Raw genomic sequence first — 230,686 nt, forward strand, 5'->3', positions numbered from 1 at the left:
TCAATGAAAAATATTTCGCCAACGCCATTTTTGCCAATCAATTTTCGCCCGGCGCGACGCGGAATCTTTTGGTTAGTGTGAAGTATAGTTTGTAGCATCAAATAGTGGCAAACAAAAAAATCATGAAATCACACTTCCTCATCTCCGCACCATCAAGCAACTCGGGTAAAACGACAGTTACCCTGGGCTTGCTGCGCGCGCTCAGCAAGCGGGGATTAAAAGTGCAGCCATTCAAATGCGGCCCGGACTACATTGACCCCCTTCACCACACGCATGCATCGGGAAATGTGAGCATCAATCTGGACACATTCATGGCTTCCAAAAGTCATGTGCAGGAACAATATCAGTCATATTCGCAAGCTGCGGATGTGTCAGTTACGGAAGGTGTCATGGGTTTGTTTGACGGGGCGCACAAAATGAAAGGCAGCAGCGCAGAAATTGCGGAACTGCTCCATATTCCCGTAATCCTCGTCATGGATGCCCGTTCAATGGCCTATTCCGTTGCGCCGCTGCTGTTTGGTTTGAAAAATTTCAGAAAGGAAATCAATGTTGCAGGCGTGATTTTCAATTTCGTCAATACAGCCTCACATTATAGTTTTTTAAAGGATGCATGCGCGGATGTGGGCATCGAGCCGCTGGGTTATTTGCCAAAAAATGAAGAACTAAAAATTCCTTCTCGACATTTAGGACTGCACATTTCCGAAGAGACAGATTATGAAGCGATTATTGAAAATGCAGCATGTGCAATAGCAGAATCTGTTGACCTGGATCGCTTGTTAGAAATTACAAAAGCTGACAAGCAGGAAGCCGTTAGCAAACCCATTTTTTTACCAAAGCAAAACCAAAAAATAGCCATTGCCCGAGACGAAGCATTTGCATTTACTTACCATCAGAACATTCGGGTTTTATCCTCTTTGGGTCAAATAGAATGGTTCAGTCCGCTGCATGATTCTGTTATGCCGACTGCTGATTTCTTGTATTTGCCGGGCGGCTATCCGGAATTATACGCAGATGAGCTAAGCCAAAACCACAGCATGCGCCAAAGCATTCAAGACTATTGCGAAAACGGCGGACTGACTTATGCTGAATGCGGGGGATTAATGTATTTGGGTGAAAATTTGACAAACTCCCAGGGAGAAAAATTTGCGATGGCCGATGTATTAAAATGCAGCACGACTATGCAAAACACGAAGATGACGCTCGGTTATCGCACTGCGCAATGGGCGGATTTGGAATACAAAGGTCACGAGTTTCATTACTCGGATTTTGAAACAAATGACCTGGGAAATCTGCCGATACAATGCCGAAATGCAAAGGGCATTGAAACAGACACCAAGCTTTACAGACACAAAAACACCTTCGCCTCTTACATGCACGTGTACTGGGGTGAAAACGGAAACTTCATCAAAAAACTGCTGAAACTGAGCGCTAACAGCTGATATGAAAGAAATCAAACGCCAACGAATTACCCGTGCAGACGGCAAGTCAATCAACCTCGTGCAGCGCAGGGGACATTTGTCGTATTGCTATAACGCATGCTGCTGCGGGCGGGTGGATAGGGGATATGCGCCCGTTCCGGTGGAGCTTTACAAAAGCGAGTGGCTCAAACGCAAGCTTCGCAACAAGGTGCACATGACCAAAGGCGGGTGCCTGGGTCCGTGTACACTGGCGAATGTAGTGACGCTGCTCTTCGACGGACATTCGGTCTGGTTTCATTCCATTAATAACGACTGGCAGATCCTGGCAATTTTTGATTACATCGAAAGCATGGTCCAGGCCGACCGCTATCTCGTGCCACCCGCCGACCTGGCGGAATATGTATTTCAATTTTACACCTGGAAAGGCTCTGAGAACGCCACATTAGCCGGACTTGTCGCCCAGCCGACAGAAGGGATCGTCTTTCTAACCCATGCGGATACGGATCTTTTAGCGTTGGACCGCGCTTTACAAGTTTTGCCCGAAGATTTCCCTAAAACAATGGGCATGAGCCTTACAGGCATCAGAAGCGAAGAACAAATGGCGCAGCTCCTGGAACGTGAACTGGCTGAGGCAAAGATCATTATCGTGCGGATTCACGGCAGGTTAAGCACAATTCCGGGATTCAGCCAGCTGGTTAATCTGGCTAAGCAGCGTGAGCAATATCTGATCGTCGTAAGTGGAACCGGAGAATTGAACCCGGAATTTACGGCCGTTTCCACAGTCACGCCCGATGTTTTGCAGGAAACATTGCATTACTTAAATGCAGGCGGTTATGCCAATTTGTTTTCACTATTGTGCTATCTGTCAGACCATTTGCTCATTACAGGCTTCGGAGCCGAGCGGCCTGCCGCACTGCCCGAGCACGGCATTTATCATCCCGATTTACCGGAAAATGCAGACATGGCGGATTGGCTTAAATATTACAATCCGTCGCTGCCGACGGCTGGATTAACATTCTATCGCGCACATTGGATCAGCGGAAATACGAGTTTCGTTGACACAATGATCCGCTCGCTGGAAGACCGGCAGATGAATGTGCTTCCTGTTTTTACATCTTCTCTAAAATCCATAGATCCGCAAACGGGCAAACCACAGGCATTTCAGTATTTTCAAGAGCCTGTGAAGCTCGATGTGCTGGTCAACACGATATCTTTTGCCATGACGGACGTTCAGCCTGCGGGGATGGTTAGCAAACCGCAAACATCTCTGACAGCGCTGGACGTGCCGATCTTACAAGCCATTACGAGCGGCATGAGCCGCGGTCCGTGGGAAACTTCTTCGCGCGGTCTGAATCCTTTGGACACCGCGATGAATGTCGCCATTCCCGAATTCGATGGCCGGATTATCACCGTGCCCGTTTCATTTAAGGAAAAGGGCATGAGCAGCAAAGGTTATCTGGCAGTGGAAGATCGCGTGGATCGGGTCGCTGGATTAGCAGCGCGTTTTGCGAGGCTGCGACATTTGCCCAATAGCAAAAAACGCATTGCTTTTATTTTTACAAATTCAAATACAAAAGCTTCGCAAGTCGGAAATGCAGTGGGGCTGGATGCGCCGGCTTCGTTGATGAATATTCTAGGTGCGATGCAAGCGGAGGGTTATCAGATCAACAATCTGCCCGGGTCAGGAACTGCATTAATCCATGAACTCATCGACCGCTGCTCCTATGACGAAAATTATCTGACCCCGCAGCAACTTGCCCTGGCGCCAGGCCGCGTTGCGATTGACCAATACAAGGATTGGTTTGAAGAACTGCCCGAAAAAGCACGGCAAAAAATGACCAAACAATGGGGGCCGCCGCCGGGTGAAACTTATTTGCATGATGAGCACATTGCATTGGCCGGACTCGATCTGGGGAATGCATTCGTAGCGCTGCAACCGCCCCGCGGCTACGGCATGGACCTGGACGCCATTTACCACCAGCCCGACTTGCCGCCGACGCATCATTACTATGCATTATACCGCTGGCTGCGCGACGACTGGCAGGCTGACGCGATCGTGCATGTAGGTAAGCATGGCACATTGGAATGGCTGCCGGGCAAAGGGATCGGGTTGTCAGAAAATTGCTTTCCGGATGCGTTTCTGGCCGATATGCCGCTGTTTTATCCGTTTATTATCAATGATCCGGGTGAAGGATCGCAGGCCAAACGCCGTGCACATGCAGTGGTTGTGGACCATTTGATGCCGCCGATGACTTCGGCAGACACCTATGGCGAACTCGCGCAGCTTACCCAGCTCGTGGACGAATATTATCAGGTCGAGAGTCTGGACCCGGCGAAGTTGCCTTTGCTGCAAAGACAGATTTGGGAGCTTATCAAACAAACCAACTTCGACGCCGACCTATCGGCCATGCTCAGCCGTGACCATGGTGATCATAAACACGATTGGGATGATGAAATGACGCCAGAAGGCGTGCCGGTCAGCATTGCAGAGATGGATGGAAAAGATGTGGCGCATTTGATTGAGGACATTGATGGCTATTTGTGCGAATTGGGCGCGGCACAGATCCGAAACGGTCTGCATACTTTGGGCGAAATGCCGCTTGGACAGTCGCTCGTCGATACACTGCAATCGCTGACTAGGTTACCAAATTCGGATGTGCCCGGATTGCAGTCCGAAATGGCGGCATTGTTTGATATCGATTTGGAAAATGTTTTGTCCAAAAAAGGGGAGCGTTTAATGAACGTTTCTCCACTATTACAGCAACTCGCAGGCCGCCCGATTCTGACGGGCTCGGATGCGCTGGATACATTTGACGAGCTGTCGGAGCATTTGTTTTCTTTATTAAAAAAATATGAATTCAATGCTGATTCGATTGATCAAACATTATTTGAAACACTGAACATCTTGCCTGATGATCGGAAGATCGCTGGAATAAAGAAAATCCTTTACTTCGTCTGCAAACATTTGGTGCCTAATCTGGCAAGAACTGAAGACGAAATTCATAATCTATTGCATGGGCTTAGCGGTGGTTATGTTCCTGCCGGCCCCAGCGGCGCACCGACCCGTGGAATGGCGCACATTTTGCCGACGGGGCGCAATTTTTACGCAGTCGATCCAAGGGTTTTACCCTCAAAAGCCGCCTGGGAAGTGGGCCAGCAGCTTGCTAAGGAAGTGCTCGACCGGCATTTGAAAGAAACCGATCGCTATCCGACGCGGGTGGGCATCAGCATTTGGGGGACGAGCGCCATGCGTACACATGGCGACGATGTGGCCGAAGTGCTTGCGTTGCTGGGCGTCCGGCCTGTTTGGCAAGCTGAAAGCCGCAGGATTACAGGTGTGGAAATGATCCCGCTTTCAGGGCTTGGCCGTCCGCGCATTGATGTCACCATTCGCATCAGCGGCTTCTTCCGCGACGCATTTCCGCATTTGATCGAACTGATGGATGAGGCGGTGCAAATGGTGATTTCAGCCGATGAGCCGTTGGCTGAAAACTTTGTGCGAAAACATTATCTGGAAGACCTTATTGATTTACAAAAAAATAATAGCCTTTCCACCGACGAAGCCGAAGAACGTGCCGGTTACCGGATCTTCGGCGCAGCGCCGGGAAGTTATGGCGCGGGAATCCTGCCGCTTATCGACGAACGAAACTGGGAATCTGACGCTGATTTTGCAAAAGCTTATCTGAATTGGGGCGGCTATGCGTATTCGCGAAGTGCTGCTGGCGTGGACGCCCGACAAGAATTCAGCAATCAGCTTGCAGGCGTCGAAATTGCCCTGCACAACCAGGATAACCGCGAACATGACATTTTCGACAGCGACGATTATCTGCAATTTCACGGCGGCATGATTGCCACCATCCGCAACCTCACCGGCAAGCAGCCGCGCCACTATTTCGGCGATTCCCAGGACCCGGCCCGACCCGTTGTCAGGGATTTGAAAGAAGAAACATTGCGCGTTTTCCGGACACGGGTCATTAATCCCAAATGGATTGAAAGCATCAAAAAACATGGCTACAAAGGTGGTTTGGAACTGACGGCAACGGTGGATTATCTCTTCGGCTACGACGCCACGGCAAATGTTGTGGATGACTGGATGTATGAAAAAGTGGCGGAAAGCTATGCATTAGACAGTGCTATGCAGGATTTTTTAGCCCAAAGCAATCCCTGGGCATTGCACGCCATTTCTGAGCGACTGCTGGAAGCCGTGCAGCGCGGGATGTGGGCGGCGCCTTCGAAAGCGGTTTTGGAGGGGTTAAAAGAATTGTATTTAAATAGTGAAGCAGCCGTAGAAACCAGAACAGAATAATGCATTTATACCCATTTACAGCCATCGTCGGGCAAGAAAAGTTGAAGCTGGCGTTGCTCCTTTGCGCGGTGAATCCCGGCATCGGCGGCGTGCTCATTAAAGGTGAAAAAGGCACTGCCAAAACAACTGCGGCACGCGGCTTGCAAGCGGTGATGCCTTTGATCAATGATCTGGACAATGAAATCCCCGTCCCTTTCGTGGATCTGCCTATCGGCGCTTCCGAGGATCGCGTGCTGGGAAGCCTTGATCTGCAAGCCATTCTTTCAGATAAGAAGAAACAATTGCTTCCAGGACTGCTTGCAGCTGCTCATCGGGGCATTTTATACATTGATGAAGTGAATCTGTTGCCGGATCATCTGGTCGATATTTTGCTGGATGTGGCTGCTTCGGGTGTGAACACGATTCAGCGGGAAGGCATTTCTGCGAGCCATCCTGCCAAGTTTATTTTGATTGGCACGATGAATCCGGAGGAAGGCAACTTGCGGCCACAGTTTCTGGACCGGTTTGGTTTGATGATAGAAGTAGGCGGGGATTTTGATGTAGTATCAAGAATAGAAGTTGTCCAGCGCAGAATGTCGTTTGAAGATGATCCAGAGGGTTTTATACAGCATTGGGAAAATCCACAAACAGCTTTGAAAGCCAAAATAAGCACTGCGCAAAGCTTGTTGCAATCTGTTGAAATGCCGGCCGGACTGCTATCCCTGATTAGTCAATTATGCATTGAATCGGGCATAGCAAGCCTCCGGGCTGATATTGTGATGTGCAAAACGGCGATCACGATTGCAGCTTTGGAAAATCGCACATTGGTTAATGCTGCCGACATTAAGCAGGCAGCAGAGCTTGTGCTTCCACACCGCAGATCCAAGAAAATGCCGCCTCCAAATCCTGGTCAATCACCGAATTCTGATGATCAGTCGTGTAATGCTGATAGCCAATCTTCTGAGCCAAAGAACGACCAACTGCCTGGCGAGCATGGCAATGACACTGCTGAAAGTGCGCCAGGCGAAGCAGAGTCAAACTCAAATGAACCCAATGCTGAGGGCGAATGCGGGGAGGGAGCGTGTGGAGATAATGCGGATGAAAAACAATTTGGGATAGCCTCTAATGTGCAGGCTCCAACCTTAAATGCTATGCCTTCTGGAAACATGACTGAATGGCTCGAAGGGCGGAGAAGCAAAGCTTCCGGCACGCCAAAAGGAATCAAGATACGGACGGAAGCGAATGTGTCTGCAAACAATATAGCTGTGACAGAAACGCTGCTGAACGCCATTGTGCGTGATCCTAATGCGCTGTCAATCAGAAAGGAAGACGTTCACCATGCCGTCAGAGCGGGCAAAACGGGACATTTGATCTTATTTGTCGTTGATGCCTCAGGATCAATGTCAGCTGGGAAGAGGATGGAGGCGGTGAAAGGAAGCGTGCTGAGCCTATTGAATGATGCTTATCAAAAAAGGGACACTGTCGGCGTGATCGCGTTTCGGGGTGTGGAAGCAAATGTTTTGCTGGCGCCTACTTCCAGTGTCGAACTGGCTGAAACGGCATTAACAAATCTTCCAACCGGCGGCCGCACGCCGCTTGCCCACGCATTGCAGCTTGCGGGTGAGTTGTTGCAGCAGCATGCACGGAAATCGGATTCCACGCCTTTGCTGATTTTGCTCAGTGATGGAAAAGCCAATGTGCCGCTGGCAGGCGGTGGCGATGCTTGGGCACAAGCGCTCGAACTGGCGGTTGCGATCCGGCATTCGGGCGTGCATGCAATGGTTATGGATACGGACAGCGGCTTTTTGCGGATGGGTAGGGCGGCCGAGTTAGCTGTTGCTTTGGGTGCGGAATGCTTGTCCCTCGATGAAGTTTCCGAACAAAATTTGACCAAAACCATTTCTTCCAAACTGAAACTGCAAGCCCAATGAGTGCATTAACGTTTGATGACAAGATAAAGAAGCTGCGGCCGATCATGTTTGTTGGTACAGGCTCCGATGTGGGAAAAAGTGTCATTGCAGCTGGATTTTGTAGAATATTCAAGAAAGATGGTTTCAGTCCGGCCCCGTTTAAGGCACAAAATATGTCGTTGAACAGCTATGTAACAGCAGACGGACTTGAAATGGGACGCGCGCAAGTGGTTCAGGCGGAAGCTGCGGGCATTCCTTGCCAGTCGGATATGAATCCGGTGCTTTTGAAGCCAACGAATGATCGATCTTCACAGGTGATCTTGAATGGAAAGGCAGTTGGGAACCAGTCGGCCTACGAATACTTTATGGCAAATGACCGGCGGGAATTGTTTGCTGCGGTGAAAGAGGCATTTGACAGACTTTCAGAACAATATAACCCGATCGTCCTCGAAGGCGCAGGCAGCATTTCAGAGCTTAATCTCAAACATAGGGACATTACCAATCTCAGAATGGCCGCACATGCAGGGGCTGCGACTTATCTGATCGCCGACATTGATAAAGGAGGCGTTTTTGGCAGCGTTTACGGAACCATAGCATTGCTTTCGAAAGAAGAGCGTGCGCTGATGAAGGGGATTATTATCAATAAATTTCGGGGTGACGGTCGGCTTTTTGAAGACGGAAAACGCATGCTCGAAGAACTTACGGGTCTGCCCGTCGTCGGCCTATTGCCGTATTTCCGCGACATTCACATTGACCAGGAAGACTCTGTGTCACTTGAAACGAAATTCCGGCAATCCACAGCGGGTAAGGTGAATGTAGCCGTTGTGCTGCTGCGTCGACTATCCAATTTCACCGATTTTGACAGATTGGAAAGCGACGAACGCGTCAATTTATTTTACAGCCAGGACCCGGCTGAGATTGAAAAAGCCGACATTATTATCATTCCAGGCAGCAAAAACACCATTGAAGATATGCTCGCGATCAAAAACAATGGCGTCGCCACCGCTATTTTAAAATCGCATAAGTCAGGCAAAACCGTCATCGGCATTTGCGGCGGTTACCAAATGATGGGCACCGAAATTTCCGACCCGCACGGCGTGGAAGGCAGCATTGAAAAGATCCCCGGACTGGGCATTCTGCCGGTCGCGACCGAGCTGCAAAACAGAAAAACGACAACCCAATGTTCTTTTTCATTTTTAGAAAATCCGGCTCAATGCACAGGTTACGAAATTCATATGGGCTTTACAAAAATCCATGCAGCCGCATCGCCCGTAGCCACATTTGAAGATGGCCGGCAGGATGGCTTTTTGCTTAATGTAAAAACCTGGGGCTGCTACATTCATGGCATTCTGGACAATGATCACGTCATTGAATTTTTGCTTAAACCGTATGCCGCCAGTCTGGAAAAGCCACGTGCTTCTATCCATGATTTTAAAGAAGAACAATACAATAAGCTGGCGGACATAATTCGTCAAAATGTGGATATGGACTTGATTTACAAAAGCTTAATCATAAAATCAGAAGTATGCTGACAGGACACGGAGACGATGCCTACCGCTACGAACGCGAAATTATAGCCGATTTTAGCACCAATGTCTGGCACGGCGGAACACCGGCTGGCTTGAAGGCATATTTGTGGGAAAATATGGATCGGATTGAGCGTTACCCGCAAGTTTTAGCCGAAAATCTAACCCAAAAAATTGTCAAGCATCACAATCTGGCTGCCGAGCAGGTGCTCGTTTGCAACGGGACCACCGAAAGCATTTACCTGATCGCACAACTGTTTTCCGGCAGCAAAACCACGATCCTGACGCCCAGCTTTGCCGAGTATGAAGATGCGTGTCAGATTTTCAATCACGAGCTAAGTTATTTGCCCTGGCTGCAAGCCCTGGAAATGCCGCAGCTTCGGTCGGACGTTGTTTTTATTTGTAATCCCAATAACCCCACAGGCCGCTATTTCGCGGATCTGCAATTTTGGATCAAAAGAAGTCCGGGCTGCATTTTCGTCATCGACGAGGCATTTATTGATTTTACGGAAGGCTTGGAAAGTGCCATTGATTTGGTGAAAAAATATAGGAATGTTGTCATTCTTCGCTCGCTCACAAAGACTTACTCAATTCCTGGATTGCGGCTGGGTTATCTTTTGGCAAATGACGAAATCATCAGCCAGTTGACTGCTATCAAGCAACCCTGGACGGTTAATGTCATGGCGCAGGCTGCGGGGGAATTCATATTTGAACATTATGATCAGGTGCAATTGCCTATGGCGACGATTTGGAAGGCAAAAGCAGAATTCGTAAACCAGCTCAGACAGAATGAGGCAATCGTCGTCGAAGAAAGCGAAACCCATTTTTTCCTTTGCAAAACATTGGTTAGAAATGCCGCGCAGCTCAAAGATTTTTTAATCCAAAATCACGGCATCCTGATCCGGGACGCGGGCAACTTTCGCAGTTTAACCCGCCAGCATTTCCGGCTGGCCACGCTGACGCCTGAAAAAAACCAATTACTCATCGAAGCGCTCAAAGCATGGACCAAGCTGCATTACTGATCATTCCACTATTAGCAGGATACGCGCTGGACCTCTGGCTCGGTGATCCCGAAACCTGGCCGCACCCGGTGAAGGTCTTTGGCAACCTGATCGCCTGGGGGGAGAAGCGATTGAATAAAGGATCGTTTCGGTTTTTTAAAGGGGCAATGTTGACAGTTTTCCTAGTAGGCGGCACGTTCATTATATTTTATGTCATTCGTGCCTTATTGGCGGACGCCGCTGCGGCGCATTCGTGGCAAATAATAGCATTTAACACGATTTTCGTCTGGTATGGCCTTGCTAATAGGACTTTAATCAAAGAAGGCAAAGCCGTATTCGAGCAACTAAGCAAAAACGGCTTACCCGCCGGAAGAATCCAACTTTCCCGCATAGTAGGCCGAGACACTTCCAATCTCACGCAAAACCAAGTCCGCATCGCCGTTCTGGAAACGATGTCCGAAAACCTCAGCGACGGCGTTGTTGCACCACTGTTCTACTACATGCTTGGCGGCATTCCCGGGATGATGACCTATAAAATGATCAACACCCTCGACTCGATGATTGGTTATCGAAGCGAGCGTTATGAGCAATTCGGCAAGTTTGCCGCCAGACTCGATGACCTGGCTAACCTTATTCCTGCTCGGTTAACCGCATTTTTAATGGTTTTGGTCACATTCAGCGGACGCGGATTGGACCACATTCTCAGATTCGGGAACAAGCACAAAAGCCCAAACGCCGGTTACCCGGAAGCCGCGCTCGCAGGCATTCTACATTGCCGGTTCGGCGGCCCGAATGTATATCATGGCATGCTGGTTGAAAAACCTTATGTGGGCGAAAATGAGCGTGAAATAGAGGATAAAGAAATTGTATTTGTAAGTCGCATTAACCATTTGGTTTGTCTGTCGATGGTGGCGATATGTTGTTTTTGGTTTGTTTTAAAAAATTTGTAATGCCCTCATTTGTCATCACCGGCGGGCCGGGATCAGGAAAAAGCACATTGTTGGAAGCACTTGCAGAATTGGGGTATCTAACGGTTCCGGAAGTTTCCCGCGAGCTGATTCGCGATGAAGTGGCTGCTGGTGGAAACTGTTTGCCTTGGATCAATTTACCTTGTTTCGCTCGGCGCTGTATGGAGAGAATGCAAGCTGATTTCCATCACGCCAGCCCGGCTCAAACGGTCTTTTTTGATCGCGGATTGCCTGACATCATCGCATATCTCAATGTTGGGAAAAATGACATTGATCCGGATTTCCTGGAAGCATGCGTTGCCAATCGATACGAAACCAATGTGTTTATAGCGCCGCCTTGGGAGGAAATTTATGTCAATGACGACGAACGCTGGCAAACATTCACAGAGGCTTCCGCATTGTATGAAGCTATCCAAAAAGCTTATAGCAGTCTTGGTTATCAGCTGATTGCGCTTCCAAAGATTCCGGTTTGCGAAAGAGCGGAATTTATTATCAAACAAATTTCAAAATGAAGTCAAAGATCAATCTCATATATGCATTGTTCCTGCTAACGATTCTCGTGCGTTGCAGCAGTTCATCCACGCTCTATGAAAAAAACGAACTGCGTAGGGAAGGCAATGCAACATTCAAGGACAAGATCACGATCAAACATGCAAAGGGCTTTTCGATCACTTATCACAAAAATTATAAGGTGCTTAAAATCATCAGTCCGTTTGAAAAACAGGCGGATACTGCGACTTATTTGTTGATTCCGCGCGGGAATGCACGTCCCGCAGGCTATCCTGAAAGCCAGCTGATCGAAATTCCCGTTCGGAGTTTGGTGGCCATGTCGTCCATGCACATTGGACTTATTGGATTTCTGGAAGCAGAAGACGTCTTGACCGGTTTGAGCAATTTTCAATATGTGTCTTCCGAGCGCGTGCAGAACCGGATTAAGGCAGGGCGCATTAAGGAAGTAGGGAAGGATCAGGGGCTCAATGAAGAATTATTAATTACGATGCAGCCTGATCTGGTTATGGCGACAGGCAGTCCTGTTTCAAAAATGGATCGCTTCAATGGTTTGAAAGCTGCGAAAATTCCGATTCTAGTGAATTCGGAATGGGTGGAAACAACGCCACTCGCGCGCGCCGAATGGGTGAAGCTCATGGGCGCATTGCTTAACAAGGAGGACGAAGTCAACCGGCGTTTTGAGAAAATAGAAAAAGAATACAATCGTCTCGCAGCAATAGGCGCGAATGCGGCCACAAAACCCAGTGTCATCACGGGCATGAACTCACGCGATGCGTGGTTCGTACCGAATGGAAACAGTTATGTATGCAAGTTTTTGAAAGATGCCGGGGCGAGTTATTACTGGGAGAAAACCAAGGCGACAGGCAGTTTGCCCCTCAATTTTGAAGCCGTTTATCCAGTCGCGCTGGGTGCGGATTTTTGGTTAAATGTGAGCATTAGCAATGTTAAAACCACACAGGACTTGCTCGCCAAAGACACGCGTTATGCCGATTTCAAAGCATTCAAAACAGGAAAAGTGTATGGTTATCACCAGCGGACCAATCAGCAAGGCGCCAATGATTACTGGGAATCAGGAGCGGTGAATCCACAAGATGTCCTGGCTGATTTGATCAAAATCCTGCATCCGGAGCTTTTGCCGGATCATGAACTCATTTATTATAAACAACTCAAATGAAAATTTACACAAAAAAAGGAGATAAGGGCACGACAGGCTTGTTTGGCGGGAGCCGCGTGGATAAGGATGATGTGCGCGTGGAATGCATGGGAACCCTTGATGAAGCGAATTCAACGATCGGTTTGTTGCGTGTGAAGCTGGGTGTCGAACATGAATGGCAGGCGAATCTGCACAAAGTTCAGAAGGATTTGATGGATATGATGTCGCATCTGGCCAGGCCATCTGATGCCAAAAAGGAAAATAAAAACCCAATGCCCGTGGATGGCGCTGCATTCTGCGAAACGTGGATTGACGAGCTGGAAGCGGCAATGAGTTCGCCTTCGGACTATTTTTTGCTACCCGGCGGAAATGAAGTGTCGGCGCTTTGTCACATTGCCCGGACTCAGATGCGGCGCGGTGAGCGCAGACTTGTTTCGCTCATAAAAACCGACGAGGTGCACGAAGCAATTCCAGCCTACATTAACCGCTTATCCGACCTCTTTTTTACCCTCGCCCGCGCGGAAATGGACAAGGCCGGCGTGGCGGAGGAAAAATGGCAATTGTTTTTATATAAACGTTTTAAAAGCGCCGAATAAATGATCATTTACATCAGCGGCGGCGTCAGGAGCGGGAAAAGTCGGTATGCGCAGGAGATGGCATTACGACTGAGTGAAAATCCTATTTACGTTGCCACGGCCAAGATCTGGGATGATGACTTTGCCCAACGCGTGCAGCTTCACCGCGATGATCGTGGGCCTGAATGGTCACTTTTCGAGCAGGAGCTGGATCTGCATTTACTGCCGCTGGAAAATCGGGTGGCAGTAATTGATTGTGTAACGCTTTGGTTAACAAATCTTTGGATGGAGCACGAGCAGAATATGGAGCAAACATTAACTGCATTTAAATCTGAAATTGACGCACTTTATAAAATAAATGCACAGCTGATAATTATATCCAACGAGATCGGGATGGGCGTGCATCCGGAGACGGAGTTAGGGCGGAAGTTTGCGGATTTACAAGGCTGGGCCAATCAATATGTTGCTTCCAGAGCTGATCAAGCGATTTTTATGGTTTCCGGCCTGCCACTTCAATTGAAATAAAATCAAAATGTCAGAAACAGATTTCGAAGTTGAGATTCAACAAAAAATAGATTCCAAAACAAAGCCGCTGGGCGCGCTGGGGATGCTGGAAAAGATTGCATTTCAGATTGCTCATGTGCAGCAAACGCTTTCGCCGGAACTGACGAAGCCGCATATCGTCGTTTTTGCAGGCAGTCACGGCATTGCAAAAGAGGGCGTCAGCGCATATCCAAGCGAGGTGACGGCACAAATGGTTTTGAATTTTCTCAATGGCGGAGCTGCCATCAATGTGTTTGCACGGCAGCACGGCATTGAGCTTGTGATCGTGGATGCCGGGGTGGATTTTGTATTTGAAAAAAATGAAAGGCTTATCAATGTCAAGATTGGTTTTGGTACACAAAGCTTTTTGTCGGCAGATGCAATGACGTCTGAACAATGCAAAAACTGCCTTGAAAAGGGCGCTGAAATTGTCAAAAATATAAAACAAACTGGCTGTAATGTAATCGGTTTCGGTGAAATGGGCATTGGTAACACCTCATCAGCGGCCGTTATCATGAGCAAGTTGCTCGACATTCCCATTGCGGATTGCGTAGGAAAAGGCACCGGGCTGGATGACAAGCAGCTGCTTCAAAAGCTTTCCATTCTACAAAACGCTTTGACATTTCACGCTGAGTCCGGTAATGATCCCATGCAGGTTTTACAGACATTCGGTGGGTTTGAAATGGCAATGATGTGCGGCGCCATGTTGGAAGCGAATAGGCAAAATATGGTTGTGCTTGTTGATGGTTTTATCGCCTCAGTTAGTCTTTTGTGTGCATTTCAAATGAATGATAAAATCATGAATAATGCGATTTTTTGCCATCAGTCGGACGAAAAAGGGCACAAACTTTTACTTCAAAACTTGAATGCAAAGCCTATTCTGGACCTAAATATGCGGCTGGGAGAAGGAACGGGATGTGCGGTTGCATATCCGTTACTGCTTAGCGCCGTGGGGTTTCTTAACGAAATGGCCAGCTTCGAAAGCGCGCAGGTAAGTCAAAAAACGGCATGATGAAAAAGCAACTGACATTGTTTTTGAGCGCGTTGCAATTTTACACCAGGATTCCGATTCCAGCCAACATTCCATTTGACGCAAGCAATCTCAATCCTGCAAGCAGGTTTTTGCCAATGATTGGCTGGCTTGTGGGTGGCGTTGCTGCATTGGTTTGGATGATTTTTGCTTTTGTAGATGTGCATGTTGCCATCATTTGTTCCATGCTTACCTCCATACTCGTCACCGGCGCTTTGCATGAAGACGGATTTGCAGATTTTTGCGACGGTTTTGGCGGCGGGTGGACCAAAGAAAAAATCCTGCTGATCATGAAGGATAGCCGCATCGGGGCTTATGGTGTCATTGGTTTGATTGGTATGTTAGGACTAAAATTCAGTCTTTTAAATGCCCTTTCACAATTTACAGATTCAGCGATATTAGGATTCTACATGATCAGCGCTCACGCATTAAGCCGTTTGATGTGCGTAATGGTGATTTTCTATTCAACTTATGCGCGCAATACAAATGATAGCAAGTCAGGTTTTGTAGTGCAGAAAATCAGCATTGCGACAATATTGGTTGGATTCGTATTTGGCACGATTCCCTTGATTTTTCTTTCCCTAACATTACAATCCGCTTTCATTTTCTTGGTCATTCCGCTGTTGGCAATGATCACCTTTTCAATGGGAAGCTATTTCAAAAAATGGATTGGCGGCTATACCGGAGATTGCCTGGGCGCGGTTCAGCAGGTTTGTGAAGTTACTTTTTACTTTTTTCTATTAATCCTTTGGAAGTTTATCTGATCAGACACACCAAGCCAATGCTCACGCCCGGATTGATCTACGGACATCTGGAAGTGGAACTTGCACCAGGATTTGAAGCCGATGTTCACAACATTAAGTCCCAGCTTCCCCCAGCGCTCGAAGCCGTTTATTCCAGTCCGTCAACACGTTGCACGCTTCTTGCGAATGAGATTTTTCCGGAATATCAGACCGATGAGCGGCTGCGGGAATTGCATTTTGGCGATTGGGAAGGGCAAACCTGGGATAGTGTTGATCAGGATAATTTGAAAGTTTGGATGGACGATTTCGTTAATGTCCGCATTCCGGGAGGAGAAAGTATGTTGGATCTAAAAGCCCGCGTTACAGACTTCTTTACATCATTTCAAAACACAAATCATAAGAAAATCGCCATCATTACGCACGGAGGCGTGATTCGATTATTGCTTACCTTACTGGCAAACAAACCTTTGCATGAATGCTTTGAAATTCATGTGGACTATGGAGCCGTTTTTACGGTTGATTTGAATTCCCTCTCGTTTTGATAGAAAACGGAGTTCCCCGCACTCAGCTCACGCTTCAAAACCACAATAGGACTGACACTCATCGGCCTCGATCTCTCCCAGAATTTTCATCTTTTATCAGATAAATTTTAATGTTGGAAAAGATAAAATTCTATTCAAAATAGATTGACGTAGTGATAATATCTAAAAATATGGCTTCTGATAGAGAGTCAGTTCCTCTTTTATAGTTTTGCGTAGATATTTAATCCTTTACAACCAAATCGTGAGCAAATTGCAACAGGAGTGTAAGGCTAAATCAGGAAGGTCAGGCATTCCATTATATATTTGAACAAAAAAATAAACAAGCAGCAAGGAGCCGTAATTCAAACTACCATTATGTTTTTAGAAAAGATCAAATCCAGACAGTCAGGTGTAATGCTTTACGGCATTACGCCTCCAAAGGCAGGCACGACCCCAGAGCGGGTTGCAGAAATCGCAGAAAAAACAATTGCCCGCCTTTCTTCCCTGGATATCGATGCACTCGTCGTATATGATGTACAAGATGAATCTGCCAGGACGAATCAGGAAAGGCCGTTTCCATTTATCAATGCGATGGATCCCCTCGATTTTGCCTCGGAACATCTGGGTAGTTTGAATGTTCCGAAAATCATTTACCGGCCCGCCGGTAAATTTACCAATGAAGAGTTGTCCGATTGGCTGGAAAGACTGCATCAACAGACATTCTATCCCGTTTTTGTAGGCGTGCCTGCACCGGATTTTAAGGTAAAGACGAGTCTTCCCGAAGCCTACAAAATTTGGGAAAAGCACAAGGTCACATCCGTTATCGGAGCGGTGACCATTCCCGAAAGGCACCATGTTTTAAAGGATGAGGATGTAAGGATCCTCGACAAAATGAGCAGCGGCGTTTCCTACTTCATTTCCCAGTGTGTTTTTGATCTGGCTTATGCAAAGCAGCTTATTAAAGATCTGTCTTTCAGCTGCAAGGATAAACAGATCGATCCGCCAACGATCATTTTCACGATCACAGCCTGCGGATCTGCCAAAACACTCGATTTTATGGAGTGGCTCGGAATTCATTTACCCGAGCAGGTTAAAGAGGACCTTAGGCTGGCCGAAGATATGCTTGAAAAGTCGGTAAAGATTTGTCTTGAAATCGCCTCGGAACTCACCGCGTTTTGCATGGAGCACGGCATTCCTTTTGGCTTCAATATTGAAAGTGTCGCAATCCGCAAAGCAGAGATCGAAGCATCCATTGATATGGCATCCGCTATAAACCAGCTGCTCAGGGATGCAGGATTAAGGAAATGATATTGGGTTAACTGGTCACTAAATTACCGTTTTTGAAGGATAGGCGTGCGGCAGTACAATCCGGAAGGTTGTGCCTGTATCAGGATGGCTGTTGATATGCATTTTTGCGCCAAGGACTTCGCAAAGCCGTTTTACGATAAAAAAACCGATCCCTTCGCTGCTTTCAGTGGCAAAGTCCTGTATGTCGGAAAGCAGATCAACACTTTCAGGTATGCCTTCCGGGCTGAGAGCGTCATCTGTCAGATCGGAAAGTATTTTTTGCGGGATTCCCGGCCCTGTGTCTGATACTGAAAATTCCCAGGCGGGCACTGGAAATTCATCGGCCGAAGCCGTTACGCCCCAGCTAACTGTGACGCTGCCCTTATTTGTATATCTCAAAGCATTTAAAACCAGGTTCTGGGCAATGCGACGGACTTTAACCTGATCGCCGTCAACGGTCAGGTCTACGTCCCCTGAAAATTTCATCCCGATCCCCTTGTCGTTTGCAATCGATAAAGATCCTTCACATAACTGGGAGAGCATGGCGGAGGCATCAAAGGAAGCAACATGCAATGTTTCCGCTCCCGATTCCAGCCGTGAATAATCCAGGAGCTGGTTGATCATCTGTGTTACCTGCCCAAGGTTGCGCTGGATCATCGCCAGGGTTTGGGCACGGTCTTCTTCTGTGTCCATATGGTCCAAAAGCGTCGTGCCACCCGAAATAATGCCAAAGCTGCCCCTCAGATCATGGAATGTCGACCTCAGAAACGAGCCCCGGTGCTGGACATATTCTTTCATTACATTCAATGACTGGATCATTTCATAGGACCCTTTGAGCTGTGACGAAAGCATATCATGCTGTTCGCTCGCCTCTTTTAAGACCGTAATATCCAGCTCGGTAACGGCTACGCCATGTATATGCCGGGTAAGGGCAATGCCCAGCCATTTTTGCTGCTCTTCCACAAACAGCTCCTCGTAATACGCCCGGTTGGCGGTAAGCACATCTTTCATCACCTCCTGCCGCTGCGCCGGAAACATCTGGGAGGCCATATTGCCAACCAGCTCGCTGATCGTACTTTGATAATTATCGCTGAATTTGCTGTTGCAAACCACAAGCGCGAAGTCTGCTATTTGACTGCGATCATCGTAAATGGCTTTGAAAAAGCCTATGGAAGCCGGGGAACTGTCCAGTACAGCCTGCAAATTATCGGCCGTCTGGGTTAATGCTGTGTTGGAAATTTTAAGCTCCTTGGTCCTTTCGTCCACATGGCCTTTGAGCTGCTGGGTCATTGTTTTTTGCGAATGAATGTCGGTGCAGCTGCCAATGTAGCCCGTAAAGCCGCCATCCTGGGCAGTCATGGGTTTGGCATTTTCCAGCACCCAGCGGTATTCGCCGTCCTTCCGCAGGAGCCTGTATTCAAAGCTGAACGGTTCTTGCTTGCTGGCATTTTCAGTAAAGGCTTTTTTATAAGCTTTCAGGTCATCGGAGTGTATCGCATCGTAGAATGTTGCAGCATCATCATTAAATGACCTTCCGGTATATTCCACCCAGGCTTTGTTTAGGAAATTGATCTTGCCGTCAACACCTGAAACCCAGATCAGTGCAGGGGCATTGTCGACAAGGTCCTCAAACCATTGCTGCCGCTCAATGAGCAGTTCATGTGCTTGCCTGTGGCCGGTAATGTCCTCAAAAACGACAAAAACCGTTTCTTTTTGCATCTGGACTACTTTGCTGGCATGCACCAGGACGGTGCGGTGATGACCATCCGCAAATTTGATATTTACTTCAAAACCCTCGATCCGCTCATTTCGGGTAAGCACATTATTCAGCAGGTCACGAAAACCGTTGAAGTCCAGCTGGCCGCTGCCGAACTCATTGATCGAGCTTCCTTCCGTACGGTCGGGGCTTGTTTGGAATATTTCATAGAATGCTTTGTTGGCAAGCTTGACCCTGAGATGCTCATCGAGGACCAGTGTGGCTTCTTTGATGGTAGAAAGTATGGCTTCCGAATATTGGTAGGATTCGGTCAGTTGTTCGTTGCGGCGTTGCAGTTCCTGGTTAATCGTATGAAGCTCCTCGTTGGATGCCTCAATTTCCTCTTTGCTGGTTTCCAGCTCTTCATTAATGCTTTGCAGCTCTTCATTGTTGCTGACAATTTCTTCATTAGCCGATTGCAGTTCCTCATTATTAGACTGCTGCCCCTCTATGATCGCGTGCATGTCCTGCCTGAGCGACGTGAGCTCTTCTTCCAGGTGCTGGTTTAATTTCAACGCATCACCGGACGTCTTTCCGTCCACCCGGTTCTGTAATGTTTCCTGGAAAAGTACGAGGAAAAGTTGCTGGTTTACCGGGTTTGCAATGGGAACTGCCTCAATATCGGCGTAAAGCGTGTTCTTGCCCGATTTGATCACAAGGCCGGTCTTTTTGGCAGGTTGGCCCGATTGGCGTGCCTTATGGATGATGTTCCGTAACTCGAAGACCACCGATGGATGCGCCATTTTGGTCAGGTTCAAACTGGCCTTGCCCGGCGCATGTTGCAGAAAAATCCCCGTCGCGCCGCGAAACTGGACAACTTCAAGATCCTGATCCACTACCACGCAAGCAGGCACATACTGGGCAAGCATGTTCTCTATTATTTTATCCAGTTCGAGCACCGGCATCACTTCCGTTGTTTTGACGGCTGTGATTTTCAGGTCTTTTCCGGACGGGTTTTTGCGGAAGGTCATATCGATCGGGATTTTAACCTGCGTATTGTTCTTACGGGCAAACAATTTGTGGGATTTCTCAACCTGTACAAAATGCGCAGGAGAGCTTCCCGCAGACTCGGATTTACCTAAAAGCAATAAACCGTTTGGTTTTAATGCATAATGAAATGTGGCAAATACATTCTTTTGAAGCACGTCATCCAGGTATATCAGCAGGTTTCGGCAGCTGATCAGGTCCATCCTGGAAAAGGGCGGGTCACTCAAAAGATTATGCGGTGCAAAAACACAAAGGTCGCGTACCAGTTTATTAACTCGGAAATAACCGTCACTGTAAATGAAAAAGCGTCCCAGGCGGGCTTTGGTAATATCAGCGACTTCGGCCTGTGTGTACAATCCCAGACGCGCCTTGGTGATTGCTGTATCACTCAGGTCCGTAGCAAATATCTGCACCGGCATAATCGCAGCACGTTCACCCAGGATTTCAACCAGCATAATGGCCAGTGAATAAGCTTCCTGCCCTGTTGAGCAGCCAGCTACCCAGATCCGCAGCGGGTCATGGTCAGCCTTGTTTTTAATGATCTCAGGAAGTACGTGCTTTTTAAGATGGTCCATGGTCTGCGGGTCCCTGAAAAAGCCGGTAACATTGATCAGCAAATCCCTATATAATACCTGAGCCTCAGAGGGGTTTTGTTTGAGATAATTCAAATAATCCCCGGGCGTTTCGAGCTTGTAAAGCAGCATCCGGCGTATAATCCTTCTGCGAATGGTGGTTTTTTTATAATGCCTGAAATCGGTGCCTACCGCGGACTTGACAAAGGAAAGCACATCGTCCAGTTCCTGGTCGGAGCCATCGTGTTCCTTACTTTCTGCCGTTTCGCTGGTGAGCTTAAATACGGCCGTTTTTTTGCTGAGCAGAACCAGTTCTTTGGCCATTTCAGCTGGTGAAAGCACCATGTCCACCACACCTTCCTGAATGGCCGACTGGGGCATTCCCTGCTGCACGGCGGTACTATCCTGTGCAAATGTAACTCCTCCCGCTACCCGGATGGCTTTCAGGCCCTGCGAGCCGTCGGAAGCCATGCCCGACAATATAATCCCGATCGCGCCATCCTTTTGTCGGTTAGCAAGCGACATAAAGAACTGATCGACAGGTAAATGGATGGATGGCTTTGGTTTTCTGGGTATCAGCACCAGTACACCGTCAAGAATTTCCATGCCTTTATTGGGCGGGATGATATAAACGTGATTGGGCTGTACAGGCATTAAATGCGTAGCCTCAGATACCGGCATGGCAGTAGCCGCCGCCAGGATCTGGTCAAGCTGGCTGTCGAAATCGGGTGCCAGGTGCTGGATGTAGACGTAGGCAAGCCCGGTATCAGCAGGCAAATGATGCAATAGTTCCAACACCGCCTGCTGCCCGCCCGCGGACCCGCCTATGGCCACAATCGGGACCGGGCGATCAGCTGGCTGCAAACTTTTATTGTGGGTAATGCCTTCCTCTTGCATTAGTCGAGCTGTATAATTTGATTGTTTCTGCGTCTGAAAGCCAGATATCGGGTAATACAAATCCACGGTTTTTGAAACCTATTGTGCCGATTATGGTAAGGTAACCGTAGCCCACCATAAGCTGCATACGTGCCTGATACTGGAAAACGACTGAAAAGCTTTTCCTGTTTTCAGAAGATAAGCGCTAGCCTGCCCGGCGTAACTCTCAATGATGTCATTGGGGTGATCTGAATAGCTCAGCACGATCACGGGCACGGGAGGAAGGTTATTGACGGTTATGAAATTCCGGATATCGGCCAAAAGGCTTAGTCCCTCGTGCCTGGAAGGTAAGTACAGGTCAAGCAGGATCATTTCAACGGGTGGATTTAAAGAAGCATATTCGTTTTCAAGAAATTCTACCGTGCTGTCCTGACTGCTTCTATGGACTACTTTAACATCGGGCATACCCATTTTGAGGGCTGCCCGCATCATTTGCCAATGATCGTGATTGTCTTCAATAACCAGGATACTTTTGTTATTGAAATTTTTGGCCAAAACCTGTCCTTCAAATTCGGGATAGCTGTTCAGGAAACAAATGCTGACCGCCTGGGCTATTTCAATATATCCCTCATAAATGACCGGTTTTACAATGTAGGCGTTCACGCCATTGTCATAGCAGCGCCTGATCAACTGGGCATTGGAACTTGTCGACACCATAACGACCGGAATGTGCCTGCACAACGGGTCGCCCTTGATCCTTTCCAGGGTTTCCATGCCGGTTAACCGGGGCATGTTCATGTCCATTAAAATGAGTGCGGGCTGTTTCGGAAGGTTGTCGGCCAGGGCTTCCAGCAGTAACTGGCCGTCAATGAATTCTAACACTTCTATGCCTTCGATAACATTTTCCAGCGCTTCCCTGAGAAGCATCCGGTCATCAGAATCATCATCGACAATGTATACAGTTTTATTAGCGAGCATATTATTTTAACAGCACATCAAACCGGCCTTTCGGTTTTTTTATCAAAAGTAAGCAGGACATATTTTTTGTCCAGAGCTTCCATTTAGGCCAAATTATGCACTAATGTAGCAATAAATAACCAGAACCGGTCTGTCTGGATTTCCCATGGCAGACTGGTTCTGGTTTCATGTCAGGACGAAAGCAAATCGGTGATCCTGGGCAGGCGCCGCCGGCTTCGAATCACTTGCTTTTCCCGAAAAACTTTTGCTTCGGCGAATCCTTTTTAATGAAGCCTTTAACAGCCTCAGCCAGCTCAATCGGATAGTCAGATTCGATGATTGACGCGCCGTCTCTTGCGATCGAAATGTAAGCCGCTTTGCGCTCTTCGGCACTTTTCAATTTGTCGTAGGATGACGCTGCCGAGATCATGGCCATTGCGCCGGCTTTATTGAGCAGGCTGTAAAGCTCCTGGTTATCCGGTTTAACCGTGGGGCCAATGTAAGCGATCATTTGAGTGAAGGGAGCGCCTGCTTTCTGATAACTTTCAAACTCCGCTTTGGTTTTGATAAAAGCGGAGAATGTGCTGTTTGGGTTGTTTTTTAGATAAAATAAGGCTTCCTCCGGTTTATGAACAGTCATCATTACGAATGCATCGGCCTTGTGTTTGCGGATCAATGCGGCAGTCATTTCCAGCGGCACGTCCTTGTGATCCAGGTTGAGGATGGTTTTCCCGCGGCCCCATTCAATCACTTCGCTTAATGTCGGGATAGGAAAATCCGTCACATTCCCTTCCGCATCTTTTAACCTGAATTGTTTGAGCTCGGCATAGGTGTAATCCGAGAGTTTGCCTTTTCCGGTCGTCGTCCTGTCGAGCGTCGCGTCGTGCATAAGCACCATCACGCTGTCCTTGGTAAGCCGCGGATCTATTTCAAAAAACGCTGGCGTATGTTTTAATGTATTTTCAAAAGTCGCGATGGAATTTTCAGGAAATCCTTTCACCATCCCGCCCCGGTGCCCGGCAATGAGCAGCACATCATTTCCGGTATATTTAAAAAACGCGTGCAGGTCCTTGGCGGATTTCAGTTTAAGCACATTCATCTGATCCTGACCATTCACAGCATTTAATGCACCAAAAAGGAACAAGCTGGTTATAGCAGAAAGTAAATAAGACTTTTTCATAAAAATGGGTTGTTAAGGCTAACGGGAGTTGAGTTTTAAAAGGCTGAAAGGCTCTGCGCCGCCCAGACTAAATATGGTAACGGTAGAATTGTCCTGCACAAGCCGGCGGTAATTTTTTAGCGGCATGCCCAGTTTATAGGCCATATAAAAGCGGTTAACCGCATTATGCGCTACAACCAGAATCGTTTCGCCATCATGCTGCCGCTCTTTTTCAGTGAAAAAATCATCAACACGCTGCACAACTTCCAGGGCCGTTTCACCCGAGCCGCCTGCCTTGGTATGGTCCGGATCATCGGACCATTGCGACCATAATTCAGGGTTTTCTTCAACGAACTCTGCGCGCGTCTTTCCTTCCCAGGACCCGAAATTGGCTTCGGTTAACCGCGTATCGGCAATGACGTTTTCTGTTTGTGACGCGACTTTCGCGGTGTTGAATGCGCGTTGCAGTGGCGACGCGTAAATGGCGTCGAATGTAATGTCTTTGAGCATTTCAGAAGCATAATATGCTTGTTGAATTCCCTTTTCGGTCAGTCCGATGTCCGTAGCACCGCAGTAACGGTTGCCATCGGCATTGTAAAAGGTTTCTCCGTGGCGGAGCAGATAAACTGTAAGCATAAGTTTTTTATTGGGTCAAAACGGCGTCCTGAATGTAGTTCCGTTTTCTGAGTTCCTGCATAAAATTTTGGTATCCTGTCTCGTATTTTTCAACCAGTTCGGCTGCTGGTTCCACCACTTTTTCCATGTGCGTCATCGATTTTGCGGCTTCCCTTAATGTTCCATAATGTGTGGCCGAGGCAGCCAGAATTGCCGCGCCGGCCGCACCCGAGATCTGCCCGCATTTGTAAACCGGCTTGTTGAGCACACTGGCACGGATCATCAGCCAGGTGTCACTGTTGCTCGCTCCGCCTGCGGTGAAAATCGCCCGCACGGTTTCGCCGGAAAGTGATTCAATGAGTTCATAGGCAATGCGTTCAATGTAGGCGACGCCTTCCATGCTGGCGGTAAATAATGTTTCTTTCGACAAGCCTTCCGGTGCAAATCCACGTGCTTGTTTGGAGATAAACGGAAACCTTTCGCCTCGCTGCATCAGCGGATAAGCGCTTTCAAAGGTCGGGATTAACTGCGCGGCTGCCTGGTTAAGTTCGGTTAAGTTTTCTGAAAATCCGGCTGTGATCCAGTCTGCGCCGGTGTTGCTTGCGCCGCCGGGCATCCAGTAACCTTCTGGATGGCGGTGACTGTAAAGCCTGCCGAGCGGATCATTGATTTCTTTCACCGTCACGCCCTTTACAACCAATGTGGTGCCAATGGTCGTATTCCAATCGCCGGGGTTAACCACGCCCGACGCCACCTGCGAAGCGCAGCCGTCGGTCATGCCGGAGACAACTTTTACGGCGGGCAACCCCAATTTTTCAGCGAGCTTGGGAAGCAATGTGCCAATGACCGTGCCGGAAGGAACGACGTCCTGCAACCATTCTTTTTCGATAGGTAAATGTTCTGAAATATAGTCCGGCCAAACGCCTTTACTGACGTCAAATCCTGATTTCAATGCATTGGTATAATCCGTAATCCTGAAATTTCCGCAGAGTTTTCCAATGATATAATCCGTCGCATGGATCCAGGTTTTAATCTGCGCTGCCTTGTCGGGAAAGTGGTTCACAAACCAGACCATTTTGGATAAACCGCTCGACGCATTAAAACCCGTATAACCTTGCGGATTGAATTCTTCTGCGACCCTTTTGCAAATTTTTCCTTCCGCTTCCGAGCGCATATCGCTATACATGAGCGCGTGATGCATCGGAACGTCGTTTTGGTCCAGCGGGATCACAGTCCCGGAAGTGGATGTTACGGATATAGAAAGGATGTTTTTTTTATCAATTTCCTTTCCAACGGAAACTGCAATGTCACTCAGACAGCCCAGACACGATTCCCACCAAAGCTGCGGAGATTGTTCTTCGCGCGAAGTGGCCGTTAGTTCAAAACGCTTTTCGGCCGCCGCTTTCACCGCGCCATCCTGGTTCATCAGCACAACCCGCACTCCCTGCGTGCCAACGTCAATGCCTAAAAAATATACATCCATTACAATGCCGATTTAAATGTGCCGCGACTCTTTTTCCATTCCTGATATAAATGTTCGTGTGCTATGGAATCGTCGGGAGCAACTTCTTCCAGAACCGGTGGAATGTCACTTTCAACGCCTAAGGCCAGGTTACATGCAAACACGCAGCCAACCGCCGAAGCCTGCCGGTAATTGTCCCTGATCCCGACTTTTTTATTAGTCAGATTAGCAAGAAATTGCCTTAGTAACCGGCTTTGCACACCGCCGCCGCAAGCCCAGATGTGGTCTTCTTCATGGGCAATAACTTCGCACAGGCTCTTGTAATTTTCAAAAATGCTGCACGCAATGTCCCATAATGTTGCAAAAACAAAATGTCCGCGTTTCAGCTCGTGCGATACAGGCGTATTGAAGATAAACCCGCCCCGGATCAGCGGCGATTTTTCATCGGCGATCAACGAGCCGAGCGCCGCGACGCATTGCGCATCCTTAATGCTCGCAACTTCTTCTTCGATCAGTGCATATGGTTCATTAGGATAAAAAATCTCTTTGAGCCGCTGATAATTAAGGCCTGTTACACCCGCATTGGCTTCCAGCAGAAAGCTGTTTCCATCCGTATGCCGGCTTGTCCAGGTGCGTTCGGCGTCATCTAACAAATAATCCGCGCTGATTTTGATCACGGGCGTAGTCGTACCCGAAACGATCACAATATCATTCACGGATGGGCACATGCTCATGATCGCGAGTTGTGTATCCGAGCCGCCCACGATGACAACCGCATCATTTGAAATACCAAAAACCGCTGCAATTTCCGGAAGGATTTTGCCTTGAATCGAACCACAATCCTGTAAAGGAGCGAGTAGGGAAGGGTTTAGGTCAAAAATACTACAAAGATCCGCAGACCAATCTTTCGCCGCCACATCATAAAGCAGCGTTTCACACGCTTGTGAATGCTCATAACCGACAACGCCGCTGAATTTGTATTGAACCCAATCACTGATGCTCATGAATGTATGCACGCGCTGCCAGGTTTCGGGGATCCGGTTTCTTAATCCGACCAGCTTTAATGCTGAGAAAAGAGAAGTGGGATACCGGCCGGTTAGCTGATATACAGCGTGTTTGTCTTCAATGATATCTTCCCATTCCCTGCCGCGGTGGTCAATGTTGGGCATGCCGATCAGCGAGTTTCCTGCATTGTCTATCACAACAATGCCCTCGCGCTGGCTGGTTGCCGTGACGGCTGTAATGTTGATCTCACCTGTTTTATCAAATATTTTTTTGGCCAGACCAATGATCTGTTGCCACAATGCGTCCGGTGAAAAGTAAATGGACTCAGGATGATGCGGATCCTTTTCGTAGCGCGCATCTTCGCTTTCAACGCCCAGAATGTTGCCATTCGGCTCCGCAACAGCCACCCGCACATTACCCGTTCCTACATCTACAATTAAATAAGCTTGTTTCAATGTCATCCTTTTTGAACTGATTAAGATGCTTTTAAGGCCAAAACTTCCTTATTCACCAACTGCCGGATCGAACGGTTGCCTTCCACATAAAAATTGAAGAGGTTTTTGTTCATAATGTCGGCGTGATGATCTTCCACTTCGAAAGTTGCCCCGGCAATGTGCGGCGTGGCGAGCACGTGGGGATGGTGGATCAGTTTGTAATCGATCTCATCGGGCGGCTCATGGTCAAACACATCCAGGATCGCGCCGCGGATCAGCTCATTTTTAATGGCATAGAGCAGATCTTCGCGCTGCACCACCACCGCGCGCGCCGTGTTCACAAAAATCGCGTCTTTTTTCATCAGCGAGATCAGGCTTTTGCCGATCAAGCCTTCCGTTTCCTTGTTCACGGGCAAATGAATGGAAACCACGTCGCTGTTTTGAAACAATTCTTCGAGCGTAACCTTCTTGTAAGCTTCATCTTCGGAGGTGTAAAAAGGATCATAGTAAAGGATTTCGGCAGGGAAATGCCTGACCAGATTCGCAATGGTCTGTCCCACAGCCCCAAATCCTACCATACCGATGGTTTTGCCCGCTATTTCATTTCCTTTAAACTGCAAATAAGAAGTATGCGCCCCGGCTTCCCAATTCTCGCCTTCCAGCCAGCTGACGGCCGGTAATGTGTTCCGCATCAGGTTCACCAGATTAGCAATGAACATTTCCGCAACGGCCTGCGCATTGCGCGCCGGCGTATTGAAAACCGGAATGCCCTTTTCAGTTGCAGCAGCCACCGCCACATTCGAAGGCGTGCCGCGGCAAACGCCGATAAACTGCAAATGTGCCGCTGCCTCAATCACTTTTGCCGTCACTTCATCGTGCTCGGTAATGAGCGCTTCAGCTTGTGTTTCCAGGATCAGATTGATCAGTTCCTGCTCATTATAAGCCCTTTCCTGCAATTTCCAGGGCTTGTAAATGATCTCCCCGAATTGTTTTCTCAATGCTTCCTGCGCCTTGTCGTGGTATGGTGCTGTAATTAGTACTTTCATAGTCATATTTGTAAAAAATCGTTGTTAGCCGATAGCCGCAGTGGCTGGCTCGGGCGTTTTTGAAAGGGTAATAAATTTGGTGAGGATGGCGCTGATGAAGTAAAGGATTGCCAGGATCCAGACCACGCCTTCACTGCCGATGGAGCCAATGAACAGCCCCACAATGGCTGGTCCGATGAAAACCGGCAGACCTGCCCCGAGATTCAGGATGGCCATCGCCGCACCTTTTTCTTCTTTGACCAATGAGGGCACTAAGGCGGAAAGCGGCACATAACCGGCCAGTAACCCGCCCCAAAGCACGCCGCATAGCATTACCATCCAGTAATTAGCATCAAACCAAATGGGCGAATAGTAAAAAACCAGCGTAGTAATGCCGCAGCCCACGCCACCAAACCAGATGATCGTATTTCGCCAGCCCAGACGGTCGCCCACGAAGCCGAACATTAAATTGAAGATAATGTTGCTCGTAAAAATGGTGCCCCAGATTTGCAGCCATTCGCGGGTGGAAAAGCCATGCGTAGCCAGGTACATGGGTAAAAAAACCGGAAATGCGAACTGCGCCGTCGTGTTGATGACCCGCACAATCCCGCCGATCAAAACCTTTGGCTCTTCGCGGACAATGGTCAGTCCTTTTAAGAGTTCTTTGGTTTTGGTAGAAGCGTCACCCACAGCAGCCACGGACGTTTTAAACTGATCCTTATTCACGACCAGGGCAAAGAAAGCGCCAACCGAAACCCAGAAAATGGAGCTCCAAAGCGTGTTTTGATAGCCAATGTGATCAATCGCCCAGCTTGAATAATAGGCGCCGAGCACATTAAGCCCGCCTGTAAAAACAAACCAGAACCAGCCCACCGCGCGTCCCAGCTGATTTTGCGGCGTTCGGTAAGTGATCCAAACCAAAAAGGAATAAGCAAACAGCGGATAACCAAACCCACGGATCGCGTAGGTGAGGAGCATGACCGGAAAATTCAGGCCCTTCATTCCCAGACCCACAAAACCAATGGTGCCGATCACATACAGCAGAATCCCGATAAACATGGCCTTTCGCGGTCCGTAACCTTCGGCCAGCACGCCCGAAAACCAGGAGGAAATGGCAATGGTAACGCCGTAAACCGTGAAAAGCGATGCAGACTGCTGAATGCTCATGCCGTGTTCCAGCAGATAGGGGCTGAGCCAGCCTTGCTCCACGCCGTCGCCCATCATAAAGATCAGGATCCCGAGGTAACCCCAGGCCAGGTGGGAAGGCATGCCTGCTTTGTTCAAAATTGGTGTCATTATACTTGGGTTAAGGGTCAGGAATAGGAATTTAGTTGAATGAGTATCTCAAACCCAGCTGAATGCGCCAGGGCGTCCCGCCGATCGGGCGCGTTGCAATGTTTTGAACCGCATATTTGTATTGTTGCGTAGCCTGGTCAAAGCCGTTTACATTCAGCAGGTTGGTGTTGCCCCGGTTGTAATTGCGGCCCCATTCTTTATTTAAAATATTCAGGAAATTAAAAGCATCCGCAGAAAGCTCGATGTTCTGGTTTTTCACAATGCGGATCGCTTTGGTAAGCCGCAGATCAATGTTGGTATAGAATGGGTTTTCACCTCCATTCCGCTCGGCAACCCTGCCAATGTTGGAATTGATATAATCTTTTATGCTTTTATCTGTCTCGGGATTGCTCAGCAGATCATTGATTCCCTTGCTGATACTTTCAGGAGTTGAAGGGTTATTGGGGTCAAAAACATAAGCTAGGTCATTGTTCAGCACAAAATCCCCGTTCAGGCTCGTGTTGCCGCCGATCAGGAAGTTGTAGCGGCTGCCACCGATGCCGATCAATGTGGCACCCAGTTGGAACCCTGCAATGGAAGGAGCTGCGCCATTGATCACCAGCTTATTGCGGAATTGCTGGTCCGAATATCCGTAGTTCAATTTTCGGGGATCGTCTTTTACGGGAAGTCCGGTTGAAGTGTTGGCCACGCAGCAGTTATAAGATGAATTGTCTTTCGAAGAGTTGATCGTATAGCTTGCATTTACATAACCATCACGCCCGATCCGCACGCTCGCATCCGCTACGAATGTCAGCTGATCCGAAATGCCGTCTGAAACAAGCTCCAAGACACGTCCCACATTCGTTGATTTCCTGGATTGCAGCCAGTCCGTAACGCCTTTGGCAGAAATGGACGAAGCAGGCACAAACACACCGCGGTTATCCTCATTAGTAAGCTGGAAATAAGGACTATCTACCAGGTTGCGGTCGAGATATACATAATTGTTGATCGTTCGGCCGATGATCCCGTTTACGCCCACGCGGATCCTGTCCCCAAAGAAGTGGTTGTAATTAATGTTGGCCTTGAATGTGGTGGGGACCTGGAAGCTTTTGTTCACCGCATTGATCGTGGAAATGTAGTTCACACCATCTGGGATGCCTGGAATTGAATTTGGATCCTGGCGGTAAGCATTGAAATCAGGGCGGGGAACTGCTGCGCCGGTGACGTCAATGGCACCAACCATGGTTCCGCTGTTCTGAATGTTGTTCACATGCGCGTAGTAATGCGGCTGCGAAGAAAACATGCCGCCACCGAGTTTCAGGATATCCCTTTTCTTGCCGCCAATGTCCCAGGTAGCCTGAAATCTGGGCTGAATGTTGTTCCAGTCCTGCGGCTTAATGTCTGTTCTAACACCAACTTCCCTGTCAACAGTTGCATTGTATTCACCATTGGTAAGGAATGCAGTGGCATCATAACGAACGCCCAGCACCACATTCAGATTCCGGTGCAAATTGAAATCAGCCTGCGCAAAAGCTGAAATATCCAATACATTCTGCTCCACGATCGGCGCGCCTTTCAAAGGAACTTCCCTTGCGTAACGGTAAGGGTTCAGATTGGCAAGATCGGTGAGGCTGGAAAAGAAAAACCGGCCGTTCTGCTCGCTGGAAAGATAGGTTTCCATGTAAGTGAACATATTATCCGTACCGAATGTGAAGTTGACTTTGTCCGTGTTTAAATAGGCCGTGTTGCTTAGATGCAACTGCTTCATGCGGTTGGACTCCGGGCTGAAACGCTGCCCGCCAAACTGAACCGACTTGGTCTGCGTCGCATTGGGATTGGATTCGGTAGGAAAAGGCGAGGTTACATTGACGATCGCACGAGGAATGTTCTGAAACGGCAAATAATCCTGGGGCGTTTTCGGTTTGTATGAATACATATACTGAACCTTGAACTCGTTGGTCAGCTTCGGCGTAAACGAGGAGCGCAAAGCTGCCATGGCCGTTGTGGAAACGTCTTTGAAATTATTATACGATTCCAAAAGGTTGATATTGGAATTGTCACTATCATTGAACGGAGAGACGTAATGTGTTGTGTTACTCCGTAATGTCAGTTTATGTTTCTGGTTGATCTGCCAGTCCAGACGCACAAAAGCAGTGTTTGTGGTCGTCTTCCGTGGAAACTGACCGTATTGTTTTCCTTTCAGACCATACAGTTCGGAGGCAATGCGGATAAGCTTGTCCAGCGAATCTTTGCGGATACCATAGCGCTGCTCATCGTCAGCGCTTTGAATGTCTGCAATTACAAAAGGCTGGCTCGCATCCTGGCGGTCGTATGCCACAAAGAAGTGCAGCTTATCCTTAATCAGCGGCCCGCCCAGGCTGAATCCCGATTGGTAGTTGTTAAAATCCTGCTCGCGTTTTACGCCACGAATGTCGTAACTGCTTGATAGTGTATTATTTCTAAAATATACAAAAGCTGAACCTTCCAGCTTGTTGGTCCCGCTTTTCGTTACCGCACTGATCGCCCCGCCAGACTGGCGGCCTTGCGTCACATCATAATCGTTGGTGATCACCTTGTATTCCCGGATTGCTTCCAGCGAAATCGCATAGGGGCCCTCGGCAACGGTTCCGTTGGTCCACTGGTTTTTGGCATTCATTCCGTCAATGGTCACATTGGCGCCCGTGGCACGCTGACCACCGAAGCTGAAATTGTCTCCGCCCTGCAAGGGCGACAGGTTGTTGAGCCTGGTAAAATTCCGGCCTTCATTCGGCAGATTTTTAATCTGGGCAGCAGTAATGGAAGTCGATGCGCCTGCTTGCTGGACTTCTTTTGCATAACCTTTTTCGGTAATAAGCACTTCTTTAAGAGCCGTTTCGGAGCTGGAAAGCGCAATGTCCACATTCAGTTTGTCGCCATAATTGAGCGAGTAACCGGTTTGTTTCACCGTCTGCAAGCCCACAAAAGAAACGCTGATCGAATAAGGTTTTCCTAGCGGAAGCTGCTGCAATGCATACTCACCTTTTGCATTGGTTACAGTGTGTGTTTCAAATCCAGTTCCTTCGTTCCTTACGGTAATCGTAGCGCCTGGAAGCAACTCGTTGTTGCCTGCATCTTTCACGGTTCCGATAATTGAAGCATCGGTTGCCTGGGCCGCTGCGTCAAGTGCTGTCGTCAGCCAGAGCCCGGCCATCAATAGCGCGGTAAGCAGTAGTCGGGTAGAGTTTTTCATGATTTAAGTTAAAGGTTTAGGAAATTCGTTTTAATGTGTTGGGATTGAACAATACGAATACATTTCATCATTTAAAGAAGTAAATTCGTCATCAAACAAACTAAATTAAAGTAATTTAAACAAATAAAAAGTAAATTAAACTTTATGAAACATACAAGTGAAATATTTAACAATATGATAATACCATTGATGACAGGGTAATTTTTGAATAAAATACATTCATTGTTGTATTATTTGAATATAAAATTCTTCTGTGACGGATAATGTTTCTGATAAGGTTTAATTACCTTTCGATTTCGTCCGACATGTGTTATCATTGCCGAAAGCACCATTCAATGAAAAATATTACAGAAAGGCATCAGCTCATTTTGCAGGAGTTAAAAAAGACAGGCACCGTCAATATTCAGGAGTTGTCTGATCTAATGCAGGTTTCCGGGGTTACCATCCGGAAGGATCTAAAATTACTTGAAGACAAAAACCTTCTTTTCCGTACACACGGTGGCGGTTCCATCAATAATCCCTACGCGATCGAGCGGCCTATTAATGAGAAGGAGTTTATCAATGCCGAGGAAAAGCAAAGCATTGCCAAGGCGGCATTAAGCCTGATCAGGGACAACGATTCTATCATGATCGGATCGGGGACAACGGTTTTTGAGCTGGCCCGGGCGCTTCATCCTTCCAAGCAGGTCACGGTGATCACCCCGGCAGTGAAGGTTACATTGGAGCTTAGTAACCGGCCCAATGTGGAAGTTTTGCAACTGGGCGGCCTGATCCGTCAGAATTCTTCCTCGGTAGCTGGTTCTTACGCGGAATACATTCTTGAAAATATCTCCTGCGGCATCCTATTCATTGGCGTAGACGGAATCGATTTTGACTTCGGTCTTTCGATCAGCAACCTCACAGAAGCCGGTTTGAACCAAAAAATGATCCGCACAGCGCAATCCGTGGCAGTCCTGGCGGATCACACTAAGTTCGACAAACGGGGAATCGGGAAAATTTGTGACCTGGATCAGGTCCAGTACATCGTCACAGATTCGGGCGTTTCTGCCGAAACGGTCAAGAACCTGGAAGACAGGGGGATTAAGGTGATAATATGACATTCAATCCCTGGTTTTGAAGCTTAGGTCTTGCGCAGTAATTATTGTAATGGCATTGTTGATTGAATCGTTTGGCAAAGTTTTAATACAAAACGGCGTATCAAGACTGATTTATTTATCATCAAAACTTCATTAACATGTCTGAACCAACCAAAACATCGCTTCAAAATCCACTTAGCAAATATCCAAAACCACCATTCAACAAACAGCCGCAGCAGGTGCCTGGGTTGGCTTCCAAAATGGACCCGAAGCCGGACCACGGTGAAACCAGCTATAAAGGATACGGACGGTTAACCGGCAGAAAAGCCCTGATCACCGGAGGCGATTCTGGCATAGGGCGTGCAGCAGCAATTGCATATGCCCGCGAAGGAGCCGACGTGGCCATTAATTATTTACCGCAGGAGCAATCCGATGCCGACGAAGTAATTGCGCTTATCGAGGCGGAGGGTCGGAAAGGATACGCGATCCCGGGTGATATCACGCAGGAAGCTTTTTGCCAGGAGCTTGTGAAGCAGGCTGTTGAGCAACTGGGAGGGCTGGATATACTGGTTAATAATGCCGGTCATCAGCAGGCTGTGGATTCACTGCTCGACCTTACGTCAGAAGGATTCGACGCCACCATCAAAACAAACATTTACGCTCCGTTCTGGATTACAAAGGCCGCATTGCCGCACCTTGCCGAAGGATCTGTCATTATTGCCACTTCATCCGTGCAGGCATATGACCCATCCGAAAATCTGTTTGACTATGCCCAGACCAAGGCTGCTAATGTGGCTTATGTAAAGTCGCTGGCCAAGCAGCTGGGACCGAAGGGAATCCGCGTGAATGGCGTAGCGCCCGGACCGGTATGGACTCCATTACAGGTGAGCGGTGGCCAGCCGCAGGATAAGATCGTGGAATTTGGGGAAGCTACGCCCCTGGGAAGACCAGGCCAGCCAGCCGAACTCGCATCCATATTTGTACAGCTCGCAGATCCGGAAGCCAGCTATGCTACCGGGCAAATTTACGGCGCTGCGGGTGGCGGAGGGCATCCATAATGCGTAGCTTTGCACAAAGTGAAGAAAAACCGCATTAAAAACGAATGGAAACGAACAAGGATATTAAGTCGATTGAGAATATTGAATTGGTTTTTCTGAAACCGGAAGATTACCAGGAGATCAAGGAAATGATGATCGAGACCTATTCCAGTATGCCTAATGCTTATTGGAAAGAACATCACATCAAAACGCTGATCAATATTTTTCACGAAGGGCAGGTAGGCATCAGGGTCGATAATGAGCTGGCCGGATGCGCATTATCGATCATTGTAGACTATGATAAAGTTGACTCTAAGCATACATATAGAGAAATAACCGGAAATTATAGTTTCAAGACGCATACCAATAAAGGGGATATCTTATACGGTATCGATGTATTTATCCGGCCCAAATATCGCGGCTTGCGGTTGGGGAGGCGTTTGTATGATTACCGCAAAGAGCTTTGTGAGAAGTTAAATTTAAAAGGAATTGTGTTTGGTGGGCGTATTCCGAATTTCCACCAATATTCTCATTCGATGTCCCCAAAGGAGTATATCGAAAAGGTGCGCAACAAGGACATTCACGACCCAGTTTTGAATTTTCAGTTGTCGAACGATTTTCACCCGGCCAGAATATTACAAGGATATCTGGAAGGGGATAAGGATTCCAATGAATATGCGGTGCTGCTGGAATGGGACAATGTTTATTATGAGAAAAGCTCAGACCAGGCTGCATTTACCAAGTCGATTATCAGGTTAGGATTGATACAATGGCAGATGCGGTTGTACAACGACTTTGATGAGCTGATGCAACAGGTCGAATATTTCGTGGACGCTGTATCCGGTTACCGTTGTGACTTTGCTTTGTTTCCGGAGTTTTTCAATGCGCCCTTAATGTCGGATTACAACCATCTTGCAGAGCCGGACGCAATCAGGAAGCTGGCCGAATACACGGAGAAGATTGTAGCGCGTTTCTCGGAGCTTGCTATTTCCTATAATATCAACATTATCACGGGAAGCATGCCGGAGGTTGTCGATAACAGCCTATATAATGTGGGTTACCTGTGCAAAAGGGATGGTGGGATTGAGCGTTTTGAAAAATTGCACGTTACCCCCGACGAAGCAAAGGTCTGGGGAATGCAGGGCGGTAATACCATCAAAACTTTCAATACGGACTGCGGAAAGATCGGAATCCTGATTTGCTATGACGTAGAATTTCCCGAGTTAAGCCGCATTTTGGCCGATGAAGGGATGAACATTCTGTTTGTGCCATTTTTGACGGACACCCAAAACGGCTATTCGAGGGTGAGAAACTGCGCGCAGGCAAGGGCCATTGAAAATGAATGCTACGTTGCCATTGCAGGCAGTGTAGGAAACTTGCCGAAAGTCCACAACATGGACATTCAATATGCTCAATCCATGGTGTTTACGCCCTGCGATTTCTCGTTTCCTACCAATGGGATAAAAGCCGAAGCGACGCCAAATACAGAAATGATTTTAATTGCCGACGTCGATATTGATATGTTAAGGGAGTTAAATCAATTCGGAAGTGTCAGGAATTTAAAGGATAGAAGGTCAGACATTTATTCGCTTGTGCGTAACCACGAAAGCCAGAAAAGTGGCAATGGTATAACTGTAAACGGATTGCCGCATGAAAACTGAGAAACAGAAGATGCTCGACGGCGAGCTTTACGTCGCGCTGGACCCCGAATTGACCGAGGAGCGAACCCAGGCGCGCCTGCTGCTGCTGGAACTGAATGCCGGCCGGGAAGATGAGCCGGAGAAAAGGGCGGATATTTTGAAACGACTAATCCCGAATTCGGGAACGAACCTGTGGCTGCAACCGCCATTTTATTGCGATTACGGCAGCAACATGATCGTTGGCGACAGTGTTTTCTTCAACTTTAATTGTGTTGTGCTCGACGTTACTTACGTGCGTATCGGGAGCCGCACGCTTTTCGGGCCAAACGTCCAGATCTACACGGCAACCCATCCCATTGATCACATTACCAGGGCTTCAGGCGTCGAATCGGCTAAGCCGATCACCATTGGGGAAGATGTGTGGGTAGGGGGCAGTGCTGTTATTAATCCTGGCGTTACGATCGGCGACCGCACCATTATCGGGGCCGGAAGCGTGGTAACCAGGGACATTCCGGCCGATGTATTTGCTGCCGGTAACCCTTGCCGTGTAATCCGCTCACTGGTGGTGAATGAATCCCGTGATACGGATTAAAAAGGCGATTTTTGGAATGAGACTTCACCGTTTTGATCCTTGGTATAAACCGCATAACAGTTGTTATTGTATTGGGCATCAAAATTAGGCTTGTTGGCAACCAGGTTCTTGGGGAACGGTTTGGAGGAATCAAAAAAGTAAACGGTGGTGGTGCCATATTTTGTGTATGGCATCATATCACCGTATTTCCGCATTTCATCGTAAACAGGTCCTTCTACTGATGCGGCGTAAATCCGAATGATAGGCCCCTGGTTGTTCTGGTTCCGGAATGTGGCAACTTCTGTAAAATTACCTTTCAGATCGTCGACGGTGGGTTGCGAAGTCGAATCGTAAATAATGTATCCGATCAGCACAATGATCAATACCAGGAATATCAATTTTTTATTTTGCATCATCAAAGGTTGCGTTTTTCGTAAAGTTACCGTGCATTTACGGGCGATAAAAATAAATGACTCCCACGAGTCTGCTCACGAAAACCGGTTGCGGGCGTCATAGGCCAGGCCGAGTCCTACACTGGACAGTTTGTTTTCCTCCGACCATTCTGCTGCCGGGAAAAGTTGCCTGAAATGTTGCTGGATTAGTGGAATTTCAGTTGACCCGCCCGTCATAATCACCAGCCCGATGCTTTCCGGAGTAACCCCTGCTGCTTGCAGGCACTCTCTGGCCGACTGCACAATGCGCTCTGTTTTTGTAATGATAGCAGCGTCAAAATCTTTTCTGTCAACATCTATGCGCAGGTCCTGGTCTATAAAATCCAGCGCGGCAGCAAAAGTTTCACTGCTGGCCAGGCCGATCTTGATTTTTTCTGTTTCTGCCAGCACCGCATGTCCCGTTTCCTGTTCCAGCACGCTGATGAGCCTTCCATAGCGCACCGGGTCGTGCGTTTCGCGAAGCAATTGTTTAGCCTGGAATAAAATTCTGTTGGTGTATAAAAAATTCACCTTGCTCCATTCCGACAAGTCAAAATAATGATACGAAGGCACTTCGAGGTTTTTTACACCATACTTGGAGCGGAAACCCAGCTCGGGCATCATTTCGGCAAGGCTCAGGTCGCGGTCAAAATCATTTCCGCCGAGCCGCACGCCGGTGTTCGCCAGGATATCTTCGCTTCTGTCATGCTTAGTAGCATTTTCTTTTGACAACCTTATAATGGTAAAATCAGAAGTCCCGCCGCCCAGATCGACGACCATCGCCAGCTTCTCTCCGCTAATCCGCGCTTCATGGGCAAAGGCGGCCGCAATCGGTTCGAATTGGAATCCTACGTGTTCAAAACCCAGGTTTTTGGCGATCTGTTTCAACTCATTCTCTGCCCGCTGATCCGCAGCTTCATCATTGTCAACGAAATGGACAGGCCGGCCCATCACCACGTGGCGAAGCTCCGTTCCGCAGTCCGCTTCGGCTTTAAGCTTCATCTGGTTGAGGAATGCTGCAATGATCTGATCAAACTTCATCAGCTCGCCATTCACCATCGTTCCCTGCCGCATGGCTGAACTGCCAAGAACGCGTTTGAGGCTGCGCATTAACCTGCCGGGCTGGCGGGTCAGAAACCGCTCTGTCGCTTCCCGCCCGAAGTAGGCATGGTTGTCTTTTCGGGCAAAAAACATGGCGCTGGGAATGGTCTGGTTATCATTTTCAACCGGAACCAGGAAAACATCGTTTTGATCTGCAACAGCCAGGCTGGAATTGGAAGTGCCGAAATCAATACCGCAAAAAACAGAAGTAGTCATCATTTTAAAAATTGGGCGCGCAATTTCTGATTAATTACCCGGCAATCCAAATGAATGTTCAGCTATAAGACCGGTTAAGCGGTTAATGGGCCAAACCACGGGCGGTGCAGGGTTGAAGAATTGTCCCGGTTTGAAAAACCTTCTTGATTAATCCCCCAGCATTTTACGCAGATATTTCGCAGCCTTGGTAAGCGATCCCAGCTTGTCGGACAATGTGCCGATCAATGCACCGTCGGCTTGCTCAATGTCGCTCATGTTGATGCCTGATTCAAGTTGTTTCGGATAGATCAGCAACAAGCTTTGCTCCTGGAAGTAATTGGAAAAATAACCGGGAAGTTTTTCCAGTTGCGAAAGATAGGACGCCGATCCTTTTCTGGCAGAAACAACAACAAAAAGGTCATCAATTTTCAGCTCGCGTGAAAAGATCAGGAAATCGTCCCAAGCACTGAAAACGCTGAATTCCACCTCCACCGTGGTTGTTTTCCGGGCCAGGATACTTCTGATCGCCTTAATGGTTTGTCCCGAAGCGTAAAAATGAATAGGCATCGCATTGATCTTTGCCAGCGCGAGCACCTTACCTAGCCAGTGCAGAAAGCCCGGCTCGTTGCTGCCTGCGGGCGGCACGGCCACCACAATCCGCGTGAGCGTGTTAAAAGGCTGGGCTGGCTTGTAAATGTAGATCGTTTCAAAGATCCGCTTGACAATGTTCTCAACCTTGGGGCCAAGAAAAGTTTTGTGATCCGTCTTCTGGTGTAACCCGATCACTACATCCGTAATGTTCTGTTCCTTAATGGAATAGGTGATGCCGTTGCTGATATTGGCATCGTAACGCGTCAGCGGAACCAGCATATTTTCCGATGAGCTGGCATGCTGAACTGCCTTATTAAGGATTCTCTTGCCGTGAGAAGCCGAGTCATTTTTTTGATCTTCGTCGGTAACAATGTGCAGGCCGTACAAGGGAATCGAAGTGCGTTTTCCTTTTAGCATAACACCAAAATCCACCAGGTCGGCAATCATATCAGTATAGGATAGCGAAACCAGGATTTTCTCATTGGTGACTGCATCGGCTTCCTCTGTGCTTTCTTCTTCCTGCGAGAGTGCGAGCTTTTTGGAGGCACGCTCCACTACAAACGAGCTTACTGCGCAGCTCACCAGAATCAGCACAATGGTGCCATTCAGTACATCTTCGTCCAAAAGCCTGATGGGCTCGCCCAGTGCTGTTTCCCCTATGATAATGTTATATCCAACCAAAATGATCGCCAGCGTGGCGGCCGCATGAGAGGCGCTCAGGCCAAAGATCATCAGCCCTTCGTCAGCAGTCAGCCGGAACACTTTCTGCGTGATCCAGGCGGCCAGGAACTTACTCGCCAATGCAACGACCAGAATTACACCCGCCACTCTCAACGCGCCCCAACCATGTGTTAATACGCTGATATTGACGAGCATACCCACGCTGATCAGAAAAAAGGGAATAAACAGCGCGTTGCCCACGAAATCAATGCGGTTCATGAGCGGAGACGAATGGGGGACAAATTTATTTAAAACCAGACCTGAAAAAAAGGCGCCGATTATGGCCTCAACGCCAGCGATCTCTGCCAAAAATGAGGCCAGAAAAACCATCGCCAGTACAAATATGTATTGCGAAATGCTGTCGTCGAAACGCTTGAAAAACCAGCGGCAGATCATTGGAAAAACAAACAGCACAACCGCTACAAAAACAAAAAATGAGAAGCCAAGCTGAAACCAGAATGCCGGTGAAACGTCACCCTTGGACATGCCTGCAACACCTGCCAGGATAAGGAGCGCCAGAATGTCGGTGATCATGGTCCCGCCCACCGTCATGTTGATGGCCCGGTTTCTGGTAACTCCGTATTTGCTGGCAATGGGATAGGAAACCAATGTGTGCGTGGAGAACATGCTGGCCAGCAGCAGGGAGGACAACAATCCATAACCCAATATGTAGTAACTGGCCAAGGTGCCCGTTATCAGTGGCAGTAAAAATGTGGTTAATCCAAAGACAATGATCTTGTTACGGTTCTTTTTGAATTCGGCCAAGTCAATTTCCAAACCTGCAAGAAACATAATGTAAAGCAAGCCTACCGTTCCGAAGAGCACAATGCTGCTATCGCGGCTGAGCAGGTTTAATCCATACGGCCCCACGATCATTCCTGAAATAATGAGCCCGATAATGTGTGGGACTTTGATCCGGTTGAAAAGGATTGGTGCAAAAAGGATAATAAAAAGCACCACCGAAAAGATAATAACGGGGTTTTTGAGAGGTAATGAGAGATCCAGTAACAGCAACGAAGTCATACGCACGAGTTTAGGGTTTTTTCTGCCGTTCGGCAGTCAGGGTGTAGCGGATTTTGCAATCGGTGCGCTCCACTTCCCGCGTCCCTTCCATTTTGCCGTCTTTCAGTTCCAGCATGATACGCATTACCGACTCGGAGCCGGGCTGACCATTGGTTGCTTCAAGACGGGTTTGGGTAAAAGAACCGTTGTAGATCCTGGACAGTTCGTTTCCCGTAAAAGTATTTACGACAATTCCTTTGTTCTGATAGGCAATTTCCCAGGTTTCCGTTTTCGAATCCCCGATGGCCGATCCGCTGCAATTCGTTTCCGTGCAGCGCATTTTAACGATCCATTTGCCCGTGACCGGCTGGGCCAGCAGGGAGTCGGTGACCGCAGTGGAATCCTGTAATTGCTTTTTCTTCTTTTCCTGCAACTCCTTTTCCAGCAGCGTCAACCGCTGTTCCCATTGCATTAATGTTTGCTCTTTTTCAGCGATCTGCTGCTCTCTTTTGGTCAGCTGCGCTTCCTTTTCCTTATATCCGCAACCCTGCAATGCAGCTGCGAAAAACAGAAAAAATAATGTCCATCTCTTCATGCATGTCCTTTTTTAGCGCATGTAAGGTGGGTAATTTAATGCAGGATTTCAAACTGTTCAGACCAAAATCACCGATTTGTTGGCAGGCTCCGTGCCTTTGTCAAGGGCATCAATGCTGCTGAGCGTGACATGAGCAATTTCCGAAAGGGCCTCATTCGTGAAAAAACCCTGGTGCGCAGTTACGAGCACATTGGGAAAACTCATCAGGCGCTGAATGGTGTCATCTTCGATAATGCTTTCCGAAAGATCTTTGAAAAACAACTTTTCCTCCTGCTCATACACGTCAATGCCAAAGTGCGCAACATGCTTGTTTTTCAGTGCATCGATCACATCCGGCGTATCGATTAACCCGCCGCGACTGGTATTGATCAGCATCACGCCTTTCTTCATTTTCTGCAATGTTTGAGCGTTGATCAGGTGGTGTGTATGCTCGTTGAGCGGGCAATGCAGTGAAATGATGTCCGACTCGCTCAGTACAGTATCAAGATCCTGATAATCAATTCCCTGTGCTTGTAAATCTGCATTGATGGCAATGTCGTAGGCGATCACCCTGCATCCGAAACCCTTCATGATCTTGCAAAATGCGGTCCCGATCTTGCCAGTTCCGATTACACCGACAGTCTTACCATATAAATTGAAGCCCATCAGGCCATTCAGGGAAAAATTCTGCTCCCTTACCCGGTTATAGGCTTTATGTGTTTTGCGGTTAAGCGTCAGCAGCATGGCAACAGTATGCTCAGCAACGGCCTGTGGTGAATATTCGGGCACCCGGCAAACCCGGATTCCCTTTTCGCGCGCCGCTTCCAGATCAACATTATTAAAGCCCGCGCACCGGAGCGCGATGATCTTAACCCCTTTGTCTGCCAGCACCGTAATGACCTCGGCATTCACCTTATCATTGACGAAAACACAAACGGCCGTTTGCCCCTGAACCGCTTCCACGATGTGCGGGCCCAGATGGGTTTCCAGGTATTCCAGCTCAAATCCATAGCGCTCATTGTGCAGATCGAAAAATGTGCGGTCGTATGGTTTGGCAGAGAAGAATAAGATTTTCATGAATGCGGTGATTAGTTGAAGGGAAATTCAGCAAAGCTCCCATGCAAAGAACGTCTTTCCAATGACATTTATCATTTAAGGCGGCAATCCGCGTCAACTTTTCTTTGGGCATGCTCATCTAGTTTTGGCTTATTATTATCCAAATGCGCAAACCATGCACCATACATTTCATATCCCGGTTTTAGGCCTCGGATATTCGGTTGATACCCCAATAAAAGTGGCCCATTACGGAATTTCATCGGTCATGTCGATCGTCGATGACGAGATGATCGAACGAATGAGAAAGCACCATACCATTGCCAATGGTGAAGTTTTTACACCCATTCATACCAACGAGGACGATTTCCGCAGCCGGCGCATTACGGCATATCTGAACCTCGTCGACCGTATTGTGGACAAGAATTTTGAAGCCCTGAAAAAGCAGTCTTTTGAAGATGGCACAGAACTAAATCGGTATTTCCAGCTCTTGCCTGAGCATTCAGCGCTGAAACAGGAGTATATTTTAATGTACGAAACAGAGTCAATAACGCAAAAGCAGCTTTTGCAGGCAACATTGAAATCGCAGCTTGCCAAAGGCGCCATCGATGTAAACATTATGTCGAAGGTGGATAAGCTTAACAAAGATGTTTACGGAGAAAACCTGGCAGACGAGTTTTCAGACGCTTCGGCTGCACTGCGCGGATTTGCCCAAAGTACATTGTCTTCATCGCTGGTACTTTCGGCAGGCATGAATCCGCGTCTTTATAATTATCTGGAAAGCTTCGCTGATTTTTTTCCGGACCAACAAGGACATTATAAAAAGCAAATTATCCTGAAAGTAAGCGACTTTCGGTCTGCATTTATTCAGGCTAAATATCTTGCTAAAAAAGGCATCTGGGTTTCCGAGTTCAGGATCGAATCGGGTCTTAACTGCGGCGGACATGCATTTGCAACGGATGGATTTTTGCTGGGGCCTATCCTGGAAGAGTTTAAATTGAAAAAACAGGAAATGCTTTCCGAGCTGTTTGCATTGTACCAGGCTGCATTGAACGCGAAAGACATTGTTATCGATAAAATTCCTGCTTTGCGTATCACGGTTCAGGGCGGCATAGGCACTGCCCGGGAAGATGAATTTTTACTGAAACATTATGAAGTCGATGCAACAGGCTGGGGGAGTCCGTTCCTGCTTGTGCCCGAGGTTACCAATGTCGACGAAAAGACGCTGCAAGACCTGACCCATGCCGATAGCAGTGATTATTATGTGTCCAATTCCTCACCGCTGGGCGTTTTGTTCAATAATTTCAAAAGGAGCAGCGCCGAAAAGCAGCGTTTGGAAAGGATCGCAAAGGGAAGACCCGGAAGTCCATGCAAGAAAAAATATCTGGTCTCTAATACAGAATTCACCGCAGAACCGATCTGCACGGCCTCCCGTCAATATCAGAATCTGAAAATAAAACAGATCCAATCCCTGGGTTTGACAGCGACTGAACGCGAGGAACAAATCAATGCCGTTACCGAAAAGCTTTGCCTCTGCGAAGGCCTTAGCACCTCAACATTAATCAAACATCAATTGCTGACAACAAGAGAAAATCACGCCGTTTCCATTTGCCCGGGACCCAATCTTGCCTGGTTTTCGAAAATTCACAAACTCACGGAAATGGTCGATCACATTTACGGCAGGATCGACCTGCTGTCTGATGTGGTTCGCCCGAACATGTTTATCAACGAAATCGCCTTATATGTAGCCCATTATCAAAAGGATATGGCTTTAAATGCATTGCGAATAGACACTAAGAAGCAGAAATATCTCGAAAAATTCAGAACCCAGCTTGTGCAGGGAGTTGAATATTACAAAGCGCTGATACCGCAGTTTACTCGGGAAACAGAGGCCTATCGAGAAGCTATGATGCGCCAATTAAAAGCATTTGAGCAACAACTACTGCAAACGGAACTCGCCAGCATTCACGCATAAAAATCCCGGACTAATGTAACATTGTACAACCTGTTGCATTAGTCCGGGATTGTCTTGCTGCTAATTTCGCATTCTTACCAACTTTTCATACTCGAAAACGGTGATCAGGCTTCCTTTCATGTCGATCAGGCGTTCCTCTTTAAAATCTGAAAGCGTGCGGATCACTGTTTCGGTTGCCGTGCCTACCATGGATGCGATATCTTCCCGGGTGATGGACATGGAAAATGGCTTGGCTTTATCTTCCTGGTAGCGCTGGACCAATGTTACCAGTGCCTGCGCTACTCTTTTTCTGACAGAGTTGTACGCTAAATGCAACAGGCGCTCCTCCCGGTCTTTGATTTCGTTGGAAAGCATGCGGATAAATTTGGAAGACACTTCGCGGTTTCCCTGCAAAAGGTTGAAGAAATCGTCCTTTGGGATCATCGAAACCTCGGCTTCTTCCAGTGCAATGGCGCTTTCCTGGTAAGGCTCGCCCTGCAAAAGATCTAGGTAGCCAAAAAAATCGCCTTCTTTATACAGGTCTGTAATGTATTCTTTCCCGCTGCCGTTTGATTTATAGGCTTTTACTTTTCCTTTTTGCAGGAAAAAAACACTGGAAGGAAAACTGCCTTCGGTATAAACGGTCTCTTTTTTACGCAATGTCTTGACCTTTTTATCTTCTGCCAGCTTGGCGATCAGGTCGAAGGATTTGGCTTCCTCAATAAACTGGTCCAACCCCTTTGCCGAACGCTCAAACTGCCGTTTAAGCCTTTCGCTTTTTTTAAGGCGCATTTCCACAATGTTGAGCAGCTCCACATCGTCATAGGGCTTGGTCAGATAATCGTCTGCGCCCATCGTCATGCCTTTGCGATAATCTTCCTTCTCGGCTTTTGCTGTGAGGAAGATGAAGGGAATGTTGGCTGTGTGCTCATCCTTACTCAGCAAGTGCAGCACGCCGTAACCATCCAGTTCGGGCATCATAATGTCACAAATGATCAGGTCCGGATTGAATTCATTGGTGAGGCGCACGCCTTCCTTGCCATGTGGTGCGGTCATGACTTTGTAACTGGCCAGTTCCAGGATTTCAGCCGTATTTTCCCGCATCTCGGGGTTGTCCTCTATCAGCAATATTTTTTTAGGTTCCACAATCAGATGTTGGGTTGGTACTTAATCATTTTTGGCCTGCGCAGGCATGACGTTGGGAAGTTGTACAAAAAACGTAGTTCCTTTCCCAGTTTCACTGGAAAAAGTGACGTGGCCGCCCATTAAGGTCACATAATTGTTGACAATGTTCAGGCCCAGGCCGGTTCCCTGCGTCGCGCCTGCATTGTGCGCGCGGAAAAACCGGTCGAAAATATTCGGCTGGTCTTTTTCAGGAATGCCAATTCCTTCATCGTGCACTTCAATCCCGACCTGAGCGGCGCTTGCATTAACTTTCAGTAAAATATTTTTGCCGGGATCAGAGTATTTAATGCCGTTTGAGAGCAAATTAAACAGAATGTTGCGCAGCAACTGCTTATCGAGCCACACTTCCGTATTGCCATGATATTCAAACTGAATGTGCTGTTTTTCCTTACAAAGGCCCTGGATCTCGTCGATCAGGTTTTTGCAATAAGCATCCAGGTCTACCTGCACCGGAATGCTGTGTACGCGTCCTTCTTCGAGCTTGCCTATCGACAAGAAATCGTTCAGGATCTCTGTCAGGTTGGTCACCGCCGATTTGATCCGTTTTACGTGCTTCTGACGCTTTTCTTCCTCCTCGGTCGTGCCATAACGGCCTATTAGTGAAGCGGATGAAAGAATGGTGGCCAGCGGCGTCCGGAATTCGTGCGATGCAATGGTGACGAACTGGCTTTTCATATTGTTGAGCTCTTTTTCCTTCTTCAAAGCCCGTATCACTTCTTCTTGTGAATCTTCCACTTTCTTGACGGCTTCCGCCAGTTCTCTTGTGCGTTGTTCAACCCTTTCTTCCAGTTCCGCATTCAGTTTTTGTATTTCAAGATTGGCCTCCCTGATGCGGTTCTCCTGCTTTTTTCGTTCTGTTATATCAATCACAAAACTCACTACGAACTCGCCGTCACTTGTTTTGAACGGGCTCAGGCTCACTTCCACAGGAAATTCGCTCCCATCGGACCTTCTTGCAAACAGGTCCATCAAATGGCCCATACCCCGTGCACGTGGCGCTTCCAGGTAATGGTCGCGGTAATGCACGTGGTTGGCAGCATATCTTTGCGGGATCAGCGCTTCTATTTTCTTACCGATCAGATCCAGGTCCGAATAGCCAAAAAGTTCTTTGGCTTTGGGGTTGAGCATTACAATTGCGCCTGCTTTGTCCACTACTACAATCCCCTCTGTGGCATGCTTAAAAAGGGCATCTAGCATTTCAATATGCCGTGTCATCACTTTCGTATGAATTAATATATCACTATCAAACATCAGAAAGGTACACTACAATGGTGAAAGGGACAAGGTTTTAACTGGATCAGACCGTCTGGCTGAAAAGCTGGGCGGCCGGTTGGGATTCCCACAAAAGCGCATCGAAAGCCATACAAATGTTCCTGATGAACGGTTTCCCTTTTTCAGTAACCCTCAGGCTGAACGGCAGTAATTCAATGAGCTCGTCGAATTCCAGTTCGTCCAGGCGCTCGATGGACTGGAACACTTCTTCACAATAGTCGTTGGTTTTGGCCCATGAAGTTTCAAACTGCGTCATCAACCTTAAAATATGGCGCCGCAGGATCAGATCTTCCCGCGTCAGCTGGTGACCTCGTGCAATGGGGATCGCGCCTGCTGCAATACGTTGGTAATAATCTTCCACCTTTTTTTCGTTCTGCACATAACCTGTCCAGCTGTCGCTGATCGCAGACGCGCCGAGGCCTACGAGCAGCTGCGTGTGCGTGTCGGTGTAACCCATGAAGTTGCGGTGCAGTCGCTGTTCCTGCTGTGCTTTGTAGAGCGTATCGCCCGGCAAAGCAAAATGGTCCATACCAATATCCTGGTAACCGGCCACTTCCAGCGCATTTCTGCCTGTTTCGTAAATGGCCATTTTTTTATCGGCGTCCGGCAGGTCTTTTTCGGTAAAATTTCTTTGTCCGGGTTTGATCCAGGGCACGTGTGCGTAGCTGTAAAAGGCAATGCGGTCGGGTTTGAGCTGGATCACGCGCTGCATGGTTTCCATCATGTAACATGCTTTTTGGAATGGTAAACCATATACAATGTCATAATTTACAGATGTATAGCCAATTTCGCGGGCCTTTAATGTGAGGTGTTTGACCTGCTCATACGTTTGCACGCGGTTGATAATGGCCAGTACAATGGGATTAAAATCCTGAACCCCAATGCTGATCCGCCTGAAACCTACTTCGAAAAGTGTTTGCAGGTGCTCGTCCGTTGTATTGCCAGGATGGGCCTCAAAGCTGAACTGCGCTTTTGGATGAACAACTGAATCTTTTAGTATTCCCAAAATCAGCATTTCCAGGTTTTCAGGACTAAAAAAAGTAGGCGTGCCGCCACCCAGGTGTATTTCCCGGATCACTGGTTTGGTTTCGCCGAAGCTTGCTATGTACATCTGCCACTCCCGAAGGACAGCGTTAATGTATTTAGTTTCAACGGCATGGTTGACGGTAATGCGTGTATTGCAGCCGCAGTAAGTGCACAAACTTTCGCAAAACGGCAGGTGGACGTAAAGGCTGATGCCCTCTTTCTGGTTAGAAACTTCAAAAGCATTCATAAACAGTTCCTTCCATTTTTGCTGGGTTGGAGGTGTTTTCTGCCAGTAAGGAACGGTTGGATAGCTCGTGTAACGGGGTCCGGGTGTATTGTATTTGAACAGCAGGTCCTTATCCATGGTAATCGTATTTTAATTGGTTACTATGAATCAAAACTAGGCTTATAGCGCTCGGAAAAACATGACTTTGGTCAGGATTAAAACTAACCTTGGTTTTCTCTGAACCTTGCTTGGAGCGACTGGGGCGGCTATTTGCCGTGGCATTCGGTGATGGGTTTGGCTTTGGAACGGGCCGCGTGCGGATACTCGAACATGGTGCTGCGGTAAAGAAGCCATATGCCGGCCACGGCAATGAAAACAGGTGTGATTTGGTGAAATTTGCTCCGGACGGCGGGTGTGATCCAGTTTTTGAAGAAGCCTACCGCCATCATGGCGGGCCAGGTGCCCATGCCGAAAACAAACATAAAAATGCTTCCGCCAGCGCTGCTTCCTGTTGCTAACGAGCTCATTAATGCAAGGTAAACGAGTCCGCAGGGGAGCAGTCCGTTTAAAGATCCGAGCAGAAACCAGCCGTGCAACTTGCGGCTGTGCAGCAATGCCGACATTCTTTTTTTAATGAGATTAACCGGCTGACGCAAAAAACCGGGCGCGACAAGAAATCTGGCAAATGCTTTTGGCCAGAAAACATAGGCCAGCATAAACAGCCCGGCCAGCACGGATACGTATTTGAGGTAACCCATCAGCGCCAGCGCATTGCCGAATATGCCCACGGCGGCGCCCAATAATGCATAGGAGCATGCCCTGCCAAGATTATAAACAAACAATCCCGAGGTTCGCTGCCAGGCATTGCCTTTTTGAACAGGAAGCGCCAGTGCAATTGGCCCGCACATGCCGATGCAGTGAAAACTGCTGAGCAGTCCCATGGTCAAAGCCAGGTATGGAAGGGCAATGTTCAATGGTTCCTTTTATTTGTGACTGATGACGATTACATCCTCAGTCCAGTAGGCCTGATCTTTATTTTTCCAATCGATTTGCAGATGGTAACTGCCCTCTGGAATGTTGCTGACAGGAATAATCTGCGTGTGGTTCTGAGCAGATATCTTGAATTTGCGGTCATTTTTATCATTGGACGGGCAGTACAAATTAATCTCGCCGGTCAAATCAGCTTCCTGAACACTGCCGGGAAATACAATGCTGATTTCCCTCGTCGTTACTTGCCATTTTACAGGATCGGTAAGCGCTGCCGACCGTTCTTTTTTGTCAATTTTATCCTGAAAACCGATTTCTTCTTCGTAGTAATGCTCCGTTACCAGGTCAATTTTCTGGCCAATGCTCATACTGACCAACAGCAATATCATGGCTACAAAACCCAGATACAGCGCGGTGATGCCTACTCCCCAGTTGATTTTCATGATCGTTTCTTTTATTTAATTTTCTGGTGCCATGAATGTAGTTTCAAACTCTTCAAGCTTTTTATTATCCTGATAGACAGTTAGTTTCAATGTTGTCTTGCGCTTTTTTAATTCATTGCCCGGCACAATGATAAACACAGTGCCTTCAACCATTCCGGCGGGTTCAAGTGACAGATCAGGTGCTTTCGAGCCGGATTTTCCGGCTGATGCTCCGGAACGCCGGCCGCCGGCAAAAATCAGCTTACCCCGAATGCCTTCCAGCCTGATCTCCGGCACAATAGCATGGTTGGTTTTGTTGAAAATCTTGAAAGTATAAAGGTTTGTAATGCTCTGATCCTTGTTTTCAATGTATTGGCTGCCCTGCGCGCGCAGCAACATGGTCTGCGTATCCGTTCTGGACACCACCATAAATCCCAGCACCGACCACAGCAAAACCAGCATGACCATTGCACCCACGACCCGCGGCGTAATGAGCTTATTGGTTTTCTTGACAATTGCATTTTCGGAAGTGTAGCGGATCAGTCCTTTTTCAAATCCAACTTTTTCCATAATGTTATCACAGGCGTCAATGCAGGCCGTGCAGTTCACACATTCCATTTGCAGGCCGTTTCTGATGTCGATGCCTGTCGGACATACAGCTACACATTGATGGCAGTTGACACAATCGCCCTCGGTACGTTCCTGATTTTTATGGATTTTTCCCCGAGGTTCGCCCCGCTCGTAATCATAGGCAACATTAATGGTGTTCCGGTCCATTAGCACGCCCTGCAAGCGCCCATAGGGACACACCACAGTGCATGCCTGATCGCGCAGCCATGCAAAATTGAAATAGAAAATGGCCGTGAAAGCGATGATGCCGCCAAAAAGGGGCAGGTGGTCTGCAATGGGTTCGCGGATAATTTTAGAAAGCTCGTCCACACCCAGCACATACGACAGCAACAGATTAGCAATCAGGAAGGACACGATCATGAACGCCGTGTATTTGGCCGTTTTTCTCAGGATCTTGTCTGTGTTCCAGGGCGCTTTGTTGAGCAGTTTTTGCTTGGTTGCATTGCCTTCAATGGCGTATTCGATCTTGCGGAAAACCATTTCCATAAACACCGTTTGCGGACATGCCCAACCACACCACAACCGGCCGAAAATAGTGGTAAAAAGCACGATAAAAACCATGAACGACAGCATCGTAAGGCCAAAAAGCCAGTAATCCTGCGGGCCTATGAAAATGCCGAAAATGATGAATTTGCGTTCCAGCACATTGAACAACAGCAAAGGCTGGTCATTGAATTTGATAAATGGGGTTGCAAATAAAAGCGTCAATATCAGCACTGTAAACCAAACCCTTCGCGTATGCCATTTGCCGGTTGGTTTTTGGGGGTAAAACCAATTGCGTTTTCCATCCTCATTTACCGCATTGAAATGGTCGCGGAATGATTCGTCGGAATCGTTGATGACATGCTGAGCCGTATTCATATTCGTAGTGTGAATGATTCGCTTGTTTAATTGTCTGCAACCTGATCGCCGCTAATGAGTTCGCCCTGAGGTTCTTTCGGGCTGGCTGGTTTGGTGCCTTTTAAAGAATGCACATAGCTGGCCACTTTTTGAATGTCGGTAGGCGACAGCTGCTTTTCCCAGGAGATCATTCCTTTTTCAGGGACGCCATATTTAATGACTTTGAAAAGATTTTTAATCCCGGCACCATGCAGCCAGTACGCGTCTGTCAGGTTCGGGCCCACGCTTCCTCCGCCATCGGGTCCATGGCAAGCGGTGCATTTTTCCTGGAAAATGGCTTTTCCCTGTCCGATTGCCGCTTCTTCACCGATCAGCGTCACCGTGTTTTCATCCATGGATGCGCCTACTTTTGCCATATAAGCCTTCTTGTCAATTTCTGCTTGTGCCACCTCTTTTTCGAGTTCGGCAAGTTGGTAATCGCCTATGCCGCTGAAATAGTAAGCCCCGTAACCGATCCCGATCACAACAGTGGCCAGGAAAAGCGATTGCAGCCAGGGCGGCATGCGGTTATCCAGCTCCTGAATGCCATCATAATCATGGCCCTGGATGATCAGCTGATGTTCCTGGCCGGGCAGAATGCTCATGCCCGCGAATTTTTTCCACCAGGAAATAACCGCGTCTGTATGTGCTTCTGTTTTGGCTGGCGCCGAGATTTTTCGAAGTAATGTTACGGTGTTAACCAATGCGATTACAACCATTAACCCCGCAAAAAACAGGATAGAAAGCAAAACGAGTAGGATAAGCTCGCTGCCGCTGATCGCACGGATAGGTTCTGCCTGATCCTGCGCAAAGGCCGAGCCACCCATCGCGAAAAAGAAAAGTACGGAAAGCAATCCCTTTTTGATTACACCATCATTCAATGGCATACTCTCCATTTTTTGCAGCGATTTTTTATCAATCCCAATCACAAAAACGATCAGCGACACGAAGAAGACAAAAAATATAATAAGCGAGATCAACGGGTAAATGCCTATGCCGGCAATGGTTTCAAGATATGTTCGGAATTTCATAATTCAATCATTTTTTAATATCAGTTCCTAATCTTTGCAGGTAAGCAATAAGTGCAATGATCTCCTTGTCTTCATTGGCCTTGATGCCGCTTTGTTTCAGCCGGGTTTGTATTTCTTTGGCTTGTTTGCTCAGATCGGCGTTAGCCATTTTATCGTAACCTTTTTCATAAGGCACGCCCAATGTTTGCATGGCGCGGATCTTGGCCGCTGTTGTGCTGGTGTCCAGATCGTCTTCCAGCAGCCAGCCATATCTTGGCATAATGGAGCCGGGCGACATCGTGGTGGGATCTTCCATGTGGTTATAGTGCCAGGAATCAGGATATTTTCCGCCTATCCGGTGCAGGTCCGGGCCTGTTCGTTTCGAGCCCCACTGGTGCGGGTAATCGTAAACAAATTCACCCGATTTGGAATATTCTCCATAACGTTCGATCTCAGAACGGAAGGGACGGATCATTTGGGTATGGCATACATAACAGCCTTCACGGACATAAATATCACGTCCCTGCAATTCCAGCGGAGTATAAGGTTTCACTGATGCAATCGTGGGCACATTGGATTTGATCATAAAGGTTGGGATCATTTCGATCATCCCGCCAATGGCTACGGCGATCAGCGCGAAAACGGTCAGTGCCAGCGGTTTGCGTTCGAATAGCCTGCGGTGCCAGTATTCACTTTTCTCGGCATGCCATATGGCGCTCAAAGGCATTGCTTTGGCAGTTTCGGTGGCGATGAGCTTGCCTTTCAGCGCCGTCATCCACAAGTTATAGATCATCACAATGAAGCCGACAATGTAAAGCGTGCCGCCTACACTGCGCAGAAAATACAGGGGTTTGAGCTGTGTAACGGTTTCAAGGAAGTTGGGGTATTTCAAAAGTCCTTCCTGCGTGAATTCCTTCCACATGGAGCTTTGCACCCAGCCAGCCCAGTACATGGGAATGGTGTAAAACAAAATCCCGAGCGTTCCGATCCAGAAGTGGAAGTTGGCAGCCTTTTGAGAATATAACGGACGTCCGTATATGCGTGGGAAAAGCCAGTACAAAATCCCGAATGTCAGAAAGCCATTCCATCCAAGGGCGCCTACGTGAACGTGTGCAACGATCCAGTCGGTGTAGTGAGCAATCGCGTTTACGTTTTTGAAAGAAAGCATCGGGCCTTCGAATGTGGCCATACCATATGCGGTGATGGCTACAACCATAAATTTCAATACAACATCTTCACGTACTTTGTCCCAGGCACCACGCAGGGTCATTAGCCCGTTGATCATCCCGCCCCAGGAAGGCGCCAGCAGCATGACCGAAAATACGGTCCCCAGCGTCTGCGCCCATTCGGGAAGCGAAGTATAAAGCAAATGGTGCGGCCCTGCCCAGATATACAGGAAGATCAGCGCCCAGAAATGGACGATCGAAAGCCGGTAGGAATAGATAGGACGGTTAGCCGCTTTGGGAAGAAAGTAATACATCAGTCCCAAATAAGGAGTCGTAAGAAAAAACGCCACGGCATTGTGTCCGTACCACCACTGTACGAGTGCATCCTGCACACCTGCGTACACAGAGTAACTTTTGAATAACGAAACAGGCAGCGCCATACTGTTGACCACGTGAAGCATGGCAACGGTCACAAATGAAGCAATGTAAAACCAGATCGCAGCATAAATGTGCTCCGTACGGCGGTTAATGGTGGTCATTACCAGGTTAATAAGCGCCGCGACCCATACTACGGCAATGGCAATGTCAAGCGGCCATTCCAGTTCGGCGTATTCTTTGGAAGTGGTCAGGCCCATGGGTAATGTGATGGCGGCAGCCAGAATGATGAACTGCCACGCCCAGAAATGGATCCGGCTCAGCAGCGGGCTCCACATTGGCGTCCTGAGCACACGCGGTGCAGAATAATACAAACCGGTAAAAAAACCATTGCCTACAAATGCAAAAATCACCGCATTGGTGTGCAGCGGCCTGATGCGGCTGAAAGTAAGATACGGCAGATCCATATTCAGATCAGGGAAAACCAGCTGTAATGCAGCCAGCAGCCCGACGAGCATACCGATAAGACCGAAAAGTATTGTTGCAATGGCGAAATCCCGCACAATGCGGTTATCGTATTGGAACTCATCCAGTTCAACGGTTGCCAGAGCAGGATGGGGAACGTTTGACATAATTCAGGTAAAATTTAGTGAATATCTTTTGTGTTGTTCTTGGATGCATCGCTGGTGGTATCATCGAAGAGGATGCGTATGGAAGGCGTATAGTCATCATCGTAATGCCCTTTCCGCACCGACCAGATGAATGCGCCTAAAAAGGCCAGGGCGATGGCGAGGCTGGCGATAATCATGACGAACATTGCGCTCATTTTGAAAGAATCTTTAATCGTTTGTATGATCCAAAACTACCGGATCGGTCCGAGCAGAAAGATGATGACAGCGTGGTTCACAACTGACCTTCGTCAGTTTTTCAAAATCCTGCTGGCAGACAAGTTGCTGGCTATGGTGGTAAAGCCCACAATGGAAATCAAACTGACGGGCATCAGAATGGCTGCTAGTACTGGCGAGAGCTGGCCGCCTATGGCAAAGAATAGTCCTCCCACGTTGTATATCAGCGATATAGCAAAGCTGGCCTTGATGATTTTCTGGCCCCGACGCGCCAGGTTGATGAAAGCAGGCAAATGCGAAAGCTGCTTGCCGTCGATGATCATGTCGCAAGACGGGGTGAAATTATTGATGTCATCAGAAACGGCGACGCCTACATTACTTTGTTGTAACGCCCCTGCATCATTAAGCCCGTCACCCACCATCAGTACATTTCGATGCTTCTTTTGCTGTAATGCTGCGATAAATGCCAGTTTGTCTTCGGGTTTTTGTTTGAAATACAAATGGGCATAGGTCCCGAAAATCTGGGCGAGATAATCCTGATCCGTCGGTTTGTCGCCGGAAAGCAGGTAGGTTTTAAATCCATGATCACGAAGCTTTTCAATGGTTTGTGAAAGGTTTTTCCGGTATTTTATGCTGACCATAAAATATCCTGAACAGACGCCATCAATGCTGACATACACCCTGGAAAAGCGATGATCATTTTCAATTTTTTGTTCTCCTACCCAGTCGGCCGAACCCAGTTTGATGGTGTGATTCCCAAAAGAACCCTCGATCCCCGAGCCGCTGGCTTCTTTATATTCTGAAATGTTTTGCTGTTCTGTATGAACTTCCGCCAGGCCTTTCACGATCAACCTGCTCAGCGGATGAGCGGATTGTGTGGCAAGTTTCTTTACCATGGACATTTGCAGGTCGGTCATTTTTGTGCCGATAAATGCAACTTCGGCGTCTTCGGGGCGGGTTATGGTGCCCGTTTTATCAAAAACTACGGTATCGATTTTGGAAAGGCGTTCGATGGCATCCGCATTTTTGGGATAGCATTGATTTTTACCAAAAAGGGCCATCAGGTTGCCATTGGTGAATGTAGAGGAAAATAGCAATCCGCAGGGGCACGCTACCAAAAGGCACGTAGTAAATGCGCGGAAGGCCGTTTCAGGATTTTTGAAAATAAAAAACCAGACGGCAAATGTGAGCGAGGCAATGATCAAAACGATCACTGAAAAATACCGGTTGATGCGCGCGGCCAGCATCTGGTTCTGATCCTCTTTTGGTTTGTTAAAACTCTCATTATTCCAAAGCTGCGTCAGGTAACTTTGTGAAACTTTCCGCATGATTTTCAGCTCAATAGCGGGTCCGGCTTGCTTGCCGCCTGCATAAATCGTATCGCCTTTTTTCCGCCTGACCGGCTCGGCTTCGCCCGAGACAAAACTGTAATCGATCAACGCTTCCGCGCTTAGCAAAACAGAATCGGCCGGAATCAGCTCGCTATTTCTGACCAGGATAATGTCCGCTGCATTCAGATCCGTGACTGGTGTCCTAACCTCAGCCTTCCCAGTTAATACTGAAACTGCAACCGGGAAATACGACCGGTAATCGCGGTCGAAGGAAATGCCGGCGTAGGTTTTGTCCTGGAAAAATCGGCCGGTAAGCATAAAAAAGACTGCGCCGGTGAGGGAGTCAAAATATCCCGAGCCGGTGCCGGATATGATCTGGTAAAGGCTTAAACTAAAAATGGACACCAGCGCGATGACGATGGGGGCATCAATGTTCAGATATTTTCCTTTGAGGGCAGCCCATGCGGATTTGAAAAAATCACTGGCGCAATATAGCAAGACAGGAATGGCCAGTGCCAGGTTCAGCCAGCCGAATGTGGCCCGCAAGCTCTCATCAAATGCATCTTTGCCCAGATGAAAATACTCCGGAAAGCTGAGCATCATTACATTACCAAAACAAAAACCGGCAATGCCGATTTTATACAACCTTTTACGGTTCCACTTTTTAACCTGCTCACCCGCAATGTCGTTCAGGCTGATATAAGGCTCATAGCCGATGCTCGATACCAATGTCGCCAGCTCGCTAAGCTTCACTTTTTCAGCTTCAAAGGTAATCCTGACTTTCTTTTCAGGAAAATTAACCACCGAACTTCGGATCGCTGGATTGAATTTGTAAAGCTGTTCCAAAAGCCATATACACGAGCTGCAATGCATTTTTGGAATGTACCAACTAACCTGCGAAAGATGGCCATCGGTGAATTCCAGGATTTTAGCATGGACATCGGGCAGGTCCAGATAGTCGAATTTGCCTTTAAAAAACGATTTGTCGGGCGAGATGCCGGCTGAGCCGTCAATGATGTAATAATCACAGAGTTCGCTGACTTTTAAGAGATCATAAACGTGATAACACCCTTTGCAGCAAAAAGAATGTTCGTCGGCGCTGATGGTTTCCTCCCGGCAGGCTTCACCACAATGGTAACACGTATTTTCGGTCGGTTTTCCAGCCGCCGGGATAATGGTATTGATTTCTTGCTCCATGCTATTGACTTCGTAATGCTCCCTCAAAATTGAAGAAAGATTATGTCCGTAAATTTGACGGAGGTTTGCCCGGAAACTGACTTTGGTCAGTTTCGAGATCTTATGGAAAATTTGAGAGCCGGATAATTTCGAAATTCATCTTCCTGGCACTATATTGGTATGGCACAGCACGAATTGATTTGAACTTTGTAATTATGGGAACAACGAGTTACGCTTACGATCTGCCGGGAACCGTTTCGGCTGTTTTTTTTACCAAAAAGAATGCTGAAAGTGCTTACCAGGCATTGCTGCGGCTGGGTCATACGGAAGACGATATTTCCGTGCTGATGTCGGATGAGACATTGAGCAAGCATGCCAATCAAGTCAGCGAAAGTGCTCCTTATGAGGCCGATGGGTTCGTTGAGACCGATGAAGAAAAGCCCAAAGAAGGAGCGAAGCACCTGATCGCCGGGGCCATTATTTCCATCACTTCCATGATCTCACTGCCCGAACTGGGCATTTCCATTTCCAGGAGGCTGATCGGAAAAGTGGAAGAAAAGCCTGAGAACAAAACCATCAGTCACGTCATTGCCACCCAAATCCCGGAAGCGCATTGTGATACTTATGAAACAGGCATTAAGGAAGGCGGGATTATCATTAGCGTGGACCCCAAAAACCGCGCAGAAAGGGACGCCATTGTCAGGGAATTCCGAAACAACGACGGCCACGACATTCTTGGGGATGACGGTTATACGGAGCTGGACTAATACTCAGGCATCATTCAAATAGCTCTTCCTGTGCAAATGCATCCTATGCGAGTGAATTTTCGGCGATCCATATTATTTGTTTTTGAGTTCTTTTACGTCGCTTGTATCACCGGCCTTCACAAATTCTGCTGCGGTGGCCTCATTAAAACCGTTCATGACCAAAAGATCAGGATATTGCCTTCCAACCTGGCTTACGGCGCTGTCCGTAACGGCGGATTGCCACACATAAATGGAGCGAAGTGCTTTCATGCCTGCTACGGCTTTCAGGCCCGCGTCCCCCACTTTGGTATCGACAACATTAATATAGCCCAGATAGGGAAGGGGCTTTAATTGTGCGATGCCCTTGTCGGTAATGGTGGTGTGCTCAACATGCAGTTTGCTCAGGTTGGGAAACTTTGCGATCTGCGCGAAAGCAGCGTCGGTGATAGCGGTGCCGCCTAGTTTCAGCCAGGTAATCTGCTGGGCAACGGGTTTTAAAAGCTCCATTTGCTTGTCGGTGAAACCGGGCAGGTTTACCGCGCTGATTTCAAGCAGGTTTTGGTCCTGGGATAATGTATTGACAATAAGCCCTGCTTTTCTTAAATCTTCAATAACCCGCTCATCCGCCTTTGGTACTTTCAGGCTCAGGACGCCGGGCTCTTTGGCCTGGTCCGAGCCAGCATTGCCGCCCTTTGTCAGGGAAGCCAATGCAGGTTTAACGGCCTCAGAGACGGTTAGTTGTGAAACCTTCTTATCAGCCGGAGCGCCCTGATCGATCCACCAGGAAAGCAGCGCGATCTGATCTGTTGTCAGCTGCGGCTTGCCCTTTGGCGGCATATGATCGTCATCGTTTTCGGGCAACAGGCAACGTTTGATCATATCGCTTTCCGCGCTTTTTCCTGCAATGAATGCGGGGCCATTTTCTCCGCCTTTTGCCAGTAATGCCAGTTGGTCCATCCGCAGGTCACCCTTGCTTTTGCTGGCACTGTGGCATTGGGTGCATTTGGTTTGCAGGATAGGCTGTACTATGTCGGCATAAACGACGGCTTGCTGCACATCTGCAATGGGCTTAATTTCAGTCGGTTCTGCTTTAACAGGTGGTAAGCCAGCCAGGCTGCGGAAGGGTTCGGGTGTATATTGTGTTAAATAACCCGCTCCGTGTGTGAGCGAGCCGCCATCATGGCCGGCGCTTAATGTGAGCACGGTGGCAATCAGGATAGCGGGAAGGAAAATGCGCTTACCGGCAGGCATTGCCTTTTGCAGTTTATCAGATTTGACAAGCCAGGCTACCCATGCAAAAACGGCAACGCCTATTCCCTTCCACATATGGTTATCGAGCAGGTCGGCATCATAACCACCGCTTAATGAGAGCAGATAACCAGCCGCGCAGGCAAATGTCGCGCTGATCGCAGACCATAGCAGGATAAAAACAACCACGTTCTCGCTGACAGCCATCTTGCCCCAGCGCCTGCCCACTTCGAGAAGGGCTGCAATTAATAAAAACCCAATCGGGCAATGTACGATGGCCGGATGGAACCTGCCTATGAATGTGGCCCAGGATGAATCCTGCAATAAAATAGAATGCATGTTAAAGGGTTTAGTACTTAGGCAATTACTTCTTTTACAACCTTTCCTTCTGTGTCGGTAAGCCGGAAATTTCTTCCCTGGAAAGGATAGGTGAATTTTTCGTGGTCAAAACCCATTAAATGAAGAATTGTTGCCTGTAAATCATGAACATGCGTTCTGCCTTTGGTGCCATAATAACCCAGTTCGTCAGTTTCTCCGTGTGAAAAACCTTGCTTAACCCCGCCACCGGCCATCCACATCGTGAATGCGTCCAGATGGTGGTCGCGGCCCATGAATGGCATGACGAGCCCGTTCCGGTTTTCCTGCATGGGCGTCCTGCCAAATTCAGCGCCCCATATCACGAGTGTTTCTTCGAGTAATCCCCGCATTTTCAGGTCCTTGATCAATGCTGCAACAGGCTGATCGGACTCGCGGCATTTCTGGCGCAGGCCGCCTTCTACATTATGATCTTTGGAAGTGCCGTGGCCGTCCCAGCCCCAGTCGAAAAGCTGCACGAAGCGTACATCGTTTTCAACCAGTTTGCGCGCCAGCAGGCAGTTCATGGCAAATGTGCCTTTGCCGGGCTTTACGCCGTACATATCCAGGATAAATTGTGGCTCCTTGGAAACGTCCATCACCTCAGGGACAGACATTTGCATGCGGAATGCCATTTCGTACTGGCTTATCCGCGTCAGAATTTCAGGGTCCTTAACGTCCTCGTAAGTTTGTTTATTGATTTCATTAATGGCTTCAATGGTCTGCTTGCGCATATCGCGGTTCATGCCGTTTGGATCGCTCACATATAACACGGGATCGCCGCCGGTGCGGCATTGCACGCCCTGGTAAACCGAGGGCAGGAACCCGCTGCCGAAAACGCTCTTACCTGCATCGGGCTGCTGTCCACCCGAAGCAAGCACGATAAAGCCCGGGAGATTCTGATTTTCAGATCCCAAGCCATAGACCGACCATGCGCCCAAACTAGGCCTGCCAAGCCTTGGGCTTCCCGTATGCATCAGCAACTGTGCAGGCGCGTGGTTGAACTGATCTGTATGCATGGCTTTTAGAAAGGTGATCTCGTCTGCAACCGTTTGCAGGTAAGGCACATAATCAGACATCCATGCGCCGGACTGGCCGTATTGCGCGAAATGTCCCTGAGGCCCCAGCATTTTGGGAACGCCTTGAATGAATGCGAATTTTTTGCCTTCCAAAAACTCGGCAGGGCAGTCCTTTCCATGATATTTCACCAGTTCCGGCTTATAATCAAACAGTTCGAGCTGGGAAGGAGCGCCGGCCATGTGAATGTATATGACTCGTTTGGCTTTTGGCGCAAACTGTGGAATGCGTGATTTGGCAATTTCGCCGCCCGCATGATCAGCCGCCGCCGAAGGCCCGCACGAATCCAGCATCGTCCCAAGTCCCAATGCACCCAGCCCAAAACCCACCGACTGCAAAAAGTGCCGCCGCGTTTGGTGAAGCAATGCCGTATGTTGGAGTTCTTTTCGTAGGTTTTCCATGTTTTTGATCTTTTCTGGATCCCCGGGATGAATCCCGGGGTAAAATATCTGGCGCCCCTGATGGGGCTTTTTTTTGCTTGTTGACTCGTTTTAAACCCGGAATGAATCCCGGACGTTTTTTTAACCCGGGATGAATCCCGAGTCTGGAATATCGTTCGCCCCTGACGGGGCTTTTTTCGCCTAACTAACTTCTTCCAGCCAATGCCCAGTTATCATCAATAAGAGCCATCGGCTCGATCATCTATTGCCCCGGGTTTCAACCCGGGGATAAAAAGAGCTATTCCTTTGTAATAACATTATCCAGATTGAGCATGACATTGGCTGAGATGGTGAGCGCAGCTAGTTCTGGGGTGCGCTCTTTTCCATAGGCCAGCATGCTGTCGGCTTCCACAGGTTTTTTCTTGTAGGCGTGCAGCGCCTGATTATAGACTTTCACCAGCACATTCAGGTTTTTTTGTTCAATGCTTTGGAAAGTCAGCATGCGGTAACCCTCCGTGAGTTGCTGCGCGGGCGTTTTTCCGCGTTGCTGCATTCGGGTGGCCAGTTTTTCTGCGGCTTCCAGGTATACCGGATCATTTAATGTGACCAAGGCCTGCAACGGTGTATTGGTCAGAATGCGCCTGGATTGACAGAATTCCCGGCTTGGCGCATCGAATGTGACCATGGAAGGGTAGGGTGCTGTGCGCTTCCAATAAGTGTAAACGCCGCGACGGTAACGGTCCTCACCTTCGCTCAAAACCCACTTCTCACCACTGTATGGCGATTGCCAGATCTTGTCAGGCTGTGGTGGCATCACGCCCGGGCCGTACATTTTGTCCGAGATCAAACCGCTGCATGCAAGTGCCTGGTCGCGGACTTGCTCGGCGCTGAGCCTCACGCGGGGGCCCCGGGAGATCCAGATGTTGTAAGGATCTTTTTCCAATTTGTTTTCGTCCGTTTTGGAACTCTGGCGGTAAGTGGAGGACATTACGATGGTTTTCAGCATTTTTTTAATGCTCCATTTATCCTGTTCAATAAACTTGACGGCCAGCCAATCAAGCAATTCCGGATGTGTCGGCTCGGCTCCCTGGGAACCGAAATCTTCGACTGTTTCTACAATTCCTTTACCAAATAACTGCTCCCAGAACCGGTTTACGATCACGCGGGAAGTCAATGCGTTATCGCGGCTGACGATCCATTTGGCCAGACCTACGCGGTCCCGGGGCGCGTCTTTGGGCATTGGAGCAAGCAGCTTTGGCACGTCAGGTTTTACTTCCGCGCCTTTGACCATCCAGTTTCCTCTTACAAACACGTTGGTTTTGCGCGCAAAATCACCTTTTCCTTCCCAAATCACGGGCATACTTTCCGTCTGGCGTGTCAATATGGTTGCGTAGTCGGCCACAATGTTGTTGTATTCAGGCTTGTCCTTGCCGGGTAATGCTTTCTGGAATGCCATCCAGGTGATGCGCACCCATTCGTCGGGGTTTTTAGTGCTTTTTAAGGATAGGAAAATGTCGTGTTTTCCAGGCGTTTTGATCAGCGGTGCAATGACCACAGAATCTCTGACAGGCATATTGATTTGAGAAATAACCGGCCCGTCGAGCTTGTCCAAATGCAGCGAAAGCACCGCGTTCTGCGCTTTGGTGGAGACATTCAGCACCACATTATCGGCATTGGACAGATCCACGCCGGCGATCTTGGCATTTCCATTGTTTTTTACACCATAATAAGAGATCAAAAGCACGGTCGATTGATCGCCTTTTACAAAATTGTGCGCATTGATCTTGGGCTCCATCACCTTCATGAACTGCGTTACTTCGGGCAGTTGCTCTGGCCTGGTTTCCCTGATCCAGCTCTTTACACGCTCTACGCGCACGGAATCTTCCCCTTTGTAAAACCGCATCTTAGGCCACTCATCCCACACATCTTCATCACGGGTGTTGTTGAAAAAGGCCATGTATTTGTAATAATCCTCGTGCGGAATGGGGTCGTAGGGATGGCTGTGACATTGAATGCAGGCGAATGTGGTTCCCTGCCAAACCTCCCAGGTTGTATTAACCCGGTCAATTTGCGCGGCGGTGCGGAATTCCTCGTCGTCGGTCCCGCCTTCGTTGTTGGTCATCGTGTTGCGGTGATAGCCCGTGGCGATCATGTTCTCTTCCAGCGGGAAGCCGTCTTTGTCTTTTTGTAACAAATCACCTGCCAGCTGCTCGATGGTAAACTGGTCAAATGGCTTGTCCTGATTGAATGATTTGACCACATAATCCCGGTAACGCCACATCGTCCGCCCCCCGTCACTTTCGTAGCCTTTTGTATCCGCATAACGCGCCAGATCCATCCACATGGAAGTCCAGCGCTCACCATATGCGGGCGATTTCAGCAATCGGTCGACTACTTTTTCGTATGCGTTTTCAGATTTATCATTGACAAAATCAGCGACTTGCTGCTCGGTTGGCGGAAGCCCTGTCAGGTCCAGGCTGACGCGGCGGATCAATGTTGCGCGGTCGGCTTCGGCAGAAACATTGAGGCCTTTATCTTTTAATTTATACAGGACAAAATGGTCAATTTCATTCGTAGCCCATTTTTTATCTGCATTGTCAAGTAATCCAAAGAGGTTACTAAAACCGTTCAGCGAAGGAACATCAGGTTTTTCTATCTTTTTATAAGACCAATGTGTTTCCCATTTGGCACCTTGATTGATCCATTTTTTTAGAATATCAATTTCCTCTTCCTTCAAAGGCGTGCCGTTTTTTGGCATTTTCTCGTCGGGATCGTCGCTTAATATGCGGCGGATCATTTCGCTGGCATCCGCATCGCCGCGAACGACCGGGATCTTGCCTGATTTGCCCGGCTCCATCATTTCATGCTCAAAAAGGAAGCTCACATCGCCCGCCTTCTTTACGCCACCGTGACAGCCCATGCAATGTTTGTTCAAAATTGGCTTCACCTCGGTGTTGTAATCCACCGAGGATGAGCCCAGCGAGCCCAAAAGCCAGAAAAAGGAAGATACGGCAATGATAAGAACCCCCGCGCCAATAAATATTCTGTTACTCAGCATCCTTCAATTTTTTTGTTAAAAAAATCAATCGCCTATGACTACTGCCAGGTCGCATTCTGCTTCCCATTTGGGTTGCCCGGCAACTCTATCACCGGCAGAAGTAAAACATAGTTTTTTGCCTTAGCTACCCGGTCGACATTGTATTTTTTGGCAAAATGTTTTATTTATATACCAAGATAATCAATTGGACGGCTGAATTTACTCTTCCGGCGGAGTTCGGGATACATTACTTGCTCAAAAACTCCTCTTACTTAGCGGTTTGGTATTTGGATTTGATTTAAGAACGATCCGGGAAGGAAGCTGAACGGTATGAACTACACGTCGGTTTGGAGGTGATGGAGCCTCAATTTTCCTCAGATTCCAGGATTTGTTTGAGCTTCAAGACATTGTCAATGCCGAGTTTTTGAAAGATAGCCGTTTTAAATGTGCTGATGGTGGAGATATGCAGGCCGGTTTTTTCGGCAATGGAACTTGTCGATAAGCCCTGGATCAGCAATCGGGCAATTTCGTATTGGCGGGGCGTTAGCAGGTCGCGCTTTTTGGAGGTTTTGTAGTTGTCGATCAGATAACCGAAGAGGAAATCCATATATTCTGCATTCACATAACGCTTGCCGGCGCAAACCATATTGACGCAAGTGATGAGTTCGGCGAGGTCTTTGTGTTTTGATACATAACCATTAATGCCTGATTTAAAGTAGGATATCACCAGTTCCGGTTTTGGCTCTTCGCCATATAAAATAACGGGCGCTTCGGGATAAGCGGCTTTGAGTTCAAACACAGGACTGATGCCATCTTCCTCCACATCTGAATTGATGACGACGATAAACAGGGAAGGGCCGGGCTCAGGGCCAGCCTGCTGCAACTCAACCACATTCTTGGCTTCCGTCACCCGCATATTGGTAAAATTTTCCTGCAATAGCACCGCAAGTCCTTTGCGCAGAACGGGATGTGTATCAAGAATTACAATGTTGGTAACGTGATCGGTGTCGGACTCAGCCATGGGTTAAAGATAGGCCGACTTTATCTAGGAAAATGGCGAAATGTGATAATTGTATAAAATTATCCAAATTATACGAATCAAAAATAATATTAATTTGAACAAAGTCTAATAAATATTGATTTTCAGCGTTTTATAAATATAGGCTTCACGACGTGATCAAGTTAGATTCTGCTTTCTTCTGTGGCTTCCCCCAAACCGAGTTTAACTTCTTCATCAATGAATCATCCTGAAAAAATCAAATTTGCTGCGCTTGACAAAAGCCTGTTCTTCCCAACCCTGAAAAAGCGGGTTGACCAGTATTTTGAACAAAACCAAAAGTCGCGGTATGCTAATAAAACAATGGTTATTAAAACTGTTGTGCTCATTTCAAGTTATATCCTTCCGTTTATTGCGATCGTTGCCTTTAACCCGCCGGTTTGGGTGGCAATGCTGCTGTGGCTTGTGATGGGCATGGGCATTTCGGGGATCGGTATGAGCGTGATGCATGATGCCAACCACGGCGCTTTTTCCAAAAATGCGGCTGTAAACAAGTGGATGGGTTACACCATTAACCTCGCGGGCGCAGGCGTGCTCAACTGGAAATTGCAGCATAATATTCTGCACCATACTTATACCAATGTGCCCAATGTGGACGAGGATATCAAGGACCGCGGCGTTATCAAGCTTTCCCCTGACGAAAAAGTGCGTCCCTTACACCGGTTCCAGTGGATTTACGCTTTCTTTTTTTATGGCATACTGACGCTCTACTGGGTGATCCTGAAAGATTTTATCCAATATTATCACTTCATCAAATCGGGTGTTAACAGGCAGAGCAATGCGGAAAACAGGCAAATGCTGACCGGGTTGATCGTGATGAAGCTTACTTATTTCGCGATTCTGCTGGGCGTGCCGACATTGATCTTTCACATTCCTTTCGGACAAATCTTAGGAGGGTTTTTGCTGATGCACTTTGCAGCCGGATTGGTTCTGACCGTGATTTTTCAGCTGGCGCATTCCGTTGAAGGCACCGAGCATCCGCATCCCAATGAGAAAGGGGTTATCGAAAAAGATTGGGCAATTCACCAGCTGGAAACGACCGTTAATTTCTCACCAAATAACAAATGGCTGGGCTGGTATATCGGCGGGCTAAATTTTCAGATCGAGCACCATTTGTTTCCAAAAGTTTGCCACGTGCATTATCCAAAACTTGCGCCTATTGTGAAGCAGACCGCAAGTGAATTCGGGCTTACTTATCTTGAAAACAAATCATTTTTGATGGCAGTAAGCTCTCACATTGTCAGTCTGAAACGTTTCGGCGCGCCGAAATTCAGTGAGGCAATCGTTTAAAATGAGGTGATCGTTTTTAAACGGAATGCTGCTACACGACCCCCAGCCTTACTGCAACCTTCGTCAGCCCGACTGAATTTTTGACTCCCAGCTTCTGAAAAAGATTTCGCCGGTGCGTTTCCACGGTTTTACCGCTGATGAATAGCTGGTCGGCAATGCTGTTTGTGGAATATTCGCTGGCTACTAATCTCAGAATTTCAATTTCCCTTTTGGTTAAAAAATGCGTTGAACTGGTAACGGGCTGACAATCGTTTTGATCGGATGGTGCTTCTGAGAGCTTCATGATCACTTCCTGGCCGTAGTATATTTTCCCTTCCGAAACCGCTTTGATCGCATATTCCCACTCATCGAGCTCGGAATCAATCGCAATAAAACCGCTCACTCCAGACCGGACAATTTCGCTGACCCATTTTGTACAGGAGCTGGTTCCCATCAGTAAAAACCGTAGCCCTGGACGGGATTTTCGCAGGGTGATGATCTGGGCCGCAACGCTTTCGGCCTCATAGGCATAAGCAATGATGATATCAATGTCAGCGAGATAGGGGAGTCGGGCCACTTTTTCGAGCGAACTGCTTTTTCCAACCAGACCAATGGATGATTTTTTCTGTAACCACTCAGCAACGGCCTCGCGTTCCAATGGGTGCGGGTGAACCAGTAGTGTTTGTGCAACGGAATGTTTCATAACCTGTGATTTGAACATTCCCAAAGCACGTCGTTATGGTTCACACACGCATTTGGATTTGTTGCAAATGCATTTGATAATGTAACAAAGCGACTTTCACAGGCTAGAAGGTGCGTTTAAACCTTGTAATCCGCTTTTTTCAATGCTTCGCTCGGTGGAAATCCGAAATGCTGTGTAAAGCTTGTGGAGAAATTAGAAGGGTTGCCATAACCCACCATATAGCCCACTTCTGCGACAGTTCCTGCATTTTTCCGGAGCAGTTCCAGTGCTTTTTCCATGCGGACCGTGCGGATAAGGTCTCCCGGGGTTTGGTTGATTAGCCCCTTTAATTTTCTGTGCAGCTGCGTCCGGCTGAGCCCAACATTACCGGCCAGGAGTTCGGCGCTGTAAGTTTCGTCGGCTAAATGCGCTTCCAGCGCTGCACGGACTTTGGTCAGAAATGCCTGCTCAATGGAAGGCAGCTCGGCTGTGTGGGTGAGCCAAAGGTTGTTGCTGTTGTATTTATCCCGAAGCGCCTGCCGCGTGGTGATCAGGTTTTCGATTTGGGCGATCAGTTCGGGTTCGTAGAAAGGTTTGCGCAGATAAGCGTCCGCGCCGGTTTGCAAACCCGTAAGGCGGCTGTCAATATCCACTTTGGCCGTGAGAATGATCACCGGGACGTGGCTTGTTTTTTCATTGCTTTTTATATCCATGCAAACCTGGTAACCATCTTTTCCGGGCATCATCAGGTCAGTAACGATCAGATCGGGCACGTGATCAAATGCCAGGCTAAGGCCCTGATCTCCGTTTTCTGCCTCCATAATGCGGTAATTTCCGGCCAGCGAGGAGCGTATGAAGGCGCGCAGGTCAGCATTGTCTTCAATGATCAGGATCAGGTTTGCATCGGCGGATTTTAAATGGTTTTGATTTGTCCGGTTGGTTATGGCTTCGGTCAAAGGCTTTTGTGGGACAGAAAAATTTTTCACTTCCGCTCGCTCAGTGACCAGTTCAATCGGGATTTTAACTGTGACGTTGGTGCCTTTGGACACTTCACTTTCCACGGCAATGTTCCCTCCCAGCAATTCCGTAAACTCTTTGGTAAGGGCCAGACCGATCCCGGTGCCTTCATGCGGGCGGGCGTCCGAAGAGTCAGCCTGGAAAAAGCGGTCGAAAATGTAGGGGAGCTTTGTGGCGGGTATGCCGGTGCCGGTGTCTGTAATGCTCATGATCATTTGGTTGTGCAGACCATTGTATTGAAATAAAACTTTGACCGAAACACTGCCACCGCCCGGGGTGAATTTGAATGCATTGGATAAGAGATTGTATAGAATGTTTTCCAATTTATCCTTGTCTGTGTTGGCAACTGCGCTTTCTTTATCAGATGAAAAATGAAGGCTGATTTGTTTTTGGCCTGCGAGTGTTTCAAATGACTGCACTACATTGTTTATAAAACCTACCAGTTCAAGCGGCGCGTTAGTCAGTTGCATTTTGCCAGCCTCCAATTTGCTCAGATCCAGCAATTCGTTGATCATTTTAAGCAATCTTTTCGCATTTCGGGTGATCATACCAAGCTGATTACGCAATTCAATGTCGCGGCTTTGGGATAAAATACGTTCGGCGGGACCGAGTATCAATGTTAATGGCGTCCTGAATTCGTGTGTTAAATTGATAAAAAACCGGGATTTGAATGTGTCGAGTTCGCGGAGCTTGTCGGCCTGCTGCTGTACTTGCGCTGTCCTTTCAATAACTGTTTTTTCTAATGTTTCTGCCTGTTGTTCAATAAGTTCGCGCTTGTCTTTTTCTGCAAGAAGCTTCTGTGATGAAAGCGCTTCCACCTCGGTGAGCCTCAGGGTCAGATCATTATTTGTCCGTGCAAAATCCAGTGCAAGGAATATCGAGAAGCACAACGGCATAAACAGCAGCCCTACCGCCATCAATTGGTCAACCATATGCGGCTTCCCGACCCACAGATCCAGCACGTCCGCACCCGCAAAAAAGAAAAACAATGCGGTAATGAACATCCCAAGCCCGATCAGCCAGACGCCCTTCCGGCCGTTCCGCCAGGCTTTGAAGACTTCCCGAAGTCCTAAGACGGTCACCAGCAGGAAGTATAGATTGAAATGATCATCATACACTTTCGGTGGAAAAATCGAAAAACGGATCAGATAGTATAGGCCCGGAACGAGAATCAGGGCATACCATAGGCGTGAGATTTTGGCTTCACCAATTTTATAAAGCAACAGGCCAACGAAAACGGTGGCGAGTGTTTTTGCTGTGTTGAAAGCGGGCTGAGCGAAAGCTTGCAGCTCAGGGTCGGGCGTATATTGATACCAATAGCGAAGGATCTGCGTTCCGGCCGCAAAAGCCACAAAGAGGGCATAATACAGATTGGCTTTTTGCTTTGGATAAAAAAGAAACAAAAACAAATGCAGCAAGGCAAATGCGGTCATGGCAGAAATACTCATCAGCATATAAATGCTGCTATTGGACTTAATCTCCAATCCGGGTAACAGTTCCTGATAGATGCCAATCCATGTTTCAAATCCGTGGAAATTATCAAAGGCAGGTCGGAAATTTGCGTAACGGATGGCGATGAAGATGGTGTCAGAAATGGCAGCGTCAAACGGGATCAGCGCGTTAGGCGCTCGCATGGCGGTCATTTCACCGCCACTTTTGCCAATCTTTCCATAACCGCCTTTTTTAAAACCATTGATGAAAATTTCCGATGCGCCGTCGTGGTTTATGCGGAGCGCCAGCGTTTTCCCCGTCAATGTTGAATCTGCAACGATCCTTACCCTGAACCAGCCTATCCCTTTCCAGTCTTTCGGTAATGCTTTTTCTCCAAAATTGCTTTTGATCTCAGGCCAGTCATTATCCCGAAAATGAGGGGATGCCCATTCAGCAACATCGCCGGGATGAAATTTCCATTTGGATTTTTGCAGGGATAAAGAACTTGTCTTGTTAGCCAGGCTATCGGCAGTGACATGCACCAAGGATGATTGCGCCTGAATATGGCCCGAAAAAAGCAGGCAACACAGAAACAAGAGGTCGTTTCTGTGTTGCCTGATCAGTTTTCTCAATGTTTCTGGCATCCGGTTTGGGTTAGGATGAACCTCTTCAACCAGCGCTTATGGCGAAGATTCGTTCAGAAGCAGGAATTTACTAACCTTCACATTCAATTCATAATCCCGATCCATAAGGCCGGATATTGCTGCTTTGCTTGCCGGATTGGCCAAATGTTTTAATGTTTGACAATCTTCCGGTCCACGCCATTAACCCGGACAATGTAAACGCCGGGCATCCAGGCGCTGATGTCGAGCTCGAAAAAGTGCTTGTCAGGATTCAATGTCCGGATCTTCCGTCCCGCAGCATTGATAATCTCAACCTCGCGAATGATGCTTTCTGACTTGATGCGAACCAGCGAGGAAGTTGGATTTGGATAAATGCTGATATCGGTGTTGTCGGTAATCTCCGAGGTGACAATGCTGCTGAATGCGTAAGTGCCGTCGCGGTCTGTCATTTTTAGCCGGTAATAATAGCGTCCTGCGGATAAATCCACGTCCTGGAACTGGTAATCGGTGTTTTTGGCCGCATCTCCCTGCGCATTTACACGGCCTGCTTCAATGAAACTTTTGGCATCCATACTTCTTTGTATTTCAAAATGCGAACTGTTGGATTCCCGGGAAGTCTGCCATTTCAGATTGGTGAGGCTTCCTTCCGGTTTTGCGCTCAGGCTGATCAAGGTTACCGGCAGGGCATTGCCGGCATCTGTTGTCAAAGCATTCGGATATAGCGGCACAGACAGGCTGTTGGTTGCTTTTCCGGCCAGCACTTTTTTTGTATAGCCGCCCAGTGCCATGAACCAGTCGGGCGTAAGGTCATAACCGTCCGCATCCAGTGAGAGGAACCAGGTGTCGCCTCCCTTGGGCGTATGGTCTGCAAACTTCTCCATTTTAAAGAAAGAAGTTGCTTCGTCCACTTCGTCGAACATGGCCAGATAAACCATATTAGCCCCCTCATTGATCACATTCTGAGACTGTTGCCACAGAAAGCTGCCGCCATTGCGGGGGATGGAATTTTTTACTGCGCCTTCCGGATTATCGCGCACAGTTTGCAAGTTGAACCAGGAAAATCCGGGGAAGATTACCGGCATATAGTCAATGCTTTTAGGCGAGAGATAAGCCATGTCGGGCCGTATCGTGTTGTTAGCGAATTCGTTGGCACCGCTTTCGCTGCTGTATCTGCCCACCGACCACGGGCTGATCACGTCCAGCATGTCGTATACGGCAAGCCATGCTGCTGAATGGCTGCGCCAGGTGTTATTAAGGCCGCCCATAATGTTTGCGCGGTATTTTGGGTCGTCGGTAGGATCGTTCGGGTCACCTTCCTTGAACCATTTTACGAGTTTTTCCGAGCGTTCGGCCGTTGCCTCCGGGTTGGATGCCAGGCCTATTCCCCATAATGCAACGAGTGGTTTGCCTTTGTGCCATAAATAATTACTTTCAGAAGTTACGCCCATTTCATCCACAAGGCGTTTCCAGTCCGCAATGACCTGCTCCGTAGACGTGGCGTCGCCGCCGGAAAGATCGTACATGATCGCATACACACGGCCGTATTTGTTGCTGGCAGTTTGCACATTTTCCAGCACTTTGTCGAAATGCCTGTGTACACGCGTATCGCCCGTGCGGAAATAATCCAGGAATCTCTGCTGAAACACCCCATCGATCTCATGTTCCTGCATCCATTTAAAATGTTCATCGACCGTGTTGTAATTATAGCTCGAAAACAGCTTGGCCGGTGAGCCGTTGTTATAGGTCATATTGGTTGCAACCAGTTCATTCTGCGGGTAATTTCCCATATAAGGCCACATATCCACGGTTGCATTTGCATGCTCCGGCGTTCCGCCAAACCAATGCAGCCACCAGTTGTGCGTGGGCGCGCCGTCTGTGGGCAACCCAAACCAGCCCTGATAACCAAACATGACCTTGCCATTAAGCGTATTGTCTGCGGGGTTGGCGGTAGTTGCCGCAGTGGGCTCGTAAAACTCGATCTCGTCGATCTTGGCTGTAATGCTGGCTGTTAAAGGTTGATTAATGCGGAAATAATTGATGGCTGCCAGATTGGGAGTTCCCTGCTTCGTTGCGTCCGATAGGTGTAAAATGATGTGGTTCCAGCCATTTTGGATCTTCTGGGCGGCGAGGTTCCAGCGGTATGCGTCGCCAGACGGCTGACCGGATGAGGAAAAAACAATGTCCCCGGCTCCGTTAAGCTGGTTTGCATCCGACACGTAAAGCCAGAATTTAACGATTCCGCCCGCTTCGCTTACAGTTGTGTTGAATGGGGAAGCATTGAAAACAAACCATTCCTGGCCCGATCCGGTGCGTGTCAGCGAGCCGCTTCCCAGGATTTTATTCGCATTGTCAACAGTAACCGCATTTGTTCCGGACCATCCGGCCTGGTCGTCGGCTGCGCTGAAAATTTTCGCCCCAATCAACTGGCTGCCCTCATAACCTTTGGTAAAACGGATGTTATCGATCTTGATAATGACAGATTCCCCGGCATTGATGAATTTGTAATACCTGAAAAAATTAATTGCAGAAAGGTTCGGGTTGCCCGATTTTCCTGCCGCGCTCAGCCGCAGTACCACATTGTTCCAGCCATTTCGCAGGTTTACGCTGCCGGTTCCCCAGCTATACTCGTCGGTGTCGGGGTTACCTGAGCTGGTGATTTCAAATTGGCCTTCGGAAGCGCTGAACTTGGTAATGTCGGATACAAAGAGTGAGAATTGCAGATAGGAAATGTTGAGGTCGCCGGCCGCGATGCCTGTGTTAATGGGCGTTGCGAAATTTTTTCTGAAACGCTCGGTGTTACCGCCTTCGGATTTGATGGAAAAGCTGCCTTGAACGGGAGCATTACTGTCCAGGCTCAATGCATTGCCGCCACCTCCCCATCCGGTTAGCGCTTCACAATCATCCACAGGCGTAACCTGCGCATAACCCTGAACAACAGCGACGACTAGCAGCAGCAGCAGCAGTAAATAGTTCTTTTTCATAGTAAAGATTTATAAGTGAAAAATCCAAATCTAGACCCACACCTATAATTTTTGCTTAACTATGAATTAATAAAGAATTAATAGGAAATTTTTTTTCGGTAAAATAATCGCCCGGTGACTAGCATTCAGACTATTATTTCAGCTATAAAAAGCGAAAAGGGCCAATCCCGAAGGACTGACCCGTTTTCTTAACGTTGAGTATACACATCCAATAATAGTCATTGTTTATAAACAGGATGTTGCGTCCTAAGCAGACGTCAATCTTTTCTTATTATAACAATATCCAATTTATTTTACGGTAAAGCAGAAGTTACAAAACACCGGAATTTGGTACTGAAATGCGTTGAGGTTTAGTTCGGTATGAACTTGGGGACCTCGTTAATTTTCGGTTCGAGGGTTCTCAGGTAAGCATATATTGCTATCAAATCCTTTTCTTCCATCCCCGAATACATAGCCCATGGCATAATCGTATTCATATCTTTCGGGCCAACTTTATGTGCTACGTAATTTGAATCCCTATACATTTTGAAGCGTTTCACAAAGGCTTCCTCGCTCCATGAACCGATGCCGGTTTTAACGTCCGGCGTAATGTTTCTGGAAGTGATGGTTCCCGAAGGAAGTCCGAATTCCTGCCCGCCACCAAATTCACTGCCCGGAACAATGTCACCTTTTTCTCTTTTGCTATGACATTCCACGCACGATGCCGCTGTTACCAGATATTTTCCGGTTGCTACAATGTTATCCTCCGGCGGCCTTTTGCCCAGCGGGGCTTTTGTCGGCATGGTGTTTAGTAAAATGGAAACCGGAAAGTCGGGCTCGGAAGCCGGAATGTCTTTTTTGATCGGATTCAGCGTGCGCAAATATGCGATAATGCTATAAATATCTTCGGGGTCCATTTTGCCATAAGCGTGATATGGCATTACCGGAAACAGCGCTTTGCCGTCTTTGTTGACGCCTGTGGTGATAGCGCGGAAGATCTCGCCGTCGGTCCAGTTTCCTATGCCGTACGGTGTGATGTTTTTGGAAATAAAATTGCCGGGGAAACCCATTTCCTGGTTGAAGATCTCGCCGCCACCGCCCATGTCCCCGGGTACGACCGGACCCGCAAACAGGCTCCAATCGCGCGTGCTATGACAATCCATGCAGACATTCACATGATTGGCCAGATACTGGCCGCGTTCCACTCTGGCAGGCGTTCTTTCGACCGTAAGTTTCGGCGCGTCTCCGACGTTTGGAAGTGCTAATTTTACATAAGAAGCAGCCGCAACGGCCACCACAACGAGAAGAAGAACGATGATCCCGATTACTTTGAAGAGTTTTTTCATAGAGTAGAATGAGGGTTTTTTCAAATTGCAAAAGTAAAAAAACCGGTCACTTTACTACCAGCTAAGCCTTTCACGCTGAGCTGTTTTCGACAGAACTTATTAAACGGTCACGCTGCCGATGTTTTATCTGGCGCAAGGCCACGAATGCACGGATGGACACCAATCACATTCGTGTCCATCCGTGCATTCGTGGCATTATAAAAAACCAATTACTTGATTATCTGATCAATAAGCGGCTGATAATGTACATCCTGGCCGGAAGCAGAAAGCCAGTCACGGACAATGAATTTGAAAAACAGCATAGGCGGCTCGTGGTGATCAATAGCGGCCTGGAAATAAGTCACAGCCTCGTTTACATGGCCAATAGAAGCATTCACGACGCCCATATCATAATTGGAAACCACCTGTGTTCTGCTCAGCGAGGTCATTTGGGTAAGAATGTCGCGCGCACTTTCCGTTTCATCCGACAACCCGAACAATACACCGCAGGCACTGAGGGTAATGCCGTTATAATTCATTTCCAGAGCTGTTTCCAGTGCTTCCTGTGCATCGGGATAGTTTTTCAAAGTGATCAGATTGAGGCCAATGATCAGGTGGCCGCCCCAGAATGAAGGTTCCAAAGCCACCAGCTTCTGTCCCTGCTCAACGCCTTTTTCGAAATCTTCTGCAATCCAATATACGTAAGCCGCGTAAAAGTTATTGATCAGCGAAAAGGGTTCAAGTGACAATGCCAATGCTGTTTTTTCCAATGCTTCGGCATATCGATCGCTCAAAGCCAGATAGAGCGCGTACTGACCGATCAGATCGGCTGCATTCCAGTTCAGTTCCAGTGCTTTTGCAAAAGAGGCAGATGCGCTCCGGAAGTCCCATTCATTCAGCATCTGCATCCGCGCTAATGCGAGATAGCTTTCTGCAATGCCGTCATCCAGCGCAAGCGCCTGCTCGGTGGCATGCTTCATCAACGGCAAAGCTGTAGCCGCAGGCAGATGCCTGTAAAACCACATGTTCAGGTAACAGGACGCAATGCCCGCATAGGCAATTGAGTAGGTAGGGTCCTGTTCAATGGCCGACTCGAAATAACCAATGGCTTTCTGATAGGTGTCAGGCCCGGCAAATTTGTTATGGTAAAAACGGCCTCGCAAATAGAGCTGATAAGCTGCTTTGTTGTGCGTATACCGCTTAAACGTGCTTACAGTTTCATCACCCAGCAGCTGCACTTTGATCGCGTTCATAATGGCCAGTGTAATTTCATCCTGCACGTCGAAAATATCGTCCAGATCCCGGTCATACTGCTCAGACCAGATGTTGGCCCCGTCTGCTGCGCGGACAAGCCGCACATTAATCAGCAATTTCTCGCCCGAATTCCTGATGCTTCCTTCCAGAATGTGCTCCACATTCAACTGCTCACCTATGACTTGGAGATCTTCATTTTTGCCCTTGAAAACGAAAGACGAGGTCCGTCCGGCGACTTGTAAACCCGGAACGCGGCTCAGCACATTGATGATCTCTTCGGTAACCCCGTCACTGAAATATTCTTCTTCGGGGTCGTGGCTCAGGTTTGCAAAGGGTAGTACGGCAATGGTTGGTTTCATGGCTCGATAAGTTTGAATATTGAATATTTTACTTGCAACTATCTCATGCAACATTGTGTCTGAAAGAAAAACAGGCAAAACCATTGCTGCACTATGAATAATCTTCTGCGTCTATTTTTCCTTGTCGCCATCGTCTCTTCCTGCATCACAGACAGCGACGATCGTTTTGAGCGATTTTCATTCGATGGCACAGGTTACAGGCCCATCTACACCACCGAGGAAGATATGGCCAAGATAGCGGTTATTGACGCGCAGCCACTGTCCAAGCCCGGGAAAATATACGTGCTCGATCCCTATCTTTTCATCAACGAGTCGGGTAAGGGCATTCACATTATCGATAACTTGGATCCCAAAAATCCTAAGAATATCTCCTTCATTTCCATTGCAGGCAATTACGATATGGCAGCGAAAGGAAAATATTTATATGCTGATAACCTGACAAATCTGGTCGTTTTTGACATCAGTGACCCTAAGTTGCCCAAGCTTACAAAGACAGTCCCCAATGCAGTTCCGGTCAATAATTATCCGCCTTTCAACAACGTCTATTTTGAATGCGTAGAAAGTAAAAAAGGCATTGTAACGGGCTGGGAAAAAGTACCAATGGCAAAAAGGCCGAATTGCTCCCGGTAAGCAACATTGAAATACCCGAAAATTCAAGTGAAAATGCAGAAAACGAATTGTAGACCATGAAAAAAATTGCTCCATTTATATTTTTAGGCCTTGCTGTGCTTGGATTAGTGCTTATTCTGACGGGCTGCGAGGATGGCCGGAATGATTCTGCTTTAAATCCGCAAACGGGCGCTGGCGGCTCTATGGCGCGGTTTGCAATTACAGGAAACACGCTATACATCGTTACCAAGCAATCGCTGGAAGTTTATGACATTGAAAACGGCACGAATCCTGTGAAATCGGTCAAAAAAGACATGGGCGTCGGGATAGAAACCATATTTCCTTATCGCGACAATCTTTACATAGGCGCCATGGATGGCATGTATATTTTCAATAACATCAATCCGAGGGATCCCAAATTACAAAGCAAATATCAGCATATCCAATCGTGCGATCCGGTGGTGGTGCAGGGCAAATATGCCTATGTAACATTACGCAATGGAGTTAGCTGCCGGCCACAGAATACGGCCAGCTCGCTCGATGTCGTGGATGTAAGCAATCCAACGGCACCACAAATGGTGCACACGCAGCGCATGACATCGCCTTACGGTTTGGGTGTTTCTGGCAGCAAACTGTTTGTATGCGAGGGACCCATAGGGTTGACCGTGCTGGATATCAGTGATCCCGCCAAGCCGGTCTTTAAAAAAACAATGGGTGATCTGCCTGCCTATGACATTATCGTGAGAGATAAACATTTGATCGTTACGGGTGAAAAAGGCCTTTTCCAATACAAGCATGACGACGCAGACAACATTGAATTTCTGAGTAAAATCCCTGTTCTATGAGGCTACTTTTGGTTGTTTTCGCTGGTTGCTGGTTTATGGGATTGAATTCTTTTGGACAAATCGATGCAGCATCGGCCCAAAAAAGTGTGATCATAAAGTTTGCACCGATGTCGCTTTTCGATTTCGATAATTCCGTTCAGTTTGGCGTCGAGGTTCCGTTAGGCACTACGGGAATTTCTTTGCAGCAGGATTTGGGCTACGGCCCGTCGGCAATGAACCTGTGGTATAGCCCCGGAGCCGACCAGCCCAATAAAGAAACTTTCAAAAGTAGAACACAGCTGCGCTATTACTACCTGACCAAACGCCGCATGAAACCTTACATAGCTGGTGAATTCATGCTGAAAAAAGTTATTTACAGGGATAACAAATGGGTTGGAATGGAATGCGAGCAGCCCTGGGGAAATTGCGGTTATTTTGAAAACACACTCGTAAAAACCAGGCGCATGGTGCAAGCCGGTCATGCCAAAGCCGGAATGCAGTTTTACTTTAGCAGCCGCATCGCGCTGGACCTTTTCGCAGGGGTTGGCTTCCGCAGCATCCGCGTGAAGGCCATTACGGACCTTCCCGAAAACACAAGGATCCCCCGAACCGACCGCTGGTTCGAATACGATACACCCGGAACAACAGACTTCATCCCCAGCCTAACCCTGGGCGCCCATCTCGGGATTATTTTAGGGAAGTTTGAAGACTAGTGCAGGATTAAATGCATTTGGCTTTGATGAGTGTTTTGACCTTCAAAGGCAAATACTCAATAAAAAAGACACTTCCCGCTGACTTCAAGTAAGTTAACTTGAAATCCTGGAAAGTGTCTCGAGTGAATTTAATGTTAGCCGCGATTTTAGACCGCTTAACTTCCGCTGTCTGCTTTCTTTTTGCTGTTGAATTTCTTCTCTGCGGTTTTGGCTTTTTCGAAATCCAGTACTACACCGTTGATACAATAGCGAAGGCCGGTAGGAGGTGGGCCATCCTCGAAAACGTGCCCTAAATGCGATTTGCATTTGCCGCACATTACTTCGGTCCGGCGCATGCCATGTGAATTATCTGCCGCTTCCAATATCGAGGTTTTGCTGATCGGTTCAAAGAAGCTCGGCCAGCCGCATCCGCTTTCGTATTTAGCATTACTTTTGAAAAGTGCATTGCCGCAAACGGCGCAATAGAATGTGCCTACTTCTTTGGAATGTTCATATTCGCTGGTGAATGGGCGTTCTGTTCCTTTCAAACGCGCCACTTCATAAACCTCCGGTGAAAGGACCTTTTTCCATTCATCATTGCTTTTATTAACTACTATTGAATCCTTACGGGAATAAGCGGGCGTTTTATTCTGCTCTTTCTGCGCCGGGGATGACTGTCCGTAACAGCTTTGCAGCATTAATGCGAACACGCCTGAGAACAAGAGCGCGATTGACTTCTTCATGCTGTTTATGGTTTTGATGTTTTCTTAATATACGATATGCCGGCGCAAATAGTTGGATGCGGGACTATTTTAAGTAACAATATCACTTAAAAAGAGATTCAAAAAAATGTAACCGCCTATTGAGCTATTTAATATAAAAATGTAGGGCTTGCAGTAAATATTCGTGTATTAAGCTTCATATTAGTGGTTACGAATATAGCTCAGCGTTGTATGCAGGAAATTTTAAGGTCTTTAAAAGTCAAGTATCCGGCGTTTTGGCAGGATACGTTTGCCATCAGTCACATCAGACAGCAGACGCTCCGGTTTCTTTTGTTTGCTTATTGTGGGATGGGCGTGCTTTTGGCCGTACTGCATTTTGTGCAACACAAAAATTTCTTACTATGGAGGGTCCTGTTTTTCACCACTTTATCCTGGACAGGCTATGAAATGCTCCGGCGGGGAGTTCCTTTCAAAAGAGTCGGGCATTTTGCCTTGATATCCCTTTGCCTGATCGTGCTATCGACTGCGGTGTTGTATCAGCAGGGACATTACCTGGTTACTTTTCAGTTCATTTTTGTCATCCTCAGTGCCGGATTTTATATCCTCGGGCCCAGGTGGGGACTTTTCTATTCAATGCTCAGCGTTTTGCTGGTGGGATCTGTCTTTTTTTTAGACCAATATTTTCCTCTCGAGATTAAAATACAGGCTTATGCCGTAGATACATATGCCCTCACTTTTGCGCTGGTGTACAATTACTTAATGCTGATCTACATTCACTACTTTTTCTTTAAAGAATCGGAACTGGCGAATGTGAAAGAAACAACGCTTTTGAGTGAATTAAAGATAGCGGCTACGGAAGCGCGTGATCTGGCTGCATATAAGACGAACTTCCTGATCACCATGTCGCACGAGATCCGCACACCATTGCATGCGATAATCGGTGGTTTGGATCTGCTTTCATTTGAAAATTCCAAAGAAGATCAAGTGAAGAATCTGGATAATGTCAGGTTTTCGGCCGACATCCTCAGCTCGATCATTAACGACATCCTCAATCTGAACGACATTGAGGGTAACCAGACGAAACTCAATAAAAAGCCTTTTCAGCCAGGTTTGGTTGTTACCGACATTTGTCAGAAACTGAAAGCATCTGCCGACGTTAAGGGTTTGGCGCTGAAACTCAATGCTTCACCAGAGTCCGGTCAATTTTGGGTAATGGGCGATCCGGTCAGGCTGGGCCAAATTGTCATGAACCTGGTCAGTAATGCTATTAAATATACGGAGGAGGGTTCTATTGAGGTGACCCTGAAAGCCGAACGGGTTGCGCAGCACCATTTGCAGATCTTTTTCAATGTGTCGGATACGGGGATTGGAATTCCGGTTGAAGTGTTTCCCTACATTTTTGAGCCGTTCAAGCTGGTCAACTCGGGGATGAAAAAGCAATATCATGGCACTGGCCTGGGCTTATCCCTTGCGCAGCGACTGGTCAACCTCCATGGCGGAAGGCTGGATTATAAGAGCCAGGAAGGGGTTGGTACTTCATTCTTCTTCGATTTTGCATATCCGTTGACGGAGCAACCGGTTGTTTCTGAAACGCTTGCACCGGAAAAAGAATTAGGCCCGCTGGATATCCGCGTACTCGTTGCCGAGGATAATAAAATGAACGCGATGATCCTGAAAAGCTTTCTAAAAAAATGGGATGTCCGGTTCGATATCGTCGACAATGGCCTGGCGGCGGTGGAGGCAATGGCGGCCAACGATTATCAAGTCATTTTAATGGATATCAATATGCCTGTCATGGATGGAATCCAGGCTACGCAGAAAATCAGGGCATTTGAAAATTCTGAAAAAGCCAAAGTCCAGATCATCGCTCTGACGGCCACGAGCCGCGAATCGCTCGAATCCGGCGGCACGCTAAGCCTGTTTGACGACTGGATTTCAAAACCATTCCATCCGCAAATATTGCACGCGAAGCTCGCCACCATTGCCTGGATCACCCGACAGCAGTAGTAAATGCTTACTAAATAAAAACAGACAGATCGCGCACACCGAGCTTTCTCGAAGTCGTGAAACCTTCTCCAAATGTCACACCGATCGCGTGGCCCATTTCGCGAGCCCTTGCAATGACGAATTCAAGGAAATCGGGCGAGGAAATATAGCTTTGCGGCTCATCGCTGTTATAGGATGGGACAAAAAACTGGCTTTCAAAAGCGCGTATTGCCTCTACTTTTTTGTCATGGACATCGGTAATATCAACGATAAAATCTGGCGTAATGTAGCGATCCTGCACGGTGTGAAAAACCTGCTTTGGTCGCCATGCTTCCTGCTCATTGCCTTGTTCATCGAACGTTTTGACCATTCTCAAACCCGAATAAAAACAGCTGTCGGAAACAAGCTGGCCCGCTCTTCCGTGATCTGGATGCCGGTCGCCTACTGCGTTGGTAATGACGATATCCGGCTGATATTTACGGATATATGAGATGATCGCTTTCTGGTGCGCTTCGTTATTTGCAAAAAATCCGTCGGCCAATCCAACATTGTCGCGTATGGCAATGTTCATAATTGCCGCAGCATTTTTTGCTTCCTGAATCCTGCCTTCGGGCGTGCCGCGTGTGCCCAGCTCGCCACGTGTGAGGTCTACAATCCCTACTTTTTTGCCCAATGCAATTTGTGAGAGCAATGTTCCGGCACAACAGAGTTCCACATCGTCAGGATGAGCTGTGATGGCAAGGATATCTAGTTTCATAATATGGTTTTATTTAATGCGAAGTTTCTGCCCGATTCTTAATGTGGAACGGGTAGAAATGCGGTTTTTTCTTGCCACGGACGAAATGCTGACACCATATCTTCCTGCTATGGAAGAGAGCGTTTCACCCGAGCGCACTTTGTGCAAAATAGAGCGGGTATACGCCACAGGAGCATCGCCCGAAGCAAATTCACTCTTGCTGGATTTGCCGCGTAAGTGGCTCCATACATTGCTCGTCAGCAAAAAGTGGTCGGATTTGATGGCTTTGTTTTCCCAGTCAAAAATATTTCTCGGGTCGAATGGATTGCCTTCGTAACGGTTTTCATAATGCAAATGTGATCCCGTGCTGCGTCCTGTGTTTCCTCCCAGGCCGATCACGTCCCCCGCCTTTACAATCTGCCCCGATTCGACGAGTTGTTTGGATAAATGCCCATAGAGCGTTTCCAGTCCATTATAATGTCTTACAACAATAAAACGCCCGTATCCGCTGCCATCAAAGGCCACAATGCGGACCATTCCGTCGTAAGTGGAGCGTACGGTATCGCCCGTTTCCAGGTCCAGGTCGCTCCCGTTGTGCCATCTTCCCCAGCGATAGCCAAAGTTGGAAGTGGGTTTGGTGTCGATCATCGGGGTAGCCCACATTCTGTTTACAGCGGGGTCGTATAATGTAATGTCGACGGGTTCGTCAAATTCAAGCGGGCTGAGTCCGTAAGGATTAATTGTTCTTGCGTCCCAAATCACGTAATACTCAGCTGATTTAACCCATTCATCTGCAACAAGCAGGGAATCAACGACTTCTACGACTTCGGTTTCACCTTCGTCCAGGGTGGTTGTGTCCTCACTTACAACCGGGTTAAGGGGTTTTACAGGCTCGAACTGGCTTTGAAATCTGAGATTGGAGGTTTCTACCTGGTATTCATCTTCGGGCTGCGGTGTGCTTACCCTGGTTGGTCCTTCGTTGGCATTGTTTCCGGACTGATTGATTTTGGGATTTCTTTTGAATTTTCCTCGCTCTTGCGCTTGCGTGTTCCAGGAGATCAAACACACGGTCATTAGCAAACTTACAATAAGCTTTACTTTCATAGGTATAAAAAAATCAGATCAGACTACATTGTTTGCTAAAACACAACAATGTAGCCTGAGTCAAATTAGGGGTTGGGCAAATAATTTACGCTGTTTCCTCGATGATGGTTTCCACTTCAAGTTCCATCAGAAATCGCTCGGCGTCCAACGCGGCCATACAGCCAGTGCCGGCAGCAGTGATGGCTTGTCTGTACACATTATCCTGTGCATCACCACAAGCAAACACACCTTTGATATTGGTGCAGGCGCTTCCTTTAATAGTCTGAATGTAACCGGTTTCGTCCATGTTCAGATAGCCTTTGAAGATATCCGTATTCGGCTTATGCCCGATTGCTACAAAGAAACCGGTTGCCTGCAAAAGTTGCTCCTCGCCCGTTTTATTATTTTTTACCAAAACAGATTCAAGGCCTTCTTCGCCATTTAGCTTAACGGTTTCAGTGTTCCAAAGGATTTCAATGTTAGGCAGCATTTCAACACGTTTCTGCATGATCTTGGATGCACGCATTTCATCACGACGAACCAATAAATACACCTTACGGGCCAATTTGGCAAGATAACTTGCTTCTTCGGCAGCTGTATCGCCAGCACCCACAACCACTACATCCTGTCCACGGAAAAAGAAACCGTCGCAAACAGCACAAGCAGAAACGCCGCGGCCATTCAGACGCTCTTCGTCAGGAAGTCCCAGCCATTTGGCAGAAGCGCCCGTTGAAACAATCACAGAATCGGCTTCGATCTCATGCTTGTTATCAATGGTCACTTTAAGCGGATGCGTTGTAAAATCAACTGCCGTAGCCAATCCGTAACGGATATCTGAGCCGAAGCGCTTGGCTTGTTTTTCGAAGTTGACCATCATTTCAGGGCCGGTAATGCCGTCCGGATAGCCTGGATAGTTATCAACTTCCGTAGTAATGGTAAGCTGGCCGCCGGGTTGCGCGCCTTGGTAAAGTACAGGATTCAAACCTGCCCTGGATGCATATATAGCGGCTGTATATCCGGCAGGACCGGAGCCAATGATTAAGCAGGATATTTTCTCGGGTGTCATATTATATGGATATTAAATGTTAACGACGAATGTTTTCGAACTAAGTTGTACTCGTCTATTACAACATTGGCGGATCGACAAAAGTGCAAAATTTCGATTCTTTATGCAAATTGAATTAGAGGATCCTCCACTCGATTCTGCGGTTCTTCTGGCGGTTTTCCTGGGAGTCATTTGCGGCAACGGGCTGCGTCTCGCCATAACCTTTGAATGTAATGCGTTCGGCCATGATGCCGGATTGTTGCAGATACTGCTGCACAGATTGCGCCCTTCTCCTTGATAATTCCATATTTTCCGTGTCGGAACCCACATCGTCCGTATGGCCGGAAATCTCAATTTTCACGGTTTTGTTTTTATTCAAAAAGTCAACCATTTTCCCAAGCTCCACTTTTGATTTTTCATCCAGATTAAATTCACCTGTTTTGAAAAATATATTATTAAGGACCTCCGCACGGTCTTTTTCAATGGCTTCCAAAGGAATGTCCAGATCCACAAATGATGTAGAATCATTTACTGTAAATGACAAGCTTTTAAAAAGATAGCCTGTTTTGGATACATAAAAGGCATATTCACCGCCGCTGTTCAGCACTGCCAGAAAGGAGCCTGTTTTGCCATCAGACGAAAATTCACCTACTTTTTGCTGTGTTTTTAAGTCAAAAAGGTCAATAGCGGAAGCCAGCGGCGTGTTAGTCTTTTTATCAAAAACCTTACCCTTCGCGTAACGTGTAGGCACGATCATATCCTTCACCTGCTGGGGCAAATTGAATGTGTAAAGCAGCGAACGACCTTTGCTCTCGGAGCCGTCATCTGTATAATAAGCTTTCTGCCCGTCGGAAGCGATAAATAACCCGACCTGATCGGCGACGGTATTAATAGGATAACCAATGTTTTTGGATTGCGACCAAAGCGTATCTGTTCGCTGAGAAATGAAAATATCAAAACCACCCATGCCCGGAAATCCGTTTGAGGCGTAGAAAAGCGTTCTGCCGTTGGCGTGGATGAATGGTGCATTTTCTTCATCGGAAGTATTGATATGCGGTCCCAGGTTTTTAGGCGCAGCCCATTTTCCTTTCTCGTCCAGCTTTGTAACCCAAATATCCCGCTTACCCTGTCCGCCTCTGCGGTCCGAAGCAAAGTAAAGCATATGACCGTCAGCCGATAACGACGGCTGCGATTCCCAGTCCCGCGTATTAATTTCCTGGCCCAGGTTCAGGGGTGCGCTCCAATCTTTCCCTTCTTTTCTTGATATATAAAGATCGCAGCTCCCGTAGCCGTCGGGCCTGTTGCAGGCAGTGAAAACCAATGTGCGGCCATCTGCTGAAACGCTGCAAGTGCCTTCGTTATTGGTTGTGTTGATCGAAGCAGAGATTTCTTCTGGCACGTCCCACTTTCCGTTCATGCGGTGCGTTGTATAAATATTTTCGTCCCTGTTTTCAGTCAGTCCGGTGAAGATCAATGTCTCATTGTCCGCCGTCATTACAGGGAAATACTGTGTATTCAGGAAGTTAACCGTGTCGCCCAGCGATCGTTTTTGAATGCTCAAAGGATTTTTGATCGCTTCTTTGGCAAATTTGGAAGAGGCAATGGATTTCTCAGCCAGCCGGGCAAGGCTCGATTTAGCGGGAAACAATGGTAAAGCCCTTTCAAAATAAACCTGTGCGGAATCGTAGCGCTCTGCTTCAAAATGATGGCGTCCAAACCATTGCAGCGCAGCCGCGGTCTGAGGCACCGAAGGCCTCAGCTGAATGGCTTTTGCGTAATATTTTTTGGTGAGATCGGCGTTTCGTTGGAGCTCGTAGATTTGTGCGAGCCTGAGGTTTGCATCGTAACTATTGGGTTCCTGTTCGAGGACTTTTTCGAAGAGCGCAATGGCATCGGGCAGCTTGCGCGCCTGCCAGGCTTCCTGCGCTTTTTCATAAGTTTCACGGGCTTTCCGGGACAATGTTGCATCCTGTGCATGCGTGAATTTTGAAATAAACAGACAGGAAAAAAGCAAAAATATAGCGGCGCGGTGCATTATGGAATGTTCATGTACTTGTGGGTTTGTAACGACATTTTCCATTTGGGATTGTCTTTGATATAGTCAATTATCAAAGGCAGCATCAACTCATGCTTACTCCATTCGGGCTGCAATAGCAGCGTACATTCGTCAGAAACCAATGCAGCGTGCGATTCGGCAAATTCAAAATCGCTCTTGTTATAGATGATCGCTTTGAGTTCGTTGGCGTTTTTATAAATGTCGGGATGCGGGTTTTTAAACTTTTTGGGAGAAAAACACACCCAATCCCAATGTCCTGTAAACGGATATACGCCGGAAGTTTCAATGTTGGTTTTAAAACCTGCGTCTTGTAACTGGCCAGTTAGCTCGTCCAGGTTATACATCAAAGGCTCGCCGCCCGTGATCACCGCCAGGCGGCCGGGATGCTGCAATGCGCCGTCGACAATGTTATTAATGTTAAATTTCGGATGCAGGTCTGCATTCCAGGATTCTTTCACGTCACACCAGTGACAGCCAACTTCGCAGCCGCCGAGCCGGATAAAGTAAGCAGCGCGCCCGCTATGCTGGCCTTCACCCTGCAAGGTGTAAAAGGCCTCCATAACCGGAAGCTGGTGGGTAACGATGGGTAAAGTTTCAGTCAGCACAGTTCAAAAATGGAGATGTTCGAAAAAAATGTAACAACCGATCCGGTCGAAAAATGCCCAAAGGTACGAAATTCAAAGCGCTAATAGTCTATCAAACCAGATCAATTAGTCGCATATTTGCAGTATGAATGCAATGCCAATACATCAGCAAGAAGTTATTTGTGCGCTCGCAACTCCCTCAGGCGTAGGCGCAATCGCAGTAATCCGAGTTTCCGGCCTTGGGTCCATTTCCATGGTAAAATCCATTTTTAAGGGCAAAAACCTGGAAGAAGCCGAAAGCCACACCGTGCATTTCGGAACAATCCAGCACAATGGTGAAATCATCGACGAAGTCCTCGTAACCGTTTTTAAAACACCAAAATCTTTCACAAAAGAAGATTCCATAGAAATTTCCTGTCACGGCTCCGACTACATTATCAGGCAAATATTGAAATTGCTTATTTCAAAAGGCGCCAGGATCGCCAAGCCAGGAGAATTCACACAACGCGCTTTTCTCAATGGCCAATTCGACCTTGTCCAAGCGGAAGCCGTAGCCGACTTGATCGCAGCAGATTCCCAGGCCAGCCATAAAACAGCATTGAACCAGCTAAGAGGCGGCTTTTCCAAAAAATTAGCCTCATTACGCACCGAACTCATCCATTTCGCATCCTTAATAGAGCTCGAACTGGATTTCGGCGAAGAAGACGTAGAATTCGCCCAACGCGACGACCTACGCCGACTGATCGAAGCGTTACTAAGCACCATTGCGCCACTGATCGATTCCTTCGATTTCGGCAATGCACTAAAAGAAGGCGTGCCGGTTGCCATTATCGGCTCCCCGAACGTCGGCAAATCCACATTGCTGAATGCGCTTTTAAACGAAGAAAAGGCCATAGTAACCAGCATTGCCGGCACCACCCGCGACGTTATCGAAGACACCATCGTCTTAGAAGGCCTGAAATTCCGCTTCATCGACACCGCCGGAATTCGCGAAACGACAGATTTGGTGGAATCCATTGGCATTGAAAGGTCGAAAAATGCAATGGAGAAGGCGGACATTGTGATTTTTCTTTTCGATAGTTTGGAAACCTTGCAGGAAAACCAGCAACTAGCCGCATTGCTTCCGTCGGATAAGCAGGTTTTATATGTGCTAAATAAAATTGATACGGGGGAGATAGCCGCTGAAAGTTTAGGCGCGCTGCAAGAGAATGTCATTTCCATTTCTGCAAAGTCCCAAACCGGATTATCTCACCTGACCAATAAATTGGTTTCAATGGTTTACGGACAATCAGCGAGCGATACAGTGGTTACCAATCTGAGACATTACGAGCATTTGGTGAAGACGCATAATGCTTTAAGTGATGTTTTGAATGGGTTGGAGACAGGGGTTACGGGGGATTTTCTGGCGCAGGATATCCGGTTGTCGCTGCATCACTTGGGTGAGATAACGGGGACGATTGTTACGGATGATTTATTGGATAATATTTTTTCGAAGTTTTGTATCGGAAAGTAATATGGAGTAAGTAGCCCTCAGTAGGGATTATTTATACACTACGCAAAATCAAATTGAAATATACCAGAGTAGTTATGAGCAAACTCAAATCAAAGTTCCAGGAAGATAATGTATGGCTAACCAATTTACAGTTGGTAGCATTGCTCGCTTCGAGCAAGGCGAACATCAGTGAGCACATCAAGAATATCTTTTATGTCCAATGAGCTGGATGAATCGGCAACTGTTCGGAAATTCCGAACAGTTCAACAGGAGGGTAATCGTTTAATAGAGCGGGATCGTGTTCACTATAATTTGGATGTCATCATTGCTGTTGGGTACAGGGTAAACACCAAGCAAGGAACAAAATTCCGTCAATGGGCATCCCAGCGCTTGAAAGATTACTTAATCCATGGATACGCGATCAATGAACAGCGTCTAACTCAGAAAGAGCAACAAGTGCAAACTCTGAGTGTTTAATAGAGACCAGTAGAATTCGTTAATCTTAACTACGGCCCACCTCGATCGAATGCTGCCCTTTGTCATAATGTGACTATTTAATACTGAGGAAATGAAAGGCTGGTCAGAAAGTAGCAACTTCTGATTTAAATATTCTACTATATTTGCCCCGCAAACGTTACCAAAATTCTAATGATCTTTTTTCAAAATGCCAGGCCTGAAAAGTGGTCTTGGAGAAGCATACGGGTGCAAGTCCCGAGACCTGTCAAAGTTCGCTTTGGTGACGTTTGCAGTGACTTCTCCTTTCATTTTCATCTTAATCCATTTTCAATTTGCAAACGTCAAATGGTCAGGGTGTTGGCTCAAATGTACATTCAGTCAACACAACGGTTGATGCCCGTCAAGCATCAAATGTCGGCAATCCGCTGACGACTTCACAAGCAGAGTTTCTTTATCTCATTGAATGTCACGGTTCTAGGGAGTTATCTCAATCCTTGAAGATGATCCATGATCTGGCACTTTATCATTCGGATGTTCCTTTTGGGGTGGCCGAAAAATCGGCGTTGTTTGATTTGAAAGTGCTTTGGGAGGGATTTGAGCGAATGCACCAAAAAGATTGAAGTGTTAAAACGCATTTGTGATCTAGATTCAAAACTGTGACGCGACGTCGCAGTTTTGAATCTAGATCAGACAAAACCATTAATTTAGCGGGTATAAGCTGATGTTATAAGCCATTTTGACGCCTGCCTCACAAAAGTATTAAGAATTAACAGGAACAACACCGCACATGATTATGGAGTGAATTTCGCCAACGAAACGCTTGTATTTTTACCGCAATTCATCATTGATGCGGCGGATCTTTCGGTAATTCTCAGAAACCAAGACGCTTAATAAAATGCTATTAAGAGAAAAAGACAAAAATGCACTATATGCTATTTTCCAAAGCATCGCGACACCCATAGAAGTTTGGGCTTATGGTAGCCGGGTTAACGGAAAAGCACATAGTGGGAGCGATTTGGATCTGGTGCTTCGTACGATGGATCTATCGCCGCTTTCGCTAGATGAATTTGATATTCTCAGTGAAAAAATCACGAATAGCAATATACCTATACTGGTTGAGTTGAGAGACTGGGCCAGACTGCCAGCCTCTTTTCATGATAATATACAGGCTAATTATGAGGTGTTTTTTAAGTAACCCCTCACTCCCCCCAAACCGTCACCATAACCCCTCTCGCGCCGCCGCGGTCTCGGTGCTCGCATAAATAAATGCCTTGCCAGGTTCCCAGGGCTAACCGGCCTTTGCTGATCGGGATCATGACGGAGCTGCCTAGGAGGGAGGCTTTCAGGTGGGCTGGCATGTCGTCGGAGCCTTCGTAATCGTGTTGGTAGTCGGGGTCGTTTTCCTTGACGGTTTTGTTGAAATACATTTCGAAATCTTTCCTTACGGTGGGGTCGGCGTTTTCGTTGATGGTCAGCGAGGCGGAGGTGTGCTGGATGAAAACCTGGCACAGGCCAGTGGTGATCTCCGAAATCTGGGGCATTGCGTTGAGAATATCGCCGGTGATGAGGTGAAAACCCCGGCGCTTTTCGCGAAATGTTATACTCTGCTGAGATATTTTCATCTGGTCAATGGGTTTGAAGGATCATGTTTGGAGCTACTTTTGCATCTTCAAGCGTATGCAAAGTCTAAACCAAAACCTTCCGTGAAACAAGCCGTGAATCTGATTTTTACTACCGGAATTGCAATTGCCGCAATTTACGCCCTGAATCATTATATCGTAATGCAAGGTTTTTCATTTGCGTCGATTCTCAATTTTTTGTAGTAGCCTTGTTACCGAAATTTTAAGTCCATAAACATGATACCCGTTTCCGTACTGACAATAGTTAAATCGAGGCAAGAGGCGCTTCGCAACCTGGTCCTTGGGCTTGACAATGCTGAATGCTATCCGGCTGAGCTTATCATCGTAAATATGAATGAGCCTGAAAGTGAGCTCGTTTCGGAAAAGTTTCCTGTTCGCTCTTTCCGGTTTGATGATGCGGAAAAATTGCCACTCGCTGCCGCAAGGAACTTTGCAGCCAAACAGGCAGCTCACCCGTTTATGATCTTCCTGGATGTGGATTGTATCCCTGCTCCAAACCTCGTAGAACAATATTTCAATGCTTGCCAGCAAGCGGAGCATCTGTGGATAGGGCCGGTTCGATATCTTCGTCAGGGCGCGACTTTGGAAACTGATTTTCTGTCAAAAATGGGGGAGTTAAGTACGCCGGATCCGGTGAGAGCCGATCTGCGTGAGGTGAACTACGCGTTTTTCTGGTCGCTTAATTTTGCGTGCAGCAAAAAAGTATACGAACGCATTGGTGGTTTTGATACCCGATTTACCGGATACGGTGCAGAAGATACGGATTTTGGTTTTACAGCCCGGAAGCGGGGGGTGGAACTGAGTGTGGCCGATGCAGTAGCGTATCATCAATATCACGCAAGCTATAATCCCCCGCTTAATCATTTTGAAGACATTCTCACGAATGCCAGGACGTTTTTTAATAAATGGCAAAAATGGCCTATGGAAGGCTGGCTGTTGAAATTTGTGAGCGCCGGATTGATAAAATGGGAGAATGATAAGATTACAATCATCCGTAGGCCTACTGAAACGGAAGTCAGCCAGGCATTGAAATCATGATCACTTTCTAGGGAAATTAGTTTTCCAAAGGTTATGCAGCCGTTGCGCTACGTTGGCGAGGGCCGAGTTGGTCATAATGCCTTTCCAGGAATTTTGCGGGAGCTTATCGGCTTTCTGGATGATTGCTTGCCAGTCTGCACTTTGCAGATCCTGGGGTTGCACCAATATAGCTATTCCGTTCTTTTTCAATAGTTCAGCTTTTCGCAGTTGCTCCTGAAAAGGACGGTCTTCGGGTATGCAGACGAACTTTTTGCCCAGATCGGCCATCTCCATGACAGTATTATGCCCTGCATTGCCGACAACAACATTACAGCGCGCCAACACAGGCGCCGGATCGTTCACCTGACCGTGAAAGACCACATTAGGCGCTGTAACACGCTCATTATCTTCAATATTTCCGATCACCTGAATAGATCTTTCGGCGCACTGCGTTGCGAGAGCATCAATAACCTTACCATTTATTGAAGTGCCACCCGAGCCCACAATGACCCCGATGGCAAGGTTATCCACGGTTTTGCTGCGCATTCCCTTTCCTGAATATTTTGAAAAACCTCCTGAAAAAAAGGTCTTTTTATTCACCCAGTCATGCGCAGAACGATTCATCAACTTCTCAGGCGATGGCGCGATCAGCAGCTGTGCGCACTCATAGGCGTGCAAATGGGCTGTATCGTCGCGGTCGCCATTCTGACGGATTACAACGGTCGGTATTCCGCATAATGTGGCTAGTAATGTTACCTCAACAGACACATCCACAATCAATATCACAGGATATAATGCACGCAATACGGCCGAAATCATCGCCGCACGACTGGCCACTTTTTCAACATTAACCGGCGCGTAATGCAAAAAACTGAGGTTCAACTGCGAAGCAAAACGATCCTTAGGTCCCGCAACATCAAGCGGGAGATCGATGCAACTTATTGTAATAGGAATAATGTCCGCAAACCGTTTTAAATCGCTCCCGAGAAACGTAACACGGGTACCTTTCAGCTCCGAAGCAATCGCCAGCGCTCGCATCAGGTGTCCGGAACCGTGGTGGTGAATGTAGAAAGCAAAATTAGCTGACATCCGCTTTGATCTTTACGCTGATCGTTTCAAAAGCTATTTTTTCAAACAATGCTTCATAGGCGTCAACCATTTTCTCTACATCAAACAAATTCTCAGCACGCTGCCGACATTCGGCGCGGTCCAGCTGTTCCGCTGCCAGGATGGAATCCGCCAGTTCCTGCACATCGTCCCCGCTGCATAAGCGGCCCGTTTTCTCATTCAGTAATTGGGGTAATGCACCCTTTGCAATGCCTGCCACCGGCGTTCCGCAAGCCAGCGACTCGGCAACCACCAGCCCGAAAGGTTCGTCCCAGCAGGGCGTGATCAGGGATACAGTTGCATTTCCAATCAGTTCGTTAAGCTGTATATGGTCACAGGATCCCAGCAATTCGATGGAATCATCAAGGCGTGGCACAATGTGGGTTTCGTAATAATGCTGGTCGCTGATAGCCCCGGCGACTTTCATTTTTTTGCCAGCAAGTTTGGCCGCATCCATGGCCAGGTGCAAGCCCTTATCCGGATGTATCCGCCCAAACCACATGATATACCCGCGGTCATTTTCAGGATAGAATTGCCATGTTGCCAGATCGATGCCATTATGAATGACGTCACAATGCGGGGCGTATTCCTTCCAGTTCTCTGCATTGGTTTTTGAAACCGATACATATTTAACCCGCCCGTAACTTTGTTCGCGGCGGATCGCATTTTTCAGTTCAAAAATAGGCGGCGTGTGGAGCACGGTAACCATAGGCGCCTGCACAAGGGCCGACATCATGATCGGAACGTAATTAAGACTGTTATTAAAAATTACATCCAGCTCGTCCTTGTCTATTTCCTGCATCATTTCAACGTAGGCGTGATGTGTGGAAATATATTCTGTGCTCAGCTGGCGGGATGTAAACTGCGAGGAGGTGATGGGCTGATAATCTTCCTCACAAAGGATCGGCCTGACATTCAGAATGGGGTCGGAGCCGGCACAGGCGTACAAGAGCACATCGTGCCCCCGCGCGAGCAGTCTTTGACAAATATCATAGGTAAACGCTTCCAGTCCTCCCATAAATGGTTTGGAAATCGGATATTTCAGGTGAGCAATGATTCCAATTTTCATGTCGTTGTTGGTAGAGTTTGATGCTGAATGTGTATTGATAAAGTGTAGTTTTAATACTAGTGCAGCCTGGGCTGCGTTGTAGCGTCATAGAAAATCGTGCCGGTGCAGGATACTTTGCTTTTGTGCCTGGTATGGATTTTAAATTGCACCATCGTTATCAAAAATTGAAGCATTGTGATCTTTACACCAAAAGAAACACTAACCGAGGAAGAGGTGAAGAACGGGTTAAACACCGTTCTCAAAGAAGGAATGACCACCGAAGCCATGGTAACCCTTGCCGGGGGCACGTTTATGGTGGCATTTGCAATCCTGCTCGGAGCAAGTAATTTTCAGATCGGGCTGCTGGCTTCCTTGCCCACATTCACCAATATCTTCCAGCTTGTATCGGTGTTTTTGATCCGCAGATATAACAACCGGAGAGCCGTTTCAGTAATTTGCTGCATCCTGGCCCGTATTCCGATGGTGTTACTGGGTGCCATGCCATTTTTCCTCGGCGCAGACGCTCCGGTTAGCTTGTTGCTTTTTTTTCTGTTTTTCTACTATCTATTTGGTTCCATTGCAGGCCCCAGCTGGAATGCCTGGATGAAAGACCTGGTGCCAGGCGACATGCTGGGCGCTTTTTTCTCCAAACGGAGCCGCTATGCGCAGACGCTCAATGTTGTACTCAGCATTGTACTGGCCATTTCGATCGATTACCTGCGCCGCAATGTGCCGGAATATGAGCTGTATGTATACGCAACCATGTTCATGATGGCCGGGGTTGCCGGCCTGGGGGCAGTGGCGTTGCTCGCCCGGGTGCCCGAACCCCGATCTTACCTGCCCAACGAAAATATCCTGAAAATGTTTATAAAGCCGCTGCGGGACAACAACTTCCAGCGATTGCTTGTATTTAATTCGCTCTGGCTATTTGCTGTAAACATTGCTACGCCGTTTTTTACGGTTTACATGCTCAAAACGCTGGGCCTTACACTGGCCTATATCATTCCCCTGACCATTCTGAGCCAGCTTTCGAGCATTTTTACCATCGGTTACTGGGGGAAATTTGCAGACCGATACAGTAACAAAACGATTATTTCCATATGTGCGCCGCTGTATGTGGCCTGCGTGATTGCCTGGTGTTTTGTAGGGATTTATACCAATTTAATATCCAACCTGGCGCTGCTGGCTGTGATCCATATCGTGGCCGGTTCGAGCAATGCTGGCACCAACCTGGCACTGACCAACATTGGTTTGAAGCTTGCGCCGTCCCGGGAAGCGATTGTTTATCTTTCTGTTAAAAATATTGTAACCTCCGTTTTCTCCTCCCTGGCACCATTGATCGGCGGTTATCTGGCTGATTATTATACATTAAGACAACTACGCGTCATTGCCGAATGGAGCGGGCCGACCTTGCAAAAGTCCTTTCGCCTGCTGTTGCTGCATGAATGGAACTTCCTGTTCCTGATCGGCGCAGCGCTGACAGTGGTGGCTTTGCAATTCCTGCCGCGCGTGCGTGAGGCCGGGGAAGTGCACAAGAGTGTTGTGAAAAGGATCATGCGTACGAGCCTGAAAAGTAATTTGAGGGATTATTTTGTGATCGATGTGCTGATCAACTGGCATTCTACATTGAATAATATGCTAAAAATCAACCGCGTAAGTTCCGAGGAGGCACACCGGGAAGATTAACGGAAGTTTAATTTTCGCATCAATTTCACTTGAATGCCTTTGGAAAGATAAGTCCGTAGTTATATTTGCCCTATCAATACGATGCGAGTTGCGCTGCTCTACATATGGCTCTTTGTAACAATCCTGCCGACTTTTAGTCAGTGGGGCACCATTGCGTATTACCATATCAACAAGGATTACATTACGCGCGTACTCTGCGAAAACCGCGATAAACCGCAGCTGCATTGCGATGGACAATGTTTTCTGGCAAAAAAACTGAGAGCTCAGGAAGAAAAAAAAGACCAGCAAACCAGCGAGCAGGTCCGCAACTTGCCTACGTTGCATCTATTTGCTTCACCACTGGCTGCATTTGAGTTCTTATCCCAACCTTTTGCACGCAATCAGCAAGCTGCATTTCCTTATCATCTCGCCGTTTACCAGGCTCCGCTTACCATTATTTCCCCGCCGCCCTGCGCATAGTTGTCATTTTTTCATGGTTGATTGAGGTCAAAAGGTAACATTCGTTATCCTTTCGGAAAGCATTTCCCTGCCTCAGATCCGTCATTTTAATCTAACAACTAACATCTGCATCCATTTTTGCTTATCAAAATGGGTGTATCTATCCCTGCATATCCGAATGAAATTTCAATATCTTTTTCTATTACTGGCCATGCTTAGTCGTGGCCTCAATTCCTACGCTCAAACCGACCAGGGCACACTCAACGGGCGTATTGTCAATGCCGAAGAACAGCCTGTGGTGGGCGCTACCATTGCATTCCAAAATACAACCCTTGGAACTATTACCGATGAAAAAGGCCAGTTCAGCCTCACAGGCATCACACCCGGATCTTACATTTTGACTGTTTCCAATGTGGGATATACCGCTTATACCCAGAGCATGCGGATTTCAAAAGGTAAAAATGCGTTTATCAACCTGCAATTATCCGAAAGCAACCAGGAGCTGAAAGAAGTCATTGTCAGTGCGGCCAAAAACAGTTACAATGTGGCGTCATCCAACAGCTCCACCCGCCTCGACGTGCCCTTACTTTCCACGCCTCAATCCGTACAGGTGGTTCCCTCAGCCGTACTGCGGGACCGGCAGGCATTTACGCTCAACGAGATCGCAGGCACATTCACCGGCATGAAAGCCAACAATGGCAACGGTTCGTTTCAAATACGCGGCTTTACTGCCTACTCTCCGAATGACGCCAGTTTCCTGCTTTTTAATGGAATTCGTGGGAATCTGTATTTGTGGAGCCAGCAGCCGTTGCTGTACAACATTGAATCCGTAGAATTGCTGCGCGGGCCCTCAGGAGCTTTGTTCAGCGAAGGCTCGCCGGGCGGCGTTGTTAATTTTATTACAAAAAAACCATTATCTGAAAAGCGGGCAAGTGTGGATTTATCGCTGGGCAGCTGGGGATTTGGAAGAGGGTCGGTTGACTTCTCCGGGCCTATTTCCAATCAGAAAAAGCTGTTGTACCGGGCCATAATCGGCTATGACCGCTCTGAGAGTTTCAGGGATTATCAAAAGAAGCAAAACCTGCTCATCGCTCCATCGCTGACTTACCTCGTGCGTGACCGGACTTCACTAAACCTGGAACTTAACTATACTTACTCCAAGGCAGTTCAGCAGTACGATAACGGAAGCTTCATTTACACCCGTCCCGACGGCACATTTGATTTCAACCATTATCCCAACAACCTGACCATCCAGAGCCCGACCGATTACGGGAAAACGCATAATGCATCGGCTACGCTGAGTTTGAACCATCAGATCAGCCCTAATCTAAAACTCACAGTCGTTGAGCGCGCAGTGCGTAATGTACTCGATTACACAGACCACATTCCGGTGGGAAGGATCCGGAATGATTCCATCAGCCGGGGATATCAGGATTGGGAAACAGACCGTTTCAGCCTGCAAACGACGGCTTTTGCAATATATACAACGAGCACAGGCGCGCTGGGTCACCAGATTATTGTGGGGGCGGACTACAACCGTTATGGCTGGACGCAAAATGATTACCAGTATAAATCTTCCACGCGCATTTCTATCTTGAAACCGGATTACACAGGCAGCATTCCCGATGCCTCCGTTCCGGCCGATGAGTCCGATGACAACAAGCGCATTACCAACCTGATCGGTGCCTACATTCAGGACCAGGTCAGTGTCGGGGACAAATTGAAAGTGTTGCTATCCGTTCGTTATGATGACTACAATGGTAAGGAAACACCTTTGTCGGATCGCGATAACAAGCAGGGCGATGAATTGAAAACATCAGGCTGGATCCCCAGGGTAGCACTGGTATATTTGCCTGTAAAGAATGTGTCGGTTTACGGAACATATCTGAAATCTTTCAACCCGCAAACCTCAAACAATGTCCTGGCAGGCGGACCATTCCCGACCCGACAAGCGACCCAATATGAAGTAGGTTCCAAAGCCGATCTGATCGGTAACCGGTTTTCAGCCACATTGTCGCTCTACCAGATCAATTATGCTAATATCCTCACAGCGGCACCTACGGAAGAAAACTCGCACCGGCAAGCTGCCATTGACGGCACGCGCAGCAGGGGAGGGGAATTTTCGGTTGTTGGAAACCTGAACAGACTGAGTCTGATCGCCGGCTATGCATTCAACGAACATGAATTGGTAAGCACCACCACCTACGGGAAAAAAGGAGACCGATTTGCGAATGCGCCCAAGCACCAGATCAACTTCTGGGGTAAATATGCAATTCCGTCCCAGGCGCTCAAAGGGCTGGGAATCGCTGCGGGCGTGCGTTATGTGAGCGATCAGGTAGGTTTGCTGAGCAATCAGAACTTCGTTTTTCCATCTTACACGGTTTTGGATGCGGCCATTTCGTATACGCGGAACAGGTACCAGTTTCAGGTTAATGCGTACAACCTGACCAACAAGCACTACTTCACCGGAAGCCGGTCGGGCGTGACATTGGCAGGCTTAGGCGATCCTTTTAATATCAGGGTTGGAATTAGTTATCAACTCTGGTAAGCTGTCTGGATTTTTATGAAAAAAACAAAGTACACAAGAAGTTTATTCAAGCTGCACAGCTGGCTTGGGCTTGTTACGGGCATATTTCTGATTTTGTTGGGGTTAAGCGGTTCGATCCTGGTTTTCAAAACAGAGCTCGACCAGTTTGCAAACCGGAACTTGCTCCACGTTTCACCAACGGGTCCTCACGTGCCGAAGGACGCCCTGATGCATTGCTATGAAACCATTACCAACCGGTATCCAAACCTGGATGGCATCGCCTGGCTCAATCCCGAAGCCGGGCCGGGTGATGCCTATGATTTCAGGATCTATTTTAACGATGCACGGCTGATGACTTACGATCTGGCATTAATCTCATTTAATCCTTATACCAATGCGATATTGAGGGAAGGGCCGGCGAGTCAGTTTATGCCGAGTTTTATTGAATGGTTGTTCCAATTTCATTTTAGCTTCCAGCTGGGCATTCCCGGCGCGGCGCTCACGGCCATTTTTGGTATCACAATGCTGCTGTCTGTGCTTACCGGTGCGATTGTGTACCGGAAAATGATCTGGCGGGTTTTGTCTTTTCAAATTTCCATCAACCGCAAAAACTGGCGCACCATCAGCTCCGATCTGCACCGGATCGTAGGGGTATGGTCACTGGTTTTTAATGCAATCATTTTTTTTACCGGTTTCTGGATGAACCTGTTTGCTTTTGAGCCCAAAACCTGGGAAAAAGAAATCCTATCAGCTAGGTTGAATAAGACAATGACGGTTTCCGCTGATCAAATGCTTCGTGCCGCTAAGAATGCGCTGCCCGACCTGGATCCAACATATGTTTATCTGCCGACTCAACCTGAACGTAAATTTGAGGTCAGGGGCTATGGGCAGGGACAATGGAAACTTTGGGGAGCCCTGAATTCGGTCAGAATCGACCAATACACAGGTGAACTTGTGAAAGTCAGCACATTAGCTGATAAATCTGTTGGAGAACGGATCGAAGCTACGTTTCACCCTTTGCATGTAGGTAGTTTTGGCGGACTGCCTGTCAGGATATTTTATGTACTCATCGGGCTGACGCCCGGGGTGCTGTCCGTGACGGGTTTTCTGCTCTGGTGGCGGCGAACCGGAAAGTTCTCCAAAGGACCGATCAGCAATGCCCGCCAGCCAGCCTAAGCGCCTCTTTAACGACTTGGATTGGAATTATGAGGGAGTGTAGTGGCCTTTTGCAGAGACAACAGTAACGGTTACTTTTGACTCGTCAACTGCATAAATGATCCGGTGTTCCTGGTTTATTCTTCTTGACCAAAATCCAGCCAGGTTGTGCTTTAATTGTTCGGGCTGTCCCGTTCCGGTATATGGATGCTCAGTCAATTCGTCAAGGGTATTTCGGATTTTTCTGAGCAAAGGCTTATTGCCTGATTTTTTAAATTTGTCAATTCCTTCAAGTGCCTTTGGGGTAAATTCAACAGCATAACTCATAGGCCCAGCAACTTGTCAAAGTCGGCTTTATCAACTTTTATCGTGTTGCCTTTCCGATACTGGTCGATGCCTTCCTGAATGTCGGCCATTGTTTCCGGATCCATGAAATATTTATCCTTCTCGCCTACAGGAGTCAAGGCATAAGCTTTCTCCTTGCCGCGCTGAATGATGATCTGTTCATTTTTATCAGCAAGATCCATGTATTTTTTTTGATTGTCCCTGAATTCTCTTGAACTAATAACCAGCATGATTGAGTAGATGAGTGTACGGAATTGGTACACAAATATACATAATAAATCAAAAAAAGCTCATGACCAAACAAATGGTCATGAGCGATCGGGTATAAATTTGATAGTTTAAATGGTCTCGCAGAAGTTCATAGTAAAGAATGTTAGTGTGCATATAGCTGCTTACATCTATCTAAAAATACTATGGCTATTTCTTGAAGACTTTGGCACGATCCACTGATCCGTCAGCGAACGTTACCTTAACAATATAAAGCCCTGCCGGGAAAGAGTTGATGTTGAATTCTGAGATCGCGTTCGAAGAATCGGCGTTTTTCTGGTCAAGGATCAGCTTTCCGGAAACATCCATGAACTGCACACGAGCGATCTGATCCAGATCTTTTGAAAGAACAGAAAGGCGGTCGATGGCTGGGTTTGGATAAAAGGCTGTTCTGTTAGCGGATTGGAAGTTAATGCTTCTGATCCGGCTAAAAGCGAAAGTCCCGTCCTTATCAATCATTTTCAAACGGTATAAGTTGTTGCCTGATTTCGGCGTTGCATCTGAAAAAGCGTAAGTAAGAAGCTTAGTACTTTCCCCATTTGACATTACACTGCCTACTGCCATCCACACTTTGCCGTTTTGGCTGCGCTGAATTTCGAAACGGTCGCTGTTTGTTTCCGCTGTTGTTGCCCAGTTTAATGTTACAGACGACTGTTCGCCTTTTTTCACATCAAAGCTTACAAGTGTTACGGGAAGGGAAACTTCTGTGTTGGAAACAGTATTGTTGTTCAGCGAAATTTTTCCGGCTGTGGAAAGCGCCCTTCCGGAAAGCGTCGCACCAGACCCCAGTGAAATGGCGCCCCGGTTCACAACTGTTCCGGTAAATTCGGTGTCGGCTGCCAGGTTGAATGCACCATCAACCAGGAAGTATACATTTTTAGGCAATGTTCCGCCTGTTAAAACAATATTCGCTCCACCGTCAACAGAAAATGCTCCGCCGATTTTAATCACAAAAATCGCATCCGCATCGCCACCTCCGTTCAAAATAAGACTTCCGGAAATTGCCGTTGCGCCAGTGCTGCAATGGATGCCGGGGGCAAGTATTGTTACACCGTCGATCGTGGCACCCAGTACAGGGCCGCAAGGATTAGATGTTTCACTGGCAAGCACAGTATAAGCGTTGGACACCGCTCCTACGGCTGCCAGTCCCTCCGTATCACCAAAATGGGTTTGGCCTGTGACCGTCGCCGAACTACCGGTAACTAGGCCTGCTCCGTTTCCGATATCGCCGGTAACCAGGGTTGTTCCGACATTGGCAAATTCCCCAGCGGAAGTATAAAGTGCAAAGGTTTCAGCCGCGCCTAATGTAGGCACAGTCTGTGCCACACCGAAATGGCAAATTGCAGAAAGTGAAACAGTTAGAATGTTGAAGAAGAAAGATGTTTTCATATTGCTTGGTATAAATTGTGATGATATTATCACAACACAAATATGATTCTTGCTCCATCAAGTAATGTTATAGCATGCGTAGTATTAGTTGTAACATTCACACGTTTTCCAGGTTCCCGCTTCTTTTTCTTTTGAGTTGTTTGTAAAATGAAGGAGTCAGGCCGGTTATCTGTTTAAACTGGTTCGATAAGTAGGCAACGCTGCTGTAATTCAGTTTGTGAGATATCTGCGTCAGGTTCAGCTCGTTATAAAGGATTAGCTCCTTTACACGCTCAATTTTATGGATGATGATAAATTGCTGTATCGTAATGCCTTTTACCTCCGAAAAGACGTTGGCCAGATACGTGTAATCATAGCCCAATTGTTTGCTGATATAATCGGAATGATTTGTTTTTGGCAGCTCATCCGAGTAGTGGATCATCTGGACAATGAGGTTTTTAATTTTTTCAATCAAAATGCTCTTTTTGTCGTCCATCAGTTCCAGGCCTGATTTAAGCAGGTTATTTTTCAGCATTTCACGCTGCTGCGGAAACATCTCTCCTGCAATTTCGACCATTCCAAGGTCAACGAGCGAGTAGGCTATTTCAAGCTTTCGCAGCTCTGCTTCGACCATCATTTTGCACCGCAAACTGACCATGTATTTAATGTAGAGTTTCATTCAAATTATGTGTTCGATGGTTTACGTTAATTATTGATAGGACAGTCCGTTCCCACGCAAGAAAAGTAAGTATAAAAAACCCAACATCTTGAAATAATTGGTCAAATTGTAAAATAAACTCTACGTATATACCTCAAACTATCCAGTTATTTTTTGGGGGTTCATGGCTACCAGATTTGCCGTGAAATTCCGAGCTATACCAGGATATCTATTTATACTACAAGAATTACGCAGATTGGATATGGTAATATTTTTCAATAAAATGCTTGTTTATTCATAAAAAAGATCAAAATACAGTCAATACTAATCAAATCCTGAAACGTTTTTGGTATTATTTTGCTTTAAAATTGTACTGTGAAAATCGATTGAAACAAGTAAAAATCATCATAAACTAAACCTTGCCTATGGATACTCAAAACAGTACTAAATAGCATAACGTTTATAGTATACGGTTAGGTCATTGTGCGTCGTTTCCGCAGCAATGATGCTGATTTAGCCCTTTCCCAGATGTTAACCTGACGAATTGTTTTGTTTGTCGGGGTGGCAATATTATGTCCAACGTTCAACACCATTAATCCTGATTCTTATTTCTCACCGTTAAGTTAAACTCAATTGTATGAATCCACTTAGACGAAATCCCCTCCCGGGGCTTTGCAGGTTTCTTTGTGCCGTAATGGTAGCAGGGATTATGCATTCTCCGGGCATTGTTCCGGCCGCGTTTGCGTCCGCAGCATTAGCACATAATCTGGCTCATAGCGTCGATAAAACCCTGACGGGTAAGGTGATTGATGAAAAAAATACGCCATTGCCGGGTGTAAGCGTCGTAATTAAAGGAACCAGCAGGGGAACAACCACAGGCACAGACGGAAGTTTCACCTTGGTTGTTGAAGACGCAGCCCAGACGCTTACTTTCTCCTTCATCGGATATACATCCCAGGATGTGGCCATTGGCAATCAATCTGCATTTAATGTCACCTTACTGCCTAGCAGCGAGGAACTTACAGAAGTGGTGGTTGTGGGTTACGGAACGCAATCTTCGGCGGCTGTAACGGGAGCGGTGAGCAACATTCAGGCCAAAGACCTGATCCGCACGCCCTCCGTTGGAACTTCTGATGCATTGGTAGGCCGGGTTCAGGGGATTACCGCGCGGAAAGCTGATGCCCGCCCGGGTGCTGCAACCACGATCCAGATCAGGAACCTGGGAACCCCGCTTTTTGTCATCGACGGTATTCCATCCGATGCAGCGAACTTCAATAACCTGGGCCAGAATGACATTGAAAGCGTTTCGATCCTGAAAGATGCTTCTGCCGCAGTATATGGATTGCGTGCAGCGAACGGCGTTGTGCTGGTCACAACAAAGAGAGGAAAAGCAGGCGACGGTCCTGCCAGGATCAACATTTCGGGTTACTATGGTTTGCAGAATTTTACGCGTTATCCTAAGCCTGCGAGCGCTTACCAGCATATGCGGGGCCTCGTGGAATCGGATGTAAACCAGGGCCGTACGCCTTCCATCACGCCTGAGGAGCTCGCCAAGTGGAAAGCTGGCACCGAAAAGGGCTATCAGAGTTTTGATTATTACAAAATGGTCATGCGTCCCAATGTGCCGCAATTTTCGTTAAATGCCAATGTTTCAGGTGGCACTGAAAAGATCAGCTATTTCCTTTCAGTAGGACATTTAAATCAGGATGCATTGATCAAAGACTACAATTTCAAACGCACGAACGTGCAGGCGAACGTGGAGTCGAGCATTACCAAGAGGCTGAAAGTCGGCGCGCAGATCAGCGCGCGGATCGAAGACCGTTTTCAGGTGGGCGTGCCTGGGCTGGACGATTATTTCAACCCGTTCCTGAGTATTTTCACGATGTGGCCCACCGAGCGCCCATACGCCAACGACAATCCTAAATACATCAACCAGACGCACAATGTAAATGTGAACCCCGCCACGTATAAGCGGGACATTACGGGTTACATTGACGAGATCACGCGTGTTGTGAAGGGCAACTTTTATGCAGAATATGATTTTGCATTCGGCCTGAAAGTGAAAGGAACGTATTCATATCAATACCACAATTTCGATTTTGACGGTTTTGAATACACTTATGATGCTTACAATTACGATGCAGCAACAGACAAATACAATGTCGTAGCAGGTGGGGGAAACCAGAATCCCTGGCGCGAACGCCGTAAGCGCAACATTGTGGACCGTTTCGCGCAGTTGCAGCTGAATTATAGCAAAATTTTCGGCGATCACGAACTTTCTGCAGTAGCGGCTTACGAGCAGTCGGATAATGTGAACACTTACCTGGTTGTGCACACCGTTCCGCCCAATAATTACATTCCGTTAATGTCATTTGCCAATCAGGATTTGCTGATCGATGAATGGAGCACGGAAGCACGCGCCGGATACATTGGCCGTGTGAATTATAATTTTAAACAAAAATATCTGCTCGAAGCCGTGGGTCGTTACGATGGTTCTTTCCTGTATGCACCCGGAAAAAGGTTCGGTTTTTTCCCTGGCGTTTCGGCAGGCTGGCGAATCTCGGAAGAGAATTTTTTCAAAGGAAAGCTTGAAAACGTGTTCAGCAGCTTGAAAATCCGCGCTTCATATGGTCGCACGGGGAGTGACAGGAATGCCACTGTTGCCAACGAACCATTCATTGTTGCCCCTTTCAGTTATTTGCCAGGCTATAACTTCCTGCAGGGAAGCGCCATTTTCAATGGACAGTATAATATTGGCGTAAGGCCGCGCGGATTGCCCATTACAACGCTTTCCTGGATCACAAACATTTCTACGAACCTCGGAATTGACTTCGGTTTGCTGGGCGGCAAATTGAATGGTCAGGTTGATATTTTCCAAAGAAAAAGAGACGGACTTCCTGCTGCGCGTTATGATGTGCTGCTGCCGTCGGAAGTGGGTTACACATTGCCCAACGAAAACCTGAACAGTGATACGCACCGCGGAATTGAAGGGGTGTTGACATACAAAAGCTCCGTTGGCCAAATTGACTACACGGTAAGCGCCAATGCAACATTATCCCGCCGCCGTGACCTGGATTTCTACAAACCGCGTTTTGGTAATTCCTATAATGAATACCGCGACTCATACGTAGACCGCTGGGGCAACATCAACTGGGGTTACCAGGTAGAAGGCCAGTTTCAATCACAGGAACAAATTGAAAGCCACCCGATCGACAATGACGGACAGGGCAACCGCACGCATTTGCCAGGGGATTTTATTTACAAAGATGTGAATGGTGATGGCATTATCAACGGTCTGGACGAGCGTCCGATCGGTTACGCGGAAGGCGCGAACCCTTACCTGAGCTTTGCGCTTAACGGAAGCGTTTCTTACAAAGGTTTCTCGCTGTTTGCAGATTTTGCAGGAGCTTCTTTACAAAGTTTCCAGCGTGCTTTTGAATTGAAAGTCCCCTACCAGAACAACGGAACATCGCCACACTTCATGCTCGAAGACCGCTGGCACCGTGAAGATCCTTTTGACCCGAACAGCAAATGGATCCCCGGAACTTACCCTGCGATCAGAAAGGACAATTCGAGCCATGTGAATTTCCGTAAAAGTGATTTCTGGATTACCAATGTTCGGTATATCCGCCTCAGGAACATTGAGTTAGGTTATAGTTTTGATCCAAAGGTTTTCAAGAAACTGGGAAGCAGCGGCCTTCGGGTGTATGTGAACGCAAGCAATCTGTTCTCGATCGACAATGTAAAGAAGTATGAGATCGATCCCGAGATATCGTCCGGTAATGCGCTCGTGTATCCGCAGCAACGCTTGTTTAACGCCGGTTTCAGTATCAATTTTTAATTCAAATTCGCTATGCAACGATTTTCAAAATATATCCTAGCTCTCGTCGTCCTGATCATGTCTGGATGCGCGGAAGAGTGGCTGGACAGAAAGCCGCAAAACATCATTCTGGAAGACCAGATCTGGAACGATCCCAAGCTGATCACCGGTCTGCTTGCCAACTATTACGACCGTTTGCCTTATCACACGGACCTCAACCACGGCTCGACAACGGATAATGCGATCCCCAACAAAGAAGGCTGGCAGGATTTTGCGGCATACGACGAGGCCATGTGGTCTAACAATGACGACGCCCGGAACAACATTGTCACTTACGCATTCGAGCGGTGGCGACTTTGGGATTATGTACTGGTAAGGGACATTAATCTGGCCCTTGAGAACATTGAGAAATTTGGCACTTCACTGACAGAAGATCAAAAAATACTGTTTTCAGCAGAGCTCCGCTTCCTGAGAGCGCAGGTTTATTTTGATCTGGTGAAAAGAATGGGCGGTGTGCCGCTGGTTACCAAGCAGTTGATTTACGACTACAATGGTGATCCGTCATACCTGCAGCAGCCGCGCGCCAAAGAAGAGGAAGTGTATGATTTCATTGCTTCCGAACTCGATGCGATCAAAGACCAGCTGGGCAATGGCGGCAGCAACACGCGCGCCAACAAATACACTGCTATGGCATTGAAAAGCCGCGCAATGCTTTACGCCGGCTCGATTGCCAAATACAACAACCTGATGGCTTCCCCAATTGCAACACCCGGCGGAGAAGTGGGGATCCCGGCATCCCGGGCAGCTGATTACTATGCCAAATCACTGGCGGCTTCGGAGGAGATCATTAACAGCGGCATGTATTCGCTTTACAAAACAAACCCGAACCTGGGTGAGAACTTTTATGATGCAGTAACTAAAAAATCGGCTAATACCGAGATCATCCTGGCGCAGGATTTTTTGGTAAGTAAAGACAAGCGACATGGTTTTACGTATGATAACATTGCCCGCAATGTGCGTGAAGACAACCTGTCTTCTTCATCCATCACGCCATCGCTGAACCTGGTTGAGGATTTTGAATATCTAGACGGCACTTCCGGCGAGCTGAGAACGCGTAACGCAGGGAATACGGACTACATCTATTATAATAATGTAGCCGATGTGTTTGCCAACAAAGATGCCCGCCTTTACGGCACGGTGGTTTATCCCGGAACATCTTTCCGCGGCACGCCGGTGCAGATCCAGGCTGGGGTGAAAGTTTGGAGCGGCGCTACGAACAGTTTTCAGAACGTGGAATCCAACACATTGGGCTCCACGTATGAAGATGGCGGCTTACTAACCGGGTCATCGGGCCCGCAGCGTTCTCAGACTGAGGTTACTAACTCGGGTTTTTATCTGAGAAAATATGTGGATCAAACTGCCATGTCGAGCACACGCGGGATCCGAAGCGATATGTGGTGGGTGCGTTATCGCCTGGGTGAAATTTACCTGAATGCCGCGGAAGCAGCATTGGAAACAGGTAAAACAGCCAATGCATTGAAATATGTAAACCTGGTCCGCGAAAGGGCCGGATTTGGCGCAAACAGCCTCAAAACCCTTACAATAGCGCGCCTGCAAAACGAAAGACGCGTAGAGCTGGCATTTGAAGACCATCGCGTGTGGGACCTGAAAAGGTGGCGGATCGCACATGAGCTATGGAACGGAAACGCCTCGAATCCCGATGCGGTCATGTACGCATTGTACCCTTACCGCATTGTGCGCCCGGGACATGCGACACACGGAAAATACGTGTTCGACAAACTCGTTGCGCCCCGTTTCCGCGCGCCGCGGTTCTTTCAGATGGGCAATTACTATTCGTCCATTGAACAGATCGTGATCGATAACAACCCTAAAATTGTCAGGAACCCATTTCATTGATCCATTATATGAAAGCGACTCACATTCATTTTAAATTTCTGGCCATGCTGGCGCTCTCGGCGCTGCTTGGTGCCTGCGAAAAAGACAACCGCGTTGAGCCAAAATCGGTGCTTACGGGCCGGGTTGTGTACGAAGGGCAGCCCGTAGGGCTGCGCTCCAATGGGGTGCAGCTGGAACTCTGGCAGCGCGGATATCAATTATTTACCAAAATCCCTGTGCATGTAAAGCAGGACGGAACATTCTCCGCCGCATTGTTTGATGGCAATTACAAACTTGTCAGGCTGCGGGGCAATGGTCCGTGGGTGGATAATACGGACACTATTGAAGTTGCGCTGAATGGAAGTGCGCAGCTGGATGTTCCGGTTCAGCCTTATTTTGTATTTCAAAATGAAAATTATGCAAAAGGCGAAGGGAAAGTTTCGGCAACATTCAACCTGAAACAAATCAACGCTTCACGAACATTGGAAAGGGTGAACCTATATATCGGCACCACCAGCATTGTGGATCCAAACAACAACGCAGCCAACGCCCAGGAAATCGCCGCTAACATCAAAGACCTCTCAAAACCAATCACCCTAACCGCCACACTCTCCCCCGCACTAGCCGGCAGGGAGTATGTATATGCAAGGGTCGGCGTGAAGACATCAGGGGTAGGCGAGATGCTGTTCGGGATGCCACAGAAGGTGATGTTGAAGTAGCGTGCTACCATCCCTGTCAAGCTGAGCTACCAGCCTTGTTATGCTAAGCTACCACCCCTGTCATGCTGAGCTACCACCCCTGTCATGCTAAGCTACCACCCCTGTCACGCTGAGCTACCACCCCTGTCATGCTGAGCTACCACCCCCTGTCATGCTGAGCTACCACCCCTGTCATGCTGAGCGTACCACCCCTGTCATGCTGAGCGGAGTCGAAGCACGGTACCAAGGAGTAGCGTGCTTCGAGAACGCGCAGCATGACCGGGGTTGTAGCTAAGCGCCGCGCGCGCCCCCCCCCCCCCCGCCGCCGGGTGCGGCCCCCCCGCCCACCATGACAGGGTTAGTAGCTCAGCATAACAGGGCCATAGTGTTATCAAAACGCCTCTTCAATCAGCTCCCTGTTAATCAACGCGCCGGCCATGGAGCCGGCTGAGACTGCCAGGGCTACGGATCGGGCCATGTGCGAGTTGTCTCCCGCTGCGTAGATGCCTGGGATGGTGGTTTGCTGGAACGTTTCCAGCTTTATGAGCCCGGTTTCTGTCAGTGCGCAGCCCAGTTGTTCAGGAATTTCAGAATGTTGTTTGAATGCGGGGCGTGAATAAATTGCTGTGATGGGCTCCTCGGATTGGTCTTTGAAAACGATCTTTTCAAGGAGCCCATTTTTATGGATTAGCGACGCAATGGGTTTGTCGACAATGCGGATGTTGCGGGTGGAAATCTTTTCGGTTTGCTGAGGTGTCAGTTCGGAAGGGCCGTTTGTGAAAATGGTCAGATCTTTGGTCCAGTGGGAAATCATCTTGGCATATTCAAAACCTCCATCGCCATTTCCCAAGATGCCCGTTTTTTCATTTTTTACCTCGTAACCGTGGCAGTAGGGGCAATGTATGACCGAAATCCCCCAGCATTCGGCATAACCTCCAATGTCAGGCATTTGATCTTTTAAACCTGTGGCGAAAATCAGTTTTTTTGCATTGAATGTGTCGCCGCCAGCCGTTGCTATTTCAAATCCGTCGTCGGTTTTGCTGCCGGTTGTGGCCATGCCATTGTGGAACTTAACGGTTGGATAGTGATCTACTTGTTCTCTTCCAAGAAGTGCGATTTGTTTTGGGGTCTGTCCGTCTTGTGTAAGGAAATTGTGCGAATGGGGTGTTTGGGCGTTGCAAGGTTTGCCGCTGTCGATCACCAATGTTCTTCTTAATGACCTGCCCAGGCTCATTGCTGCTGACAGTCCGGCATAACTTCCGCCAATAATAATTACTTCAAAATCAGTATTTTCCATGATGCTAAATGCTGTAAAGATTTGCTGCGCAGCCGTTTTTATCAACGGTGCGATGATAGCGTAAAGATAGGGAATGTTGCCTTATTTGCAACGTTGTTGCATGTTTAAATTTGCTTATAATAAATAAAACCGGAAACCAATTAAGGTCCCCGGCTTTATGCTACAAATCATGGCTAATAAAGTATCCTGAAAAACTTATTTCCAACCACCGCCCAGGCTGCGGTAAAGGTCCACGCGGGCAATGAGCGACTGGCTGCGGATGAATGCGAGGTTCAGCTCAGCCTGTAAAGCATTTCCCTGGGCAGTAATCACTTCGAGATAGTTGGCCATATCGCTTTTGTAAAGCAATTGTGCATTGGCAATGGCGGCCTGTAAAATGGTCACCTGGTTGTTGGCAATCGCTTCCTGTTCTTTTAATTTCTGCGTTTGGACCAAAGAATTGGAAACCTCGCCGACAGCATTCAGCACCGATTGGCGAAATTCAATCACCGACTGTTCACGCTGGATCTTGGCAACTTCCAGATTGGTTTTCAATTGTCTTCTTGCCAGGATAGGACGCGCAATGGTCCCTGCCGCCAGCCCGAACAGCGAGCCGGGAATGTTGAACCAATTGCTGGATTTAAATGATTCGATCCCGCCACCTGCCGTAATGATCAGCGAAGGATACATACTTGCCTGCGAGACACCCAATTCTGCATTGGCAACCAAAACCGACATTTCCGCAGCCCTGACATCAGGACGGCGGCTCAGAACGGCTGCCGGAACGCCGGTGGCCAGGCTGTCGCTGGCATTGAAATCCGACAACTGCACATTCCGTGCAATGCTGTTGGGCATTTGTCCGGTTAATATTTGCAAGGCATTTTCCTGAATAGCAATGTCCTGTTCCAGCTGCGGAAGAAGCAATGCGATGGACTCGCGCTGCGCTTCGGATTGCTGAATGGAAAGCGAGGTAACTTCTCCCGCATCTTTCAACAAACGGGTGAGCCGCAATGTATTATCGCTCAGTTCGAGGTTGCTTTTGGCGATGGCCAGTTGTTTATCCAGCATTAAAAGATTGAAAAAACCTTTGGCAATGTCGGCAACGAGCTTGGTTTGAACTGCTTTTGTAGCCTCATAGGTTTGCAGATACTGCCCTAATGTCGCTTGCTGCTGCCTGCGTATCTTGCCCCAAATGTCTGCTTCCCAGCTCAGGTTAACCGCGCCCAGATAGTTTTCAATGTGTTTTGATTTCAAAAAATTGCTGGCACTAAGGCCGTTGAGACTGTTGCTTGAAGGGCGGTTATAAGTGCCGGTAATCTGTAAATCCAGGCTTGGGATTTGTAAAAACTTTGCCTGCTTCACCTGCTGTTCAGCCACGTCAATGCGTTTCAAAGCCAGTTGCAGGTCATAATTATAGGACAATCCGCGTTGGATAAGCCCTTGGAGCGTGGTGTCCGGGAAGAATTTTCTCCATTCCATATCTGCAATCGTCGCCGTGTCTGCAAAAGTGACATTGCGATACTGGGTAGGCAGGGCCACTTCGGGTCGTTGATAATCTTTGCTCACTTTGCAGGAGGCAAGCAGCACACTCGTCAGCAGAAAAAGCGGGATATATAGTTGATTCAATTTCGGTTTCATCATTGTGGTTCTTTGTTATGATAGTCGGTTTCGGATTTCAAAAGGCAGATCAATGTGCTGCACCTTCACTGCCCAGTTCTTTGGGCTTACCGACGAATTTTTCTTGTAAATATTGAAAAATGACATACAGAACCGGGATCACAAAAATCCCGAATATCACGCCCGTCAACATCCCGCCAACTGCGCCTGTTCCGATAGACCGGTTACCCAAAGCCGAACCGCCCGTGGCTCTCATCAATGGAATCAAACCGACGATAAAGGCAAAAGAAGTCATCAGGATAGGCCTTAACCTTAGCCGCGAAGCTTCCATCGCCGACTCAACAATGCTCATGCCCGCTTTACGGCGCTGCACCGCGTATTCAATGATCAGAATCGCGTTCTTGGCAAGCAGACCGATAAGCATGATGAGACCTACCTGTACATAAATGTTGTTTTCGATGCCCGATAAATTGATAAAAAGCATTACTCCGAAAACTCCCAGCGGAATTGTGAAAATCACTGCGAAGGGCAGAATATAGCTCTCATACTGGGCCGCAAGTAAGAAATAAACAAACACAAGGCTCAAAACGAAGATCAAAATGATCTGCGAGCCTGCATTGATTTCTTCCCTCGTCATACCCGTCCATTCCGTACGGTAATTGTTTGGTAGAACCTCCGCCGCAGTTTCCTGCACCGCGCGGATGGCATCACCCGTGCTATACCCGGGTTTTGGTGTTCCGTTGATTGCCACTGCATTGTACAGGTTGTTCCGGGTAACCGTTTCTGGTCCGAAAACGCGTTTCAATGTTACGAGCTGGTTGGCAGGCACCATTTCACCCTCCGTATTTTTGACATGGATATTGTTCAATGAAGCAGGATTGGCCCGATAGGAGGCATCCGCCTGCGCCATCACCCGGTAATATTTACCAAATCGGTTGAAATCCGAGACAAAGCTGCTGCCATAGTAGATTTGTAATGTTTGCAACAGCTCGTTCACAGGCACATTCAGCTGCTTCGCTTTGGCATTGTCGATTTCCAGCATATACTGCGGATTCGCCGTGGCAAATGTAGTGAAGGCATAAGCAATCTCTTTTTTCTGCATCAGGGCCGCCAGGAACTTGTTGGTTGTGGCGCTCAGCTTTTCCAGCGAACCATTGCCGCGGTCTTGCAGCATAAATTCAAAACCACTGACGTTACCAAAACCATCCACAGTCGGGAACGTAAAGAAAAACGCATTGGCATCATTCACCGCCCTTACTTTCTGCGACATCATGGCCACGATCTGATCAAAATTCTTCACGTCGCCGCGTTCGGCCTGCGGTTTCATTTTGATAAAACCAACACCATAAGGAGATGCATTGGAATTAGAGATAATATTCATCCCTTCCACAATGTAACGGTTCTCGGCAATTGGCGAGCCTTTTACAATGCTATCCACCTGGGCCATTGCACGTTGCGTGCGGTCCAGCGAGCTTCCCGGAGGCGTGTTAAGCGCATATAATAAGAAGCCCTGGTCCTCGGTAGGGATAAAACCCGTTGGGGTTGTTTGTGTTAACCAAAGTGTTGAGCCTGTAATAACCAGCAAACCTACGATGGTGATCCATTTACGTTTTACTAGGAATTGCAGGCTGCGGATATACTTGTCCGTCATCGTCTGGAAACCCGTATTGAAAGCAGAGAAAAATCTCGCAGAAAAGCCTTTTTGAACTAAATGTCCATTTTGTGACTGATTCGCATGCGGATTTTTCAGGAACAATGCACATAATGCAGGGCTTAATGTCAAGGCGTTAAGGGCTGATATTAAGATGGCTATGGCCAGCGTGAAGGCAAACTGCCGGTAGAAGACCCCGGCCGGACCTTGCATGAAACCAACCGGAACAAAAACTGCCGCCATGACCAGTGTGATCGAAATGATAGCGCCCGAGATCTCGTTCATCGACTCTTTTGTGGCAGGCCGGGCATCCATATGCGTGAGCTCCATTTTGGAGTGGACGGCCTCGACGACGACAATGGCATCATCGACCACAATCCCGATGGCAAGAACCAATGCAAACAGCGTCAGGAAGTTAATGGTAAAACCAAAAATCTGCATGAAGAAAAACGTTCCTACAATGGCCACAGGCACCGCAATGGCCGGGATCAATGTCGAGCGGAAATCCTGCAAGAATATATACACCACAATGAAAACCAGGATAAATGCCTCGATCAATGTCGTGCGAACCTGACCGATTGACTCATCCAAAAAGTCTTTGGAGTTGTACATAATGGTCGTTTTCATCCCCTTAGGAAGTGTTTTTTCAAAATCTGCCAGCAATGCTTCGGCTTGGATCAGGATCTCGTTCGCGTTTGTTCCCGCTGTCTGGAAAACGGCAACCCCGGATGACGGATCGCCATTTAACTTGCCGTTGGATGAATAAGTATAAGAACCAAACTCTACCCGCGCCAGATCCTTCAAACGGATTACCGAACCGTCACTGTTGGCTTTAATGATAATGTTCTCATATTCAGTATTCTGCGTTAGTTTTCCTTTGTATTTCAATACATATTCAAAAACCTCCTTGCTACTCTCACCCAAACGGCCCGGAGCGGCCTCGAGGCTTTGTTCACGAATGGCATTTGTAACTTCCTGGGGCGATAATTTGTAGGCAGCCAGACGATCTGGTTTCAGCCATATCCGCATTGAATAATCCCGTGTTCCGAAAGGCTGGGCCTGTCCGACACCGGGTATACGTTGCAGCTGCGGCACCAGATTGATCTTGATGTAATTCAATAAAAATGTCTCGTCATAAGTGCTGTCTTCACTGGACAACGCCACAAACATGATGATGCTGTTCTGCTGTTTCTGTGTAGAAATCCCAGCCTGAACCACTTCCTGAGGAATCTGGCTTACCGCTTTGGAAACGCGGTTCTGTACGTTAACTGCCGCAATATCTGGATCTGTGCCCTGCTTGAAATACACATTCAGCGCCATCGTGCCATCATTATTGGACGACGAAGTCATATAGGTCATGTTTTCAACACCATTCACGGCTTCTTCAATCGGCGTGGCCACCGCGCGGGCAACCACTTCGGCATTCGCTCCCGGATAAACCGCGGTAACCTGTACGGTCGGCGGGGCAATGTCGGGGAACTTGGTAATCGGCAATGTCGTCAGCGCGATCCCTCCCAGTAATAGTATAAGGATGGAGATAACCGTCGAAAGGACAGGCCTTTCTATAAATTTCTGAAACATAAATATATTGTTGTGCCCCGGAGTGTCAGGGCATGGTTGAGTGAATTTTGTTTTGCACACGGATAGCGGTCCATAGCATGAGGTCGCTATGGCGCTATTCGTTGGGTGGGACCACTTTTTTGTTAAATCAGCTTAAATAGGATTGGCTAGCAGCAGGCTGTCCATCGACATATTCTGAGGAGCAATGGCCATTCCATCCCTGAGCCTGTCCAAACCATTGTACACGATCTTTTCACCGGGTTTCAATCCTTTGGAAATCAGGTAGTAACGGCCGCTTCTGTCTGAAACGGTTACCGGGCGGCCTTCCACTTTGTTGCTGTCCAGGAGCGTGTACACAAACACTTTGTCTTGCAGCTCAAATGTGGCTTCCTGCGGAATCAGGACAGATTTGGTAAGCTCCCTGGGAATCCTTACCCTGCCCGTGTTGCCGGAACGCAGCAGTCCGTTCACATTCGGAAATGTTGCGCGGAAATTGATGGCGCCCATGGTTTTGTCAAACTGGCCTTCCACAACTTCAACTTTTCCTTTCTGCGGATAAACGCTGTTATCGGCCAGAAGCAGCTCAACAGCAGGAATTTGCTTGATCTTTTGCTCCACGGTATTGCCCGGAAACTGATTTTTAAATTCAAGAAAATCCAGCTCGCTCATGGAGAAGTAGACGTGAATGTCCTTGGTTTCAGACAGCACCGTAAGCGCCTCCATCGTTCCTTTGCCCACGAGGCTTCCCGTTTTGAACGGAATAGTGCCTATATAACCATCCGCCGGCGCTTTGATGGACGTGTACCCAATGTTGATCTTTGCAGCATCCACAGCGGCCTGCGCTTGCGCAACATTGCCTTTTGCAGCATCATAGGCCGCTTTTGCTGATTTTAACTGCACATCAGAAACCACATTGTTTGCAACAAGCGGCGTAAGTTTATCAACATTAATGGCCGCACTTTCCAAAGCTGCTTTTGCCGATTGCAGGCTTGCATTCGCCGTATTAAGCTGCTCGGAATAAGGACGGGCGTCTATGTGAAAGAGCGTCTGACCCTTTCGTACATACGCACCTTCGTCTACCGATATTTTATCAAGGTAACCGTCCACTTGCGGACGGATCTCGATATCGCGGCTTCCTTCTATGGATGCGGTGAATTCCCTGTAAGCTGTAACCTGCTGGTCACTTACGGTGAGTACGGGCAAAGCCTGGGCGGGCATTTCGGCAGGTGCGTTGGCTGTGGAGGAGCCGCAGCTGTAAAGTGTGCCGATTAATCCGGTTAAGAGTAAAGTTGAGACAAGCTTTCTGGTTGTGGTTAATTGATTCGTTTTCATGGCGTTGAAGATTGTTTTTTGTGGTGGAAATAGACTTCTTTCAGAGATAGTGCGGTTATTATTACTAACAGTGTTAGCTTATTTTCAAAAAAATTATAAATTTTTGATGAATGCTTCCACAGTATCATCCATTACTTTCTTGTTCATTGTAGAATCGTCGATATCGGAGCAGCGCATCATAACGATTGAAATCAAACCGTGAAGTACCGACCAGAACGCATAAATTTTAAAGCAGGTTTCATCATCGCTCGATTTTTTTTCCTTTACTATTCCCTCAATGGCCTGCCCGATATAATCACGGAAACAGTTTAATTGGGGCTTCACCCTTCCGATCCCGGAGCAGGGCATGCCTAGTCCGTACATCAGTTGGTAATATTCAGGATTCTTAAATGCAAAGCTCCAATAAGCCTCAGCGTGTGCTTTGAGAAGTTGCTCGGGGTTGGGGTATTTTTTCTTGTTCTTTTCGAGCGTTCTTTCCAGCAACCGAAAACCATCCATAGAAAGTTCAAAAAGGATGGCTTCTTTATTTTCGAAGTGATCGTAAATGACAGGAACGCTGTACTCGATGGCATCGGCAATTTTCCGTATCGACAGTGACTGCCACCCTTCATCCTTTACAAGCTGTAAGGCCACGGACAAAATATTGGTCCGCATGTTTTCTTTCTGCCTTATTCTTCGTTCGACGATGCCCATTTTTTCAAAAAATACCTAACGGTGTTAGCAAAGGTAGGGGCGTTTTTCGAATTTGTCAAGAGTTAATCCCACTTGTTTTCTTCAATGTCGCTTTTCAGGATATTATTGATGGAAACTTTCGCATCCAGCAGCACATAAATGCTCGTTCCACGCTCCCGCGCATACGGATTTTCTATCTTTCCGATGCGGCGGATTGTCTGGAAAAGTGGTTTTTCCTTATTTCGTTCCGGATCGTCATCGTCTGCATTCTGGACCAGGATCAAATGTTTTATTTCTTCATCCAGAGGGACCCAGTTAATGTAATCTGCATTCATAGTCACTGCCTGGATATTTTTGAATTTGGAATAATAGTTAATCGCGCCTGCCTGTCCGTAATTGTCGCAAAGGACAACTGTATGTTTTTTGTCACCGATCTTCGCATATTCTGCATCCACTTTTTGTGCAAGTTCCTTCCAGCCAAGCATATCCGCAAAATCCTGGGGCAGCTCATGATCCTTTCCGTCTTCCCAGCGCAGCAAGCCGAGCGTTTGGTATGGCTTCGAGTTTTTGGCAATCTCAGACGCACTTTTGGTCGGAAATGCAACCTGGAAAATCGGAATGAACAATGCCAGACTGATCACGATGGATACGGGCCGGAGCCATATCAGGCGATTTTGAAATACATATTCAAGATAAACTGACCCAAAGGAAATGAAGATCGGATAGAGCCCGATGGCATAATAACCTTTGGCCTTTAAATAGGTAAACAGCGCCAGCGTAAACACAAGCGACCAGAAAAAAACCTGGTATTTTCTGAATGCAGGATAGGCAAAAAAAGAAACAAATGCAGCTAGGATAACGAAGATCGAGCCTATAAAATAAAGGAGTTGCTCTTTGAGAAAATCAATCCTGTTCACGTTCACCAGCTGAGATTTCGCGAGCAGTTTCATGTGATGGATCACCGGAAAATTGTTCTGATACTGCCAAAGCAAATTCGGCAGGATGATGACCAGCGTGATGAGTGCGGCGATGTATAATGCCTTGTTTTTGAATATTTTAAAGTTTCCTGTGACCAACAGCGCAGGAACCAGGCCGGCGATGAGGAACACAATGTTGTATTTATTTAAAAAACTGAAACCAAGCACAATGCCGGTTATATAAAGCCATTTATTTTCTTCTGTTTTAAGATAATGCAGCATGCAAAAATACAGCAACGTCCAGCCCAGAATGTCTGCGGAATTGGGCTGATAAAGCATATTCATGCGCAGCAGCACCGAAAAAGTGATGGCCGTTGCCCCTAATATCAAAGCATACAAACCGCCGCCCAATGTTTGAATGGCTTTCCACACCGCAACCAATGTGCATACGCCAAAAAAAGCAGGAAAAAACCTTACCCAAAATTCACCATTTCCCAGCAACAGGATGATATAGGAAATCCAGGAAGTGAACGGCGGCACAGACAAATATCCCCAGGCCAGATGTTTTCCCTGGTCCAGATGCAAATATTCATCCCGGTGCAGATCATATTCCGGAGCAATGATCACATAATGCAGGATAAATTTTACGAGGATAAATAACCAGAGTATCAGTGTTTTCTTCGTCATCACAAGCGGTTCAGGGCGAATTTTTTTAATTTCGTTTCAATGTAACTAAGTTGGCAATTCGCTTGTCACTTTTGACCTGGAAATTGAGATTTTTTTTGCATCGTTAGTTGGAAAATGGAAATGAGTTGCAAAGCCTGCCTAATGCCTCTGCTTAAATAGTTACTAGTTATTTAGTTATAGCTTTGAGCCGAATAAAATGCTTATTCGGCTCAAAATTTGCTTATATTTGAGCCGAATAGGAGATTTAATCGGCTCATGACATATAACTGGGAACTTTCTGACTGGCCAAACTTTGCATTTTCAAGCAATGATGTAGAGGCTATACTCTATGATTTTGCTATGGAAACAGGTGAAATCACTGGCATTCTCAAAACCCTGCCAGCGGATATTCAGCAGGAATCACTCTTAGAGCTCATGCTTTCCGAGGCCATCAAAACATCGGAGATTGAAGGAGAGTTTTTGAGTCGGCTCGACGTAATGACGTCGATAAGGAATAATCTTGGCCTTAACAAAACGCATGAGCAAGTCCGCGACCCGAAGGCACGTGGCATAGGCGCACTCATGGTGGATGTTCGTAAAACATTCTCCGAACCACTTACTGATCAAACATTATTCCACTGGCATAAGCTCCTCTTTACATCAGAAACCCGAATTCAAGTTGGGCGTTGGCGAACGGGTGCTGAGCCTATGCAAGTCATTTCGGGTAGTATAGGGAAAGGAGAAGTGCATTTTGAAGCGCCGCCATCAGCTATCGTTCCGGCAGAAATGGAGCGTTTTCTTGTTTGGTTTAACGAAACAGCACCGGGTGGAAGCCGCATCATTAGCAGCGCACCGATTCGGGCCGCCATGGCCCACTTATATTTTGAAACCATTCATCCTTTTGAAGATGGGAATGGTCGGATCGGTCGTGCGATTGCCGAAAAAACATTATCCCAAACGTTAGGGCGGCCCATTATGATGAGTTTGTCGCGGACCATTGAAGCCGACAGGAAGGGTTATTATGCCGCTTTGAAAAAGGCGCAACGGAGCAATCACATTACAGAATGGATCAGTTATTTTGTAAACGTCATATTGCAAGCGCAGCGCGAAAGCCGTGAACTGATTGATTTTACATTAAAGAAAACACAGTTTTTTGACCAGCATAAAGAGCGGCTCAATGATCGTCAGCTGAAAGTGGTTCAACTCATGCTCCAAGCAGGTCCAGCCGGTTTTGATGGAGGAATGTCAGCAAAAAAATACATGAGCATTGCCAAAATCTCCAAAGCCACAGCCACCCGCGATCTGCAAACATTGCTCGAAATGAACGTGTTGCAAGCCGAAGGCGGTGGTAGGAGTGTCCGTTACCGCCTAATGATTTAAGCAGCCACCATTTCGTTTAATTCGTCAAGGATTTGTTTCATCTCCCGATCCGAAACACCGCTGTGGCGGAGCTGTAAGATGCCAGCAAGCTGTGCATTAAGCCTTTTCAACTGCCAGTATTTGGAATGGTTGGGGCCGATGGGCGGATAAAATGTGTTTTCATCAGAATCTTTCACCAGCACAATCAGCTCGAAGGCTACCCGTGAATGATTCTGTACAGCATTGGCAAAAACCTTTACACACCTCCCGGTTTTCAAGGTAAATTCTCGTTCGAAGTCCATTGAGTAATGATGCTTTTAAGGGCAACGGTTTGAAACAAGGATAAAAGAATCGCCTCAAACGTTGCACGCAAAAGCATTTTTATTCTCAGGAAAAGGCATCCAGGCAGCTAACTGGCTGGAACAGACAGCTGTGTTGCCTGTGCAAAAATCCTTTTTTTATCGATCAACTATTCTGCCGATGCTGTCAGCGACAATTTGAGATCGGACATGAGTTTGAACATTGCATTATTGATCCCGTCAAGATCCGCTTTTGCATTTTTGAGGTTGGTTTCCGCTTCCGTGCGTTTTTTCTTGCTTTGCTCGGTTTTGACGGCCACTTCCTTCTCCATTACGGCATCATTGTCCTTTATCCCAAGCCTGACCGGGCTGTGCGTGGTGGAAATGCCGTCCAGTTTATCGATCCGGACATTGTACTGCTGGTCTTTGCATTCAATGGTCAGGTCAAAACGGACGTACTCATAGGTGATGCTCGGCACTGGCGCGTAGCTGGTTAGAATGAGCTTACCAAGCTGCGGATCTTCAAATGTGACCGCGTTTTCATAATTGCCAAATGTCTTGCTGATCCAGTTCTGGGCTTCCTTAAATATTTCTGTTTTCGATTTTTTCGGCTGTCCGGAATCAGAATAGAAGACGTTTTTCTGTGCGTCGAGCGGCAATAAGCCAGATTGTGAAAAGCCTTTTTGGCCTATAAAAAGAAGCAGGATCAGAAGTAATTTTTTCAAAGTAATTGCAGATGTTTTAGGTGATAAAGGTAACAACAAAAGTTTTGGCAGCGCGATCGGTGTGCAGTTCAACTGGAATTAATATATTCGGCCCGCCACTTATCCTGACCCCACATGAGAAAGTATTTATTGTTTCTGGTTATATTTTTCACTTGCCTAGCCTCGGCACCGCGCCGGATTTCCTGGGTCGCAATTGGCGATTCGATCACGTATCTGAATGATCACCAGGACGAAACCGGCAACCGGATTACCAAAGGTTATATGACATTGATCGGCGAAAAATTTCCGCGCGTCGGCTACATTAATAAAGGTTACAACGGCTGGACGTCGATCAACATTGCGGATAAAATCGAAACGCTGGAATTGCCTAAGGCGGAAGTTTACAGTGTTTTTCTGGGGACAAACGACTGGTGGCAGGGAAAAGACCTTGGGTCAATTGATGATTTTAAACAAAAAACCGGCACAAAAACCGTGTACGGTGCATTCCGGGTGATTACCGATAAATTGAAGCAGTTGAATAAAAAGGCCAACATCATTCTGATAACGCCCATGCAGCGCGGGGATTTTGTTTATATCAACAACCCAAAAAACAATGCATTCGGCTCTTACAAGCCTAAAAACGGCCGGAATCTGGAAGAATTTGCCAATGCGGTTTTAGAAATCGGCAACCTCGAAAAGATTCCCGTAGTTGATCTCTATCACGAAAGTGGAATGACGGTTGAAAATATGGTTAATTTCAAAAAACTCAAAGACCCAGCTACCGGCGATTACAAAAACTTCACCTACCCAGACTACACAACCATCCCTTTCAACCCCGAAAAAGACGAATATCCCTATCCTCCTGAATCCGTGAACATGACCTACGACGGCCTGCACCCCTCCGACAAAGGCTACAAGATCATCGCAGAGATGCTTGAAAAGAAGTGGAAGCGTTTGCGGTGAATAGTGAGAAGGCAAATTGCCGACAATTGGGTATATTTGAGTTAAGAAAACATCCAGGATTATGCTTACTGTTATAGAAGGCACCTATGAAAATGGACAGGTTATCCTTGATCATAAGCCAAAAATTGAGAACAAAACCAAAGTCGTAGTCATATTCGAGGAAACTGAAATGCCTGCTGAAACTTTGATAAGACGCCCTTTTGGTATTTCAAAAGGAAACATCACACTAAGTCCGGACTTTAATGATCCACTGGACGACTTAACAGACTATATGTAAATGAAAGTTTTGCTGGATACACATGCTATGGTATGGTTTATATAAGGGGATCGCCAAATCTCACACAAAGCCAGACAAATTATAGAAGATACGAATAATGAGGTGCTGGTAAGTGCGATAGGTCTTTTCGAAATTTCGATTAAGCTCAAATTATGCAAACTGGTCCTGCGTAAGTCGCTGGCGGATATATTTCAAGACATTAAAAATGCCGGAATCGTAACTATTTCAATTCAAGATAGGCATCTTTTGGAGTATCAGAGCCTGGAACTCAACCCAGAACATCGTGATCCCTTTGATCGTCTGATCATTGCAACTGCAATTTCAGAACAAGCTGCTATTGTGAGTATAGACCAGCATTTTGCCTATTATCAGAATCTGGTGGAAATTCTTTGGTAGGATTGAAAAATCGGTAGGGAACGGAACAACTGTACTGATTCTGACTGTTACTTTGGCAGAGCGCAATTTTTACACTTCAAATGGGCATTGGGAAAAAAATCAGTTACCTTTGCGCCATAATTCGATATCATGATCTACTTTTTTGCAGACGAACAGAACACTGTTTTTGCGGTCCAGATAGAGCGAACGCTAACAGAATCAGATACTTCCAAATTAAGCTGGCTTTTTGGCGGCGCGGAATTCCGGGATGAAACCGTCATCACGGAGTTTTTTGTTGGTCCCCGTGCCGCAATGATCACGCCGTGGAGCACCAATGCCGTAGAGATTACCCAGAATATGGACATTCAGGGCATTATCCGCATTGAGGAATTCAAAAAAGTGAATGCGGATTTCACGGATTTCGATCCCATGCTTTCACAAAAGTACAGCGAGCTGAACCAGGAGATTTATACCATTAGCATTCAGCCGGAATCTATTCTGGAAGTGGCTGATATTGCGGCATATAACAAGCAGGAAGGTCTTTCGCTAAGTGATGAGGAAGTTGATTATTTGAATAAACTTGCTGAAAAACTGAACCGCAAGCTAACGGATTCAGAGGTTTTTGGCTTCTCCCAAGTCAACTCCGAGCATTGCCGTCACAAGATCTTCAACGGAACATTTGTCATCGACGGTGAAGAACAGCCGGTTTCACTTTTCAAACTGATCCGCAAGACATCTGAAACGAACCCTAATTCCATCGTTTCTGCCTATAAGGACAATGTTGCTTTTGTTAAGGGCCCGGTTGTGCAGCAATTTGCGCCAAAAAGACCGGATGTTCCTGAATATTATGAGATTAAAGATTTTGAATCCGTTCTTTCACTGAAAGCGGAAACGCATAATTTCCCTACAACCGTTGAACCATTCAATGGTGCCGCAACGGGGTCTGGTGGGGAAATCCGCGACCGGCTTGCAGGCGGTCAGGGCTCTTTGCCATTGGCTGGAACGGCGGTTTACATGACTGCACTGTCTCGTTTGGAGGAAAATCGTCCCTGGGAAAAGGGCGTTGAAGAACGCGAATGGCTTTACCAGACGCCAATGGATATTCTTATCAAAGCCTCAAATGGTGCAACGGATTTTGGAAATAAATTCGGGCAGCCGCTGATCGTTGGCTCCGTGCTGACATTCGAACACGAGGAACTGGGTAGGAAATTGGGTTATGACAAGGTGATTATGCAGGCGGGTGGCGTTGGCTACGGCATTGCAGATCAGGCCAAAAAATCCAAACCGGAAACGGGCGACCAGATCGTGGTGATGGGTGGTGAAAACTACCGGATCGGAATGGGCGGTGCGGCGGTTTCTTCTGCTGACACGGGCGCATTTGGTTCTGGCATTGAGTTAAATGCAATTCAGCGTTCCAATCCTGAGATGCAAAAGCGTGTTGCCAATGCCGTACGCGGGATGGTTGAAAGCGGAAATAATTCAATTGTTTCTATCCACGATCACGGCGCGGGCGGACATTTAAACTGTCTTTCTGAGCTCGTTGAGGAAACCGGCGGGAACATTAACCTGGACAAATTGCCTGTTGGTGATCCGACGCTTTCGGCCAAGGAAATCATTGGTAATGAGTCGCAGGAACGTATGGGACTGGTGATTAGCAAAGAAAATCTGGAAACATTAAAACGCATTGCTGACCGTGAGCGCGCACCGCTTTATCAGGTTGGCGAAGTGACCGGCACGCATCGTTTTACATTCGAGTCTGAGAAAACCGGTGCGAAGCCGATGGACTTGGAAATGGAGGATATGTTTGGCAGTTCACCGAAAACGGTGATGGCTGATAAAACCATTCAAAGAAATTACGAGCCTGTCACTTATGAAGTTGGCAAGCTGCATGAATATTTAGAGCAAATGTTGCAACTGGAAGCGGTTGCGAGCAAAGATTGGCTGACAAACAAAGTGGACCGTTGTGTGGGCGGGCATGTGGCCAAGCAGCAATGCGCAGGCCCTTTGCAATTGCCGCTGAACAATGTAGGCGTTATGGCGCTGGATTTTCAGGGAAAAGATGGCATCGCAACATCAATCGGTCACGCACCGCTTTCGGCATTGATCGATCCGGCCGCGGGAAGCCGAAATGCGATTGCCGAGGCGCTTTCTAACCTTGTCTGGGCTCCATTGAAAGATAACCTGACCAGCGTTTCGCTTTCTGCAAACTGGATGTGGGCTTGTAAAAATGAGGGTGAAGATGCACGTCTGTATAAGGCTGTGAAAGCTTGTTCGGAATTTGCGATCAGTCTGGGCATCAACATTCCTACTGGCAAGGATTCGCTTTCGATGAAGCAGAAATACAAAAATGACGAAGTGATCGCGCCGGGAACTGTAATTATCTCAGCAGCCGGACATTGTGATGACATTACTGCGGTGATTGAGCCAGTTTTGAAGAAAACGGGTGGATCTGTTTACTACATCAATCTTTCGGGAGATACATATAAGCTGGGCGGTTCGTCATTTGCTCAGATATTAAATAAAATTGGAGATCAAACGCCTGATATTCAGGATGCAGATAAGTTTAAAAATGCATTCAACGCCATTCAGCATTTGATCAAAGAAGGTAAAATCCAGGCCGGCCACGACATTGGCAGCGGCGGGTTGATCACTACATTGCTTGAAATGTGCTTTGCAGACCGCGATCTGGGCGCTTCCATTGATCTCTCAGCATTGGGAGATCAGGATATTGTTGAAAAGCTTTTTGCGGAAAATATCGGGATCGTTTTTCAGGCAGATGAATCGGCAGAATCGGCGCTGGAATCACAAGGCGTTGATTTTTACAAAATCGGAACGGTCAACCTTGCTTCTACACTGACAGTGAAAGACGCAACCGGCAAATGGGATTTTGATATTGAAACTCTGCGTGATGTTTGGTTTAAAACATCCTATTTATTGGATAAAAAGCAAACCAAACCAGAGCTCGCCAAGGAGCGTTTTGATCATTATAAGAACCATTTGCTGCGCTACAAATTCCCGGCTCAATTCGATGGCAAAAAACCGGTTATCGATGAGTCGAAGCCAAGACCAAAAGCAGCGGTGCTTCGTGAAAAAGGCAGTAATTCGGAGAGAGAATTGGCCAATGCCATGTATCTGGCCGGTTTCGATGTGAAAGACGTCCATATGACCGATCTGATTTCCGGTCGGGAAACTTTGGAAGATATTCAATTTATAGGTGCAGTAGGAGGGTTCTCCAATTCCGACGTTTTAGGTTCTGCCAAAGGTTGGGCCGGGGCTTTTCTTTATAATGAAAAGGCCAAAATTGCGCTTGAAAAATTCTTTGCGCGTAAGGATACATTATCGGTGGGCGTTTGTAACGGCTGTCAGCTTTTTGTGGAGCTGGGTTTGATCAATGAAAACCACGAGCAGAAACCCAAAATGCTGCACAATGCGAGCGGGAAGCACGAAAGTATTTTCACTTCACTGACCATTCAGCCAAACAAATCCGTTATGCTTTCCACGCTGGCAGGCAGCACATTGGGCGTTTGGGTTTCACATGGAGAAGGCCGCTTTAACTTCCCATATTCTGAGGATCAATACAACATTGTTGCCAAATATGCCTATGAAACGTATCCGGCCAGTCCAAATGGTTCCGCATTCAACACTGCAATGCTTTGCGACGAAACCGGCCGCCACTTAGTCATGATGCCACACATCGAAAGATCCCTTTTCCAGTGGCACTGGGCGAATTATCCCGAAGGCAGAAAGGATGAGGTTAGTCCTTGGCTGGAAGCGTTTGTGAACGCTCGGGAGTGGGTTGAGGGTGTTCGCCGGGATTGAAATCCCGGGTTTTGGGATTGGTTGTGCCTGACGGCACTTTGCTTGGGGATGTCAGTGCCGTTAGGTACAGTTATCTTTTTGGGTCGGGATTTATCCTGGCCTTTGTTTTTGCTCTCCGGGATTGAAATCCCGGGTTTTGGGATTGGTTGTGCCTGACGGCACTTTGCTTGGGGAATGTTAGTGCCGTCAGGCACGGTCATATTCTTGGGTCAGGATTTATCCTGGCCTTTGTTTTGCTCTCCGGGATTGAAATCCCGGTTTTTGGGATTGGTTGTGCCTGACGGCACTTTGCTTAGGGGATGTTAGTGCCGTCAGGCACGGTCATATTCTTGGGTCAGGATTTATCCTGGCCTTTTTTGGTTATCTTTTTGGGTCGGGATTTATTCTGGCCTTTTTGGGCTATCTTTTTGGCTCAGGATTTATCCTGGCCTTTGTTTTTCCCCCTTAGAACCAGCAATGATTTCTTTACTGACTAGCTTTCACACAACTAGCTTTCAAATTACCAGCTTTGCCTTTTGATATGTCAAAGCTACCTCAGGAAAAATGATAGTATGCCGTGTTGCAGTTGTCTGATAGTTTCAGCTTCCGAATATAAACTGCACACCCAAATGACGAATACTTACTCTCAAATGTACATTCAAACTGTGTTTGCTGTGAAATATCGGCGAGCAGTTATTCATCGGCAGTGGCGATCCGAACTTATGGCGGTAATCGGCAATTTGATCAACGAAACTGGCTGCAAGACGCTGATCGTGAATGGTGTTGAAGATCATGTCCATTGTTTCTTCACTCTAAAACCTTCAATTTCCGTTTCGGAAGCGATGAAGAATGTTAAGGCGAAATCCTCAAAATGGATTAATGATAAACATTTTCTTGACGACAGATTTGAATGGCAGCGAGGCTTTGGGACATTTTCATATAGCCAGTCACACATTGATAATGTCTTCAGATACATTCAAAATCAAGAACAGCATCATAGCAAAACCACATTCAGAAACGAGTATATTGAAATGCTTGTCAAGTACGGCATTGACTACGATGAACAATACATCTTTAAGGGATTGATTTAATGCTCTCTATGCGGCAGTGCTATCAACCCATCACTCCCTCACATAAACCTCCAAAATCTCCTGATCAATCCCTAGGCTGTCGATTTTCTCGATGCCGCTTTGGATGAGTGTGTCGCCTTTTAGGCGGAGTTTGAAGTGGAAATCACGGTTTTCCCAGTCGCGGTAGTTGCAGTATTGGAGATGCTCTGAGTAATCATCTCCTTTTAATGTGTAGGTCCCGCCGCCGGCGTCGAAAACGGCTGAGTCGCCTTTGCCCTGGTTGATATCGTGCTTCATGAAGGTAAAATGCGACTCGGTAAACATTTTAATCATTTCCTGGTTTTTGACCGGAAACGTGACCAGCGTGTCATTTTTGGTAATGACTTTGCTGGATGAGAGCGCCCAGGTGCCAATGATGGATGGAGAAGTTGATGATTCAGCGTCACTCGTTTTTTCGCCGCAGGCAGCACAAAATGTAAGCAAAGCAAGGATGTAAAATTTTGATTTCATTCAGGTTATAAGAATTTGAGTTGGATTTCGCTTTCAAGTTAATGGATTATTTCTTTAACTTTAAATACACTAAACTCAACATGTTATGAAAAGCTTGAAAAGTATCTCAATGGCAGTGGCGGTTTTGCTTTGCGCCTCATTCACAGTTTTGCATCACGGCTGGGCCGACTATGACCAAACCAAACCGCAGGATTTTAAAACGAAAATCGAAGAATCCATTTACGAAAACCCGCACGTGCTCGCGAAAGTGAAGTATAATAAGGAAATGTACACCGTGTTCCTCGCACCAACCAGCCGCATGACCGACCGCGGCCTAACTGCCGACATGATCCAAAAAGGCACTTCCGTAAGGCTCGTCGCTTATCCGCACAAGACGGAAAAAGGAGAGATGCGTGCCGAAAGGATCTTCGTTGACGGTAAGAAATTTGAACTCCGCTGATAGTGCTCGACTTTCTTGACTGGCTCGAAAAAACCTCCTGGGCAATAGGCATCCGACAATCCTTATGGCTGTATCCGGCATTGGAAATCGTCCATATAGTGGGAATCGTCATGCTAGTAGGACCCGCATTTATGTTCGATCTGAGGTTGCTGGGGTTTTCGAAAAATATTCCTTTCGCCAGTCTGGCCGAACATCTACTGCCTTGGTCGTGCAGGTCACTGCTTTTGATCATCCCATCCGGCGCATTGCTGTTTATAACCAATGCCAATGCGCTGGGTGTAGATCCAACTTTTTGGACCAAAATGAGCCTCATACTAGTTGGGGCTATAAATGTGTTCGTTTTTCACCGTTTCATATTTAAGTCAGGAGTAAATCCTGACGCTAAATTTCCGTATCAGGCTAAAATCACTGCCTGTGTTTCCATTGTAGTTTGGATCTCAGTTATTGCCTGTGGTCGCTTGCTCGCTTATTAATGTTAAAATTGGTGTATTACTAGTGTATTCCTGCCGATATTTACGATGTGGTCAATCAATTGATGAAAAGTAAAACACTATCTGTTTACACCCTCGCTATAAACCCTGATGAGCGCATTATTGAGCTGGTGAGGACGCTCAAAAAGCGGCTGGATGAGCATCTCGGCCGTAGATATAACAGCGTAAATTCCTTTGCGCATGTGACCTTGATATTATTTGTAGCCACCGAAGACGATTATCCCATTATTCTGGCTGAATTCAAACGGGTGCTGGCCGGCCTGGCGCCCTTGGAGATCGGGCTTTCGGGTTTCGGAGATTATTCTGACAGACCTGAATGTACTTTCTACATTAAGCCAGATGATGGATCTGTGGAGCAAATCTCGGAATATTGTAAAAGCATTGGCGCAAATTTCAATAAACTTACGAAGCAAAGATGCACCGATCGTTGGGATGTGGTAGGTCGTAAAAAGCCGCATATGACCATTGCGAGTGGCTTGACCCTCGAAGAAATAAAACAATCTCATGACTATTTCACCGAAACGTTTGCTGAGCACTTCACATGCAATTCATTCGTCATGCGCAAATTCAGTGAGGAAAAACGCCAATACGAGATCATCGACACCATTCCCTTGCTCGGCCATGAGTACATGGTAGGCCAGCAAATGCGATTGTTTTGATATAGAAATTGACAATTAATGTGAGATATGGGAGCAATACTCCCTATCCATGATGCCAGCCGCGGCGATTCGGTGTGGCCGGGGTGAGATATTAAAATGCGGGTTATTATCCGATCAATGTCCATAATGGGTATATTAGTCGCCGTTGATATAATGGATGTTGGATAAATTCTTTTGCTGGGATGTTTCATAAGGCTTTTCGCTGGTTACTTTTTATATCGTTTACCGCATTTTTTCAGAGTGCATTTTGTCAGTCGGTTTCGGTTCCCGGGAAGCCCTGGCTTTCAGAATATAATGTCTATAAAGAGTATAAAGGCATATATGTTGTCAAGAAGATAACGATTCCATGCCGCGCCTACGAAACTTTCCTGGTTGATAACAATGGTAAAAAGCTGACGGCGGCTTATCGAGATATTGGTGATTTTTCGGGTGATCTGGCCGAGTTTGTGCCGATGGAACTGGACGAGGAAAAGCTTGGCCGCCACGGTTTTATCAACAGGAGAGGTGAGGTTGTGATCCAGCCGGTTTATGTTTCGACCGATAAGTTTTACGAGGGAAAAACGTGGGTAATTTATCGCTCCGGAAAGCAATATGGCCTTTCTTACATTGATTCAACAGGAAAGGAAATTTACAAAGTCCCCATTCAATATTTCAGGAAAGACTTTCTGATCTCCGCTGCGAAAGTAGATATGGTTTGCAATCAGGACACACGGGAGGACATTCTCTGGTGGAAAGGCCGCAACTATTTTATTCTGAACTGGAATTTCAGTCCTTTTATTGAAAAGGAAGTGAAGAGTTCCAAGTACATTTATCACTTTTTATTTGAAGGTAAATACGGGATTATTAACAACAAAATGATCCTCCGTGTGCCTGTTTCGCTGGACGACATTGATCCGGAATATAAGTTTTCGGGCCAGGGAATGGAGCGGGTTAAATACGGCGATAAGTTTGGTTACATCAATGTTTTCACCGGCGAGCTCATCACGGATTTTTTATATACCGATACGCGTAAACCAACTTCCGGACTCTTTTGGGTTAAGAAAAATAATAAATGGGGCTGCATCGACAAAACTGGAAAAACGCGGATTCCATTCTTATATGACGAAGCAACCGGCTTCACCAATGAAGACCGCTCGGCAGTAGCGATCAATGGAAAGTTTGGTCATATAGACAAAAAGGGAAAAGTCAGAACGCCGCTCAAATACGATTTTGCTTCCTACTACAACCGCGGCATTTCTATGGTCCGCATCGATGACAAATACGGTTACATCGACATCAACAACCGCTACATCATCGAGCCCATCTACGACGAAGCGCTTCCATTCGATAAGGAAACAACCACCGTCGAACGACTATGGCTTAGGTTCGAACTTTCCATGAAAGGCGAAGAAAAGTTCATAGGCTTTTCCTACAAGCTGAATGCAATCTTCATCCTCATCGGCCTTGCATTGTTTATCTATGTCAACAGCTACATTTTCAAGCGCGTACAGCTGGCTCGGGCTCGTCAGAAGAAATAATTATATTCATTCACATATAAACATACTCAAATTTATTATTTTGTATGTTAATGCATATAGTTTAAAAAATTCGAATAACTTTATATGGAATAACATATAAAGTGTTGCCATGAGTCAACTTTCGCAATTTGTCAGAGAAAAAAGAAAACAAGCCAATCTTACACAGGAAGAATTTGCTGAACGGGCAGGTGTTGCTTTAACAGTGGTTCGTAAGATTGAGCAGGGTAAGGAAAACCTGAATCTCGAAAAGGTCAACCAAGTACTGAAGATGTTTGGGCACGTCCTGATTCCTGCAAATATGAAAGATCCATCGACTACAACCAATTTGCAATGAGAAGGGCTTCGATTTTTTATAAAGAACTGCTAGCCGGGATACTCACTGAAACGGATGACGGTGAGTATCTTTTTGCGTATGATCCAAGTTACATTGCAGCCTATCCGAAGCAATTTATCACGTTCACCATGCCAGTAAGCAACCAGACGTATAAAGACAACAGGCTTTTCCCGTTTTTTGAAGGACTTATACCAGAGGGATGGCTTTTGGATATTGCTTCTAAAAATTGGAAAATCAATCAAAATGATCGCATGGGTTTGCTTCTGGCTTGTTGCCACAACTGTATAGGAGCAGTAAGCGTTCAACCAATAACGGAGGATGGAGAATAGAAAATGTCTGTATTGTTACAAGTTAATGGAGGGTTCCGCAGAAGTGGATTTTCATTCGCATTGTAGCGTGGACTTTTTTGGAATGAAGCAAACTCCGCGTTTCGAATATTCTCTGGATCAGATGTCGGAGTTGGCAAAGAATGTAGTCGAGCGTAGCATTGCTGTTCCGGGTGTCCAGCCTAAGTTATCGCTCTCATTGGTAAACGATGCGTTGGGCAACCGAAGTAGCGGGCGGTTGACTGTTGTCGGGGCGTTAGGGGGGAACTATATCTTCAAGCCGCCTATGGAGCGATATCCTGAAATGACTCAAAATGAGCATGTAACAATGCGTATAGCCGAGGCTTTTGGTATTAAAACTGTAAAATCAAGCTTGATCCGGTTGCAATCCGGTGAGCTGGCATACATTACTAAAAGGATAGATCGAACTGAGAATGGTGAGAAGATCCATATGCTGGATATGTTTCAGATTCTGGAAGCTTTCGACAAATATAGAGGGTCCATGGAAAGAATTGGAAGGGCGCTGAGGTCACATTCGGCAAACACATTGTTAGATCAATTGTATTTCTTCGAACTCAGCATTTTCAGTTTTCTGACGGGGAATAACGATATGCATCTGAAAAATTTTTCGATGATCAATTCAGGAAATGATTGGTCGTTATCTCCTGCTTATGACTTGCTGAATGTAACAATTGTTAATCCGGATGACGCCGAGGAACTTGCCCTGACACTCGAAGGAAAGAGGCAGAAGTTTAAAAGAGAGCATTTCGATAGGTTAGGCAAAGGATTAGACTTGAATGCTAAGCAGATAGCAGGAGTGTTTCGCCGTTTCGAAAAAAATAAAACTATTGCATTACAATGGATCGATGACAGCTTTTTGTCCGACAAATTAAAAGCGGACTATAAAGCACTTCTCGAAGCGAGATATCAGCGTTTAATGAGCTGAAAATATTTTCCCTAACCCACCTTCAACCACCCAGTAACACTCATCCTTGGCTTATTAGTCAGCAGGACTTCGTGTTCCAGTTCGCTGCTTTTGAAGAAGACGCTTTTGCCGTTGGTGGGAGATATATCCTGTTCGTGATTGGCGTTGTGAATGCGTAGTTCGCCGCCGTCTGTCGCGGTCCAGTCGGTGTTCAGATACATGATCATTGAATATTGGCGGCTGGGATTGTTGCGGAACTGGTCGAAATGCTTTTTGTAAAAACTTCCCGTCTTGTAAAATGCGTAATGAAATTCGTATCCGGTGATGCCTGTGTAACAAGTGCGGTTCAAATGTTCCACAAACCCGTCCATAAGATCAAAAAAGTCGTTTTCGTGCGGATCGTTGTGTTTACGGTCGAGCCAGTAAATGCTGTCGCTGCGGTATAATTTGTTGTGGACAACCGCTGTGTCATTTCCTGTTCCGGCCGAAAGTAGCTGGTTGGTTTCCAGCAGCGATATGAGATTGGATTTGAGACTTGACGCAAGCGATTTGCTCAGAAAGTCTTCGGCTATGCCTACTTTGTTGTCGATGTAGCTGTCGATCAGTTCATTAAAGATGGTTTGCAAATGAGATTGATAACCGATCCGGCGGTTTCCGGGTCTTGTGAAGATAACGTTATTCGGTTGCATTATCACGCAAGCTCACTTTCCATAGAGCGCCTGGCAATTTTCACAGAAGTAACTTCTCCTCTTCGTTTTGCCCAGATATTCCTTATGAAACGGGATCAGGCAGCGTGGACACATTTTTTTTGTGTGCGCCAGTCAGTGTTTCTTTAACGTAAATTCTTTTTTCCAATGCAAAAAATCAAAACTATAACGGCTCGTTTCCGTAACCAATTCTTCAAGCTTGGCTTTTGGTAACATGCCGACAAGGGACAACGGGTGGACCTGAATGCGGAAAAGGACTTCGTTTTTTATAATGTTGCCGCTCCCGGAAAAAATATTCTGGTCTAACAGCGCATCGCAAGCGAGCATCTTAGGCGCAGCTTTCAGCTTGTCAATGGCCTGCTCCGGGCTCCATTGATCCGACATTATATCGCTGCTCCAATCATAGATCGCATCGGCCGGCTGATCCAGGATAGCCACGGAGCATGCGTAAAAATTCAGCTCAGCATCATCGAAAACCAGGGTTAGACGGGGAGGTGTTTTCTTGCGCTCGTTAATGAGATACGAACCAAAAAGCATGAAATGGATCCGCAATGTAAAATCCTCAAAACACACCAGAAAATGCTTTCCCCAGGATCTGAAAGCAAGCACTTTCTGGTCGGTTAATCGATCTGTATCGATCTTGGAATTGCCTTCTGCAAGTCGGATCACGGCATTTTCCAGATGCAGCGCGTCGACCGCTTCCCTCAAAATAACAATAGACGGTCCCTCAGGCATAATGTAATTTGTTAATGTTAAGCCCGATTGGCCTTATCAAACAATAATGCCAGTCGCACCGCGTTTGAGTAAGTCGAGCCTCAACTTCACTTTTAACCAAAACCAGTTTACAGCAATGGGAAAAGGTAAAGATCTGTTTGGATATTATAATGATCTCGCGAAAGCAAAGGGTCCACAAAGCGAGGAAAGCGAATATGCGGGTGTTCTTTTCCAGGCGCTTCTGATGGTGGGCGAACGCCGTGTATTCGAACTTTTGGAAGAGGCCGATGCAACAGGCAAAAAACTGCAACTGCAAGCCTCCGCAGTGCCGGCCGGAAAAGACGATTGTCCTGATTGCATTGTACTGGTTGACAAGGACTGACGTAGAAATTGGGTAAAAATCCGGGCTGCGTATAACGGGGCGCGGTTGCTGCTGAACGGGCGGCTGGTATGATTTTTAGTCTGAAAAAAGCAATTTAATGTTCCTGCACAGCTAGAATCATATGACCAAAAGTAAATTCTTTTCAACGCTATTAATAATTATGCTGCTATCGCTCCGGATCGCAGCGCAAGACACCACAAAGAAAGCCACCCGCTCAATTGCTATTCCCGACACGCTTTTATTTAGAATAGAGAAAGCGCAAGCAGTTATCACCCAGATCAATGCAGCCAATAAAAAGGGTTACGACAGTGATGTAATCAAAAAAGAACTTGTTGGCGTTAAGCGTAATGTAGACCAGATTCAAGCAGCAGTAGGCGTTGAAAGTGCCATTCCAAGCAGCAAGGATTTACAGAATTATAAACTGATGCTTACCGATGTGCAGCAGCGCACCGGCCAGTGGCGAAAAACCCTGAGTAAGCACAATGGCGACCTGCAATTACTGTCGGAACAGGTTATTCAATTCAGCCGTGATTCACTTTTGGACATACAGGCGGGTGATAGCACGCAAAAGAAACTTTACTCGGGGCAAATTGCTGATTTAAAATTGAAATTGCAGGAAGCGGGCAAGACCACAACGGCCAATCTGGACACGGTTAGCAGCCTACTTGCCGAAGTTTCGGAGGTTTTTTTTCGTGCTAATGATCTTGAAACCACGATCAATGACTATATCAAGGAATCCGGCCGAAACTTGCTGGGTAAGGAGTCCAGCTACATCTGGAAAGCGCCTCCGGGAAATGTAAACGGCAGCGTCAACGACATTATTAAAGTTTCCTATACGGGTCAAAATAAGATCCTGCGCTATTTTTTGCAGTCGACCTGGGACAATCGCGTGCTGCTCTTTCTGTTTTGCATTGGGTTTTTTGCCTGGATCTTTGTCAATTTTCGCCTGGCAGCATCTGCCGCCATCGGTAGGGAAATTGGGCAATTGGATTTTAAATACATTAATCCAAAGCCGATACTGGCCACCTTCATCATCCTTTTCAACATTACCCCCCTATTTGAACCGCGGTCGCCATCGATTTACATTGAGCTGAACCAGTTTTTGCTTTTGATCACGATGACCATCTTCTTTATGAAGAGGCTTTCCGGGCAGCAGCTGGTCTGGTGGTTTTCCGTGCTCATTATTTACGTGCTCACCATTATCAGCAACATCATTGTAGGGGAATCTTTCCTGTCGAGGCTTGCCTTGATGTCACTTAATTTGGGTTCTATTGCATTCGGAGTATGGTTTTTCAGGAAATTGCGGGAGGTGAAAATGGAGGAAAAATTCATCAAGCCGGTCCTGATCATCTACATTGTTTTAAACATTCTCGCAGTGATCCTTAATACGCTGGGACGCATTTCATTAGCTAAAAATTTCAACATAACTGCAATCAGCGGACTCATTCAGGTGCTGAGCCTGGGCATTTTTGTGCACATTGTTTTGGAGGCGCTGGATCTGCATATGAAGGTTAGCGTGGCGTCGAAAAGGCTGTTTTCTCGTGTCAACATCGAGAAAAGCCGTGTGACATTTACGAAAATAATGTCGTTCATTTCGGTGCTTTTGTGGATTCTGGTTTTCTGCATTAACCTCAACATCATTGAGCCGATATTCGGATTTTTGCTGGATATCCTTGAAAAAGAACGCACGTTCGGCTCTGTCACATTTACTTTGGAAAATGTGCTTTTCTTCTCCGTCATCATCTGGCTGGCAAACAAATTTCAAAAACATATCGACCTGCTGTTTTCAGGACCGGATGTCAATTTTACTGCTGATTCTGTGCATAAGGGTTCCAAACTCGCGCTTGTCAGGCTGATCATCATTGTAGTTGGCTTCCTGGTGGCCATCACTGTCTCAGGCGTTCCGCTCAGCAAGATCACCGTTTTGCTGGGAGCGTTGGGTGTGGGTATCGGGCTTGGAATGCAGAACATTGTCAACAACTTCGTATCCGGGATTATCCTGATTTTTGAAAAACCTTTTACAATCGGAGATTATATTGAGCTGGCCGACAAGAAGGGAAAGGTGCTCGACATCGGGATCCGTTCCAGCCGGATGCTTACTCCGCAAGGTTCAAAAGTGATTATTCCAAACGGTGATCTGCTATCGGGAAGGCTGGTCAATTATACGACGAGCGATGCGCGTTTGAAATCTGAAATCACCTTCAAAGTCAGCACCGACGCGGATCTGGAAAAAGTCAAGAAAATAATCAATGACATTGTTGACAATGCAGAAGGCGTTGTCAGGAAAGCACCCCGGCAAGTCCTGTTCAACGCCATTACAGGCGATAGCATTGAGCTCAAAATCCTGGTTTGGCTGAATAGCGTTTATTCAGAAACGACTTATAAAAGCTATGTGTTAGAGCAAATCCTGATTCGTTTCAAAGCCAGTGAGATCAAGGTAATGTAGATTCCAGATTGATAGGGACACCATTATGGAATTTTAAATGCATTTTTAAGTTCAGAACTGAACATTAAAAAGATAACATATGAGTGAACGTGCATTTTCGTGGGAGTTGTTTAACAAAGCGCCTCTGGTAGGCATTATCCGTAATATTTCGCCCGAAGATGTGCAAAGAATCCTGCCCATTTACAAGGAAGCCGGATTGACGACCATTGAAATTACTATGAACACGCCGGGTGCTGCTGAAATGATCAGGCTAGCACTGGAAACCGAAGGCGAAGGGCTTAATATCGGTGCAGGAACGGTCTGTACCAAAGATGATCTGGAAATAGCCTTGGAAGCTGGCACCCAGTTTATTGTAACACCGATTATCAATAAAAAAGTAATCAAATCCTGCGTGAAAAAGAAGGTGCCCATTTTCCCGGGTGCATTCACGCCGACAGAGATTTACAATGCCTGGACACTGGGCGCATCGATGGTAAAGATCTATCCCGCAACCTCACTGGGTCCGGAATATATCAAAGATTTGAAGGCTCCCATGAACCAACTGAAACTACTTCCAACGGGTGGCATTGGTCTGGAAAATATGAGCGCTTTCCTGAAAGCCGGTGCCAATGGGCTCGGGGTAGGCGGGCAGCTATTTGATAAAAAAATGATTTTGGAAAAGGACTGGGAAGGCCTTAAAGAGCATTTTCGCCAGTTTTACAGCAAGCTTGGATCGTAATATTGAAGCGCTGCGAATTGGATTTAATGTTTTTGATAAATCAGAAATAACAAAGGCCGCTTGCAAATTGCAGCGGCCTTTGTCTCATCATTTAAAATTATGAATGTCGCCTATTTCAGGCCACGGCCTGTTTTATGCTGCAATTCATCGATTCTTTTTGAAGCTTCTGCCTTGCTTAATGTTTCAACAAATTCCTCACCGGCTTCGTCAGAAAGCGTCTTCAAATAGGATTGCTGCGCACCGGTCATCGGTTCGTCTCCCGTAGTCCACTCATTAGGATCTTTGACAGTGTTAGACCCTTTGATTTGATCGTTTTCGTCCGGTTCGTTTTTATTTATATCAGCCATTGTTATATCAGTTTTTTCAATTGATATAAAAAAACTGAGCCAGATGTTCAAGTTTTGAATATTGGGTTTAATGTTGCCGATCAGGATAGTGAGCTGCGATTATTACTGGACAAAATTTACAGAGTGACCGCCCTTCTGGGCATCATGGTTCCTGTGACATTCCTGCTGGATTTGTTGATGGCAATGAAAAGCCTGAACAACGAGCGCGAAACAAAGCCGGTGATTTTAAGGGAAGCTCTGAAAGTAGCGGCTATCATTAGCATTTTGTTCTTTGGAATGAGTTTCGTTGGTGAAAGTTATCCTCGAAAACCCGATTTGGTATCAGTTATCCTGCTTGGGGTAATTGATCATCCAGCCAATGCCGAATTTGTCATGAAAACTGCCGAAGTAGTCGCCCCAGAATGTATCTTCCATTGCCATTTCAATTTCACCGCCCTCAGAAAGCCCTGCAAACAGACGGTCCGCTTCGTCGCGGCCATCGGTGAATACGGAAATGTAAGCGTAGTTGCCAGTAACCAGTTTATGCCCCATAGACGGAACAATGTCCGAGGCCATTAGCACGTCATCTTTACCAATAGGAAGTGAAATGTGCATCAACCGTCCTTTTTCATTTTCAGCAAGTCGCTCGGCGCCGGGCATATCCGACATGCGGTGAACCGCCAGAAATTCGCCTCCGAAAACGGATTTGTAAAAGTTGAAGGCCTCTTCGGATTTACCGTCGAAGTTGAGATAGGTGTTTAGCTTTGCCATGACGAATAAGTTTAAGTTGGATAAGGTGGATTGAAACTCAAATCAATAAGCCAAAATTAGGGTGTTGACACTAACCGCATCATCCGCAATGAGGACAATCACAGGGGGAGGTTGGGACAATTGCGCAAGAAAGCTTATATTACCATAAACGAACCCTTTTCTATGGCTTGGCATATGCACTCCGGCCTTTGGATTACACGGTAACGCCCAACGAACTGATCATCCGACCATCATTCGATACAGTTGTCAACCGGCAACGTATTGTCTTAGACGGTAATGATTAATATATTTGTTCTACAAGCAGTGAAAGAATATGGAAGAAGGACAGACAGTTCACCTCGCTGATGATGACGAGGACGATAGAATGCTGATTAAGGACGCTTTACAGGAAGCCAACCCCAATCTGACGGTTATCGAAGCAGAAAATGGTAAGGAATTAATTGAGAATGTAAAAGATGCAGGCGACATCTCCGGGACAGTCGTGCTGGTGGATATGAATATGCCCAAAATGAATGGCATTGAGGCTATTCAGGAAATCAGGGCGGAGCCCGGGCTGGAAAAATTACCCGCTGTAATGATGTCCACGTCAAGTAATCCCGAACTGAAAAAGAAGGCGCTGGCCGCCGGAGCAGACGATTTTATTGTAAAACCCAACACATTCAAAGCATTGCTTGACATTACAAAAAGCATCCTCGCCCGTTTCCTGGGAAAGAGGTGATATTTATTTTGATACATTATTTTGCCAATCTCAAATCCTTTTATTTCAAACCACAACGATTCTTTTAAAATAAGGACTTTTTGACAAAAAATATTAACTTTGTAATTCAAAGTACTTTTTAAATTTTGATTTAAGTGAATACGAGATGGAATGGTTTGTGAAAGAAGATTCTGTTGTGCGTGAGATCTGGGGAAATGCGGATACGATCCTTTTCATTTTTGCCGGAGCCTCCGCCGAATTTGCCGTCAATAAGTCTGTGGATTGGCTGTATTTCACTGGAAAACTCCCCGCAGATCCGCTGGGGAGGCTGTTCTCAACTGTTACTTATGCCCGCCGCATTGTATTTTCAGAATATCAGGCAGCATTGCAGGCCATTGACCAGATCACAGCTATTCATCAAAAAGTGGAAAATGAGCGCGGCGCAAAAATTCCGGACTGGGCATACCGCGACGTGCTGTTTATGCTGATCGACTATTCGATACGCTCATTTGAACTCCTGGAAAGGAAACTTACCGGGGAAGAGAAGGCCGAGGTGTTTGAGGTCTTTCACAATGTCGGTTCGAGAATGGGCATCGGTGGCTTGCCGGCTACTTATGAAGCTTGGCTGGCCATGAGACAAAAGCAGCTTAATGAGAATTTTGTCAAGAGCGCGTTTTCTGTTGATTTATATAAACAATACAAAAAGCATCTTGGCTTGCCGCGTTATGTAATGCTCAAAGAAGTGCAGGTTCAGCTTGTTCCTCAGCGCATTAGCCGGCTGCTTTCCCTGGGAAACTGGTCCGCTTTGCAAGTAATTCTTCCGGCTTACAAAATGGCCCGCAGCTTTAAGCTCCACCAGTTTGTTAAAAATTTAATTCTGCCTGCAAAGTACCAGATGGAAATAGCTGGGCTGGATGCGGGCACGCATTGAAAGGGCCTTATTTCACGGGATTAACCGCCGCATTGAGCAAGTTGAGGTTGTTGATTGCTTCGCCCATGGTGTTGTTAAAATAGGCATAAACCGTTTTTCCCTCTGCTATCCAATCCTGGATCTGCTCTCCTGAATCGTATAAAAAGTCATCTTCATAGGTGCCCCGGTAATTGCCTTCGGGGCCGTGAAAGCGCAAATATTTAAATGCAGCGTCAGATTCCGGAAGGCCGGGCGACAAGCCAGGTTTGTCGTGAATGACGATTTCACAACCGAAATGTTCCATCAGCTCAAAAATCTCATCGTGATACCATGAGTCATGCCGAAATTCCAACGCCACATGCCAAAGTCTTTCAGGATCAGCGTCAGCAATTGTGGCCAGCAGATTTTCGAGTTGGGGCAGCATCATTGCTTTTAGGCTGGGAGGGAACTGCACAAGTAAAGCGCCTTTTTTGTCACCAATGTGGTCAATTACCTGAACAAACTTCTTTACATCCTCAGGGTTAAAGACAAGCCCTTTGTTGTGTGAAATGTCCCGCCACAGTTTGAAGGTAAATTTGAAGTCGTCCGGCACCTGCAATGACCAGTTCCGGACCGTCGATGCAAGCGGGATTTTGTAGAACGAACTATTGATTTCAATGCTGTTAAACATTGACGCGTAGTAAGTTAAGCGGCTTGTATCTTTAAATTCTTCGGGATAAAATTGCTTGTTAGGCACCGGCAGCATTAAACCGCTGGTGCCCGCATAAAATGGAGGATATTGCTTATCTGTCATAAAACCGGATTTTGGATTTCCGTTACAGATAAAATCATTCCCGGCCGGTACTGATCAAACCATTCCTTTCGCCAATTTGCCAACATAATCCCGAATGCTGATTTCCCCGCGCACAGGCGAGTCGCTCACCTCATATTTTTCTTCCAGCGTAATGTCCGTCATGGCGGCCATAGATTCTGCTGCATGTTGGGAAAAACCCATTTTTTTGAGAAAAGGAATCCACTCCGTGCGCGGAATAACTTCCGTATCCACCTGCTTTGCTAATGCTTCCGAGAATGCATTTCCTACATCTGCGGGTGTATATTCGGCCGGGCCTTCAATATAATATAGTCCTGTCCGCTCGACCGGCTCGATCAGTAACTCAGCTGCAAACTTGCCAATCTCCTCCGGTGCGACCATTGGTAACTCAAAATCATCCGGATACAACGAATATATTTTTCCTTCCGTTTTGGCTGTTTGCAGAAAGCCATCCCAATTGCTCATATAATAGGCCGCCCGGACAATACTAAACGGAATGTGCGTTTCGGATAATTGCTGCTCCATTTCATAAAGCACACCCAAATCGCCGACGCCTTCACCATCATGCGCTCCGTATGTTGACAAAGCCACAACCTTTTCCAATCCCGAGCCTTCCAGGGCCGCTATAATGCTTGCTAAACTCTTTTTCTCCTCGGCAATGGTGTCTGTATCAGGCAGGGCAGGGGGATTTAGTAAAAAAAGCCGTTTCCCTGTGCGGAAAACCTGCCGCAGGGTTTCCACAGCGTGCACATCCGCGACAGCGACAACTGCTCTTTTTTGTCTGAATTTTTCTGCTTTTTCAGCATCACGGGTAATAACTGTAACAGCCTCACCGCGGCTTAGCAATGTTTCTGCAACCGCAGAACCCACATGTCCGGTCGCTCCTAAGATTATATACATGGCTAAATTGGTTTGATGAAGCAAAAAACGCTACCAATTTTATACCAAACACCTAAAAATTCACCCCCGCAGTGACCTGTATTATGCTGGTTGGAACAGTTGGCGCGATGTCCCCCTTTCTTTGTCGCGTTTTCACACGGAGTAAGCCGTTTGTGTGATCTAATTTTGTTATGTAAAAACACTTAACAGGCTAAAAGCCACAAACTTCATAACCATGGCAACTATTGATTTGCATCCTTACCTCATGTTCGATGGCAACTGCCGCCCGGCATTTGAGTTCTACCAAAGCATTTTTGGCGGAGAGGTGAATTTCATGACTTACGGCGATATGGATGGAAGCTGCCCCGCCGGCATTCGCGACCACATTATGCACGGCACAATGATGGGAGGTTCCATAGAATTTATGGGTGGCGACGCCCCGGAAGGAATGCCGCTGGGAGCCGGGAAGATCGTGCTCTCTCTCAGCGGTTTTGATGAAGCCACTTTGCGTCAGAATTACGATGCATTAAGCGAAGAAGGCACCATTGTTGTCCCACTGGACAGGCAGATGTGGGGCGACATTTTCGGCGCATTCCGCGATAAGTTCGGAATAGACTGGATGGTAAATATCAGGACGGCGTAGGAAAGATCTTCACGTTAAAAATGACTGTCAATTTTTAGTACAAAATGTCGATATTTAGTAAAAATTTATTGATTTGAAAAACTAAAAAGCATTGACATGAAAAACAATCTGATCTTAAAAGGCTTTGTAATGTTTACCTGCATGCTGATTGCCTTCGCAGGCCAGGCACAGGACAAGCCAAAAGCAAGTCCGGCCAAAACGGCAACCGGAAAAGCGGGCAGTGCCAACATTACAATCAACTATTCCGCACCGTCGGCAAAAGGACGCAAAGTGTTCGGCGAACTGGTTCCTTTCGACAAAGTTTGGCGCGCCGGCGCAAATGAGGCTACGATTTTCGAAACCGATAAAGACATTACCATCGAAGGGCAAAAACTTCCTGCCGGAAAGTACAGCCTGTATGCGCTTCCGGGTGCAAGTGAATGGTCATTTATCTTTAACTCAGAAACTGGCCAATGGGGCATCAAACGCGGTGGCGAAACCACCAAAGATGCTTCCAAGGACGTGTTAACAGTAAAAGCAAAACCAGCCAAAAGCGCCTCGATGACAGAAACATTAGCCTACGAAGTAACCCCAACCGGCTTCATCCTCCGCTGGGAAAACACCGAAGTGCCGGTTGCTATTAAGTAAATATATTGAAATGAATGAAAGCCCCGCGAAACCAGAATTTTGCGGGGCTTTTTTGTTTTAGTGTGATTGCACCGGGCATTGCCTGAGTTCCGGCAATGTTGGGTTATGATATTTTTTGTATTTTAGGGCTATGAAAACAAAGTCAAAAGATTCCACGGACCAGGTTACCAGCGATGGCTATGCTTACTTAACCAAAAGGTTGCTGGTGAGCAGAGCACAAAGTGCAGGAAGGGCAGCTGCGAAAGAGGCCATGCAAATAATGGGGCATGTAGTAACGGTAAGGGATGGCTGGGTAGTGAAAGTATATGAGGATGGTAGAATTGAGCAGTTAGAAGAACTGAAAGTATAAGTCAAAGTAACAAACGTACTTTTTTGGAACACACTATAACTTCAACACCTCAGCTTCGGCTGCGAGTTTTTGCCGGTCCAAATGGTTCGGGCAAAAGCACGGTTATCAAATCCGTAAGAGAAACGGATGTCAACAAACGAAAGATTGATTTCGGAATTTACGTCAATGCGGATGACATTGCAGTATCGCTGCAGAAAGGCTCTTTTAGTTTTTCAGATTATGGGCTTCAATGTTCGAAATTAGAACTTGTTGAATTTGCTCTTTCGTCAGGCTTGCTTATAGCCGTATTTACTGTCAGCGATTTAGAAAGATCCTTTCATATTGAAAGCAACAAAATAGATTTGACGGTTGAGAAACACTCCGAGCGTCTATCTCAAATAATCGCCAGGTTTCTTCGGGAAAAACTTCTGGAAGCTAAGAAAAGATTTTCTTTTGAAACCGTATTCTCACACGAATCCAATCTTGACATTATGCAGCGCGCATCTGAGCAAGGTTATAAGGTCTATTTTTATTTCGTGTCTACTGAGTCTCCCAAAATTAATCAGTATCGTGTCGCGCTGCGGGTAAGGGCCAACGGGCATGATGTACCCAAGGACAAAATCGAAAGCCGGTATTACAGATCGCTGCAACTCGCAAAACAGGCTTCTGATATTGCCTATCAGGCGTTTTTCTTTGACAATTCTATCGATAATGAACCTTACAAATTGGTGGGGCATTTTAAGCGGGTCGGGGCGGAAAAAGTATGGGATGAGATTGATGTGAATGATACATCCAATTGGTTCAGGAAATATTGCATTTAAGAATCTCAAGCGTGCTCCGCAAGCCATACTATCATGCAGGGAAGTGGGGAAAATGGGGGGCAGATCAGTGCTGATCGATGGTGGATTGGTATGGCATGAGATTTGGACTAACGTTTAATGAGGCTCGGTTGGTGCCGGGACTGCGAAGACAAATCGTCAACGGATTTGTAAAACATTAAACATTTTTAAATTATGAAAAAATTACTATTGGCTGCCGTGCTGCTTATTTCAGTACAGTCAGCGTTTGCCCAAAAATTCAGCATTGGACCAAAAGCCGGTCTTAACATCAGTAACTATACTGGCGGTGACATTGAATCTGACGCGTTGGTAGGATACCATCTGGGTGGCGTGCTTAACTACGGTTTTGGAAAAGTTTTCTCATTGCAGCCGGAGGTTTTATTCTCTACACAAGGAGCGAAAGTTAACAATGCAGGTAACAAATCCGATTTCAAAATCAGCTATGTAACAGTTCCTGTTATGTTCAAATTTAAAACGAGCGGCGGGTTCTATGTGGAATTCGGCCCACAAGCTGGATTCAGGACATCATCGAACGTTCCTGATCAAACTATCGATAACTTTGCTAAAAACCTGGATCTGGCAGCAGCAGGTGGCATTGGTTACCATTCACCGATTGGATTGGGTGTAGGCGTTCGTTATATCGCCGGACTTTCGAAGGTTGGTAATTTTTCCGGCCAGGACATTAACCCTGATTTCAAGAACAGCGTTATCCAGGCCAGTATTTTCTGGACTATCCCGTTGGTAAAATAACGGATCTTACCTTCTGAAAAGAATTTGATAGGGAATGAGTTTTGACTCATTCCCTTTTTCTATGCCGTGTTTTTAACCGCTCTAAATTAGCATCAGCGCTGGTTGAAATGGATTGGTTCTGATATTTTTGATTTCTGAACAATCCAAAAACACCCTTGCGCCCACTATGCAAATGATCCGTTACACTGTTCACAATGAAACAGTTCTGTATAATTTAAATGATTACATTAATCTTCTTCTGGAAGCGAAAGTACTGCACCCCGCAATGCCGCAGCTTCGGAAGAGCCCCAAGTCTGGCAAATCGCCGATGCAGATAGTCCTTGAAAAATTGGAGAAGTTCGAACCCGTGTATTATGTGCGCTACAACCATGATCTGTACGTGAATTGGGTGCTGTTTGAATATTTTTTCAGGCCGTTAAAACCCCTGCTTGTTAATGTTGCAGACTGGCGGGATGAGCAGAGCATATTTAAGCAAACGCAGCTCTTTATTAACGAATCGACGCTCAAATCCAACAAAAAAAGCGGTGCTCAGGCCGCTTCCTACTTCCAGAAAGTGACCATGAAGCTGGCGCCCAGCAACTAATCCGAATGTAAATTTGATCAAACGGTTTGCTTATTAGCGATCCGTTATTCTGTATAACCGTACAAATGCTGTTCACTTTCGGACAGCATTTGTTTTTTCAATATTTATAATGGGTTCACCAGCAGGTGCTTAATGCCTGTATCGTTGGCTGGCAACGTTTTTTACCGGCAATGGTAACTTCCTAAGAAACTGAAATCTCAGCAAAATCATGATTGTCACCTACATCAAAATTGCCTGGCGTAACCTCTTGAAGAACAGCTTTTACTCACTCATCAACTGTATCGGTCTGTCGGTAGGGCTTGCGGTCGGGATACTGATCTTGCTTTGGGTCCAGGATGAACTGACTTATGACAGCTTCAATAAGCAATCGGAAAGTATTTATAAGCTTGAAAACCGTGTGGGCACCGGCGCCAGCGAGCAAATATGGAGAGGAACAGTGGCACCTATTGCTGAATTTGCCAAAAGAGAAGTTCCGGGGATCAGGGATGCGGTCAGGATGACTTATAATGGTGCGTATACATTGTTCAGGTATCAGGATAAAGTCTTCAATGAGGAAAACACATTCTTCGCGGACCCGACATTGTTCACTATGTTTGACTATAACCTCATTCACGGGAACCAGCGCAAACCTTTTCTCGACAATCACTCCGTAATCCTGACCGAATCGACGGCAAAACGTTATTTTGGTCATGCCAATGTAATAGGACAGGCAATTGCTTCCGATACGACCAGTTTTACAGTAACCGGCGTGGTTGCGGATTTTCCTGAAAATTCAAGCATTAAGGGAGATATGATCTTTCCCATCTCGCTCCGGTTTAAAGACCGATACGCGGGCAACACAGACGGCAAAACCCAGGATAATGATTTTCACGAATTTGATTATACAACCTATTTCTTAATACAGCCAGGAAAGGATGTCAAAAATTTAGCAAATACGCTCCGTAACATTCACCTCCGCAACAAACCCGACGATACAGACCTTACTTACCTTTTACAGGCATTGCCGGCTGTTCACTTATACAAATCGGATGGCACCGGGCAGGGCATTGAAACCGTCAGAATGTTCCTGATTGTGGCATCCCTGATCCTGATCATTGCCTGTATTAATTATGTCAATCTTTCCACTGCACGCTCGCTGCTGCGTTCGAGGGAAGTGAGCATGCGGAAAATTGTAGGGGCGGCGCGTATGCAGCTTTTCGTACAGTTTGTGGTCGAAACGCTTTTAATGTTTTCAATATCCACATTAATGGCGATTGTGCTGATGCATCTGCTGATGCCATTTTTTAATCAGATTTCCGGTAAAAAACTAGTGCTGGACTTCCTGAAACCCCATATCTGGCAGGTTTTGGGAGCAACCATTACCGGAACATTGATTGCTTCGAGCATTTATCCCGCTATGCTGCTATCATCTTTTGAACCGCTTAAATCGTTAAAGGGCAAAGTTTCCGCCGGCCTTAGCGAATCCATGTTCCGTAAAACCCTGGTTGTTATTCAATTCACAGTTTCGGTTGTGCTCATTGCGGGCACATTGGTTATCAGCAGCCAGCTCAAATACATTCGTTCCAAGGGTTTGGGTTATGACAAAACACACGTGCTCTCTTTCTATATGCGGGATTTGACAAAGCACTATGATGTAATTAAAAATGAACTGCTGAACCAGCCAGGCATAACGGATGTCAGCAGATCTAATTTTAATGTAGTTCAAATCGGCGGGCAAACCGGAAGCAGCAACTGGGATGGAAAGGAGCCGGGCGAAACCATGATGATCCACTTCATGAGTGCCGATAAATCTTTCATTCCGTTTTTTAAAATGCAATTAAACGAAGGCGCCAATTTTACGGATTCACCGTCTGATTCCAAGCATTATATCCTGAACGAAATGGCCGTAAAAACTGCGCGCATCAAAGATCCGATTGGCAAACGTTTCAAGCTATGGGACAACGAAGGAACGATCGTTGGCGTAGTTAAAGATTTTCATTTTGCGTCCATGAAGCAAAAGATCGAACCGGCGGTTTTTGTTTATAGACCCAACGATATGAACCGCATTTATATAAAAACAACGGGTAATGATGCTCAAAAGGCAATTGCGGCGGCGAAACAGGTTTGGGGGAAATTTAATGCTGATTCACCATTCCAATATGCGTTTCTGGACGAAGCATTCAATAGTCTTTATAAATCGGAAGAGCAAACCGGCCTGCTGTTCAACATTTTCGCTTCCATTGCCATATTCATTTCCTGCCTGGGACTCTTTGGACTGGCCACTTACACGGCACAGGTCCGCAAAAAGGAAATCGGGGTGCGCAAAGTTTTGGGGTCAAGCCTGGCGGGGATTGTGCAGCTTTTGGCCAAAGATTTTGTCAAACTCGTCTTCATCGGGATCATTATTGCGATCCCTGTTGCCTGGTATGCGATGGATAAATGGTTGAAGGACTTTGCTTATCGCATGGATATGCCGTGGTGGGTGTTCGGTTTTGCAGGCCTGCTGGCACTGGTCATTGCATTGGTAACAATCTCTTTCCAAAGCATTAAGGCTGCATTAATGGATCCGGTAAAAAGCCTGCGGAGCGAATAATGGTGCAAGTTGGTCGAAATTTTCCTACACAATGATGTGGTCGCATTCACATTGCTGGCACGATATTCATAGTAAGTGTCGTAAACAAACTAAACAATAATATGGCACTTACAGAAAATGCATCTGGCGTAATTAGTGATCTAATTGAAATTAACAATGACCGCGTTGCTGGTTTTGAAAAAGCAATTGCAGATATTAATGATGAGAATATCGACCTGAAACATTTGTTTGAGGAATATGCTCAACAGAGCCGCAAAAATGTTCAGGAATTATCCGCACTGGTTGGTTCAGCAGCACACGTTGAAAATGATATGAGTGTTAGCGGAACGTTGCACCGTGCCTGGATTGATGTAAAATCACTATTTGGCGGCAGTGACCGTGCAAGCATTTTATCAGAAGCTGAACGCGGCGAAGACGCGATCAAAAAGGCTTACACTGATGCATTGGCAGGAAATGTTCCTTTGCAATCAGCTGAAATTATCAGGAGCCAGGCTCAGGGCATTAATGCTGCCCATGATAAGATCAAAGCATTGCGTGATAGCGCAAAAGCTTAATCAAGCAATTCTTAGAAAGCTGCCTCGAAAGGGGCAGCTTTTTTTATGCATGACCATTTACAAATCCTCAAAATCTTAAAAATTAATCACCCTGACAATGGCTCAGAAAAGTCTTAAAGAGAGTTACCAGAAAATGCTCGAATGGAACCAGTACCGGGCAGAAGAAAACTCCGGGTCGCTGAAAAAGTTGCTTCAATTATTATCCGAACTGGACCGTGAATCGGAAGCGGACGAGGCTTATGAAAAAGATATTGATGACCTGGAATCGCTGAAATTTATCTACGAAACCGGCATCCGAAAATTTGAAAGCCAGGTGGATAAATATAAGGCGCTTATTGCCCAGCTTCCGTGAGAAGCCGGGCATGTGCATCTATTTAGATTTTACGGCGGAAATGATTTTTTTAACACCGGTAAAAACCAGGAAAACTATAAGGCCCATAACCAGGCCAATTCCCAATTCTTTGATCGTAGCAGGGATTCCAGGGAAAAGATCGTGGAAGAATTCGATGTTGTGAGAAAAAATCCCACCCGAAACCAAGAGCAAAGCAACCGTTCCTACGGCACCTAAAATCTTGATGATCACAGGAAGTGCCTGCACGAGCAAGTTGCCCAATGCAGAAAAGAAACCTTTACCGCCGGATGATTTGATGAGCTTATGCCCGGCATCATCCATCCGCACGATCAGCGCTACGATTCCATAAACACCAACTGTTGCGACCAATGCAACTGCAGAAACGGTCAAGATCTGGATCGTCAAACTCTTATCCAGAACGCTTCCCAGCGCAATGATCACAATCTCGACGGACAAAATAAAGTCGGTAGTAACCGCAGATTTGATCTTCGTTTTCTCTACATCCGTTTGCGCAACCGTTTCTCCCTGCTCCGTTTCCTTAATGACGGAATGTTCTTTTTTGGGATGGTGGAAGAAATATTCAATGATCTTTTCAACACCTTCGTAAGCCAGGTAAAGCCCTCCCAAAATCAGGATATAGCTGATCGCCGTGGGTAAGAACACATTCAGCACCAATGCTATGGGAACGATGATCAGCTTATTCAGCAGCGAACCTTTGGTAATCGCCCACAATACAGGCAATTCGCGGCTGGACAAAAAACCAGTTGCTTTTTCCGCATTAACCGCCAGGTCATCGCCCAAAATCCCGGCTGTTTTCCGCGTTGCTACCTTTGTTGCCAGCGCAACGTCATCCATCAAAAAAGCGATATCATCTAAAATTGCAAAGAAACCGGACGCCATATTTTTATTTTAATTACAAGATTCGTTTCAGACCGGTTTCCACCGTCAGGGATTGCCAATATTGGCCTTTTCAGGCCTAATAAACGGCTAATGTAATTTAAAATATTATACCATCATGCCAGGTTGGTGACAGATGGGAAGCACTGTGTTGGAAAATGGCTGTTTTCAGGGATGTTTTCTTACTTTCGCTCTGCGTAACTTTGGATGCGCGCGTTTGAAGGCATTTTACCGGGCAAGCGATGAATGTATTTATTATTGACGACCATCCGATTGCTGCGGCCATCAAGCTCGCCACGGATACGGGCTTGATATGAACATTATAATAACCCATTACCAACCACTAATGAAAAAAATCACTGTTATCGTCTTGCTTGGTCTTTACAGCATTTCATGTCCGGCGCAACTTTTGGACCGGATCAAAAACCGGGTTGAACAAAAAGTGGTGGACCAAATCGACCATTCTATTGATAAAGCAACGGAGAAAAAAAAGCAAAAGGATAAGCCCGGTACGCCCGATTCGTCCGGAACACAAACCCAATCGGAACCGCAGCCAACATCAACATCAACAACAACAAGTCCCGAACCCGCAACGCCTGCTGTTGCCGCTACAACTGGCAGGGAAGGCGATATAACTTCTTATTCCAAGTTCGATTTTGTAGCTGGCAGTAAGATTATTATGCATGAAGATTTTTCTCAGGACGAGGTGGGGGATTTTCCTGCTAACTGGAATACCCGCTCCGGCGCTGAGCTCGTCAATGTTGCAGGCAGCAATATGAAATGGCTCCGCATGAATCAGGATGGCGTTTTCTATCCCGAATACCTGAACAGCGATCTGCCGGAACATTTCACGCTTCAACTGAAACTGATGGCCAATAAGGACGTTTCCAACATTGGGGAGTTCATGATCAGCCTGATTGAAGCGAAGGACACTGACCAAAAGTTTGCCTGGGGGGAAGCCTCACACATCTCAGCGCCCAGCTTCAAAATCACCTTCCAGCCCACATCTTCCGATAAAGGTGACCTGAAATATTCCACCAACCTGATCGGCAGTTTGTACAAACATGGCGTTCCTGAGTTCAACACCAATAAAACATCGGTTAACGTATCGATATGGAGGCAGAAACAGCGGGTAAGGGTTTATCTTGACAGCACTAAAGTGCTGGACCTTCCCCGCGCGCTGGATCCGGGAGCTTTATTGAACACGCTCGTATTTTCAAGCGATAATCCGGATTTTAATCAAAAAGGCGGCGCATTCTTTTTGAGCGATATCCGTCTGGCTGTGGGAGCTGCTGATACGCGTAATAAACTGGTAACTGAGGGGAAATTTGTTACACACGGAATTCTCTTCGACACAAACAGCGAAAAAATCCAGCCGCAATCCTATGGAACCCTGAAAGACATTGCCCAGGTTCTTCAGGAAAATGCTGCACTACGGATTCAGATTGTGGGACATACAGATACGGATGGCAACGAGCAGGCTAATGTGGACCTTTCAAAGCGCCGCGCTGCTGCTGTAAGGAATGCATTGGTGAGCACATTCGGAATAAATGACTCCCGGATGGAAACCGATGGAAAAGGACAGTCACAACCCGTTGATACCAATGATACACCTGTTGGTAAGGCCAACAATCGCCGGGTAGAATTGATCAAGCTGGACAACTGAGTGTAAGTGCAATGTCCTATTCTGACTGGATATGTTTCCAGCGGTCATGCGACCAGAGCCAATGTTCCGGAGCACGGATAATGTTCTTTTCCAGCAAATTGTAATAACTCGCAGTAATGTTGAGAGGTGAGCTTTGTGAAGATCTGTCAGACACGAGGTGGAAGGTGTAGTCGTAATGAAACCGCGCCTTTTTCACACATTCCAGATATACAACCACAGCATCCGACACAACGGCCAGCCGTTCCGCGCCGATCTGTGCGGAGGTTTTCTGTCCAAGAAAACTAACAAAATGCTTCCCGCTTGCAGGCGCCGGGCGCTGATCCGCGATGACAACTACGAGCGATGGCCTTTTGAGTTGTTTCAATGCAGATAATGCACCACGGTAAAAGTATTGTTTCGCAATCAGGTTGACGCCAAAAAACGACCGCATTTTGAGAAGCTTCGCATTAAGCCAGTGATTGGACACAGGTGTAAAGGCCGTGAACACTTTAAATTTGACAACCTTAGGCAGGTTGATCAGATATTCCCAATTGCCGTAATGCGATGCGAGCAAAATAACGTTCCGGTTGCTGCTGTAAAAATTTTCCAAAAGCTCCGGATTTGTGTAGTTGGCCAGCTCCCTTCGCCTTTTTGCGCCTATAACCAAATGCAGAAACGGCTCAACCACCAGGTCGCTCAGATGTCGGTAATAATGCTTGATGAAGACTTTTATCTGCTGCTCGCCACGCACGGGGAAAGAGCTGGACAAGTTCTTCCGTATGACGTCATACCTGTATTTAAGTACATGGAAAACAATAAAGTAAACCATAGCCGACAACGCTCCCGCTATGGTAAGTAGCGAGTTAAAAAAGGCAGAACTGAGCCATTTTTTAATAGGTTTAATAAATTTCATATGCTGTGAAGGGATTGACTTATTGAATTGTGTTGTCTTAACAACATCATTCCTGGCAGCTATGTTTCTTTTTTTTCTAAAAGAATAAAATGCGATGTCCATAAAAACGCATTTCTTGCGTCAGAATATGACTTGCGAAAGATGAAACACCCTTCGGATAAACCATTTGAAAATGAGAAACAAATGATGCTGGAACGGGAGCGTCAGGTCCTTTTGGAACTGGGTAATGATATCACGCGCGCCCGGGATAAAAATGATCTGATTGCTCTCTTCTCCAAGCGGATCAAAGGGCTGTATTATTTCACCCACACCATTGTCACATTGATCGACGTCAAGGACGAGAGTTACACAGCGTTCCTGCTCGACCACAGTGCATCGGCGATCAGAAGCCATTCGGAATACCAATCTATGGTCACCGCGCGCTTTTCGCTCGACGATCCGTTTATACAGTCGGTGCTGGCCTCCGATGGTCCGATCAGCTTTCGGCTTGCGGATGTGATGAACGCTCCAAAAAGTCCGGCCTTCTTGCGCGTGAACCACGAAAAGGGCGTGCAGCACGTCCTGATGACTACCCTTCGCATTGAAGACAAGCCTATTGGATTTATCCATATTTACACAGACAAGCCAGAACCTTTCTCCCAGGAATTCAAGGATGTGATCTGGCGTATCACCCCGCAGCTGGCAAGCGCAGTGGCCAATATTATCAAGAACGAAGAGATCCTTAAAAACGAAAGAGAAAAGTCATTCCTACTGGATTTTAGTAACGATATGACAGCCGTCCGCACCAAAGAGGAGCTTGCCGAAGTGATTAAGACGGCATTGCGAAAGCTGGACCCGCATGGCGGTTATGTGATCCGGCGCATGAACCCGGACGGGAAAACCATGTCGGCCTACCTGCACGACCCTGGATCTTCCACATTCGACCGGGCCCTGATGGAACGCGTGCTGGCCGAAAAGCATCCCATCGAGGATGGCCTTCAGAACCGGATACTGGACAGTTACATTCCGCTGCTGTTCAATGTTGAGCGGGAGCTGGCCCGGGGAAATAGGCTGTCGTATCTCGAACTTTGGAAAAATATGAATTTCAAAACAATGGTCGGCATTGCGCTGCGCAATAGTAACAGCAACATAGGATTGCTGTGGCTGAGCATTGATGAAATCAACATTCCCATTTTGCAAGGATTATGCGCCCAGATATCCACGGCCATTTCCAACATTGTAGCCAACGAACAAATTCTGCATTACAAACAACAGTTGGAGGAGGAGAATGACTATCTCAAAGAGCAGCTAAGGAGCAATTTTGCTGAGATCGTGGGTAATGGTAAAGCAATGCAGGAAGTGTATCGCCTGATTTCGCTTGTATCAGCCAGCAATTCCACCGTTTTGCTATTAGGGGAAACCGGCACCGGGAAAGAGCTGATTGCGAGGGCAATACACAATGCGTCACCGCGAAGCAAGAAGCTGATGATCAAGGTCAACTGCGCCGCTATGCCCGCTAACCTGATCGAAAGCGAGCTGTTCGGGCATGAACGAGGCGCCTTCACGGGTGCGGTTGAACGCAGGATCGGAAAATTTGAACTGCCCGATAACAGCACGCTCTTTTTGGATGAAATCGGGGAAATGCCGCTGGAAGCTCAGGTGAAATTACTGCGGGTATTGCAGGAAAGGGAAATGGAGCGGGTAGGGGGCAAAAGCACCATTAAGCTCAATGTCCGCGTCATTGCGGCAACCAATCGGGACCTGGAAGCAGAAGTGAAAGCAGGCCGCTTCCGTTCGGATTTATATTATCGGCTCAATGTTTTCCCCATTAACCTGCCGCCCCTCCGCCACCGGGCAGAAGACATTGAAAACCTGACCAGCTTTTTTCTATCCAAATACAGTAAGAATGCTGGAAAGAAAAGCATGCGTATTTCAGCCAATGCATTGCGGCAATTGAAAAGCTATCTGTGGCCAGGCAATGTGCGGGAACTCGAACATCTCATTGAACGAAGCGTGCTCCTGGCAACAGGTAACATAATCAGTGAAGTTTTTCTGCCGCAAAAAGCTATTGATAACAACGAAATGACGGAAATGCTATCCAACCGCTCTTTGGAGGAAATAGAGCGGACTTACATTATCCAGGTTCTGAGACGCTGCAATGGCAAGATATCCGGGCAGGGCTCAAAATCATGAAAATTGTAATTATCGGCGGCACAGGATTAATCGGTTCAAATGTTGCAAAAAAACTTCGCCAGCTTGGCCACACGGTCATTGCCGGATCTCCCTCTACCGGCATCAATGCCTTAACAGGCGAAGGGCTTTCCGATGCCCTGCAAAATACAGATGTGGTCATTGACCTTTCTAATTCAACCTCTTTTGAAGAAGCTCCTGCGATCCAGTTTTTTGAAACAGTAGGCCGCAACATTCTGGCTGCCGAAATCAGTGCGGGAGTAAAGCATCACCTGATCCTTTCGATCGTTGGCACGCACGTGATGGGGTGGTAATCCCGCATTCAGCGCTGGTTCCCGAAGGCGATGCAAATCTGGGGAAAATTCATTTCAGCGATTTTCTGGCTTCGCTAGCAGTAAAATCTTAATGTAATAACGAATCAATGGGCGCGTTGAACGTTGGCTGTCGCTTCATATAAGCATTAAAACAGAGAAGCCGCAGGATCAATCCGGCGGCTTCTTTGTTAATTCTATTCAATGATTATGCCGGGATTTTCCTTGGCTTTTCACGTTCCCAGAATCTGTGCTGGGAAATGGCCAGGATAAATTTATCCGCCAGTTGATCGACATCGTCCAACACCACAATTCCTTCTTTCAGAATAGTCGCGTCCGAATAATCGGCCGGGAGCTTTTTGCTGAAATAGGTCGCTTCCAAAACCTGAATGGCCGCAAGATCGGCAGCAATAGGTTTGCAATGCTTGAATGCCTCATTTAGAAAATGAACCGCATCCGCTTCCGCTTCAATCGTCGCAACGCTATTCGTTCCGCCAGGCACATATATGGCATCATAAAGGACAGATGCTGCTGTCAGGAACGTGTGGTCAACGGCAATTTTCGTATCACTTTCTGTGACGATATAATTGTGACGCGTTGAGATGATTTCCACAACCGCCCCCGCAGAGGTCAATGCTTCTTTTACAGTCGTAAGCGATTTTTCGTCTACCCCATCCGCTGCAAGAAACGCAATCTTACGCGTCTGAATGCTGTTTTTTGGCGTATTTACCATGCTTAATGCATCCGAAATAGTAACCGCCGACTCCACCATCACTGAATCGTAATCAGCAGGATCACCATCTGCAGGAATACTGTGATTGATCGGAAGCTCCGGATCCTGAGGCACATGAAGACGAAGCGCAAACGCAACTTCCGCCGCAAGTCCCTTGTCGATCAGCGAAAGAATACCTACCATCCGCTCGCGTATCTCCACAGTTTTTACCTTTCCAAGTTCAAAGCTAAGCGCATCCACGATGTGGTTTTTTTCCGGATCAGACTGGCTGTCGAAGAACAGCTTCGCCTGGCTGAAATGGTCAAAGAAGCTTTTGCTTCTCGCTCTTATTTTTTTAGCATCGATCCTTTCGGGATAAGAAGTAAATCCACCTTCCGACGCCTTGGCCTGGGCTGGAAACCCGCCGCCCAGTGTGTTAGGGTTATAGCTGGATTTTCCTTTGTTGATCATCTGGCGCATATGGCCATCACGCTGATTGTTATCAACACGAACGATCGGCCGGTTAATCGGAATCTCCTGGAAGTTAGGGCCTCCCAGGCGGAGCAGCTGCGTATCTGTGTATGAAAACAACCTGCCTTGCAGAAGCGGATCATTCGTAAAATCAATCCCCGGCACAATGTGTCCCAAATGGTAAGCAACCTGCTCTGTTTCAGCAAAGAAGTTATCCGGGTTGCGGTTAAGGGTCATTTTACCAATTCGTTGCACCGGAACAAGCTCCTCAGGGATAATTTTGGTAGGGTCCAGCAAGTCGAAATCAAACTTGAATTCGTCTTCTTCCGGAACAATCTGCACGCCCAGTTCCCATTCGGGGAAATTGCCCGATTCGATGGCATCCCACAAATCCCGTCTGTGGAAATCAGGATCTTTCCCAGAAATCTTTTGTGCTTCGTCCCATGCAACCGAATGCACACCTAATAGCGGCTTCCAGTGGAATTTTACAAAATGCGAAACACCTTCCTCATTGATAAACCGGAAAGTATGAACACCAAAACCTTCCATCATGCGGTAACTGCGTGGAAGAGCCCGGTCGCTCATCACCCACATGATCATATGCGCCGATTCTGGCATCAGGGAAATAAAATCCCAGAAAGTATCGTGTGCTGAGGCAGCCTGCGGCATCTCATTGTCCGGCTCAGGCTTAACCGCGTGAACAAGGTCCGGAAACTTGATGGCATCCTGAATGAAGAACACCGGCATGTTATTGCCGACCAGGTCAAAATTCCCTTCTTGTGTATAAAACTTTACGGCAAATCCCCGCACATCGCGGGCAAGATCCGTAGAGCCTTTGGAACCTGCAACCGTAGAAAAACGGACAAATACCGGCGTTTCGATGGATGTATCATTCAGGAAACCGGCCTTTGTCACAGCGGACATGGGCTCATATACCTTAAATACACCATGCGCACCCGATCCACGTGCGTGAACAACCCTTTCCGGTATACGTTCGTGGTCGAAGTGTGTAATTTTTTCGCGGAGAATAAAATCTTCCAGCAATGTTGCGCCTCTGTCCCCGGCTTTCAGGGAATTCTGGTCATCATTGATCCGAAGCCCGTGATTGGTTGTCATAAACGCTCCGGTACTATCGGCAGTATGGGGCGCCAGGTTTGCCGTCTTGGCATTTTCCTGGTTTGCATTAGAGCCCTCTGGTTCGTTGTTGCTTGTCATAAATATTGATTAAGGGTGTAATTAAGCTTCTTCAGAGGCTTTGTAATTGACATCATTTTCTGCAACCTCAGTAAGAAGCTGATCCGCCAGTTTCTCTTCTTCGAGTGTTTTAGCAAGAATTTCAGCTACATCTGTCAGGTTCAAAGTGCTTGCCAGCTGCACCAGGCCGCCGTAGGTAGCAATTTCATAATGTTCCACTTTTTGAGAAGCAAGAATGATCCCTACATCGCGGGTTGCCGTTCCCTCATCGGTGCTTTCGATAATTCCTTCACCTTCTTTCGAAAGTCCTTCCATTGCATCGCATTTTTTGGCAATAGCATCCACACCCAGCAGATCGAAGATCACAACCAAACGGCTTACATGTTCAACAGTTTGTTCAAGGTGTTGCTCGATCGTAGAGCTCAGTTTAGGAGAACTTGCAGACTGAATCATTTTAGGCAGCACCTTAACAAGGTGATTTTCAGCCCAGTAAATATCCCGGAGGCTATCCAGAAACAGCTCCATCAGCGCGGGCTCAGCGCCTGCGGAAGTTTTTGTTTTAAATTTTGGCTCAGAGCCTGTGCTAGCGTCCATATGTTGTTTTCATTAGTTGAGCCTGTCTTATAGCAAAACCCGTACCCGTCCGGAATGTGTTTTATTTTGGATGACATTTTAAACAAAGTAAATTGACATTTTAAACAAAATGGCTACGCTGGAAACCGGATAGTTTTGTCCTATCATATTAAAACTAAAAATGACATGGGACAAAATAATGATCAGGGAGCATTGCAGCAGCCAATTGGCTCAGGGTTTAATGCAGCATCAATAGCAAATGATGTAATCCGGGGAATCAACCTGACGGGTAAGATCGCCATCGTAACCGGAGGCAATACTGGAATAGGCCTGGAAACCACAAGGGTTTTGGCCAAAGCAGGCGCCACAGTAATCGTCCCGGCCAGGGACATAGAAAAGGCACGAAAAAATCTTGAAGGCATTCCGAATGTAGAGTTGGGGAAAATTGACTTTATGGATCTGGCTTCCATTGATGCGTTTGCCGAAAGCTTTATCGCGACGGGGCGGCCGCTCCATTTGCTGATCAATAATGCCGGCATCATGTGGGTGCCGCTGCGCAGGGATATTCGGGGTATCGAATCGCAACTGGCAACCAATTATTTAGGTCAATATCAGCTCACGGCACGCTTGTGGCCCGCGCTTAAAAAGACCAGCGGCGCGCGGGTTGTCAATGTATCGTCGCTTGGGCATCAAATGGCTCCATTTGACTTCGAAGATCCTAATTTTTTACACCATGAATATCAGACCTTACAGGCTTACGGGCAATCTAAAACAGCCTGTAATTTGTTCACCCTGGCACTGGATGACATTGGAAAACAGTTCAATGTGCGCGCATACTCGTTACATCCCGGCTCCATACATGGCACCGAGCTGGGCAGGGATGCCTCATTAGAGTTGTTTCAGCAAATGGGCTTTATGGATTCAGACGGTAATCTGCTGCCGGAAGTATTAGCCTCCCTGAAAACAATCCCGCAAGGGGCCGCCACAACCGTTTGGTGCGCTACCAGCCCAATGCTCGAAAACATCGGTGGCGTGTATTGCGAGGACGCGGATGTGGCTGCGCTTAGCCAGGAAGGTGATGCGGGGCACAGTGGCGTAAAACTTTATTCCATGGATATGGAAAGCGCCAGGAAGTTGTGGGCGTGGAGCGAACAGATCACAGGCGTATTATATTATCTTTAAATGTTCACGCATGTCGCGCAGGCATGAGAAACCGGTAATATGGAACACATTTCAAAATATTTGACCAAAGAGATTAAGCTTTCCAGTTATGATGACAAGCTGTTCAAATCGGATTTAATGTTCGATGATCACATGCTGATCTGGTTTATTTCAGGTGAAACCAAAATCATCCAGGCGGACTTGACGTATTACTTCAAGGCCGGTGACATTTTCCTGATTCCCAGAAATCAGCTGGCGACCATTGTTAACTATCCGAAAAACGGACAGCCTCATAAAACAGTGGTCATGCATTTGTCCAGAGAACGACTTAAACGGTTTTACGAAAAGGTAGAGATAGAGAAAGCCAGCCACCCTGAGCAAAAGATTTTCAGTTTTAACGATCATCCATATCTGGAAAGTTGTCTGGCTTCGCTGATTCCTTACTTTGATATAACAGGCCAGTTTCCCGAGAGTATCGCGACATTGAAAATTACCGAAGCCATTACAATTTTAAGGGAAATCGACAAAACCGTAGACAGTGTGCTGGCGAACTTTGATGACCCCGGAAAAATTGATCTGGTCGACTTTATGCAACGAAATTTTATGTTCAATATGCCAATAGAAAAACTGGGTTATCTGACTGGCCGGAGTTTATCGACATTTCACAGGGATTTCAGGAAATCGTTCCATGTTACACCGCAGAAATGGCTTACAGATAAAAGGCTGGAACTGGCGTATTATCAATTAGCGGAAAAAAAGAAAAAACCCACAGAAGTGTATCTCGAAGTGGGTTTTGAAGATCTCTCCCATTTTTCTTTCGCATTCAAAAAGAAATACGGGATGGCACCAACTCAAATAACTGGATTTTCTTCTCCCGTCAACAGCCCATAATTAAGCAATATCGCCCCGGAGCCGAATGTTTTGGTGTTCAGGAGCTTCCAATGCGTCCTGTCATTTATTTTATCAAATAATAACATGCCTTTCCCTGCAATGACGGGATGGATCATGAGCTGGAATTCGTCGATTAATCGGAGATTGATTAGGGCGATGATTAAACTGCGGCTGCCGACCAGAATGTCCTTGCCGGGCTGTTGTTTGAGGTAGAGAACTTCTTCTTTCAGGCCCCGTTGTGCGATCCTCGCAGTTTCCCAGTCTGCATTTTGCAGGGTGTTCGAAAATACAACTTTCTGAATGCGGTCCATGCTTATTGCAAAGTCATCCGTGTCCTTTTCGCCGGTCGGGTTGTCTACTATGGTTTTCCAGTATTGCATCAACTGATAAGTGATCCTTCCATACAAGGCCGTATCTCCGCTTTCCATCAGTTCGGCGTAATGCTGGTGTATTTCACCGTCGGGACTGACTGCCGTATGGTCGCAAATCCCGTCGAGCGTTATATTCATTGCTGCAACTATCTTTCTCATGATCTTTTGCGTTTAGTTTAACACACTTGAACAATCACAAAAATACGCGGACGTGATCTGGGTTTGTGAAGTCATTTCGATCAAATTCAGGGGGCATTCGGGACATGTTATTACCTCCACGCGTGCGGAGGCCCGAGAATAATTTCTCAAAATCCCACCGCCATATAAATGCATCTTCCAACAAAAGTGCTACCTCACTGACGTTCCCGCATCATGGTGTCTGCGCTTTTTAGTTTTATACTCCGTTGGCAGCATGTTGAACTTGGCTTTAAAGGATTTTGCAAAATAATTCGGTGCTGTAAATCCGGTCATGTAGGAGATCTGCGAAATGCTTAAATCGCTGTTTTCCAAAAGTAATGCTGCCTTTTCCAGTTTAATGGAACGGATGAACTCGATGGGGGTCTGTCCGCTCATTTCCAGAACTTTACTGTACAATGTTCCCCGGCTCATGCCGACGTGCTTACTTAAATTTTCCACGCTAAGCTGGGCTGTGTGCAGGTTATCCTCAATGTACGACAGCATATCTTTGAGCAGCTTTTCCTGGCTCGATTCCATTTGCGGCGCTTCGCCCGAAACCTGTATATGGCGGGAATAAACGCCTTTCAGAAGCCGGTTAAGGAGAATTAAATTATTGATCTTGGCATTCAGGATGTCAAAATTGAATGGTTTGGTCAGGTAATCGTTCGCGCCCGAATTAAGCCCTTCCAGTTGCTGCTGCTCACCGGTGGAGGCAGTCAGGAGAATGATCGGAATGTGTTTGGTTCGCTTGTCAGACTTGATTTTCTGGCTTAAAGCAATCCCGTCCATTTCGGGCATGGCCACGTCGCTTACGATCAGTTCGGGATGATGGCTGAGCGTTTTTTGCCACCCTTCCTTACCATTGCTCGCCTCGATAACATGGTAAAAGGGCATCAGACTTTCTTTCAGATAATGCCTGAATTCGTCATTGTCCTCAATGATCAGGACGTTGGACGGATCTTCCAGATTGCCTTTTTCTGATTTGCCAAAGCTGTTTTCTGTTTCAATGAGCGTTTGAGGCGATAACGCCGGTTGCTCAGCCAAAGGAAGAATTTGTTCCGCAATAGGAAGCTCCACGGTAAAAGCGCTGCCCGCTCCGGGTTGACTGGCTACATTTATTTTACCCTGGTGGAGCTGAACAAACTCACGCACAATGGATAAGCCAATGCCGCTGCCCTGGTTCAGGACGGTCAGGTCAGTATCGCTTTGAAAAAACCGGTCAAAGATCTTTTCATGCTGATCTTCCGCAATGCCGATTCCGTTGTCCGAAATGTTGATTCGCAGCCAGGATTTTCCTTCGGAATCAGTTTGCTGACTAACATTTAAAGCCACTTCACCGCCTTTCGGGGTGAATTTAAATGCATTGGAAAGCAAGTTAAACAAAACACGTTCAAGCTTGTCGGCATCAAAATCCATCACAAGCTGATCCAGCGAACTCTCGATTTTAAACTGAATCCCTTTCCTGATCGAAAGGTCACTGAACTGGTCACAGGTGTCTTTGATAAACAAAATAATGTCCCTGCGTTTCAGATCCAGCTTCACTTCCTGTTCCTGCATATTTTTGAAATCCAGGAGCTGATCCACGAGGTTCAGCAGCCTTTTGGCATTTCGTTTAATGGCATTCACAGGCGGATGCAGCTCTGTGGATTTGGTCTTCACGAGCAGGTTGTCGACGGGAGCCAGAATGAGCGAAATCGGAGTCCTGAACTCGTGGCTCAAATTGGTCAAAAACTTGATCTTCATCCGGTCCAGTTCCTGCGCCCGCTCCACTTCCGCGCGTTGCTGCTGCTCTCTGAATTGCCTTTGCAGTTTCTGGATCCCCCGGCGCCGCATATAGAAAACAATCGCAAATGGCGCAAGAATGTAAAAAATGTATGCGTATATAGTCAGATAAAATGGTGGTTTGACGATCACCGCCACCGATTTCGTTTGCGGACTCCAGTTGATGCCATCCCCGCTGGCCTGCACTTCAAAAACGTATTTGCCCGGGCTCAAATTGGTATAACTGGCAAAGTTGGTCAGTCCCGTTTCGGTCCATTCCGACTGCATCCCCACCAGCCGGTGCCGGTAATGCATCTGTTTCGGATTGGTATAATCCAGCGCAGCAAAACCGATGGAGAAATTCTGTTTGTAATCCAAACTGATGGTTTTGGCGACAGCAATATCGGCGTCGATAAAATTGGAATCTGCGGGCGTAATGCTGCGGTTACCGATTTTCAGGTCTTTTAAAATGATAGGCGGAATACGCTTGCTGCTGGGCAAACTTCGGGTATCAATGTAGTTGAACCCTGCGATGCCGCCGAAAAAAAGCGTGTTATCAGCAGCTCGTATGCCCGAGCCAAGCACAAATGTTCTGTCCTGAATGCCGTTATAGGAAGTGTAGTTAATGAATTTCTTATTTTTCAGATCAAAATAGCTGATTCCCTGGTTGGTACTCACCCAAATCCGGCCTTGCGCATCTTCCAGAACCTTGTTGACAATGTTGCTGGCCAGACCTTCCTTAGCGCCGTAAGTCATGAACTTTCTGGTGCGCGGATTGTATAGCGCCAGGCCTTCACCCGACGTGCCCGCCCACATATTTCCCTTGCTGTCTTCCAAAAGTGAAAAAACAATGTTGCTTGGCAGATCACTGGTCTGCCGGTCGAGCAGCAGCGACTTTTGCGTGACCGGGTCAAAAACAGCAATGCCGGTTCCGTGCGAAGCGATCCAGAGTTTTCCCTTGCGGTCGAGCAGTAAATCCCGGATGTAACCATTGAGCGGAATGTTCCGCTGTAACACTGGAATGCCCGCATCGTGTAACCTTGTGAAGCTTTTAGTTGCAAGATCAAATAAATGCACACCACCACCATTCGTGCCCACCCACAATTTGCCTGACTTGTCCTTTTCAAGGCAAAAAATCTCGTTGTTATTGAGGCTGGATGAATCTTTTCCCCTCAGATATTGCGTATAACCGCCTGTTTTTGGATTAAACTGAAAAAGCCCGTCCTGAAAAGTCCCGATCCAAAGCGCGTCGCTTGCGACGAGCTCCAATGTCAGAATGGCAAGCCCGGATGCTGCATTCTTGTTTTTGGGGTTGATGGGAAATTTCTTGAAGAGATTGGTCTCTCGGTTGTATAGATTCAGCCCGCCGCCATCTGTGCCTACAAATAACTCGCCCGATTCCGTTTGGGCAAATGACGTTACAAATGGCCCACTCAAACCATACGGATCATTCACATCCGACCGTTTCAAACCGAAAATCGCCAGGTTTTTGTCATACTTATTGACGCCGCCCTTGTAAGTGCCGAGCCAGCAAATGCCTTCATTATCAAACAATATGCTTCGAACCGACTTGTTGCTTAGACTAAACTGCGTCCTGGCATCCGGGCCGTAGCGCGTAATGTTGCCGTTTTGAATATCGAGCATGTTCAGCCCGGCATCAGTGCAAATCCACAGGTGCTTTTCATTTTCCCATGTTACTGCAAACACCATATTAGTGCTCAGGGAGTTCTTATTATTGGGTTCGTATTTTAAATGTTTGATAATCTGCCCATTCGCATTCAATTTGAACACCCCGCTGAATGTGCCGGCCCAAATGTTCCCATCGCGGTCCTCTACAATGGATTTCACTGTGCGCGCACCGGCTTCATCGGGCATTGATTGCAAATAATTGATGTATTCTTCGCTTTTATCAGCAGGATCTATTTTAAACAGCCCGTTTCTTGTTCCGATCCAAACCCTTTTTCTGCTGTCGATGGCAATGGCGAGGATCATTCCCTTGGAGATCTGGTCGGGCATGTTGGGCCTGGATGCAAATGTGCTGATCTGATGGCTTTCCGGGTCAACATTGATCAATCCCGCCGTTGTTCCCACCCAAAGTTTTCCGGTCACATCACTGGTAATGCTGATGACGCTGTGCGGGGAAGGGATGCTTTCAAAAGAATCTTTCCTCCGGTTGTAAAGGTGTAATCCGCCTTCGATCGTACCGATCCAGATCCGTCCTTTCCGATCCTGGTGCAGGCAGGAAATGTCATTGGATCTTAATGAGGACGAATCCTTTTTATCGTGCCGGTAAACCATTACGTCGGTGCCGTCGAACCGGCTCAATCCATCGTCCGTTCCAAACCACATTAACCCATACCGATCTTTCAAAATTGCCGTCACAGTATTGGACGATAATCCGTCCGTTGAAGTCAGTGAAGTGAATTTGGGTTCGGCAGGCTGCGCCCATACAGGAAATGTCGAAGCACAGCATGCTATGAGGAAACAGATAAAACGGAATGTGAGAAGAATCTCCGAACGCATGGATATAAACATGTTAAATGCAGGTCCTAAGACGAAAGTTATCCCAAAAATGCAAGTTTGTCTCAGAATCGGGCATTTTTTTGGCCCTTTTGAACAATTGTATCCATAATATGAACAAATGTGCTCACACCAGGCTGCCTCGCTGCGCTACTTTTGTCGACAATTAATTAAATAATATCTGGAAAAAGTGATGCACAAATTTTAGGCCCGAAAGCCAAAGTTACATCCATTTTAAATCTTGTCAAATTGACACTTTTCTAACAACACCAATTAAGCCAAATGATCCAATCTCATCTAAACATCAAATCATACACAAAATGCATGAACGTTTATTAACCCATAATAAGCTGGCCAGACTACTAGGTTTTTCTGGCCTTCCGATCCTGTTGCTGGGAGGCGTTTCTATGGATGCCGTTGCCGGCAGCGCTGCATGGGCAGACTACGGCACCAGGCACCGGTCGGCGCCAGCGGCTGATATTGAAGTCACGGGAAAAGTCACCGGCCCGGACGGTGAGGCGCTTCCGGGCGCTAATGTGCTCATCAAGTCAACCACGCGAGGCACAAGTGCAGACCAGGACGGAAATTTCAGACTAACCGTTCAGGATGCCAATGCGGTGCTCGTCTTCTCCCTGGTTGGTTACGCGCCGAAAGAAGTGGTCGTAGGCACGCAACAGATCATTAATGTAACCCTGGCCGTTGACAACAAAACGCTGGATGAAGTGGTTGTGGTGGGATACGGCGTTCAGCGGAAACGTGACGTGACGGGTTCTGTGGTTTCAGTGAGTGAAAGTACATTAAAGGAAGTGCCTGCGCCAAACCTGGTGAGTCAGCTAAAAGGCCGCGCGGCCGGAGTTTCGATCATTAGTAACGGAAGCACGCCAGGTTCTCAGGGTCAGATCAGGATTCGTGGAAACCGGACATTAACAACCAGTTCAGGATCAAGCGATGGTCTCGACGGGCCGCTTGTAGTGGTGGACGGAATTCCGTTTGGTGGGTTGAATGACATTAACCCGGATGATATTTTGAGTCTGGAAGTTTTGAAAGACGCCTCTGCCACTGCCATTTACGGTTCACGCGGCGCGGGCGGTGTGATTTTAGTCACGACCAAAAGAGGAAAAATCGGCAAGCCAGTTTTCAGTTACGACGGCTATCACGGACAAACGCAGGTAATGGGCAAATTCAATGTTATGAATGGCCAGGAATATGCGCAGTTTAAAGCCGATGCGGCCAAATACAACCGCACAGCGCCGGGAACGTCGGGTTATTTGCTTACCCAAAAAGAACAGGAAGCACTCGATAACGGCGTGTCCACGGATTGGCAGGACCTGATTTACAAACCAGGCTTTATGACCAACCATCAATTGGGGTTGCAAGGCGGTGTTGAAAATACGCAATACTCGCTTGGATTAGGTTATTTCAATGAAACGGGGATTATTCCAAACCAGAGTTTCCAGCGTTTTAATATCCGTGCAACCATTGATCAGAAGATTGGTAAAAACGTTAAAATCGGCCTTAATACGCTGAATACGTTGTCTTATACGAATACGCCCGGCGGCGGCGGTGTTCCGGGCGGGTTAGTAAGGCTTACTCCACTGGCATCACCTTACAATGCAGACGGAACATTAAATACATTTCCAGCCGAAGGTTCCATAGATGCGGCGATCGTAAGTCCGCTGACGATCATGAGCAAAAAGGAATCTGCTTTGGGACGCACGCGGTCAATCAGGACATTTAACAGCCTTTACGCGGAAGTCAACATTCTTCCGGGACTGAAATATCGTTTCAATGCGGGTCTCAATTTCAGCCAGTCCAATTTGAATAATTACAATGGGCCGCTGACTTATTTTAATACATCCACGACGCAAGCGGGCTCCACAGCCGAGATCAGCAACACGGAATACTGGGATGTGAACCTGCAACATTTGCTTTATTTCGATAAAACATTTGCGGATAAGCACAAACTGGGTTTCACAGCGCTTTATGAATATACCAAAAACCACTCGCTGGGAAGCCGCTTCACGGTAACGGGCGTGCCTGCCGATTACATCAAAACTTCCAATTTCTCGCTCGCAGCCGGTCAGCCTGTTGCACCTTCGGATTTTGGTAACTCGTTCTCGGAAACCGGATTGCTGTCGTACATGGGAAGGCTTAATTATAGCTTTGCAGACAAATATTTGCTGACGTTGACATTACGCCGTGATGGTTCTTCCACATTATCTCCAGCCAACCAGTATTTCAATTATCCTGCGATCGGCTTAGGGTGGAATGTAGTAGAAGAAGGTTTTATGAAATCGGTTCCATTTATTTCCAATCTTAAACTGCGCGGTGGCTGGGGAATTTCCGGCAACCGGAATGTAGGCGCTTACTCGACATTGGGCGCATTATCTGCGGGTTATTACAACTTCGGACTGGGCACAGCCGGGCAACAACTGGCTTACACCGTAACGAGCTTGCCGTCAAGCGACCTGAGCTGGCAGTCGACCTCGCAGGTGGACATAGGAATTGATTTCGGTTTGTTCAACAACCGCATTACGGGTTCGGTAGACTGGTATCACCAGAAAACCAAGGACATTCTTCTGTCCGTGCCGCTTCCTCCGAGCAATGGTGCGGGTTCTACGCTGAAAAATTTGGGTAGAACAGAAGGGAAAGGATTGGAAGTTGCTGCCAGCTTTGAAATCGTAAGAAAACCAAAAGGCTTTAATTGGAGCATTGATGCAACTTATTTCTTCAACCGGGAAAAAATCACGCAGCTGACCACACCGGATGAAAAATCCAACCTCGGCGCAGGATGGTTCGTAGGACAGCCGCTTTCAGTGATTTTTGATTATAAAAAACTGGGCATCTGGCAAACCGCAGACGCGGAGAACGGAACATTGGCGCAACAGACTTCACCCGTTCAATTTGCAGGACAGATCCGGGTGGAAGATTTGAATGGCGACGGAAAGATCGACGCAAACGACCGCCAGATCCTGGGCAATTTCCAGCCCAAATGGGAGGGAGGGCTAACGAGCCGGTTCAGTTTCAGGAACTTTGACGCATCCGTTGTGACCTATGCAAGAATGGGCATGAAAGTGCTTGTGCCTTATCTGACAGGTAACTCCACGGGTTCCGGCGGTTTTGCGTTCTTCAATCAGGGCCGTGTAAATCAGGTGAAAACAGATTACTGGACTGAAACCAACCCGACGAACGCATTCCCGGCGCCTGATGCCGGTGGCGCTGTGGCCAATTTTGGTTCTACATTGGGTTACTACGACGGCTCATTTATCAAATGCAGGAGCATCAACTTTGGTTACACTTTCGAGAGTGACCTGATCAAAAAAATCGGTGCGGCTTCTGCCAGGATCTATGTCAACCTTACCAACCCGTTCATCATTTACGCACCATTGGTGAAAGACGACCTGGCCGTTGATCCGGAAGGAAACAGCTACGCAACGGGCCAGTCTACGCTGAACCCGCAAGGCGCCAGCGACCGCGGCGCACCGGAACGTCAGATCTCAGTAAACCTGAACTCGCCGCCGGTAAGACAATTCACTGTGGGCGTTAACCTTAAATTCTAATCCGACTATGAAATCCATAAAAAACCTGATTACAGCAGCATTAATCGCTTCATTCAGTACGGGTTGCGAAAAAGTGCTCGAAGAACATCCGCAATCCCAGATCGTCCCATCTTACTTCAACAGCCCGGCGGGCGTGCTCGGCGGAATTGCAGGGGTTTATAACGACATCCGCGGTCAATGGGGAACCGAAGGCTTCACCGTTGAAATGCAAGCAGGAACCGACGAGTTCATCCAGGGCGTTAATGGAGGTGGAGGCCCAGCTTATACTTATAATGGTCTCAATAGCAGTAACTTCGGCTCAGCCTGGGGCGTTGCATTCCAGGATATTAATACTTTGAACGGCGTGCTTCAATACGGAGCGACCATTGATCTGCCGGAAGCTACGCGGAAGCAATATCTGGCGCAAGCCAAGTTTTTGAGAGCATTCTGGTATTTCTATCTTGTGCAGACCTGGGGCGATGTGCCGCTGCACACCGAATTTATTACCGTGCCTTCGCAGGCTGCATCACGCCAGCCGGTAGCGGACGTGTATGCGCTCATTATCCAGGATTTAACCGAAGCTGCGGCAGACTTGCCTAACCAGCCAACGGCTCCGTTCCTGGGCAAGGCTGCAACCAAGTCGACCGCCCAACTGCTGCTCGCAAAAGCATATCTGACCCGCGGCTGGCTGAATAACACAGCTTCTGATTTCACGCAGGCAGCAACGATCTGCGACGACATTATCGCCAAAAAAGCAGATTATGGCCTCGACTTGTGGCAGGATTACGGGGACGCATTTGTGCCTGCAAATGATTATGGCAAAGAAACCATGTTCGTAAGCGATCACGTGCTCGATCCCAAATATGGTTACTATCAGGTAGGCGCCCAGGCTGGGGGAGGCGCGGCGCAAAACCTGAGCCCGTGGTTTACCAACTGGAATTACCCCAACAACAGCGGGATCAACTCGATTAAAAATGCACAGGGCACGTTTGTCCATAGCGGAACTTCCGGCATGCTGCGCGACTCGTATTATGGCCGTCCCTATGTGAGGATGCGTCCTAATTCCGATAAAATAGCGACTGGGCCGCGCGCTGGTAAGAATTATTTCCTGGATCAGGCATTCACCAACCGCAATGTGGATTCGCGTTATGCCAATTCGTTTTACACGGTTTATATTTCAAATACTGCTGTAAGAAATGAGGCGAATGCTACCAATAACCTGCGCGGCATTGCATATACGACCGTTCCAGGCGTGGATACTGCTGTTTGGCTGCCGGATTACGAAGTGCCTGGCGCGCCGCAGTTTGTAGGCAGCCGGCCGTTCAAAGGCATCGTGGTGCCGCCGAGTCTTTGGAACAACAGCATTTTCCCGGCTTTGAAGAAATTCATGGACCCAAGCCGCGGTGCTAATTTCAACGACCCGTCTACGCGTCCGGTTGTGCTATATCGCTTTTCTGATGTGTATATGACAGGTGCTGAGGCCTATTTCAAAGCAGGTAACAACGCAAAAGCAGCCGCTTTGATCAATGTGGTAAGACAGCGCGCCGCCTTCAAAAAAACCAATTCAACATCCGAAAATGCCGCTGCCGCAACAGCCCTGACCATCACCGCAGCGCAGGTAACCCTGGATTTTATCCTCGACGAACGCAGCCGTGAATTCTTCGGAGAGTGGCAGCGCTGGCATGATCTTGTACGGACGCGCTCGCTCGTGCGCCGCGTGCAGGAATGGAATCAGGAAGCGGCTCAGTATGTGAAGGATTTCAATATGCTCCGTCCCATCCCGCAACCGCAAATCGATAGGGTCGTAGATGGACCGAAGTTTCCGCAAAATTCCGGATATTGATAAAAAAAATTCAAAAGATGATAAATCGTAACTTATTAGCAGGAATATCGGCGTCGTTGCTGGCGTTTGGTTTAGGTGCTCCAAATGGCCTTTGCCAGGGAACCAATATAAAGCCATTGGTAAGCGACTTATACACCGCAGACCCGTCGGCCCATGTTTTCAACGGAAAAATCTACATTTATCCATCCCACGACGTTGAGGCCGACGTGCCGCAAGACGATGAAGGCGGTCACTTCCAGATGCGCGATTATCATGTATATTCCATGGACAAAATCGGTGGCAAAGTCACCGACCATGGCGTGGCGCTGGATGTGAAAGATGTGCCATGGGCCGATAAACAAATGTGGGCGCCCGACGCAGCATTCAAGAATGGGACATACTTCCTTTATTTTCCTGTAAAAGATAAGGAAGGCGTTTTCCGGATGGGCGTAGCAACCAGCAAGTCGCCGACCGGGCCATTCAAGGCTGAGCCAGAGCCTATGAAAGGAAGTTACAGCATTGACCCCGCCGTTTTCACCGACACAGATGGAAAAAGCTATATGTATCTGGGCGGCATCTGGGGTGGTCAGCTGCAACGCTGGCATACAGGCACTTATGATAAGTCGTTGATGACCGATCTTGGTAAGGGACATGAAAACGAGCCCGCATTAAGCGCCAAAGTGGCGGTGATGAGCGATGATATGTTGTCGTTTGCGGAGCAACTGAAAGATGTGCAGATCCTGGATGAGAACGGCAAGCCTATCCTGGCATCAGATACCAAACGCCGCTTTTTTGAAGGTGCCTGGATGCACAAGTATAATGGTAAATATTATTTCTCCTATTCCACGGGCGATACGCATTTGTTATGTTACGCAGAAGGCGATTCACCCTACGGGCCATTCACTTACAAAGGGGTGATTATGAATCCGGTAGAAGGCTGGACAACCCATCATTCTATCGTAGATGTGAAAGGGAAATGGTATATTTTTTATCATGATGCGGCCCTGTCCGGCAAAACCCATCTTCGTAATGTCAAGGTGAGAGAATTGCTTAGAGAAGGCAACGGAAATATTAAAACCATCAACCCCTGACAAAGTAGGTGTCCGCTGCATTGCGCTTATCAATTTAAAAAAAACATCATTATGCATATCGAAAGGCGTGATTTCTTATCAACATTGACATTGGCCGGTGCGGCAACTTTATTTACCGGGAATTCCCTGCTGGCATCCACAGGTCCTAAGAAGGAAAAACTCGGCATTGCGTTGGTAGGCCTGGGCTATTACAGCACCGACCTGCTTGCACCCGCGCTCCAGATGACCGAAAAATGTTACCTGGCCGGCATCGTCACAGGCACACCTGCCAAGGCAGAAACCTGGAAAGCCAAGTACAACATTCCCGACAAGAACATTTACAACTACAAGAATTTCGACGATATCGCCAACAACCCGGATATCGATGTGGTGTACGTCGTTTTGCCGCCGTCTATGCACAGGGAATTTGTGGTCAGGGCAGCCAAAGCTGGTAAGCATGTATTTTGTGAAAAACCAATGGCGCCGTCTGTTGCCGACTGCGAAGCAATGATCCAGGCTTGTAAAGCCAACAAAGTCAAACTCGCCATCGGCTACCGCTGCCAGCACGATCCGAACATTCAGGCCATTATGAAAATTGCCAAAGAACCGAAATTTGGCAAAGTGAAAATGGTGACGAGCGCAGCCGGTTATTTCGATGCGCGGACTGACCATTGGAAACAGAAAAAATCCTTAGGCGGCGGCGTAATGGGGGATATGGGCGTGTATGCATTGCAAGGTGCAAGACTGGCAACGGGAGAAGAGCCGATCAGCGTTTTTGCGCAAGCTTCCACAACGCGTCCCGAGATCTATAAGGAAGTGGAGGAAACCATGATGTTCATGCTCGATTTTCCAAGCGGCGCCAAAGCATCCTGCCAGACAAGTTTTGGCATTAATATGAATTATTTGCAGGTCAACTATGAAAAAGGCTGGGCTAAGCTGGAACCGCAGTCGGGCTATAATGGCAACAAGGGCAGCTTATCGGATGGGACTGTAATTAACTTTCCGATCAAAAGTCAGCAAGCCAAACAAATGGACGAAGACTGCACCGCGCTCATGACCAATGCGAATCTGATCGCACCCGGTGAAGAAGGGCTGCGTGACATTCGTGTTGTAGAGGCGATCTATAAATCGGCTGCGAGTGGCAAAACGGTTAAGATCTGACGAAATGCAATGATACTTTGCTGGCTATTCGATCATTATTGTACTTTGAGCATAAATTAATTTGCTTTTTGTAGATAAATTAATAAAATTGCATTCGATAAAGTGTCATGATGACACATTAATTTGAGTTGAAATTTGGTGTGTTTATGAGGAAAATTTCCTTTTTGTTTTTTATGGTCATGGCGGTTGCAGGTTATTCGCAGACGCCGCGTGTACAAAAGCTTTGGTATAGTCAACCTTCCGGCAAAACCTGGGAGAATGCACTGCCCGTCGGGAACGGCAGGCTCGGCGGCATGGTGTATGGTAATGTGGTGAACGAAACGATCCAGCTCAATGAACATACATTATGGTCGGGCGGACCGAATCGCAACGACAATCCCGATGCATTGGTTGCGTTGCCGGAAATCCGCAAATTGATTTTTGACGGAAAACAAAAGGAAGCCGAAAAGCTGGCCAACAAAGCCATTATTACCAAAAAATCACACGGACAAATGTTTCAGCCGCTGGGCGACTTGCGGCTGACTTTTCCGGGCCACGACAGTTTTACCAATTATTACCGCGAACTCGACATTGAACGTGCAGTAGCCAAAACCACTTACCAGGTCGACGGTGTCAACTACACCCGCGAAGTGCTCGCCTCATTCCCGGACCGCGTGATCGTGATCCGCCTTACTGCCGACAAACCTGGCAAGCTGACATTCGATGCTTCCTATGCCTCTTTGCACAAAATCAAAACGACTAAAACAACTGCTTCGAAAGACCTTACCATTGCCGGAGCGACCCAGGATCATGAGGGTGTCAAAGGTCAGGTTCGATTCAAAGGCATTACCAGGATCAAAACGGAAGGCGGCAATGTGACTGCCAGTGATACCGCATTGAATGTTACCGGAGCGAACGCGGCGACCATTTACATTTCCATTGCGACGAATTTTAAAAACTACAATGATGTAGGCGGTGATGAAAACGCGCTCGCAGCGTCCTATCTGGATAAAGCGGCTTCGAAATCATACGCAGCCATTCTGAACCCGCACATTGCTGCTTACCAAAAGTATTTCAACCGCGTTAAATTTGATCTTGGCACAACGGATCTAGGTAAGTTACCAACGGATGAAAGGCTAAAAAACTTCCGCAATGTTAATGATCCTGAATTGGTTACGCTTTACTATCAATATGGTCGTTATCTGTTGATTTCCAGTTCGCAACCCGGCGGGCAGCCTGCAAACTTGCAAGGCATTTGGAACAATAAAATGATGCCGCCCTGGGATAGCAAATACACGATCAATATCAATGCGCAGATGAATTACTGGCCCGCGGAGCGAACGAATTTGAGCGAGCTGCATGAGCCTTTTCTCAAAATGGTCGAAGAGCTTTCGCAAACTGGAAAGGAAACGGCCAAAACCATGTACGGCGCAAGAGGCTGGATGGCGCATCATAACACCGACATCTGGCGCGCAACTGGTGCCATTGACGGCGCATTCTGGGGCATGTGGATCGCAGGCGGTGGCTGGACCAGCCAGCATTTGTGGCAACATTATCTCTATCACGGCGACAAGGCTTATCTGGCCAAGATCTATCCAATATTGAAAGGCGCAGCCACATTCTATGCTGACTTTTTGATTGAACATCCTAAATACAAATGGCTCGTCGTCAATCCGGGAAGCTCTCCCGAAAATGCACCTGCTGCGCACGAAGGCTCTTCGCTGGACGCCGGAACCACGATGGATAACCAGATCGCATTCGACGTTTTCAGCAGCACCATTCGTGCAGCCGAAATCCTGAAAAAGGACGCCCCATTCACCGATTCGCTGCGACAAATGCGCAAACGCCTGCCGCCTATGCATGTGGGCCAGCACGGCCAGTTGCAGGAATGGCTTGATGATGTGGACGATCCAAATGATCATCACCGCCACGTTTCGCATCTATACGGCTTGTTTCCGTCAGACCAAATTTCAGCGTATCGCACACCCGAACTTTTTTCTGCCGCCCGGACTACATTGCTGCACCGCGGCGACGTTTCAACCGGTTGGAGCATGGGCTGGAAAGTGAACTGGTGGGCCAGGTTGCAGGACGGAAACCACGCATTTACATTAATTAAAAGCCAGCTTTCGCCCTTAGGGACATCCAAAGAAGGGGGAGGAACCTACAACAACCTCTTCGACGCCCACCCGCCATTCCAGATCGACGGCAACTTCGGCTGCACATCAGGCATTACAGAAATGCTTATGCAAAGCGCAGACGGTTCCGTGCATTTGCTTCCAGCATTACCGGACGTTTGGCAGAATGGAAATATCAGCGGACTGCTCGCGCAAGGTGGTTTTGAAGTCGTGAATATGGAGTGGAAAGCAGGAAAGCTGACCAAGGTGGAAGTCAAATCAAAACTGGGTGGAAACCTGAGACTACGCACGCCGAACGAGTTAAAAGCGGCTAATGGCAAGCCGGTGAAGATCGCCTCAGGGGTGAATGCTAATGCTTTTTACCAAACTGAGGCAGTTGCTAATGCGGTTGTTTCGTCAAAGGCGGGTCCAGCTGCATTGAATTTAAAGCCAACATTCCTTTACGACATTCCAACTCAGGCTGGTAAGACGTATGTCTTTGCCGGTCAATAAGTTATTAGTAATCATTGATTAAGATCAAAATATAATGACCAAACATTTTATCACTGCAATTTGGGTTGCATTGCTATGCGGCACGCAGCTGGTGCGGGCACAAAAGACTACATTGGTCAATCCGATTTTGACCGGTTTCTATCCCGACCCGAGCGTGGTACAGGTTGGAACCGATTACTATCTGGTCAACTCCACATTTTCCTACTTTCCAGGCATCCCGGTTTTTCACAGCAAGGATTTGAAAAACTGGAAACAGATCGGTAATGTCATCGACCGCGCCTCACAAATGGATTTTATGGGCGAGAAGTTAACCAGAGGACTTTTTGCGCCGGCGATCAGCTATCATAAAGGCACATTTTATGTTACTTGCACGGACATTGATCATGACGGAAACTTTGTGGTAACAGCCAAAAACCCGGCCGGCCCATGGAGCAACCCGATCCGCATTCCGCAAGCGCGCGGCATTGATCCTTCGTTGTTTTTTGATGATGATAACAAAGCCTACATTATTTACAACAGCGACGCGCCCGACAGAAAACCCTTGTATTCCGGTCACAGGACCATCCGCATTTATGAGCTTGATCCTGCCACATTGCAGGTTATCGGGGAAGAAAAACAGTTGGTGAACGGCGGCGTGGATCTGAGCAAAAAGCCTGTCTGGATCGAAGCGCCGCATATTATGAAGCGAAATGGCTGGTATTATCTGTATGCGGCAGAGGGAGGGACTTCGGTAAACCATACGGAAGTTGTTTTTCGCAGCAAGTCGGTTTGGGGGCCGTTTGTTCCTTATGAAAACAATCCGATTTTAACTCAAAAAGGACTGCCCGAAGACCGTAAAGATCCGATCACGTCTGCCGGCCACGCGCAGTTTGTGGATGGGCCGGATGGAAAAACCTACGCCATTTTCCTGGCCGTGCGTCCCTATGAAGGCAATTATTACAACACAGGCCGCGAAACGTTCATCGCGCCCGTGGAATGGAAAGACGACTGGCCGGTGATCAACCCGCCCACCAAGAATGTGGATTACGCATATACTGTCAACTATAAAGAAGTGAAGCAAAAAGATGCGCTTCCGCAGGCAGGCAGTTTTGCATATACATTAACATTCGAAAACAAGCTCGATCCTGCGTTGCTTTTCATGCGGACTATCGATAGCAGTTCCTTCTCATTATCAAAACAAAATGGCCTGACCATGAAGCTGAAACCCGAAACCATTATGGAATTCGGCAACCCTTCATTCATCGGCAAACGCCAGCAGCATTTATTCTGCACCGCCGAAACCGAGCTCAATTTTTCGCCCAAATCGGAAAAAGAAAAAGCGGGACTTACCATTTTCCAGGATGAGTCGCATTTCTATTTTCTGAGCAAATCCATCAAGGACGGTAAGCCAATGATCCAGCTTTTCAAAAGCGGTGCAGGCGGAAAGGAAATGGAATTACTCTCTGAAATGCCCGTTTCGGACGCTTCCAAGCCAGTTAAGCTGCGCATTGTAGCAAACGGTGATACATATAGTTTCTATTTTTCAAAAGGCGCTTCCTGGGAGTTGTTGAAAGACAAAGTAGACGCGAAATTCCTGAGCACCGAAGTCGCTGGCGGCTTTATTGGCTGTTTGTTTGGTATGTACGCAACGTCTTCCGGTGACCAAGCGAGCAATTCCGCTTCATTTAAATATCTAAAATACAGCGGAAATGATCCAATGTTTAAAACAATCAAATAACCTATGAAAATGTCCACAATCAAGAATCTGTTAATTATTACTGCGTGCCTCTTTGGTAGTCTCGTTCAGGCGCAATCCAATTTTAAAAGTAAGTCCATCGGCGTAGGCGTCGTGGTGGCAGATATGGAGAAGTCCCTGAATTTCTATGTTAATGGAATCGGTATGGTCAAGACCGGCAATTTTACGATCAATGCTGAATTTGGTAAACGAGGAGGTTTGACAGGCGGTGAAGCTGTTGAAGTAAACATTCTGAAACTGGAAAACAGCCCCGAAGGCACAGATTGGAAACTGATGAGTTTTGGCAAAAAGGCAAGCCATCCCAAGCCAAAATTCATACAAGACGATAATGGTCCTCAATACATTACCATTCAGGTTAAAGCTTTAAAACCCATCATCGACAGGCTAAAAGAACAAAAAGTGCCTTTCCTGGGAAGCACGCCCACGCCGCTGACGAAAGATTCGCACTTCGTTCTGGTTCAGGATCCGGACGGAACATTTGTGGAGCTGATAGGGCCATTGGAATAGGGAAGGCGGTTTTTCGCTTTGTGCAGATGGTCAACACCGGCTTCAGGTGATTTGTAGATTAATTTAATGATAACGATTATGCTTAGAAATTGTCTTGTCTTGATGCTGTCTGCATTTGTTTCCCTGAGTGTCCTGGCTCAAAAACCGAAACCGATACGCGTTTTGATCGTGGATGGTTTCAGTAACCATGACTGGAAACAAACCACAGCCGTAACCAAATGGATACTGGAAGAAAGTGGACGTTTTTTGGTGGAGGTCAGTACAGTTCCTGCGGATAGTTTGGAAAGAAGCGCATGGAACCCGGATTTCGCTAAGTATGCATTGATCGTTCAGAATACGAACAACATTCAAAATCCCAATCTGCGCTGGTCAACACAAGCCGAAAAGCATTTAGAAGAATATGTCAGGAATGGTGGTGGTTTGTACATTCTGCATTCAGCTAACAATGCGTTTTCGCATTGGAGAGAATACGATAAAATGATAGGACTGGGTTGGCGGCGGGCTTCCGAAGGATACGCGCTGGAAATTGATGCAACAAAAAGAATTACCCGGATCGCACCGGACGAAGGAAAAGGGACTGGCCATGGCGACAGGTTCAACGCATTGATCCAGGTCCTGACATCACACCCCATTAATAATGGATATCCCAATCAGTGGCAGACGGCCAACACGGAAGTTTACTATTTCCCTCGCGGACCAGCAGAAAACATTACTGTGCTGTCAAGTGCTTTCGACAGCACGAGTACTAAACAGACCTGGCCGGTGGAATGGGTTGTGCAATATGGTAAGGGGCGGGTTTACAATTCAAGTTTGGGGCATCTTTGGAAGGGAGAGAGTTACCCGCCTGCCTATCGCTGCATTGGTTATCAGACCACGGTTGTCAGGGCGGCAGAGTGGCTGGCGACAGGCAAAGTGACGTTGCCAGTTCCTTCCAATTTCCCAACAGCCACTAGTCAGAGTCTGCGTCCGGAAGATTCTTTTCAAATGCCATAGTGTAGCAAAAAACAATCTATTAATACAGAACCAATATCATTCTTAAACTCATGAAACGATTTTTACCCATCATAATGTGCCTCACACTCCTCACGCTAGTGGGTCATGCGCAGGAGATTTTGAAAGAAATGCCGAAGGGTTACGACACAGGGCAGGCTGGTGTGGCTGCTGGGAAAATCGATACGGTTCAGTATGATTCCAAAACGGTCGGTAACAAGCGTAAAGCGCTGATTTATACGCCTCCCGGTTTTAATAAAAAGAAAAAATATCCTGTGCTCTATCTCCTGCACGGCATTGGCGGCGATGAAAAGGAGTGGCTGAAAGGCGGTAACCCGCAGCTGATCCTGGACAATTTGTATGCCGAAAAGAAGATCGAACCGATGATCGTGGTCATGCCGAATGGCCGGGCGATGAAGGATGACAGGGCAACGGGCAATATTATGGCTCCCGACAAAGTGGCTGCATTCGCTACATTCGAACAGGATCTGCTTAGAGATCTGATTCCTTTTGTGGAAAGCAAATATCCCGTTTGGAAAGACCGGGAGCATCGTGCTATTGCCGGACTTTCTATGGGCGGCGGGCAGTCGCTGAACTTTGGATTGGGAAATCTGGACCAGTTTGCGTGGGTAGGAGGGTTTTCTTCCGCACCGAACACGAAGGCACCTGCGGAGCTGATGCCTAACCCGGAGGAAGCAAAAATGAAATTGAAACTGCTTTTCATTTCCTGCGGCGACGAGGACAGGCTCATTACTTTCAGCAAACGCACGCATGATTATCTGTTTGAAAACAATGTTCCGCACATCTTTTACATCGAACCGGGCGTGCACGATTTCAAGGTTTGGAAAAACGGTTTGTACATGTTTTCGCAGTTTTTGTTCAAACCTGTTGATGTGCCTTCTTTAACAAAATATACCATTCTCGGATCACCAGCCGCAACCAACATTCGCAATGCAAAATATCCGCAGATCCTCCCGGATAATCGGGTAGTTTTCCGCACCAAGGCACCTAATGCGCAAAAAGTACAGGTGGATCTGGGCAAAAAGTATGATATGGTGAAAGACACAGCGGGCGTCTGGTCGGTGACGACAGATTCTATCGGCGAAGGTTTTCATTATTATTCGCTGCTCATCGACGGCGTTGCATTGGCTGATCCTGCGAGCGAGTCATTTTATGGAATGGGGCGCATGGCGAGCGGGATTGAAATTCCCTTTCGCGATGGTGGTTACTATGCCATGCGTGATGTGCCGCACGGGGATATCCGCGTCAAAAAATATTTATCCAAAGCCAGCAATTCATGGCGCGAAATGTACGTCTACACGCCTCCCGGCTACGACCAGTCGACAGAAAAATATCCCGTGCTGTATCTTTTGCATGGCGGCGGAGAAGATCAGCGCGGCTGGGCAACGCAAGGGAAAACAAACCTGATCCTTGATAACCTCATTGCAGAAGGAAAAGCAAAACCAATGCTGATAGTCATGATGGACGGAAATCTCGGCAGTCCAATGGGACCTGGCAGTATGGCCACGGCTGGTGACGGTTTCCTGAAAATTTTTGAAAGCGAGCTGAAACAAGGCGCAGTTCCATTCGTGGAAAGCAACTTCCGCGTGCAGGCCGACGCCGCGCACCGGGCACTGGCGGGACTTTCCATGGGCGGCATTCAGACATTGTATGCAGGAGTTAAAAACACCGATATGTTCTCCTCACTGGGTGTATTCAGCTCCGGTTGGTTTGCCAATAATGACGCCCTATCCGGTCCGCATTATGCATTTGCCAAAGACAATGCAAAAACGATCAATGGCAACCTCAAAAACTTCTGGATCTCCATGGGTGGCGAGGAAGATATCGCTTACAAAAACTGCAAGATCATGCTTTCCAAATATGACGAGCTGGGCATCAAATACCAATACAGCGAATACCGTGGAGGTCACACCTGGCCCGTCTGGCGCCACGACCTGCACGTATTTTCGCAGGTGCTGTTTAAGTAAAATGTCATTGAGTCAAAGGGTCATTAGGTCATTGGTTGTTTAAACATTCACTCATTCACTCATTCAAAATTCATCAACATGCCCATTCATTCATCATCAATCTGGTTAAAATCACTCGCCATCACTGCGGCGTTGTTTTCGTCACCAAGTCTTCTGGCGCAAAAGTCGCTCAAAGAAGCTTATAAGGATTATTTCCCGATCGGCGTGGCTGTTTCACCGAGAAGCGTAGCCGGCCCGGAAGCGGAGCTGATCAAGCAGCAGTTCAGCAGCATTACTCCTGAAAATGCGATGAAGATGGGCCCGATCCATCCGGAAAAAAATGTCTACAACTGGAAGGATGCGGATGCCATTGTTGCATTCGGAGAAGCCAACGGCATTAAGGTGCGCGGCCATACACTATGCTGGCATAACCAGACGCCCAAATGGTTTTTTACCGATTCCCTCGGGGCACAGGTTTCACGCGAAGAATTGTTGTCACGTTTGAAACAGCACATTACGGATGTTATGACGCGTTACAAAGGCAAAATCTACGCCTGGGACGTTGTGAATGAGGCTGTTCCCGACACGGGCACTGGCATTTACAGGGAATCCAAATTTTACCAGATCATAGGCGAAGATTACATTGAAAAAGCATTCGAATATGCCCACGCCGTGGATCCGGATGCAAAGCTTTTTTACAATGATTATAACACGGAGAGCGCGGTTAAAAGGAAAAAAATCTTTCAATTGGTCACAAAATTAAAAGAGAAAAATGTCCCGATTCATGGCGTAGGATTGCAGGCACATTGGTCAATTTATGAACCGACACAGGCCGAGCTGGAAGAGTCGATCATGCAGTTTGCCAGCTTAGGTCTGGCCGTTCAGATTACGGAGCTGGATGTTTCGGTTTACCCCAAAGAACATGAACGAAGACAAAAAAAGGAGGGCGAAGGAAGTACATTTTCGCCGGAAATGGAGCAAAAGCAGTCAGCACATTACAAAATGATTTTTGATACATTCAGAAAGCACAAAGGAGCGATAACCGGCGTCACATTCTGGAATGTTTCGGATAAAACCACCTGGCTGGACAATTTCCCCGTGCCAGGCCGCAAGGACTACCCGCTGCTTTTTGACCAGAATTTTAAACCTAAGAAGGCATTTGACGGCGTTGTGAATTTCTAGAAAAATGAAGTTTCTACTATTACTGATCCTCCTTTCCGGCAACGCGTTTGCTGATATCCGCCTGCCTAAGCTGATATCAAATAATATGGTGTTGCAGCGCGACCAGCCGATTACGGTTTGGGGCTGGGCCGCGCCGAAAGAAAAGGTTACCCTCACATTCAAAGGCAAAAGTCGAAGCGCTGTGACCGGTGCGGATGGAAAATGGGAAATACGGCTGCCTGCGCAACCTGCCGGGACGGGTTTTGAAATGTTGGTGAAGGGTAAAAATCAGATCAGGATTAAAAATGTTGCTTTTGGGGATGTTTGGCTTTGCAACGGGCAGAGCAATATGGTCATTAATATGGAGCGGGTCAAGGTGCGTTTCGCCGAAGATATTGCCTCCGCCAACTATCCCGAAATCCGCAATTTTTTTATCCCGACCTTGACCAATCTAAGCGGCCCGCAGCAAGATTTCCCGAACGCCGAATGGAAGGCAGCCAATCCCAATGATGTGCTCAATTTTGGCGCCGTTTCCTATTTTTTTGCCAGAGACCTTTATGATCAGTATAAGGTTCCGATCGGCATTATCAACAGCGCAGTAGGAGGCACGCCCATTGAAGCCTGGATTAGCGAGGGTGGTTACAAGGATTTCGCTGATATTCAGAAGGTTATTAATCAAAACAAAGACACTTCTCACGTCGCTGCCAGAAAGCAAAGCAACTTGGACAACGCGCCAAAGCGGCCTGAGTCAACCGATTTGGGATTAACCGAACATTGGGAAAGCGAAACGTACACACCCAAAGGCTGGCGGAACTTCAACATTCCGGGTTACTGGGAAGATCAGGGATTAAAAAATTTGAATGGTGTCGTGTGGTTCCGCAGGGAATTTGAAGTGCCCGAAAGCTGGATCGGGAAGCCGGTAAAGCTTTATATGGGACGCATTGTGGATGCGGATGAAATGTTTGTCAATGGGAAGAGCATTGGGAATGTTACCTATCAGTATCCGCCGCGCCGCTATGAAATTCCGGCGGGTTTATTGAAAGCAGGCAAAAATACATTCGTGATCCGGGTGACGAATTCGGCTGGAAAAGGTGGTTTTGTGCCGGACAAGCCTTATTTCATGACTACCAATGAGGAGCAAGTCGACCTGAAAGGAACCTGGCAGTATAAGGTTGGAAAGGTTTTTTCACCAGTCAAAATGGCGAATGCCAAACAAGCTCCTTTCGTCGCCCAAAACCAGCCAGCTGCGCTCTACAATGCAATGATCGCGCCGGTGCTGCCTGTGAAAGTGAAAGGATTTCTCTGGTATCAGGGTGAGTCTAATGTGGATCATCCGGATACTTACAAAACGCTGTTACCCGCATTAATCAATGATCGACGCAAGCTTTGGAACGACGAAAATCTGCCTTTCCTGGTGGTGCAACTTCCTAATTTTCAAGACATTGATTTCACCCCCGCCGAAAGCAACATGGCAGTGCTTCGGGAAGCGCAGAATCGGGCATTAACATTAAAAAACACCGCGGTAACCGTAACCCTGGACCTGGGCGAATGGAACGACATTCACCCATTGAACAAAAAGGACATTGGAAAAAGACTGGCGCTATCAGCCCGAAACCTGGCTTATGGAGACAAAAATGTGGTGCACAGCGGCCCAACGCTGAAATCGCAAAGCGTTGTAGGCGAGAAGATTATTCTGACTTTCGACCATGTAGCCGATGGCATTAAATCCTTGGACGATGAAGCATTACGCTGGTTTGCAATTGCGGGTGATGATGAGAAATTTGTTTGGGCAAAGGCAAAGATCGTCGGGAAAGATCAGGTCGAGGTAAGCAGTGAAATGGTCAAAACGCCCAAATACGTGCGCTATGCCTGGCAGGACAATCCCGAAGGAATCAATTTTTACAATTCAGCCAACCTTCCTGCATCACCATTCCGGACCGATGGTTCACAGCAGTTGGATGAAACCAAACCCTGGAAAGGTAAAAAATCCGCGGTTGTATTGACTTATGACGACGCATTGAATGTTCATCTGGACAATGTGATCCCTGCCCTGGATTCGCTGAGCTTGAAAGGCTCGTTTTACCTGACCGCTTCGTCGGACGCCGCCCGCAACCGGATCAAAGACTGGCGCGCCGCCGCCGCCAATGGCCACGAACTGGGTAATCACACGCTTTATCATCCCTGCGATGCAACCGAACCGGGCATGAGCTGGGTAAAACCTGAATATGATCTGAGCAAGTATAGTATGGCCCGGATCAAGGACGAGATCAGGATGTGCAATGCGTTTTTGAAATCAATTGATGGTTTGGATAAACGCACATTTGCCTTCACTTGCGGGCATAAAAAAGTGGTCGAAGGCGAATTTATACAAACGCTTTCAGACGAATTCATTGCCGCAAGAGCGGTAAGGCACGAAATGCACACTTTTAAAGAGCAAAAATTGATGGACATCGACTGCTATTCTATGGTGGAACAGTCGGGGCAGGAAATGATCGGGCTGGTGAAGCAAGCGCAGCAAAGCGGGAAATTGCTTGTTTTTCTCTTTCACGGAGTAGGCGGGGAGCATGCACTCAACGTTTCCAGCCAGGCGCATAGTGAGTTGCTGCATTATTTGAAAGAAAATGAGAAGGATATTTACGTCGATACGATGCGTAATGTCGCAGAACATATCCAGCACGTGAAGAAATAATTTTTTGTAAAAATACCCATCATGACCAAAAGACATTTGCTCTTATTCTTCGCCTGTATTTTGATTGGTTTAAAATCATTTGCAGCTGATCCGTCGGGCGCCGATGCGTCGGGCGCCGATGCGATGGCTTCCGAGGGAGACGATGGATACAGGTTATGGCTTAAATATGAGCCGGTTACGAATGCTTCGGTAAAGTCAGAATATTTGAAATACACGACATTCATTGGGTGTTCGGCGAAGGGCGAGATTGTGCAGACTGCATCCGGAGAGCTGCAAGTTGGATTGAAACAGCTTTTGGGTAAGTCGGTCAGCGCGACCAGCTCTTTTGCCGGCCGGTCAGGAGGGATTGTTCTGAGAATTGAAACGGGTGCAGATACTACGCAGCAAGGCGAAGGTTATAGGATCCAGCTTTCGGGCGGGAATATTATTGTTAGTTCAAAATCAGAAAATGGAATCCTTTACGGGACATTTGCCTTGCTGAGACACATGCAAATGCAGCAGACTATCAAGGGTTTAAGTATGGCAAGCAGTCCGAAAGTACGTTACCGGATGCTAAACCACTGGGACAATCCGGATGGCACGATCGAGCGTGGTTACGCGGGACAATCGCTCTGGAAATGGTATGAACTGCCCGAGCGCGTAGACCCGCGCTACACCGACTATGCGCGCGCGAATGCATCTTTGGGAATTAACGGAACTGTGCTCAATAATGTGAATGCAAGCGCCAGGTTTATGTCGCAGGAATACATTGTGAAGGTGGCTGCCGTGGCCAGTGTCATGCGTAAATATGGGATCAAAACTTACCTGTCGGTGTATTTTGCAGCCCCAAAGACCCTCGGCGGACTGACCACTTCCGACCCGCTGGATCCGCAGGTGCGCGCGTGGTGGAAAGAAAAGGTTGCCCAAATTTATAAAGAAATTCCTGATTTTGGGGGATTTTTGGTAAAAGCGAATTCGGAAGGGGAGCCCGGGCCGCAGGATTACGGCCGGACGCATGCCGACGGCGCCAACATGCTGGCCGAAGCATTCAAACCTTACGACGGCATTGTGGTCTGGCGGGCATTTGTTTACAAAGCAGACCCGAATGCGGATCGCTTCAAAGCAGCATATGAAGAATTTGTGCCGCTGGACGGAAAATTTGATCCAAAAGTCATTGTTCAGGTAAAGAATGGCCCCATCGATTTCCAGCCGCGCGAACCCTTTTCGCCCCTTTTCGGAAATATGCCGAAAACGCCGCTGGGAATGGAATTCCAGATCACGCAGGAATATCTTGGCTTTGCTACACACGCCGTATATGAAGCGCCCATTTTTAAAGAATGCCTGGATTCGGACACGTATGTGAATGGCGCCGGATCGACTGTTGCAAAGGTTATCGACGGAAGTTTGCACGGCTATACACGCACGCTTATGGCGGGTGTGGCCAATACGGGAAACAGCCGGAACTGGACGGGACATCCGCTGGCGCAGGCAAACTGGTATGCATTCGGCAGACTGAGCTGGGACCATCAGCTCACTTCGGAGCAGATCGCACGCGAATGGATTGCATTGACATTGACACAAAATCAAAAAGCAGGTGAGCACATTAAGTCATTCATGCTGAGATCGCGGGAAATATATGTGGATTATAACACGCCGATCGGTCTTTCACGTCCGTGGATGGGCGTCCACTTCGCCCCCGAACCCTGGCAAAATAAAGGCTCCCGGCCCGACTGGACTGCTGTTTATTACCACCGCGCCGATTCCACAGGGCTTGGCTTCGACAGGACCACGTCCGGAAGCAACGCGCTGGCGCAGTACAGACCGGAAGTCCAGAAAAAATGGAACAACCCCGACCAAACGCCACTTCCATACCTGTTATGGTTTCATCATGTGCGCTGGGATCACAAACTAAGCACGGGACGGTCGCTCTGGGAAGAACTTTGCACGCGCTTTTACACTGGCGCCGACTCTGTGAAATGGATGCAGCAGCAATGGGACCTGGCTAAACCAGGCTTGGATCCGCAGGTTTATACCGATGTCGCTGAGCGGTTAAAGGTTCAGCGGAGAGAAGCGATCTGGTGGCGGGATGCCTGGGTGTTGTACTTGCAAACATTCGCTAAACAACCCGTTCCCCAGGGTTTTGAACCTCAAAAACAAACTTTGGAAGAAGTAAAGAAGTCTGTCAATGTGTATTTGATGAGGTGAGTCCACTTCTGTTTGGAGAATAATAAATTATCAAAAAAAAGTTACATTTTTATTAAGTGTAGCCTTGACAAATATCTAAAAGAGTATATATTTGTATATAGGATTGATCCGATTAAAAATTGGACTTAATCTCCGTTCCGAAATGCGCCTTTTTGCTTTTTTTTTGATTCCTGTCAGGGAATATTTTTGTGCTGTTCAACAAGTGTCATCTTAACATTTAAGTCGGATCTATGAAAAATCGTTTACAAATTTTTACCCGCCTCAGGGGTACATGGTTGAGCGGGGCCGTGATTTTACTGATGCTGTCTTTACAGGTCAGTTATGCCAAAGGTTTTGCGGATAAGCAGGTTGCAGGAAAAGTTACGGCCGACAACGGCGAGGCTTTGCCGGGGGTGAATGTCACGTTAAAAGGCAGTAGTGTGGGAACCACCACAGACACCAAAGGCGAGTTCTCACTCAGCGTGCCTTCGGAAAGCAGCGTGTTGGTTTTCAGCTTTATAGGTTATGGTAAACAGGAAGTGGAAGTGGGCAACAAGACCAGGATCGATATCCGTTTAGCGGCCGAGAACCAGGCCCTTGAAGAAATGGTGGTGATCGGATACGGTTCGCAGAAAAAATCTTCCCTTACCGGGGCCGTATCTTCGGTTTCGCCCAAAGAGCTCACCGCATTGCCGGTTGTCAGCGCAGAGCAGGCTTTGCAGGGCAGGGTGCCGGGCGTTCGGGTGGTCAATAACGGTAGTCCGGGCCAGACTCCGGTCGTACGTATAAGGGGTATCGGTTCCATAAATTATGCGTCCGGGCCACTGTATGTGATCGACGGAATCCCAGCCGGTGATCTGAACAATCTCGATCCGAAGGACATTGAATCTTTGGAAGTTTTGAAGGATGCGAGTTCAGCCGCTATTTACGGTTCGCGTGCTTCCAATGGTGTTATTATTATCAGTACCAAAAAAGGATCGAAAGACGGCAAACTGCACGTGAACCTGGACACTTATTACGGCACACAATCGGCGTGGAGAAAGCTGGATGTGCTCAATACCGACCAGTATAAGCAATATGCGACTGCATTGCTTGGAAATGCAGGAATAGCGATGCCCGGCAGACTGGCCGATCTGAACCAGCCAATTTATGCGGGCGCGACACAGACTTTTGCACAAACAAATACCAACTGGCAGGACGTCATGTTCCGCAACGCACCGATCCAGCAGCACCAGATCTCTGTTTCGGGGGGCAATGCTGTTTCCCGCTTCTTCACGTCTGCTGGCTATTTTGACCAGGAAGGGATTTTGATTGGTACAAATTACAAACGTGCCAATGTGCGTCTCAACTCGGATCATCAGGTTACCAAATTCTTGACAATCGGACAGACTTTAACCGTCTCATTTGACAAATCGCGCGGTGAGCAGGGATTTGGAGGAGGACGTACGGCTGTGATGCAAATGATCCGTAACCTGCCTTACTGGCCGGTTACCGACCCTACCAAACCAGGTGGTTACAGTTCGCCAACCGCTGCCGATGGAAGTGACCCGGACAATCCGGTCCGCATTGCGCTGATGGATGTTTCGCGCAATCAGCGTTTGAAATTGCTAGGGTCTTTATTTGCGGAGGTTAAACTGGCAAGCTTTCTGAAATACCGTTTCAGTTTTGGTGCCGATGTCGTTTCGGCCAACACTGTTAACCAATTTCCGATATATAATGATGGTTTCAAATCGCGTACACAATACGAGATCCAGGATAACCGCACCAACTTCTTCTCTCCCGTGCTGACAAACCAGCTGACATTTGAAAAGAATTTTGGCAAACATTTGGTAAACATCACGACGATCATTGACAAGCAAACCTTCCGCGCCAGCACGCTGAACGGATCGGGATACCGCCCTAATAATGACATTGATGAGCTGCAAGGCGCTTCCAATCCGAACGCGACAAGCACATTGGACGAAAGCTCACTGATCTCATATGTAGGTCGTCTGAACTACGAATATGCAGGGAAATATCTATTAAGCGGCTCTATCCGCCGCGACGGTTCTTCCCGCTTTGCACCCGGCAACAAATGGGGAACATTCCCGTCCCTTTCACTGGGCTGGCGCGTCAGCGAAGAAGAATTCCTGAAATCCGTTCCGGAGATCTCTGAACTGAAAATCCGCGCGAGCTATGGACAAACCGGCTTTAACGGCATCGGAAGCTATGCATGGCAGGCGCTTGTGTCGGCAGATAACAGCAATTATGTTTTTGGCGGAAATAAAGTGTTGGGTTCGTATTTCAGCTCACTGGCTAACACCCAGCTGAAATGGGAAAGTACAACCATGACCAACCTGGGAATTGACCTGGCTTTGTTTAACAACAGCGTCACATTTACCGCAGAGACTTACCGGCGTAATACAGACGGGCTTTTGTTGCAGGTTCCTATCCCGAATTCAGTGGGTTATTCCACGTCTCCATTGTCCAACATTGGAAGCATGAAAAACTGGGGTTATGAATTCCAGTTGGGTTACAGCAAGAACGACGGTGATTTTAAATGGAATGCTTCTGCCAATCTGGATGTAACCAGAAACAAAGTGCTGAGCCTTGCCACTGAAAGTGCAACTTTATTTGCCGGAGCCAATGCCGACTTTGGAGGAGGCGACATCACCAAAACCGAAGCAGGACAACCGATCCAGTCATTCTTTGGATATCAGGTGGATGGTATTTTCCAAAATCAGGGTGATATCAATGCAGCCAATTCGCTGGATGGTGATGACAAAACCAAGTATCAGGACGCCGCAGCTCCGGGTGATATCCGGTTCAAGGACCTGGATGGCGATGGGCGCATCACACCTTCCGACAGAACATATCTGGGCAGTTTTATTCCAAAATTCAGCTATGGTGCGAATCTGGGTGGGAATTATAAAAATTTCGACTTTACATTATATCTGCAAGGTGTTCAGGGCAACAAGATTTACAATGGAACGAAAGTGATCGAGCAGGGAATGCTGCGGTTATTCAATGCAGGCACGGACGTGCTGAATGCATGGACGCCAACCAACACTAATACCGATGTGCCGAGAGCAATCAGTGGTGACCCGAACAACAACAGCCGTACAAGTGATCGTTTTGTAGAAAACGGCTCTTATATGCGGATCAAAAACCTGAGCATTGGTTATACAATTCCTGTAAAAATACTGTCTGCGCTGACGAAAGAAACAATAACAAAGGCGCGTTTCTATGTTTCGGCAACCAACCTGCTGACTTTCACCAAGTATAGCGGACTGGATCCTGAAATCGGCGTGAATGGTTCTTCTACGGACACAGCAACGCAGCTGATCAACGGGATCGATTACGGTATGTATCCTCAGCCAAGAACCCTTCAAGTGGGATTGAGCGTAGGGTTTTGACATTAAAACTTTTAAAAAAGGAAACTGAAATGAAAAAGAAACTAATCATCATATACGCCTTTCTGTTTGGAATTGTCTTCGCTTGTAATGACGACACTTTGGAAAAAACAAACCCGAATGGCGTGACCGTGGAAGGTTACTATAAAAACGGGGCTGAGCTGAACAGCGGCGTTACCAGCGTGTATTCCATGCTCAAATCCAATAACCTGGTGGCCAGGGAATGGTTCTTCCTGCATGACCTGCGCAGCGACGATGTGGCGGCAGGAGGAGGCCAGCTCGAAACACCGCGCAACCAGCTGCTGCTCGGGACACACGATGCGGTTAACTCTGTTTTAGGAACGGTTTGGCTTGCTTATTACCGAATGATCCACCGCGCCAATGCAGTTATGGACAATTCTGAAAAAGTAACGGATCTTGCGGATGCAGACAAGAAAAGGCTGCTTGGAGAAGCGCGTTTTTTGAGGGCTTATGCTTATTATGAGCTGGTTAGTCTCTGGGGCGATGTACCGCTTTATAAAAATTATGTTTTGACTGTCGACGGCAGTCTGCCACGCTCTCCGGCAGAAGAAGTGTACGCTTTCGTAATCTCCGAATTGCAGGCGATCCAGGCGGATCTTCCACTGACATACGATGCGGGAAATCAGGGCCGGGTGACCAAAGGTGCCGCCCAAATGCTTCTGGCGAGAACACATATGCAAAAGGGTGATTATGCCAATGCGAAAATTGAGCTGCTTAAAGTTTACAGCTCAGGCGTTTATGCGCTGGTTGACAACTACAACGACAACTTTCTGGAAGAAACTGAATTTAACAAAGAATCCATTTTCGAGGTTAACTTCTTCCCTTCCGGCGGTGTATACAACTGGGATGGTGACGGAAACGGCGCTACGGCAGGAACTGAAACGGTGCGTACCCAGGAATATTCGGCCATTGGATGGCGTAATGTGATCCCGTCGAACAGTCTGTTGTCGGAATTTGAAAAAACCCAAAAAGGCGATGCCAAAACCGACCCGCGTTATGATGACTCTTTCTATTTTACTGGAGAAAAATATAACAAAGGCGCGAACACCCTTACAGACGGGCAGCAGAATGGTAATGCGTCGGTGGTGGATGGTGTGACACAAAAAGTGAGCTGGCAGAAATATTCGCTGATGTACAAAATGAACGAATCATTCCTGACCGGAGCGATCAACCAGCGGATCATGCGTTTTGCAGAAACAATCCTTTCACTTGCGGAAGTCGAAAACGAACTGGGAAATACAGCCGAAGCCGTAAAATACCTGAACATGATCCGCGCCCGCAAAAGCGTAAGCATGCCAGCCTACCCAACATCCAGATTTCCTGTTTCAAATAAAGATCAGGTATTTGCAGCCATCGTCCATGAAAAACGTGTGGAACAAAGCGGCGAACAAATCAGGAACCGGGACATCGTAAGATGGAGAAAAAACAAAAAGCTAAAATCCGAACCGCTAACATACTTCCAGGCCAACAAACACGAGCTGCTGCCAATCCCACAACAGGAAGTAGACAACAACGCCAAGATCGAGCCAGGAGATCAGAATCCGGGGTACTAAGTATATAGTATTTATTACTTGTCAGGCTTACCTTACCTTGTCACCTGAGCGTCCCCTGTCACCCTGAGCGGCCCAGCATAGCGTACCCAGCCGCTGTCACCCTGAGCGTAGTCGAAGGGAGGACCACGATGCCAAAGCATCCTGGTCCTCCCTTCGACTACGCTCAGGGTGACAGTAGGCGCTCAGGGTGACAAGGTAAGCCCGAGCTGACAGGTTAAGCAGCCATTTCTCTTATGCAAAAACGTCTCCTATTTAGCTACCTCATACTCATACTAAGTCTCTCCTGCAAAAAGCAGCAGGACACCCTTTTCACATCCCACAAGTCCTCAGAAACCGGAATATCCTTTTCCAACACATTAACCCCCAACGACTCGATCAACCCGTTTACATTCACCAATTTTTATAATGGTGGCGGCGTCGGGGTGGGAGATGTTAATGGTGATGGCAGGCCGGATATTTTCTTTGGGGGAAATCAGGTGAGTTGCCGGTTGTATTTGAGTAAGATTGATACGCTTGCTAAAAAATGGGCATTTGAGGATATTACTGAGGCTGCCGGTGTGAAAACGGATCGTTGGTGCACCGGGATCTCGATGGTCGACATTAACCAGGATGGCTTGCTTGATATTTATGTTTCTGTGGCAAAACACATTAAAATTCCTGCCGAAAACACGGAAAACCTGCTTTTTGTGAACCAGGGCCTTGGAAAAAATAAGGTGCCTGTTTTTAAGGAAATGGCCAAAGCTTATGGTTTGAATGACGCTTCGTTCACGGTTCAGACCGCCTTTTTTGATGCGGACCTGGATGGCGACCTGGATGCCTTTATGATGAACTCTGCGCCTGATCTTCAAAATCCTAATTACCTCCGCAAAATTTATCACGACGGCTCCTATCCCAGCACCGGCAAGCTGTTTCGCAATGAAGGAACCGTGGAAAATGGCATTCCTGTTTTTACCAATGTTTCAAAAGAAGCCGGTGTCAGATATGAGGGGCTTGGCCTTGGTTTGGCCGTAAGTGATTTGAATAAAGATGGTTATCCTGACATTTATTGTTCCAACGATTTCATCAGCAGTGACATATTGTATTTGAATAATGGTACTAAAAACGCCGGCATGCCTGGTTTCAACAATGTGATCCGGGAAGCGACCGCGCATACCAGCTTGTTTGGAATGGGGTTGGATGTGGCCGACATCAATAATGACACTTACCCCGATATTTTCCAGCTGGATATGCTTCCGGAAGACAACTTCCGGCAAAAGAAAATGCTGGCCGGGCAGGACTACGACCGGAAGGAAATGAGCATATCGGACCAGTATGGTTACCAATTGCAATACATGCGCAATATGTTGCAACTGCATCAGGGAGCTGCCGCGGCGGACGACCCAAGTGGCGTACCGATGTTCAGCGAGATTGGTTTAATGTCCGGTATTGCCAAAACCGATTGGAGCTGGGCGCCGCTGATCGCGGATTTTGATAACGACGGGCAGAAAGATATTTTCATCACCAATGGCTACCGCCGCGATGTGACGGACCGTGATTTTATCCAGTTTAAGGAAGATTTTTCAAATTTTGGCACCAATAATTTCAAGCAGCAAAATGCATTGGAACTGATCAAAAAAGTGCCCGAGGTGCAGATCGCCAATTATGCTTATAAAAATGCCGGTAACCTCACATTTTCCAACGCTTCCAAAGATTGGGGCGTGGACGAGCTTTCCTATTCCAATGGCGCGGCCTATGCCGATCTGGACGGAGATGGCGATCTGGATTTGATTGTCAACAACATTGATTCAGAAGCATTTATATATCAAAACAACAGCCGTGAAAAAGGAACATCAAACTTCCTGACCATTGCATTGAAGGGAGCGAAGGGCAACTTGTCCGGGATCGGAAGCAAGGTTACGATCTGGACGGGCAAAACAAAGCAATATGCTGAATTGAGCGTTGTCAGGGGATTTCAGTCTTCGGTGGACCCGGTGTTGCATTTTGGGATCGGGAATCATGCATTCATTGATAGTCTGGAAGTGGTGTGGCCGGGCGGCAAGTCACAGAAACTTTCCAGCATTGCTGCCAATAAGCGGTTGATTTTAAACCAAAAAGATGCATTGCAATCAGAAAAGCCCCCATTAACCAAACCGAAGCCGCAACCTTATTTTACCGACATTTCAAAACAACTGAACATTGACTTTCAGCACAAGGAAGGCAATTTTATTGATTTCAAACAGACTGCTACTATGCACAAAATGCTGTCTAAAAACGGCTTTGCAATTGCGTCGGGCGATGTGAATGGAGATGGTCTGGAAGATATTTTTGCAGGGGGGAGTTATCGGGGCGCTAAGCCCGCAATGTTCCTGCAAACGGCCTCCGGCAGGTTTGAAAAGCGCATTGTTTCTCAGGATTCTTTGCATGAAAATGCTGCCGCTGTTTTTCTGGACGCGGACAAAGATGGTGACCTCGATCTGCTGGTTTCAAACGGGGGAAATGAGCTGCCTGTGACAGAAAAGGCTTTTTACAATGTACAATTGCACCTGAATGATGGTAAAGGCAACTTCACGCCAGCAGCGCAATCGGCCTTTCCGGCGATTGCATTAAGCAGTTCCTGCATGGTAACCAATGATTTTGACAAAGACGGCGACCTGGACATTTTCATCGGCGGTCGCAGCATTCCGGGAAAATATCCGCTGCCTGCGAGCAGTTATCTGCTGCGGAATGATTCAAAAAATGGTCAGCCGCATTTTACAGATATAACCGCTCAATTTTGTCCTGAACTCCAAAACGTCGGCATGGTTTGCGGCGCATTGTGGGCGGATACGAATCAGGATGGATTTGACGATCTCGTGCTTGGCGGTGAGTGGATGCCCATTCGGATTTTTGAAAACAAAAAAGGAAAATCACTGCAATCCCAAAAAGCGGCAAACGGATTGAGCCAGTTTACGGGCTGGTGGAACAGCCTTGCCGCCGGGGATTTCGACCACGACGGGGACATTGATTTTATTGCCGGAAATGAGGGTTTGAATACATTCTACCGCGCTTCAGAAAAAGAGCCGATTAAAATTGTGGCAAAGGATTTCAACGGCGACGGCACTTTTGATCCGTTGATGGGCTATTTTATCCAGGGTAAGCGCTATCCCAGTGTTCCCCGCGATGCATTGAACCAGCAAGTGATCCAGTTTCGCCGAAAATTCCCGCATTATGCAGATTATGCGCAGGTTACTTTCGACAATTTGCTTTCCAATGCTGAGATGAAAGATGCCTATGCGGCAGAAGTGACTTATCTCCAAAGCGCGTATATTGAAAACACCGGTCAAGGCAATTTCAAGGTTCACGCATTGCCTATTGAAGCGCAGAAATCACCTGTTTTTGGCATTGTGACAGCTGATGTGAATGCCGATGGCCATGAAGATGTGATCCTGACGGGAAATTTTTATCCCAATGAAGTGAATATGGGCAGACAAGATGCATCCACCGGGCTGCTGTTATTAGGAAATGGAAAAGGGCAATTTACTCCCACAGATTGCGCCAGCAGCGGGCTGGTGATCAGGGGCGATGCCCGGAAAAGCATTTTTATAAAAGGCGCCGACCGGAAACGACTGCTCATTACGGCAATCAATTCCGGCGGGATACAGGTTGGCCGGTTAAACAGCTTGTGACAGGATTTGTTATTGACTTTCCTGTTTCGCAAACTATATTCACGGCCGAAATGGAAACAGAAAACAGCAATCCGCTTTTATGCGACATTCAATCAGGCGTTTGCGAAGTGCCTGAGTCGTCTTTGGCAACGGCTGCACACACAGATGCTGCCGCTCACCACCCAATAAAGATCATTTATTTCACCGACCCGATCTGCTCGTCGTGCTGGGGCATTGAACCTCAGCTCCGCAAACTGAAATTAGAATACGGTGAAAATTTTGAGATAGATTACCGCATGGGTGGTCTGTTGCCAGATTGGAGCTATAACAGCGGCGGGATCAGCAAACCGTCTGACGTAGCGCATCATTGGGACGAAGTAAGCAGGCATTATGACATGCCCATTGACGGAGATGTATGGCTGGAAGATCCGCTCGATTCATCTTATCCCCCTTCCATTGCCTTTAAAGCAGCGCAACTGCAAGATTCTGATAAAGCTATCCAGTTTCTGCGCGAGATGCGGGAAATGGTTTTCTTGGAAAAGATAAACATTGTAAAATGGGAAAATCTGAAAGTGGCGGCAGAAAAGGTTGGTTTGGATGTTCAAAAACTTGAAAACGATTTCAATGGTGACGCCAGGGAGCTGTTTAATCAAGACCTGCAATTCGCTTCGAAGCTGGGCGTCAGAGGATTTCCGACCATGTTTTTTGTTGATCTTGAAGGCAATCAGGAAAAGGTTTATGGTACTAAACCCTATTCGGCATATGAGGATGCATTACTGAAAACTTTTCCAGCCGCATCCAAAAAACACATTGATACGGACTGGAAAAAATTATTCAACAAATACAACACCCTTACCGCCCGCGAATTTTCCGAGCTGTCGCAAACCCCGCGGGAGCAAAGCGAGCAGGTGTTGCAGGGATTGGTGGAGTCTGGAAATTTAAGTGAACTGCAAACCAAGAACGGGTCACTATGGCGGATTCTGGCATAGTTTCCGGAATGGGTTTTATTTACTTAATCAGAATTGGGACAGTCACGGTTAGCTAACTGCATTTTTAAGAAGCGGCATAACCTTCGTGCCGATCAGTTCAATGGAGCGCATGAGCTGCTGATGAGTAAGCCCGGCATTATCCATCTGAAATGTGAACCGGTCGACACCGCCTAGTGCCTTGCTGTGATTTTGTAATTTTTCAGCCACTCTGTCGGGTCCGCCAACGACCAAAACGCCCCTTGGCGCGATCAATGCGTCGAATTGTCTTCTGGTAACGGGCGGCCAGCCGCGTTCCCGGCCCAGTTTGGTCCAGAGTTCTGCATAGCCCGGGTAATATTCATCAATGGCCAGTTCGTCCGTGGCGGCAACATAGCCTGGGGAATGCAACCCGACTTTTAATTGGTCCGGCGTAAAACCTGCCCGGTGCCCTTCTTCACGGTAAAGGTCAATCAACGGACGGAAACGCTCCGTTTCGCCACCAATGATCGCCACCATCAGCGGCAATCCCAGTTGTCCGGCCCTGGCGAAAGATTCAGGTGTGCCACCCACGCCCAGCCAGACAGGCAGTTTTTCTTGAAGTGATCTTGGATAAACAGGCTGATTATTAAGCGCCGGCCTGAATTTGCCCGACCATGTTACGAACTCGTTTTCACGGATTTTCAGCAAAAGGTCCAGTTTCTCTTTGAATAGGGCGTCATAATCGTTGAGATTAAACCCAAAAAGCGGATAGGCGTCAATCGCAGAGCCTCGGCCAACGACGAGCTCGGCCCTTCCTTTTGAAATGAGGTCCAATGTTGCAAAACTCTGATAAACCCGCACCGGGTCAGAGGTGCTCAAAACAGTCACAGCGCTCGTCAGACGGATATTTTTGGTTCGGGCAGCCGCGGCGGCGAGGATTACGGCAGGAGCGGAATCCAGAAATTCTTTCTTATGATGTTCACCAATGCCAAAGACGTCCAATCCGGACTGATCTGCGAGTGAGATCCTATCCAGCAACTGTTCCATTGCATCCACGCCTTCAAGCGCGTCGCTGCCGTACATGGCGGATGCGAAACTATCAATTCCAATTTCCATTTTATTTAACTTTTGTTTTGAAAACGTAGCAAATGTACTTGTTGTTCATTCAAAGATAACGAGTTCGTCTAAGGCCCGCCAGGAACTTTTAGAGCCGGATAATCTGTCTATATTTAAATGACTCAGAAAGAAACTTATGAAAAAGATAGGATTTTTATCGTTCGGGCATTGGTCTAACCATCCCGCATATAATGCGCGCACAGCGAGCGATACACTGCTTCAGTCCATTGACCTGGCCGTTGCCGCAGAGGAAATCGGTCTGGACGGTGCGTATTTCCGGGTACATCATTTTGCATCCCAACTGGCATCGCCTTTTCCATTGCTTTCAGCCGTTGGTGCCAAAACAAGCAAAATCGAAATCGGGACGGGCGTCATTGACATGCGTTATGAAAACCCGCTTTATATGGTTGAAGATGCTGGCGCTGCGGACCTGATTTCCGAAGGACGACTGCAATTGGGCATCAGCAGAGGATCGCCGGAGCAAGTGATCGACGGCTGGCGCTATTTTGGCTACGAACCTGCGGCCGGCGAAACCGACGCAGAAATGGGACGCCGCAAAGCACTCGAATTCCTGGAAAGGCTCAATGGTGTAGGATTTGCACAGCCGAACCCATACCCGATGTTTCCGAACCCGCCGGGGTTACTGCGTCTGGAACCATACTCCGAAGGTTTGCGTGAGCGTATCTGGTGGGGTGCCGCTTCCAATGCAACTGCTGTTTGGGCAGCAGAAAACGGCATGTACCTGCAAAGTTCCACATTGAAATACGACGAAGGCGGCAAGCCTTTCCACGTGCAGCAAGCAGAGCAGATCAGGTTGTACAAGGAGGCCTGGAAAAAAGCCGGACACGCGCGTGCGCCAAGGGTATCGGTCAGTCGGTCTATATTCGCATTGGTGAGTGATCAGGACCACATGTATTTCGGTCAGGAAACCAGCCGTCGCGATAAAATCGGCATGATAGAGCAAGACAAACGCGCCATTTTCGGCAGAAGCTACGCAGCAGAACCGGATCAGCTTATCAAAGAATTGGCACAGGACGAAGCGCTTCAGGAAGCGGACACAATCCTATTAACCATTCCTAACACATTAGGAGTTGATTATAATGTGCACGTACTATCTTCAATCTTAGAGCACGTAGCGCCCGGGCTGGGGTGGCGATGAGTTGGGAGAAAGCAACCATGGGACTCTTATCAATCATTTCGAGCATCTGCCAGGAAAATCATGGCAGATGCTTCATCATTAAATAAAATATTTTCTTTCTAAAGGGATAATCGGATCTGTTTCCTGCACTTAGGCTTTGAAACCGATTTCGGCATTGCAGCTATTCTAGATAAACTGCCGCCTGAATGAAGGTTTTGCGCACGATGCGAAACTGCGCAATCACGTTTCGCGCATTCCAAAGCCTTTTTCTTCATGAAAGAAATTTTTTACAAAGCACTGAAAATGAATGTGCTTCTGGGCGCATTGATGCTTTTTGCATTGAATGTGTCCGCGCAAAACGCACGTGTTCTGACGGGCAAGGTAAACAGCGCAGCCGGGCCTGTTCCAGGTGTGAATATCTTGTTAAAAGGTTCACAAACAGGCACAACGACCGATGCCAATGGAGATTTCAGCATTAACATTGAAGGTGCTAATCCGGTAGTTGTGGCTTCTTCAATTGGCTACAAATCGCAGGAAGTAAATGTCGGTAACAGCTCAAACATCACCATTTTGCTGGAAGATGACATTGCGACGTTGACCGAAGTTGTTGTTACGGGTTATTCAACGGAAAATCGCAGCCAGGTTACCGGCGCAGTTTCGACGGTAAAACCGCAGCAATTGCAGATTGTTCCTTCGTCCAATGTGGAGCAGCAGTTACAGGGGCGCGTGTCGGGTCTTACGGTTATTTCAAATGGTCAGCCAGGCACATCCAGCCAGATCAGGATTCGTGGATTTGGCTCTTTTGGCGGGAATCAGCCGCTGTATGTGGTGGATGGAGTTCCTACGCAAAGCATTCAGTTTATTAATCCCAACGACATTGAATCAACGACTGTGTTGAAAGATGCAGCTTCCGCGTCTATTTACGGAGCTCGGGCTGCGGGGGGTGTCATTGTGCTTACGACCAAAAAAGGGCAGAAGAAAGCTCAAAAGCTTTCGGTTAGTTATGACGGACTGTATGGTGTTACCAATCCCGGCAAAGGCCAGGACATTTTAAATCCTCAGGAACAAGCGGATTGGACATGGCAGGCCAGGAAAAATGATATTTTTCAAAGCGGCGGGACAATCGGGCCTAACAGTTTTACAGGCATTGCCAATGGTCAGTATGGCTCGGGAAGCACTCCGGTTTTGCCTGATTATCTGCTGGTTGGCGGTAAGGTTGGACAGCCTGCATCTGCTGTAAACCTGGAAACAGAACGCGCGAAATACAATACGAATCCTGCAAACGGACCTTATTACCTGGTCATGGAAGCCAACAAGCAAGGCACAGACTGGTACAAAGCCATCACCCGAACTGCGCCTATGACACGCCACACGCTTGGATTTTCAGGAGGCTCGGATTTCAGTCGTTACTATGTGAGTCTGGGTATGCAGGAGCAGAATGGGATTGTGATCAATAATAAATTTTCCCGCTACACTTTGCGTACGAACACGGAGTTTGACCTGAGCAAAAAGCTGCGGTTTGGCGAGAACATTCAATTGGCTTATGTGGGCGCGAAAGGTTTGCAAGGCAATTCGGGCAGTTCGCTGGGCAACAGCACCAACAACAATTCCAGCATTGCTTCCGACGAAAATGACATCCTATCCGCATTCAGAATGGCGCCGATCGTGCCGGTTTACGATGCATTCGGCGGATATGGTGGAACGGCAGCTCCTGGTTTGGGTAATCCCAGAAACCCATTGGCCAGCAGGGAAGCCGCAGCAAATAATCTGAGCCGCACTGTTTATGGTTTTGGTAACGCCTATCTGGAATATGATGTCATCCCATCATTGACATTGCGCAGCAGCATTGGCGGCACTTATTTTAACAATTACAGCACAAGCTCGTCGCGTTCTACCTACGAAAACGCTGAGAACATTGCTAATTTCAGCTTTAATGAGGGATCTGGTTTCGCATTGGCCTGGACATTTACAAACACGGCGACATTCAAACAGACATTTGGCAAGCACGAGATCAATGCACTCGCGGGCATTGAATCGCTGAATACGGGCGCTGGCAGGAACATCAACGGATCGGGGCTAAACCCGTTTTCAACAGATCCGGATTATGTAACGCTCAGCACAACTACGCCCGGCACAACCCGCCAGGTTAATAGTGGAAATTCAAAAGGAAATAATTTTTATTCTCTTTTTGGACAGGCGAAATACATTTACAACGACCGCTACATTGTAACCGCAGTTGTCCGCAGGGATGGTTCTTCCCAATTCTCCCCCAACAATCGTTTCGGCGTTTTCCCTGCATTCTCGGCCGCATGGCGTGTATCTTCCGAAGATTTCATGAAGAACAACAACTGGATTTCGGACTTGAAAATAAGAGGCGGTTACGGCTTAATGGGAAATTCCAATTACCTGAGCTCGACCAACCAGTTCAATCTTTTTGCCTCCAACGCGGCAAATGGATATGATCTGGGTGCTACCAACAACACCATTTCGCCAGGTTATTACACCAGCCAGATCGGCAACCAGGACGCCAAATGGGAAACCAGCGTCACTTCCAACATTGGAATCGACGGCGCACTTTTCAATAACAAACTCGAAATCGTTGTAGACTTCTGGCGCAAGGACACGCGTGACCTGCTTTACCAGCTTGCATTGCCGGGCGTTGTAGGCGTAAGGGCGAGCGCGCCATTTGTGAATGTGGCCAGCATGCGTAACCAGGGAATTGACCTTTTGCTTTCCAATCGTGGCGCATTGATCGGCGATCTGAATTATGAAGTGACGGCGATCGGAAGCTTTTTGCAAAACAAAATTACGGCCATAGCGCCCGCAGTGCCTTATTTCACAGGCGGCGGAACGCGACTAGGAACGCCCGTTGTGCGGAATGAAGTGGGTCATACGCTTTCCGAGTTCTTCGGTTATCAGGTGGCGGGGCTTTTTGCCAGCAAAGAAGAAGTCGCAACAGCACCTACGCAGGCGGGAGCCGCGCCGGGACGTTTCCGTTTTGCGGACATTAATAATGATGGAAAAATCAATGACGCAGACCGCGCTTACCTGGGCAGTCCGGTTCCGAAATTTACCGGTAGTATTTCGCTGGGATTGTCTTATAAAGGCTTTGATATCAACACCAATATCTACGCTTCTTTGGGTAACAAGATATTCAACAACCAACGCTGGTTCACAGATTTTTATCCCTCATTTACAGGCGGCGCGCTCAGCACACGCGTGAAAGATTCCTGGCTGCCCGACCGCACCGACGCGACAGTTCCAATCTTTGAAAGCGCCGGGAATTTCAGCACCAACACCCAAGCCAATTCCTATTATGTAGAAGACGGATCTTATGCCAGAATGCAGTATCTGAACCTGGGCTATACATTGCCAGCCACGGCTCTGAAAAAGATCGGAATGAGCCGTTTGCGTATCTCCTTATCGGCTACCAATCTTTTCACGGTTACCAAATATTCAGGACTGGACCCGGCCGTGGGCGGCTCGTCTGACTCGGCGTTCGGGATCGATGTGGGCAATTACCCGGTGACGCGCGGCTATAACCTGGGCCTGAGTTTTGGCTTGTAATGCTTCTTAATGTTCAGATTCAAACATCAATACAATGAAAAAATATATCAATAAAGCCTGGATCATGATGTTGCTGCTGACCTTCGTCAATAGCGCATGTTCCGATCAATTTCTGGAAGTGCCGGCCACCGGGCAGCTTTCTGTGACGCAATTAAATTCAAAAGCAGGCATTGAAGGGCTGCTAGTCGCTGCTTATGCGGAGATGAACGGTCGTGGTTTTCGCCGGGTAACGGGGACTTCCAACTGGCTGCGCGGCAGCATTTCCGGCGGTGATGCTAATAAGGGTTCCAATTCAGGTGATTACGGTGATCTGATCCCGTTCATGACTTACCAGCTCTATCCGAGTCTTTTTGATATTGGTCAAAAATGGAATGCCATGTATGAAGGCGTCAGCCGGGCCAATGCAGTTCTGCGCATTCTGCCGTCGGCAAGCGCTGATGTAACGGATGCGGATAAGCAGCGTATTTCCGCCGAAGCCCGCTTCCTGCGTGCTCATTATTATTTCGATCTGAAAAGGATTTTTAACATGGTCCCTTTCATCGACGAGACGATGACTTACGGAAACGGAATTGAAAAAGTGCCTAATAACACAGACATCTGGCCAAAAATCGAAGAGGATCTTGCCTATGCTTATCAAAACCTGCCCGCAACCCAGCCACTCGTAGGTCGTGCCAACAAATGGGCAGCGGCATCATATCTGGCTAAAACGTATCTCTATCAGAAAAAATACCAGGATGCCAAAACGCTTTTTGACGAGGTGATCGCCAATGGCGTTACCAGCGGAGGACTTAAATATGCGTTGGTTGCGAATTATACGGATATTTTCAATGCAGCCAAAGAAACCAATTCCGAATCCATTTTCGCCATCCAGGCAGCGGCCAACACGGGAAGCACGGATAATGCCAACACCGATCTTGGCTTGAACTACCCTTACGGTTCCAGCGCCCCAGGCGGATGCTGCGGCTATTTCCAACCCAGTTTCGAGCTTGCCAATTCATTCCGCGTGAATGCGCAGGGGTTGCCACTAGTCGACGGATCTTATAACACGAGTGCAAACCAGTTAAAAACCGATCAGGGCATTATTTCTGACCAGGCTTTCACGCCCGATGCCGGACCGGTTGATCCACGTCTGGATTGGTCAGTAGGACGCCGGGGCATTCCTTTTCTGGATTGGGGCGTGCATCCGGGTTATTCCTGGATCCGCGACCAGAGTTTCGGCGGACCTTATTCTCCCAAGAAATTTATCCATTACAAATCTCAGGTAAAGAATCTTTCGGATGCCACAGCCAGCACGGATACTTACTCGGCGATCAATTACAACATTATCCGCTATGCGGATGTGCTGTTAATGGCAGCAGAAGCTGAGATCGAAGTGGGAAGCCTTTCAAAAGCGCAAAGCTATGTGAACATGGTCCGCCAAAGAGCTGCTAATAAAGAAGCGTGGGTGAAAACGGCGAATGGTCAGAATGCTGCGAATTACAATGTATCCATTTACAATGCGGCCTGGTCAGACAAAACTGCTGCCAGACTGGCCGTCCAATTTGAGCGCAAGCTGGAACTCTCTGGCGAAGGCCACCGATTCTTCGACCTGGTTCGCTGGGGAACAGCCCAGACGGTGCTTAACAACTTCCTGACTTACGAAAAAACCAAATTACCCGTGGCATATAGTGGAGGCAATTTCACGGCAGGCCGGGACGAATACCAGCCCATTCCACAAACGCAGATCGATTACCAGGGAAGTGACATATTGAAACAAAATCCGAATTATTGATCAACCACGGAATGCAAAATAACAGAAGGGATTTTCTGCAAAAATTCACACTCAGCGTTTCTGCATTGGGGTTGGGCACATCGTCGGCCGCGTTGGCTGGCGATGTGCCCACGCCTGCGGAGGATACGGTGAAAGCTTCGGCAAACAGCTGCATCGTGCAAACGGCTTATGGCAAAGTGCGGGGTTACATGCATAAGGATATTGTCAATTTCAAAGGCATTCCCTATGGTGCTTCCACTGCCGGAAAAGGCCGGTTTATGCCGCCCGCCAAACCGGAACCCTGGACCACCGTCCGCGATACATTAACTTATGGCCCCGTATGCCCGCAAAAGCCCAACAAAGGCTGGGGAATGGAAGAATATGCTTTTTTATATCAATGGAATGATGGTTTTCAGGGAGAAGATTGTCTGCGGCTGAATGTCTGGACGCCTGCGATCAATGACAACAAGAAGCGGCCAGTGCTCTTCTGGATGCATGGAGGGGCTTTTTTCTCGGGTTCGGCCCAAGAACATCCGTCTTATGACGGTGAAAATCTGGCGCGAATGGGCGATGTGGTTGTCGTTTCTGTGAACCATCGTTTGAATGCATTCGGCTTTTTGAACCTGGCCGATTATGGTGATCAATTTGCGACGTCGGGGAATGTGGGCATGCTGGATCTGGTGGCGGCGCTGGAATGGGTGAAGGAAAATATTGCCGGATTCGGCGGCGACGCAGGCAATGTCACGATCTCAGGACAATCCGGCGGCGCGGCCAAAGTGACTACATTAATGGCGATGCCTTCGGCGAAAGGGCTGTTTCACAAAGCCATTTCTCAAAGCAGCTCCACGGTGCAGGTTGCCACGCACGCTTATTCCTCGGAACTTGCCAAGCTGGTTTTGGCAGAACTGAAAATTGATAAATCGAACATTGCGGAAATTCAGCAAATCCCTGTTCCCCAGCTCATTCAAGCCAGCATTGCCGCCGAGCAAAAGATAGGCACAAAGTTTCCGCTGGATGTCGGTCGCCCTGGCTGGCAGCCTGTGGTGGATGGCAAAGTTATTCCCGTGCATCCGTTTGATCCTACTGTTTCGGATTATTCAGCGCAAATCCCGATGATCATCGGCACGAATCGCAATGAAGCTTCTGCGAGCATTGGCAACGCGGCAATGGAATTGCTCGATGAAGATGGCTTGAAAAAGAAACTGGCTGAACGGTTCGGTGAGAAGTCGCAAACTGTTTATGACACCATGCGTAAAGTGCATCCCAATGCAAAGCCTGTGGAAATCTTGTCGTACATATCACCTTACAATCCAATGGCTTATGTGCAGGCCGAACGGAAAGCCATGCAAAAAGCGGCACCCGTTTTTCTGTATCTTTTCTCCTGGCAAACACCCGTGCTCGACAAGCGCCCACGCGCGTTCCATTGCAGCGAGATCCCATTCGTTTTCGCCAACACCGATCGCTGTGAAACCATGACGGGCGGGGGAGAAGAGGCGCGTGCATTGGCAGATAAAATGACCAAAGCCTGGGTGCATTTTATGAAAACCGGAAACCCATCTCATAACGGCGTACCATCCTGGCCCGACTTCCTTAAAAAGCCGGGCGCAATGATGGTTTTTAATGATAAAAGTGAAGTCCGCGTGGACCCGGATGGGCCAGCCAGACAAATGTTAGAGCGGATTTTCTATAAAAGAGATTTTTAAAAATATGAAAAAAATATTCACCCTTTTACTATTCCTAACCCTTGGATTTTCAATGGCCTGCGTTGCCAGGACCAGGCCAAAAGTTCTTATTTTCAGTAAAACCCTGCGCTATTATCACGAGTCGATCCCCAGTGGCATTCAGGCTATTATGACTTTGGGTAAGGCCAATGGTTTTGATGTGGATACGACCAAAGACGCAGGGTTTTTTACGGATAAAACATTGAAAAAATACGCCGCGGTAATCTGGCTTTCCACGACCGGCGATGTGCTTAATGCGGCTCAACAAGAGGCTTTTGAGCGCTACATCCGTGCAGGAGGCGGTTATGTAGGCATTCATTCTGCGTCGGCTTCGGAGAAGGAATGGCCGTGGTTTGGCCAGTTAACCGGCGCCGTTTTTGTGAACCACCCGCCCGATCCCGTTCCCGGCGTGGTGCAGGTGACCAACCGGAAAGATCCGTCAACAGCACATTTGCCGGAGCGCTGGGAATGGAAAGATGAGTGGTATAACTTCAATAAGCGCGTTGCCAATGTGGAAGTGCTGTTTTTGGCAGACGAGAAAACATTCGAAGGCGGAACAGAAGGCGATTACCACCCGCTAGCATGGAAACATGCATTTGATGGTGGACGGGCATTTTACACGGCACTCGGACATTTGGCAACTGCCTACGATGATCCGCTTTTTCAGAAACACATTTTAGGAGGCATTCAGTACGCCATCGGCAAGCAGTAACTCTTTGTAATTATGAAGTCTTTAAAAATAAAAATGACTGCTGCCTGCTCAATGGCTTTGATCTGGCTGTGTTACTCGGCTATGACGGTCAGGGAACAGCCGGCGCCGGCCAAGGTGCTTGTGTTTTCCAAAACCAAAGGCTGGCATCATTCCTCGATTCCGTTCGGGATTAAAGCCATTCAAAAACTAAGTGCGGAAAATCAGTTTGTGGCTGATACGACCACGAATTCCAATGCATTTACAGATGAAAATTTGAAAAATTACGCTGCCGTAATCTGGCTGAACACCACGGGCAATGTGTTGAATGGGGAGCAGCAGGCCGCATTTGAGCGATACATTCAGGCGGGCGGGGGTTATGTGGGCGTCCATGCAGCTGCGGATACGGAATATGATTGGCCGTGGTACGGCAAGCTTATGGGTGCGCATTTCGCGAGTCATCCGCACAATCCAAATGTGCGCAAAGCAACTGTGCGCAAAGCAACAGTTCAGGTTTTGGATAAAACACATCCTGCCACTTCCAAACTGCCCGAACGCTGGGAACGGGAAGATGAATGGTACAATTACCGCTCGTTTTATTCGGGCATAAAAGTGCTGGCTGAGCTGGACGAAAATTCCTACGACGGCGGCACCAATGGCGCCAAACACCCAATTTCCTGGTATCACACATTCGACGGCGGCCGCGCATTTTACACCGGCAACGGGCATACGGATGAAAGTTACAGCGACCCCGCATTCCTCGGCCATTTACTGGGCGGAATTCAATACGCGATTGGTGAAAATGCGCCTCTGGATTACAAAAAAGCTTATGCCAAAGTGACGCCTGAGCAAAATCGCTTCGTGAAAACCATCCTAACCAATGACCTGAATTCCCCGATGGAGCTCGCCGTAGCGCCGGATGGGAAGGTTTATTTTACTGAACTCTTCGGAAATCTTTCCGTTTTTGATCCAAAAACAGGAAAATCCACACTGATCCACAAATTCCCGATCACCAACATGGGCGGTACGGGGCTGATCGGCATTGCACTGGATCCTGCTTTTAACAAAAACCGCCAGCTTTTCCTTTACTATGCGCCGGAAGGTTTGACCGAAGAAAACCTGGCATTTCAGCTTTCAAGGTTTACATTAAACCAGGAAAATCAACTTGATCTTGCCTCGGAAAAAATTCTGTTGAAAGTGCCCGTCCAGAAAAACAGCGGTTCGCATCATGGCGGTTCGCTGGCTTGGGACAAGGAAGGAAATCTGTACATTTCCACGGGCGACAGCTCCACGCCATTTCCTTCGGGCGGTTATTCGCCTATGGATGAGCGGCCGGAAAAGGAATTTTACAGCCAGGATTCGCAGCGTTCTGCGGGTAACACCAATGATTTTAAAGGAAAAATTCTGCGCATTCATCCCGAGCCCGATGGCTCTTACAGCATTCCGAAAGGCAATTTGTTCGCAAAGGGAACGGCAAAGACGCTGCCTGAAATCTTCGTAATGGGCTGCCGTAATCCTTACCGCATTGCGGTTAATCCGAAAACTTCGGTTTTATACTGGGGAGAGATCGGGCCGGATGCGGGAAAGGATGGCGTGCAGGGGCCGCGTGGTTATGATGAATTTAACCAGGCCAACAAGGCCGGAAATTACGGCTGGCCATATTTTTCCGGCAACAATGCGGCTTATGCTAAATGGGATTTCGCAACCAAAACGGCCGGGCCCAAATTCGATCCGGCTGCGCCCGTTAACAATTCGCCCAATAACACCGGTCTGAACCAGTTGCCGCCTGCGGTTTCTGCCATGATCTGGTATCCTTATGCCGCCTCGGAAGAATTTCCTGAACTCGGCGTGGGCGGCAGAAGCGCGATGGCGGGTGATTTTTACACATTTAATCCAAAAACAACCATCCCCGGCAAGTTTCCCGATTACTACGACGGCGCACTTTTTGTCTTCGACTGGATGCGTAACTGGGTGATGGCATTGCGGTTTGATGAAAATGAGAATTATGTGAGAAGCGAGCCTTTTATGGCTGCTAATGGTGATTTTCGTCGTCCTATTGATCTTGCATTCAGCTCGGATGGCATCATGTATATGCTGGAATATGGCTCGGTTTATGGCGCGGATAATGAGGACGCGCGATTGGTCAAAATCGAATACAACTCGGGAAACCGACCGCCGCTCGCGCAGGCCTACATCGTGGATTCAGCGCGGGAGGCTTATGTAGATAAAACCGTTTTCCTGACTTCCGAGCGAAGGAATTTCCCGATGGCCAAACAAACCAGCGGGCAGCCACCCTTGCGCGTTGCATTCAGCAGCCGGGGAAGCAAGGATCTGGATGATGACGATGACATTACTTTTCAATGGCTTTTTGATGGCAAAACAGTTGGGAGCAACAAGCCTAACGCAAGTTATATTTATAAAAAGCCGGGTGTTTTTAATGCTATTTTACGAGTAACAGATAAATCCGGGCTTGTAAGTGCAGATACGCTTGTGGTGCGGGTTGGAAATAGCAAACCTGCGGTGAGGATCGCGGGCGCGGCTAACAAGTCTTTCTTTTGGGATGATAAACCTTTTTCCTATGCGGTTAATGTAAAGGATAATGAAGATTTAAAGATTGATCCAAAGCAGATTAAGGTCTTGATGAGCTACAACCCGCAACCGGAATCGCAACAAACGCTTATCCCTGAAAGCGCGGACGCATTGTTGCAGGAACCTACGCCATTGGGTAAGACATTAATGGCCAGCAGCGATTGCCGCGCCTGCCACACGATCGATCAGCCGTCGGTTGGTCCAACATTTACGGACATTGCCAAAAGATATAAGACAACAGCGGGTGCAACCGAAGCACTTGCAGCTAAGATCATCAACGGCGGTGGCGGAAACTGGGGTAAAGAGCACATTATGAGCGCCCATCCGCAGCTTTCCACGCAGGACGCGCAGGAAATGGTGCGTTACATTTTCTCCGTGACCGATGAAAAGAAAAGTCGGGTTGCATTGCCGCTGCAAGGACAAGCTAAGTTGACGGAACACATTAAGAACGATCAAAAAGGGCAGTATACCATAGTCGCTTCTTATCAGGACAAAGGCGGAAAAATAGTGGGGCCATTAACCGGCATTGATGTTATAAAACTCAGAAATGCCAATGTGAAACCCGCTTTTGCAGACGCCTACACGGGTTTTTCCCGCTTCCGCGACAATCTTTCGCAAGGCGGTCACAAGTCTTTTATTTTGCTAAAAAACATTGATATGACGGGCATCAGGCAGTTTGTTTACGAATATGCGTCGTCGGGTCAGCAAGGAAGCATTCAGGTTCGGATGGATTCGCAGGCAGGGCCGGTAATCAGCACCGTTGCATTCGGGCCGACTGGTTCGTGGGATACTTTGCAAAAAGTAACGGGCACATTGGAAAAGCCCATCAGCGGAAGGCACGACATTTACTTTTTCGCCATCAAGCCCGACAAGCCGAATGATGAAATTTTAAAACTGACCAATATCCGTTTCGAGCAATAAAAATTGTAGGGTAACAAGCAGAAAGGTCCAGAGCGTTTTCCAATCGGAAGTGAGTTCCTTGAGACTTTCCAATGCTTTGTAAACCAGCTTATAAACCGAGCCGGAAGTGAGGTCCATGGCTGCGGCGATCTCTTCGGTGGAAAGGCCGCTGTAATATTTCAGGAAAATGATTTCCCGCTGGCGTGTGGGCAATTTTTGAATAAATTTCGACAACCCGTCGGAGATCATTTCACCTGTCTGTTCCTCGATCAGCTGCTGTTCCGCCGACTCTTCCGAAAGCTCGGTTTCCTGGTGAACGAACTGACGCTGACGGGTGATCCGCCGAAGCAATTCCCGGCGCAAGGCGACGATCAGATATGCTTTTACAGAAGTAACAGCAGGTAAATTAGCCGCATTCTTCCAAAGCTGGACAAACAGATCTTGCACCGTATCTTTGACCAGTTCTTTATCGGCAACGAGTCGGTAACCGTAGTTGTGAAGCAGCCGCGCGTAAGTCTTGTAGATGCATTCGAAAGCGGTGGAATCCTGTTTTTGTAAGAGCGACCATTGGGCCAGGGCAGCATTGTCATCAGAACCCGCATTATGCTCGTAAGGCGGATTTTGCAAGTTCTGATCTGATTCCATATTTTTCACCACGCAGCCAAAACCTGCGTTTTGTCCAATTAATTATCATTTAAAGCAGGTTCAAAAATAGCCATAAAGAAATCAAAAAAAAATATCTTTCTATATTTATAAATTCAATTGGAACAACACTGATATGCCATCTTACGAGCATTTTTCAAGCCAGGATTTTGTGGCTGACGATGCATTTATACATTGGGTTACGAATCCTTCCGAAACTACCGACGCATTCTGGCAGCAGTGGCTCCGGCAGCATCCGCACAAGCGAAATGACGTGGAATCGGCGGCAAAGATTGTGAAAGAGCTCAGCGTCCAGACCAATGTTTTCGAGGAGGAGGAATTGCAAGCCAACTGGGAACGGATCAGACAAAAAACGGCTCCTATACCCGAAAAAGGCAAAGTCATGGCATTCCCACGCCGCTGGCTGGCTGTTGCAGCAAGTGTCACCATACTGATCCTTGCAGGCATTGGCTTGTGGCAAAACGGCAAACCGGTTCAATATGCGACGGGTTATGGCGAGGTGAGAACAGTGACTTTGGCCGATGGCTCGGAAGTAACATTAAATGGAAACTCCAAGCTGTCATTTGTCAATGGTTTTTTTAGCAGAAAAGTCAGTCTGACGGGTGAAGCATTGTTTAAAGTTAAAAAAGTGCAAACGCTCAGTCAGCAGGTGACCTTCAAAGTACAGGCCGACAGGGTGCATGTAAATGTGCTGGGGACGACTTTCAATGTGAGTAACCGTCGAGAAAATGTGGAAGTGATGCTTGTGGAGGGAAAAGTGCGGCTGGATTTGGAAGGACAAGATGCAGGACAGGTCATGCTGGATCCGGGCCAGAAAGCCAGGATTTCGCAAAGCTCAACCGCATTGGTAAAGTCTAATGCTGATCCCGCAAAACATACTGCCTGGCTGCATAAGGAGCTCATTTACAATGGTGAAAATCTGCAAACGGTGTTTCAAAATCTGGAAGACGGCTTTGGCATTAAAACACAGGTTAATGAGCCGGGGATTTTGAAAAAGCGATTTACTGGTTCTGTTTCAACTGATTCGATCCAGAATTTTTATAGTCAGCTTGGAACGATCTATCATTTGCAGGTTGAGCCAGTGCAAGGCGGTTATCTGATCAAGTAACATAAGGATAATTGCAATCGCATGAGGGCAATGTGGCGAATGGTAATGCAACGGTTTTCAGCTTGGTTAGTGGCAATTTTGCTGCTGACGCTTCACGCTAATGCTGCTTTTGCACAACAAATTACCCTTGCCGAAGCTTTGAGCCAGGTTGCTGTAACCTATCAGGTTACATTCAATTATGACACCGACCTTTTAGCCGGAAAGTCAGTCGATTCGTTTGATCTCAATGCGATCGGAAATCCGGATAAAGCCATAGCCAAGCTTTTAAAACCTTATCAGATCAAATTTCGCAGGAGCGGTAAGACGTACATTCTATATCTTGAAAAAGGGAAAAATCGATCTCTTTTCAGTGAAATAAGTGTCAGCGATTCTGCTTCAAAAACCATTCAGAACAATGTAAAATGGCATTTAACGGGAACCATTTTATCCCAAAACGGCGAGCCGATTCCCGGAGCGTCGGTTATGCTCCAAAACACTTCCTATGGTATAAATGCGGCTGCTAATGGCAAATTTGAGCTAGCAGTTCCGGCGATTCAAGGCACTCTTTCCGTTTCTTCGGTGGGTTTTGATACGCAGGAAATTGGTTTTTCAGGCGAAGCGAACCTTGTCATCAGATTAGTTGAAGACACCAAGTTGCTCAATGAAATGATCGTAACCGGTTATTCCAATGAGAGCAGGCGGGATTTTACGGGCGCCGTTTCGACGGTAAAACCGCAGGATCTCATGACTGTTCCGTCTGCCAATGTGGAGCAGCAATTGCAGGGACGCGTAGCGGGATTAACCGTCATTACAAACGGTCAGCCGGGCACTTCCAGCCAGATCCGCATTCGGGGTTTTGGCTCTTTTGGTGGGAATCAGCCACTCTACATTGTCGATGGCGTGCCTACACAAAGCATTTCGTTCATTAATCCTGGTGACATTGAATCCACTTCTATTTTAAAAGATGCAGCCTCGGCATCCATTTACGGAGCCAGGGCCGCAGCGGGCGTAATTGTGATCGCTACAAAAAAAGGACAGCGAAAAGCGCAGCGCATGCAGCTCAGCTACGACGGGTTGTTTGGGGTAACCATGCCGGGGAAAGGACTGGCGGTGCTCAGTCCGCAGGAACAGGCCGACTGGACCTGGCAAGCCAGGAAAAATGATATTTTCCAAACCGGCGGGACCATTGGTCCAAACAGCTTTGCGGGCATTGCCAATGGCCAGTATGGCTCCGGCGAAAAGCCGGTTTTGCCTGATTATCTGTTGGTAGGAAATCGTACGGGCTTGCCAGCTTCCGACGTGGATCTGGATTTGGAACGAAGCAGATACAACACCGACCCGGCATTAGGACCTTATTATTTAGCAATCCCGGCCAATCATCAGGGCACAGACTGGTTCAAAGCCATCAGCAGAAATGCCGCATTGATGCGCCATACACTTGGACTTTCGGGTGGCAATGCATTCAGCCGATATTACGTGGGCATGAGTTATCAAAAACAGGACGGCACGATCATCAATAATAACTTTGACCGCTATACGTTTCGCGTCAATACAGAATATGATCTGACGAGGCGTTTAAGGTTTGGTGAAAATTTGCAGCTTGCTTACGTGTCTGCAACGGGCCAGCAGGGGAGTATGGGCGGGTTTTTAGGAAACAATATGAATAATAATCCGAGCGTGTCTGCGGATGAGAACGACATCCTCGCTGCTTACCGGATGGCGCCCATCATTCCGGTTTACGATGCATTCGGCGGTTATGCAGGTACAGCTGCACCAGGGTTCAGTAATCCGCGCAACCCGGTGGCGAGCAGACAAGCTGCGGCCAACAATTTTAACCACACGATATTTGCATTTGGCAATGTTTACCTGGAATATGACATTATGCCTTTGCTGACATTCAAAAGTAGCATTGGCGGGACTTATTTTAACAATTACAACGGCACATTAACACGCGCAACTTACGAGAATTCCGAAAATATCGCGAACACCACCTACACGGAAGGCTCCGGATTCGGCCTGGCATGGACTTTCACGAACACTTTGCAATTCAAAAAAACCTGGCAACGGCACGAATTGAGCGCGCTCGCGGGAATGGAAGCATTGAACACAGGCGCAGGCAGGAATATCAATGGCTCTGGGATTAACCCATTTTCCACTGATCCCGAATACATTACATTAAGCACAACCATTCCAGGTTCCACGCGGCAGATCGGAAGCGGGCGGTCGTTGGGGAATAACTTTTACTCACTTTTCGGGCAGGGCAGATACATTTTTAAGGAGCGATATATCCTTGCAGCGGTTATCCGAAGGGACGGCTCGTCGCAATTCGGGCCGGAAAATCGTTTTGGTGTGTTTCCTGCATTCTCAGCGGCGTGGCTGATCTCTTCTGAACGTTTCATGCAATCAGTTCGGTGGGTTTCGGAATTGAAATTCAGGGTGGGATATGGGCGGATGGGCAATTCGAATTTTTTGAGTTCAACCAATCAATACAGTCTTTTTGTATCCAATGCGGCCAACGGATATGATCTTGGAGCCAGCAACAATTCCATCTCTGCGGGATATTATAACAGTCAGATCGGCAATCCGAAAGCCAAGTGGGAAACGAGCATCACGTACAATGCGGGCCTGGACGGCTCTTTTTTTAATAACAAACTGGAAACTGCTATTGATATTTGGCGAAAGGAAACGACAGATCTGCTTTACCAGCTTCCTATTCCCGGAGTGGTGGGCACCAGGGCGAACGCACCATTTGTGAATGTGGCGGGCATGCGCAATCAGGGCATTGATCTGCTGCTGACCAATCGGGGAAGTCTGGCTGGGGATTTTCGGTACGAGATATCCGCGTCGGGCAGTTTTCTTTCTAATAAAATAACACGCATTGCGCCGCTGGTGCCCTATTTTACGGGCGGCGGCACGCGGCTGGGCACGCCCGTTGTTCGCAATGAGCCGGGGCATGCATTATCGTCTTTTTACGGTTACCGGGTGACGGGTTTGTTTCAAAATGCAGAAGAAGTGGCCCATGCAGCCGCCCAGCCCGGTGCAGCGCCAGGCCGGTTCCGGTTTGAAGACGTCAATGGTGACGGCAGGATCAATGACAGTGACCGCGCTTATCTGGGCAATCCGATTCCGAAATTCACGGGAAGCATTGCGCTGACGCTCCGCTTCAAGGGCTTTGATCTGAATGCAAATTTGTACGCATCGCTGGGCAGCGAGATTTTCAATAACCAGCGCTGGTTCAGTGATTTTTATCCCTCCTTTACTGGCGCGGCCGTCAGCACACGTGTCCGTGATTCCTGGCTGCCTACCAGCACAAACACCAATGTTCCAATATTTGAAAGCGCAGCCAATTTCAGCACCAATACCCAGGCCAATTCTTACTACATCGAAAACGGATCCTATGCGCGCATGCAGTATGTGAGCCTGGGCTACACCATTCCCGAACAACTGACAAAAAAGGCACATTTGGATAAAGTAAGGCTCGTTTTTCTTACCTCCAATCTTTTTACGATCACCTCATACAGCGGTCTTGATCCGGCAGTAGGAGGGAATTCGGATGCTGTTTTTGGCATTGACGTCGGGAATTATCCGGTGAGTAAGGGTTACAGTCTTGGGCTGTCTGTTAACTTTTAGGTTATGCTGGATCCCAGTCGCGAGGATAACACAAACGTTAAACACCTGGAAGCATTCAAATCCGAGCAGGAAATTCCAGTTTGGAAAGTTTGCGCGTTGCTGCCGAAGCCTTTGGGGTCGGTTGGTGGCTGCAATAAGTGCCGACGCTCCTGATTACATTTCGGTCATTGTAAATCTGGCTAATGGTGCCCCGCTTTCCATTAATTTCCAGGGTGGCGATCGGGCAGATGGTGATGCGTTTGTCTGGGAGATAGAAGGGTCAAAGGGGAAAATTGTCCTAAGAGCCCAAACTCGGCACAAGCTCAACTTGTAATCAAAAGTCGGTTTGTTGTGTTTAATAGTTGGGTAAATAATTAAGCATTGAGAAGCGTATATGTTAAAGACGTGCAAAGTTGGAATTCACCTTCATACGCACAGCTGCACGTCCGAGCACGCGATGCGATCTAAATACAGATCAGCGGTTTATACTTTTAATGACGATGAGGTCATCCCCGCAAAACAGGCTATTGAAATGTTGCAAAAAGAGTTTGCGCAGTCAAGCTAATGTTCAGATTGAAGCTAATGTTCAGATTGAAGCGACTGTGCAGATTGAGGAAAATTCGGGTGTCGAGTTGATTTGGTGTTAGTGGGGAGTGGTGCAATCAGTTTACAGAATGTCTGTCCTTAAACCCCTTAATCCGCTCCCGACAAATCCGCTCCGTCAAATCCCTCAACAAGCTCACCCGACTCCCCAAATACTCCAACTCCTCCTTTTCAATCTTGTAATTCCTGTTATACCTCGCATCGATATATGCCTTTTTAAGCAGAACAAACATTCGCTTCTCATCCTCTGTGGACATTGGAAAAACTATCCCAAACTCCGCATATTGTTTAATGACCTGATTGCCTAGAATCTCAATGTCGTGAATTCTCGGTTTGTAGTCAGTAAACACCAGGAGAATAGCTGCATAGTATCTTTCCGTAGCTTGGTGAAGTTCAAATGCTGCTTTCCGGTAATAATCAGCATCTTGCACACCTTTTGAATTGAAGAATTCATACCCTTCCAGAAAATGCGTCGCAGACTTAAACCAATGCTCAAATTCCTCCGTGGATTTTTCTACCCGTTGCGCCGAATTTAGATCTTTTGGCTCAGATAAGGTGAATTTACCGGAATCAAAAAGCATGATTCCTTCTTTCAGGATATCGACAAAAAAGTAATAATTTCGCTCGATCTTGTCGTTCACGAAACCGATGCTGTGGTAAATGATGCTCGTCCTCGTGATTTCGTCGTTGGCCATCAGTTCCTCGTCCAACTCACGCGATTTCTTGACTTGTTTGGCAGAATTTTTGTCTTTGGTAAGATACAAAATTTCAAAAACCCAATGTCATTTGCATTGCGCTGAGTGCCACACCGACTACACATTCGACAGCTCTGGCTACACTTCGGGCATTTCTATTCCGGAATTTTGTATCGTAACAATCAAGCATACGATATGATAAATGGAATCGAAAATAAAGTGGTCGCCATCACTGGCGCGAGCAGTGGAATCGGTGAAGCCACGGCGGAGCTGCTGGCGGCAAAAGGAGCGAAGGTGGTGCTGGGTGCTCGCAGGTCAGACCTTTTAGCAACCTTAACAGAACGCATCCGGAAAGCAGGCGGCCAGGCGGTTTTTCTGCAAATGGATATTACTAAGCGGGCAGAAGTCGACTCATTGATACAATTGGCTTTGGATGAATTTGGAAGGCTGGATGTGATCATTAATAATGCGGGTATCAGCCAGTTGCAATTAATGGAGGATGTTGATGTGGAAGGGTGGGAGCAGATGATCGACGTGAACCTGAAAGGAACGCTTTATGGCATTGCCGCCGCGTTGCCCGTTTTCAAATCGCAGGGTTCCGGACATATTATCAATATCATTTCTACGGCTGGCATCAATATTGTGCCTACGATGGGTGTTTATGCGGGTACCAAAAACGCAGTACGTACGATCAGTGAAGTTTTGCGACAGGAGTCAAAAGGCCGCTGGCGTGTGACAGGGATTTCCCCCGGGTTTGTGGATACGCCCTTTGCCGGTAACATCAAGAATGAAGCCATTCGGAATGTTCTGACGGAGCGAGCAAGCGAAATCGCCATTCCTGCAACGGCCATCGCAGAAGCGGTTGTCTACGCAATCGCCCAGCCGGATCAGGTCGATATCGGTGACATTATAATTCGCCCTGCGATTCAGGATTGAATGAATCAATTTTAAACTAGTATTTCAAAAAGCAGATATGCACGTGCAACCAGTGATTTTTGAAAATATTGCAGCGCTAATGCAGCGGGTCGGCTTGCCGTCACCGCTGCACCCGCTGATCACATTGGTCAATTATGACGAATACAAACCTGGTCTGGCTGATGCGGGAAGTCAGTATTTGCTGCATTTTTATAAAATAGCATTCAAGTTGCGGTTCAATGGCAAGGCGAAATACGGGCCTGGTTCTTATGATTTTCGTGACGGTGGGCTGGCTTTCGTAGGGCCCAATCAGATCGTCGAGCTATCCAATGATTTGGAAGAGCACGAAGGCTATGCACTGTATTTTCATCCCGATCTCTTTTACAAAAATCCGCTTGCGGCACGCATGCACAGATACGGTTTTTTCTCTTACTCAGTGTCAGAAGCATTGTTTCTTTCTGAAAAAGAGAAGCGTGTCATTAAGTCTGTTTTTGAATCGATAGCAACGGAGCTGGAAACACAAACAGATCATTTCAGCCTGGATGTGCTGGTTTCGCAGATCGAGCTGCTGCTGCATCATTGCAATCGGTTTTACAACCGCCAATTTCTGACACGCAATGTGGTCCATCACGATCTGATCGATCATATGAATTCGTTTTTGAATGAGCGCTTTGAGAAGAAAGAGGCGCTGGTCAGCGGCTTGCCGACAACGCAGGAGATAGCAGCGCACTTAAAAGTTTCCCAGCGATACTTGTCCGATATGCTCAAATCCCTTACCGGTCAGACTACCCAGCAACATATTCACTCGAAGATGGTTGAGAAAGCCAAAGAATTGTTTGGGAATGATTCGCTTACCACAGCAGATGTGGCTTATGCACTGGGCTTCGAGCATCCGCAATCATTCAATAAATTGTTCAAACAAAAAACCGGCATGTCACCCGCTGCTTTCCGCAAGTTGCTTACCCCAATTAGCAACTGATTCTTCAACCTAACTATGCTGGAAATTATAAAGTGCTGAGCGTTTCGACCAATGGCCCGATTACTGAGTATTAATCATTGTCAACCACCGGGCTGCGGCGTTCCAGGAATACAACGTTGCGCCAGATTACGATTGTTTAGCAGCGGTGTTTACCGTGTCTTCGTTTTGAAAAGCTTGCTAAACGATTGCGGATAATCAAAAACTAATTCATAGGCAATTTCACTAACAGATAGATGCGTTGTCGATAATCGCTCTTTAGCAAGTTCGATCAGCTTTTCGTGGATCAAATGTTGGGTAGTGCTCCCGGTGAGCTGTTTCAGGCAATCGCTCAGATACTTGGAAGACAAATGTAATTCCTCGGCCAGAAATTGTGCCGTGGGTAAACCATTGTTGAGGTGATCGGAATCAAAGTAATTGTTCAAGATTCTCTCAACAGGACATTACTCCCTCATCAAAATCGAAAATACTATGGCCGTATTGTATTTTGCAAGGGCATTCCGTTTTCAAAGTAACCTGGTAAAAGTCCGTAATAAGCCTTGTCCGCTGTTCAATTTTTATCTCAGGGAAATCCTCAAACCTCGTCAGGCTCACCAGCGGATGCCTGGGCTTCAGCAGCTGCAAGAGTTCGTGCAGCTGGCTGATCGACTGAATGTGAACCGTTGTTGTCGTTTCCATCGTACAAGTTAGCTAAATCAAACCTGATTTTTTCCGATAGGAATTGGCCATAAATCGGGCGATCATCGCATTCGGCAATAAGGTAATCAACCGTGCGCCGATCCGGTTTCTGCTTCCGGATACCTGGAAATGTTTTTTTGTCTACCAGGGATGCATTATTAAGTTGTATCAAATCCAATTCAGATTGCAAATTCAACACTGCAAACTCACCGCCAGAACCGATCCCTGCATTGTTGACAAGCATATCAACTTCCCAGTTTTGTTTTTGGGTTTCTTGAAAAATTTGAAATGGAGCATCCTGTTTAGTCAGGTCCGCCGCAATGTAAGTTGCCTGCACTCCATATGTTTCCTGTAAATGTTTACTAAGCTTGGAGAGTTTTTCTGCGTTTCGTGCCACAAGAATCAGATTATGCTTTTTTTTAGCCAGCTTTATTGCCAGAGCTTCACCGATTCCACCCGAAGCTCCTGTTATTAATGTGTATTCCATTTTTTCTATGCATTAAATGATAATACAAAGGACGCTTGCTGCCGCTCAACCACTTGTAATCAAAAGTCGGTTTGTTGTATTCAATAGTCGAGTAAATAATCAGGCATCTGGGAAATTTTATTAAAATCCACCTTTACACGCACAGCTGCACTTCCGACCATGCGATGCGATCTAAACACAGATCAGCGGTTTATACTTTTAATGACGATCAGGTAATCCGAGCAAAGCAGGCTATTGAGATATTGCAAAAGGAGTTTGAAGATCCATTCATTACAAAAGTGATTCCGTTCAAGACCTTCAAGTTGAACGATCAGCAATATCTGGATTACTACTATAAAAACCCCGAGAAGCCGTTTTGCAAAACATTCATTGACCCGAAATTGAAGATTTTATTGAAGCAGTTTTCAAGTCACGTGGATGAGGAGAAGTTGAAATCTTCGGAGCGGCAAAGGTTTTAGATTCCATTATGATAATCGTTTGACAACGTCCATGATCTTTTGTTCCTGCCTGCTTTCATTCGGTTGCGACAGAATCGTAGTGATTATCTCGTGCTGCTCATCGTCTGGCAGCGCTGGTGCCAGGTTGATATCTTTGAATTCGTAGCCGTCGATTGTACCCGATACTTTCATTTTGCCCCAGCTTCCCCGAATGTCTTTCGTTCCGGGTATTCCCAGATGATACGTCCAGGCACCCTTTCCGGGCTGATGTCTGAGAATCAACTTTTCACTTTTTAGTAATGTTTTCATCTTTTAGGTTTGCCAGACATTTTTGAAATTTATGGATTAGCCGAGTCCTTTCTTCCAATCGGACACCCAATCTCCCAAATGTGCCCAAACGGATCTTTGAGCTTCCCATTTTTCGAGATGTGATTGTCTGATTAAGTAGCCGTTAAGACGCGAAGAATCATTCCTGGGATACTCATGATGGTATCATACACACTGGTCAAATCTTTCACATTCATCATGTCTTTTTAAATTAGAATTGGAACTCTACAAAGCTACCAATTACCCTTGAAACGATCCTAAGGAAAATTTACCTAGGATAGGTGTCTGATTTCCAAGCTCCTTACTTTCGCTGTCATGAAACAAAACATTAAGCCAAATGAGAGAAAGAGCGTGGGGAAATGATGGTCAGGTTGTATCACAACCTAAGGATCTGGCCGCGCCGCGGAGGCCGCCTAAACACTCCGGAGTCGTGAGCAGGATTGAATGAAAATGAATGTCAAAATGTGACTCCGTTACTGCTTAGGGTCGTCCGCCAACACTACCAGACTTTTTTTTGATCGGAATGTTAAACCGCTTGCAGGGCTAGTATAAGGCTATTTCAGCGTAAACAGTTTTTTAGTCACACTACATCCAATTCCTCAAAATTTTCGTAGATACCGAAATACTTCTATTTGATGACAATCTAGTGCTATAAGAAGATACTGTTAATTCTATTAATGTGTAGCATCATGGTTACTTATCTATTTCATATTAACTATATTTGAGTTTCTTAAAAGATACCGAATAATATGACATAATTCATTCGATCGTGATTGACCGTGTGGTCGTCCGTAGCCAATTCCGATTGCGAAGCCGGTTCAATGTACCGGACCGTCTTGCTTAACCTCAGTAAACCCGCTATTTCTTCTCTCACTTTATGAAGATACTTTACATTTTAGCATTCCTTTTTTGTCTCTGCGCATTTCAGGCGAAAGCCGATTTTATAACCTATTGGAAAACGGGTAATCCGGGCGTAAGCGCTGAGAATCAAATCATTATTCCGGCTACGGGAAGCAATTATTATGTCTATTGGATAGATGTTAACGATACTGACGTTAGTAGTGAAGGACTAGCATCCGGCTACCATACGCTCACGTTTCCGTACCCTGGAACTTTCGAGGTGCACATATTGCCTTTCTTTGGATCTTTTACCAGGATTACCTTTGGCCCCGGGAGCGATGCTCCGAAACTCATTGGAATTACGCAATGGCGAGATTCGCAATGGGCAAATGTGGAGAATGCATTTGCAGGATGCACAAACCTGACCATTACGGCTACTTATATTCCCAACACGCAAAATGTAATATCGATGGCGGGCATGTTCAGAGACGCCATCATCTTCGATCAGCCAGTTAACATTGCCCGAGACAGGCACATTTACCGACTTCCAACTGCTCACTTTCCCTGCACCCATTCCCAAACATCCTAAATCTCTTTTCCTCATCTTATGAACAAACTCTGCACCTTAACACTTCTGTTTTTAATCTTCGCATTCCATGCGAGCGGCCAGTACATCACGGTCTGGAACACGACCAATGCCGGGGAAAGCGGCAATGACCAGGTCACCATCCCGGCCACGGGTACCAACTATGACATTGTCTGGGAAGAAGTTGGCGTTCCTTCAAACAATGGTGGGGTGACGGGCGTATCAGGAAATTATACAATCCAATTCCCGACAGCCGGCATTTATCAGGTAAGTATCACGCCGGGAAGCGGCACTTTCACCCGGATTGCGTTTGGCCCTGACACTGATTACCGAAAACTCCTGGAAATCCGACAATGGGGAAACATCCAGTGGGAAAGCATGGAAAACGCATACGCAAGTTGCAATAATATGACAGTCACTGCGACTGACATTCCTGATCTGCGCAATGTAACCTCAATGCACAGCATGTTTGCCTCCTGCTACGCCGTTACCGGTCTTTCGCAAGCTAACAGTTGGGACGTGAGCACCGTGACAGATATGGCGTACATGTTTGCCAGTACCCATTTTAATGATCCGATTGACAACTGGAACGTCAGCAATGTCACCAATATGGAAGGCATGTTCTTCAACAGTTACTTTAACCAGCCTATTGGTAACTGGACAGTGGGGAATGTTACCAATATGTCTTACATGTTCGATGCAACCGAAACCTTTAACCAGCCCATTGGTTCATGGGATGTGAGCAATGTCACCAATATGGGCTACATGTTTGCAGTGTCACAAAGTTTCAACCAGCCCATTGATGAATGGGAAACAGGCTCTGTGGTTAATATGCGATCCATGTTCGCGCAGGCAGCGGTTTTTAATCAACCGATAGGATCATGGGATGTGAGCAATGTGACGGATATGCAAACGATGTTCAGGAATACCGTCTTTAATCAGCCGATCGGTGACTGGGAAGTGGGCAACGTGGCGACCATGTCAAATATGTTTTACCTGGCAAGTGCTTTCAATCAGCCAATTGGCGGCTGGAATGTGGGCAATGTGACAGACATGCGGTATATGTTTTTTGGTGCAAGTGCTTTCAACCAGCCAATTGGCACCTGGAACATGGGCAATGTGACGATCACCCAATTTATGTTAGCTGGCGCAGGTGCTTTCAACCAACCTGTTAATGACTGGGATCTGAGTAATGTTGCTGATCTGTCCTTCATGTTTTACGGGGCGGTGTCATTTAATCAGCCGGTCAATGGATGGATTTTGAGCGGGGCAACAAATCTTCTTGCCATGTTTTTTCAAGCAACTTCTTTTAATCAGCCTGTCAATGACTGGGATGTAAGTCAGGCTACCAATTTGTCGGGCGTATTCGCATATGCAAGTGCGTTCAATCAACCGCTTGATAATTGGACACTTTCATCTGTTACCGATATGACCTCGATACTTGCTGCCTCTGGGACGGATTGTGTGAATATGTCTTTGACGCTGATAGGTTGGGCAGCTAATACCGCTACCTCAAATAACATTATTTTTGGCGCAGAACAAATAGATTACGGTCCTCCGGCCGCCGAGGCACTTGAAACTTTGAGACTCGCTAAAAACTGGACAATAACAATCGGTAACGAAGTGATATGCGAAGCCCTGGAAGTAACGCTGATTAGCTTCAATGCAAAAAGCACCGGCGGACAGGTGCAGCTGGAATGGGCAACAGCTTCGGAGACGGACAACGACTATTTCGAAGTAGAGCGCTCTGCTGATATGCACAGTTGGAATGCAGTCGGAAAAATAGATGGAGCGGGAACGGTTACCAGTGTACGTAACTATACTTTGGTCGATTCAGCGCCGCTGGAAGGCACTTCTTATTACAGGCTGAGGATTATAGATTTTGCCGGAAAGGCTGACTATTCCAATATCAAGGCTGTGAATAGAAAAATGGCTCCTACGATAAACGTATATCCTAATCCGGCAACGACTTCTTTAACGCTCTCAGGAAAAGCAGGGGGCTATGTTGAGATCTATAATCTATCCGGTCGGCAGGTGGTACGAAAAGAGATTAAAGCTGAGAAAACCGTTATCCCGCTGAGTGAACTTCCTGCAGGTGCCTACTTGATCAAATCCAATGACGGGTGGAATTCGAAATTCATCAAAAACTAGCCCGGAGATTTCTTATCCACATTCATTTTCTAATACTTAAATCTGAACTTATGAAAAAGGTTTGCACCCTTATGCTCCTGTTTATACTATACACATATCATGTTAGGGCTCAGTATATTACCGTCTGGCAATCGGACGAATTTGGCGCAGGTAATCCAAATCAGATTGTCATCCCTGCAACAGGAGAAAATTACAGTATTGCATGGGAAGAAATTGGCGATGCTGCAAACATCGGCTCGGAAACAGGATCTGGTAATCACACGCTCACATTTCCGAATCCCGGGATTTATCAGGTGAGTATCACTCCAGGCAGCGGGACATTCACGCGAATCGCATTTAGCTTTGGCACAAATAGAAAGCTGCTGGAAGTCAGGCAGTGGGGAGATATTCAATGGGAAAGCATGGCAAGCGCCTACGAGAGTTGTACTAACATGAACGTCACCGCAATTGATATCCCTAACCTGCAGAATGTAACTTCCATGGCATCCATGTTTTCAAGATGCCCTTCTCTTAGGACTGTTCCGGGAATTAACAATTGGGATGTAAGCAACGTGACTAATATGCAGGGAATGTTTTATCTGGCCTCAAATTTTAATGAACCTATTGGCGATTGGGACGTGAGCAATGTCACCAGTATGCGCGCTATGTTTGCGTTCACCGCATTTAATCAGCCTATTGGTTCATGGATTGTTAGCAATGTAATAGATATGGGCAACATGTTTTCCGGTGCATCCAGCTTCAATCAATCTCTTGCCGATTGGGATGTAAGCGGGGTAATCGACATGGAAAAAATGTTCTCAAATGCTAACAGTTTCAATGGCGATGTTAGCGGCTGGGATGTTGGAAATGTGGTCACGATGAACTCCACGTTTCTGGCTGCGTCTGCCTTCAACCAGCCAATAGGTTCGTGGAACGTGAGCAACGTAACTACCATGTATGGCATGCTGTCCAATGCCACGAGTTTTAATCAACCCCTCAATAGCTGGGATGTAAGCAAAGTCCGTGATATGTTCGGGATGTTCGCAACATCTCCTGCCTTCAATCAATCGCTGAGCAACTGGACGCTTTCATCACTCACTGATATGACCTTCATGCTTTCGGGCTCCGGGATGGACTGTGCCAATATGGCTTACACCCTGGAGGGCTGGGCTGCAAACCCTGCTACCCCGAACAACATTCCATTCGGTGCGCACGGCCTTAACTACGGGCCTCCCGCAACGGTAGCGTTGGGGACTTTAACAACGACCAAAAACTGGACGGTATCAATCGGTAGTGAGGTTACCTGTGAAGCATTGGAAGTGTCCCTGATCAGCTTCGATGCAAAAAGCGCAGGCGGAAACGTAAAATTGGAATGGGCTACTGCTTCGGAAACGAACAATGATTACTTCGAAGTTGAACGCTCGGCTGATATGTACAGCTGGACCGTAATCGGCAAAACCAAAGGCGCAGGAACTGTGAATGCGGTAAGTAATTATGCTTTAACGGATTCCAGTCCGCTGGAAGGTGTTTCTTATTACAGGTTAAAAATTGTGGACTTTGCAGGAAAAGCTGATTGTTCCAATATCAAGGCGGTAAATATCAAAACCGGCGCGACTCCAAGCATTTACCCCAATCCTGCAACAACTTTTTTAACGCTTTCAGGAAAAACGGTTGGCTATGTTGAAATATACAATCTGCTCGGTAAGCAGGTAGGCCAAACGAAAGTGAATGCTGAAAAAACGGTCATACCGCTGAACGGACTTCCTGCAGGCGCTTATCTGATCAAATCTGATGATGGATGGCATTCAAAATTCATCAAAAACTAGCCCCTGGATCTCCAACCGAAACAAACTTGTTAACATGAAACAGTTCTCTACACTAACGCTTCTATTTCTATCATCTTCATTTTGAGAAAGCGGACGGCAGTGTTAAGGTTTTTAAAGTCATGCATGATTAACATTCAAATACGATGATTGAACAAGATAATCGTTAAAGAGCCTGTTGTCTGAGTGGGTTTTCGAGGACTACCCGTTGGTGCTGGCACTTATGCTATGCCACTTCCGGATCATATTGATCAATTCATCCAGTTTAATGGGCTTGCTGATGTAATCATTCATGCCGGCATCCAAGCAGTCCTGCCGGGTTCCATCAATTACATTGGCTGTAATTGCTATGATAACTGGCTGATTGCAAACGGTGTCCCTGATCAGTCTCGTTGCTTCCAAGCCGTCCATGACTGGCATCTGAACGTCCATCAAAATCAATCCATAATTTTTCTGATTGGCTGCTTCAACCGCTTCCTGGCCGTTTTTGACAATGTCGGGGTTGTAGCCCAGCTTTTTCAGAATGCTTACCATTAGACGCTGATTTACCATGTTGTCTTCTGCAACTAGAATTTTGAACGGGTAATCGTCGGCCAGATCTACAATGATCTTGTTGTTTGGGGCAACATTGGTTTTGATTTGTTTTGATTGTTGTAATACTCTGAAAATGTGCTTGCTAAGCGCTTGCTGGCGGATTGGTTTAGTTAGAATGGATGCGAAAAGTTTGCGATAATTGTTCTTAATTTCTTCACCAATAGAGCTTAGCAGGATAATTTGCAAATGTGGTGCGTAGCGGCGAATGTTCTCTGCGAGTGTCGTGCCGTCCATTTCAGGCATTTGCATATCGGTGATCACGAGGTCTATTTGCTGATCCCCAAAAAGAATTTCCATTGCTTCGGCGCCGGAAGAGGCCATGACTGGGTTTAATTTCCAGTTTTCCATCTGCCTTTTCAGGATCGCGATGTTGGTCGCGTTGTCATCGACGATGAGGATCTTCTTGCCTGCATAATCATTCATGTCCTGATTTTCATAGGCTGGAAGGATCTTGGTGCCCTTTTGGGTTTTAATTGTAAAAGAAAATATAGATCCCCGGTTCACTTGACTTTTTACACTGATCTGCCCGCCCATCAGTTTTATCAATTTTTCGGAGATGGCCAGTCCCAAACCAGTGCCGCCGTATTTTCGGGTGTCGGAAGAATCAACTTGGGAAAATGCCTTGAACAGCCTGCTGATTTTGTCTTCCGATATGCCTATGCCTGTATCACAAACGTCAAAAAGCAGCTCAATTTCGCTGTCCGAATGTTGCGTAACTTGTTTTACAAATACGCAAACTTCTCCTTGCTCGGTAAATTTCAGCGCATTCCCCACCAGGTTAATCAGCACTTGCCGCAGGCGCAAAGCATCGCCTAAGATCTGGATTGGCACATTCTCATGGATCTGATATACCAGGTCAAGATTTTGCTTGGCTGCCTGGCTGCCAAATATGTCCAGCACATCCTCAATGTTTTGGCGCAGATGCAAGTCGTCGTTTTCAAGATCCAGCTTTCCCGATTCGATTTTTGAGAAATCAAGAATATCATTGATGACATTAATGAGCGTATCTCCACAGGTTGCGATGGTTTCCGTAAACATCCGTTGTTCCTCAGTCAGCTGGGTTTCCTGTAAAAGGGCTGTCATGCCGACAACCCCGTTCATCGGGGTCCGGATTTCGTGGCTCATGGTAGCCAGGAAAATGCTTTTTGCCTGGTTTGCCTTATCGGCATCCTGTTGCGCGCGTGTCAGTTCTGCGTTGATAACAATTAATCTTTCATTGGCTTTGAGCTGGATTTCTTCGTTTTGTTTTCTGACTAAAGATAATTGCGCTTCCTTTTGCAGGATGGCCATTTCCATGGTCTGGCGGATTTGAACTTCATTATATTTATCGAGCATAAAAGCCCATAACCCGCAGATAAAGAAGATGGTGCCTGCGAGTAAAATGTGGATGGTAAAGGTCAGAAAATCAAAATAATCGAGGCGTGTAAAATAGATTTCCGTAAATCCGCTGTCCTGTAAATATCCGAAAATGGCGTGATGCAGCATGACCACCAGCATGATCGGAATTTGCAGTTTCCAGTTTTGGTAAGTGATCAAAACAGCGCTCCCGATGAACGCGAAAAAGTGCATTTCAAACAATCCATGCATTTGGTAAATAAACTGCGCCATGTAAATGCCAAGCACTACACTGAGCACATATTGATAAAGATTGGACTTCGGAAGTGCCATCTTGACGGAATAATAAGCCACCAGCAACATGCTGCCTACACCCAGTGCTATTTCCCAGGTGTCGTAAAATGTAGCCAGCATTAACCCGATCAGGAAGTAACATGGCAAAAATAAATTCATCAGCCGGTCCGACCTTTTCCTGGTCTCAAACCGCAAATGATCGACTTGTAAATTGGGTAAAGCGTTTTCTTGATTCATATGAGAAGAAATATTCGCGATTTGCAAACCGGCATTGTACAGCCGTATGACTTCAATGCCTCCGCATTCAGAATGGGCAGCTTTTGGCTTTTCAGCATGCCTTCCAAAGCAATTTGGGCATATGCTGTCTTTTTGTCGGTGCAATAACGGCTGGAATTGTAATTTCCCCGGTAATATAAAAGTTGGTTTTTATCCAAAATAGCGGCCTGGGGCGTGGAGTAAACCCCGCATTGCGCCGCCAGGGATTGGTCGAAAATGACAGGAATTTTAAGTCCTATTTTGGATTGAATTTTTTCCGTTGAATAAACCTTATCTGACATGACTACAACAATGAACCGAATGTCGTTGCTGTGTTCGCGGACAAGTGATTGGAAGTGACTTTTATTGAACCTGGAACACGGACATTTCGGATTATAAAAATGCAGGAACACAGGTTTCTGGCCATTTCCGGTGAGGTTTTCCAACAATTTAATCTTGGTTCCAAGTGGGATGGATTGGTAATCTTTGGGAACTGGGGTCGGGAGTTTGTATTTCCAGTCGTTGTACCAAAAGAGCGCTCCTATTGAAAATAAAAGTAATAGAAGCCACGATGTGACTAGTGTGAATCGTATCATGGGCAAGTAAGAACAGTGAGTGTGTTGTCTGGTACGCTTTCTTGTTATTATTATACTACGAGAAGAAGACAAATGTAACAATCATTGTGAAATAAATATATTTTGTAGGACTATTTTAATGTAGAATTTTAGTTGTCATATACCCGCAAAATTATGGGGGATAGTGGCCCGCGAGCATTTACGGTGCCTCCAAAATTGCATTGTCAGATCATTTCAAATTTGTGAGATCCTACGCGAATCGAAGCCATTTATTTGTCCTTGAGGATGTTATGAATTTAAGTTATCCATATATCTCCACGCTGGGCAAAACACAGTATTCAAAAAATAGCTTTAATCTGAAAGTAAACGGATTGGGAAAAAATATAAACTGTATTATATTTGTAGAAGTATTTGTCAAATTAATTTTATAGTTCTTCACTGTTCACATTTCTTTCTATGAAATCAAAATTTTCCTATTCAACACTTATGATTGTATTGGGTCTGGGGCTCGGAACTTCTCTTTCCGCATTCGCTCAGGACGATGCAGATGACACACACCAGATCTCAGTAGTTGTTCCGACCGTTGCCCTGCTTGACTTGGAAACTTCGTCGGTTCGCAACTTTTCCGCGGCATTTACACAGGCTACTCCGCTTGAAGCAGGGGACAAGGTGACGGCGCCCGCTGCCAACAGCACACTATGGCTTAACTATTCATCAATTCAGACGGCGGAGATTTCGAAAAAGGTCTTGGTTGAAACCAGCGCGTTGGTTCCCGGTGTGGATATCAATGTGGTTGCAGCAGCATCAACAACAGGATCGGGTGACAAAGGCGACCCTACAACAGCATTCAACCTTACTGTTGCGCCACAACCATTGATCACAGGAATCGGCAGTGCCTACACCGTCTCTGGTCCAAACAATGGCCACTTGCTGACCTATGCATTTGCATCCAACAACACCAATTATGCTGACTTGCGCTCCGGCACAGTTACCGTGACCGTAAAGTATACATTGGCAGACGAATAAGCCTAACTAATTGAACACTTCATGACGCTTCAATCCGGGCCGAACGCCCATGTGCCGGCCTGGAAAGGAAGTGATCACACCAGTAGCAAAGCATGAGATTAGCCGCAAAACTATTCATAATGTTGTTCCTCTCGGGCCAGCTTAGTGCCGCAGTGGTAATTTTAAACGGATTAACACACACACATACATTGCAAGGCACGGATGCCGGAACGCAAGGCATTATACGTGTGAAAAATGAAGGGGCAAAAAATGCGCGTATATTGGTATACCGTCAGGACCTTGTCTCTGATTGTGCGCAAGGCACGCAATATCCCGAAAGAGGCGGACACCAGCGTTCGTTAGGTGAGGGATTGAAGACCAATGTTGATGAACGGACCGTAGCGCCAAACGAAGTTTACGAAGTCCGTTATACCATTGAACTGGACCATGCAAAGTCAGATCCCGGCACGTATTGGGAAGTGGTGATGGTGGAAGTCGCCGAGCCTGTGCGTGAAGAAGCCAGGAAAGGGGTTATTGTAAATTCCACCGTGCGTTACGCGGTTCAGGTGATTGTGGACGTGGGTACATTTGAGGGGCCGCAGCTTTCTTATGAAAATGTGACTTTTGAAAAATTGGCCGAAGGGCAGTCGAACCTGAAAGTCCTGCTTAAAAACAATGGCACATTTGCCTCACGGACCAATCTGGTGCTGGAAGTATACGATGCGACAGGTAAGCTGCTAAAAACAACAAAACCTAACACACGCATGCTGTATCCGGGCCAGTGCAACACATTTGAAGTGCCTGTGAGTGATCTCGAAAAGGGAAAATATGACTGTGTGATCGTAGCAGACACGGGCAAAGATCTCTTCGGTTCCAACATTACATTACAGGTCGACTAAGCTTTCCCGATCCCATTGATCCGACTAATTTTTATAATGATGTTCGCGGCAAGTCTGAAGGGGTTTTGCCAACAGAAAATCCTTGTCAGTTTGTCCAATTCCCCCGAAAAAGCACCGCCTGGGGGACACGTCACCTTGTTCTTTAATGTCAGTGCTACAACCGAAATTCAGGATTCACTGAAGGAAACAATCGACCTTCCAAAAGGGTGGAAACTACTTTCAACAAGGAAGCCGGCAAAGATTGCAGGAGTGACCGAACTGCGTTACTTTTTTGTGATCGGCGCGCCTTCAGATTGCACTGCAGGTGGTTACGAAGTGACATTGAGCGTAAAATCCGGCCAGGAGCAAGCGAGCAAGAAAGTGAATGTGATGGTGGAGCAGGTTCGTAAAATGGAGATGTTAGTGGTTTCTCAGCCTGAATTTGTAAAAGAAGGGGACACTCTACGGATTGACTATCTGATACAAAATGCGGGAAACAGTAAAGAGACGGTAGGCATAAAATCCAGCCAGGGGAAAATCCTTGACATTAAAGACAGCCTTACGCTCGGGCCGCAGGAAAAGATCAATGTTACGGTTTTGCAGATCATTCCTTCCACAGGACACAATGCATGGCAAAGTGCAACCGATCTCACTGTGCAGATGACGGGCGGGGAGCCTGCCGTTTACCAGGTTGTAACAACGCCTGTTTTTTCATCAACGATTAAAAAAATAGACCGCTATTTTCGCTTTCCAATGGAAGTGGGAGGTGGTTTTATGTCTTACAAGATTGGCAGCCGGACAATGATGGCTTACCAATATAATGTAACGGGCAGAGGTTATTTGGATCAAAAAAATAAGCATTACATCGATTTTACCGCACGTGGCCCAAATCAGTTCAACTTTCCGGCATTGGGAAATTATGATCAGTATTCGCTTGAATATCAATATAATAAGAGAACATTCGTTTCGGTCGGTGATTATGTTTTACAGCTCAACAATCTCATGGAATTCGGCCGTTTCGGACGCGGACTGAAATTGGAACAGCAATTTGCAAAAACGGGTTACGTCCTTTTTGTCCAAAAAGCGAGGTTTTATTTTAATCAAAAAGAGTCATTTGGCGGGAAATTCATCTATAAAATAGGAGAGTCGTCCAATGTGGGTGTAAGCTACACTTCCAAGCATGTGCTGCGCAGGAATGATCAGTTCTGGTCTAATCTCATGGGCGTTTCCGGCACAGCGCGTACCAAAGGTTTGATTTTGGAAGCGGAGCTGGCAGCTGGTCAGGCAAGATTCAAG

The 230,686-nt window shown here is 47.2% G+C and carries 179 protein-coding genes and 1 pseudogene (2 of these 180 cut by a window edge); 105 read left to right on the top strand and 75 right to left on the bottom strand.

Going from position 1 to position 230,686, the window contains the following annotated elements; translation table 11 throughout:
• The 15 genes from L0659_RS05155 to L0659_RS05225 form a co-directional block, all read left to right on the top strand.
• Window positions 1-95, top strand: partial view of a TonB-dependent siderophore receptor gene (locus L0659_RS05155; protein WP_235124626.1) — the final stretch only. The gene continues 2,071 nt to the left of window position 1, outside the view; the window shows 95 of its 2,166 coding nt (coding positions 2,072-2,166); its start codon lies beyond the left edge, outside the window; it ends in the stop codon at window positions 93-95.
• Between the two features lie 27 nt (window positions 96-122).
• The gene (locus tag L0659_RS05160; protein WP_235124627.1) at window positions 123-1,439 is read left to right on the top strand and encodes a cobyrinate a,c-diamide synthase; all 1,317 of its coding nucleotides are present in this window, start codon (window positions 123-125) and stop codon (window positions 1,437-1,439) included.
• A 1-nt stretch (window position 1,440) separates the two neighbouring features.
• Window positions 1,441-5,724 (top strand): cobaltochelatase subunit CobN, encoded by a 4,284-nt coding sequence (gene cobN, locus L0659_RS05165; RefSeq protein WP_235124628.1) that lies wholly within the window; start codon window positions 1,441-1,443, stop codon window positions 5,722-5,724.
• Window positions 5,724-7,634 (top strand): magnesium chelatase subunit D family protein, encoded by a 1,911-nt coding sequence (locus L0659_RS05170; RefSeq protein ID WP_235124630.1) that lies wholly within the window; start codon window positions 5,724-5,726, stop codon window positions 7,632-7,634. Before cobN ends, L0659_RS05170 begins: the two co-directional genes overlap by 1 nt.
• Window positions 7,631-9,145 (top strand): cobyric acid synthase, encoded by a 1,515-nt coding sequence (locus L0659_RS05175; RefSeq protein ID WP_235124631.1) that lies wholly within the window; start codon window positions 7,631-7,633, stop codon window positions 9,143-9,145. The genes L0659_RS05170 and L0659_RS05175 overlap by 4 nt, the downstream gene beginning before the upstream one ends.
• The gene (locus L0659_RS05180) at window positions 9,139-10,161 is read left to right on the top strand and encodes a histidinol-phosphate transaminase (protein WP_235124632.1); all 1,023 of its coding nucleotides are present in this window, start codon (window positions 9,139-9,141) and stop codon (window positions 10,159-10,161) included. Before L0659_RS05175 ends, L0659_RS05180 begins: the two co-directional genes overlap by 7 nt.
• A complete protein-coding gene (gene cbiB, locus L0659_RS05185; protein WP_235124633.1) occupies window positions 10,140-11,090 on the top strand; it encodes an adenosylcobinamide-phosphate synthase CbiB in 951 nt (316 codons plus the stop codon). The genes L0659_RS05180 and cbiB overlap by 22 nt, the downstream gene beginning before the upstream one ends.
• Window positions 11,090-11,620: an AAA family ATPase gene (locus L0659_RS05190; protein ID WP_235124634.1), complete on the top strand. Its 531-nt coding sequence runs from the start codon at window positions 11,090-11,092 to the stop codon at window positions 11,618-11,620. The genes cbiB and L0659_RS05190 overlap by 1 nt, the downstream gene beginning before the upstream one ends.
• Window positions 11,617-12,792, top strand: a complete 1,176-nt coding sequence (locus L0659_RS05195) for an ABC transporter substrate-binding protein (RefSeq protein WP_235124635.1) — start codon at window positions 11,617-11,619, stop codon at window positions 12,790-12,792. The genes L0659_RS05190 and L0659_RS05195 overlap by 4 nt, the downstream gene beginning before the upstream one ends.
• Complete coding sequence (locus L0659_RS05200) at window positions 12,789-13,367, top strand: cob(I)yrinic acid a,c-diamide adenosyltransferase (RefSeq protein WP_235124636.1); 579 nt, start codon at window positions 12,789-12,791, stop codon at window positions 13,365-13,367. The genes L0659_RS05195 and L0659_RS05200 overlap by 4 nt, the downstream gene beginning before the upstream one ends.
• Window positions 13,368-13,871, top strand: a complete 504-nt coding sequence (cobU, locus tag L0659_RS05205; protein ID WP_235124637.1) for a bifunctional adenosylcobinamide kinase/adenosylcobinamide-phosphate guanylyltransferase — start codon at window positions 13,368-13,370, stop codon at window positions 13,869-13,871.
• A 7-nt stretch (window positions 13,872-13,878) separates the two neighbouring features.
• Window positions 13,879-14,901 (top strand): nicotinate-nucleotide--dimethylbenzimidazole phosphoribosyltransferase, encoded by a 1,023-nt coding sequence (cobT, locus tag L0659_RS05210; RefSeq protein WP_235124638.1) that lies wholly within the window; start codon window positions 13,879-13,881, stop codon window positions 14,899-14,901.
• Window positions 14,898-15,683, top strand: a complete 786-nt coding sequence (locus L0659_RS05215; protein WP_235124639.1) for an adenosylcobinamide-GDP ribazoletransferase — start codon at window positions 14,898-14,900, stop codon at window positions 15,681-15,683. Before cobT ends, L0659_RS05215 begins: the two co-directional genes overlap by 4 nt.
• Entirely contained in the window at window positions 15,668-16,204 is a 537-nt protein-coding gene (gene cobC / locus L0659_RS05220) for an alpha-ribazole phosphatase (protein ID WP_235124640.1), read from the top strand. The genes L0659_RS05215 and cobC overlap by 16 nt, the downstream gene beginning before the upstream one ends.
• A gap of 354 nt (window positions 16,205-16,558) precedes the next feature.
• Window positions 16,559-17,491, top strand: a complete 933-nt coding sequence (locus L0659_RS05225; RefSeq protein ID WP_235124641.1) for a methylenetetrahydrofolate reductase — start codon at window positions 16,559-16,561, stop codon at window positions 17,489-17,491.
• 18 nt (window positions 17,492-17,509) lie between these two features.
• Here L0659_RS05225 and L0659_RS05230 read toward each other — a convergent pair whose 3' ends face one another.
• The 9 genes from L0659_RS05230 to L0659_RS05270 all read right to left on the bottom strand — a co-directional run bounded on the left by L0659_RS05230 (window position 17,510) and on the right by L0659_RS05270 (window position 32,822).
• Window positions 17,510-21,682, bottom strand: coding sequence for a chemotaxis protein CheB (locus L0659_RS05230; protein WP_235124642.1), 4,173 nt, complete (start codon window positions 21,680-21,682; stop codon window positions 17,510-17,512).
• Window positions 21,683-21,772: 90 nt separating this feature from the next.
• Window positions 21,773-22,639, bottom strand: coding sequence for a response regulator (locus L0659_RS05235; protein ID WP_235124643.1), 867 nt, complete (start codon window positions 22,637-22,639; stop codon window positions 21,773-21,775).
• Between the two features lie 220 nt (window positions 22,640-22,859).
• Entirely contained in the window at window positions 22,860-23,798 is a 939-nt protein-coding gene (locus tag L0659_RS05240) for a glycerophosphodiester phosphodiesterase family protein (protein WP_235124645.1), read from the bottom strand.
• 18 nt (window positions 23,799-23,816) lie between these two features.
• A complete protein-coding gene (locus L0659_RS05245; protein ID WP_235124647.1) occupies window positions 23,817-24,413 on the bottom strand; it encodes a histidine phosphatase family protein in 597 nt (198 codons plus the stop codon).
• Between the two features lie 7 nt (window positions 24,414-24,420).
• Entirely contained in the window at window positions 24,421-25,875 is a 1,455-nt protein-coding gene (locus L0659_RS05250; protein WP_235124648.1) for an FGGY-family carbohydrate kinase, read from the bottom strand.
• Window positions 25,875-27,320, bottom strand: coding sequence for an FGGY-family carbohydrate kinase (locus L0659_RS05255; protein ID WP_235124649.1), 1,446 nt, complete (start codon window positions 27,318-27,320; stop codon window positions 25,875-25,877). Before L0659_RS05255 ends, L0659_RS05250 begins: the two co-directional genes overlap by 1 nt.
• A 14-nt stretch (window positions 27,321-27,334) precedes the next feature.
• A complete protein-coding gene (locus L0659_RS05260) occupies window positions 27,335-28,339 on the bottom strand; it encodes a 2-hydroxyacid dehydrogenase (RefSeq protein WP_235124650.1) in 1,005 nt (334 codons plus the stop codon).
• Between the two features lie 24 nt (window positions 28,340-28,363).
• Window positions 28,364-29,614 carry an MFS transporter gene (locus L0659_RS05265; RefSeq protein ID WP_235124651.1) on the bottom strand — a complete coding sequence of 417 codons (1,251 nt, stop codon included), beginning with the start codon at window positions 29,612-29,614 and terminating at the stop codon, window positions 28,364-28,366.
• Between the two features lie 31 nt (window positions 29,615-29,645).
• A complete protein-coding gene (locus tag L0659_RS05270; protein WP_235124652.1) occupies window positions 29,646-32,822 on the bottom strand; it encodes a TonB-dependent receptor in 3,177 nt (1,058 codons plus the stop codon).
• A gap of 335 nt (window positions 32,823-33,157) precedes the next feature.
• On the opposite strand from L0659_RS05270, the gene L0659_RS05275 reads away from it, so the two are divergent.
• The 4 genes from L0659_RS05275 (at window position 33,158) to L0659_RS05290 (ending at window position 37,167) form a co-directional block, all read left to right on the top strand.
• The gene (locus L0659_RS05275; protein ID WP_235124653.1) at window positions 33,158-33,919 is read left to right on the top strand and encodes a DeoR/GlpR family DNA-binding transcription regulator; all 762 of its coding nucleotides are present in this window, start codon (window positions 33,158-33,160) and stop codon (window positions 33,917-33,919) included.
• Between the two features lie 137 nt (window positions 33,920-34,056).
• On the top strand, window positions 34,057-34,956 hold the full coding sequence (locus L0659_RS05280) for an SDR family oxidoreductase (RefSeq protein WP_235124654.1): 900 nt from the start codon (window positions 34,057-34,059) through the stop codon (window positions 34,954-34,956).
• Window positions 34,957-35,000: 44 nt separating this feature from the next.
• On the top strand, window positions 35,001-36,596 hold the full coding sequence (locus L0659_RS05285) for a carbon-nitrogen hydrolase family protein (protein ID WP_235124656.1): 1,596 nt from the start codon (window positions 35,001-35,003) through the stop codon (window positions 36,594-36,596).
• Window positions 36,586-37,167, top strand: a complete 582-nt coding sequence (locus L0659_RS05290; protein ID WP_235124657.1) for a sugar O-acetyltransferase — start codon at window positions 36,586-36,588, stop codon at window positions 37,165-37,167. The genes L0659_RS05285 and L0659_RS05290 overlap by 11 nt, the downstream gene beginning before the upstream one ends.
• Here the strand turns inward: L0659_RS05290 and L0659_RS05295 are convergent.
• The 5 genes from L0659_RS05295 to L0659_RS05315 form a co-directional block, all read right to left on the bottom strand.
• Complete coding sequence (locus tag L0659_RS05295; RefSeq protein WP_235124658.1) at window positions 37,164-37,562, bottom strand: hypothetical protein; 399 nt, start codon at window positions 37,560-37,562, stop codon at window positions 37,164-37,166. The two genes, L0659_RS05290 and L0659_RS05295, sit on opposite strands and share 4 nt — an antisense overlap.
• 72 nt (window positions 37,563-37,634) lie before the next feature.
• Window positions 37,635-38,894, bottom strand: coding sequence for an Hsp70 family protein (locus tag L0659_RS05300; protein WP_235125249.1), 1,260 nt, complete (start codon window positions 38,892-38,894; stop codon window positions 37,635-37,637).
• A 147-nt stretch (window positions 38,895-39,041) separates the two neighbouring features.
• Entirely contained in the window at window positions 39,042-41,207 is a 2,166-nt protein-coding gene (locus L0659_RS05305; RefSeq protein WP_235124659.1) for a cation:proton antiporter, read from the bottom strand.
• Window positions 41,208-41,217: 10 nt separating this feature from the next.
• A complete protein-coding gene (locus L0659_RS05310; RefSeq protein ID WP_235124660.1) occupies window positions 41,218-41,781 on the bottom strand; it encodes a hypothetical protein in 564 nt (187 codons plus the stop codon).
• Between the two features lie 57 nt (window positions 41,782-41,838).
• Entirely contained in the window at window positions 41,839-42,837 is a 999-nt protein-coding gene (locus L0659_RS05315) for a 2-hydroxyacid dehydrogenase (protein ID WP_235124661.1), read from the bottom strand.
• A 154-nt stretch (window positions 42,838-42,991) separates the two neighbouring features.
• Between L0659_RS05315 and L0659_RS05320 the strand changes: the two genes are divergently transcribed.
• Window positions 42,992-44,788, top strand: coding sequence for a hypothetical protein (locus L0659_RS05320; protein WP_235124662.1), 1,797 nt, complete (start codon window positions 42,992-42,994; stop codon window positions 44,786-44,788).
• A 60-nt stretch (window positions 44,789-44,848) separates the two neighbouring features.
• On the opposite strand, the gene L0659_RS05325 is transcribed toward L0659_RS05320, so the two are convergent.
• The 10 genes from L0659_RS05325 to L0659_RS05370 all read right to left on the bottom strand — a co-directional run bounded on the left by L0659_RS05325 (window position 44,849) and on the right by L0659_RS05370 (window position 57,318).
• On the bottom strand, window positions 44,849-45,913 hold the full coding sequence (locus tag L0659_RS05325; protein ID WP_310590678.1) for a response regulator: 1,065 nt from the start codon (window positions 45,911-45,913) through the stop codon (window positions 44,849-44,851).
• A gap of 21 nt (window positions 45,914-45,934) precedes the next feature.
• Complete coding sequence (locus L0659_RS05330; protein WP_235124663.1) at window positions 45,935-47,167, bottom strand: PAS domain-containing sensor histidine kinase; 1,233 nt, start codon at window positions 47,165-47,167, stop codon at window positions 45,935-45,937.
• An 82-nt stretch (window positions 47,168-47,249) separates the two neighbouring features.
• Window positions 47,250-48,614 carry an oxygen-independent coproporphyrinogen III oxidase gene (gene hemN, locus L0659_RS05335; protein WP_235124664.1) on the bottom strand — a complete coding sequence of 455 codons (1,365 nt, stop codon included), beginning with the start codon at window positions 48,612-48,614 and terminating at the stop codon, window positions 47,250-47,252.
• A gap of 128 nt (window positions 48,615-48,742) precedes the next feature.
• The gene (locus L0659_RS05340; RefSeq protein ID WP_235124665.1) at window positions 48,743-49,450 is read right to left on the bottom strand and encodes a sulfite exporter TauE/SafE family protein; all 708 of its coding nucleotides are present in this window, start codon (window positions 49,448-49,450) and stop codon (window positions 48,743-48,745) included.
• 9 nt (window positions 49,451-49,459) lie between these two features.
• A complete protein-coding gene (locus L0659_RS05345; RefSeq protein WP_235124666.1) occupies window positions 49,460-49,906 on the bottom strand; it encodes a FixH family protein in 447 nt (148 codons plus the stop codon).
• A 15-nt stretch (window positions 49,907-49,921) separates the two neighbouring features.
• Window positions 49,922-51,376 carry a cytochrome c oxidase accessory protein CcoG gene (gene ccoG / locus L0659_RS05350; protein WP_235124667.1) on the bottom strand — a complete coding sequence of 485 codons (1,455 nt, stop codon included), beginning with the start codon at window positions 51,374-51,376 and terminating at the stop codon, window positions 49,922-49,924.
• Between the two features lie 26 nt (window positions 51,377-51,402).
• Entirely contained in the window at window positions 51,403-52,425 is a 1,023-nt protein-coding gene (locus tag L0659_RS05355) for a c-type cytochrome (protein ID WP_235124668.1), read from the bottom strand.
• 7 nt (window positions 52,426-52,432) lie between these two features.
• Entirely contained in the window at window positions 52,433-54,577 is a 2,145-nt protein-coding gene (gene ccoN, locus L0659_RS05360; RefSeq protein ID WP_235124669.1) for a cytochrome-c oxidase, cbb3-type subunit I, read from the bottom strand.
• A gap of 14 nt (window positions 54,578-54,591) precedes the next feature.
• Window positions 54,592-54,771: a cbb3-type cytochrome oxidase assembly protein CcoS gene (gene ccoS, locus L0659_RS05365; protein ID WP_235124671.1), complete on the bottom strand. Its 180-nt coding sequence runs from the start codon at window positions 54,769-54,771 to the stop codon at window positions 54,592-54,594.
• Window positions 54,772-54,864: 93 nt separating this feature from the next.
• Window positions 54,865-57,318, bottom strand: coding sequence for a heavy metal translocating P-type ATPase metal-binding domain-containing protein (locus tag L0659_RS05370; protein ID WP_235124672.1), 2,454 nt, complete (start codon window positions 57,316-57,318; stop codon window positions 54,865-54,867).
• A 194-nt stretch (window positions 57,319-57,512) separates the two neighbouring features.
• On the opposite strand from L0659_RS05370, the gene L0659_RS05375 reads away from it, so the two are divergent.
• Complete coding sequence (locus L0659_RS05375) at window positions 57,513-58,064, top strand: hypothetical protein (protein WP_235124673.1); 552 nt, start codon at window positions 57,513-57,515, stop codon at window positions 58,062-58,064.
• 72 nt (window positions 58,065-58,136) lie between these two features.
• On the opposite strand, the gene L0659_RS05380 is transcribed toward L0659_RS05375, so the two are convergent.
• From L0659_RS05380 to L0659_RS05395, 4 genes are all read right to left on the bottom strand, one after another.
• Window positions 58,137-59,630 carry a c-type cytochrome domain-containing protein gene (locus L0659_RS05380; RefSeq protein WP_235124674.1) on the bottom strand — a complete coding sequence of 498 codons (1,494 nt, stop codon included), beginning with the start codon at window positions 59,628-59,630 and terminating at the stop codon, window positions 58,137-58,139.
• A gap of 17 nt (window positions 59,631-59,647) precedes the next feature.
• A complete protein-coding gene (locus tag L0659_RS05385; RefSeq protein ID WP_235124675.1) occupies window positions 59,648-61,123 on the bottom strand; it encodes a DUF1501 domain-containing protein in 1,476 nt (491 codons plus the stop codon).
• A 277-nt stretch (window positions 61,124-61,400) separates the two neighbouring features.
• Window positions 61,401-64,160: a DUF1553 domain-containing protein gene (locus L0659_RS05390; protein ID WP_235124676.1), complete on the bottom strand. Its 2,760-nt coding sequence runs from the start codon at window positions 64,158-64,160 to the stop codon at window positions 61,401-61,403.
• A gap of 343 nt (window positions 64,161-64,503) precedes the next feature.
• Entirely contained in the window at window positions 64,504-65,160 is a 657-nt protein-coding gene (locus L0659_RS05395) for a response regulator transcription factor (RefSeq protein ID WP_235124677.1), read from the bottom strand.
• Window positions 65,161-65,376: 216 nt separating this feature from the next.
• Between L0659_RS05395 and L0659_RS05400 the strand changes: the two genes are divergently transcribed.
• Window positions 65,377-66,486 carry an acyl-CoA desaturase gene (locus tag L0659_RS05400; protein WP_235124679.1) on the top strand — a complete coding sequence of 370 codons (1,110 nt, stop codon included), beginning with the start codon at window positions 65,377-65,379 and terminating at the stop codon, window positions 66,484-66,486.
• Between the two features lie 31 nt (window positions 66,487-66,517).
• Here the strand turns inward: L0659_RS05400 and L0659_RS26370 are convergent, their stop codons facing one another.
• From L0659_RS26370 to L0659_RS05425, 5 genes are all read right to left on the bottom strand, one after another.
• Window positions 66,518-67,168 carry a response regulator transcription factor gene (locus tag L0659_RS26370; RefSeq protein ID WP_304488759.1) on the bottom strand — a complete coding sequence of 217 codons (651 nt, stop codon included), beginning with the start codon at window positions 67,166-67,168 and terminating at the stop codon, window positions 66,518-66,520.
• Window positions 67,169-67,284: 116 nt separating this feature from the next.
• Window positions 67,285-70,239, bottom strand: coding sequence for an ATP-binding protein (locus L0659_RS05410; protein ID WP_235124680.1), 2,955 nt, complete (start codon window positions 70,237-70,239; stop codon window positions 67,285-67,287).
• Window positions 70,240-70,388: 149 nt separating this feature from the next.
• Entirely contained in the window at window positions 70,389-71,666 is a 1,278-nt protein-coding gene (locus L0659_RS26460) for a T9SS type A sorting domain-containing protein (protein WP_409018822.1), read from the bottom strand.
• A 1,883-nt stretch (window positions 71,667-73,549) separates the two neighbouring features.
• Entirely contained in the window at window positions 73,550-74,524 is a 975-nt protein-coding gene (locus L0659_RS05420) for a c-type cytochrome (protein ID WP_235124682.1), read from the bottom strand.
• Between the two features lie 209 nt (window positions 74,525-74,733).
• Entirely contained in the window at window positions 74,734-76,116 is a 1,383-nt protein-coding gene (locus tag L0659_RS05425; RefSeq protein ID WP_235124683.1) for an AraC family transcriptional regulator, read from the bottom strand.
• A gap of 93 nt (window positions 76,117-76,209) precedes the next feature.
• Here L0659_RS05425 and L0659_RS05430 point away from each other — a divergent pair, with 93 nt between their 5' ends.
• Genes L0659_RS05430 through L0659_RS05440 form a run of 3 tightly spaced genes read left to right on the top strand, consistent with a single transcriptional unit; the run spans window position 76,210 to window position 78,262 of the window.
• Window positions 76,210-76,746: a hypothetical protein gene (locus L0659_RS05430; RefSeq protein ID WP_235124684.1), complete on the top strand. Its 537-nt coding sequence runs from the start codon at window positions 76,210-76,212 to the stop codon at window positions 76,744-76,746.
• 56 nt (window positions 76,747-76,802) lie between these two features.
• A complete protein-coding gene (locus L0659_RS05435; RefSeq protein ID WP_235124685.1) occupies window positions 76,803-77,570 on the top strand; it encodes an LVIVD repeat-containing protein in 768 nt (255 codons plus the stop codon).
• Window positions 77,567-78,262, top strand: a complete 696-nt coding sequence (locus L0659_RS05440; RefSeq protein WP_235124686.1) for a hypothetical protein — start codon at window positions 77,567-77,569, stop codon at window positions 78,260-78,262. Before L0659_RS05435 ends, L0659_RS05440 begins: the two co-directional genes overlap by 4 nt.
• A gap of 155 nt (window positions 78,263-78,417) precedes the next feature.
• On the opposite strand, the gene msrB is transcribed toward L0659_RS05440, so the two are convergent.
• On the bottom strand, window positions 78,418-78,984 hold the full coding sequence (gene msrB / locus L0659_RS05445; protein WP_235124688.1) for a peptide-methionine (R)-S-oxide reductase MsrB: 567 nt from the start codon (window positions 78,982-78,984) through the stop codon (window positions 78,418-78,420).
• A 210-nt stretch (window positions 78,985-79,194) separates the two neighbouring features.
• Here msrB and L0659_RS05450 point away from each other — a divergent pair, with 210 nt between their 5' ends.
• The gene (locus tag L0659_RS05450) at window positions 79,195-80,970 is read left to right on the top strand and encodes an ATP-binding protein (protein ID WP_235124689.1); all 1,776 of its coding nucleotides are present in this window, start codon (window positions 79,195-79,197) and stop codon (window positions 80,968-80,970) included.
• A 10-nt stretch (window positions 80,971-80,980) separates the two neighbouring features.
• Here the strand turns inward: L0659_RS05450 and bshB1 are convergent, their stop codons facing one another.
• The 5 genes from bshB1 to L0659_RS05475 form a co-directional block, all read right to left on the bottom strand.
• A complete protein-coding gene (gene bshB1, locus L0659_RS05455) occupies window positions 80,981-81,706 on the bottom strand; it encodes a bacillithiol biosynthesis deacetylase BshB1 (protein WP_235124690.1) in 726 nt (241 codons plus the stop codon).
• Window positions 81,707-81,715: 9 nt separating this feature from the next.
• Entirely contained in the window at window positions 81,716-82,789 is a 1,074-nt protein-coding gene (locus tag L0659_RS05460) for a M23 family metallopeptidase (RefSeq protein WP_235124691.1), read from the bottom strand.
• 85 nt (window positions 82,790-82,874) lie between these two features.
• Window positions 82,875-83,834 (bottom strand): thioredoxin-disulfide reductase, encoded by a 960-nt coding sequence (gene trxB / locus L0659_RS05465; protein ID WP_235124692.1) that lies wholly within the window; start codon window positions 83,832-83,834, stop codon window positions 82,875-82,877.
• A 115-nt stretch (window positions 83,835-83,949) separates the two neighbouring features.
• Complete coding sequence (locus L0659_RS05470) at window positions 83,950-85,893, bottom strand: OmpA family protein (RefSeq protein WP_235124693.1); 1,944 nt, start codon at window positions 85,891-85,893, stop codon at window positions 83,950-83,952.
• Window positions 85,848-86,429: a 7-carboxy-7-deazaguanine synthase QueE gene (locus tag L0659_RS05475; protein ID WP_235125252.1), complete on the bottom strand. Its 582-nt coding sequence runs from the start codon at window positions 86,427-86,429 to the stop codon at window positions 85,848-85,850. Before L0659_RS05475 ends, L0659_RS05470 begins: the two co-directional genes overlap by 46 nt.
• Before the next feature lie 169 nt (window positions 86,430-86,598).
• Between L0659_RS05475 and mnmE the strand changes: the two genes are divergently transcribed.
• The 5 genes from mnmE to L0659_RS05495 all read left to right on the top strand — a co-directional run bounded on the left by mnmE (window position 86,599) and on the right by L0659_RS05495 (window position 89,596).
• Window positions 86,599-87,966 carry a tRNA uridine-5-carboxymethylaminomethyl(34) synthesis GTPase MnmE gene (mnmE, locus tag L0659_RS05480; RefSeq protein ID WP_235124695.1) on the top strand — a complete coding sequence of 456 codons (1,368 nt, stop codon included), beginning with the start codon at window positions 86,599-86,601 and terminating at the stop codon, window positions 87,964-87,966.
• 74 nt (window positions 87,967-88,040) lie between these two features.
• Window positions 88,041-88,169 carry a hypothetical protein gene (locus L0659_RS26290; RefSeq protein ID WP_255726960.1) on the top strand — a complete coding sequence of 43 codons (129 nt, stop codon included), beginning with the start codon at window positions 88,041-88,043 and terminating at the stop codon, window positions 88,167-88,169.
• Window positions 88,159-88,422, top strand: a complete 264-nt coding sequence (gene rhuM / locus L0659_RS05485; protein WP_235124697.1) for a RhuM family protein — start codon at window positions 88,159-88,161, stop codon at window positions 88,420-88,422. The genes L0659_RS26290 and rhuM overlap by 11 nt, the downstream gene beginning before the upstream one ends.
• Window positions 88,423-88,733: 311 nt before the next feature.
• On the top strand, window positions 88,734-89,021 hold the full coding sequence (locus L0659_RS05490; protein ID WP_235124698.1) for a hypothetical protein: 288 nt from the start codon (window positions 88,734-88,736) through the stop codon (window positions 89,019-89,021).
• A 275-nt stretch (window positions 89,022-89,296) separates the two neighbouring features.
• Window positions 89,297-89,596 carry a nucleotidyltransferase domain-containing protein gene (locus L0659_RS05495; RefSeq protein ID WP_235124699.1) on the top strand — a complete coding sequence of 100 codons (300 nt, stop codon included), beginning with the start codon at window positions 89,297-89,299 and terminating at the stop codon, window positions 89,594-89,596.
• A gap of 4 nt (window positions 89,597-89,600) precedes the next feature.
• On the opposite strand, the gene L0659_RS05500 is transcribed toward L0659_RS05495, so the two are convergent.
• Window positions 89,601-90,023, bottom strand: coding sequence for a secondary thiamine-phosphate synthase enzyme YjbQ (locus tag L0659_RS05500; protein WP_235124700.1), 423 nt, complete (start codon window positions 90,021-90,023; stop codon window positions 89,601-89,603).
• A 234-nt stretch (window positions 90,024-90,257) separates the two neighbouring features.
• On the opposite strand from L0659_RS05500, the gene L0659_RS05505 reads away from it, so the two are divergent.
• Complete coding sequence (locus L0659_RS05505; RefSeq protein ID WP_235124701.1) at window positions 90,258-91,079, top strand: glycosyltransferase family 2 protein; 822 nt, start codon at window positions 90,258-90,260, stop codon at window positions 91,077-91,079.
• Here the strand turns inward: L0659_RS05505 and L0659_RS05510 are convergent, their stop codons facing one another.
• Window positions 91,080-92,147 carry a glycosyltransferase gene (locus L0659_RS05510; protein WP_235124702.1) on the bottom strand — a complete coding sequence of 356 codons (1,068 nt, stop codon included), beginning with the start codon at window positions 92,145-92,147 and terminating at the stop codon, window positions 91,080-91,082.
• Window positions 92,137-93,234, bottom strand: coding sequence for a glycosyltransferase family 4 protein (locus L0659_RS05515; RefSeq protein ID WP_235124703.1), 1,098 nt, complete (start codon window positions 93,232-93,234; stop codon window positions 92,137-92,139). Before L0659_RS05515 ends, L0659_RS05510 begins: the two co-directional genes overlap by 11 nt.
• A gap of 174 nt (window positions 93,235-93,408) precedes the next feature.
• On the opposite strand from L0659_RS05515, the gene L0659_RS05520 reads away from it, so the two are divergent.
• The 4 genes from L0659_RS05520 (at window position 93,409) to L0659_RS05535 (ending at window position 99,040) form a co-directional block, all read left to right on the top strand.
• Window positions 93,409-94,899 (top strand): MFS transporter, encoded by a 1,491-nt coding sequence (locus L0659_RS05520; protein WP_235124704.1) that lies wholly within the window; start codon window positions 93,409-93,411, stop codon window positions 94,897-94,899.
• Between the two features lie 81 nt (window positions 94,900-94,980).
• Entirely contained in the window at window positions 94,981-95,358 is a 378-nt protein-coding gene (locus L0659_RS05525; protein ID WP_235124705.1) for a hypothetical protein, read from the top strand.
• A gap of 157 nt (window positions 95,359-95,515) precedes the next feature.
• Window positions 95,516-97,885 carry a TonB-dependent receptor gene (locus L0659_RS05530; protein ID WP_235124706.1) on the top strand — a complete coding sequence of 790 codons (2,370 nt, stop codon included), beginning with the start codon at window positions 95,516-95,518 and terminating at the stop codon, window positions 97,883-97,885.
• 15 nt (window positions 97,886-97,900) lie between these two features.
• The gene (locus tag L0659_RS05535) at window positions 97,901-99,040 is read left to right on the top strand and encodes a PepSY domain-containing protein (RefSeq protein WP_235124707.1); all 1,140 of its coding nucleotides are present in this window, start codon (window positions 97,901-97,903) and stop codon (window positions 99,038-99,040) included.
• Between the two features lie 27 nt (window positions 99,041-99,067).
• Here the strand turns inward: L0659_RS05535 and L0659_RS05540 are convergent, their stop codons facing one another.
• From L0659_RS05540 to L0659_RS05555, 4 genes are all read right to left on the bottom strand, one after another.
• A complete protein-coding gene (locus L0659_RS05540; protein WP_235124709.1) occupies window positions 99,068-99,346 on the bottom strand; it encodes a Txe/YoeB family addiction module toxin in 279 nt (92 codons plus the stop codon).
• Window positions 99,343-99,594, bottom strand: a complete 252-nt coding sequence (locus tag L0659_RS05545; RefSeq protein WP_235124710.1) for a type II toxin-antitoxin system Phd/YefM family antitoxin — start codon at window positions 99,592-99,594, stop codon at window positions 99,343-99,345. The genes L0659_RS05540 and L0659_RS05545 overlap by 4 nt, the downstream gene beginning before the upstream one ends.
• 187 nt (window positions 99,595-99,781) lie before the next feature.
• Entirely contained in the window at window positions 99,782-101,020 is a 1,239-nt protein-coding gene (locus tag L0659_RS05550) for an ice-binding family protein (RefSeq protein WP_235124711.1), read from the bottom strand.
• Window positions 101,021-101,117: 97 nt separating this feature from the next.
• Entirely contained in the window at window positions 101,118-101,678 is a 561-nt protein-coding gene (locus L0659_RS05555) for an AraC family transcriptional regulator (protein ID WP_235124712.1), read from the bottom strand.
• A gap of 616 nt (window positions 101,679-102,294) precedes the next feature.
• Between L0659_RS05555 and L0659_RS05560 the strand changes: the two genes are divergently transcribed.
• Genes L0659_RS05560 through L0659_RS05570 form a run of 3 tightly spaced genes read left to right on the top strand, consistent with a single transcriptional unit; the run spans window position 102,295 to window position 108,092 of the window.
• Window positions 102,295-105,498 (top strand): TonB-dependent receptor, encoded by a 3,204-nt coding sequence (locus tag L0659_RS05560; protein WP_235124713.1) that lies wholly within the window; start codon window positions 102,295-102,297, stop codon window positions 105,496-105,498.
• A 12-nt stretch (window positions 105,499-105,510) separates the two neighbouring features.
• Window positions 105,511-107,394 (top strand): RagB/SusD family nutrient uptake outer membrane protein, encoded by a 1,884-nt coding sequence (locus tag L0659_RS05565; protein ID WP_235124714.1) that lies wholly within the window; start codon window positions 105,511-105,513, stop codon window positions 107,392-107,394.
• Between the two features lie 8 nt (window positions 107,395-107,402).
• Window positions 107,403-108,092 carry a DUF3823 domain-containing protein gene (locus L0659_RS05570; protein ID WP_235124715.1) on the top strand — a complete coding sequence of 230 codons (690 nt, stop codon included), beginning with the start codon at window positions 107,403-107,405 and terminating at the stop codon, window positions 108,090-108,092.
• Window positions 108,093-108,462: 370 nt separating this feature from the next.
• Here L0659_RS05570 and L0659_RS05575 read toward each other — a convergent pair whose 3' ends face one another.
• From L0659_RS05575 to L0659_RS05600, 6 genes are all read right to left on the bottom strand, one after another.
• Window positions 108,463-109,368, bottom strand: coding sequence for an NAD(P)/FAD-dependent oxidoreductase (locus L0659_RS05575; protein ID WP_235124716.1), 906 nt, complete (start codon window positions 109,366-109,368; stop codon window positions 108,463-108,465).
• 195 nt (window positions 109,369-109,563) lie between these two features.
• A complete protein-coding gene (locus L0659_RS05580) occupies window positions 109,564-110,988 on the bottom strand; it encodes an efflux transporter outer membrane subunit (protein ID WP_235124717.1) in 1,425 nt (474 codons plus the stop codon).
• A gap of 46 nt (window positions 110,989-111,034) precedes the next feature.
• Window positions 111,035-114,196 carry an efflux RND transporter permease subunit gene (locus L0659_RS05585; protein WP_235124718.1) on the bottom strand — a complete coding sequence of 1,054 codons (3,162 nt, stop codon included), beginning with the start codon at window positions 114,194-114,196 and terminating at the stop codon, window positions 111,035-111,037.
• A 132-nt stretch (window positions 114,197-114,328) separates the two neighbouring features.
• Window positions 114,329-115,507, bottom strand: a complete 1,179-nt coding sequence (locus tag L0659_RS05590; RefSeq protein WP_235124719.1) for an efflux RND transporter periplasmic adaptor subunit — start codon at window positions 115,505-115,507, stop codon at window positions 114,329-114,331.
• Between the two features lie 93 nt (window positions 115,508-115,600).
• Window positions 115,601-116,161 (bottom strand): TetR/AcrR family transcriptional regulator, encoded by a 561-nt coding sequence (locus L0659_RS05595; RefSeq protein ID WP_235124720.1) that lies wholly within the window; start codon window positions 116,159-116,161, stop codon window positions 115,601-115,603.
• 101 nt (window positions 116,162-116,262) lie between these two features.
• On the bottom strand, window positions 116,263-117,783 hold the full coding sequence (locus tag L0659_RS05600; RefSeq protein ID WP_235124722.1) for a glycosyltransferase family 39 protein: 1,521 nt from the start codon (window positions 117,781-117,783) through the stop codon (window positions 116,263-116,265).
• Window positions 117,784-118,038: 255 nt separating this feature from the next.
• Here L0659_RS05600 and L0659_RS05605 point away from each other — a divergent pair, with 255 nt between their 5' ends.
• Window positions 118,039-119,142: a Fic family protein gene (locus L0659_RS05605; RefSeq protein WP_235124723.1), complete on the top strand. Its 1,104-nt coding sequence runs from the start codon at window positions 118,039-118,041 to the stop codon at window positions 119,140-119,142.
• On the opposite strand, the gene L0659_RS05610 is transcribed toward L0659_RS05605, so the two are convergent.
• Both L0659_RS05610 and L0659_RS05615 read right to left on the bottom strand, forming a co-directional pair.
• Window positions 119,139-119,423 (bottom strand): hypothetical protein, encoded by a 285-nt coding sequence (locus L0659_RS05610; RefSeq protein ID WP_235124724.1) that lies wholly within the window; start codon window positions 119,421-119,423, stop codon window positions 119,139-119,141. The genes L0659_RS05605 and L0659_RS05610 overlap by 4 nt on opposite strands.
• 167 nt (window positions 119,424-119,590) lie before the next feature.
• Window positions 119,591-120,145, bottom strand: a complete 555-nt coding sequence (locus L0659_RS05615; RefSeq protein WP_235124725.1) for a DUF4468 domain-containing protein — start codon at window positions 120,143-120,145, stop codon at window positions 119,591-119,593.
• Window positions 120,146-120,259: 114 nt separating this feature from the next.
• On the opposite strand from L0659_RS05615, the gene L0659_RS05620 reads away from it, so the two are divergent.
• The 5 genes from L0659_RS05620 to tnpA all read left to right on the top strand — a co-directional run bounded on the left by L0659_RS05620 (window position 120,260) and on the right by tnpA (window position 126,628).
• A complete protein-coding gene (locus tag L0659_RS05620) occupies window positions 120,260-121,087 on the top strand; it encodes an SGNH/GDSL hydrolase family protein (RefSeq protein WP_235124726.1) in 828 nt (275 codons plus the stop codon).
• 61 nt (window positions 121,088-121,148) lie between these two features.
• Complete coding sequence (locus L0659_RS05625; protein WP_235124727.1) at window positions 121,149-121,364, top strand: antitoxin AF2212-like protein; 216 nt, start codon at window positions 121,149-121,151, stop codon at window positions 121,362-121,364.
• A gap of 57 nt (window positions 121,365-121,421) precedes the next feature.
• Window positions 121,422-121,760, top strand: a complete 339-nt coding sequence (locus tag L0659_RS05630) for a type II toxin-antitoxin system VapC family toxin (protein ID WP_310590684.1) — start codon at window positions 121,422-121,424, stop codon at window positions 121,758-121,760.
• 129 nt (window positions 121,761-121,889) lie between these two features.
• Window positions 121,890-125,558, top strand: coding sequence for a phosphoribosylformylglycinamidine synthase (purL, locus tag L0659_RS05635; RefSeq protein ID WP_235124729.1), 3,669 nt, complete (start codon window positions 121,890-121,892; stop codon window positions 125,556-125,558).
• A 608-nt stretch (window positions 125,559-126,166) separates the two neighbouring features.
• Window positions 126,167-126,628, top strand: a complete 462-nt coding sequence (tnpA, locus tag L0659_RS05640) for an IS200/IS605 family transposase (protein ID WP_235124730.1) — start codon at window positions 126,167-126,169, stop codon at window positions 126,626-126,628.
• A 30-nt stretch (window positions 126,629-126,658) separates the two neighbouring features.
• On the opposite strand, the gene L0659_RS05645 is transcribed toward tnpA, so the two are convergent.
• Entirely contained in the window at window positions 126,659-127,117 is a 459-nt protein-coding gene (locus L0659_RS05645) for a hypothetical protein (protein WP_235124731.1), read from the bottom strand.
• An 85-nt stretch (window positions 127,118-127,202) separates the two neighbouring features.
• On the opposite strand from L0659_RS05645, the gene L0659_RS05650 reads away from it, so the two are divergent.
• From L0659_RS05650 to L0659_RS05680, 7 genes are all read left to right on the top strand, one after another.
• Window positions 127,203-127,556, top strand: coding sequence for a DUF6152 family protein (locus L0659_RS05650; protein WP_235124732.1), 354 nt, complete (start codon window positions 127,203-127,205; stop codon window positions 127,554-127,556).
• Between the two features lie 2 nt (window positions 127,557-127,558).
• The gene (locus tag L0659_RS05655) at window positions 127,559-128,029 is read left to right on the top strand and encodes a DUF6644 family protein (RefSeq protein WP_235124733.1); all 471 of its coding nucleotides are present in this window, start codon (window positions 127,559-127,561) and stop codon (window positions 128,027-128,029) included.
• A 62-nt stretch (window positions 128,030-128,091) separates the two neighbouring features.
• Window positions 128,092-128,706 carry a 2'-5' RNA ligase family protein gene (locus L0659_RS05660; RefSeq protein WP_235124734.1) on the top strand — a complete coding sequence of 205 codons (615 nt, stop codon included), beginning with the start codon at window positions 128,092-128,094 and terminating at the stop codon, window positions 128,704-128,706.
• 182 nt (window positions 128,707-128,888) lie between these two features.
• The gene (locus L0659_RS05665; RefSeq protein WP_235124735.1) at window positions 128,889-130,223 is read left to right on the top strand and encodes a WG repeat-containing protein; all 1,335 of its coding nucleotides are present in this window, start codon (window positions 128,889-128,891) and stop codon (window positions 130,221-130,223) included.
• A 109-nt stretch (window positions 130,224-130,332) separates the two neighbouring features.
• Window positions 130,333-130,557, top strand: a complete 225-nt coding sequence (locus tag L0659_RS05670; RefSeq protein ID WP_235124736.1) for a type II toxin-antitoxin system Y4mF family antitoxin — start codon at window positions 130,333-130,335, stop codon at window positions 130,555-130,557.
• The gene (locus L0659_RS05675; protein ID WP_235124738.1) at window positions 130,554-130,886 is read left to right on the top strand and encodes a HipA N-terminal domain-containing protein; all 333 of its coding nucleotides are present in this window, start codon (window positions 130,554-130,556) and stop codon (window positions 130,884-130,886) included. The genes L0659_RS05670 and L0659_RS05675 overlap by 4 nt, the downstream gene beginning before the upstream one ends.
• Window positions 130,876-131,829 (top strand): HipA domain-containing protein, encoded by a 954-nt coding sequence (locus L0659_RS05680; RefSeq protein WP_235124739.1) that lies wholly within the window; start codon window positions 130,876-130,878, stop codon window positions 131,827-131,829. The genes L0659_RS05675 and L0659_RS05680 overlap by 11 nt, the downstream gene beginning before the upstream one ends.
• An 11-nt stretch (window positions 131,830-131,840) precedes the next feature.
• On the opposite strand, the gene L0659_RS05685 is transcribed toward L0659_RS05680, so the two are convergent.
• Entirely contained in the window at window positions 131,841-132,497 is a 657-nt protein-coding gene (locus L0659_RS05685) for a 2OG-Fe(II) oxygenase (RefSeq protein ID WP_235124741.1), read from the bottom strand.
• Between the two features lie 132 nt (window positions 132,498-132,629).
• Complete coding sequence (locus L0659_RS05690) at window positions 132,630-133,250, bottom strand: DNA-formamidopyrimidine glycosylase family protein (protein ID WP_235124742.1); 621 nt, start codon at window positions 133,248-133,250, stop codon at window positions 132,630-132,632.
• Window positions 133,251-133,296: 46 nt separating this feature from the next.
• On the opposite strand from L0659_RS05690, the gene L0659_RS05695 reads away from it, so the two are divergent.
• From L0659_RS05695 to L0659_RS05705, 3 genes are all read left to right on the top strand, one after another.
• On the top strand, window positions 133,297-133,611 hold the full coding sequence (locus L0659_RS05695; RefSeq protein ID WP_235124743.1) for a hypothetical protein: 315 nt from the start codon (window positions 133,297-133,299) through the stop codon (window positions 133,609-133,611).
• A gap of 160 nt (window positions 133,612-133,771) precedes the next feature.
• Window positions 133,772-136,057 carry a mechanosensitive ion channel family protein gene (locus L0659_RS05700; protein ID WP_235124744.1) on the top strand — a complete coding sequence of 762 codons (2,286 nt, stop codon included), beginning with the start codon at window positions 133,772-133,774 and terminating at the stop codon, window positions 136,055-136,057.
• A 79-nt stretch (window positions 136,058-136,136) separates the two neighbouring features.
• Window positions 136,137-136,775 carry a bifunctional 4-hydroxy-2-oxoglutarate aldolase/2-dehydro-3-deoxy-phosphogluconate aldolase gene (locus L0659_RS05705; RefSeq protein WP_235124745.1) on the top strand — a complete coding sequence of 213 codons (639 nt, stop codon included), beginning with the start codon at window positions 136,137-136,139 and terminating at the stop codon, window positions 136,773-136,775.
• A gap of 110 nt (window positions 136,776-136,885) precedes the next feature.
• Here L0659_RS05705 and L0659_RS05710 read toward each other — a convergent pair whose 3' ends face one another.
• Together L0659_RS05710 and L0659_RS05715 are read right to left on the bottom strand one after the other, a co-directional pair.
• Window positions 136,886-137,122 (bottom strand): DUF3072 domain-containing protein, encoded by a 237-nt coding sequence (locus L0659_RS05710; RefSeq protein WP_235124746.1) that lies wholly within the window; start codon window positions 137,120-137,122, stop codon window positions 136,886-136,888.
• 321 nt (window positions 137,123-137,443) lie between these two features.
• A complete protein-coding gene (locus L0659_RS05715) occupies window positions 137,444-137,872 on the bottom strand; it encodes a VOC family protein (RefSeq protein ID WP_235124748.1) in 429 nt (142 codons plus the stop codon).
• Window positions 137,873-138,185: 313 nt separating this feature from the next.
• Between L0659_RS05715 and L0659_RS05720 the strand changes: the two genes are divergently transcribed.
• Together L0659_RS05720 and L0659_RS05725 are read left to right on the top strand one after the other, a co-directional pair.
• Window positions 138,186-138,590, top strand: a complete 405-nt coding sequence (locus L0659_RS05720) for a response regulator (protein ID WP_235124749.1) — start codon at window positions 138,186-138,188, stop codon at window positions 138,588-138,590.
• Window positions 138,591-138,735: 145 nt separating this feature from the next.
• Entirely contained in the window at window positions 138,736-139,500 is a 765-nt protein-coding gene (locus tag L0659_RS05725; RefSeq protein WP_235124750.1) for an oxygenase MpaB family protein, read from the top strand.
• A gap of 7 nt (window positions 139,501-139,507) precedes the next feature.
• Here the strand turns inward: L0659_RS05725 and L0659_RS05730 are convergent, their stop codons facing one another.
• Window positions 139,508-140,272 carry a DUF72 domain-containing protein gene (locus L0659_RS05730; protein ID WP_235124751.1) on the bottom strand — a complete coding sequence of 255 codons (765 nt, stop codon included), beginning with the start codon at window positions 140,270-140,272 and terminating at the stop codon, window positions 139,508-139,510.
• A 54-nt stretch (window positions 140,273-140,326) separates the two neighbouring features.
• Window positions 140,327-141,190, bottom strand: a complete 864-nt coding sequence (locus L0659_RS05735) for an NmrA family NAD(P)-binding protein (RefSeq protein WP_235124752.1) — start codon at window positions 141,188-141,190, stop codon at window positions 140,327-140,329.
• Between the two features lie 214 nt (window positions 141,191-141,404).
• Here L0659_RS05735 and L0659_RS05740 point away from each other — a divergent pair, with 214 nt between their 5' ends.
• The 9 genes from L0659_RS05740 to L0659_RS05780 all read left to right on the top strand — a co-directional run bounded on the left by L0659_RS05740 (window position 141,405) and on the right by L0659_RS05780 (window position 148,417).
• Complete coding sequence (locus L0659_RS05740; protein ID WP_235124753.1) at window positions 141,405-141,812, top strand: VOC family protein; 408 nt, start codon at window positions 141,405-141,407, stop codon at window positions 141,810-141,812.
• A 96-nt stretch (window positions 141,813-141,908) separates the two neighbouring features.
• On the top strand, window positions 141,909-142,439 hold the full coding sequence (locus tag L0659_RS05745) for a DUF2911 domain-containing protein (RefSeq protein ID WP_235124754.1): 531 nt from the start codon (window positions 141,909-141,911) through the stop codon (window positions 142,437-142,439).
• A 130-nt stretch (window positions 142,440-142,569) separates the two neighbouring features.
• Window positions 142,570-142,788, top strand: coding sequence for a hypothetical protein (locus tag L0659_RS05750; protein WP_235124755.1), 219 nt, complete (start codon window positions 142,570-142,572; stop codon window positions 142,786-142,788).
• A gap of 23 nt (window positions 142,789-142,811) precedes the next feature.
• Entirely contained in the window at window positions 142,812-143,588 is a 777-nt protein-coding gene (locus tag L0659_RS05755) for a hypothetical protein (RefSeq protein WP_235124756.1), read from the top strand.
• Between the two features lie 192 nt (window positions 143,589-143,780).
• Entirely contained in the window at window positions 143,781-144,356 is a 576-nt protein-coding gene (locus tag L0659_RS05760) for a porin family protein (protein ID WP_235124757.1), read from the top strand.
• Between the two features lie 172 nt (window positions 144,357-144,528).
• The gene (locus tag L0659_RS05765) at window positions 144,529-144,939 is read left to right on the top strand and encodes a hypothetical protein (RefSeq protein WP_235124759.1); all 411 of its coding nucleotides are present in this window, start codon (window positions 144,529-144,531) and stop codon (window positions 144,937-144,939) included.
• 208 nt (window positions 144,940-145,147) lie between these two features.
• Window positions 145,148-147,511 carry an ABC transporter permease gene (locus L0659_RS05770; protein WP_235124760.1) on the top strand — a complete coding sequence of 788 codons (2,364 nt, stop codon included), beginning with the start codon at window positions 145,148-145,150 and terminating at the stop codon, window positions 147,509-147,511.
• Between the two features lie 101 nt (window positions 147,512-147,612).
• On the top strand, window positions 147,613-148,065 hold the full coding sequence (locus L0659_RS05775) for a PA2169 family four-helix-bundle protein (protein ID WP_235124761.1): 453 nt from the start codon (window positions 147,613-147,615) through the stop codon (window positions 148,063-148,065).
• A gap of 97 nt (window positions 148,066-148,162) precedes the next feature.
• Window positions 148,163-148,417, top strand: coding sequence for a hypothetical protein (locus tag L0659_RS05780; RefSeq protein ID WP_235124762.1), 255 nt, complete (start codon window positions 148,163-148,165; stop codon window positions 148,415-148,417).
• Window positions 148,418-148,435: 18 nt separating this feature from the next.
• Here the strand turns inward: L0659_RS05780 and L0659_RS05785 are convergent, their stop codons facing one another.
• Window positions 148,436-149,317 (bottom strand): DUF808 domain-containing protein, encoded by an 882-nt coding sequence (locus L0659_RS05785; protein WP_235124763.1) that lies wholly within the window; start codon window positions 149,315-149,317, stop codon window positions 148,436-148,438.
• A gap of 343 nt (window positions 149,318-149,660) precedes the next feature.
• On the opposite strand from L0659_RS05785, the gene L0659_RS05790 reads away from it, so the two are divergent.
• Window positions 149,661-150,980, top strand: a complete 1,320-nt coding sequence (locus L0659_RS05790; RefSeq protein ID WP_235124764.1) for an OmpA family protein — start codon at window positions 149,661-149,663, stop codon at window positions 150,978-150,980.
• A gap of 16 nt (window positions 150,981-150,996) precedes the next feature.
• Here the strand turns inward: L0659_RS05790 and L0659_RS05795 are convergent, their stop codons facing one another.
• Window positions 150,997-151,872, bottom strand: coding sequence for a lysophospholipid acyltransferase family protein (locus L0659_RS05795; protein ID WP_235124765.1), 876 nt, complete (start codon window positions 151,870-151,872; stop codon window positions 150,997-150,999).
• Window positions 151,873-152,013: 141 nt separating this feature from the next.
• On the opposite strand from L0659_RS05795, the gene L0659_RS05800 reads away from it, so the two are divergent.
• Window positions 152,014-154,044, top strand: coding sequence for a sigma 54-interacting transcriptional regulator (locus tag L0659_RS05800; RefSeq protein WP_235124766.1), 2,031 nt, complete (start codon window positions 152,014-152,016; stop codon window positions 154,042-154,044).
• Window positions 154,041-154,355, top strand: coding sequence for an SDR family oxidoreductase (locus tag L0659_RS05805; RefSeq protein ID WP_235124767.1), 315 nt, complete (start codon window positions 154,041-154,043; stop codon window positions 154,353-154,355). The genes L0659_RS05800 and L0659_RS05805 overlap by 4 nt, the downstream gene beginning before the upstream one ends.
• A gap of 205 nt (window positions 154,356-154,560) precedes the next feature.
• On the opposite strand, the gene L0659_RS05810 is transcribed toward L0659_RS05805, so the two are convergent.
• Window positions 154,561-156,750: a catalase gene (locus L0659_RS05810; RefSeq protein WP_235124769.1), complete on the bottom strand. Its 2,190-nt coding sequence runs from the start codon at window positions 156,748-156,750 to the stop codon at window positions 154,561-154,563.
• A gap of 21 nt (window positions 156,751-156,771) precedes the next feature.
• Window positions 156,772-157,323 carry a ferritin-like domain-containing protein gene (locus tag L0659_RS05815; RefSeq protein WP_235124770.1) on the bottom strand — a complete coding sequence of 184 codons (552 nt, stop codon included), beginning with the start codon at window positions 157,321-157,323 and terminating at the stop codon, window positions 156,772-156,774.
• Between the two features lie 165 nt (window positions 157,324-157,488).
• On the opposite strand from L0659_RS05815, the gene L0659_RS05820 reads away from it, so the two are divergent.
• Both L0659_RS05820 and L0659_RS05825 read left to right on the top strand, forming a co-directional pair.
• A complete protein-coding gene (locus L0659_RS05820) occupies window positions 157,489-158,484 on the top strand; it encodes an SDR family NAD(P)-dependent oxidoreductase (RefSeq protein WP_235124771.1) in 996 nt (331 codons plus the stop codon).
• 39 nt (window positions 158,485-158,523) lie between these two features.
• Entirely contained in the window at window positions 158,524-159,354 is an 831-nt protein-coding gene (locus L0659_RS05825) for an AraC family transcriptional regulator (protein WP_235124772.1), read from the top strand.
• Here the strand turns inward: L0659_RS05825 and L0659_RS05830 are convergent.
• Window positions 159,315-159,884 carry a dihydrofolate reductase family protein gene (locus L0659_RS05830; RefSeq protein WP_235124773.1) on the bottom strand — a complete coding sequence of 190 codons (570 nt, stop codon included), beginning with the start codon at window positions 159,882-159,884 and terminating at the stop codon, window positions 159,315-159,317. The two genes, L0659_RS05825 and L0659_RS05830, sit on opposite strands and share 40 nt — an antisense overlap.
• 189 nt (window positions 159,885-160,073) lie before the next feature.
• The gene (locus L0659_RS05835) at window positions 160,074-164,186 is read right to left on the bottom strand and encodes a hybrid sensor histidine kinase/response regulator transcription factor (RefSeq protein WP_235124774.1); all 4,113 of its coding nucleotides are present in this window, start codon (window positions 164,184-164,186) and stop codon (window positions 160,074-160,076) included.
• Between the two features lie 317 nt (window positions 164,187-164,503).
• Here L0659_RS05835 and L0659_RS05840 point away from each other — a divergent pair, with 317 nt between their 5' ends.
• From L0659_RS05840 to L0659_RS05920, 16 genes are all read left to right on the top strand, one after another.
• Window positions 164,504-167,743 (top strand): TonB-dependent receptor, encoded by a 3,240-nt coding sequence (locus tag L0659_RS05840; RefSeq protein ID WP_235124775.1) that lies wholly within the window; start codon window positions 164,504-164,506, stop codon window positions 167,741-167,743.
• Between the two features lie 7 nt (window positions 167,744-167,750).
• A complete protein-coding gene (locus L0659_RS05845) occupies window positions 167,751-169,565 on the top strand; it encodes a RagB/SusD family nutrient uptake outer membrane protein (protein WP_235124776.1) in 1,815 nt (604 codons plus the stop codon).
• Window positions 169,566-169,582: 17 nt separating this feature from the next.
• Complete coding sequence (locus tag L0659_RS05850) at window positions 169,583-170,635, top strand: glycoside hydrolase family 43 protein (protein WP_235124778.1); 1,053 nt, start codon at window positions 169,583-169,585, stop codon at window positions 170,633-170,635.
• A 51-nt stretch (window positions 170,636-170,686) separates the two neighbouring features.
• On the top strand, window positions 170,687-171,775 hold the full coding sequence (locus L0659_RS05855; RefSeq protein WP_235124780.1) for a Gfo/Idh/MocA family protein: 1,089 nt from the start codon (window positions 170,687-170,689) through the stop codon (window positions 171,773-171,775).
• Between the two features lie 146 nt (window positions 171,776-171,921).
• Window positions 171,922-174,381: a glycosyl hydrolase family 95 catalytic domain-containing protein gene (locus tag L0659_RS05860; RefSeq protein ID WP_235124781.1), complete on the top strand. Its 2,460-nt coding sequence runs from the start codon at window positions 171,922-171,924 to the stop codon at window positions 174,379-174,381.
• 34 nt (window positions 174,382-174,415) lie between these two features.
• Window positions 174,416-176,098 (top strand): glycoside hydrolase family 43 protein, encoded by a 1,683-nt coding sequence (locus L0659_RS05865; protein ID WP_235124782.1) that lies wholly within the window; start codon window positions 174,416-174,418, stop codon window positions 176,096-176,098.
• A 9-nt stretch (window positions 176,099-176,107) separates the two neighbouring features.
• Window positions 176,108-176,623 (top strand): VOC family protein, encoded by a 516-nt coding sequence (locus L0659_RS05870; protein WP_235124783.1) that lies wholly within the window; start codon window positions 176,108-176,110, stop codon window positions 176,621-176,623.
• A gap of 102 nt (window positions 176,624-176,725) precedes the next feature.
• Entirely contained in the window at window positions 176,726-177,616 is an 891-nt protein-coding gene (locus tag L0659_RS05875) for a ThuA domain-containing protein (protein ID WP_235124784.1), read from the top strand.
• A 50-nt stretch (window positions 177,617-177,666) separates the two neighbouring features.
• Entirely contained in the window at window positions 177,667-179,601 is a 1,935-nt protein-coding gene (locus L0659_RS05880) for an alpha/beta hydrolase-fold protein (RefSeq protein WP_235124785.1), read from the top strand.
• A 78-nt stretch (window positions 179,602-179,679) separates the two neighbouring features.
• Window positions 179,680-180,762, top strand: a complete 1,083-nt coding sequence (locus L0659_RS05885; RefSeq protein ID WP_235124786.1) for an endo-1,4-beta-xylanase — start codon at window positions 179,680-179,682, stop codon at window positions 180,760-180,762.
• Between the two features lie 4 nt (window positions 180,763-180,766).
• Window positions 180,767-183,430, top strand: coding sequence for a sialate O-acetylesterase (locus tag L0659_RS05890; protein WP_255726975.1), 2,664 nt, complete (start codon window positions 180,767-180,769; stop codon window positions 183,428-183,430).
• Between the two features lie 21 nt (window positions 183,431-183,451).
• Window positions 183,452-185,614 (top strand): alpha-glucuronidase family glycosyl hydrolase, encoded by a 2,163-nt coding sequence (locus tag L0659_RS05900; RefSeq protein ID WP_235124788.1) that lies wholly within the window; start codon window positions 183,452-183,454, stop codon window positions 185,612-185,614.
• Between the two features lie 230 nt (window positions 185,615-185,844).
• Window positions 185,845-188,988, top strand: a complete 3,144-nt coding sequence (locus L0659_RS05905; protein WP_235124790.1) for a TonB-dependent receptor — start codon at window positions 185,845-185,847, stop codon at window positions 188,986-188,988.
• A gap of 29 nt (window positions 188,989-189,017) precedes the next feature.
• Window positions 189,018-190,559: a RagB/SusD family nutrient uptake outer membrane protein gene (locus L0659_RS05910; RefSeq protein WP_235124792.1), complete on the top strand. Its 1,542-nt coding sequence runs from the start codon at window positions 189,018-189,020 to the stop codon at window positions 190,557-190,559.
• Between the two features lie 233 nt (window positions 190,560-190,792).
• The gene (locus tag L0659_RS05915; RefSeq protein WP_235124794.1) at window positions 190,793-194,203 is read left to right on the top strand and encodes a VCBS repeat-containing protein; all 3,411 of its coding nucleotides are present in this window, start codon (window positions 190,793-190,795) and stop codon (window positions 194,201-194,203) included.
• Between the two features lie 50 nt (window positions 194,204-194,253).
• Complete coding sequence (locus tag L0659_RS05920) at window positions 194,254-195,171, top strand: ClpXP adapter SpxH family protein (protein ID WP_235124796.1); 918 nt, start codon at window positions 194,254-194,256, stop codon at window positions 195,169-195,171.
• Between the two features lie 48 nt (window positions 195,172-195,219).
• Here L0659_RS05920 and L0659_RS05925 read toward each other — a convergent pair whose 3' ends face one another.
• Entirely contained in the window at window positions 195,220-196,245 is a 1,026-nt protein-coding gene (locus L0659_RS05925; protein ID WP_235124798.1) for an LLM class flavin-dependent oxidoreductase, read from the bottom strand.
• A 136-nt stretch (window positions 196,246-196,381) separates the two neighbouring features.
• On the opposite strand from L0659_RS05925, the gene L0659_RS05930 reads away from it, so the two are divergent.
• The 6 genes from L0659_RS05930 to L0659_RS05955 all read left to right on the top strand — a co-directional run bounded on the left by L0659_RS05930 (window position 196,382) and on the right by L0659_RS05955 (window position 208,619).
• Window positions 196,382-197,404: an LLM class flavin-dependent oxidoreductase gene (locus tag L0659_RS05930; protein WP_235124800.1), complete on the top strand. Its 1,023-nt coding sequence runs from the start codon at window positions 196,382-196,384 to the stop codon at window positions 197,402-197,404.
• Window positions 197,405-197,656: 252 nt separating this feature from the next.
• Window positions 197,657-200,950, top strand: coding sequence for a TonB-dependent receptor (locus L0659_RS05935; RefSeq protein ID WP_235124801.1), 3,294 nt, complete (start codon window positions 197,657-197,659; stop codon window positions 200,948-200,950).
• Between the two features lie 34 nt (window positions 200,951-200,984).
• Window positions 200,985-202,721: a RagB/SusD family nutrient uptake outer membrane protein gene (locus L0659_RS05940; RefSeq protein ID WP_235124802.1), complete on the top strand. Its 1,737-nt coding sequence runs from the start codon at window positions 200,985-200,987 to the stop codon at window positions 202,719-202,721.
• Between the two features lie 11 nt (window positions 202,722-202,732).
• Window positions 202,733-204,403 carry a carboxylesterase/lipase family protein gene (locus L0659_RS05945; RefSeq protein WP_235124803.1) on the top strand — a complete coding sequence of 557 codons (1,671 nt, stop codon included), beginning with the start codon at window positions 202,733-202,735 and terminating at the stop codon, window positions 204,401-204,403.
• Between the two features lie 4 nt (window positions 204,404-204,407).
• Window positions 204,408-205,133: a ThuA domain-containing protein gene (locus L0659_RS05950; protein WP_235124804.1), complete on the top strand. Its 726-nt coding sequence runs from the start codon at window positions 204,408-204,410 to the stop codon at window positions 205,131-205,133.
• Window positions 205,134-205,145: 12 nt separating this feature from the next.
• The gene (locus L0659_RS05955; RefSeq protein ID WP_235124805.1) at window positions 205,146-208,619 is read left to right on the top strand and encodes a ThuA domain-containing protein; all 3,474 of its coding nucleotides are present in this window, start codon (window positions 205,146-205,148) and stop codon (window positions 208,617-208,619) included.
• Here the strand turns inward: L0659_RS05955 and L0659_RS05960 are convergent.
• Window positions 208,587-209,243, bottom strand: coding sequence for an RNA polymerase sigma factor (locus L0659_RS05960; RefSeq protein ID WP_235124806.1), 657 nt, complete (start codon window positions 209,241-209,243; stop codon window positions 208,587-208,589). The two genes, L0659_RS05955 and L0659_RS05960, sit on opposite strands and share 33 nt — an antisense overlap.
• A 133-nt stretch (window positions 209,244-209,376) precedes the next feature.
• On the opposite strand from L0659_RS05960, the gene L0659_RS05965 reads away from it, so the two are divergent.
• The 3 genes from L0659_RS05965 to L0659_RS05975 all read left to right on the top strand — a co-directional run bounded on the left by L0659_RS05965 (window position 209,377) and on the right by L0659_RS05975 (window position 214,291).
• Window positions 209,377-210,369 (top strand): FecR family protein, encoded by a 993-nt coding sequence (locus L0659_RS05965; RefSeq protein WP_235124808.1) that lies wholly within the window; start codon window positions 209,377-209,379, stop codon window positions 210,367-210,369.
• Window positions 210,370-210,438: 69 nt separating this feature from the next.
• Window positions 210,439-213,978 carry a TonB-dependent receptor gene (locus L0659_RS05970; RefSeq protein ID WP_235124810.1) on the top strand — a complete coding sequence of 1,180 codons (3,540 nt, stop codon included), beginning with the start codon at window positions 210,439-210,441 and terminating at the stop codon, window positions 213,976-213,978.
• A gap of 124 nt (window positions 213,979-214,102) precedes the next feature.
• Complete coding sequence (locus L0659_RS05975) at window positions 214,103-214,291, top strand: hypothetical protein (RefSeq protein ID WP_235124811.1); 189 nt, start codon at window positions 214,103-214,105, stop codon at window positions 214,289-214,291.
• A 328-nt stretch (window positions 214,292-214,619) separates the two neighbouring features.
• Here the strand turns inward: L0659_RS05975 and L0659_RS05980 are convergent, their stop codons facing one another.
• On the bottom strand, window positions 214,620-215,324 hold the full coding sequence (locus L0659_RS05980) for a HEPN domain-containing protein (RefSeq protein WP_235124812.1): 705 nt from the start codon (window positions 215,322-215,324) through the stop codon (window positions 214,620-214,622).
• 126 nt (window positions 215,325-215,450) lie between these two features.
• Here L0659_RS05980 and L0659_RS05985 point away from each other — a divergent pair, with 126 nt between their 5' ends.
• Together L0659_RS05985 and L0659_RS05990 are read left to right on the top strand one after the other, a co-directional pair.
• Window positions 215,451-216,191 (top strand): SDR family oxidoreductase, encoded by a 741-nt coding sequence (locus L0659_RS05985; RefSeq protein ID WP_235124813.1) that lies wholly within the window; start codon window positions 215,451-215,453, stop codon window positions 216,189-216,191.
• 37 nt (window positions 216,192-216,228) lie between these two features.
• Window positions 216,229-217,149 carry an AraC family transcriptional regulator gene (locus L0659_RS05990; RefSeq protein ID WP_235124814.1) on the top strand — a complete coding sequence of 307 codons (921 nt, stop codon included), beginning with the start codon at window positions 216,229-216,231 and terminating at the stop codon, window positions 217,147-217,149.
• A gap of 149 nt (window positions 217,150-217,298) precedes the next feature.
• On the opposite strand, the pseudogene L0659_RS26400 reads toward L0659_RS05990, so the two are convergent.
• Together L0659_RS26400 and L0659_RS06000 are read right to left on the bottom strand one after the other, a co-directional pair.
• Window positions 217,299-217,583, bottom strand: a pseudogene (locus L0659_RS26400) (helix-turn-helix domain-containing protein); the annotation flags it as partial.
• A 137-nt stretch (window positions 217,584-217,720) separates the two neighbouring features.
• Complete coding sequence (locus tag L0659_RS06000) at window positions 217,721-218,311, bottom strand: SDR family oxidoreductase (protein WP_235124815.1); 591 nt, start codon at window positions 218,309-218,311, stop codon at window positions 217,721-217,723.
• Between the two features lie 125 nt (window positions 218,312-218,436).
• Here L0659_RS06000 and L0659_RS06005 point away from each other — a divergent pair, with 125 nt between their 5' ends.
• Window positions 218,437-218,769: a peptide-methionine (S)-S-oxide reductase gene (locus L0659_RS06005; RefSeq protein ID WP_310590685.1), complete on the top strand. Its 333-nt coding sequence runs from the start codon at window positions 218,437-218,439 to the stop codon at window positions 218,767-218,769.
• 6 nt (window positions 218,770-218,775) lie between these two features.
• Here the strand turns inward: L0659_RS06005 and L0659_RS06010 are convergent, their stop codons facing one another.
• Entirely contained in the window at window positions 218,776-219,057 is a 282-nt protein-coding gene (locus L0659_RS06010) for a DUF1905 domain-containing protein (RefSeq protein ID WP_235124817.1), read from the bottom strand.
• 895 nt (window positions 219,058-219,952) lie between these two features.
• Here L0659_RS06010 and L0659_RS06015 point away from each other — a divergent pair.
• From L0659_RS06015 to L0659_RS06025, 3 genes are read left to right on the top strand one after another with little or no spacing between them, the layout of a single operon-like run.
• Entirely contained in the window at window positions 219,953-220,504 is a 552-nt protein-coding gene (locus L0659_RS06015) for a DUF285 domain-containing protein (protein WP_235124818.1), read from the top strand.
• 18 nt (window positions 220,505-220,522) lie between these two features.
• Entirely contained in the window at window positions 220,523-222,652 is a 2,130-nt protein-coding gene (locus L0659_RS06020; RefSeq protein ID WP_235124819.1) for a BspA family leucine-rich repeat surface protein, read from the top strand.
• 50 nt (window positions 222,653-222,702) lie between these two features.
• On the top strand, window positions 222,703-224,457 hold the full coding sequence (locus tag L0659_RS06025) for a BspA family leucine-rich repeat surface protein (RefSeq protein WP_235124820.1): 1,755 nt from the start codon (window positions 222,703-222,705) through the stop codon (window positions 224,455-224,457).
• 198 nt (window positions 224,458-224,655) lie between these two features.
• Here the strand turns inward: L0659_RS06025 and L0659_RS06030 are convergent, their stop codons facing one another.
• Together L0659_RS06030 and L0659_RS06035 are read right to left on the bottom strand one after the other, a co-directional pair.
• Window positions 224,656-226,914, bottom strand: a complete 2,259-nt coding sequence (locus L0659_RS06030) for a response regulator (RefSeq protein WP_235124821.1) — start codon at window positions 226,912-226,914, stop codon at window positions 224,656-224,658.
• On the bottom strand, window positions 226,911-227,528 hold the full coding sequence (locus L0659_RS06035; protein ID WP_235124822.1) for a redoxin domain-containing protein: 618 nt from the start codon (window positions 227,526-227,528) through the stop codon (window positions 226,911-226,913). The genes L0659_RS06030 and L0659_RS06035 overlap by 4 nt, the downstream gene beginning before the upstream one ends.
• Window positions 227,529-227,963: 435 nt before the next feature.
• Here L0659_RS06035 and L0659_RS06040 point away from each other — a divergent pair, with 435 nt between their 5' ends.
• The 3 genes from L0659_RS06040 to L0659_RS06050 form a co-directional block, all read left to right on the top strand.
• Entirely contained in the window at window positions 227,964-228,533 is a 570-nt protein-coding gene (locus L0659_RS06040) for a hypothetical protein (protein ID WP_235124823.1), read from the top strand.
• Window positions 228,534-228,652: 119 nt separating this feature from the next.
• Window positions 228,653-229,411: a hypothetical protein gene (locus L0659_RS06045; RefSeq protein WP_235124824.1), complete on the top strand. Its 759-nt coding sequence runs from the start codon at window positions 228,653-228,655 to the stop codon at window positions 229,409-229,411.
• 90 nt (window positions 229,412-229,501) lie between these two features.
• Window positions 229,502-230,686 carry the 5' end (the start) of a hypothetical protein gene (locus L0659_RS06050; protein ID WP_235124825.1) on the top strand. Its footprint extends 1,446 nt past the window's final position, so the window shows 1,185 of its 2,631 coding nt (coding positions 1-1,185); it begins with the start codon at window positions 229,502-229,504; the stop codon falls past the right edge of the window.

Origin of the sequence: Dyadobacter sp. CY347 (assembly GCF_021502655.1) — a bacterium.
GTDB lineage: Bacteria > Bacteroidota > Bacteroidia > Cytophagales > Spirosomataceae > Dyadobacter.

What these genes read in the sequence shown, in the direction of transcription:
- L0659_RS05435 (WP_235124685.1), top strand. Translation starts at nt 76,803, where the DNA reads ATGAAAAAAATTGCTCCATTTATATTTTTAGGCCTTGCTGTGCTTGGA.
- L0659_RS05620 (WP_235124726.1), top strand. Translation starts at nt 120,260, where the DNA reads ATGAGAAAGTATTTATTGTTTCTGGTTATATTTTTCACTTGCCTAGCC.
- L0659_RS05750 (WP_235124755.1), top strand. Translation starts at nt 142,570, where the DNA reads ATGAAAACAAAGTCAAAAGATTCCACGGACCAGGTTACCAGCGATGGC.
- L0659_RS05855 (WP_235124780.1), top strand. Translation starts at nt 170,687, where the DNA reads ATGCATATCGAAAGGCGTGATTTCTTATCAACATTGACATTGGCCGGT.
- L0659_RS06040 (WP_235124823.1), top strand. Translation starts at nt 227,964, where the DNA reads ATGAAATCAAAATTTTCCTATTCAACACTTATGATTGTATTGGGTCTG.
- L0659_RS05610 (WP_235124724.1), bottom strand. Translation starts at nt 119,423, where the DNA reads ATGGACTTCGAACGAGAATTTACCTTGAAAACCGGGAGGTGTGTAAAG.
- L0659_RS05920 (WP_235124796.1), top strand. Translation starts at nt 194,254, where the DNA reads ATGGAAACAGAAAACAGCAATCCGCTTTTATGCGACATTCAATCAGGC.
- L0659_RS05225 (WP_235124641.1), top strand. Translation starts at nt 16,559, where the DNA reads ATGTTTTTAGAAAAGATCAAATCCAGACAGTCAGGTGTAATGCTTTAC.
- L0659_RS05885 (WP_235124786.1), top strand. Translation starts at nt 179,680, where the DNA reads ATGCCCATTCATTCATCATCAATCTGGTTAAAATCACTCGCCATCACT.
- L0659_RS05500 (WP_235124700.1), bottom strand. Translation starts at nt 90,023, where the DNA reads ATGAAAATATCTCAGCAGAGTATAACATTTCGCGAAAAGCGCCGGGGT.
- ccoG (WP_235124667.1), bottom strand. Translation starts at nt 51,376, where the DNA reads ATGAATACGGCTCAGCATGTCATCAACGATTCCGACGAATCATTCCGC.
- L0659_RS05355 (WP_235124668.1), bottom strand. Translation starts at nt 52,425, where the DNA reads ATGAAATTCCGAACATATCTTGAAACCATTGCCGGCATAGGCATTTAC.
- L0659_RS05960 (WP_235124806.1), bottom strand. Translation starts at nt 209,243, where the DNA reads ATGGAATCAGATCAGAACTTGCAAAATCCGCCTTACGAGCATAATGCG.
- L0659_RS05195 (WP_235124635.1), top strand. Translation starts at nt 11,617, where the DNA reads ATGAAGTCAAAGATCAATCTCATATATGCATTGTTCCTGCTAACGATT.
- L0659_RS05590 (WP_235124719.1), bottom strand. Translation starts at nt 115,507, where the DNA reads ATGAAAACGAATCAATTAACCACAACCAGAAAGCTTGTCTCAACTTTA.
- L0659_RS05860 (WP_235124781.1), top strand. Translation starts at nt 171,922, where the DNA reads ATGAGGAAAATTTCCTTTTTGTTTTTTATGGTCATGGCGGTTGCAGGT.
- ccoN (WP_235124669.1), bottom strand. Translation starts at nt 54,577, where the DNA reads ATGTCAAACGTTCCCCATCCTGCTCTGGCAACCGTTGAACTGGATGAG.
- L0659_RS05870 (WP_235124783.1), top strand. Translation starts at nt 176,108, where the DNA reads ATGTCCACAATCAAGAATCTGTTAATTATTACTGCGTGCCTCTTTGGT.
- L0659_RS05625 (WP_235124727.1), top strand. Translation starts at nt 121,149, where the DNA reads ATGCTTACTGTTATAGAAGGCACCTATGAAAATGGACAGGTTATCCTT.
- L0659_RS05990 (WP_235124814.1), top strand. Translation starts at nt 216,229, where the DNA reads ATGCACGTGCAACCAGTGATTTTTGAAAATATTGCAGCGCTAATGCAG.
- hemN (WP_235124664.1), bottom strand. Translation starts at nt 48,614, where the DNA reads ATGGATAAGGACCTGCTGTTCAAATACAATACACCCGGACCCCGTTAC.
- L0659_RS05805 (WP_235124767.1), top strand. Translation starts at nt 154,041, where the DNA reads ATGAAAATTGTAATTATCGGCGGCACAGGATTAATCGGTTCAAATGTT.
- L0659_RS05665 (WP_235124735.1), top strand. Translation starts at nt 128,889, where the DNA reads ATGTTTCATAAGGCTTTTCGCTGGTTACTTTTTATATCGTTTACCGCA.
- L0659_RS05880 (WP_235124785.1), top strand. Translation starts at nt 177,667, where the DNA reads ATGAAACGATTTTTACCCATCATAATGTGCCTCACACTCCTCACGCTA.
- L0659_RS06015 (WP_235124818.1), top strand. Translation starts at nt 219,953, where the DNA reads ATGAAGATACTTTACATTTTAGCATTCCTTTTTTGTCTCTGCGCATTT.
- L0659_RS05330 (WP_235124663.1), bottom strand. Translation starts at nt 47,167, where the DNA reads ATGACACGGCATATTGAAATGCTAGATGCCCTTTTTAAGCATGCCACA.
- L0659_RS05265 (WP_235124651.1), bottom strand. Translation starts at nt 29,614, where the DNA reads ATGACACCAATTTTGAACAAAGCAGGCATGCCTTCCCACCTGGCCTGG.
- L0659_RS05930 (WP_235124800.1), top strand. Translation starts at nt 196,382, where the DNA reads ATGAAAAAGATAGGATTTTTATCGTTCGGGCATTGGTCTAACCATCCC.
- L0659_RS06020 (WP_235124819.1), top strand. Translation starts at nt 220,523, where the DNA reads ATGAACAAACTCTGCACCTTAACACTTCTGTTTTTAATCTTCGCATTC.
- L0659_RS05160 (WP_235124627.1), top strand. Translation starts at nt 123, where the DNA reads ATGAAATCACACTTCCTCATCTCCGCACCATCAAGCAACTCGGGTAAA.
- L0659_RS05815 (WP_235124770.1), bottom strand. Translation starts at nt 157,323, where the DNA reads ATGGACGCTAGCACAGGCTCTGAGCCAAAATTTAAAACAAAAACTTCC.
- L0659_RS05645 (WP_235124731.1), bottom strand. Translation starts at nt 127,117, where the DNA reads ATGAAATCAAAATTTTACATCCTTGCTTTGCTTACATTTTGTGCTGCC.
- L0659_RS05925 (WP_235124798.1), bottom strand. Translation starts at nt 196,245, where the DNA reads ATGGAAATTGGAATTGATAGTTTCGCATCCGCCATGTACGGCAGCGAC.
- L0659_RS05710 (WP_235124746.1), bottom strand. Translation starts at nt 137,122, where the DNA reads ATGGCTGATATAAATAAAAACGAACCGGACGAAAACGATCAAATCAAA.
- L0659_RS05250 (WP_235124648.1), bottom strand. Translation starts at nt 25,875, where the DNA reads ATGGATGTATATTTTTTAGGCATTGACGTTGGCACGCAGGGAGTGCGG.
- L0659_RS05200 (WP_235124636.1), top strand. Translation starts at nt 12,789, where the DNA reads ATGAAAATTTACACAAAAAAAGGAGATAAGGGCACGACAGGCTTGTTT.
- L0659_RS05310 (WP_235124660.1), bottom strand. Translation starts at nt 41,781, where the DNA reads ATGAAGAGATGGACATTATTTTTTCTGTTTTTCGCAGCTGCATTGCAG.
- L0659_RS05460 (WP_235124691.1), bottom strand. Translation starts at nt 82,789, where the DNA reads ATGAAAGTAAAGCTTATTGTAAGTTTGCTAATGACCGTGTGTTTGATC.
- L0659_RS05820 (WP_235124771.1), top strand. Translation starts at nt 157,489, where the DNA reads ATGGGACAAAATAATGATCAGGGAGCATTGCAGCAGCCAATTGGCTCA.
- L0659_RS05715 (WP_235124748.1), bottom strand. Translation starts at nt 137,872, where the DNA reads ATGGCAAAGCTAAACACCTATCTCAACTTCGACGGTAAATCCGAAGAG.
- L0659_RS05725 (WP_235124750.1), top strand. Translation starts at nt 138,736, where the DNA reads ATGGAATGGTTTGTGAAAGAAGATTCTGTTGTGCGTGAGATCTGGGGA.
- L0659_RS05955 (WP_235124805.1), top strand. Translation starts at nt 205,146, where the DNA reads ATGAAGTCTTTAAAAATAAAAATGACTGCTGCCTGCTCAATGGCTTTG.
- L0659_RS05605 (WP_235124723.1), top strand. Translation starts at nt 118,039, where the DNA reads ATGACATATAACTGGGAACTTTCTGACTGGCCAAACTTTGCATTTTCA.
- L0659_RS26290 (WP_255726960.1), top strand. Translation starts at nt 88,041, where the DNA reads ATGAGCAAACTCAAATCAAAGTTCCAGGAAGATAATGTATGGCTAACC.
- L0659_RS05580 (WP_235124717.1), bottom strand. Translation starts at nt 110,988, where the DNA reads ATGATGAAACCGAAATTGAATCAACTATATATCCCGCTTTTTCTGCTG.
- L0659_RS05450 (WP_235124689.1), top strand. Translation starts at nt 79,195, where the DNA reads ATGCAGGAAATTTTAAGGTCTTTAAAAGTCAAGTATCCGGCGTTTTGG.
- L0659_RS06025 (WP_235124820.1), top strand. Translation starts at nt 222,703, where the DNA reads ATGAAAAAGGTTTGCACCCTTATGCTCCTGTTTATACTATACACATAT.
- L0659_RS05525 (WP_235124705.1), top strand. Translation starts at nt 94,981, where the DNA reads ATGCGAGTTGCGCTGCTCTACATATGGCTCTTTGTAACAATCCTGCCG.
- L0659_RS05800 (WP_235124766.1), top strand. Translation starts at nt 152,014, where the DNA reads ATGAAACACCCTTCGGATAAACCATTTGAAAATGAGAAACAAATGATG.
- L0659_RS05440 (WP_235124686.1), top strand. Translation starts at nt 77,567, where the DNA reads ATGAGGCTACTTTTGGTTGTTTTCGCTGGTTGCTGGTTTATGGGATTG.
- L0659_RS05555 (WP_235124712.1), bottom strand. Translation starts at nt 101,678, where the DNA reads ATGAAACTCTACATTAAATACATGGTCAGTTTGCGGTGCAAAATGATG.
- L0659_RS05770 (WP_235124760.1), top strand. Translation starts at nt 145,148, where the DNA reads ATGATTGTCACCTACATCAAAATTGCCTGGCGTAACCTCTTGAAGAAC.
- L0659_RS05475 (WP_235125252.1), bottom strand. Translation starts at nt 86,429, where the DNA reads ATGGAGGCCTTTTACACCTTGCAGGGTGAAGGCCAGCATAGCGGGCGC.
- L0659_RS05515 (WP_235124703.1), bottom strand. Translation starts at nt 93,234, where the DNA reads ATGAAAATTGGAATCATTGCTCACCTGAAATATCCGATTTCCAAACCA.
- L0659_RS05760 (WP_235124757.1), top strand. Translation starts at nt 143,781, where the DNA reads ATGAAAAAATTACTATTGGCTGCCGTGCTGCTTATTTCAGTACAGTCA.
- L0659_RS05585 (WP_235124718.1), bottom strand. Translation starts at nt 114,196, where the DNA reads ATGTTTCAGAAATTTATAGAAAGGCCTGTCCTTTCGACGGTTATCTCC.
- L0659_RS05745 (WP_235124754.1), top strand. Translation starts at nt 141,909, where the DNA reads ATGAAAAACAATCTGATCTTAAAAGGCTTTGTAATGTTTACCTGCATG.
- L0659_RS05810 (WP_235124769.1), bottom strand. Translation starts at nt 156,750, where the DNA reads ATGACAAGCAACAACGAACCAGAGGGCTCTAATGCAAACCAGGAAAAT.
- L0659_RS05345 (WP_235124666.1), bottom strand. Translation starts at nt 49,906, where the DNA reads ATGAAAATCAACTGGGGAGTAGGCATCACCGCGCTGTATCTGGGTTTT.
- L0659_RS06035 (WP_235124822.1), bottom strand. Translation starts at nt 227,528, where the DNA reads ATGATACGATTCACACTAGTCACATCGTGGCTTCTATTACTTTTATTT.
- L0659_RS05685 (WP_235124741.1), bottom strand. Translation starts at nt 132,497, where the DNA reads ATGCAACCGAATAACGTTATCTTCACAAGACCCGGAAACCGCCGGATC.
- L0659_RS05900 (WP_235124788.1), top strand. Translation starts at nt 183,452, where the DNA reads ATGACCAAAAGACATTTGCTCTTATTCTTCGCCTGTATTTTGATTGGT.
- L0659_RS05300 (WP_235125249.1), bottom strand. Translation starts at nt 38,894, where the DNA reads ATGACTACTTCTGTTTTTTGCGGTATTGATTTCGGCACTTCCAATTCC.
- L0659_RS05865 (WP_235124782.1), top strand. Translation starts at nt 174,416, where the DNA reads ATGACCAAACATTTTATCACTGCAATTTGGGTTGCATTGCTATGCGGC.
- L0659_RS05245 (WP_235124647.1), bottom strand. Translation starts at nt 24,413, where the DNA reads ATGCTTACAGTTTATCTGCTCCGCCACGGAGAAACCTTTTACAATGCC.
- L0659_RS05680 (WP_235124739.1), top strand. Translation starts at nt 130,876, where the DNA reads ATGGAGAATAGAAAATGTCTGTATTGTTACAAGTTAATGGAGGGTTCC.
- L0659_RS26370 (WP_304488759.1), bottom strand. Translation starts at nt 67,168, where the DNA reads ATGAAACATTCCGTTGCACAAACACTACTGGTTCACCCGCACCCATTG.
- L0659_RS05650 (WP_235124732.1), top strand. Translation starts at nt 127,203, where the DNA reads ATGAAAAGCTTGAAAAGTATCTCAATGGCAGTGGCGGTTTTGCTTTGC.
- L0659_RS05780 (WP_235124762.1), top strand. Translation starts at nt 148,163, where the DNA reads ATGGCTCAGAAAAGTCTTAAAGAGAGTTACCAGAAAATGCTCGAATGG.
- L0659_RS05540 (WP_235124709.1), bottom strand. Translation starts at nt 99,346, where the DNA reads ATGAGTTATGCTGTTGAATTTACCCCAAAGGCACTTGAAGGAATTGAC.
- L0659_RS05175 (WP_235124631.1), top strand. Translation starts at nt 7,631, where the DNA reads ATGAGTGCATTAACGTTTGATGACAAGATAAAGAAGCTGCGGCCGATC.
- L0659_RS05305 (WP_235124659.1), bottom strand. Translation starts at nt 41,207, where the DNA reads ATGACTTCGTTGCTGTTACTGGATCTCTCATTACCTCTCAAAAACCCC.
- purL (WP_235124729.1), top strand. Translation starts at nt 121,890, where the DNA reads ATGATCTACTTTTTTGCAGACGAACAGAACACTGTTTTTGCGGTCCAG.
- L0659_RS05705 (WP_235124745.1), top strand. Translation starts at nt 136,137, where the DNA reads ATGAGTGAACGTGCATTTTCGTGGGAGTTGTTTAACAAAGCGCCTCTG.
- L0659_RS05270 (WP_235124652.1), bottom strand. Translation starts at nt 32,822, where the DNA reads ATGAAAAACTCTACCCGACTACTGCTTACCGCGCTATTGATGGCCGGG.
- L0659_RS05315 (WP_235124661.1), bottom strand. Translation starts at nt 42,837, where the DNA reads ATGAAAATCTTATTCTTCTCTGCCAAACCATACGACCGCACATTTTTC.
- L0659_RS05775 (WP_235124761.1), top strand. Translation starts at nt 147,613, where the DNA reads ATGGCACTTACAGAAAATGCATCTGGCGTAATTAGTGATCTAATTGAA.
- L0659_RS05375 (WP_235124673.1), top strand. Translation starts at nt 57,513, where the DNA reads ATGGGAACAACGAGTTACGCTTACGATCTGCCGGGAACCGTTTCGGCT.
- L0659_RS05835 (WP_235124774.1), bottom strand. Translation starts at nt 164,186, where the DNA reads ATGCGTTCGGAGATTCTTCTCACATTCCGTTTTATCTGTTTCCTCATA.
- L0659_RS05940 (WP_235124802.1), top strand. Translation starts at nt 200,985, where the DNA reads ATGAAAAAATATATCAATAAAGCCTGGATCATGATGTTGCTGCTGACC.
- L0659_RS05795 (WP_235124765.1), bottom strand. Translation starts at nt 151,872, where the DNA reads ATGAAATTTATTAAACCTATTAAAAAATGGCTCAGTTCTGCCTTTTTT.
- tnpA (WP_235124730.1), top strand. Translation starts at nt 126,167, where the DNA reads ATGACGAATACTTACTCTCAAATGTACATTCAAACTGTGTTTGCTGTG.
- L0659_RS06030 (WP_235124821.1), bottom strand. Translation starts at nt 226,914, where the DNA reads ATGAATCAAGAAAACGCTTTACCCAATTTACAAGTCGATCATTTGCGG.
- L0659_RS05890 (WP_255726975.1), top strand. Translation starts at nt 180,767, where the DNA reads ATGAAGTTTCTACTATTACTGATCCTCCTTTCCGGCAACGCGTTTGCT.
- L0659_RS05875 (WP_235124784.1), top strand. Translation starts at nt 176,726, where the DNA reads ATGCTGTCTGCATTTGTTTCCCTGAGTGTCCTGGCTCAAAAACCGAAA.
- L0659_RS06000 (WP_235124815.1), bottom strand. Translation starts at nt 218,311, where the DNA reads ATGGAATACACATTAATAACAGGAGCTTCGGGTGGAATCGGTGAAGCT.
- L0659_RS05740 (WP_235124753.1), top strand. Translation starts at nt 141,405, where the DNA reads ATGGCAACTATTGATTTGCATCCTTACCTCATGTTCGATGGCAACTGC.
- L0659_RS05425 (WP_235124683.1), bottom strand. Translation starts at nt 76,116, where the DNA reads ATGAAACCAACCATTGCCGTACTACCCTTTGCAAACCTGAGCCACGAC.
- L0659_RS05560 (WP_235124713.1), top strand. Translation starts at nt 102,295, where the DNA reads ATGAATCCACTTAGACGAAATCCCCTCCCGGGGCTTTGCAGGTTTCTT.
- L0659_RS05430 (WP_235124684.1), top strand. Translation starts at nt 76,210, where the DNA reads ATGAATAATCTTCTGCGTCTATTTTTCCTTGTCGCCATCGTCTCTTCC.
- mnmE (WP_235124695.1), top strand. Translation starts at nt 86,599, where the DNA reads ATGAATGCAATGCCAATACATCAGCAAGAAGTTATTTGTGCGCTCGCA.
- cobU (WP_235124637.1), top strand. Translation starts at nt 13,368, where the DNA reads ATGATCATTTACATCAGCGGCGGCGTCAGGAGCGGGAAAAGTCGGTAT.
- cobT (WP_235124638.1), top strand. Translation starts at nt 13,879, where the DNA reads ATGTCAGAAACAGATTTCGAAGTTGAGATTCAACAAAAAATAGATTCC.
- ccoS (WP_235124671.1), bottom strand. Translation starts at nt 54,771, where the DNA reads ATGAGCGCAATGTTCGTCATGATTATCGCCAGCCTCGCCATCGCCCTG.
- L0659_RS05910 (WP_235124792.1), top strand. Translation starts at nt 189,018, where the DNA reads ATGAAAAAGAAACTAATCATCATATACGCCTTTCTGTTTGGAATTGTC.
- rhuM (WP_235124697.1), top strand. Translation starts at nt 88,159, where the DNA reads ATGTCCAATGAGCTGGATGAATCGGCAACTGTTCGGAAATTCCGAACA.
- L0659_RS05985 (WP_235124813.1), top strand. Translation starts at nt 215,451, where the DNA reads ATGATAAATGGAATCGAAAATAAAGTGGTCGCCATCACTGGCGCGAGC.
- L0659_RS05840 (WP_235124775.1), top strand. Translation starts at nt 164,504, where the DNA reads ATGCATGAACGTTTATTAACCCATAATAAGCTGGCCAGACTACTAGGT.
- L0659_RS05510 (WP_235124702.1), bottom strand. Translation starts at nt 92,147, where the DNA reads ATGTCAGCTAATTTTGCTTTCTACATTCACCACCACGGTTCCGGACAC.
- L0659_RS26460 (WP_409018822.1), bottom strand. Translation starts at nt 71,666, where the DNA reads ATGGGCGTAACTTCTGAAAGTAATTATTTATGGCACAAAGGCAAACCA.
- L0659_RS05945 (WP_235124803.1), top strand. Translation starts at nt 202,733, where the DNA reads ATGCAAAATAACAGAAGGGATTTTCTGCAAAAATTCACACTCAGCGTT.
- L0659_RS05400 (WP_235124679.1), top strand. Translation starts at nt 65,377, where the DNA reads ATGAATCATCCTGAAAAAATCAAATTTGCTGCGCTTGACAAAAGCCTG.
- L0659_RS05690 (WP_235124742.1), bottom strand. Translation starts at nt 133,250, where the DNA reads ATGCCTGAGGGACCGTCTATTGTTATTTTGAGGGAAGCGGTCGACGCG.
- L0659_RS05215 (WP_235124639.1), top strand. Translation starts at nt 14,898, where the DNA reads ATGATGAAAAAGCAACTGACATTGTTTTTGAGCGCGTTGCAATTTTAC.
- L0659_RS05260 (WP_235124650.1), bottom strand. Translation starts at nt 28,339, where the DNA reads ATGAAAGTACTAATTACAGCACCATACCACGACAAGGCGCAGGAAGCA.
- L0659_RS05785 (WP_235124763.1), bottom strand. Translation starts at nt 149,317, where the DNA reads ATGGCGTCCGGTTTCTTTGCAATTTTAGATGATATCGCTTTTTTGATG.
- L0659_RS05790 (WP_235124764.1), top strand. Translation starts at nt 149,661, where the DNA reads ATGAAAAAAATCACTGTTATCGTCTTGCTTGGTCTTTACAGCATTTCA.
- L0659_RS05575 (WP_235124716.1), bottom strand. Translation starts at nt 109,368, where the DNA reads ATGGAAAATACTGATTTTGAAGTAATTATTATTGGCGGAAGTTATGCC.
- L0659_RS05295 (WP_235124658.1), bottom strand. Translation starts at nt 37,562, where the DNA reads ATGATGCAAAATAAAAAATTGATATTCCTGGTATTGATCATTGTGCTG.
- L0659_RS05565 (WP_235124714.1), top strand. Translation starts at nt 105,511, where the DNA reads ATGCAACGATTTTCAAAATATATCCTAGCTCTCGTCGTCCTGATCATG.
- bshB1 (WP_235124690.1), bottom strand. Translation starts at nt 81,706, where the DNA reads ATGAAACTAGATATCCTTGCCATCACAGCTCATCCTGACGATGTGGAA.
- L0659_RS05595 (WP_235124720.1), bottom strand. Translation starts at nt 116,161, where the DNA reads ATGCGGACCAATATTTTGTCCGTGGCCTTACAGCTTGTAAAGGATGAA.
- L0659_RS05290 (WP_235124657.1), top strand. Translation starts at nt 36,586, where the DNA reads ATGAAAACTGAGAAACAGAAGATGCTCGACGGCGAGCTTTACGTCGCG.
- L0659_RS05950 (WP_235124804.1), top strand. Translation starts at nt 204,408, where the DNA reads ATGAAAAAAATATTCACCCTTTTACTATTCCTAACCCTTGGATTTTCA.
- L0659_RS05285 (WP_235124656.1), top strand. Translation starts at nt 35,001, where the DNA reads ATGGAAACGAACAAGGATATTAAGTCGATTGAGAATATTGAATTGGTT.
- L0659_RS05765 (WP_235124759.1), top strand. Translation starts at nt 144,529, where the DNA reads ATGATCCGTTACACTGTTCACAATGAAACAGTTCTGTATAATTTAAAT.
- L0659_RS05695 (WP_235124743.1), top strand. Translation starts at nt 133,297, where the DNA reads ATGCCAGTCGCACCGCGTTTGAGTAAGTCGAGCCTCAACTTCACTTTT.
- L0659_RS05825 (WP_235124772.1), top strand. Translation starts at nt 158,524, where the DNA reads ATGGAACACATTTCAAAATATTTGACCAAAGAGATTAAGCTTTCCAGT.
- L0659_RS05190 (WP_235124634.1), top strand. Translation starts at nt 11,090, where the DNA reads ATGCCCTCATTTGTCATCACCGGCGGGCCGGGATCAGGAAAAAGCACA.
- L0659_RS05545 (WP_235124710.1), bottom strand. Translation starts at nt 99,594, where the DNA reads ATGCTGGTTATTAGTTCAAGAGAATTCAGGGACAATCAAAAAAAATAC.
- L0659_RS05180 (WP_235124632.1), top strand. Translation starts at nt 9,139, where the DNA reads ATGCTGACAGGACACGGAGACGATGCCTACCGCTACGAACGCGAAATT.
- L0659_RS05720 (WP_235124749.1), top strand. Translation starts at nt 138,186, where the DNA reads ATGGAAGAAGGACAGACAGTTCACCTCGCTGATGATGACGAGGACGAT.
- L0659_RS05505 (WP_235124701.1), top strand. Translation starts at nt 90,258, where the DNA reads ATGATACCCGTTTCCGTACTGACAATAGTTAAATCGAGGCAAGAGGCG.
- L0659_RS06010 (WP_235124817.1), bottom strand. Translation starts at nt 219,057, where the DNA reads ATGAAAACATTACTAAAAAGTGAAAAGTTGATTCTCAGACATCAGCCC.
- L0659_RS05830 (WP_235124773.1), bottom strand. Translation starts at nt 159,884, where the DNA reads ATGAGAAAGATAGTTGCAGCAATGAATATAACGCTCGACGGGATTTGC.
- L0659_RS05380 (WP_235124674.1), bottom strand. Translation starts at nt 59,630, where the DNA reads ATGCATTCTATTTTATTGCAGGATTCATCCTGGGCCACATTCATAGGC.
- L0659_RS05535 (WP_235124707.1), top strand. Translation starts at nt 97,901, where the DNA reads ATGAAAAAAACAAAGTACACAAGAAGTTTATTCAAGCTGCACAGCTGG.
- cbiB (WP_235124633.1), top strand. Translation starts at nt 10,140, where the DNA reads ATGGACCAAGCTGCATTACTGATCATTCCACTATTAGCAGGATACGCG.
- L0659_RS05935 (WP_235124801.1), top strand. Translation starts at nt 197,657, where the DNA reads ATGAAAGAAATTTTTTACAAAGCACTGAAAATGAATGTGCTTCTGGGC.
- L0659_RS05845 (WP_235124776.1), top strand. Translation starts at nt 167,751, where the DNA reads ATGAAATCCATAAAAAACCTGATTACAGCAGCATTAATCGCTTCATTC.
- L0659_RS05530 (WP_235124706.1), top strand. Translation starts at nt 95,516, where the DNA reads ATGAAATTTCAATATCTTTTTCTATTACTGGCCATGCTTAGTCGTGGC.
- L0659_RS05470 (WP_235124693.1), bottom strand. Translation starts at nt 85,893, where the DNA reads ATGGAAAATGTCGTTACAAACCCACAAGTACATGAACATTCCATAATG.
- cobN (WP_235124628.1), top strand. Translation starts at nt 1,441, where the DNA reads ATGAAAGAAATCAAACGCCAACGAATTACCCGTGCAGACGGCAAGTCA.
- L0659_RS05255 (WP_235124649.1), bottom strand. Translation starts at nt 27,320, where the DNA reads ATGACATTGAAACAAGCTTATTTAATTGTAGATGTAGGAACGGGTAAT.
- L0659_RS05275 (WP_235124653.1), top strand. Translation starts at nt 33,158, where the DNA reads ATGAAAAATATTACAGAAAGGCATCAGCTCATTTTGCAGGAGTTAAAA.
- L0659_RS05730 (WP_235124751.1), bottom strand. Translation starts at nt 140,272, where the DNA reads ATGACAGATAAGCAATATCCTCCATTTTATGCGGGCACCAGCGGTTTA.
- L0659_RS05700 (WP_235124744.1), top strand. Translation starts at nt 133,772, where the DNA reads ATGCTGCTATCGCTCCGGATCGCAGCGCAAGACACCACAAAGAAAGCC.
- L0659_RS05410 (WP_235124680.1), bottom strand. Translation starts at nt 70,239, where the DNA reads ATGCCAGAAACATTGAGAAAACTGATCAGGCAACACAGAAACGACCTC.
- L0659_RS05320 (WP_235124662.1), top strand. Translation starts at nt 42,992, where the DNA reads ATGCACCATACATTTCATATCCCGGTTTTAGGCCTCGGATATTCGGTT.
- L0659_RS05390 (WP_235124676.1), bottom strand. Translation starts at nt 64,160, where the DNA reads ATGCTGAGTAACAGAATATTTATTGGCGCGGGGGTTCTTATCATTGCC.
- L0659_RS05240 (WP_235124645.1), bottom strand. Translation starts at nt 23,798, where the DNA reads ATGAAAAAGTCTTATTTACTTTCTGCTATAACCAGCTTGTTCCTTTTT.
- L0659_RS05850 (WP_235124778.1), top strand. Translation starts at nt 169,583, where the DNA reads ATGATAAATCGTAACTTATTAGCAGGAATATCGGCGTCGTTGCTGGCG.
- L0659_RS05675 (WP_235124738.1), top strand. Translation starts at nt 130,554, where the DNA reads ATGAGAAGGGCTTCGATTTTTTATAAAGAACTGCTAGCCGGGATACTC.
- L0659_RS05570 (WP_235124715.1), top strand. Translation starts at nt 107,403, where the DNA reads ATGAAAGCGACTCACATTCATTTTAAATTTCTGGCCATGCTGGCGCTC.
- L0659_RS05965 (WP_235124808.1), top strand. Translation starts at nt 209,377, where the DNA reads ATGCCATCTTACGAGCATTTTTCAAGCCAGGATTTTGTGGCTGACGAT.
- msrB (WP_235124688.1), bottom strand. Translation starts at nt 78,984, where the DNA reads ATGAAGAAGTCAATCGCGCTCTTGTTCTCAGGCGTGTTCGCATTAATG.
- L0659_RS05235 (WP_235124643.1), bottom strand. Translation starts at nt 22,639, where the DNA reads ATGCTCGCTAATAAAACTGTATACATTGTCGATGATGATTCTGATGAC.
- L0659_RS05660 (WP_235124734.1), top strand. Translation starts at nt 128,092, where the DNA reads ATGAAAAGTAAAACACTATCTGTTTACACCCTCGCTATAAACCCTGAT.
- L0659_RS05385 (WP_235124675.1), bottom strand. Translation starts at nt 61,123, where the DNA reads ATGGAAAACCTACGAAAAGAACTCCAACATACGGCATTGCTTCACCAA.
- L0659_RS05420 (WP_235124682.1), bottom strand. Translation starts at nt 74,524, where the DNA reads ATGAAAAAACTCTTCAAAGTAATCGGGATCATCGTTCTTCTTCTCGTT.
- L0659_RS05170 (WP_235124630.1), top strand. Translation starts at nt 5,724, where the DNA reads ATGCATTTATACCCATTTACAGCCATCGTCGGGCAAGAAAAGTTGAAG.
- L0659_RS05670 (WP_235124736.1), top strand. Translation starts at nt 130,333, where the DNA reads ATGAGTCAACTTTCGCAATTTGTCAGAGAAAAAAGAAAACAAGCCAAT.
- L0659_RS06045 (WP_235124824.1), top strand. Translation starts at nt 228,653, where the DNA reads ATGTTGTTCCTCTCGGGCCAGCTTAGTGCCGCAGTGGTAATTTTAAAC.
- L0659_RS05735 (WP_235124752.1), bottom strand. Translation starts at nt 141,190, where the DNA reads ATGTATATAATCTTAGGAGCGACCGGACATGTGGGTTCTGCGGTTGCA.
- L0659_RS05550 (WP_235124711.1), bottom strand. Translation starts at nt 101,020, where the DNA reads ATGAAAACATCTTTCTTCTTCAACATTCTAACTGTTTCACTTTCTGCA.
- L0659_RS05905 (WP_235124790.1), top strand. Translation starts at nt 185,845, where the DNA reads ATGAAAAATCGTTTACAAATTTTTACCCGCCTCAGGGGTACATGGTTG.
- L0659_RS05915 (WP_235124794.1), top strand. Translation starts at nt 190,793, where the DNA reads ATGCAAAAACGTCTCCTATTTAGCTACCTCATACTCATACTAAGTCTC.
- L0659_RS05495 (WP_235124699.1), top strand. Translation starts at nt 89,297, where the DNA reads ATGCTATTAAGAGAAAAAGACAAAAATGCACTATATGCTATTTTCCAA.
- L0659_RS05370 (WP_235124672.1), bottom strand. Translation starts at nt 57,318, where the DNA reads ATGGAGCAAGAAATCAATACCATTATCCCGGCGGCTGGAAAACCGACC.
- L0659_RS05280 (WP_235124654.1), top strand. Translation starts at nt 34,057, where the DNA reads ATGTCTGAACCAACCAAAACATCGCTTCAAAATCCACTTAGCAAATAT.
- L0659_RS05600 (WP_235124722.1), bottom strand. Translation starts at nt 117,783, where the DNA reads ATGACGAAGAAAACACTGATACTCTGGTTATTTATCCTCGTAAAATTT.
- L0659_RS05230 (WP_235124642.1), bottom strand. Translation starts at nt 21,682, where the DNA reads ATGCAAGAGGAAGGCATTACCCACAATAAAAGTTTGCAGCCAGCTGAT.
- trxB (WP_235124692.1), bottom strand. Translation starts at nt 83,834, where the DNA reads ATGACACCCGAGAAAATATCCTGCTTAATCATTGGCTCCGGTCCTGCC.
- L0659_RS05395 (WP_235124677.1), bottom strand. Translation starts at nt 65,160, where the DNA reads ATGGCTGAGTCCGACACCGATCACGTTACCAACATTGTAATTCTTGAT.